This window comes from Paenarthrobacter sp. NPDC091711, assembly GCF_044756605.1.
GTDB lineage: Bacteria > Actinomycetota > Actinomycetes > Actinomycetales > Micrococcaceae > Arthrobacter.
Genome location: NZ_JBIVTF010000008.1, coordinates 1 through 182,397 on the forward strand (window position 1 = coordinate 1; position 182,397 = coordinate 182,397).

Annotated in this window: 171 protein-coding genes, 4 tRNA genes and 1 riboswitch; of the genes, 69 read left to right on the forward strand and 106 right to left on the reverse strand. The window is 62.6% G+C overall.

Annotated elements, in window-relative coordinates; genetic code table 11:
• Nucleotides 1-266 precede the first annotated feature (266 nt).
• The gene (locus ACIQH5_RS13320; protein WP_400404021.1) at nucleotides 267-1,352 is read left to right on the forward strand and encodes a hypothetical protein; all 1,086 of its coding nucleotides are present in this window, start codon (nucleotides 267-269) and stop codon (nucleotides 1,350-1,352) included.
• Nucleotides 1,353-1,365: 13 nt separating this feature from the next.
• Here ACIQH5_RS13320 and ACIQH5_RS13325 read toward each other — a convergent pair whose 3' ends face one another.
• The 5 genes from ACIQH5_RS13325 to ACIQH5_RS13345 all read right to left on the reverse strand — a co-directional run bounded on the left by ACIQH5_RS13325 (nucleotide 1,366) and on the right by ACIQH5_RS13345 (nucleotide 6,796).
• Nucleotides 1,366-2,064, reverse strand: coding sequence for a TrmH family RNA methyltransferase (locus ACIQH5_RS13325; protein ID WP_400404023.1), 699 nt, complete (start codon nucleotides 2,062-2,064; stop codon nucleotides 1,366-1,368).
• Between the two features lie 56 nt (nucleotides 2,065-2,120).
• Nucleotides 2,121-3,170, reverse strand: a complete 1,050-nt coding sequence (locus tag ACIQH5_RS13330) for a hypothetical protein (protein WP_400404025.1) — start codon at nucleotides 3,168-3,170, stop codon at nucleotides 2,121-2,123.
• A gap of 172 nt (nucleotides 3,171-3,342) precedes the next feature.
• A complete protein-coding gene (locus ACIQH5_RS13335) occupies nucleotides 3,343-5,562 on the reverse strand; it encodes an FtsX-like permease family protein (RefSeq protein ID WP_400404027.1) in 2,220 nt (739 codons plus the stop codon).
• The gene (locus ACIQH5_RS13340) at nucleotides 5,559-6,272 is read right to left on the reverse strand and encodes an ABC transporter ATP-binding protein (RefSeq protein WP_400404029.1); all 714 of its coding nucleotides are present in this window, start codon (nucleotides 6,270-6,272) and stop codon (nucleotides 5,559-5,561) included. The genes ACIQH5_RS13335 and ACIQH5_RS13340 overlap by 4 nt, the downstream gene beginning before the upstream one ends.
• Nucleotides 6,269-6,796, reverse strand: a complete 528-nt coding sequence (locus ACIQH5_RS13345) for a PadR family transcriptional regulator (RefSeq protein WP_400404031.1) — start codon at nucleotides 6,794-6,796, stop codon at nucleotides 6,269-6,271. The genes ACIQH5_RS13340 and ACIQH5_RS13345 overlap by 4 nt, the downstream gene beginning before the upstream one ends.
• A gap of 117 nt (nucleotides 6,797-6,913) precedes the next feature.
• Between ACIQH5_RS13345 and ACIQH5_RS13350 the strand changes: the two genes are divergently transcribed.
• Nucleotides 6,914-7,735 carry an HAD-IIA family hydrolase gene (locus tag ACIQH5_RS13350; protein WP_035761154.1) on the forward strand — a complete coding sequence of 274 codons (822 nt, stop codon included), beginning with the start codon at nucleotides 6,914-6,916 and terminating at the stop codon, nucleotides 7,733-7,735.
• A 12-nt stretch (nucleotides 7,736-7,747) separates the two neighbouring features.
• The gene (locus ACIQH5_RS13355) at nucleotides 7,748-8,467 is read left to right on the forward strand and encodes a tyrosine-protein phosphatase (RefSeq protein ID WP_400404033.1); all 720 of its coding nucleotides are present in this window, start codon (nucleotides 7,748-7,750) and stop codon (nucleotides 8,465-8,467) included.
• A gap of 9 nt (nucleotides 8,468-8,476) precedes the next feature.
• On the opposite strand, the gene ACIQH5_RS13360 is transcribed toward ACIQH5_RS13355, so the two are convergent.
• From ACIQH5_RS13360 to ACIQH5_RS13455, 20 genes are all read right to left on the reverse strand, one after another.
• Nucleotides 8,477-9,601 carry a thioesterase domain-containing protein gene (locus tag ACIQH5_RS13360; protein ID WP_400404035.1) on the reverse strand — a complete coding sequence of 375 codons (1,125 nt, stop codon included), beginning with the start codon at nucleotides 9,599-9,601 and terminating at the stop codon, nucleotides 8,477-8,479.
• A 15-nt stretch (nucleotides 9,602-9,616) separates the two neighbouring features.
• Nucleotides 9,617-10,189, reverse strand: coding sequence for an orotate phosphoribosyltransferase (gene pyrE / locus ACIQH5_RS13365; protein ID WP_400404037.1), 573 nt, complete (start codon nucleotides 10,187-10,189; stop codon nucleotides 9,617-9,619).
• A gap of 5 nt (nucleotides 10,190-10,194) precedes the next feature.
• A complete protein-coding gene (locus tag ACIQH5_RS13370; RefSeq protein WP_400404358.1) occupies nucleotides 10,195-11,178 on the reverse strand; it encodes a LacI family DNA-binding transcriptional regulator in 984 nt (327 codons plus the stop codon).
• A gap of 39 nt (nucleotides 11,179-11,217) precedes the next feature.
• Nucleotides 11,218-12,501, reverse strand: coding sequence for a multiple monosaccharide ABC transporter permease (gene mmsB, locus ACIQH5_RS13375; RefSeq protein WP_400404039.1), 1,284 nt, complete (start codon nucleotides 12,499-12,501; stop codon nucleotides 11,218-11,220).
• 5 nt (nucleotides 12,502-12,506) lie between these two features.
• Complete coding sequence (gene mmsA, locus ACIQH5_RS13380; protein WP_400404041.1) at nucleotides 12,507-14,036, reverse strand: multiple monosaccharide ABC transporter ATP-binding protein; 1,530 nt, start codon at nucleotides 14,034-14,036, stop codon at nucleotides 12,507-12,509.
• A gap of 104 nt (nucleotides 14,037-14,140) precedes the next feature.
• On the reverse strand, nucleotides 14,141-15,265 hold the full coding sequence (gene chvE / locus ACIQH5_RS13385; RefSeq protein ID WP_400404360.1) for a multiple monosaccharide ABC transporter substrate-binding protein: 1,125 nt from the start codon (nucleotides 15,263-15,265) through the stop codon (nucleotides 14,141-14,143).
• 328 nt (nucleotides 15,266-15,593) lie between these two features.
• A complete protein-coding gene (locus tag ACIQH5_RS13390) occupies nucleotides 15,594-17,867 on the reverse strand; it encodes a gluconokinase, GntK/IdnK-type (protein ID WP_400404043.1) in 2,274 nt (757 codons plus the stop codon).
• Nucleotides 17,857-19,086, reverse strand: a complete 1,230-nt coding sequence (manD, locus tag ACIQH5_RS13395) for a D-mannonate dehydratase ManD (protein WP_142936842.1) — start codon at nucleotides 19,084-19,086, stop codon at nucleotides 17,857-17,859. Before manD ends, ACIQH5_RS13390 begins: the two co-directional genes overlap by 11 nt.
• A 78-nt stretch (nucleotides 19,087-19,164) precedes the next feature.
• On the reverse strand, nucleotides 19,165-20,523 hold the full coding sequence (gene uidB / locus ACIQH5_RS13400) for a glucuronide transporter (protein WP_400404045.1): 1,359 nt from the start codon (nucleotides 20,521-20,523) through the stop codon (nucleotides 19,165-19,167).
• 347 nt (nucleotides 20,524-20,870) lie between these two features.
• On the reverse strand, nucleotides 20,871-22,235 hold the full coding sequence (locus ACIQH5_RS13405) for a mannitol dehydrogenase family protein (RefSeq protein ID WP_400404048.1): 1,365 nt from the start codon (nucleotides 22,233-22,235) through the stop codon (nucleotides 20,871-20,873).
• Nucleotides 22,232-23,638 carry a glucuronate isomerase gene (uxaC, locus tag ACIQH5_RS13410; RefSeq protein WP_400404050.1) on the reverse strand — a complete coding sequence of 469 codons (1,407 nt, stop codon included), beginning with the start codon at nucleotides 23,636-23,638 and terminating at the stop codon, nucleotides 22,232-22,234. The genes ACIQH5_RS13405 and uxaC overlap by 4 nt, the downstream gene beginning before the upstream one ends.
• 91 nt (nucleotides 23,639-23,729) lie before the next feature.
• A complete protein-coding gene (locus ACIQH5_RS13415) occupies nucleotides 23,730-24,776 on the reverse strand; it encodes a LacI family DNA-binding transcriptional regulator (protein WP_400404053.1) in 1,047 nt (348 codons plus the stop codon).
• Between the two features lie 75 nt (nucleotides 24,777-24,851).
• Complete coding sequence (locus tag ACIQH5_RS13420) at nucleotides 24,852-26,018, reverse strand: Gfo/Idh/MocA family protein (RefSeq protein WP_400404056.1); 1,167 nt, start codon at nucleotides 26,016-26,018, stop codon at nucleotides 24,852-24,854.
• A 41-nt stretch (nucleotides 26,019-26,059) separates the two neighbouring features.
• The gene (locus tag ACIQH5_RS13425; RefSeq protein ID WP_400404058.1) at nucleotides 26,060-26,896 is read right to left on the reverse strand and encodes a sugar phosphate isomerase/epimerase family protein; all 837 of its coding nucleotides are present in this window, start codon (nucleotides 26,894-26,896) and stop codon (nucleotides 26,060-26,062) included.
• A gap of 86 nt (nucleotides 26,897-26,982) precedes the next feature.
• Nucleotides 26,983-27,870, reverse strand: coding sequence for an ATP-binding cassette domain-containing protein (locus ACIQH5_RS13430; protein WP_400404061.1), 888 nt, complete (start codon nucleotides 27,868-27,870; stop codon nucleotides 26,983-26,985).
• Entirely contained in the window at nucleotides 27,867-29,762 is a 1,896-nt protein-coding gene (locus tag ACIQH5_RS13435; RefSeq protein WP_400404064.1) for a dipeptide/oligopeptide/nickel ABC transporter permease/ATP-binding protein, read from the reverse strand. Before ACIQH5_RS13435 ends, ACIQH5_RS13430 begins: the two co-directional genes overlap by 4 nt.
• Nucleotides 29,759-30,700: an ABC transporter permease gene (locus tag ACIQH5_RS13440; protein ID WP_337340822.1), complete on the reverse strand. Its 942-nt coding sequence runs from the start codon at nucleotides 30,698-30,700 to the stop codon at nucleotides 29,759-29,761. Before ACIQH5_RS13440 ends, ACIQH5_RS13435 begins: the two co-directional genes overlap by 4 nt.
• A gap of 6 nt (nucleotides 30,701-30,706) precedes the next feature.
• A complete protein-coding gene (locus ACIQH5_RS13445; RefSeq protein WP_400404067.1) occupies nucleotides 30,707-32,245 on the reverse strand; it encodes an ABC transporter substrate-binding protein in 1,539 nt (512 codons plus the stop codon).
• Nucleotides 32,246-32,400: 155 nt separating this feature from the next.
• Nucleotides 32,401-33,408 (reverse strand): Gfo/Idh/MocA family protein, encoded by a 1,008-nt coding sequence (locus tag ACIQH5_RS13450; protein WP_400404070.1) that lies wholly within the window; start codon nucleotides 33,406-33,408, stop codon nucleotides 32,401-32,403.
• Nucleotides 33,409-33,472: 64 nt separating this feature from the next.
• A complete protein-coding gene (locus ACIQH5_RS13455; RefSeq protein WP_400404073.1) occupies nucleotides 33,473-34,318 on the reverse strand; it encodes a sugar phosphate isomerase/epimerase family protein in 846 nt (281 codons plus the stop codon).
• A 225-nt stretch (nucleotides 34,319-34,543) separates the two neighbouring features.
• Between ACIQH5_RS13455 and ACIQH5_RS13460 the strand changes: the two genes are divergently transcribed.
• The 8 genes from ACIQH5_RS13460 (at nucleotide 34,544) to ACIQH5_RS13495 (ending at nucleotide 41,215) form a co-directional block, all read left to right on the forward strand.
• Nucleotides 34,544-35,563, forward strand: coding sequence for a LacI family DNA-binding transcriptional regulator (locus tag ACIQH5_RS13460; RefSeq protein ID WP_400404075.1), 1,020 nt, complete (start codon nucleotides 34,544-34,546; stop codon nucleotides 35,561-35,563).
• 79 nt (nucleotides 35,564-35,642) lie between these two features.
• Nucleotides 35,643-36,464, forward strand: a complete 822-nt coding sequence (gene nadE, locus ACIQH5_RS13465; protein ID WP_014920611.1) for an ammonia-dependent NAD(+) synthetase — start codon at nucleotides 35,643-35,645, stop codon at nucleotides 36,462-36,464.
• A 168-nt stretch (nucleotides 36,465-36,632) separates the two neighbouring features.
• Nucleotides 36,633-37,280: a PadR family transcriptional regulator gene (locus ACIQH5_RS13470; RefSeq protein ID WP_400404077.1), complete on the forward strand. Its 648-nt coding sequence runs from the start codon at nucleotides 36,633-36,635 to the stop codon at nucleotides 37,278-37,280.
• A gap of 77 nt (nucleotides 37,281-37,357) precedes the next feature.
• Complete coding sequence (locus ACIQH5_RS13475; protein WP_400404080.1) at nucleotides 37,358-38,116, forward strand: MerR family transcriptional regulator; 759 nt, start codon at nucleotides 37,358-37,360, stop codon at nucleotides 38,114-38,116.
• A 44-nt stretch (nucleotides 38,117-38,160) separates the two neighbouring features.
• Nucleotides 38,161-38,748 (forward strand): TetR/AcrR family transcriptional regulator, encoded by a 588-nt coding sequence (locus tag ACIQH5_RS13480; RefSeq protein WP_400404082.1) that lies wholly within the window; start codon nucleotides 38,161-38,163, stop codon nucleotides 38,746-38,748.
• Between the two features lie 88 nt (nucleotides 38,749-38,836).
• A complete protein-coding gene (locus ACIQH5_RS13485; RefSeq protein ID WP_400404085.1) occupies nucleotides 38,837-39,172 on the forward strand; it encodes a hypothetical protein in 336 nt (111 codons plus the stop codon).
• An 11-nt stretch (nucleotides 39,173-39,183) separates the two neighbouring features.
• Complete coding sequence (locus ACIQH5_RS13490) at nucleotides 39,184-40,104, forward strand: hypothetical protein (protein WP_400404088.1); 921 nt, start codon at nucleotides 39,184-39,186, stop codon at nucleotides 40,102-40,104.
• A 652-nt stretch (nucleotides 40,105-40,756) separates the two neighbouring features.
• The gene (locus ACIQH5_RS13495) at nucleotides 40,757-41,215 is read left to right on the forward strand and encodes a hypothetical protein (RefSeq protein WP_400404090.1); all 459 of its coding nucleotides are present in this window, start codon (nucleotides 40,757-40,759) and stop codon (nucleotides 41,213-41,215) included.
• A 113-nt stretch (nucleotides 41,216-41,328) separates the two neighbouring features.
• On the opposite strand, the gene ACIQH5_RS13500 is transcribed toward ACIQH5_RS13495, so the two are convergent.
• Entirely contained in the window at nucleotides 41,329-41,862 is a 534-nt protein-coding gene (locus ACIQH5_RS13500; RefSeq protein WP_400404092.1) for a hypothetical protein, read from the reverse strand.
• An 884-nt stretch (nucleotides 41,863-42,746) separates the two neighbouring features.
• Here ACIQH5_RS13500 and ACIQH5_RS13505 point away from each other — a divergent pair.
• Nucleotides 42,747-42,974 carry a hypothetical protein gene (locus tag ACIQH5_RS13505; protein ID WP_400404094.1) on the forward strand — a complete coding sequence of 76 codons (228 nt, stop codon included), beginning with the start codon at nucleotides 42,747-42,749 and terminating at the stop codon, nucleotides 42,972-42,974.
• A gap of 255 nt (nucleotides 42,975-43,229) precedes the next feature.
• Complete coding sequence (locus tag ACIQH5_RS13510; protein ID WP_400404096.1) at nucleotides 43,230-43,637, forward strand: hypothetical protein; 408 nt, start codon at nucleotides 43,230-43,232, stop codon at nucleotides 43,635-43,637.
• 208 nt (nucleotides 43,638-43,845) lie between these two features.
• On the opposite strand, the gene ACIQH5_RS13515 is transcribed toward ACIQH5_RS13510, so the two are convergent.
• The 4 genes from ACIQH5_RS13515 to ACIQH5_RS13530 form a co-directional block, all read right to left on the reverse strand.
• The gene (locus tag ACIQH5_RS13515; protein ID WP_400404098.1) at nucleotides 43,846-44,322 is read right to left on the reverse strand and encodes a hypothetical protein; all 477 of its coding nucleotides are present in this window, start codon (nucleotides 44,320-44,322) and stop codon (nucleotides 43,846-43,848) included.
• Nucleotides 44,323-44,472: 150 nt separating this feature from the next.
• Nucleotides 44,473-45,300 (reverse strand): hypothetical protein, encoded by an 828-nt coding sequence (locus ACIQH5_RS13520; protein ID WP_400404100.1) that lies wholly within the window; start codon nucleotides 45,298-45,300, stop codon nucleotides 44,473-44,475.
• 189 nt (nucleotides 45,301-45,489) lie between these two features.
• On the reverse strand, nucleotides 45,490-46,083 hold the full coding sequence (locus ACIQH5_RS13525) for a hypothetical protein (RefSeq protein ID WP_400404102.1): 594 nt from the start codon (nucleotides 46,081-46,083) through the stop codon (nucleotides 45,490-45,492).
• 350 nt (nucleotides 46,084-46,433) lie between these two features.
• Nucleotides 46,434-48,020: a molybdopterin-dependent oxidoreductase gene (locus ACIQH5_RS13530; RefSeq protein WP_400404104.1), complete on the reverse strand. Its 1,587-nt coding sequence runs from the start codon at nucleotides 48,018-48,020 to the stop codon at nucleotides 46,434-46,436.
• A gap of 104 nt (nucleotides 48,021-48,124) precedes the next feature.
• Between ACIQH5_RS13530 and ACIQH5_RS13535 the strand changes: the two genes are divergently transcribed.
• The 3 genes from ACIQH5_RS13535 to ACIQH5_RS13545 all read left to right on the forward strand — a co-directional run bounded on the left by ACIQH5_RS13535 (nucleotide 48,125) and on the right by ACIQH5_RS13545 (nucleotide 53,027).
• Nucleotides 48,125-49,636, forward strand: a complete 1,512-nt coding sequence (locus tag ACIQH5_RS13535; RefSeq protein WP_400404106.1) for an aldehyde dehydrogenase family protein — start codon at nucleotides 48,125-48,127, stop codon at nucleotides 49,634-49,636.
• Nucleotides 49,637-51,289, forward strand: a complete 1,653-nt coding sequence (locus tag ACIQH5_RS13540; RefSeq protein ID WP_400404108.1) for a GMC family oxidoreductase — start codon at nucleotides 49,637-49,639, stop codon at nucleotides 51,287-51,289.
• A gap of 145 nt (nucleotides 51,290-51,434) precedes the next feature.
• The gene (locus ACIQH5_RS13545; RefSeq protein WP_400404110.1) at nucleotides 51,435-53,027 is read left to right on the forward strand and encodes an APC family permease; all 1,593 of its coding nucleotides are present in this window, start codon (nucleotides 51,435-51,437) and stop codon (nucleotides 53,025-53,027) included.
• On the opposite strand, the gene ACIQH5_RS13550 is transcribed toward ACIQH5_RS13545, so the two are convergent.
• Nucleotides 53,024-54,241, reverse strand: a complete 1,218-nt coding sequence (locus ACIQH5_RS13550) for an acyl-CoA dehydrogenase family protein (RefSeq protein WP_400404112.1) — start codon at nucleotides 54,239-54,241, stop codon at nucleotides 53,024-53,026. The genes ACIQH5_RS13545 and ACIQH5_RS13550 overlap by 4 nt on opposite strands.
• 134 nt (nucleotides 54,242-54,375) lie before the next feature.
• Between ACIQH5_RS13550 and ACIQH5_RS13555 the strand changes: the two genes are divergently transcribed.
• The gene (locus tag ACIQH5_RS13555; protein WP_400404115.1) at nucleotides 54,376-56,094 is read left to right on the forward strand and encodes an AMP-binding protein; all 1,719 of its coding nucleotides are present in this window, start codon (nucleotides 54,376-54,378) and stop codon (nucleotides 56,092-56,094) included.
• 36 nt (nucleotides 56,095-56,130) lie between these two features.
• A complete protein-coding gene (locus ACIQH5_RS13560) occupies nucleotides 56,131-56,640 on the forward strand; it encodes a MarR family winged helix-turn-helix transcriptional regulator (RefSeq protein ID WP_400404117.1) in 510 nt (169 codons plus the stop codon).
• Nucleotides 56,641-56,645: 5 nt separating this feature from the next.
• On the opposite strand, the gene ACIQH5_RS13565 is transcribed toward ACIQH5_RS13560, so the two are convergent.
• Nucleotides 56,646-58,052, reverse strand: coding sequence for an HNH endonuclease (locus tag ACIQH5_RS13565; RefSeq protein ID WP_400404120.1), 1,407 nt, complete (start codon nucleotides 58,050-58,052; stop codon nucleotides 56,646-56,648).
• Nucleotides 58,053-58,142: 90 nt separating this feature from the next.
• Nucleotides 58,143-59,012 carry a universal stress protein gene (locus tag ACIQH5_RS13570; RefSeq protein WP_400404123.1) on the reverse strand — a complete coding sequence of 290 codons (870 nt, stop codon included), beginning with the start codon at nucleotides 59,010-59,012 and terminating at the stop codon, nucleotides 58,143-58,145.
• Nucleotides 59,013-59,119: 107 nt separating this feature from the next.
• Here ACIQH5_RS13570 and ACIQH5_RS13575 point away from each other — a divergent pair, with 107 nt between their 5' ends.
• Nucleotides 59,120-59,785, forward strand: a complete 666-nt coding sequence (locus ACIQH5_RS13575; RefSeq protein ID WP_400404125.1) for a TenA family protein — start codon at nucleotides 59,120-59,122, stop codon at nucleotides 59,783-59,785.
• A gap of 144 nt (nucleotides 59,786-59,929) precedes the next feature.
• Here the strand turns inward: ACIQH5_RS13575 and ACIQH5_RS13580 are convergent, their stop codons facing one another.
• The 8 genes from ACIQH5_RS13580 to ACIQH5_RS13615 form a co-directional block, all read right to left on the reverse strand.
• Nucleotides 59,930-60,514: a hypothetical protein gene (locus ACIQH5_RS13580; RefSeq protein ID WP_400404128.1), complete on the reverse strand. Its 585-nt coding sequence runs from the start codon at nucleotides 60,512-60,514 to the stop codon at nucleotides 59,930-59,932.
• Nucleotides 60,515-60,601: 87 nt separating this feature from the next.
• Entirely contained in the window at nucleotides 60,602-61,381 is a 780-nt protein-coding gene (locus tag ACIQH5_RS13585) for an enoyl-CoA hydratase (RefSeq protein ID WP_400404362.1), read from the reverse strand.
• A 45-nt stretch (nucleotides 61,382-61,426) separates the two neighbouring features.
• Complete coding sequence (gene mmsB, locus ACIQH5_RS13590) at nucleotides 61,427-62,347, reverse strand: 3-hydroxyisobutyrate dehydrogenase (RefSeq protein WP_400404130.1); 921 nt, start codon at nucleotides 62,345-62,347, stop codon at nucleotides 61,427-61,429.
• An 11-nt stretch (nucleotides 62,348-62,358) separates the two neighbouring features.
• Nucleotides 62,359-63,423, reverse strand: coding sequence for an enoyl-CoA hydratase/isomerase family protein (locus ACIQH5_RS13595; RefSeq protein ID WP_400404133.1), 1,065 nt, complete (start codon nucleotides 63,421-63,423; stop codon nucleotides 62,359-62,361).
• A complete protein-coding gene (locus ACIQH5_RS13600; RefSeq protein WP_400404365.1) occupies nucleotides 63,423-64,922 on the reverse strand; it encodes a CoA-acylating methylmalonate-semialdehyde dehydrogenase in 1,500 nt (499 codons plus the stop codon). The genes ACIQH5_RS13595 and ACIQH5_RS13600 overlap by 1 nt, the downstream gene beginning before the upstream one ends.
• A 123-nt stretch (nucleotides 64,923-65,045) precedes the next feature.
• A complete protein-coding gene (locus ACIQH5_RS13605) occupies nucleotides 65,046-65,630 on the reverse strand; it encodes a hypothetical protein (RefSeq protein ID WP_400404135.1) in 585 nt (194 codons plus the stop codon).
• A 43-nt stretch (nucleotides 65,631-65,673) separates the two neighbouring features.
• Nucleotides 65,674-67,062, reverse strand: coding sequence for a cryptochrome/photolyase family protein (locus tag ACIQH5_RS13610; protein WP_400404138.1), 1,389 nt, complete (start codon nucleotides 67,060-67,062; stop codon nucleotides 65,674-65,676).
• Between the two features lie 102 nt (nucleotides 67,063-67,164).
• Nucleotides 67,165-67,503, reverse strand: a complete 339-nt coding sequence (locus ACIQH5_RS13615; RefSeq protein WP_400404141.1) for a hypothetical protein — start codon at nucleotides 67,501-67,503, stop codon at nucleotides 67,165-67,167.
• 280 nt (nucleotides 67,504-67,783) lie between these two features.
• Between ACIQH5_RS13615 and ACIQH5_RS13620 the strand changes: the two genes are divergently transcribed.
• Nucleotides 67,784-69,961, forward strand: coding sequence for a glycogen debranching N-terminal domain-containing protein (locus ACIQH5_RS13620; protein WP_400404143.1), 2,178 nt, complete (start codon nucleotides 67,784-67,786; stop codon nucleotides 69,959-69,961).
• Here ACIQH5_RS13620 and ACIQH5_RS13625 read toward each other — a convergent pair.
• Both ACIQH5_RS13625 and ACIQH5_RS13630 read right to left on the reverse strand, forming a co-directional pair.
• Nucleotides 69,958-71,370 carry a ferredoxin reductase gene (locus ACIQH5_RS13625; RefSeq protein ID WP_400404145.1) on the reverse strand — a complete coding sequence of 471 codons (1,413 nt, stop codon included), beginning with the start codon at nucleotides 71,368-71,370 and terminating at the stop codon, nucleotides 69,958-69,960. The two genes, ACIQH5_RS13620 and ACIQH5_RS13625, sit on opposite strands and share 4 nt — an antisense overlap.
• A complete protein-coding gene (locus tag ACIQH5_RS13630; RefSeq protein WP_400404148.1) occupies nucleotides 71,367-72,668 on the reverse strand; it encodes an SRPBCC family protein in 1,302 nt (433 codons plus the stop codon). Before ACIQH5_RS13630 ends, ACIQH5_RS13625 begins: the two co-directional genes overlap by 4 nt.
• 172 nt (nucleotides 72,669-72,840) lie before the next feature.
• Between ACIQH5_RS13630 and ACIQH5_RS13635 the strand changes: the two genes are divergently transcribed.
• On the forward strand, nucleotides 72,841-73,773 hold the full coding sequence (locus ACIQH5_RS13635) for a LysR family transcriptional regulator (protein ID WP_400404151.1): 933 nt from the start codon (nucleotides 72,841-72,843) through the stop codon (nucleotides 73,771-73,773).
• A 22-nt stretch (nucleotides 73,774-73,795) separates the two neighbouring features.
• On the opposite strand, the gene ACIQH5_RS13640 is transcribed toward ACIQH5_RS13635, so the two are convergent.
• The 3 genes from ACIQH5_RS13640 to ACIQH5_RS13650 all read right to left on the reverse strand — a co-directional run bounded on the left by ACIQH5_RS13640 (nucleotide 73,796) and on the right by ACIQH5_RS13650 (nucleotide 75,719).
• Nucleotides 73,796-74,020, reverse strand: a complete 225-nt coding sequence (locus tag ACIQH5_RS13640; RefSeq protein ID WP_400404154.1) for a hypothetical protein — start codon at nucleotides 74,018-74,020, stop codon at nucleotides 73,796-73,798.
• Nucleotides 74,017-74,889 carry a pyridoxal 5'-phosphate synthase lyase subunit PdxS gene (gene pdxS / locus ACIQH5_RS13645; RefSeq protein WP_400404156.1) on the reverse strand — a complete coding sequence of 291 codons (873 nt, stop codon included), beginning with the start codon at nucleotides 74,887-74,889 and terminating at the stop codon, nucleotides 74,017-74,019. Before pdxS ends, ACIQH5_RS13640 begins: the two co-directional genes overlap by 4 nt.
• Before the next feature lie 149 nt (nucleotides 74,890-75,038).
• Complete coding sequence (locus tag ACIQH5_RS13650; RefSeq protein WP_400404158.1) at nucleotides 75,039-75,719, reverse strand: GntR family transcriptional regulator; 681 nt, start codon at nucleotides 75,717-75,719, stop codon at nucleotides 75,039-75,041.
• Nucleotides 75,720-75,840: 121 nt separating this feature from the next.
• On the opposite strand from ACIQH5_RS13650, the gene purU reads away from it, so the two are divergent.
• From purU to ACIQH5_RS13700, 10 genes are all read left to right on the forward strand, one after another.
• Nucleotides 75,841-76,755, forward strand: a complete 915-nt coding sequence (purU, locus tag ACIQH5_RS13655; RefSeq protein ID WP_400404160.1) for a formyltetrahydrofolate deformylase — start codon at nucleotides 75,841-75,843, stop codon at nucleotides 76,753-76,755.
• 57 nt (nucleotides 76,756-76,812) lie between these two features.
• Complete coding sequence (locus ACIQH5_RS13660) at nucleotides 76,813-79,305, forward strand: FAD-dependent oxidoreductase (protein ID WP_400404162.1); 2,493 nt, start codon at nucleotides 76,813-76,815, stop codon at nucleotides 79,303-79,305.
• Between the two features lie 3 nt (nucleotides 79,306-79,308).
• The gene (locus ACIQH5_RS13665) at nucleotides 79,309-79,935 is read left to right on the forward strand and encodes a cyclodeaminase/cyclohydrolase family protein (protein WP_400404164.1); all 627 of its coding nucleotides are present in this window, start codon (nucleotides 79,309-79,311) and stop codon (nucleotides 79,933-79,935) included.
• On the forward strand, nucleotides 79,932-80,816 hold the full coding sequence (locus ACIQH5_RS13670; RefSeq protein ID WP_400404166.1) for a bifunctional 5,10-methylenetetrahydrofolate dehydrogenase/5,10-methenyltetrahydrofolate cyclohydrolase: 885 nt from the start codon (nucleotides 79,932-79,934) through the stop codon (nucleotides 80,814-80,816). Before ACIQH5_RS13665 ends, ACIQH5_RS13670 begins: the two co-directional genes overlap by 4 nt.
• Before the next feature lie 10 nt (nucleotides 80,817-80,826).
• Nucleotides 80,827-83,145 (forward strand): FdhF/YdeP family oxidoreductase, encoded by a 2,319-nt coding sequence (locus ACIQH5_RS13675; RefSeq protein ID WP_400404168.1) that lies wholly within the window; start codon nucleotides 80,827-80,829, stop codon nucleotides 83,143-83,145.
• A 175-nt stretch (nucleotides 83,146-83,320) separates the two neighbouring features.
• Nucleotides 83,321-84,538: a formaldehyde dehydrogenase, glutathione-independent gene (gene fdhA, locus ACIQH5_RS13680; protein WP_400404170.1), complete on the forward strand. Its 1,218-nt coding sequence runs from the start codon at nucleotides 83,321-83,323 to the stop codon at nucleotides 84,536-84,538.
• A 104-nt stretch (nucleotides 84,539-84,642) separates the two neighbouring features.
• Complete coding sequence (locus ACIQH5_RS13685) at nucleotides 84,643-85,905, forward strand: molybdopterin molybdotransferase MoeA (protein WP_400404172.1); 1,263 nt, start codon at nucleotides 84,643-84,645, stop codon at nucleotides 85,903-85,905.
• Between the two features lie 78 nt (nucleotides 85,906-85,983).
• A complete protein-coding gene (locus tag ACIQH5_RS13690) occupies nucleotides 85,984-86,790 on the forward strand; it encodes an IclR family transcriptional regulator (protein ID WP_400404174.1) in 807 nt (268 codons plus the stop codon).
• Between the two features lie 434 nt (nucleotides 86,791-87,224).
• The gene (locus ACIQH5_RS13695) at nucleotides 87,225-89,255 is read left to right on the forward strand and encodes a BCCT family transporter (RefSeq protein ID WP_400404176.1); all 2,031 of its coding nucleotides are present in this window, start codon (nucleotides 87,225-87,227) and stop codon (nucleotides 89,253-89,255) included.
• A gap of 44 nt (nucleotides 89,256-89,299) precedes the next feature.
• Nucleotides 89,300-89,443, forward strand: coding sequence for a hypothetical protein (locus ACIQH5_RS13700; protein ID WP_197412891.1), 144 nt, complete (start codon nucleotides 89,300-89,302; stop codon nucleotides 89,441-89,443).
• 89 nt (nucleotides 89,444-89,532) lie between these two features.
• On the opposite strand, the gene ACIQH5_RS13705 is transcribed toward ACIQH5_RS13700, so the two are convergent.
• Nucleotides 89,533-90,213, reverse strand: coding sequence for a fasciclin domain-containing protein (locus tag ACIQH5_RS13705; protein ID WP_400404178.1), 681 nt, complete (start codon nucleotides 90,211-90,213; stop codon nucleotides 89,533-89,535).
• A 207-nt stretch (nucleotides 90,214-90,420) separates the two neighbouring features.
• Complete coding sequence (locus ACIQH5_RS13710; protein ID WP_400404180.1) at nucleotides 90,421-90,795, reverse strand: VOC family protein; 375 nt, start codon at nucleotides 90,793-90,795, stop codon at nucleotides 90,421-90,423.
• Nucleotides 90,796-91,008: 213 nt separating this feature from the next.
• Here ACIQH5_RS13710 and ACIQH5_RS13715 point away from each other — a divergent pair, with 213 nt between their 5' ends.
• Nucleotides 91,009-91,590 (forward strand): GNAT family N-acetyltransferase, encoded by a 582-nt coding sequence (locus ACIQH5_RS13715; RefSeq protein WP_400404182.1) that lies wholly within the window; start codon nucleotides 91,009-91,011, stop codon nucleotides 91,588-91,590.
• A 48-nt stretch (nucleotides 91,591-91,638) separates the two neighbouring features.
• Here ACIQH5_RS13715 and ACIQH5_RS13720 read toward each other — a convergent pair whose 3' ends face one another.
• The gene (locus ACIQH5_RS13720) at nucleotides 91,639-92,436 is read right to left on the reverse strand and encodes an IclR family transcriptional regulator (protein WP_400404184.1); all 798 of its coding nucleotides are present in this window, start codon (nucleotides 92,434-92,436) and stop codon (nucleotides 91,639-91,641) included.
• Between the two features lie 149 nt (nucleotides 92,437-92,585).
• Between ACIQH5_RS13720 and ACIQH5_RS13725 the strand changes: the two genes are divergently transcribed.
• Genes ACIQH5_RS13725 through ACIQH5_RS13735 form a run of 3 tightly spaced genes read left to right on the forward strand, consistent with a single transcriptional unit; the run spans nucleotide 92,586 to nucleotide 95,250 of the window.
• A complete protein-coding gene (locus tag ACIQH5_RS13725) occupies nucleotides 92,586-93,317 on the forward strand; it encodes a CoA transferase subunit A (protein ID WP_400404186.1) in 732 nt (243 codons plus the stop codon).
• Nucleotides 93,318-93,337: 20 nt separating this feature from the next.
• Nucleotides 93,338-94,039, forward strand: coding sequence for a CoA transferase subunit B (locus tag ACIQH5_RS13730; protein WP_400404188.1), 702 nt, complete (start codon nucleotides 93,338-93,340; stop codon nucleotides 94,037-94,039).
• The gene (locus ACIQH5_RS13735; protein ID WP_400404190.1) at nucleotides 94,036-95,250 is read left to right on the forward strand and encodes an acetyl-CoA acetyltransferase; all 1,215 of its coding nucleotides are present in this window, start codon (nucleotides 94,036-94,038) and stop codon (nucleotides 95,248-95,250) included. Before ACIQH5_RS13730 ends, ACIQH5_RS13735 begins: the two co-directional genes overlap by 4 nt.
• 23 nt (nucleotides 95,251-95,273) lie before the next feature.
• On the opposite strand, the gene ACIQH5_RS13740 is transcribed toward ACIQH5_RS13735, so the two are convergent.
• Nucleotides 95,274-96,023: an ankyrin repeat domain-containing protein gene (locus ACIQH5_RS13740; protein WP_400404192.1), complete on the reverse strand. Its 750-nt coding sequence runs from the start codon at nucleotides 96,021-96,023 to the stop codon at nucleotides 95,274-95,276.
• 9 nt (nucleotides 96,024-96,032) lie between these two features.
• Complete coding sequence (locus ACIQH5_RS13745; RefSeq protein WP_400404194.1) at nucleotides 96,033-96,608, reverse strand: heme-binding protein; 576 nt, start codon at nucleotides 96,606-96,608, stop codon at nucleotides 96,033-96,035.
• 195 nt (nucleotides 96,609-96,803) lie between these two features.
• On the opposite strand from ACIQH5_RS13745, the gene ACIQH5_RS13750 reads away from it, so the two are divergent.
• The 5 genes from ACIQH5_RS13750 to ACIQH5_RS13770 all read left to right on the forward strand — a co-directional run bounded on the left by ACIQH5_RS13750 (nucleotide 96,804) and on the right by ACIQH5_RS13770 (nucleotide 101,053).
• Nucleotides 96,804-98,036 (forward strand): sensor histidine kinase, encoded by a 1,233-nt coding sequence (locus ACIQH5_RS13750; RefSeq protein WP_400404196.1) that lies wholly within the window; start codon nucleotides 96,804-96,806, stop codon nucleotides 98,034-98,036.
• A complete protein-coding gene (locus ACIQH5_RS13755) occupies nucleotides 98,033-98,659 on the forward strand; it encodes a response regulator (RefSeq protein WP_400404198.1) in 627 nt (208 codons plus the stop codon). The genes ACIQH5_RS13750 and ACIQH5_RS13755 overlap by 4 nt, the downstream gene beginning before the upstream one ends.
• A 28-nt stretch (nucleotides 98,660-98,687) precedes the next feature.
• Nucleotides 98,688-99,254 carry an HdeD family acid-resistance protein gene (locus tag ACIQH5_RS13760; RefSeq protein WP_400404200.1) on the forward strand — a complete coding sequence of 189 codons (567 nt, stop codon included), beginning with the start codon at nucleotides 98,688-98,690 and terminating at the stop codon, nucleotides 99,252-99,254.
• Nucleotides 99,255-99,327: 73 nt separating this feature from the next.
• Nucleotides 99,328-100,134: an exodeoxyribonuclease III gene (locus ACIQH5_RS13765; protein ID WP_024819278.1), complete on the forward strand. Its 807-nt coding sequence runs from the start codon at nucleotides 99,328-99,330 to the stop codon at nucleotides 100,132-100,134.
• Nucleotides 100,135-100,165: 31 nt separating this feature from the next.
• The gene (locus ACIQH5_RS13770) at nucleotides 100,166-101,053 is read left to right on the forward strand and encodes a hypothetical protein (RefSeq protein WP_400404203.1); all 888 of its coding nucleotides are present in this window, start codon (nucleotides 100,166-100,168) and stop codon (nucleotides 101,051-101,053) included.
• Between the two features lie 20 nt (nucleotides 101,054-101,073).
• Here the strand turns inward: ACIQH5_RS13770 and aqpZ are convergent, their stop codons facing one another.
• The 5 genes from aqpZ to ACIQH5_RS13795 all read right to left on the reverse strand — a co-directional run bounded on the left by aqpZ (nucleotide 101,074) and on the right by ACIQH5_RS13795 (nucleotide 106,552).
• Nucleotides 101,074-101,814: an aquaporin Z gene (gene aqpZ / locus ACIQH5_RS13775; protein ID WP_400404205.1), complete on the reverse strand. Its 741-nt coding sequence runs from the start codon at nucleotides 101,812-101,814 to the stop codon at nucleotides 101,074-101,076.
• Between the two features lie 196 nt (nucleotides 101,815-102,010).
• Nucleotides 102,011-103,066 carry a LacI family DNA-binding transcriptional regulator gene (locus tag ACIQH5_RS13780; protein WP_400404207.1) on the reverse strand — a complete coding sequence of 352 codons (1,056 nt, stop codon included), beginning with the start codon at nucleotides 103,064-103,066 and terminating at the stop codon, nucleotides 102,011-102,013.
• A 115-nt stretch (nucleotides 103,067-103,181) separates the two neighbouring features.
• The gene (locus ACIQH5_RS13785; protein ID WP_400404209.1) at nucleotides 103,182-104,147 is read right to left on the reverse strand and encodes a carbohydrate ABC transporter permease; all 966 of its coding nucleotides are present in this window, start codon (nucleotides 104,145-104,147) and stop codon (nucleotides 103,182-103,184) included.
• Complete coding sequence (locus ACIQH5_RS13790; protein ID WP_400404211.1) at nucleotides 104,144-105,109, reverse strand: carbohydrate ABC transporter permease; 966 nt, start codon at nucleotides 105,107-105,109, stop codon at nucleotides 104,144-104,146. Before ACIQH5_RS13790 ends, ACIQH5_RS13785 begins: the two co-directional genes overlap by 4 nt.
• A 96-nt stretch (nucleotides 105,110-105,205) precedes the next feature.
• Nucleotides 105,206-106,552, reverse strand: coding sequence for an ABC transporter substrate-binding protein (locus tag ACIQH5_RS13795; RefSeq protein ID WP_400404213.1), 1,347 nt, complete (start codon nucleotides 106,550-106,552; stop codon nucleotides 105,206-105,208).
• Nucleotides 106,553-106,801: 249 nt separating this feature from the next.
• Here ACIQH5_RS13795 and ACIQH5_RS13800 point away from each other — a divergent pair, with 249 nt between their 5' ends.
• On the forward strand, nucleotides 106,802-107,203 hold the full coding sequence (locus tag ACIQH5_RS13800) for a multiprotein-bridging factor 1 family protein (protein WP_400404215.1): 402 nt from the start codon (nucleotides 106,802-106,804) through the stop codon (nucleotides 107,201-107,203).
• A 6-nt stretch (nucleotides 107,204-107,209) separates the two neighbouring features.
• On the opposite strand, the gene ACIQH5_RS13805 is transcribed toward ACIQH5_RS13800, so the two are convergent.
• The 8 genes from ACIQH5_RS13805 to ACIQH5_RS13840 form a co-directional block, all read right to left on the reverse strand.
• Entirely contained in the window at nucleotides 107,210-107,926 is a 717-nt protein-coding gene (locus tag ACIQH5_RS13805) for a DNA alkylation repair protein (protein WP_400404367.1), read from the reverse strand.
• A 141-nt stretch (nucleotides 107,927-108,067) separates the two neighbouring features.
• Nucleotides 108,068-108,403 (reverse strand): hypothetical protein, encoded by a 336-nt coding sequence (locus tag ACIQH5_RS13810; RefSeq protein ID WP_400404217.1) that lies wholly within the window; start codon nucleotides 108,401-108,403, stop codon nucleotides 108,068-108,070.
• Between the two features lie 127 nt (nucleotides 108,404-108,530).
• On the reverse strand, nucleotides 108,531-109,142 hold the full coding sequence (locus tag ACIQH5_RS13815) for a hypothetical protein (RefSeq protein WP_400404219.1): 612 nt from the start codon (nucleotides 109,140-109,142) through the stop codon (nucleotides 108,531-108,533).
• On the reverse strand, nucleotides 109,139-109,786 hold the full coding sequence (locus ACIQH5_RS13820; RefSeq protein WP_400404221.1) for a DUF6286 domain-containing protein: 648 nt from the start codon (nucleotides 109,784-109,786) through the stop codon (nucleotides 109,139-109,141). Before ACIQH5_RS13820 ends, ACIQH5_RS13815 begins: the two co-directional genes overlap by 4 nt.
• The gene (locus tag ACIQH5_RS13825) at nucleotides 109,783-110,163 is read right to left on the reverse strand and encodes a hypothetical protein (protein ID WP_400404223.1); all 381 of its coding nucleotides are present in this window, start codon (nucleotides 110,161-110,163) and stop codon (nucleotides 109,783-109,785) included. Before ACIQH5_RS13825 ends, ACIQH5_RS13820 begins: the two co-directional genes overlap by 4 nt.
• Entirely contained in the window at nucleotides 110,160-110,351 is a 192-nt protein-coding gene (locus ACIQH5_RS13830) for a DUF2273 domain-containing protein (RefSeq protein WP_018779541.1), read from the reverse strand. Before ACIQH5_RS13830 ends, ACIQH5_RS13825 begins: the two co-directional genes overlap by 4 nt.
• The gene (locus ACIQH5_RS13835) at nucleotides 110,348-110,794 is read right to left on the reverse strand and encodes an Asp23/Gls24 family envelope stress response protein (RefSeq protein ID WP_400404225.1); all 447 of its coding nucleotides are present in this window, start codon (nucleotides 110,792-110,794) and stop codon (nucleotides 110,348-110,350) included. Before ACIQH5_RS13835 ends, ACIQH5_RS13830 begins: the two co-directional genes overlap by 4 nt.
• A gap of 92 nt (nucleotides 110,795-110,886) precedes the next feature.
• Nucleotides 110,887-111,399, reverse strand: coding sequence for a hypothetical protein (locus ACIQH5_RS13840; protein ID WP_400404227.1), 513 nt, complete (start codon nucleotides 111,397-111,399; stop codon nucleotides 110,887-110,889).
• A 176-nt stretch (nucleotides 111,400-111,575) separates the two neighbouring features.
• Here ACIQH5_RS13840 and ACIQH5_RS13845 point away from each other — a divergent pair, with 176 nt between their 5' ends.
• Together ACIQH5_RS13845 and ACIQH5_RS13850 are read left to right on the forward strand one after the other, a co-directional pair.
• On the forward strand, nucleotides 111,576-112,247 hold the full coding sequence (locus ACIQH5_RS13845) for a DUF6318 family protein (protein ID WP_400404229.1): 672 nt from the start codon (nucleotides 111,576-111,578) through the stop codon (nucleotides 112,245-112,247).
• Complete coding sequence (locus ACIQH5_RS13850; protein ID WP_400404231.1) at nucleotides 112,234-113,199, forward strand: hypothetical protein; 966 nt, start codon at nucleotides 112,234-112,236, stop codon at nucleotides 113,197-113,199. The genes ACIQH5_RS13845 and ACIQH5_RS13850 overlap by 14 nt, the downstream gene beginning before the upstream one ends.
• Nucleotides 113,200-113,215: 16 nt before the next feature.
• On the opposite strand, the gene ACIQH5_RS13855 is transcribed toward ACIQH5_RS13850, so the two are convergent.
• The 6 genes from ACIQH5_RS13855 to ACIQH5_RS13880 form a co-directional block, all read right to left on the reverse strand.
• Nucleotides 113,216-114,052: a carbohydrate ABC transporter permease gene (locus ACIQH5_RS13855; RefSeq protein ID WP_400404233.1), complete on the reverse strand. Its 837-nt coding sequence runs from the start codon at nucleotides 114,050-114,052 to the stop codon at nucleotides 113,216-113,218.
• Nucleotides 114,046-115,017 (reverse strand): carbohydrate ABC transporter permease, encoded by a 972-nt coding sequence (locus tag ACIQH5_RS13860; RefSeq protein WP_400404234.1) that lies wholly within the window; start codon nucleotides 115,015-115,017, stop codon nucleotides 114,046-114,048. The genes ACIQH5_RS13855 and ACIQH5_RS13860 overlap by 7 nt, the downstream gene beginning before the upstream one ends.
• An 11-nt stretch (nucleotides 115,018-115,028) precedes the next feature.
• The gene (locus ACIQH5_RS13865; RefSeq protein WP_400404236.1) at nucleotides 115,029-116,354 is read right to left on the reverse strand and encodes an ABC transporter substrate-binding protein; all 1,326 of its coding nucleotides are present in this window, start codon (nucleotides 116,352-116,354) and stop codon (nucleotides 115,029-115,031) included.
• A 209-nt stretch (nucleotides 116,355-116,563) separates the two neighbouring features.
• Nucleotides 116,564-117,670, reverse strand: a complete 1,107-nt coding sequence (locus ACIQH5_RS13870; protein WP_400404238.1) for a LacI family DNA-binding transcriptional regulator — start codon at nucleotides 117,668-117,670, stop codon at nucleotides 116,564-116,566.
• A 74-nt stretch (nucleotides 117,671-117,744) separates the two neighbouring features.
• A complete protein-coding gene (locus ACIQH5_RS13875; RefSeq protein ID WP_400404239.1) occupies nucleotides 117,745-118,629 on the reverse strand; it encodes a PfkB family carbohydrate kinase in 885 nt (294 codons plus the stop codon).
• Between the two features lie 79 nt (nucleotides 118,630-118,708).
• The gene (locus ACIQH5_RS13880; protein WP_400404241.1) at nucleotides 118,709-119,710 is read right to left on the reverse strand and encodes an SIS domain-containing protein; all 1,002 of its coding nucleotides are present in this window, start codon (nucleotides 119,708-119,710) and stop codon (nucleotides 118,709-118,711) included.
• Nucleotides 119,711-119,957: 247 nt separating this feature from the next.
• Here ACIQH5_RS13880 and ACIQH5_RS13885 point away from each other — a divergent pair, with 247 nt between their 5' ends.
• Complete coding sequence (locus ACIQH5_RS13885; protein WP_400404243.1) at nucleotides 119,958-120,401, forward strand: peptidase inhibitor family I36 protein; 444 nt, start codon at nucleotides 119,958-119,960, stop codon at nucleotides 120,399-120,401.
• A 276-nt stretch (nucleotides 120,402-120,677) separates the two neighbouring features.
• On the opposite strand, the gene ACIQH5_RS13890 is transcribed toward ACIQH5_RS13885, so the two are convergent.
• The 5 genes from ACIQH5_RS13890 to ACIQH5_RS13910 all read right to left on the reverse strand — a co-directional run bounded on the left by ACIQH5_RS13890 (nucleotide 120,678) and on the right by ACIQH5_RS13910 (nucleotide 122,442).
• Nucleotides 120,678-121,346, reverse strand: a complete 669-nt coding sequence (locus ACIQH5_RS13890) for a maleylpyruvate isomerase family mycothiol-dependent enzyme (RefSeq protein WP_400404245.1) — start codon at nucleotides 121,344-121,346, stop codon at nucleotides 120,678-120,680.
• Nucleotides 121,347-121,455: 109 nt separating this feature from the next.
• The gene (locus ACIQH5_RS13895; protein ID WP_400404247.1) at nucleotides 121,456-121,779 is read right to left on the reverse strand and encodes a DUF3806 domain-containing protein; all 324 of its coding nucleotides are present in this window, start codon (nucleotides 121,777-121,779) and stop codon (nucleotides 121,456-121,458) included.
• Between the two features lie 310 nt (nucleotides 121,780-122,089).
• Nucleotides 122,090-122,165 (reverse strand) — tRNA-Phe (locus ACIQH5_RS13900).
• Nucleotides 122,166-122,211: 46 nt separating this feature from the next.
• A tRNA-Asp gene (locus tag ACIQH5_RS13905) sits at nucleotides 122,212-122,285 on the reverse strand.
• An 84-nt stretch (nucleotides 122,286-122,369) separates the two neighbouring features.
• Nucleotides 122,370-122,442: transfer RNA gene (locus ACIQH5_RS13910), tRNA-Glu, on the reverse strand.
• A gap of 315 nt (nucleotides 122,443-122,757) precedes the next feature.
• Between ACIQH5_RS13910 and ACIQH5_RS13915 the strand changes: the two genes are divergently transcribed.
• Nucleotides 122,758-123,729, forward strand: coding sequence for a DMT family transporter (locus tag ACIQH5_RS13915; protein ID WP_400404249.1), 972 nt, complete (start codon nucleotides 122,758-122,760; stop codon nucleotides 123,727-123,729).
• Here the strand turns inward: ACIQH5_RS13915 and ACIQH5_RS13920 are convergent.
• Complete coding sequence (locus ACIQH5_RS13920; RefSeq protein ID WP_400404251.1) at nucleotides 123,726-124,649, reverse strand: PfkB family carbohydrate kinase; 924 nt, start codon at nucleotides 124,647-124,649, stop codon at nucleotides 123,726-123,728. The genes ACIQH5_RS13915 and ACIQH5_RS13920 overlap by 4 nt on opposite strands.
• A gap of 289 nt (nucleotides 124,650-124,938) precedes the next feature.
• Here ACIQH5_RS13920 and ACIQH5_RS13925 point away from each other — a divergent pair, with 289 nt between their 5' ends.
• Nucleotides 124,939-125,298, forward strand: a complete 360-nt coding sequence (locus tag ACIQH5_RS13925) for a metallopeptidase family protein (protein ID WP_400404370.1) — start codon at nucleotides 124,939-124,941, stop codon at nucleotides 125,296-125,298.
• A 10-nt stretch (nucleotides 125,299-125,308) separates the two neighbouring features.
• The gene (locus tag ACIQH5_RS13930; RefSeq protein WP_400404253.1) at nucleotides 125,309-126,229 is read left to right on the forward strand and encodes a cation diffusion facilitator family transporter; all 921 of its coding nucleotides are present in this window, start codon (nucleotides 125,309-125,311) and stop codon (nucleotides 126,227-126,229) included.
• 6 nt (nucleotides 126,230-126,235) lie between these two features.
• On the opposite strand, the gene ACIQH5_RS13935 is transcribed toward ACIQH5_RS13930, so the two are convergent.
• On the reverse strand, nucleotides 126,236-129,028 hold the full coding sequence (locus ACIQH5_RS13935; RefSeq protein WP_400404255.1) for a PEP/pyruvate-binding domain-containing protein: 2,793 nt from the start codon (nucleotides 129,026-129,028) through the stop codon (nucleotides 126,236-126,238).
• A gap of 19 nt (nucleotides 129,029-129,047) precedes the next feature.
• Nucleotides 129,048-130,085: a universal stress protein gene (locus ACIQH5_RS13940; RefSeq protein WP_400404257.1), complete on the reverse strand. Its 1,038-nt coding sequence runs from the start codon at nucleotides 130,083-130,085 to the stop codon at nucleotides 129,048-129,050.
• Nucleotides 130,086-130,504: 419 nt separating this feature from the next.
• On the opposite strand from ACIQH5_RS13940, the gene ACIQH5_RS13945 reads away from it, so the two are divergent.
• Nucleotides 130,505-131,197, forward strand: a complete 693-nt coding sequence (locus ACIQH5_RS13945) for an FAD-binding protein (RefSeq protein WP_400404258.1) — start codon at nucleotides 130,505-130,507, stop codon at nucleotides 131,195-131,197.
• 159 nt (nucleotides 131,198-131,356) lie between these two features.
• On the opposite strand, the gene ACIQH5_RS13950 is transcribed toward ACIQH5_RS13945, so the two are convergent.
• Entirely contained in the window at nucleotides 131,357-132,154 is a 798-nt protein-coding gene (locus ACIQH5_RS13950) for an NlpC/P60 family protein (protein WP_400404260.1), read from the reverse strand.
• A gap of 3 nt (nucleotides 132,155-132,157) precedes the next feature.
• Nucleotides 132,158-132,349: riboswitch (cyclic di-AMP (ydaO/yuaA leader) on the reverse strand.
• A gap of 150 nt (nucleotides 132,350-132,499) precedes the next feature.
• Nucleotides 132,500-133,135: a copper resistance protein CopC gene (locus tag ACIQH5_RS13955; protein ID WP_400404262.1), complete on the reverse strand. Its 636-nt coding sequence runs from the start codon at nucleotides 133,133-133,135 to the stop codon at nucleotides 132,500-132,502.
• A 114-nt stretch (nucleotides 133,136-133,249) separates the two neighbouring features.
• Between ACIQH5_RS13955 and ACIQH5_RS13960 the strand changes: the two genes are divergently transcribed.
• The 4 genes from ACIQH5_RS13960 to ACIQH5_RS13975 all read left to right on the forward strand — a co-directional run bounded on the left by ACIQH5_RS13960 (nucleotide 133,250) and on the right by ACIQH5_RS13975 (nucleotide 136,474).
• Nucleotides 133,250-134,692 (forward strand): NCS2 family permease, encoded by a 1,443-nt coding sequence (locus tag ACIQH5_RS13960; RefSeq protein WP_400404264.1) that lies wholly within the window; start codon nucleotides 133,250-133,252, stop codon nucleotides 134,690-134,692.
• A gap of 89 nt (nucleotides 134,693-134,781) precedes the next feature.
• Nucleotides 134,782-135,729, forward strand: coding sequence for a formimidoylglutamase (gene hutG, locus ACIQH5_RS13965; RefSeq protein WP_400404266.1), 948 nt, complete (start codon nucleotides 134,782-134,784; stop codon nucleotides 135,727-135,729).
• 62 nt (nucleotides 135,730-135,791) lie between these two features.
• Complete coding sequence (locus ACIQH5_RS13970) at nucleotides 135,792-136,256, forward strand: hypothetical protein (protein ID WP_400404268.1); 465 nt, start codon at nucleotides 135,792-135,794, stop codon at nucleotides 136,254-136,256.
• A 144-nt stretch (nucleotides 136,257-136,400) separates the two neighbouring features.
• A tRNA-Cys gene (locus ACIQH5_RS13975) sits at nucleotides 136,401-136,474 on the forward strand.
• A 74-nt stretch (nucleotides 136,475-136,548) separates the two neighbouring features.
• Here the strand turns inward: ACIQH5_RS13975 and ACIQH5_RS13980 are convergent.
• The gene (locus ACIQH5_RS13980; RefSeq protein WP_400404270.1) at nucleotides 136,549-137,292 is read right to left on the reverse strand and encodes a FadR/GntR family transcriptional regulator; all 744 of its coding nucleotides are present in this window, start codon (nucleotides 137,290-137,292) and stop codon (nucleotides 136,549-136,551) included.
• Nucleotides 137,293-137,503: 211 nt separating this feature from the next.
• On the opposite strand from ACIQH5_RS13980, the gene ACIQH5_RS13985 reads away from it, so the two are divergent.
• The 8 genes from ACIQH5_RS13985 to ACIQH5_RS14020 all read left to right on the forward strand — a co-directional run bounded on the left by ACIQH5_RS13985 (nucleotide 137,504) and on the right by ACIQH5_RS14020 (nucleotide 149,007).
• Nucleotides 137,504-138,871 carry an MFS transporter gene (locus ACIQH5_RS13985; protein ID WP_400404271.1) on the forward strand — a complete coding sequence of 456 codons (1,368 nt, stop codon included), beginning with the start codon at nucleotides 137,504-137,506 and terminating at the stop codon, nucleotides 138,869-138,871.
• 83 nt (nucleotides 138,872-138,954) lie between these two features.
• A complete protein-coding gene (locus ACIQH5_RS13990; protein WP_400404273.1) occupies nucleotides 138,955-140,712 on the forward strand; it encodes a dihydroxyacetone kinase family protein in 1,758 nt (585 codons plus the stop codon).
• A complete protein-coding gene (locus tag ACIQH5_RS13995) occupies nucleotides 140,709-141,179 on the forward strand; it encodes a ribose-5-phosphate isomerase (protein WP_014921555.1) in 471 nt (156 codons plus the stop codon). Before ACIQH5_RS13990 ends, ACIQH5_RS13995 begins: the two co-directional genes overlap by 4 nt.
• A complete protein-coding gene (locus tag ACIQH5_RS14000) occupies nucleotides 141,163-141,987 on the forward strand; it encodes a triose-phosphate isomerase family protein (RefSeq protein WP_400404275.1) in 825 nt (274 codons plus the stop codon). The genes ACIQH5_RS13995 and ACIQH5_RS14000 overlap by 17 nt, the downstream gene beginning before the upstream one ends.
• Nucleotides 141,984-142,784, forward strand: a complete 801-nt coding sequence (locus tag ACIQH5_RS14005) for a sugar phosphate isomerase/epimerase family protein (RefSeq protein ID WP_400404277.1) — start codon at nucleotides 141,984-141,986, stop codon at nucleotides 142,782-142,784. Before ACIQH5_RS14000 ends, ACIQH5_RS14005 begins: the two co-directional genes overlap by 4 nt.
• A 1-nt stretch (nucleotide 142,785) precedes the next feature.
• Nucleotides 142,786-143,646: a phosphogluconate dehydrogenase C-terminal domain-containing protein gene (locus ACIQH5_RS14010; protein WP_400404279.1), complete on the forward strand. Its 861-nt coding sequence runs from the start codon at nucleotides 142,786-142,788 to the stop codon at nucleotides 143,644-143,646.
• Between the two features lie 90 nt (nucleotides 143,647-143,736).
• Entirely contained in the window at nucleotides 143,737-148,683 is a 4,947-nt protein-coding gene (locus tag ACIQH5_RS14015; protein WP_400404281.1) for an NAD-glutamate dehydrogenase, read from the forward strand.
• Between the two features lie 102 nt (nucleotides 148,684-148,785).
• Nucleotides 148,786-149,007: a hypothetical protein gene (locus ACIQH5_RS14020; RefSeq protein ID WP_017198995.1), complete on the forward strand. Its 222-nt coding sequence runs from the start codon at nucleotides 148,786-148,788 to the stop codon at nucleotides 149,005-149,007.
• Nucleotides 149,008-149,131: 124 nt separating this feature from the next.
• Here ACIQH5_RS14020 and ACIQH5_RS14025 read toward each other — a convergent pair whose 3' ends face one another.
• From ACIQH5_RS14025 to ACIQH5_RS14035, 3 genes are all read right to left on the reverse strand, one after another.
• Entirely contained in the window at nucleotides 149,132-149,380 is a 249-nt protein-coding gene (locus tag ACIQH5_RS14025; RefSeq protein WP_400404283.1) for a hypothetical protein, read from the reverse strand.
• Nucleotides 149,381-149,579: 199 nt separating this feature from the next.
• On the reverse strand, nucleotides 149,580-151,172 hold the full coding sequence (gene hutH, locus ACIQH5_RS14030) for a histidine ammonia-lyase (RefSeq protein ID WP_400404285.1): 1,593 nt from the start codon (nucleotides 151,170-151,172) through the stop codon (nucleotides 149,580-149,582).
• Between the two features lie 5 nt (nucleotides 151,173-151,177).
• On the reverse strand, nucleotides 151,178-152,917 hold the full coding sequence (locus ACIQH5_RS14035) for a urocanate hydratase (RefSeq protein ID WP_400404287.1): 1,740 nt from the start codon (nucleotides 152,915-152,917) through the stop codon (nucleotides 151,178-151,180).
• Nucleotides 152,918-153,079: 162 nt separating this feature from the next.
• Here ACIQH5_RS14035 and ACIQH5_RS14040 point away from each other — a divergent pair, with 162 nt between their 5' ends.
• Nucleotides 153,080-153,517 (forward strand): SRPBCC domain-containing protein, encoded by a 438-nt coding sequence (locus ACIQH5_RS14040; RefSeq protein ID WP_400404289.1) that lies wholly within the window; start codon nucleotides 153,080-153,082, stop codon nucleotides 153,515-153,517.
• An 8-nt stretch (nucleotides 153,518-153,525) separates the two neighbouring features.
• On the opposite strand, the gene ACIQH5_RS14045 is transcribed toward ACIQH5_RS14040, so the two are convergent.
• Nucleotides 153,526-154,332, reverse strand: coding sequence for an IclR family transcriptional regulator (locus ACIQH5_RS14045; RefSeq protein WP_105692650.1), 807 nt, complete (start codon nucleotides 154,330-154,332; stop codon nucleotides 153,526-153,528).
• A gap of 167 nt (nucleotides 154,333-154,499) precedes the next feature.
• On the reverse strand, nucleotides 154,500-156,608 hold the full coding sequence (locus ACIQH5_RS14050; protein ID WP_400404293.1) for an ALF repeat-containing protein: 2,109 nt from the start codon (nucleotides 156,606-156,608) through the stop codon (nucleotides 154,500-154,502).
• Nucleotides 156,609-156,864: 256 nt separating this feature from the next.
• On the opposite strand from ACIQH5_RS14050, the gene ACIQH5_RS14055 reads away from it, so the two are divergent.
• Entirely contained in the window at nucleotides 156,865-158,325 is a 1,461-nt protein-coding gene (locus ACIQH5_RS14055; protein WP_400404295.1) for an amino acid permease, read from the forward strand.
• Here the strand turns inward: ACIQH5_RS14055 and ACIQH5_RS14060 are convergent.
• Both ACIQH5_RS14060 and ACIQH5_RS14065 read right to left on the reverse strand, forming a co-directional pair.
• Nucleotides 158,322-159,635, reverse strand: coding sequence for an HNH endonuclease (locus ACIQH5_RS14060; protein WP_400404372.1), 1,314 nt, complete (start codon nucleotides 159,633-159,635; stop codon nucleotides 158,322-158,324). The two genes, ACIQH5_RS14055 and ACIQH5_RS14060, sit on opposite strands and share 4 nt — an antisense overlap.
• A gap of 258 nt (nucleotides 159,636-159,893) precedes the next feature.
• Nucleotides 159,894-160,757, reverse strand: coding sequence for an SDR family oxidoreductase (locus ACIQH5_RS14065; RefSeq protein WP_400404298.1), 864 nt, complete (start codon nucleotides 160,755-160,757; stop codon nucleotides 159,894-159,896).
• 104 nt (nucleotides 160,758-160,861) lie between these two features.
• Between ACIQH5_RS14065 and ACIQH5_RS14070 the strand changes: the two genes are divergently transcribed.
• Nucleotides 160,862-161,239 (forward strand): helix-turn-helix domain-containing protein, encoded by a 378-nt coding sequence (locus ACIQH5_RS14070; protein ID WP_024819232.1) that lies wholly within the window; start codon nucleotides 160,862-160,864, stop codon nucleotides 161,237-161,239.
• 30 nt (nucleotides 161,240-161,269) lie between these two features.
• On the opposite strand, the gene ACIQH5_RS14075 is transcribed toward ACIQH5_RS14070, so the two are convergent.
• A complete protein-coding gene (locus tag ACIQH5_RS14075; protein ID WP_400404302.1) occupies nucleotides 161,270-162,019 on the reverse strand; it encodes a 3-hydroxybutyrate dehydrogenase in 750 nt (249 codons plus the stop codon).
• A gap of 4 nt (nucleotides 162,020-162,023) precedes the next feature.
• Nucleotides 162,024-163,412, reverse strand: a complete 1,389-nt coding sequence (locus ACIQH5_RS14080) for an MFS transporter (RefSeq protein WP_400404305.1) — start codon at nucleotides 163,410-163,412, stop codon at nucleotides 162,024-162,026.
• Between the two features lie 137 nt (nucleotides 163,413-163,549).
• Here ACIQH5_RS14080 and ACIQH5_RS14085 point away from each other — a divergent pair, with 137 nt between their 5' ends.
• The gene (locus ACIQH5_RS14085; RefSeq protein ID WP_400404307.1) at nucleotides 163,550-164,446 is read left to right on the forward strand and encodes a LysR family transcriptional regulator; all 897 of its coding nucleotides are present in this window, start codon (nucleotides 163,550-163,552) and stop codon (nucleotides 164,444-164,446) included.
• Nucleotides 164,447-164,456: 10 nt separating this feature from the next.
• Here ACIQH5_RS14085 and ACIQH5_RS14090 read toward each other — a convergent pair whose 3' ends face one another.
• From ACIQH5_RS14090 to ACIQH5_RS14115, 6 genes are all read right to left on the reverse strand, one after another.
• Entirely contained in the window at nucleotides 164,457-165,326 is an 870-nt protein-coding gene (locus ACIQH5_RS14090; RefSeq protein WP_400404310.1) for an ABC transporter ATP-binding protein, read from the reverse strand.
• Nucleotides 165,323-166,444, reverse strand: a complete 1,122-nt coding sequence (locus ACIQH5_RS14095; protein WP_400404312.1) for a FecCD family ABC transporter permease — start codon at nucleotides 166,442-166,444, stop codon at nucleotides 165,323-165,325. The genes ACIQH5_RS14090 and ACIQH5_RS14095 overlap by 4 nt, the downstream gene beginning before the upstream one ends.
• Entirely contained in the window at nucleotides 166,444-167,550 is a 1,107-nt protein-coding gene (locus ACIQH5_RS14100) for an iron chelate uptake ABC transporter family permease subunit (protein ID WP_400404314.1), read from the reverse strand. Before ACIQH5_RS14100 ends, ACIQH5_RS14095 begins: the two co-directional genes overlap by 1 nt.
• Complete coding sequence (locus ACIQH5_RS14105) at nucleotides 167,551-168,432, reverse strand: siderophore-interacting protein (RefSeq protein ID WP_400404316.1); 882 nt, start codon at nucleotides 168,430-168,432, stop codon at nucleotides 167,551-167,553.
• Nucleotides 168,429-169,382, reverse strand: a complete 954-nt coding sequence (locus ACIQH5_RS14110) for an ABC transporter substrate-binding protein (protein WP_400404318.1) — start codon at nucleotides 169,380-169,382, stop codon at nucleotides 168,429-168,431. Before ACIQH5_RS14110 ends, ACIQH5_RS14105 begins: the two co-directional genes overlap by 4 nt.
• A gap of 135 nt (nucleotides 169,383-169,517) precedes the next feature.
• Nucleotides 169,518-170,360, reverse strand: a complete 843-nt coding sequence (locus ACIQH5_RS14115; RefSeq protein WP_400404320.1) for a helix-turn-helix domain-containing protein — start codon at nucleotides 170,358-170,360, stop codon at nucleotides 169,518-169,520.
• A gap of 40 nt (nucleotides 170,361-170,400) precedes the next feature.
• On the opposite strand from ACIQH5_RS14115, the gene ACIQH5_RS14120 reads away from it, so the two are divergent.
• Entirely contained in the window at nucleotides 170,401-172,206 is a 1,806-nt protein-coding gene (locus ACIQH5_RS14120; RefSeq protein ID WP_400404322.1) for an ABC transporter transmembrane domain-containing protein, read from the forward strand.
• A gap of 47 nt (nucleotides 172,207-172,253) precedes the next feature.
• Complete coding sequence (locus ACIQH5_RS14125; protein ID WP_400404375.1) at nucleotides 172,254-174,011, forward strand: ABC transporter ATP-binding protein; 1,758 nt, start codon at nucleotides 172,254-172,256, stop codon at nucleotides 174,009-174,011.
• On the opposite strand, the gene ACIQH5_RS14130 is transcribed toward ACIQH5_RS14125, so the two are convergent.
• On the reverse strand, nucleotides 173,994-174,860 hold the full coding sequence (locus tag ACIQH5_RS14130; protein ID WP_400404325.1) for a spermidine synthase: 867 nt from the start codon (nucleotides 174,858-174,860) through the stop codon (nucleotides 173,994-173,996). The genes ACIQH5_RS14125 and ACIQH5_RS14130 overlap by 18 nt on opposite strands.
• Before the next feature lie 181 nt (nucleotides 174,861-175,041).
• Between ACIQH5_RS14130 and ACIQH5_RS14135 the strand changes: the two genes are divergently transcribed.
• Entirely contained in the window at nucleotides 175,042-175,212 is a 171-nt protein-coding gene (locus ACIQH5_RS14135) for a hypothetical protein (RefSeq protein WP_400404328.1), read from the forward strand.
• A 33-nt stretch (nucleotides 175,213-175,245) separates the two neighbouring features.
• Here the strand turns inward: ACIQH5_RS14135 and ACIQH5_RS14140 are convergent, their stop codons facing one another.
• The 6 genes from ACIQH5_RS14140 to ACIQH5_RS14165 form a co-directional block, all read right to left on the reverse strand.
• The gene (locus tag ACIQH5_RS14140) at nucleotides 175,246-176,106 is read right to left on the reverse strand and encodes a sucrase ferredoxin (RefSeq protein WP_400404377.1); all 861 of its coding nucleotides are present in this window, start codon (nucleotides 176,104-176,106) and stop codon (nucleotides 175,246-175,248) included.
• Between the two features lie 134 nt (nucleotides 176,107-176,240).
• Nucleotides 176,241-177,449, reverse strand: a complete 1,209-nt coding sequence (locus ACIQH5_RS14145; protein WP_400404331.1) for a cupin domain-containing protein — start codon at nucleotides 177,447-177,449, stop codon at nucleotides 176,241-176,243.
• 2 nt (nucleotides 177,450-177,451) lie between these two features.
• The gene (locus ACIQH5_RS14150; RefSeq protein ID WP_400404333.1) at nucleotides 177,452-177,688 is read right to left on the reverse strand and encodes a BatC protein; all 237 of its coding nucleotides are present in this window, start codon (nucleotides 177,686-177,688) and stop codon (nucleotides 177,452-177,454) included.
• Between the two features lie 144 nt (nucleotides 177,689-177,832).
• The gene (locus ACIQH5_RS14155; protein WP_400404336.1) at nucleotides 177,833-178,336 is read right to left on the reverse strand and encodes a GNAT family N-acetyltransferase; all 504 of its coding nucleotides are present in this window, start codon (nucleotides 178,334-178,336) and stop codon (nucleotides 177,833-177,835) included.
• The gene (locus ACIQH5_RS14160) at nucleotides 178,337-179,008 is read right to left on the reverse strand and encodes an O-methyltransferase (RefSeq protein WP_400404339.1); all 672 of its coding nucleotides are present in this window, start codon (nucleotides 179,006-179,008) and stop codon (nucleotides 178,337-178,339) included. It abuts the gene before it with no gap.
• A 40-nt stretch (nucleotides 179,009-179,048) separates the two neighbouring features.
• The gene (locus ACIQH5_RS14165; RefSeq protein ID WP_400404341.1) at nucleotides 179,049-179,381 is read right to left on the reverse strand and encodes an MTH1187 family thiamine-binding protein; all 333 of its coding nucleotides are present in this window, start codon (nucleotides 179,379-179,381) and stop codon (nucleotides 179,049-179,051) included.
• Between the two features lie 92 nt (nucleotides 179,382-179,473).
• On the opposite strand from ACIQH5_RS14165, the gene ACIQH5_RS14170 reads away from it, so the two are divergent.
• Both ACIQH5_RS14170 and ACIQH5_RS14175 read left to right on the forward strand, forming a co-directional pair.
• Nucleotides 179,474-180,103 carry a TetR/AcrR family transcriptional regulator gene (locus ACIQH5_RS14170; RefSeq protein ID WP_400404344.1) on the forward strand — a complete coding sequence of 210 codons (630 nt, stop codon included), beginning with the start codon at nucleotides 179,474-179,476 and terminating at the stop codon, nucleotides 180,101-180,103.
• Nucleotides 180,104-180,184: 81 nt separating this feature from the next.
• Nucleotides 180,185-180,715, forward strand: coding sequence for a DUF5684 domain-containing protein (locus tag ACIQH5_RS14175; protein ID WP_400404346.1), 531 nt, complete (start codon nucleotides 180,185-180,187; stop codon nucleotides 180,713-180,715).
• A gap of 14 nt (nucleotides 180,716-180,729) precedes the next feature.
• On the opposite strand, the gene ACIQH5_RS14180 is transcribed toward ACIQH5_RS14175, so the two are convergent.
• From ACIQH5_RS14180 to ACIQH5_RS14190, 3 genes are read right to left on the reverse strand one after another with little or no spacing between them, the layout of a single operon-like run.
• On the reverse strand, nucleotides 180,730-181,041 hold the full coding sequence (locus ACIQH5_RS14180; RefSeq protein WP_400404349.1) for an AzlD domain-containing protein: 312 nt from the start codon (nucleotides 181,039-181,041) through the stop codon (nucleotides 180,730-180,732).
• Complete coding sequence (locus tag ACIQH5_RS14185) at nucleotides 181,038-181,796, reverse strand: AzlC family ABC transporter permease (protein WP_400404352.1); 759 nt, start codon at nucleotides 181,794-181,796, stop codon at nucleotides 181,038-181,040. The genes ACIQH5_RS14180 and ACIQH5_RS14185 overlap by 4 nt, the downstream gene beginning before the upstream one ends.
• Entirely contained in the window at nucleotides 181,793-182,227 is a 435-nt protein-coding gene (locus tag ACIQH5_RS14190; RefSeq protein WP_400404355.1) for a hypothetical protein, read from the reverse strand. The genes ACIQH5_RS14185 and ACIQH5_RS14190 overlap by 4 nt, the downstream gene beginning before the upstream one ends.
• Nucleotides 182,228-182,397 lie beyond the last annotated feature (170 nt).

Here is a 182,397-nt window from a genome sequence, read left to right on the forward strand (position 1 = left end):
TGACCGCGGGGAAAGCGAAACCGCCAGCCTTCGCACGGTCGATCATCTCGGAATAAATCTCTGGGGTTGCAATGGGCATGGTGACTCCTATGCTGAATTCGTCTGTGGGTTGGTAACCCTGGAGTAGACCGCTTACGGCTAGCACCCATCCTAGCGATATCCGCCGGGACGCCGTGTTTCCGGTCACTGGGGCCCTTAACACTTCTGCCGGGTTTCCACTCCACCGACTACCTCCAATTCATCAAAACGGTGGATATACTGCCGGAATGGAGATCCTCCCGAGTGCAAACAATCAGCCCAGCCTGACACCACCCCTGCCGCACCAGGGCGGTACTTTTCCCGAAGGGAAACCCGGGCGGAAGCGGAACATGATCATTGCCATCGCAGCGGGCGCAGCGGTAGTCCTCACCGCAGCAATCCTTGCTCTGGTTCTCCTGGTTTTACCGCTGTTCTCACCGGACCGGGACATGGGCACCACAGCTAAGACATACTTCCAGGCCTTGATCGACGGGGACGGCGAGAAAGCCCTGAGCGTATCTGACCCCGGCGTCCCCGAGAATGAAAAAGCACTCCTGCAGAACAACGTGTACAAAAGCGCAGGACAGCGAATTGACGGTTACCGGATCCTTGAGGCGAGGTCGGATTTTGTCACTGCCGAAGTCACCCAGAACGGCCGCAAGCAGGAAATCATTTTGAGGATGACCAAGTCACGTGAGGGCGAGTGGAAGGTTGGGCCTAAGAACTTCCAGAAGATCCGGCTCAGTTCCAGCCGTCCAGTGGAGTCGTTCACCGTGAACGGCGTCGACGTTGCCGCCCCTGACACCGGAACCGGAGCGAGGGATTCCCAACTGCTGATGCCGGCCTTCCCCGGCGAGTACACCCTGGGCATATCCGGCGACAAGTACGCAACGGCAGAAGAGCAGAAGGCCTTGATCAGCATTGACCGGGTGATTTCCAAGAGCACCGAAAGTTTGAAAGTGATACCCAGCCAGCTGCTCCTGGACGAGACCCGGGCGCTTCTTGCGAACAAACGAAGCGAATGTACTGCCTCCACCCCGGGCACAGCCTCCGAAGCGACCCGTCGTGGTTGTTCCGGGTTCGCGCTCTACGAATACCGCCCTACCCGCAATGTGAAATGGACCATCGAGAAGGAGCCCACCTTCACTCTCCTTCGTGGCGAGGACAGTTGGATCATTCAGTCGGATGAATCAGGCAAGGCGTCAGTGAGCTATGAAGTGAACAGCGGCCGTGACGACGCCCCGCAATGGGAGCCCAAGGTTGAGCTTGTAGTACCCAGGGCCTCAGGTGAGATCCACATCGTGGACGGAAAAGCCACGCTGAAAGATCGGTAGGAGCATCAGCTTGCTAGCCGACAGGCTGCTGGAAGACGTGCCGGCGAACCCAGGCGTGCATGGCAATAGCCGCGGCTGAGGCGGCGTTCATGGACCGGGTGGAACCGAACTGCTCAATGGAGAGCGTGGCGACGGCGGCTTCGTGAACCTCGGGCGTCAAACCGGGCCCTTCCTGCCCGAACACCAACACGCAGTTCTTCGGGAGGTCGTAGGTCTCCAGGGGCACGGAATCGGGGAAGATGTCGATGCCGATCACCGCCAGCCCCTCCCCCTCAGCCCACTGGACGAACTCCTCAACGGTGGGGTGATGGCGGACGTGCTGGTAGCGGTCGGTGACCATGGCCCCGCGACGATTCCACCGCCGTCGTCCAATGATGTGGACTTCCTTGGCGAGGAACGCGTTGGCTGTGCGCACCACGGTGCCGATGTTGAGATCGTGTTGCCAGTTCTCAATGGCGATGTGAAAGTCGTGGCGCTTGGAATCAAGGTCCGCCACAATCGCCTCGTGTTTCCAGTACCGGTACTGGTCCACCACGTTGCGGCGGTCACCGTCCCTCAACAGGTCCGGATCCCAGTGATCGCCTTCCGGCCACTCGCCTTCCCAAGGCCCGACGCCGACCTCGGGTTTCGCTTCAGCCTCGCCGTCCGCGGTGGTCTCTGCTGCGGTTTCGGCAGGCGTGGGCAGGGCTGTATTGGGGGGAAGGTCAGTCACCCCTCAACTTTAGCCCCGCCCGGTTACCTGCCTGAGCGCGCTGAGCGGGTGAGGCTCTAGACCATTTTCCACTTGTTGATGCGGTAGGAGTTGCCCAACTGCTCAAAGAGCCCCGGGTGGGCGTCCCAGTATTCTTTGTGTCCGCTGACGCCCAGCATCTGCGGGGTGCCCCAGGGAGTCACCGAGAACAGGTTCACGGCCTGAATCGCTTCGCCACGGGCGTTGGTGCAGGTGAACCCGATGACCACGGCCGCGCCGCGGCGGAACTCCCTGATTTCCGGCATGCTGGTTTTGAAGTCCGCCGCGCACTTGTGGCCCACCAGGTTTTGGGGAAGTTCGCTGGCGGTCATCCCCTTGAAACGGGCTTCGATGTCCTGGATGGCTTTCTTGACCTCCGCGGGATCCTTGCCGAACTTGCCTTCCTCAGACTCGGCGAAGAAGGCATAGGCGAGCGCGATCCCGTCGCCGTCCGTCTCCACCGTTCCCTGGGCCCTCTTCTGGATCTCTTCGCCCGTGCTGGGGTCTTTAGTGATGCCGAATGACTCGTCATGCGTCCACTCGGCCAGGTACTGGAAGGACGATTCGCCCGTGACCCACTTGCTGAACAGGGGGTCTCCGTCCGCCGGAACGTTGCTGGGTCCAGCCAGGTCGTTCCAAACCGCCGGCAGGGGGATGGCGTCAGCAGGCATTTCGGAGGACGCCGAGGCCTCACCGGAGGGTTCATTTGAGGGCTCAGCCGACGGCTCCGCGGCTGCCTCGGACGCCTCTTGCGAGGACGTCACGGACGGCGATTCGACGGCCACCGGCTTGGTCATGGACGGAATCAGCCACGTGAACGTCACCACCAGCGCAATGATCACGACGACGGCGATGCCACCGAGGATGAGGAACAGGGACTTCTTGTTGTGGTCGCCCGGGTTCTGGCCGGGTTGGCCTGGCAAACTCTGCTGCGCCTGAGGGTAGCGGTGCACGGTTTCGGCGTATTCGCCGTCGGGGTGTTGCTGCGGCTGGTACTGGCTGTACTGGTCTTTGCCGGTCTCGTAGCGCGGCTGCGGCACGCCGTTCGGGTCATAGGGAGGCTGCGGCGCTCCGTTGTTGTTGCTCATGACAGGCCCTTTCACATGCGGTAAGTGGGGACCTGCTGGAGCGCGGCGGCGTCAAGAATCCACCGCGTCGATCCCCCGACCCACGGTGGTGGCACGCCAGCGCCGCAACCAGCGTAGTCCAGCTCAACGCGCACGACGCAAGTCACGTCGTCGAGCAGCTGCGGTTCTTGCTTCATTCGAACCGGGTGGCGGTGATGGCCGTACTATCCCGAAGGAGACCAAAAGTTGTCACCACGGCGCAGCAGGCCATCAGGAGGCTAAGGCCCAAGGCGGCGAAGTATCCGGGATCCGGCCATGCCACGTGATAGTTGTCATTGATGGCTGTCACCAGGAGCCAGGCCGTGAGGAATCCGAGGCCGATGGAGAGCGCCAGCACACTAAGGAGCGGGACAGCGGCCTCCTTGGTTATGATCCGGCGAAGAACGGTGGGAGGCATTCCCATGAGCCGCATCAATCCCAGAACCCGTTGCCGGTCCAGCACGGCCGATGCCGTACCCACTGCCAGTGATAGTCCGGCAATGGCCACCGCCACGAACATGCCGAGGTACGCCAGCACGGACAGGCCGTGGATGAGGCGGCGGGATGATTGCAGCTGGAAGTCCGTGCTTGCCTGGGCCGGGGTGGCTGTGACATCCGAGCTGTCCAAGGCTGTCCGGGCGCGGTCCATGGCTTCGGCTGTGCCATCGGTACCCAGCACCAGGACCACGGGCACCAATCCGTTCCTGCTCCCAGTTGCTACGGGTGTCAGTTCCAATGGCTGTGCTGTCCAAAAGTAGAGGAACTCACTTTGTACGGAAACCATTTCCGATGCGGGTATGTCAATGAACCCCAGGGCGCGGGCGTCTGCAGAGCTGAAGAACAACTCAGATCCGGCACCTCTTTCGGACAGCACCGCCGGGCCATAGCCAACCACTGCGCTCCGGATACCCGCCTTGTCTTTGGCAGCAGTGGCGGTCTCGAGTACGGTGGCCGGACCCTGCCCTGGCGCAATGGTGGCGTGCACGCTGGTAGGTTGCATGAGTCCAGGCCTGGCCATTGGTGCGTCCGTTGATTCGATGACACTTGATGCTCCGGCGAAAACCGAGACGACGAATACTGCGATGACCAATCCGGAGACTGAACGGAACGTCGCAACAGCGGTCCGTTGGATACGGCTGGCTGCAATAACTGCTGCGGCGCTCCTGGCTTGGCGCGCTCCCACACGGCTCACCGTCTGGGTCAACCACGGGCCAATCACCACGATGCCTGCGAGAACCATGAGGAAGCCAACCATCACCAAAGGAGATTCAAGCCATGGCAGCCGGAATTCCAGGACACGGATGAGGACCACTGCCAGGACCATGCACGCGAGCCCAACCATCAGCGGAATCGTACGCCAGGCTGTTGGCGTCTTCTCGTGCACCGCCCTGTTCACGCCCAGCGGCCCGACGTCGGCCCGGGCTGTTCGGAATCCCGCCACCAGCGCGGAGGCCGCCACCACCAACACCACCACTGTGGCCGAAGAGGGCCAGCCGGGTTGAAGGTCTTCGGCGAACATCCGGGTGCCGTTAATCGGTATCTGCGCGGTGGCGGGGCTTGTCAAGGCGGCGCCCACCACACCGGCAACCGCACCGATCAAACTGGGGATGGCGGTTTCGACGGCGGCAATATACGAGACCGTGCGTGGTGAGGCGCCAATGAGCCGCAAGGTAGCAAAGCGTTCCCGCCGTCGCGCAGCGCCCAAGTCCGTGACAATGCTGATCAACAGCAGAACCGGGAAGAACACCGCTATTGCGCCGATGACCAGGATCGTCACGTAACTGGCCGCGCTTCCGCCGTACGGGTTGCTGGTGAAATCCGAGACTATGGAGGCATTCCCTCCGCTGCGGAGATCCTCTTCTGCGGCACCGGTGATCACTACCAGTGAGTCCTGTCCGGGAAGGGCAGAGTCATCAATCGTGCCGGCAAATTGGCCGAAACGGTCTCCCAGCTGATCGCCCGGCGTGGATTCAATCAAGCGCTGCAGTTCCGGCGATGCGTAGTATTTTCCAGGCTCCGGGGGTGTGCCGATGCCGGGGATCTTCAGGGTGGCCGAAGGAAGAGCGGCAAAGTCCCGCCGTTCTATGAGCTTGTCACGGAAGATTTCCGCGCCTCTGGTTTTCATGAGCGCTGTGCCCGGGGTCAACGCAACGGGCTTGGCGAGGCCTGAGCCATCCTGAGAGTCCGAGAAGGCGGGCATGCCGTTTTCCCGCAGCCAGGCGCCACGGTCGTCGCGCCCCTGCAGCCCGTTCGCCCCTCCCCACAGCAACAGCAACAGGCAAACCCCGACGCCGACGCCGCCAGCGATTCCGGCAAGCCTGCCGTAGGCGGAGCGGCTGCCCACAACTGCCAAGCGGAACAGTCCGGCATTCACGCCGACACCCGGTAGCCTGCGCCCATCGCGCCGTCACGGACCATTACTTCCCTATCCGCGTATGCGGCGGTTCGGGCATCATGGGTGATCATTACCACCGTTGTCCCGGAGTCACGGACGAGGTCCAGCATCACGGTCAGTACGTTCTCCGAAGCAAGGGAATCGAGGGCGCCCGTTGGTTCATCTGCGAACAGCACTGAAGGCGAAGTGACCAGCGACCTGGCAACTGCGACGCGTTGCGCCTGGCCACCGGAAAGCTCCCCGGGCAACTTGGAGCCAAGTCCGTCCAAGCCGAGCCGTTCCAGGAGTTCCGTGGACCTGCGCAGTGCCTCGGGGCGCTTGATTCCGTTCAGGAGGAGGGGAATGCTGACGTTGTCCTCGGCCGAGAGCTCGGGCAGTAACTGGCCGAATTGAAAAACGAACCCAAAGTCAGTCAGCCGCAGCCGGGTGCGCTTGGATTCCGGCAGGGCACTGACTTCCAAAGGAGTTCGTCCGGCCGGACTGTAGGCGACCGAACCGCCGTCGGGTTTCATGACCCCGGCCAGGCAATGCAGCAGCGTGGACTTTCCCGAGCCGGACGGGCCCATAATGGCCAGCACTTCGCCCGCATGGACATCAAGATCGATGCCACGCAGCGCCTGGGTGGAGCCGAAGGAGTGCTGCAGTCCCCGGGCACTGATGATGGTCGGTGCAGCATCATTGATGGTCATGTGCTCTGCAGCTCCTTCTTGAGTTGGGTGAGGCGTGCGCTGGTGAGGTCAATCCAGCGCAGGTCCGCTTCGATGTGGAACAGCCCGTGGTCGCACATCAGCACGTGCAGCAGGCCGGCGTCCTTCTTCATCCGGGTCAGTTCCCGCATGCGGGTCATATGTTCGCTGCGCTGCACGTCCAGCAGTCGCTCGGCGTCGTCGTCGAGGAGCAGTGCAATGACTGTCTTGGCGAAGAGGTTGCTTTGCAGGGATTCCGAGGGAATATCCGGGGTGAACAGCCACTCGCGGACCTTGGCCTCGCCGGCAACGGTGATCTCGTATTTCTTGCGGTCCGGACCGCCGCCCGTTTCCTCCCCCAGCGCGCGGATCAGCTCGTCACGGACCATTCGGGCCAACGTGGAATACACCTGCCCAAAGGCCAACACCTTGCCTGCGCCGAAGTAGCGGTCGTAGGAGTGCTTGAGGTCGTAGCCATAGCTGGCTTCGAGGTTCAGAAGACCCAAAAGGGTGAGTGAGTTATTCACCCTCACATCTATACACTGAGTTTATAGTGCAAAGCCAGCAGGCGAACAGCGTGTCCAGCCAACAGATTGATGGAAGACTAGGTTGCAGTGCACGAACAATCCCAGCCGGAGGCAAATATGGCAGAAGAAACCACGTCCACGTCGGTGTATCGCAATGGCCACGAAATCGAATGCTGGCTCACGGACATGGACGGCGTCCTGGTTCACGAAAACCAGGCAATCCCCGGTGCGGCAGAGCTCATTCAGCGCTGGGTGGACACGTCCAAGCGCTTCCTGGTCCTGACCAACAACTCCATCTTCACGCCCCGCGACCTCGCTGCCCGCCTGCGCGCCTCCGGCTTGGAAGTCCCGGAAGAGAACATCTGGACCTCCGCGCTGGCCACCGCACAGTTCCTGAAGGACCAAGTCCAGTCCTCGGACTCGGGCAACCGCGCCTACACCATCGGCGAAGCCGGTCTTACAACTGCCCTGCACGAGGCCGGGTTCATCCTCACTGACACCGATCCCGATTTCGTGGTGCTCGGCGAGACCCGCACTTACTCCTTCGAAGCGATCACTATGGCCGTCCGCCACATCCTGGCCGGCGCTCGTTTCATCGCCACCAACCCGGACGCCACCGGCCCCTCCAAGGACGGCCCCATGCCGGCCACCGGTGCCATCGCGGCCATGATCACCAAGGCCACGGGCCGCGAGCCCTACATTGTGGGCAAACCGAACCCCATGATGTTCCGCTCCGCCATGAACCAGATCGACGCCCACTCCGAGACCACCGCCATGATCGGCGACCGCATGGACACGGACATTGTGGCCGGCATGGAAGCGGGCCTGCACACGGTCCTGGTACTCAGCGGCATCACGCAGCGCGAAGAAATAGTGTCCTTCCCGTTCCGGCCCAACCAGATCCTGAACTCGGTGGCCGACCTGAAGAGCCAAATCTAAGAGGACAAAACCATGGCTGTGCTCAATCTGCGTCCCCTGGCCGGCGGCCGGATACTCAGGGGGAGCCAGCCGTTCGGTTTGGATGCCGCTGCAACATCAGGTTTCCTGGCGGAGCACGGCATCCAGGCCATTGTGGACCTGCGCAGCGAGCTTGAGCGCTCGTTGGTTCCGTGGCTGGTGCAAAACCACCACGACGCCGGAGGCGAGCCTGCCGCCGTCGCCCCGCCCGCCGTCGAACTCATCCATAACCCGCTGGACCCGAACGCCATAGCGGGCTCGCTCCAGTCCGTGGAAACGGCCGAAGACCTCGGCGACCTGTATCTGGGCTGGGTCCGGCTGCGGCCCGAATGGGTGGGCGATGCCCTGCGACCTGTGGCCCGTGGCAAACGCACGCTGGTTCACTGTTCGTTGGGAAAGGACAGGACCGGTGTGGTCTCAGCGATAGCTCTTCTGGCGTCCGGTGGAACCGAGGACCAGGTGGTAGCGGATTATGCGGCCACCACAGCCAACTTGCCGGACGTCCTGGAAGTCATGGCAGAGACGTGGCGGCTCAGCGTCCCCGCAACCCCGGCCGAGTACTTTAGCCCCGAGCTCATGATCCTGCAGAGCCCGGAAGCCGCCATGCAGCACTTCCTGGCCGGCTTTGCGCAGGAGTTCGGCGACGCGCGGAGCTTCCTGCGTGAGGCGGGACTTACCGCCGTCGAGGTTGAATCGCTGCGGAACGGCCGCTGAGAACGGGTTCTAAACCGGGCGGATGACCTTGCCATTCGGCTCTTGGTATGACGGCTCCCGGGGCTCGGGCGGGAGCGGCTGCAATTCGTCCTGGACCCGTTCCAGCAACGGCCGGTAGATGCTGCCGTTCCACTGCGGGCTGGCGTGGGCGGGCCGGGCGCCTTCTGTGCTGAGCGTGGGCATGACCATGTTGGCACCGAAGACCTTGCTCCACCCCGCGCGCGCCGACTCGTAGTCCACGGTGCCGTCCTTGGCGTTGCCGATGAACGCCATCTTGGCTCCCCCGATTTTTCCGGCCAGCCGGAGGCCGTCAAAGTGGTAGATGTACGCCGACTCCGTCTGGATCAGCACGCTGGAAGGGGCGATCGGTGAGAGTTGCTCCAGGCTTTGATCGAGGATCTGCCGCCAGGTGCGCTCGTCCTTGTGCGCCACACGCTCCCCCAGCTCGTAGCCGCCGCGCAGGACTGATGGGATGCGAAAGCCGTTCTCGTAAAGGAACACCACGCCGTCGAACCAGCTTTGGTCAAGCACGTCAGCGCGGTTGAAGGGGCTCGAATCCAGGACGATTAACTGCGTCTCGACGCCGTGCAGCTCCAGCAGGCGGGCAGCGACTTGGGTGGCGAGCATTCCGCCGAAGCTATGGCCGTAAAAGTACAGCTTCTCCAATCCCAACTCACGGACGTGGAGGATGATTTCGCGGACCACCTCGTCCACGTCCAGTCCCAGGTTGGAATACCCGACGGCGGCAAGGCGGCCCCGCTGATGCAGCGCCGGACGTAGCGAGTTGAGGATCCATTGGGCCTCTTCCCAACTGGTTTTGTAGCCGGGAAAAAGGATCCAACTGGCTTTGGGGAAGTACAGGTCCGAGTACGGATCAGGGACACGGAGGATCTTGGTGGACCGCCGCTCGGCCTGGACGCGCCGGGTGAAGAGCATGTCCGCGGCGAGCGCCCCGGAAGCTCCGGCGGTGATGAGGAAGTTACGGCGGGACGTCTTCTTCAGCCGGGCAGCGTAGGGCAGGATCCGGGCCCATGAGCCCGGATCCTCTGATTGCTCCGGTTCCGTACTCACCGGCGCGGGGAGGTTTTCGTTCACCTCCGGCGGCGCCGGGAGCTTGCCTACCTGAACGTCCACGCAGCAAGCATAGGCTTAGTCGAGGCCCAGTTCATCCTTGCCGAATGCGAAGAGGTACGGCACACCCGTTTCGGCTTCGATCTTCTCTTTGGCGCCGGTGTTGCGGTCCACAATGACGGCCACGGCCACTACGTTGCCGCCCGCCTTACGGACACCTTCGACGGCGGTCAGCGCGGAGCCGCCGGTGGTGGACGTGTCCTCGAGGACCACTACGTTGCGGCCTTCAACCGAGGGGCCCTCTACCTGACGGCCCATGCCGTAGGACTTCTGGGCCTTGCGGACAACGAAGGCGTCCACGGCACGGCCAGCGTCGGCAGCAGCGTGCATCACAGCGGTACCCACAGGGTCCGCACCCATGGTGAGCCCGCCGGCGCACTCAACTGACACACCGGCGTCGTCGATCATTGCCAACATGACCTGACCCACCAGCTTGGAGGCCTCGTGGTGCAAAGTGATGCGGCGGAGGTCAATGTAGTAGTCCGCTTCCTTGCCGCTGGAGAGGATCACCTTGCCGCGGACCACCGCCAGTTCTTTGATGAGTTCAAGAAGGCGGGCGCGGGCAGCAGCAGTATCAACGGTGGAAGTCATGGCTCCTAGTTTAGTGGGGCCGCGGTGGTGGCGCGGATCACCAGCCGGGGGGTGACAATCTGATCGCCTGTTCCGCCGTCCCCGTCCAGTTGCTGCAGGACCGCTTCCATGCAGCGGCGGCCGAGTTCCTCAAAGTCCTGTTTGATGGTGGTCAGCGGGGGCATGAAAAATTCAGCCTCGGGTTGGTCGTCGTAGCCCACCACGCTGATGTCACCGGGGATGCGCAGGCCGGCTTCCTGCACGGCTCGGAGGACACCCACCGCCATTTGGTCGTTCGCGACGAACACGGCCGTGACCGTGTGCTGCTGGATGAGTTGGAGTCCGGCACGGTAGCCGGAGGCCGCGTCCCAGCCACCTTGGAGCAGGACGTCGGCCCCTAAACCGGCCTTTGCCAGGGACTCCTGCCATCCCTTGATGCGCTCGGCCGCGTCAATCCAGTGCGGCGGCCCGGAAATATGGGCGATGCGGCGGTGGCCCAAGCCAATCAGATGATCGACGGCGAGGCGGGCCCCCAGTCGCTGGTCTAGAGACGCGCCAGTTAACTGGTTGCCCGCGCCGGCCCCGACGGCCACGATCGGCACGGAAAAGGAAACATCTCGCAGGGCCGCGAGGACGTCCGGGTGCGGGACCAGGATGACGATCCCGTCCACGGACTGGTTCCGGAAGTGCGCGATGGCGTCGTTGACGCTCTCGTCGGTCACTTCCCGGAGGTTCGCAATGCTGACGAAGTAGCCCGCTTCCCGCCCGGCTTGTTCCACACCCAGGAGCGTGTTCGCGGGTCCGAACTGGCCTGTCTCGCAGGCAAGCACCCCGATGGTCCGGGAGCGCCGGGTCACCAGGCTGCGGGCTGCGGTGTTCCGGCGGTACCCAAGCTGCGCGATGGCCGATTCCACGCGCTGCTTGGTCCGGACACTGACGTTGGGGTGGTTGTTCAGGACTCGGGAAACGGTTTGGTGCGAGACTCCCGCCATCTTGGCAACATCTCCCATGACGGGAGGTCGCACCGCTCCCCCTGTGGACATGTGCGGCTATTTCGCGTCGACCGCGACGGGCTCAGCCTTTGCGGGCGTGGAGGTTTCGGTTGCCGGGGGCGTGGTCTTCCACTTGAAGCGACGGCCCATGGAGGAACCTCCGCCGGAACCGGTGCGGTTCTTGTTGAAGATGTCGAAGCCGACGGCGAGCAGCAGCACCAAGCCCTTGATGAGCTGCTGGTAATCCGTGCCCAGGCCAAGGATGGACATGCCGTTATTGAGGACGCCCATGATCAGGCCGCCGATCATGGCGCCGGCCACGGTTCCGATACCACCCTGAACTGCGGCGCCGCCGATGAAGGCGGCAGCGATGGAGTCGAGCTCGAAGCCGGTACCGCCGGCGGGCTGTGCCGAGTTCAGGCGGGCCGTGAAGACCAGACCTGCCAGGGCAGCCAAAACACCCATGTTGACGAAGAGGCGGAAGGTGACCTTCTTGGTCTTGATGCCGGAGAGTTCAGCGGCGTGGAGGTTTCCACCGATCGCGTAGGTGTGACGGCCGAAGATGCTGTTGTTCATCAGTGCCGAGTACACGATCACCAGGACAGCAAGGACGATCAGGACAATCGGGGTGCCGCGGTAGCTGGCCAGGAGGAAGGTGATGATGAGCATCAGTACTGCGATGAACCCGTTCTTGACGGCAAACCATGCCATCGGTTCATTTTCCAGGTTGAACTTACGGCGAACCCGGCGTTCCTTCAGTGCCTGGAAAAGAATGGCTGCGGTGCCGCCGACGCCCAGAATCACTGTCAGCCATTCCAGGACGGAGGTGCCGCCGGAAATGTCAGGCAGGAAGCCGCCACCGAGGGCGCGCAACTCGTTGGGGAACGGGGTGATCTGCTGGTTCTTGAGGGTAATGAGGGTCAGGCCGCGGAAGATCAGCATGCCCGCAAGAGTGACGATGAAGGCGGGGATGCCCACATAGGCAATCCAGTAGCCTTGCCACGCACCCACCAGCGCGCCCACGAGGAGGCAGGCCGGGATGGCGAGCCACCACGCCCAGCCCCAATGGACGATCATCACGCCTGCGACGGCGCCGATGAAGCCTGCGATGGATCCGACGGAGAGGTCGATGTGACCGGCAATGATGACCATCACCATACCTATGGCCAGGATCAGGATGTAGCTGTTCTGGACCACCAGGTTGGTGACGTTCTGCGGCTGGAGCAGGATGCCGTCGGTGAGCACCTGGAAGAGGATGACGATCAGGATCAGGGCGACGAAGATGCCAACCTGGCGGAGGCGGCTTGTGAGGAAGCCAAGGGATTCTCGTAGGGCGGACATGTTCGCTATTCCTTCTCTTTGGTCATGAAGTGCATGAGGGTTTCCTGGGTGGCTTCGGCGATGGGGACTTCGCCGGTGATGTGGCCTGCGGACAGCGTGTAGATCCTGTCGCAGATGCCCAGGAGCTCCGGAAGCTCGGAGGAGATCACAATGACGGCCTTTCCAGCCGCTGCGAGCTCCGCGATGATGGTGTAAATCTCAAATTTGGCGCCGACGTCGATTCCACGGGTTGGCTCGTCCAGGATGAGGACGTCGGGGTCCGAGAACATCCATTTGCTCAGCACCACTTTTTGCTGGTTTCCGCCCGAGAGCTTGCCGGTGATGGCAGCAACGGAGGGAGCCTTGATGTTCATGCTCTTCCGGTAATGGTTAGCGACGGTGGTCTCTTTGTTGCCGTCCACCCAACCCCGTTTGGCCAGCTTGTTCAGTGCGGCCATGGAGATGTTCCGCTTGATGTCCTCAATGAGGTTCAGGCCGTAGTGCTTGCGGTCTTCGGTGGCGTAAGCGATCCCGTGGTCGATTGCGTCGGAGACGGTGGACGTGTTGATTTCCTGGCCGTACTTGTAGACCTTTCCGGACACGGCCCGACCGTAGGTCCGGCCGAAGACGCTCATGGCCAGCTCGGTCCGGCCGGCACCCATGAGCCCGGCCAGGCCTACCACTTCACCCTTGCGGACGTTGAGGCTGGCGTTGTTCACCACCGTGCGGGAATGGTCTTGGGGGTGCTGGACGGTCCAGTCCTCGATGCGAAGGACTTCCTCGCCGATGTTGGGTGTCCGGTCCGGGTAGAGGCTCTCGAGGTCGCGGCCCACCATGCCCCGGATGATACGTTCCTGGGTGATTTGGCCTTGGTCCAGGCGCAGGGTCTCAATGGACTTGCCGTCGCGGATGATGGTGACGGCGTCAGCCACTTTGCGGATCTCATTGAGCTTATGGCTGATGATGATGCTGGTGACGCCCTGGCCTTTGAGGTGCAGGATGAGGTCCAGCAAGTGGTCCGAGTCTTCATCGTTCAGCGCCGCAGTGGGCTCATCCAGGATGAGGAGCTTCACCTCTTTGGACAGCGCCTTGGCGATTTCCACCAGCTGCTGCTTACCAACGCTGATGTGCTGGATGGGGGTGACCGGGTTTTCGCTGAGGCCTACCCGTGCCAGCAGCTTTGCGGCTTCCAGGTTGGTTTTGCGCCAGTCCACCCAGCCATTCTTGGCAAGCTCGTTCCCGAGGTAGATGTTCTCGGCAATCGAGAGATACGGGCTCAGGGCCAGCTCCTGGTGGATGATCACGATGCCGCGCTTCTCGCTGTCCGTGATGCTGGAAAATTCGCAGGGCTCGTTCTCAAAGAGGATGTCGCCGTCGAAAGTGTTGTGGGCGTAGACGCCGGACAACACTTTCATGAGGGTGGACTTCCCTGCCCCGTTCTCGCCACAAATGGCATGAACCTCGCCGCGGTTGACGTCCAGGGTGACGTCCTGAAGGGCTTTAACGCCGGGGAAGGTCTTGGTGATTCCTCGCATTTGAAGAATGGGTACGTTCATCGTCAATTCCCGCTGACTGGTTGGAACTTGGCCGGGCCGAGGACTCGGGCAGGCTCTAAGGGAGGCTGTGGCCCCTCCTGCTGCAGGAGGGGCCACAGACGTGATTACTTGACGTCGGCTTCCGTGTAGTAGCCCGAGTCGATCAGTTCCTTCTGGAAGTTGTCCTTGGTGATGATGACGGACTTCAGGAGGAAGGCCGGAACGACCTTGACCTTGTTGTTGTAGGTCTTGGTGTCGTTGGTTTCCGGCTCAGTGCCCTTGAGGACGGCGTCAACCATCTTGACGGCCTGGGCGCCCAGCTGGCGGGTGTCCTTGAAGATGGTGGAGTACTGCTCGCCGGCGATGATGGACTTCACGGAGCCCTTCTCTGCATCCTGACCGGTGACTACCGGCAGGTTGCCAGTGGAGTAGCCGCCGGTGCTGGACAGCGCGGAAATGATGCCGATGGAGAGTCCGTCATACGGGGACAGCACGCCGTCCAGTTTGGTTCCGGAGCTGTAGGCCGAGGTGAGGATGTCTTCCATGCGCTTCTGGGCAACTGGTGCCTGCCAGCGCAGGATGGCTGCCTGCTCAAACTTGGTCTGGCCGCTGGGAACCTTCAATGTGCCTGCATCCAGGTACGGCTTCAGGGTGTCCATGGCGCCGGTCCAGAAGAAGTTGGCGTTGTTATCGTCCGGGCTGCCCGCAAACAGTTCAACGTTGAACGGGCCCTTGCCCTCAACTTTCTTGCCGCTCGCGTCCACGAGGCCCAGGCCGGTCAGCAAGGAGGTGGCCTGCTGGACGCCCACGGTGTAGTTGTCGAACGTGGTGTAGTAGTCCACGTTGGGGGTTCCGTTGATGAGGCGGTCGTAGGCGATGACCTTGACGTTCTGCTCCTTGGCCTTGGCCAGGACGTCGGTCAGGGTGGTGCCATCGATGGCTGCGATGATGAGCGCCTTGGCACCCTTGGTCAGCATGTTCTCAATCTGGGAAACCTGCGTGGGAATGTCATCGTTGGCGAACTGGAGGTCCGTCTTGTAGCCAAGGTCCTTCAAGGACTTCTCCACGTTGGCGCCGTCAGCGATCCAACGCTCGGACGTCTGGGTCGGCATCGAAATGCCAACCAGTGAATCGCTGGGATTCGCACTGCTGCTGGACTCGGCAGTGCCACCACGACTACCGCAGCCTGTGGCTCCGACGGTCAAGGTGAGGACAACCGCTACGGCGCCCAGGAGTTTCTTCAATCTCACGATGCTCTCCTTCCGCGGCAGCACTGCCGCGAACTCTGATGCAGCCGGAGCATCTGCGCGTCCGGCACGGTGAAGCGTTATGTGGTCTGCGGCCAGCTGGATGCCGCATGCCACGAAAGGTGGTGCGACTGCCATTGTGAACGCTAACAATACCGTCGGTCAAGTGCCGTGGATCACGAAATGATTGCAGCCTCCTACTGGGCGTCAGGGTCTTGACTTGAATCGTTGTTAGCGTTCACAATTGGCCGCCCCGCAGACAACTGAATCCATGCGCAAAAAGAAAAAGCCCGGCACCGCCTCGTGGGCGGGGCCGGGCTGACGCCTCAGCTCAGAGGCGGGTGTCGAACGAATCGCAGAAAACGTTCTGGTTGAACGTTCCCTGGAATTCGGACGTGCCTTGGATCTTTTGGATGGTTGCGCGAATGGCCTCGCGCGCTGCCGCGTGTGCGTGAATGACGGTCTTGACCATGGGTACGTCGATCAAGTGGTTTGGTTGGTTCAGTGAGACAAACACCGTGGGAACTTCCGTGGCGTACCAAGGAATCTCGGCCGCCATCGGCGAGGACCACTTGATCCGAATGGAAGCCTCCTGCGCGAAACCCTTCACATTTGCGAAGACGAAGGCGGCGTCGTAACGCTCCGCGTAATCGCCCGTGGCTTCTTCGGACAGGACCCGCATGAAGTTCATACCGGCTTCTCCTGCTGCTTCGCGCTGCTCGGCAGTCTTGAACACACTGACCTCAAAACCTGCAGCTTCCAGCTCTTCCCGGACGGTGTCCAGGTACGCGAGCGGGTCAGCCCGCGTGAAGTCGGCGCCACCGGAGATGCCGTAGAGACGGATCCGCGGATGCGTATGAGGTGAGATGGGCAAGTTACCAGCGGTGTCCTTCACCAGGGTGACGGTCTTGTCCGCCACCTCGGCGGCGATTGCACGGTGGGCTTCGCTGCCGATGACCGCCAAGGCCTCGGCCGCCGGAACCAACGACTCCCGGGAGGCGAGGTGCAGCCCGAGGCTCGCCTTCAAGCCAAGAATCCGCCGCAAGGCATCCTGCAATCGCCCTTCGGTGATCACGCCGGACTTATAGCCGTCCAGCATGTACCCGAAGTCCTCCTCGGGGTTCCGGAAGAACAGGAACATGTCACAGCCGGCTGCGATGGTGGCGGGCACCAGATCCCGACGCTTCATGGCCTGCGTCAGGCCCACCATCAAGGAAGCGTCCGTGAGGATCAGCCCGTTGAAACCAAGCTCGCCCCGCAGCAGGTCCTGCAGCAGCTCCGGAGCCAGCGTTGCCGGCAACACCTCGGAATCCGCCAGGCCGGGACGGAAATGCCGGGACACTTCCGGCGCACCGATGTGACCCACCATGATGGACTGCACGCCGTGCCCGATCATCTCGCGGTACACGTGCCCGTAGCTCTTGTTCCACTCGTCGTATCCAAGCGTGTTGTACGAGGTGACCACGTGCTGATCGCGCTCATCAATACCGTCGCCGGGGAAGTGCTTCATGGCGCAGACAGTAGGTGATTCGCTGATGCCGTCGAAGTACTCTTTGGCCCGTTCCACCACAATGTCCGGGGTGTTTCCGAAAGCCCGCGTGGAGATGACCGTGTTCCGCCAGTTGTAGTGGATGTCCACGATCGGCGCGAAGGCCCAGTTACAGCCCAGCGCAGCAGTTTCCACACCGGCCACTTGGCCCATCTGCCGGGCAATGTTCTTATCGGGATGCGAACCGGCCTGCAAGTGGGTGGACACGAACGTGCCGTCGTCGCAGCTGCCTGCGCCGCCCATTTCCGGGTTGGACGCAATCAGCAACGGGATCCGGGTCTTGGACTGGGCGTAACGGATGTGTTCCTGCACCGCCGACGACGGACCGGGGCGGTAGCGCATGCCGCCCACATGGAAGTTCTCCAGCACGCCATCGAGGTACGCCGGGGAGTAATCGTTGTTGTGGTTGATGAACAGCTGGCCGATCTTCTCTTCCAGCGTCATGGAGCCGATGGTCGCCTCCACCCACTCCACCGCGGCGTCGTCGAGGTTGAACGGGGCGGCTTTGAGGTCCACAAGGAACGGACCCTTGCCGCTCAGGGACGAGGTCACGTCATCCACGATGTCCTCCACGGATTGGGCGATGTTCACAACCACCCCGCCTTCGTCGGACTGCAACGGCTCCAGTGTTGCCAGTTGCGAGTCCAGGAGAGAGGCCGGCATGAAATGACCGGGCCGGGAGTTCATGCGTGCGTTCAGGAGTTCGCGGGTGCCGTGTAGGTGCACGAACACCACGGACGGATCAGCGCTGCGGATGATGTCCCGGTAGCTGCGTTTGAGCGCGCTGCACGCGATGACAAGTGAAGAGTCCGACGCCGGGAATCGCCTGCCGATTTCGGCCAACCACGGTGCGCGGTCGTCGTCGTTCAGCGGAGTACCGGAGGCCATCTTGTCGATATTGGCCTGAGGGTGCAGCGAATCGCCGTCGAGAAATTCAGCACCAAGCCGCTCGGCGAGCGCGGCACCTATGGTGCTTTTGCCGCAGCCGGCCACCCCCATGACCACGATGTGGTGGAAGGAATTCAGGTCACCAGTCATGACCTCTTTACCAGTCATGAACAGTGCCGTCCACGAGGCGGTTGTAGGGCAGGTAGGCCTGCTGGTACGGGAAAGCAGCGGCGGCTTCTTCGTTGAATTCGACGCCGATGCCGGGTTCGTCGCCGGGGTGCAGGTAGCCGTCCTTGAAGGTCATGGACTGCTGGAAGACCTCGTTGGTCTTGTCCGAGTGCTGCATGTATTCCTGGATGCCGTAGTTGTGGATGGCCAGGCCCACGTGGAGCTGGGCGGCGAAACCTACGGGCGAAATATCGGTGGGGCCGTGGAAGCCTGACTTGATCTGGTACTGGGCCGCGAAGTCCATGACCTTTTTTAGCGGTGAAATGCCGCCGAAGTGGGTGGATGCAGCACGAACGTAGTCGATCAGCTGTTCTTTGATGAGGGTCTGGAAGTCGAACACGGTGTTGAAGATTTCACCGATGGCCAGCGGGGTGGTGGTGTGCTGGCGGACCAGGCGCAGGCCTTCCTGGTTCTCGGCCGGGGTGCAGTCTTCCAGCCAGAAGAGGTCGTACGGCTCCAGGGCTTTGCCGAGTTTGGCGGCTTGGATGGGCGTCATGCGGTGGTGTCCATCGTGCAGCAGCGGGATTTCCGGGCCGAACTCGTTCCGGACGGCTTCAAACACGGTGGGCAGGTGGCGCAGGTAGGCGCGGGTGTCCCAGTCCTCTTCCTGCGGGAACGCGCCACGGCCGGCGGGCTCGTAGTCGTATCGTTCACCCGAGGCCTGTGCCTGCGCGGCCACACCGTACACGGCTTTGATGCCGGGGATGGCGGTCTGGATGCGGATGGACTTGTAGCCCAGTTCCAGGTGCTCACGAACGGAGTCGAACAGCGAGGGGATGTCCGCGCCGGACGCGTGGCCGTAGGCCCGCAAACCGTTGCGGGAAGCGCCACCCAGCAGCTGGTACACCGGCATCCCGGCGATCTTGCCCTTGATGTCCCACAGCGCCATGTCGACGGCGGCAATCGCCGCCATGGTCACGGGGCCGCGGCGCCAGTATGAGCTGCGGTAGAGGAACTGCCAAGTGTCCTCGATCCGGTGCGGATCCTTGCCGATGAGCAGCTGCGCCACGTGCTCCTTGAGGTACGCGGCGACGGCCAGTTCACGGCCATTGAGCGTGGCGTCACCAATGCCAGTGACACCGTCCTCCGTGGTGATACGCAAAGTAACAAAGTTACGGGACGGGCTGGTCACAAAGACTTCAGCGGCAATGATTTTCACAGCTTTTCCTTTCGGGAGGTGGCTGGTTGCGATTAAGTACGATTTTAGGTTGGATCGCATCCAGTGGCAACCGGTTGCCTAACTTTTTTGGCTAACTTTCAAGGCCTCCTCGGAACGGCGAGCGCGGATCTCCCCCACAATCTGCGCATGCACTGCGTCCGTGAGCTGGTACCTGGCCATCACCGCTATCGCCAGGATGGTCATGATGGCCGGCAGCGCCCCGGCGGCGAATTGGATTCCCTGCATGGCTTCCGCGCTCTGAGCCGCGCCCGACTTGTACCCGCCCACGGCCAGGCAATAGGCGGCCAGGGCGCCGCCCACGGCTTGGCCGGTCTTGCGGGTGAAGGAAAACAGCGCGTAGGTGATTCCCTCGGTGCGGACGCCGGTTTTCCACTCGCCATACTCCACAGTGTCGGCCTCCAAAGCCCACACCACGATGTTTACAGCCATGACGCCCATCAGGCTGACCACCAGCCCGGTGAATCCAACCCAGACCATGGAGGGAGGAGAGAAGAAGACGATAGCTCCGCCCACCATGGAGAGCGCTCCGGCAGCCATATACACATTCTTTTTGCCCAGCTTGCGGACCAACCGCGGCATCAAAGGTGCAAGGGCCAAGGTCATCACCAGCTGGACTATGGCCAACACTGGAAACAGATCCAAGCGACCCAGCACATCGCGGAGGTAGTAGAGCTGAACGGAGGACAACGCCATGTAGCCGGTCAGGAAGAGGAACGAGCTCAGGCACAGCATGAGCAGCGGGCGGTTGGTCCTCAAGGTGTCCATGCTCTGTTTGAACGAAACGTTGGGAACAGTGCGGTGAACGCGTTCCTTGGCCGTGAGGACAGTGAAGAGGTACAGCGCCGCACCGATCACCACGAAGGCCAGCGTGATGGTGGTGAAGGTTGCTTGGAGGTCAGCACCCGGCTTGATCAGTGGAGCAACGAAGATGCCCAGGGCGGAACCCACCAACAGTGCACCCACCGTGCGGGCGGAGCCCAGCTTGGCACGCTCCCCCGGGTCCTGCGTCATGGCCCCGGCCAGCGAGCCATACGGGATGTTGACCAGGGAATACGCCAACCCCAGGGCCGCGTAGCTCACATAGGCGTAGAGCAAGGTGCCCGTCTCACCCAATTGCGGCACGGAGAACGTGGCCACACTGAGGAGCAGGAGCGGAATGGAGCCGAACATAATGAACGGCCTGAATTTCCCAAAGCGTTTGCTGTAGGAGCGGTCAACCATACGTCCGGCAAAGACATCGGCGAACGCGTCAAAGATCCTCACCACCAGGAGCAACGTGCCGGCTGCGGCCGCCGAAATTCCTGCGACGTCCGTGTAGTACACCAGCAGGAACATCGTGGCGGTGGTGAAGGCAAGATTGTTGGCGGCATCGCCGGCACCATAGCCGGCGATGCTGAGTTTGCTGAGCTTTTTCAATGCGGGCTCCTTTACCCTTCGCGTCATTGCGGTCCGAGCCGACTCGACAGTGGACTTCGCGGGAGGATTGAATCCCCGAGGGCGATCACTGGAAGGGGACCGGCTTGTGCAGCTGATGTAACTCTAGTCACCTTGGCAAGCATTTGGCAATCGGTTGCCTAAATATTTCATTGAAAGTTACACCAAATCTCTCCCGTTGCGAGGCCCGCTCTGCGCCCTAAATTCACGCCAAGGCACGCATAGCGGGCCCCACAACGCATGGGTTTGCGGTGCTGGACGACGGCGTTAAACGACGACGGCCCGGGCACCTGAAAGCTCAGGGCCCGGACCACCTCGCATATCGATTCCTACGCCGCAGTACCAGCGTTAGCTGAAACTTCCGGTGCCAAGCTACTGCTGAGCTGATGGATGAGCTCAACTACCGCGGAGTCCCGGGCGAACTCAGCATCCAGCAACGCTACGAGGGCAGCGATGCGCTCAGAGCCCACCTCTTTGTTGGCCACGGCTACTGCCTCCGATTGCGGGTCCTGCAATCCGGGGTTTGAGTCCACGAACGCGGCCCACGCCGCAATCATCCGGGCTGCGCCCTCGCCACTCCGGCCCGCAGCACGCTCAGCCCGGAGCACGGGGATGGCCCGCATCCGGAGTTTGGTGCTGGCATCCATGGCGATTTGGGCCAAGTGGTGGGCGATCCGCGAGTTACCAAAGCGGTCCAGCAAGGCGGCCCTGTAGTCAGGAATGCGCAGATCGTCGCCGGCAAGGTGGCGGGATGCTTCATCCCAGAACTCCTCCACAGCTTGCAAGCACACGGAATCAGCCAGGGCTTCGGCAACAGTTGTGTGTCCGCGGAGCTGTCCGGCGTAAGCCAGGATGGAGTGTGCGCCGTTGAGGAGCCAGAGCTTCCGGTTCTCGTAGGGTTCTATGTGGTCCACGAAGAGCGCGCCGGCGTCCTCCCAACGGGGGCGCCCGGCAGGAAAGTCTCCGCTGAGCACCCAGTTGCGGAAGGGCTCGGCCACAACCGGTGCTTCATCCCGGTAGCCGCACTTGCGGGCCACCAGCTGAATGTCGTCGGCGGTGGTGCGCGGGGTGATCCTGTCCACTGAGGTGCTCACGAAACTGACGTTGGCCTCAATCCAGTCCGCCAGTCCGGCGTCCACCTCCCGGGCAAGGTTCGCTACCGCGTGGCGCGCTACGTTGCCGTTGTCCGAGAGGTTGTCGCAGGAGACCACGGCGAGGGGGCCGGCGTCGGCGTCCCTGCGGGCGGCGAGGCCGCGGACCAGACGCCCCAACGGCGTCGTGGGCTTTTCGTGGGCACGCAACAGCGTCACGTCGTCCGCGCCAAACCCGTAGGCGGCTTCGGTGATGGTCAGCGTGACCACAGCGGTTTGGGGTGCCGCCACCAGGTCAACCAAGCGCTGCACATCGGCGCCATCCACGGCTTCCACGATGCTGCCCACAACCTCGAACGAATCCCCGGCATCGGAGCGCTCCACAATGGTGAACAGTCCGTCCTGCGCGGCCAGAACCTCGGCGGCGTCCGGGCGGCGGCCAGTGAAGGAGGCAATGCCCCACTCCCCCGCGTCGCCGGCGTGCTGCGTGTACCAGGCCTGGTGCGAACGGTGGAAGGCTCCCAGGCCCAGGTGCACCATGCGCACGGGAGCTTTGGGGGCGGGCGCAACGTCACGCCCAAGGCGGGGCAGTTCGGCGGTCATAGCTTGAACACCCTGCGGGGCGAGGAATCGACGACGTCGAGGATCAGCTCGTGCGCCCGGTCTTCAGTAACGCGGTGCTCGGCTACAAGGCGGGCGAGGAAGGACGCTTCGATCCGCCGGGAGGCGTCGTGCCGCGCGGGGATGGAGCAGAATGCGCGGGTGTCATCGATGAAGCCGGAGGACCGCGAGAAGCCGGCGGTTTCCGTAACTGCGGAGCGGAAGCGCAACATGGCATCCGGTGCATCGAGGAACCACCACGGTGCGCCGATGTACACGGACGGGTAGAAGCCGGCCAACGGAGCGAGTTCACGGGAGAAGACGGTCTCATCGAGGGTGAAGAGCACCAGGTGGAAATCCTTGGCCGTGCCGAAGTCCTGCAGCAACGGACGGATGGCCTCGGTGTAGTTCACGGCGAACGGAATGTCGTGACCGGTGTCGGCGCCGAAGGACTCGAATGTTGGGCCATGGTGGTTCCGGTAGGAGCCGGGGTGGATGGTCATGACCAAGCCGTCGGCCACTGACATGCGCGCCATCTGGTACATCATGTGGGCCTCGAACGCATCGCGGTCAGCAGCCGTGGCTTTGCCGGCGCGCGCCCGCTCGAAGAGGACTTCCGCATCCGCGGCATCCAGTTTGAGGGTGGCCGGCGTGCGGACGCCATGGTCCGCCGATACGGCGCCATGCTCCACAAAATAACGACGGCGGTTCTCAAGCGCCGCAATATAGCCCGCGTAGCCTGTGGCACCGTCAGCAGCCGTCTCCACCAAGCGGTCAACATTGCTGCTCCACTGCGGATGCGCCACGTTCAGGTAGGCGTCCGGGCGGAACGTGGGGAGCACGCGGCCATTGAAGCTGGGGTCCTCGCTGAGGGCCTTGTGGCTGGCCAGGTTGTCCAGGGGATCGTCGGTGGTGGCCAGGACCTCGATGTTGAAGTCCTTGAAGAGCTGCCGGGGACGGAAGTCCGGCTCCACCAGCTTGGCGGCGATCGCGTCGTAGCTGGCATCTGAAGGCATCTCACTGAGGTCTGCACCGAGTTTGAAGACATCGTTGAACTGGGTGCGGAGCCAGTATCCCGAGGCTGTTCCCTCGAACAGTGGCCATGCCTGGACGAACTGCCTCCAGATTTCCCGTGATTCGGGAGCGGACGCCGCGCCGGTCAGCAACTGATCCATCGGAACACCATTGGCGTGGATCAGGCGGGTGACGTAGTGGTCCGGACTGACCAGGAGTGCCGCGGGGTCGGGGAACGGCGTGTTCTGCTCGATGACAGCGGCGTCAACGTGGCCGTGGGGAGAAATGATGGGCAGGTCCTGGACGCGCTCCAGCAAAGACCGCGCGATGCTGCGCGTCCCGGGATCTGCGGGCAGGAGCCTGTCAGGGTGTGCGGCAATGGACTGTGACATAGGTCAATCTTGCGTTCCGGCTCACGTTTTGTCAACCGGTTGCCAAATATTGCCACTCTGTTGCATCCTGAGGTGCAAGGGGATGCTGAGGTCAGGCGAGGAGGCGCCCGCTGGACCCTCGCACCACGAGTTCCGTTTCCACACGGACAGCCTCGCCCGGGGCCTCGTGGCCCTGCAACATATCCAGGAGGATGGTCACGGCACGGGTGCCGCACTCCCCCAAGGGTGAGCGCACTGTGGTCAACGCGGGAGTGGTGAAATCGGCACCGAAAATGTCATCGAACCCCACAATGCTGATCTGGTCCGGGACGCTCATCCCGCCAGCCTGCAGTTCCTGCATCAAGCCGATAGCCAGGAGGTCGTTATAGGTGATCACCGCCGTCGCGCCGCTTTCCAGGACGTCGCGCGCAACCTGCCGGCCGCCGTCGACCGTTGGTTTGGATGATTCGAGGCGCACCGCGCTGAGCTTGGACCATTCAGCGGCGGCTTTGACGCCTTCCCAACGGCGGCCCGTCATCCAGGACTGCGCCGGTCCGGCGACGTACGCAAGCTTTTCGTGGCCGTTGGCGGCCAAGCTGCGAACGGCTTCGCTGATGCCCTTGTTGACGTCAGGGACGACGCACGGAACGCCGGAAATTTCACGGTTAATGACGGCCACAGGCTTGTCCGCAGCCAAGGCCCGGATCTGGTCATCGTCCATGCGGGGGCTGGCCAGGATGAGGCCATCCACGGTGCTCAGCAGGCGCCGGGCCGCCGTTACTTCCGTCTCCGGTGACTCCGCGGACTCGGCCAGAACAAGGGTGTAATCACGGGCGGATCCTGTGGTTTCCGCGCCGCGGATGATGTCAAAGAAGGTGGGGTTGGTGATGTCCGCGACGATCAATCCGATGGTCTGGGTGCGGCCGGTGGGGAGGGCACGGGCGAATGGATTCACCTGGTAGTTCAGCTCCGCCGCAGCGTCCTCAATGATTTTCTGCGTCTTGGCGCTCACGCGGCCCGGCTTACTCAGCGCGCGGGACACCGTAGAGGGATTCACGCCCGCGAGCTTCGCGATGTCGTAAATCGTGGCAGAAGACTTCTCACCCCGGCCTCGTTTGGTGGGGGTGGTTGCTGCTCCAGTGCTCGTCAGGTCAGTCACCGCTCCATCGTAGACCGCATGGCAACAAAACAAGCCGGTTGCCATCCATTGATGATGGCAACCGGCCCACTTTGCTTAGGAACGCTCGGGGAACTTTCCTTCTTCCGCGATGCGCTTGTTGAGCTCCTGCAGGAATTCATCCTCATCGAAGTCCAAGGACACTTCCTTGCCGGTCCAGCTGGAAAGGTGGATGGCGTTGGCCAGACGAACACCGTTGATACCGTCCGAGCCCGGCGCAAGAAGCGGAGTTCCGTCCAGGATGTTGGCGGCAAAGTTCTCCAAGACGCCGGCGTGCTGGCCACCCCACACAGACTCGAACTCGATGACCTCGCTGCTGAACAGCTCTTCGCGGTTCAGCTGGCCCATGAAGAGCTTGCGGACGTCGTCCATGCCCATGGAATCGCTGATGTCCCGTTCAGGTTTGACCAGACGGGTAACGGTGGCCACCTTGCTGTCTTCCACCACGATCTTGCCTTGGTCGCCCAGGATTTCGAACCTGTCGGTTCCCACGATGTCGTGGGTGGCTGTCACGAAAACGCCGGTGGCGCCGTCGCCATAATCCACCACTGCGGTGACTTCATCCTCGACGGCGATGTCGCGGCGGAAGCCGTATGCCACCTTGGAGTACACGGACTGGGGGACGCCACAGATCCACTGCCATAGATCCAGCTGGTGCGGTGCCTGGTTGACCAGGACGCCGCCGCCCTCGCCGCCCCACGTAGCCCGCCATTCGCTGGAGTTGTAGTAGCCCTGCGGGCGCCACCAGTTGGTGATGATCCAGTTGGAGCGGCGGATCTTGCCGATCTCGCCGTTATCAACGATTTCCTTGAGCTTCTTGTAGAGCGGGTTGTTGCGCTGGTTGAACATGATGCCGAAGGAAAGTTCCGGCTTGGAGGCGGCGAACTCGTTCAGCTCCTTGACTTGCTTGGTGTAGACGCCGGCGGGCTTCTCCACGAGCGCGTGGATGTTGCGCCTGAGGGTTTCGATGCCCATCTCCGGGTGCAGGAAGTGCGGCACGCAGGTGACGATCGCGTCTACGGAGCCGCTTTCCAGCAGGGCAATGTAGTCGTCGTAGAACGGGACATCCGGGTACAGCGAGGCTGCGAGTTCCTTCTTGGCAGGATCAACATCGCAGATTGCGCCGATCTCCATATTGGGCACCAGGCCGTCCGTGATGAACTTGGCGTAGGCGCCGCCTTGCTGGCCCAGGCCGATGATGCCGAGGCGTACTTTCTTGCTCATGAATGCAATCTCCTGTGGTGAAAACCGGAAGTGGCTGAAATCTAGAAAAGGTCCGCGTGGCCCATGGCCACCAGGTTGTCGTACGAGGTTTGGAGCGCGTCCCACACGGTCCGCCCATACAGCTCGTCCTGCTCCACCAAGAGGTACCTGGCACCTGCGGCGACGGCGGCCGGAATGATGGAGGGGAAGTCCAGGTTGCCCTCGCCCACTTCGGCGAACTGCACCACGTTGCGGAACTCGGCCATGAACCCGGGGAAGTCGCCCTTCTCCAGGAGCCCGAAGGACGATTCCGGCATCTGACCGATCCTGTAATCCTTGAGGTGCACCATGGCAGTATTGCCGGCGTACTTTTCAAGGGTCCGCACGGGATCGAGGCCACCGCGCTGCACCCAGTGCACGTCGATCTCCATGCCCATGGCCGGGGAGTTGTGGGCGATGATGTCCAGCATGTATTTGCCGTCGAACTTCGCGAACTCTATGTGGTGGTTGTGGTAGTACAAGCTGATGCCGTGTTCCTGGAGCCGTTCGGCGTAACCGTTGGCTTGCTTGGCGAATTCAACCACCGAGTCCAGTGATTTCATGGCCCCGAACGGAAGCATCCCGATGCGGAGCAGCGAGCTGTCCAGCCGCTTTGCGTCGTCCACGATCTTGTCGAAGTTGTCCGCCAGTGATTCCACGGGCATGCCCTTGCGGCCTTCAATGTTGACCGAAAGCGCGGCGATGTCCATACCCAGCTCGGTGCGGGAGCGGTCCAGCTCGCCCACGTTCTCCGTGGTCATGGGGATCTGGGAAATCTCGACGGCGTTGTAGCCGATCGCACTGACCTTGCGGAGCGTCTCAAACGCCCCGACTTCCGCGAAGCTGTCCTTCAACATCATCGCCTGTACGCCTATTGTGGCCACTTTTTCCTCCGGGGTTTCCGGGCCCTTCCGGACCCTGGATGGGTGATGGGATGCCGGGCTGTTCAGGCCACGGCACCGGCTTGTTCTGTTTGGTTGCGCTGGTTAGCCAGCAGGCGGTGCCTGTCCGCGCGGCGCTTTTCCTGCCGGTCGGGATCCGGCACGGGCGAGGCGAGCAGCAGCCGCTGGGTGTAGGGGTGTTCGGGGTCGCGGGTGACCACTTCGGCGGGGCCTTGTTCCACGATTTCGCCGTGGTACATGACGGCCACGCGATGGCTGATGTGCCGCACGACGTCGAGGTCGTGCGAGACGAACAGGTACGAAACTCCGGTGTCCTTCTGGATCTGCAGGAACAGATCCAGCACGCGGGCCTGAGTGGAGAGGTCCAGTGCGCTGACGGGTTCGTCGCAGACAATCAGCTTCGGGGACAGGGCAAGTGCCCGGGCGATCGCCACGCGCTGGCGCTGGCCGCCGCTGAACTCGCGGGGCAGCCGGTGGATCGCGTCAGTTGGCAGACCGACTTGGTCCAGCAGTTCGCGGACCCGCTTCTTCGCAGCGGCAGCTTCCATGCCTTGCACGCCCAAAGGCTCTGCCAGGATGTCCCCGATTTCCAGCGCCGGGTTCAGCGAGGTGTACGGGTCTTGGAAGACCACTTGCAGGTCACGGCTGAGCGTCCGGCGTTCCTTGCGCGAAGCGTTGCTGATGTCGTTGCCTTCGAAGATCACCTTCCCAGCTGTGACCGGCGCCAGGCCCAGGACGGCCCGGCCGAGGGTGGTTTTTCCGGAGCCGGACTCCCCCACCAGGCCCAGGGTCTCGCCTTGGCCGATGGTGATGTTGATGTCCGTCAACGCCCTGAAAGGCTTGGCCCGAAACCGTTTGCTGGGGTATTCCACCACCAGGTTCTCCACGGACAGGAGCGGGGACTTCTGCGATGAGTCAAGAGAGACGCTCATGCCACCGGCTCCTTCTGTGCTGATCCGGACTGCGCTGATCCGGACTGTGCTGCTGATCCAGGGTTCGATACCAGCATGGTCATGGGGGTCTTTCCTTCGAGCATGGACCCCAGCAGGGTCTGCGTGTAGGGCTCTTTGGGGTTCCGGAGGATCTCGCGGACGGTGCCTTCTTCCACGAGCCTGCCGTTCTGCATCACGGCCACGCGGTCGCACAGGTCAGCGACAACACCGAAGTTGTGGGTCACCAGGATCACGCCGATGTTGAGCCGTTGCTGAAGCTCGCGCAGCAGGTCCAGCACGTCGGCCTGCACAGTGACGTCCAGGGCTGTGGTGGGTTCGTCAGCGATCACCAGGTCCGGTTCGCAGCTGATGGCACCGGCGATCAGCACGCGCTGGGCCATGCCACCGGAGACCTCGTGCGGGTACGCCTCGAAGGTGCGCTCCGGGTTGACGATTCCGACGTCGGTGAGCAGCTTGAGCGCCCGTTGACGGGCTTCTGCCTTGGAGATTCCCAGGACACGGACCATGGGTGTGACCAGCTGGTAGCCGATGGTGAATGCTGGGTCCAGGTTGCTCATGGGTTCCTGCGGAATGTAGGAGATCCGCTTGCCTCGCAGTTTGGACAGCCGTTCCTGGCTGACGCGGTCATCGCCCGGAGCCACCGTGTAGTTACCGTCGAACTGGATGGAGCCGCCCACAATCCGGGCGTTGTCCGGCAGCAGGCCCAGGATGGAGAACGCGGTCTGGGACTTGCCCGATCCCGATTCGCCCACGATGCCCAGGATCTCGCCGCGGTCCACGTGGAAGGAAACGTCGTCCACTACCTTTTTGATGGACCCGTCAGCCTGCGGATATCCGACGCCGAGGTTGGTCACCTTGACCAAGTGGTGCTCGGTTCCGGCGTCGACGGCGGCCACGGACTTCCGTGACTGGCGCGCCTTGGCGGGGTCCGTCGTCGTGCTGTCAGCAGAAGCAAGCGCCCGCTTTTTGCGGTGCTTGATCTTTTCGCCGTCTTCCAGGGCATCGCGGATGGCGTTGCCCAGCAGGACCAGTCCGCCGATGGTGAGCGCCATGGCCAGTGCCGGCCAGACCAGCAGAATCGGGGTGAGGTAGACGTTCTTGAAGCCTTCGGAGAGCATGACGCCCCACGTGGCTTTGGTGGGATCGCCCAGTCCCAGGAATTCGAGTCCGGACTGGATGGCGATGGCAACACCGGCGATCGCGGCGGTTTGGATGATGATGGGTGCGCGGACCACGGAGAAGATGTGGCGGGCAATGATGCTCAGATCGGACAGGCCGGAGACCCGGGCCGCGTCCACATAGAGCTCATTCCGGACCGACTGCACAGCGGTGCGGGTCAATCGGAAGTAGGACGGACTGATCAGGACACCGAAGGCGATCATGGAGATCCATACCGACGGGCCGAACGCTGCACGGATGGTGAGCAGGACGATCAGGCCGGGCAGGCTCATGAGGATGCTGACCACCCAGTTGGAGACGGCCTCGAATTTGCCTGCGTAGTAACCGGCGATCAGGCCTGCCGGGAGTCCGATGGCAATCGCCACACCGGCACACAGCAGCGCGGATAGCAACGTCAGCTGGGCGCCGAAGAGCAGGCGGCTCCAGGTATCGCGCCCTGCACTGTCCGTACCCATGATGTTCACTGAGTCCGGGGCGGCGAGGGTCTTGGAGATGTTGGCGAAGTTCTCTTCGAAAGGCGCGATCACCGGCGCCAGGATGGCCAGTACCGTGATGGTCAGGAGGATCACCAGCGAGGCGATGCCCATGGGATTCTTCAGGAGGCGGCGCATCACCGTGGAACGGACCACCGTGCCGCTCTGGCCGTTGGGTACAGGTGCTGCGAGTGCTGCTGAATCTATGGAGTCGCTCATGAGACACGTACTTTCGGGTTGAGCCAACCATTGAGGATGTCCACCAGGAGGTTCACGACGATGACCACCACCACGGTGTACATCACCACTCCCATGACCACGGGGAGATCGGTTTGGGTAGTTGCGGCTACAGCCAGCGGACCCATTCCTGGGAGGGCGAAAATCTGCTCGATGATCACCACGCCGCCCAGCATGCCGATCAGTTGCAGGCTCAAGACTGTGAGGCCAGCGGGTGCGGCGCTGCGGAGCACGTGCTTGAAGAGGATTTCACGCTCTCCGATGCCACGGCTGCGCAGCGTTCGGACGTAATCACGCTCCAGCTGCTTGATCACGGCGGAGCGGATCTGCTGGGCACCGCCGGTCACACCGTTGATCAGCAAAGCGATCACCGGAAGCGTCATGGAGTAGACCCAGGCCTCCGGACCCACCTCCGGGGAGATGGTGCTGGTGGCGGGGAAGAAACCCAGCTGGATGGCCAGGATGGTTACCAGGAACACGCCGATCACATACCCGGGGATGGAGTCCCCCACGATCGCGCCAATCTGGACCACCCTGTCCACCCAGCCGCGCTTCACGGCTGCGGCAACGCCAATCAGTGCTGCGCAAATGGCGATCAGGATCATTGCGGTGAAAACCATGGTCATGGTCACCGGGATGCGGGTGGCCATGGAGTTGGCCACCGGCTCCGAGGTGAACCAGGAGGCTCCAAGGTTGCCGGTCAGGGCATCGCCCAACCAAGCGAAGTAACGGACAAAGAGCGGCTGGTCCAGCCCCAACTCCTGTTCCTTCAAGGCAACCTGTTCAGGTGTTGCCTGGTCCCCCAGGATGTTCTGGGCAATACTTCCGCTGGAGGTGTACAGCAGGGTGAAGGTGAGGACCGAGACGACGAACAACACCACCAAACCGCTGCCCAGTCTTTTCGCAATGAACTTGATCATGGGGTCCTACTTGGCGGGCGAGTAGTTGTAGATGGACGGAACGGCCTGCTGCACCTGCGGCGTGACGTTCACTTTGTCGTTGTGGTAGTACATCTGGTTCACACGGAACAGCGGGGCGAACCAGGCTTGTTCCACCACGTATTTGTTGACTTCCTGGGCCAGCTTGCCGGCATCTGCACCACCGGTGCGCACGGCCGCGATCTTGGCCTCAAGCTCAGGGGTGGTGGTCTTGAAGGGGTTGTACAGGGCCTTGGTGGAAACGATCTGGTCGATCGCCACAGTCGGCTGCCCTTGGAAGAGGTTGTAGAAGAGTGCCGGGTATTTCTGCGCGGCAACGTCCGAGGTGAAGGTGTTGGTGATGGCTGCGCCCGGGTTCAGGGTGATGCCCACATCGGCAAGCTGCTGCTTCATGACCGAGATCAGGGTTTCAGCACCGGGAAGTGTAGGAACGTCGATGCTGACCTTGCCCTCAAAGCCGGAGTCTTTCAGGAGCTGCTTGGCTTTCTCGGGATCGTAGCTGTAGTAGTTCTCCAGCTCCTCGCTCCATGCGCCGCTGTCCTTGCCGAACGGCTGCGAGGTGGGGGTGCCCTGGCCCAACATGACCTGATCCAGGATGGTCTTGCGGTCGAAGGCGTGGTTGATGGCCTGACGGACCTTGACGTTGGCCAGGGCCGGGTTCTTGGTGCCGTCACGGTCCAGGAGGAGCAGTCCGGACCAGTCAACCTGGTTGGTTTCGAGCTTCATCTTGGCGCCTTCGGCCTGCTTGCCGTTCTTGGGGTCAAGGAGGGTGGCGTCAATCTGGCCGGAAACCAGCGCGTTGGTGCGGGCGGTGGGGTCCAGGAGGACCTTGAGGGTGAGCTTCTTGAACTTCTGGAGGTCCTTGTTCCAGTAACCGTCACGTGCGTTGAAGACCGTCTGGGAATCCTTGACGGAGGCTGCTTTGTCCATCACGTACGGGCCGGAACCCACGGGGACTGTCTTGATGGCATCGGTGCCGAGGGCTGCGGGGCTTCCCATGAGGCCCGCGGCCTGGCTGAGGAAGTATTCCAGGGCCGGCTCCGGTGCGCTGAGGTTGATGTCGATGGTGTCGGCGTCCACCACGGCGATGTCGGACACTGAACCCAGCTGGGCCATTTGGGGGCCGTTGGCCTTCTTGAAGTGGTCCATGTTTGCTTTGGCCGCAGCGGCGTCAAACTTGGCTCCGTCGCTGAAGGTGACGTCGGTCCGGAGGTCAACGGTGAGCTTGGTGTTGGTGTCGTTGTACTTCCAGGCCGTTGCCAGCATGGGGCTGAGCGTGCCGTCCGGTTCGCGGAGGATCAGGGAGTCGTAGGCTGCCTGATAAGGCTGGAGCGCGTGGCCTACGTGAGCCTGGGCCGGGTCCCAGGAGGTGAGGTCCCTGAGGGTTCCCAGCGTCAGGGCCGTGACGGTTTTAGTACCGGTAGAGGAACCAGTTCCGGCACCGGCATTCCCGCCGCCACAGGCGGTGAGCGCCAGAGAGGCGCTAAGTACGATGGCGGCTGCTGCCGCCTTGGGACCTAACTTCATTGTTGGCTCCTACTGAGTCTTAGCCTGATGCGAGTCAGAGCTTGAGCGTGTGGCCTGCGCCACACTTTTCTTGGGTGTGAGATTTACAGTACGTACTTTGCGGGGTTTTGGCAACCGATTGTCAAAAGTTTCTAAGATTGTTGCCAAGAGGATGCTTAACCCACCCGGCCAGCCATATCCGGGTAGCTTTGCGCGTAGATATCCTTGATGATCCTCAAGGATTTTCCGGCCTCGGCAGGGTTGATCCAGAAAGGCCCGGCGTCCTGCAGCTTGTTGTAGAAATCCGCAATCAGAAGCTCGTGGGACACGCCCCAGTAGGACCTCCCACCACTTTCAGCCACCCTTTCCGGAATGATGTCCACCGCGCCATCGGCGTAACTCACCGTGAGGTCTCCCCGCAGGCTGAGCGTCGCTTTCTCCGTGACGATGTCCAAGGTCACCGGCGCATTCACGGCGTTGGCCAGCGTTGCGTAGAAGACGCTGCGCGCACCATTGACGTGCTCCGCAACGAACTCAGCGGTGTCCTCCACCTCGATCACCCCGCCCAAGGAACGGGTGGACGCGTGGCCTTCCACCTTGGCAACATCGCCCACCAGCCACTGCAGCAGGTCCACTGTGTGAATGGCTTGGTTCATCATCAGACCACCCCCGCCTTCGGCCCAGGTGCCGCGCCACGGGCGGTTGCGGTAGTAGCTGCCGTCCCGGTGCCACATGACGGTGGCCGAGGCGCCGATCACCTGACCCAGCGTGCCGCCGTCGAGCAGTTCATGCATGGCTTGCGACGTCGCGTTGTAGCGGTTCTGGAAGCAGACGGCGATTTTCGCGTCGCTTCGCTCCGCCACCTCAATCAATCGCTGCCCCTCGGCCGCCGTGTGGGCCAGCGGCTTCTCCACGATCACATGGACGCCCCGCTCCAAACAGTCAGCGGCCACCGAAGCGTGGAGATGATGTGGCGTACAGATATGCACGACGTCGGGACGCACCTTCTGGAGCATGTCCAGGTAGTCCGCGTAGCCGGGGACGCCGTGGGCGGCTTCGGCCGCCTTCAACCTTTCCGGATCGGTATCGCAGACCGCCACCAATTCGGCATGGTCCATGGTGGCCAGGGCCGCAAAGTGGATGGTCGAGATGTCGCCGCAACCAATAATTGCTGCTGTAGGCATACCTGCTCCTTTGAAGGTTAATGCTGGGTGAAGGTTGGTGCCGGGTTGTCTTGGTGCCGCGCTTTTAGACCAGGTCCACGCCGTTCTTGGCGGCGAGGCCCGCAAAGGCGCGGGCTGCGATTCCGAAGGCAACCGGGCCGGAGTACCCGCCGAGCTCGTGGGCGCTGGCCAGGTGCGGTTCGAGTGAGGCGAATCCCGTGTAGCCGTCGGCAGCGAGGGCACTGATGGTGGCATCCAGTTCACCGTCGCCCTCGCCGGAGGGAACCACTTCACCGGTAGTGGCGATGGCATCTTTAACCTGCAGGTACTCAAGGTATGGGCGCAGGATGGCATATCCTTCGGTGTAGGGCTTGACGCCTACTTGGACGAAGTTGGCGTTGTCCCATGCCACCCTGAGCGCCGGCGAATTGACCGTCTCCATGATGTCCAGGACGCGGTCCGGGGTATCGCCGTAGATGCCCTTCTCGTTTTCATGCAGCAGAATCACGTCATTGGCAGCAGCTTCAGCAGCAAGGGCGGACATGCGCTCCATGACGGAGTTGCGGATGTCTTCCTGGCTCTGCTCCTCGCCGCGGTAGAAGGAAAAGATGCGGACGTACTTGGTATCCAGGGCCTTCGCGACGGAGATGATCTGGCGTAGGCGGGTCACCTCATGCTCCACGGGGAGGCTGACGTCCACTTTGCCAATAGGGCTGGCAACAGCCGAAACTTTGAGGCCCTTCTCGTCCAGGATGGTTTTGAGCCGCAGCACAGCGTCGTGCTCGAGTTCTGAAACGTTGGTCCCCCATGCGCTGCGGACTTCAATGTGGCTCGCACCAAGGGCCAGCAGCACGGCGGCCTGGACGGCGGGATCGGGGTCTACTTCGTCGCCGAAACCGGACAGGCTCCACACGGCACTGGTTTGAGTCACAAAATCTCCTTGGTAGACCTGCTGCGGCACACGAGGGGCGCGGTGACGCAGTTCACAGGCGGGGCTTGTTCCTCGAGTTTAGCCATCTTGGCACGCATTTGACAACCGATTGCCATTCGCTGCCATCCTGTGGCATTCTTAGTCGACGGTGTGGCAGCAGTCACAGCCGGATGATGAGTCGTTCCGGGAGGAACGCCCATGTTTGCTGTTCAGAGAGGAACGCCCATGGCGACGCAACCCATGGCGACAGGCCGGCCTGCCACCATCCATGACATCGCTGCGCTGTGCGGCGTGGCCGCGTCCACCGTTTCGAGGGCCCTCGCCAATCCGGAGCGCGTCAATATCCGCACCCGCGAGCGGATCCAGGCCGCCGCCGTCGAACTCAATTACACGCCCAACTCCCAGGCGAAAGCGCTGAGCTCCGGCAAGACAGGTGCCGTGGGCGTCCTGGTTCCGGATATCACCAACCCGTTCTATTTCGACCTCATCAGGGGAACGCAGCTTCAGCTGAAGGCGGCCGGTTACACGCAGTTGCTGGTTGACACCGAGGAATCGGACGAGGTTGAGGCCAGCACGCTGGAGCAGTTGCGCAAGAGTGCCGACGGTGTGATTGTGGCGGCGTCCCGCCTCAATGATGAAGCACTGGCCGCGGCAGCCGCCCGGATGCCCATGGTCACCGTGAACCGCGACGTCGACGGCGTTCCAGCAGTCATCATCGACACCCCCTCAGCCATGCCCCAGGCATTGGACCACCTGATTTCCCTGGGCCACACCTCCGTTGCCTACGTTTCCGGACCCACCGTTTCGCAGTCCAGCGCGCGGCGTTGGATCGCCCTGTCAGAAGCCGCCGAAGAGCGCGGAGTGGATGTCCGCAGAATCGGGCCGTTCGCCCCCAAAACGCAATCCGGCGCAGCTGCGGCAGATGCCGCCGTGCACAGCGGAGTCACTGCGTGCATCGTCTTCAATGACCTCATTGCCATCGGCATGCTGCAACGGCTCCGCGAACGTGGCCTGAGGGTACCGGAGGACATGAGCATTGTGGGCTGTGACGACATCTTTGGGGCTGACTTCTGCAATCCGCCACTGACCACCATGAGCTCACCCATTGAGCAGGCCGGACGTGTGGCCGTGTCCATGTTGCTGGCCCAGCTGAATCCACTCGCCGGCGGCGGGAACCGCAACCGCTCCGTCATGCCCACCCACCTCACCGTCCGCGGCTCCACAGGTCCAGTGCCTTCCACGTAGCTGACGCGCTAGCTGACACATGGGCTGGAAGTAGGCAATATGGTTGAGCGTCCGCAGCCATGCTGACTAGTGTTGAACCATGCGCGAACTCCAGGCCAAGATCATTGAAGAAATGGGCGTCCAGCCCCGGATCAACCCTGCAGAGGAGGTCCGCAAACGCGTCGGTTTCCTGAAGGATTACCTGAAGGCGACGCACACCAAGGGATTCGTTCTAGGTATCTCCGGCGGCATAGATTCCTCGCTCGCCGGCCGCCTCGCCCAGTTGGCCGTTGAGGAATTGGAAGCCGAGGGCGTGGACGCAAACTTTGTTGCCGTCCGCCTCCCCTACGGCATCCAGCACGATGAAGACGACGCCCAGGCAGCCCTCGACTTCATCAAGGCCAAGACCGAGTGGACCTACAACATCTCCCAAGCCGTGGACGGCTTCGAGGAGGAGTTCGAGAAGACCACCGGCGCCCCGATTTCCGATTTCCATAAGGGCAACACCAAAGCACGCGCACGCATGATCGCCCAGTACGCACTGGCCGGCGAACACAATTACCTGGTGATCGGAACGGACCACGGCGCCGAGTCCGTCACCGGCTTCTTCACGAAGTTCGGCGACGGCGGCGCGGACATCCTGCCGCTGTTCGGCCTGAACAAGCGCCAGAACCGCGCACTCCTGGCCGAGCTGGGCGCACCCTCACGGGTCTGGGAGAAGGTTCCCACCGCCGACCTCCTGGACAACAAGCCCGGCCGTACCGACGAAGACGAGCTCGGTATCACCTACGACACCATCGACGACTACCTTGAAGGCCGCGACGTCCCCGAGGACGCGGCAGAGCTGCTGGAACAGAAGTACCTGCGCACGCGTCACAAGCGCACCGTTCCGGTCACCATCTTCGATACCTGGTGGAAATAGCCACTTCGTTTTAGACCATTCACGACGGCGGGTGCCGGCTTCCCTACGGAAGCTGCCACCCGCCGTCGTGCTTTAAGAAACCTCTTGACGTCCCGATAGTTACCGATATATCGTTAACTATCGCCGATACTCCTTCGGCGTAACAACAACCGAAAGGACGATGCTGCTATGAAAGGCATCAACGAACACGACAATTCATTCCCCGAGCACGATCACGGACACCCGGAACACGGGCACGGCCGAGGTCGTTTCAATCGAGGCAAGGGCCGCCGCGGTCCCGGTGGCCACGGCGGAGGCGGATTCGGTCCGGGCTTTGGCCCAGGTTTCGGTCCCGGCTTCGGCCCTGGATTTGGGCCCAGGGGCTTCGGTCCCGGCGGTTCCCGCAGGGCCAACCGCGGCGACGTCCGCGCAGCGATTCTCTCGCTCCTGGCCGAAGCCCCGTCCAACGGCTACGGCCTGATCAAGACCATCGCCGAGAAGACGTCCGGCGCTTGGCGTCCCAGCCCCGGCTCGGTCTACCCCACGCTGCAGCAGCTGGTGGATGAGGAACTCATCGTGGCTGTTGGCGAAGGACGCCGCACCGAGTTCACGCTCACCGACGACGGCAAGGCCTACATCGCCGAGCATGAAGAAGAACTGGCCAACGCCTGGAACACCGAGGCTGATGGAACCGGTGCAGCATTCCACCAAAGCGTCGGCAAGCTCATGGGCGTCATCCACCAGTTCCGCGCAGCAGCCACTGAGGAACAGCGCCAGGCCGCCATCGAGAAACTGGACGAAACGCGCCGGGCGCTCTACCTGATCCTGGCCGACTAAGTGCTTGCCACCATCCCCTTGACCTTGACGTAACGTCAACCTCTACTGTCGAAGAACAAGCACAGGACGGAGGACGTATGGACTGGTCAATTCAAGAGATCGCCAAGATCGCAGGCACCACCAGCCGCACGCTGCGTCACTACGACGACATCGGGTTGCTGAAACCAAGCCGGACCGGTCATAACGGCTACCGCTACTATGACGGTCCGGCTCTGGTTCAGCTCCAGCGCATCCTCCTGCTCCGGGAACTGGGGCTCGGCCTTCCGGCCATCGCCGAAGTTCTTGACCGCGAGACGGATACCGTCAAAGCGCTGAGCAGCCATTTGGAATGGCTCGCCCAGGAGCAGGACAGGCTGACCCGGCAGATCGCCTCCGTTCGGCAGACCATCGACACAATGAAAGGGGATGGAAAGTACATGGCACAGAACATGTTTGACGGCTTCGACCACACTCAGTACAAGGACGAGGTGGAGGAGCGCTGGGGCAAGAATGCTTACGCCGCCAGTGACTCTTGGTGGCGCGGAATGAGCGCCGAAGAAAAGCAGCAGTGGAAGGACCGCGTCCAGAAACTGGGCACGGACTGGATCTCCGCCGCACAATCCGGGGTTTCACCGGACAGCGCTGAAGCGCAGGATCTCGCGCAGCGCCACGTCGAATGGCTTCGCGGCATCCCGGGAACCCCGACGGCGGTACCTGGCGGAGACATCAAGGGTTACGTCACAGGACTCGGCGAAATGTACGTTGCTGATCCGCGATTCGCGGCTAACTACGGCGGCGAATCAGGGGCGACGTTCGTCAGGGATACCCTGCGGGTTTACGCGGAGAAGAACCTCTAGACGGTCAGGATGCGCCGATCAGGGTTAGGCAATAGTCTGGCCGGATGGGTACAAGCACCGTAAAGTCCGGCGAACAGGTTGACAGGCAGAAACGCATTCTCGACGCAGCCTTGGAACTACTGTCCCGCCACGGAATTTCGGGCATCAATATGCGCGCCGTGGCGCGTGAGGCCGGCGTCGCGCTGGGGCTTGTGAACTATTACTACGAAGACAAATCGAGCCTGATTCGCGCGGTGCTCCACCAGATCGAAGAGCACGACCTCCTGTTGGTGGAGCCGCAGGCTACCTCAACACCGGACGAGCAACTCCGGGAGTCACTGCGACGTGTTGCGGATCCCGGTCTTCTGACCACACCGTACCTATCCCTCCGACTTCATTTGTGGGCTCTCGCCCAGGCGGATGAGGACTTTGCACGCATCAATGCCGCAGCCTTTGAAAGATATCTTCAGGGGCTTGCGGCCTTGATCGGCAACGCCGTTCCCGGGCTGTCACCTGAAGAATGCAGGGAACGGGCGGCCGACGTGGTTGTGGTGCAGAACGGCATGTGGCTTACCACGCTCCTGGGAATCGACAAGGCGGCCATCCAGCGCGGCATTGCCCGCACGGAAGAGATCGCTTTCGCCTCTCGTTGAGCACAACACGTGGGTAGTTCGCCCCATAGCGCGAGGACCGGGTGTGCCCGAGTATCAAGGGACTACCTAACCGACCCGGGGGAACACCATGAAGATTGCTAAAAAAATTCTTGCTGCCAGCGCTGCCCTTGCCTTCATGGGCGGGGCATTGCTCACGGCTCAACCTGCATTGGCTGACGATGGCTATGCCAACTGCAACGTCTGGATCCACTACGAATACAGTGTGGGAGGCAGTTGCAATTCCGATGCGCCGGGCACTGAGTATCAGGTTGCGGGCAAGTGCCGTCATGTCCCCACCGGCCATGAGGCTATCGTGACCGGGCCCTGGAGGTGGCAGATGCCTGCCTCGCAAGGCTTCAACACCTCCTACGCCAACTGCCCGGCAGGCACCAGGGCCGTTCAGGTTTGGCGCAACGTGCGATGAGGAGTCCGCATATGAAACTCACCACGAAACTGTTCGGCGGCCTCGCTGCATGTGCACTGGCACTCTCCGGCGCCGCTCCCGCCAGCGCCGCCACGGCCTACCCCACCCCCACGCCGACGCCCGCCGACTGCTTTGGCGGCTTGCTGAGCGTCGAACCGAACGGGAATCTCGGTGCCATCTTCCTCAGCGACGGCAAGCTCCGCTGGGAGAACAGCAACTGGTCATCGCCTGTACCGTTCGATGCGACGTACCTGACGCAGACCGGCGGATTAGGGGACGAGACCTTCGGCAAGTTCTCCTACTTCGGCACCTCCTCGGACGGAAAAGCGAAGTTCTACAACCAACGCCAGGACCTCCAGGCGGACGGCACCTGGAAGCACTCCATCGACGGACCGATCACCACTATTGGCAATGGTTGGTTCCAGAAGTCCATCACCACTGCTTACAGCGGCACAGCGGACGTCCGGGGCCAGCAGTTCATTTTCCGGCTCACCAGCGGTGGCGAACTTTACCGCTACACCTTGGACACGAACGCCCGGACCATCACCGGTACGGTCAAGGTATTCGGCGGCGGAGCCTCCATCACATCCATCGGTTCGGCGCCTTCAATCGCCGTCAACGGCAAGCCGGTTGTCGTGTTGATGGCTACGCTCACCACCGGCGAACTGCGCCAGTACATCATCCCGGATGCCGCACCCACCCAGTGGAGCTCCAAGACCATCCGCCCAGCTGCCGGGAACGGCTGGCAGAACTTCACGGCTATCACCGCCAGGAACTGCGATAGCAAGGGGCAGATAGTGCTGGGCTACATCAAGCAGCGCTTGGTCGCCGCCTACTACGACCCCACCGGATTGACCGCCAATGACAAGGACCTCGGCGGCGGAGCCTCCTCCATGCCCGCGATGCCTGAAGGCACCCGGGTGTTCGGCTAACGCCCACTTACCCACTGGAAAAGGAAGCCGACGACGGCGGCAGCACCCGCCGTCGTCGGCCTCCTGCCGTGGCGCGATTGTCAGCATCCCTGGAAAGATTGACTGATTGTTGGCTGACAGCCTTTCGATGCCGCGGAGCTGCCCTTAAGGGGATCCCTGACCGGACACTCGACTTATTCATAAATTTTGGCTGCAAGGAGCATGTGGCCAACGAGCTCCCATGATGGGGCGTCGGGAACGGGTTCGCCCCGGTTCATGAACCAACCGTCCATATCTCGAGTCCAAGCGGCCAACGCATCCAAGAACCTGTCCAAATCTGGGTTCTCCCAAGACTCCGGGTCTCGGTTCAGTGAATCTCTGAGTTGGTCAACGAGTTCAGCCAAATCGAGTCGATTCATTCCGGGGGTGGGGTGCGGATCCGATGCCATTGGTTACCTCCTCCGAACCACTATGGAGACTCCATCGTTTCTGATGCTGAATTTATAGCCTTCTCTGGTTACTTTCGAACTCCGAGCATGAAGGGACACGACCGATGCTCATTTGGCTTTTTTGCGTGAACATGGGCACGGACTTGCAGATGCCGCCTCATGACGCCTGTAAGCATCGATCTCTGACCGGGCGGCGCTTGCAGCGCGCAAAGTACTGTCAGTACATGGAACCAATCCGACGCTTTCCCAATGACGCTTATGCGGGTGCTCTCGAATCCTGGACGTTTCTGGAGCTGGCGGGCAAACAACCGCTGTTCACGTCGCCCTTTGGCGATGTGTTCTTTCAAAGCACTGATGGATTCTGGTTTCTTGACGTGGTTGGCGGCGAGATAAGCCACCGATGGTCCACGGAGAGAGAATTCTCTGCGTCACTAAACTCCCGCGCCGGTCAGGATGAGTACCTCATGCTTGGACTGGCCTCAGCTGCCGATGAAGCAGGCCTGAAGCCCGGTGCACTCGAGATTTACGATTTCAGAGTCCCTCCGGTTCTCGGCGGTGCAACCGAACTAAGCAACGTTGCTTTGAGCGACTTTGTCGCGGCGCTCAACCTGACCGGGCAAATTCATGGCCAAGTGCGCGACCTTCCGCCCGGCACTCCCATTAGCGGTGTCTCACTGACGTAGACGCCACGTATGTCCCCGGACCGCATTGTACGGGCGAAGGCAGCAGCTTGACCTAAGGCAAACCGTTGGGCGTAGTCGGAGCCCTCTGCGTAAACAGATCGATACCGGATCCTTTAGTGTTCAGCGGCGACTTCCCCACGCCTGTGCCAGTACTCAGCGTCCTTGCTGCTGGAGCATAGGATGGCGTCCGGCTGCGGCGAAGCTGGCCACACCTCCAGCAGATAATGATCGGCCACCTCTTCGGAGAATTCTCCGTCATGGCCTTCGTCGCGGCCTCTGGCGCTGGTCCGCAAACGGTAGCTACCGGGCTTCACGTCGACTAGGTCTCCGCTGTCCTCGTCACCCCAGGAAGTCCACCGTATGTCATGTCCCTCCGGAAGAGTGAAGGAAACCTCGACGATGTCCTCCCACTGGGAATCTGAGTTCAGCTCTGGCGGTTCATCCAACAGCACGATGCGGACTGCTGACCCTCCCGACCGTCTGCCGAAGTGGAGATAGATCCCATCCGGATTGGACGCCCCGACCAGGCCATTGACCTGGCCATCGAAGAAGCGTTCAAAGATTCCATCGAATCCATAGCCGGCCCAATACAGGTCGAACTGGCCGTAGTCGGTCATGATGACTTGATCGAGCAGCACTCTTTCCACGGGATCAGCATACGGGCGGGACCGGCCGGGTCACTCAGGTAGGTCCGTGAAGAACCTTTGCGACGTCGTAATTGCCCATCAGCTGCGCCAGCCCAGCGTTCGTAAGCCGATCGGCTTACGAACACACGACCGCAGTGCAGTAGTCGACTGCACTGGCGAACAGCTTTGAGGGAGCATCTGGGATTGGAGTGAACTTCGAAGACTCATCATCTAGGGTGCGAGTCGTTCGCAATGCTCTGGAGCTTGCGACGGACCCTGAGCTGTGGACTGTTGATCTACGTAGCGGGTCGCAAATCACGGTCCTCACATCATTCCCTAGTACAGATGGAACACGTTTTCCAGACTCCACATAATAAAAAATGCAATCGCAAAAGGGGGCACAAGATAGAGCACGAACATACTGCCGCCACCTCTGCCAGGAGGCCTGTACCGCTTTGTCATTTCATTCCTTCTCATCCGCGCAAGTTTTTGCGAACGCCCTATCCCGATGTGGGGAACTTTACCCAACCGCTTCGGGCCCCGGGACTGGCGGATGAAGCCATTTCCGAAGTTCACCAGGCCATAGCAGAGGGCGGCTAACGGTCCGGATATTCCGTCCTGAACCACTTGAGACACCTGGGGATGCGGTCAGTCGGGACGCGAGGTCATAACGTCTCAAGATAGAGTCAGGCTACCGGCGCGCGACTCGAACTCTCGGAGCTAGTCAAGATCCGACAGAGCCACCGAGCCGAGAAAGGTAGATCATCAAGACTATCCGGGCGATCAAACGGCTATTCACCGAGCTGCCTCAACCAGCCAGGACCTTCCAGAGGTGCTTCATTGGTTTTTTCCTGGGAACTTTCCTTCTCCTGGTGATAACCCGGGTAAACTGGTTTGCCCTCGGCATGAGTGTGTCTGGTGTCTTCGTTTTCCTCTTTGGGCTGCACGTCTTCCGGGACCTCAATGGAACCGCCAGCACATGGTCGAAGATCTATAAAGAGAGCCACGGTATCAGGCCAGAAGGCTTTACGTTCGCCGACGTACCCACGATAAAGGGCATGGGATTCATGTACATGCTCATGGGCGTCGGTCTCACGGCCATGAGCATAGCGCTGTCGGTATCCCAACTTTGAACACTTCACGCCAGCCGAGGATGAGCGGTCATGGCGCAATGTCCGGAAGAGGATCCTTCACCGGACACCCCCGCTTCGAACCGAATACAGTAGGGCGAACTGCAGGTAAGGGGCTCTCGGGGTGAGATCAAGGGCAAGTAGTAGCCCGACGTGCCGCATGACGGAAAGAACTTCATGAAATTTGATTCGAGTCTCCGGTTTCCCGTGAGCGTCCTAGTTGCCATGTCCTTATTCGTTCTTACGGGCTGTACCCGCATGCAGGAAACTCAACGTGATGAGTTGATCGGTATCTGGTCTTACTCTGCGGACGAGAGCACCGTAGGCAGTTCCGTCCTTGCCGCAACTGTCGAGCTAAGGGCAGAAGGTACGGTCCGCGTTGAGGACTTTCCAGCGTCACAGCTGACGCCGGGGGACTTCGCTAAGGATCCGATGTCCGACACAGGCACCTGGGAGTTTCTTCCGGAACTCCCAGAGGGGGAGGCTCGATATGAGAACCAATCGGGGGTACAGCTTCGCATTCCGGCACCCGGCTCCCCAGCAGGGACCAAGCAGCTCGTACGTTTCGTTATTGAGCGCTATGCCAACGAGGCGCCCGTGCTTCTTTTCTACGTGGGATTCCCAGACATTCTGGATGAGCACTATGTGCTGACGAAGCAGAACTAAGCGAGTTTCGATAAGTACGACTCTTCGCTTAGACCGCTCGCCAACCCTAGAACCGGCGCCCGTTAGCCGATCCGTCACCGGACACCCGAACTGCTGCTCACCGTCAGACGAACAACACCATGTCAGTAATTGGGTCGAATCCAATCCGTGATTGGCAGAAACTCGGGCTTGATCCCCGGATCAAGCTGCACTCCAGTCTCTACTTCGGTCAGAATGATGATGTTCCCATCACGGCCAGCTTCTCGATGATTCCTGTGGAGCGATTAATTACGGCCGTAGCTCGGAATGCCGGGTCCTCTATGTGCTCAAATGTGATCAGTAACGACCGCTGGCCGATCTCCTGAACGAGCATCGGGTAGAAGCTTTCGCTACGCCGGCCCCACATAAGAAGCGCTTCCGGATAAAGCATCTGGACGGCCTTCGGCATACCGCGGGGGAATACAACTTCCAGCGGAGCCTCCCGATCCTGTAAAAGCCAAGTGCCTACTGCCGATGACCTCCGTCCTTGGTCGTCGACCAGATGCCACTCTTCCGCTTTCGCATCAAGCTCGGCCACAAACTGATAGTGGTTCCGGCCGGACTGGCTGACGCCTCTTGCTCGCACGGAAGTGTACGTTCTCAAAGCCACGATCCCGTCCAGGACACTGGGGCTATCGGTCCGGCTGAGGACCACATCAAGCTTCATAGCCCATCCTGATCACAGAACACCAGCAAAAGAAACATTGGCCCACCACGCCGGGCATCCCGAGAGACGCCGCGTCCGCGATGCCAGTCCGGTGGAGGATCCTCAAACGGGCGTTCCATAGTCTAAAGCTCAGAGCGGCCATCCCAACGGTCAGCTCTCAAGGGCTAGCACCTCGAGGAGCGCCATGGTGCTAACACCGTTCGCTGCAGTCCACCAGCAGACCGGGTATCCGTCTTCTACATAGTGACGGTTAGGTAGATTCCTCTCTGCGGAAGGGACGAAGCGGGTTAGGAATCCAGAATGTTCTGGGGCTTTGAGAATTTCGACGATTCCGAGGGTGTCTATGAACGAGGTGCGCTCATCCTTGTTTCCAGGGAGCATCTTGAGAGCTTGGGCCAGCTGGGTTGGGGTCGTCGAGGGCGGGCAGCTCTGAATGAAAGCGAAGATCTCGCTGCCAAGTGTCTGGTCCGCCTCGGACGGCTTGAGCTTTGGCGCTCGTTCGAATTGTTCTAGGTCGAAGGCGATGTAGCCAATATCTAGTTTCCTTACTCCTCCCCATTTGAATCGTTCAAAGTTGAGGATGTTCAGGTCCGCGCTGGATTGAGCGGCGACGTCGCACACCGGGCAGCGAGACAGTGCAGCAGTCACCTCATAGGGATGGTCGGGCAACGATCTAGCGATGATGTAGGAACTCAACGCAGATCGAAGATCCAGTCGGCGGTTAGTTAGGCTAGCCAGAAAACCATCGCGAACCTCTCTGAGAGTAAGGCGTTGCGCTGCAGCTCGTGCCCGCGCTACCCAATCATCGTGACTTCTGAGACCGTCGTTCGCGAACATGATGCCGGCAGACTTCATCTTCTCGAACGTTGCTTCGTCAGGTAGAGCCGGGGTCTGGTGCCAGCCAGTCGGGGACCAATATGCCTTCATGAGCACGCGGACGTTGGATGGAGAACAGTCGTAAGTCCCGGGTTTGGTCACACAGACCATGATGCCAGCTAGAAAATTGGGCTCTTATGTCCATCCCACTAAAGGATCCGTTTCCGGACGCCTCCGCCACGATTGCCTAGGTGGTTGCTACAAGCTCCAGCTCGAATCCATCAGAATTTATGAGGTACGCAGCGTAATGCTCGGACCCGCCAGCGTGCTGGCCGTGTGTTGACTTCCCTTTTAGCTGCATGGGATGGCATGGGCCGCTGGCCATACCGGGTCAATGCCTCCGATGAGATTGAGGACGCCATCGTTCCCATCCCAGTCCAGGGTGTACGAGCCGCGGGCGACCGGTTCATACCCGTCGTCGGTGGTCCACGAGCTCGCGCGCAATCCGATCCAGCCGAACCTGACCGCGTACGCGTCACCCCTGCCAGCGAAGAGGAAAGAAAACTCGCGCGCGACGGCGCGGCAACCGTTGGCCGCAGGAGGATCCAGAACGCGGTAGCTGGCGCCCAGGTCGCTGAACGCACCGCCCAGGCAGATGAGGCACACCGCAGAGGCCACGATGCTGCGCAATAGCCGGACATGCGCTGCAAACGGTGGCACGTCAGTGCCGCGAGCTGCCCGACTGGAGACCATACGAAGCGTCACGGAAGCGACCAGCAGCATGCCGCTGACGGCCCAGAAGGTCAGTACAGTCCCGCCGATGACCAAAAGCATCGCGCCAAGTTGCGCCACGGCCGTCATGGCCGCAAGCGCCAGGCACGCCGTCTCCAGCCGGCGCAGTACCGGAATGTTCAACGAGCTCTGCGCTTTTCCCTCGGTCCCCATGGGCTGAGAGTCTAGCTGTATCGATCCTCTGCCGCTGACCAGAGGTTAGTCTCACTCCACGCCGAAATGACCGTGCCGTCGTCGCTGGCCACCGCGCGCCTTCTTAATCCATCCGCCAACCCTACCGATGCAAGGAACGGCGCCCGTTAGCCGGTCCTCCACCGCCGCCAAGCAGTCCCAAATGGCGCTAAGCAAAACTCGCGTCATTCTGCGGAACCAGCATTTCCCGTAAGACCCGCCCGCGAAACTGCCCGGTGAAGGTGCCCTAAACGCTACACAGTTTCCGGTCCAACTTACGGCAATGTGGAACACCCTCGGCGGGAGGACCCAGATCGAGTAAGGCTGAACAGTTACTCCACCGTCACTGCCACGGACTGCCAGCCCGAAGCGCCGTCGGGTACGGGGTCGGCGCGCTTGTCCGTCTGGACTTCCCCGGTACTGTCGGTGGCGCGGGCCTTGACGTAGTGCATGCCGGGCGTGGCATCCCATTCGTAGGACCACTGGCGCCACGTGATGGTGGATGCTTCGGTGGAGAGGGTTGCTTCCACCCAGTCGCCGTCGTCGATTTGTACTTCCACCTTGGTGATTCCGCGGGTCTGCGCCCATGCGGTGCCACCCACGGCCACCTTCCCTGCCTTCAACTTCGCGAAGGACCCGGGCACGTCCACGCGTGCCATGGTCTTGATGGGGCCGCGCTCTGACCAGCCGCGATCGGTCCAGTAAGCCTTGCTGTCTGCGAAGCGGGTGACTTCCAGGTCCACCACCCACTTGGTGGCGGAGACGAATCCGTAGAGTCCCGGAACCACCATCCGCACAGGGTATCCGTGCTCGATGGGAAGGGGTTCCCCGTTCATGCCGATGGCCAGCATGGCATCGCGGTCATCCTGCAGGACCTCCAGTGGCGTGGAGGCACTGAACCCGTCAATGGATGTGGAGAGCACCATGTCCGCGCCGTCCTTCGGTTTGGCCATGGCCAGGACTTCGCGGATGGGCATTCCCAGCCATTTGGCGTTTCCGGCGAGCTTTCCGCCTACTGGGTTGGAGACGCAGGTAAGGGTGACGTGCGATTCGATCAGATCGGCGTCGAGCAGGTCCTGGAAGGTGAGGGTTACTTCCTTCTCAACCATTCCGTGCACCCGCAGTACCCAGTCTTCGACGTTGATTTCCGGGACGCTCAGGGCAGTATCAATGCGGTAGAACTCGTTGTTCGGCGTCAGCCAGGAGGAGACTCCTGCCACCGGGGACTGGACGCCGGCTGGAACAGGGGGCGCAGCCTTCAAAGGCGACGGCAGGGTGAGGGCATCACGGGCCTGAGCTATGTTGTTGCGCGCAGCTCCGAGGAGCCGCCCACCGGTCGCCGCGATTCCGGCAGCTACCGCGGTGATACCGGCAGCAGCGAAGAAACGACGGCGGCTGGTGCCGGCGCCCCCAACCTGGGCATCGGCGTCGGCTGCTACGTCAGCGGGGGTTTCCGGCCACGCCCTCATCCGCCACAACGGCACCATGAGACGGCGCAGGACGATCAGACCTGCGATGGTTCCCAGCACTGAGGGGATGGCGTCGGCGGGCCCCACACCGGCCCGGGTCAGGACGGCTGCCACAATCACCGCGCCCATGAAGAGCACACCCAGGACGCCAAGTGCCCACTTCTTGTAGGCCACAACGCCCAGAACGCAGGCCAGTACGGCGATAGTGACGCCCATACCCACGAACAGCGCCGCTTTGTCGTTGGTGCCGAACGTGGCGATCGCAAAGTCCTTCATCCATGGCGGCGTGAAGTCGATGAACGTGGATCCCAGCGCGAACACCGGGGTTGCCCTGGCGGTAAAGAATGCGCCGATCAGCTCGGCAACGGCGAGCACGACGGCGGCCGACACCACGCCTGCCAGCGCTGCCATGGTTTCGGGGCCTTTGGTCCGGAGTCCGAGCTTTTTCATGTCAGTGATTCGTAGCGGGCGGGTGCGGGGATGGGTACGTCACTTTGAACATTTGTTCATAAATTTCCTTGAACAGATGTTCAAAGTGCACTAGCCTGCTTCGTATGACCCAAGCCACATTTTCCGATTCCGCCTCCACACTTTTCATCAACGGCGCGTGGGAACCGGCCGCTTCCGGCGCGGTGCGCGAGATCCGCAACCCGGCCGACGGCGAACTGGTCGCCACCGTCTCAGAAGCCGGCCGCGAGGACGCCGAGCGAGCCATTTCCGCAGCCCGCGCAGCCTTCGATTCCGGCGTTTGGGCAAGCGTCCCCGCTCCCGAGCGCGGCGCCTTCCTGCTCAAGGTCGCCGCGGAACTGCGCGAACGCCGGGAGAAGTTCGCCCGCGCCGAATCCTTGGACACCGGCAAGCGAATCATCGAAAGCCGCATCGACATTGATGACATCGCTGCCTGCTTCGAATACTTCGGAAGGCTCGCCGGGCAGTCGGCGGGCCGAGTGGTGGATGCCGGGGACCCCGCCGTCGTGAGCAAAATCGTCTACGAGCCCGTGGGCGTCTGCGGCCTGATCACACCGTGGAACTACCCCCTGCTGCAGGCCGCCTGGAAGATCGCGCCCGCGCTGGCCGCCGGCTGCACTTTCGTCCTGAAGCCAGCCGAGCTGACCCCGTCCACCGCGATCCTTGCCATGCAACTCCTGAAGGACCTGGGCCTGCCGGACGGCGTCGCCAACTTGGTAACGGGCCCTGGCGCTCAAGCGGGAGCACCGCTTTCGGAGCACCCGGACATTGATCTGGTCTCCTTCACCGGCGGCCTGGAAACCGGAAAGCGCATCGCCGCAGCCGCGGCCGGCACGGTGAAAAAGGTGGCGCTGGAACTGGGCGGCAAGAACCCCAACGTCGTGTTCGCTGACGCTGACTTCGACGCCGCCGTCGACAATGCGCTCAACGGTGCGTTTGTGCACTCAGGTCAGGTCTGCTCCGCCGGTGCGCGGCTGGTGGTGGAGGAATCCATCGCCGAGCGCTTCGTGGACGAACTGGTCCGCAAGGCACAGGGCATCCGTATCGGCGGCCCGTTCGATGAGTCCGCCGAAACCGGGCCCCTGATTTCCGCGGCCCACCGCGAGAAAGTGGACGCTTACGTTCAGCGTGGCGTGGCCGAAGGCGCACGTCTGAGGTGCGGCGGCGCGGCCCCTGACGGTGAAGCGTTCGACGCCGGTTTCTACTACCAGCCGACCGTCCTGGACCGCGTGACCCGGGGAATGTCGGTAGTGATCGACGAAGCGTTTGGCCCGGTAGTAACAGTGGAAACGTTCCGCACGGAAGACGAAGCCGTAGCCACCGCTAATGACACCATCTACGGACTGGCGGGCGCGGTCTGGACCCAGGATGCCGGCAAGGCCCAGCGGGTTGCGGGCCGTTTGCGCCACGGCACGGTGTGGATCAACGACTATCACCCTTACCTTCCACAGGCCGAGTGGGGCGGCTTCGGCCAATCCGGCGTCGGCCGCGAACTCGGCCCCACCGGCCTCGGTGAATACCAGGAAGCCAAGCACGTCTACCAGAACACCAGCCCGCAGGTCACCGGCTGGTTCGCAGACCACGGCAAGGAGAAATAGATGCACGTTGACACTATTGATAACCTCAGCGAGCGCGGGTTCGATTACGTCGTCATTGGCGGCGGGTCTGCCGGAGCTGCCGTCGCCGCCCGGCTGAGCGAGGACCCCGCCATCACCGTGGCGTTGGTGGAAGCCGGCCCGGATGACCGCAACCTGCCCGAGATCCTGCAATTGGACCGGTGGATGGAACTGCTGGAATCGGGGTACGACTGGGACTACCCGGTGGAGCCGCAGGAAAACGGCAACTCGTTCATGCGCCATGCCCGCGCCAAGGTCATGGGTGGCTGCTCCAGCCACAACTCCTGTATCGCGTTCTGGGCTCCCCGCGAAGACCTGGACGAGTGGGAGTCAAAGTACGGTGCCACCGGCTGGAATGCTGCTGCCGTCTGGCCTTTGTACCAGCGCCTGGAAAGCAACGAGGACGCGGGTCCGGACGCTCCCCACCACGGCCACGACGGCCCAGTGCACTTGATGAACGTGCCCCCGAATGATCCCGCCGGCGTCGCGCTCCTCAACGCCTGTGAGCAGGCCGGCATACCCCGGGCAAAGTTCAATGACGGCACCACCGTGATCAACGGCGCCAACTTCTTCCAGATCAACCGCCGCCCGGACGGGACACGTTCGTCCAGTTCGGTCTCCTACATCCACCCCATCGTTGATCGCGAAAACTTCACGCTGCTGACCGGCTTGCGGGCCCGCCAACTGGTGTTCGACGCGAACAAGCGCTGCACCGGCGTCGACGTTGTTGACTCGGCCTTCGGCCGGACGCACAGGCTCTCGGCGCATCGCGAGGTCATCCTGTCCACGGGCGCTATCGACTCCCCAAAACTCCTCATGCTCTCCGGCATAGGCCCGGCCGCGCACCTTGAGCAGCATGGCATCGAGGTCGTGGTGGATTCTCCCGGCGTCGGCGAGCACCTGCAGGACCACCCGGAGGGCGTGGTGCAGTTCGAAGCCAAGCAGCCCATGGTGCAGACGTCCACTCAGTGGTGGGAAATCGGCATCTTCACTCCCACCGAGGAGGGCCTGGACCGCCCGGACCTCATGATGCATTACGGTTCCGTGCCCTTCGACATGAACACCCTGCGCTACGGTTACCCCACCACGGAGAACGGCTTCAGCCTCACTCCGAACGTCACGCACGCGCGCTCCCGCGGGACCGTTCGCCTGCGTAGCCGGGACTTCCGCGACAAGCCCATGGTGGACCCCCGCTATTTCACCGATCCGGAGGGGCACGACATGCGCGTAATGATGGCCGGCATCCGCAAGGCCCGGGAAATCGCGGCTCAGCCGGCCATGGCCGAGTGGACCGGACGGGAACTCTCCCCCGGCATCGACGCACAAACCGACGAGGAACTTCAGGACTACATCCGCAAAACACACAACACCGTCTACCACCCCGTTGGCACCGTCCGCATGGGACCTGCGGACGACGATATGTCTCCCCTTGATCCCGAACTGCGCGTCAAGGGCGTCACCGGATTGCGCGTGGCAGACGCCTCCGTCATGCCGGAACACGTCACCGTGAACCCCAACATCACCGTGATGATGATCGGCGAGCGCTGTGCGGACCTCATCAAGGCCCACCTCAGTGCCAGCCGAGTGGAGGAAACCACGACGACGGAGGCGGACTTCAGCTTGTCCCACGCCTGAACAGGCACCCTGCTTTTAGACCCACGCAACAAAAAATGGGGGAAACGGCCGTAGGCACACCGTGGTGCCCGGCTTTTGATATCCACTGCGTCCAATGGCGGCCGCGGGCTATCACCATTCATGCATGTCTGAATTAGGAGTTCGAATGTTAGAACCCAGCAAAACAGGACCCTGCAAGAGCGATGCAAGCGGTATGGACGAGTTTGGCTACGCCCAAACCCTTGACCGCAGCATCGGAAAGTTTGCCAGCTTCGCCGCCGGCGTCAGTTACATATCCATCCTCACCGGCGTTTTTCAACTGTTTTACTTCGGATTTTCGACGGCGGGACCCGCCTACGCGTGGTCGTGGCCCATCGTTTTTGTCGGCCAGCTCATGGTTGCCCTGTGTTTTGCGGAACTGGCCGGCCGCTACCCCGTAGCGGGATCGGTCTATAACTGGGCCAAGAGGCTCTCCACCGGAACGTGGGCCTGGTTGGCGGGCTGGTTGTTGCTGCTCTCCTCCATCATGGCTTTGGGTTCTGTTGCCCTGGCCCTCCAAATAACCCTGCCGCAGATTTGGAGCGGCTTCCAACTGGTGGGCGACGGCACGGGTCCTTACGACTTTGCCGTCAACGGGGTCCTCCTGGCCAGCATCATGATCGGCATTTCCACTCTCATCAACGCGTTTGGCGTGAAACTCATGACCATGATCAACAGCGTGGGCGTGTTCGTGGAGCTGGTTGCTGCCGTCCTGCTCATTGCGGCGCTCATTTGGCATTCCGTGCGCGGACCCGAAGTCCTCCTGGATACCGCTGGCTTCGGCGAAGAGCATCCGCTGGGCTTCTTTGGAGTGTTCCTCATTGCCGCCATGGCTTCCGGTTATGTCATGTACGGATTCGATACCGCCAGTTCCCTGGGTGAAGAAACCAAGGACCCCAAGAAGACGGCTCCCAGGGCGATCCTGCGCGCGGTCACGGCATCCTTCCTCCTGGGAGGGCTGCTCCTCCTGGGCGGAATCCTGGCAGCACCGGATCTTTCCGATCCCAAGCTCGGGGCCGCTGATGGCGGGTTGCAGTACATCGTGCTTTCGGTGCTGGGCGGCCCCTTCGGCAAGGCTTTCCTCGCGTGCATCGTGGTAGCTGTTGTGGTCTGCACATTGGCCGTCCACGCAGCAGCCATCCGGATGATGTTTGCCATGGCCAGGGACAACAACCTTCCCTTCAGCCGTCAGCTCAGCAAAGTGCACCCCACCCGCAAAACCCCTACGGTGGCTGCAATCGTGATTGGCGTCGTGGCTGTTATTCCGCTGATCGTCAATATCTCCCAGCCGGCCATCTTCACCATCCTCTCCAGCATCAGCATCGTCCTGATCTACCTGTCCTACCTGCTGGTGACCGTGCCCATGTTGCGGCGCCGGTTCCTGAAGAAGTGGCCCCTGAAGGACGATGGATCCGAACCGGGATTCAGCCTCGGCAAATGGGGGCTCCCCATCAACATCCTGGCCGTGCTGTGGGGCGGTGCCATGACGCTGAACCTGGTGTGGCCGCGGCCGGAAATTTACAACTCAGTGCCACCGTTCGAGTGGTACCTGCAATGGGGCGGCGTTATCTTCGTTGCGGCAGTAGTCATTGGCGGAACGCTCCTCTACCGCCTTCGCATCAGGCACCACACTGGAGTCCTGGCTGAGCACGCGGCCCTTGCTACGCCTTCGGATCCGGAGCCTGCCCAAGAAGACCCCGCCCAAACAGTCAGGACCTAGACGAACGCCGACTTCCCCGTCACCGCGCGGGCCACGATCATGGAGTTGATCTCGTAGCTGCCCTCGTAGGTGTAGAGGATTTCGGCGTCGCCAAAGAGCTTGGCCATCTCGTAGTCCGTGGTGATTCCGTTCCCGCCCAGCAAGGAACGGCCCATCGCCACGGATGAGCGGGCCAGCCGGGTGGTGGTGGCCTTGCACATGGCGGCCTGCACCATTTCGAGTTTCCCGGCCTGCTGGATCCGGGCAAGCTCCACCATCATGGACAGTGAAGCGTTGGCATTGCCCAGAATGTCGGCGAGCTGCTGCTGGACGAGCTGGAAGCGTGCCAGTTCCTTGCCGAACTGTTTGCGCTCCAATGCGTAGGAACGGGCAATATCAAAGGCCGCCAATTGAATCCCCGCGGCCTGCCATCCCACCCAAGCCCGGGAATCCCTTAGAAGATCGTTGGCCCGGGAGAACTCCGTGGCACCGGGCAGGAGGTTCTCCTCCGGAATGCGGACCTCGTCCAAGACGATGTCCGCATTCTGCATGATGCGGAGGCCGATCTTGTTCGAAATCTTGGTGGCCGTGTACCCGGGGCGGTCGGTCTCCACAATGAAGCCCTTGATGTGCCCGTCGGATTCGTCCCGGGCCCAGACCAACGCGAAGTCGGCAATCGTCCCAGCCCCAATCCAGCGCTTGGCACCGCTGATGACCCATTCACCGCCGTCGCGCCGCGCCGTCGTCGAGAGTCCTCCGGCGATGTCGGAACCGTGGTCCGGTTCGGTGAGCGCAAAGGCTCCCAGCTGGGTAAAAGCCTCCAACCCGGGCAGCCACTTGCGCTTCTGCTCCGGGGAGCCGAGCTCATCAATCATGCCGACGATGAGCTCATTATGGATGCCCACCAACGCGGACAGCGACACGTCCGCGCGGGCAACCTCGGTGTACATGAGGCCCTTGAACAGCTTTGAGGAACCATCCGTTTGAAGCCCACCCAGCCCGAACTTGGCCATGTCAGCCAGCAGCCCGAACGGGAACTCCTCCCGGTTCCAGTACTCAATGCTCGCGGCCCGTATGCGTGTTTGCAGGAATTCCCTGATCTCGAGGTACCTCGTGCGCTCCTCTGATGGGAGCAGGTCAATGACGTGCATCAAGTCCGCCTCCGGGTAAGGAGGCAGGACGCGTTCTGATGCCGCACCGTTGGTAACGGTGACGGCAGCTTTTTCGTCGAGCATTAGACCCCTTCGTCATGTCCCGCATGGGCTCTTCCAAACCCTTGGATGTCCTAGTATATTGCAAGGTGATGTGGATCACTAGGCGGGATGCTTCGGCGAAGGTGCCAGGGAATCCCGAAGGCGAAAGGCGGACTATGACAGTCACAGACGACTTCCGTGCGGCCCGGGACAGGCTGCTGGAACTGCGCGAAGACTACAAACTGGCCCATGCCGAGTTCCAATGGCCACGCTTTGAGGAATTCAACTTCGCCCTCGACTGGTTCGACCACATCGCAGCAGACGAGACCAGGGGCAACAAGCCCGCCTTGGTGATCGTGGAACAGGACGGCAGTTCCACCCGCCGCACGTTCAAGGAACTCTCGGAACGTTCCTCCCAACTCGCCAATTGGCTCCGGGAACAAGGAGTGGCACGCGGCGACCACATGATCATCATGCTCGGTAACCAGGTTGAGCTGTGGGAACTCATGCTGGCGGGCATCAAACTGGGCATCGTCATGATCCCCACCACCACCCTCATGGGGGCCCGTGATCTTCAGGACCGCGTGGAGCGCGGCGAGGCCAGGTGGGTGGCTGTAGGAAGCGCCAACATCGGCAAGTTCGCCGACGTCGAGGGCGGGTACACGCTGATCGAAATTGGATCCGAGACAACCACCGCAGAGGCAAGACAGTACGCAGATTCGTACGACGCCGGCACGGACTTCACGCCAGACGCTCCAACTCACGCCGATGAGACACTGCTCCTCTACTTCACTTCCGGCACCACCTCCCGCGCCAAGCTGGTGGAGCACACCCACACCTCCTACCCCGTGGGCCACTTGTCCACCATGTATTGGATAGGTCTGGAACCAGGAGACGTCCACCTCAACGTCGCCTCCCCCGGCTGGGCGAAGCACGCTTGGTCCAACGTCTTCACACCATGGATCGCCGAGGCCACCGTCTTCATCTACAACTACGAACGCTTCGACGCCTCCGCCCTCATGAACCAAATGGGCCACGAAGGCGTCACGAGTTTTTGTGCCCCACCCACCGTCTGGCGCATGCTCATCCAAGCCGACCTCACGCAGCTCATCCACCCTCCACGCAAAGTGGTCTCTGCTGGCGAACCACTCAACGCCGAGGTCATCGGCCACGTGGAAAAGGCCTGGGGCGTCACCATCCGGGACGGCTTCGGCCAGACGGAATCCACGGTCCAGATCGCCAACACACCAACCCAGCCTGTGAAGATCGGCTCCATGGGGCGGCCGCTCCCCGGATACGACGTGGTCTTGGTGGACCCGGTCACCGGGAACGAAGCCGACGACGGCGAACTCTGCTTACGCTTGGACCCCCGGCCCGTGGGACTCATGAAGAGCTACTTCGGCGACGAAGCCAAGACGGCCGAGGCTTTCCGCGACGGCTACTATCACACCGGCGACATGGCGAGCCGGGACGCAGACGGCGTCATCACCTACGTCGGCCGGGATGACGATGTCTTCAAGTCCTCCGACTACCGCTTGTCACCCTTCGAACTCGAAAGCGTCCTGATCGAACACCCCGCGGTGGCGGAAGCCGCCGTCGTGCCTTCGCCTGACGCTGTAAAACTGTCGGTGCCCAAAGCGTTCGTCGTGTTGGCTGCAGGCTATAAAGCCGGACCGGCGGTGGCCGAGGACATCCTTCGCTACTGCCGGGAGCACCTCGCGCCGTTCAAACGGATCCGGCGGCTCGAATTCGGCGAGTTGCCCAAGACGATTTCCGGCAAAATCAGGCGCGTGGAGCTGCGCGGGACCGAAGTAGCCAGGCACGGCGACGGTCCGCTGCCCTCCGGGTTGGGTGTGGAGTACACCGAGGAAGAGTTCCCGAATCTGAAAGACTAGGCACCCGAACAGTAGGCCAAGCAACGAAGGAGGGCCATGGGCACCCCACTCCCCCGCGATCCCATCGCCGACGCCCAAAGCAACTGGGAACGGCATGGCTGGGGCGACGTCGCCGCGCCAATGGCTGCCATCACTGCGATCATGCGCACGCAACAGATTCTGCTCGCGCGCATCGAAACGGTGCTCAAACCCTTCGGGCTGACCTTCGCACGCTATGAACTGCTCGCACTGCTGAGTTTCGCTCGCAGCGGCGCGCTGCCCATGAACAAAGCCAGCGCGCTCCTGCAGGTCCACCCCACCTCGGTGACCAACGCCGTGGACCGCCTGGAAAAGGCTGCCCTGGTGGCGCGTTCCCCGCACCCAACAGACGGCCGCACCACCCTGATCGAGCTCACGCCAGAGGGACGCACCCTGGCCAAGAAAGCGACGGCAGCGCTCAACGCCGAGGTTTTCGGCAAGTCAGGTTTCGGGCCCGACGACGTCGATCACCTCATCCGCGTTTTGGGCACCTTCCGCAGGGATGCCGGGGACTTCACGGAGGAATAAGCTCCCTACGTTCTGGCGGGGCGGTGCCCTGGCAGGGGTGGGGCTTTGGATTGGTACGTGTGGCCTGTGGGGGTGGTGATTTCCAGGGTGTGCACGCCGTGGGTGCCCCCATGGAGCGTTGTGGCGGTCCAGCTGGGGTTTTCTTTGGTGTGGTTGCAGGCTTCACATAGTCCTGCGCCGTTGGTGAGGTTCGTTTGTCCCCCGGACTGCCAGGGAACCACGTGGTCAATGTGCCGGATGGGCGCGTCGCAGTACGGCGTCCGGCAGGTGTCGTCCCGGGTTTCGATCAATCGCCTGAGCCGGCCGGTAAAGAGCCGGGCCTTGGAATCCGTGCCGAGGAGTTCACCTGTGCCTGGCGCTGTGTAGAGCCGACGAAGCCAGACGGTTAGCTCCGCATCCGGGGCTTCCGGTGCTTCCAGGACTTGCCTGCTCGATTCCTGAGCTGTCTGTGCTGTCTGTGCCGGCGGTGCTGCCCGTACTGTCTGGTGAGGAGTCGGATTCGCTGGCCCCGAGCCCCTGGCTTGCCCCAACCCCAGGAGCTCCCTTCCCCATTCGGCCGGGACGATCCCGTAACCCCTCAGCCGCGCCGGTTCACTGTCTCCCTGAAACAGGGTCCGGTCGGTCATGACCAGGTCCAGGTTGATGCCCGAGAACCCGCCCGGGGTGCCGGTGATGCGTTCGACCAACGTGTCGGCCATGACCTGGCCGCGCGTCGGGACAGCCCCGCCAGACGTACCGTCACCGCTGGAACGGGCCGAGTCAGCGGCCCGGCTCAACGCAGCATAGACAGCCACACCCTGAGCCACGGGCAACAGCGCGGTCAAGTACGTCATGGTGTCCGGTGCCGGTCGCAGGCTCACGGTCCGCTCAGAAGCCGCGCGACTGGCACGACCCGCCACCGAGCGCGGATCACGACGATACGCAGCAGCCTTCACCGCAGCAACAATCGCCCTATCGCCCTTCCCATCAAACGTCCCGGCATCAGCAGCGAGTTCCTCATCCACCGCAGCTCGGTCCTCAACAGACAAGCAGGCGGTTTCCTTCACCAACAGCGTGGCGCGCCATTCATTCAGTTGCCCGGACTGCAGGGCAGCCAACGTACGGGGCATCTCCACAACAAGCGCCTTCGCCAAGCCAAGCAACCGTGACCCACGATTCGGGGACTCCCGCCGAGCCAACGCCACCTGAGCGCCCACCCCCTGGCCACGCTCGGACGCAGGAACACCGGCCTCAGCTTGTTCAGCACGCTGGGCAAGATCAAAAGCCACAGCAACCCGCGCCTGCAACGCCGTGATAGCCGACTTCATCTCCTCCAACACCCGCAACTGCTCGATCAAATCACCACTAACGGTGCTGAACGGAGCCGCGAGCAAAACGTTCGCAGGAGCGACAGGAACAAGGACACGAGACATCCCCGTACCCACTCGACTTTCCCGAACCTGCTCCATGAACTAACCATGTCAGCAGCCACCGACAATATAAGGTCAGTGGTCGAGGGAGCCCTACATGACCTTGGATGTGGCCGTGCGACGGGAAACCAACACAGGACTGTGGGCGTGGTGGAGCACAGCGTGTGCCGTGGATCCAATGGTGCCTTTGATCAGTCCATGTCCTTTGGTTCCCACCACCGTAATGCGTGCCGCTTGTGAAGCCTTGACCACGGCACGGGAGAACGAAGCGTCCACCAGCAGCTCACCGCTCACCGTGATCCCGGGGGCTTTGTGGCGGGCCCGGCTCAGCACAGCATCAAGCATCGCTTCAGCGTCCGGATATGATTCCACCGGCTCGCGCAGCCGCCGGTAGCCTTCGGGTTCGTGCAGGACATGCACGATCCTGAGCTCGGCACCCGTTGCGGCCGCGAAAAGGCAAGCATCGTCAAGGGCTGCCGGTGATCCCGAATCATCAACGGCCAGCAGCACCGGACCCTCAGGGTGGTCATCAGCTCGGATCACTGCCACGGGGCACTCTGCGGTTGCTGCCATCTCCAAACTCACGGACCCCACCAGCAAGCCCATGAATCCGCCAAGTCCCCGGCTTCCGAGCACCAGCATCTGGGCACCGGCCGAAACGTGGGCCAAATGATCCCGGGGCATTCCGTGGAGCAAGGTGCTGTGGACTTCAAGGTCGGGGACGGTCTCCTTGGCGAGCACCACCCCCTCCTCGAGGACTTTTTGGGCGGCCCGTTCCAAGCCGCTGTCCGCAACTCCAGGAACGGGGCCCCTGTTGTGGGACAACAGGACCCACAAGGAACAATGCACAACATGGAGGGAACAGTTCCGCAGGATCGCGTGATTTGCGGCCCATTGGACGGCGCGGTGTGCTTCTTCGGATCCGTCAAAGCCAACCACGATAGTGTTCGACGCGTTCGTCATGGCCAGAGCCTACGCTGGCGCCGGGACCGGCACCATAGCGTAACGAGCGCCTGTCCGTCGTAGTCCACTGCTAGGCTCCGAATGCTGACACCTCAGGAGGAAACACCGTGGGCTTTGCCAATGAACTCAGGAACCAGTACGCCGAGGACTGGGATGCCGCCGTCAACCATTCGTTCGTTGACCAACTGCTGGATGGTTCCCTCACCGATGAGAACCTGCGCCGCTACCTCGTGCAGGATTACCAGTTCTGCGATGCCTTCACAGCGCTGCTGGGACAAGCCGTCGCCTCGGCACCTTCGCTGCCTTCGCGTCTGGTGTTTGCCGGGGTTCTGGGGTCGTTCGCTTCGGACGAGAACACGTACTTCCAGGACTGCTTCAACGAACTCGACGTTCCCGAGGCGGATCGAACAGCCCCCGCGCTGGAATCCGCTACCCGGGATTTCGACAACCTGATGCGCAGCGCCCTCGCCACCCGGTCCTACCCGGAAGTCCTGGCCGTGCTGTTGGTTGCCGAATGGCTTTACGGAGACTGGGCTGCCCGCGCCGGCGACCCCACAGAATGGCCCGTCCACGCGAAGCACGCCGAATGGATCCGCCTCCACAACAATCCTGAGTACAACGCTTGGGTGACGTGGCTACGCGACGAATTCGACGCCGTCGAGCCTTCCGACGCCGCTGCGCGCGAGCGCGTTGCGGCTACCTTTGCGGAAGCGGTGCGTCTTGAGCGAGCGTTCTTTGACGCTGCTCTTGTGCCGGAGGACGCTTCGGTTTAGGGCCGCTTCCGGACCTGCCTACTATTACAGTCCCGCCACGCGTCAAGTTCATCCAGCGGACGACGTTTGCGTTGCCGAGTTTAGGGATAGACGGCGGGAGGTAACGCGCCGGGGATTCCTTCCACCTCCGACAAAGGTTTCCACTTATCCATTTCGATCGACGGCCGCGACGGCCTCTTGGTTCTTGGAAGGCTCCTTGCCGCGAGCGAACCCCTTCGCTACCGGACCACGTCGCTTCCGCGCCGACCTGAGGGCTTTCGCCTCCTGCTTATACTGGCTGACTTTGACGATCATGACGGCTGTCGTTCCGCCAACACCCAGGCACAGGAAGAAGAACAACAACAGCCAGAACAGGCTTCCCTGGTGCACTGGACCCAGAAGCCCGAAAAAGACCGCACCCACCCAGGCGAAGGAAAGGACCCCGAAGACGGTCGGCTGCCAGTAGCTTGTTACATACGGCTGAGTGACCGAAGCATAGACTTGTGTGAAGTGGGAAGCCCTGTCTATAAGTTCCCTCCGGAATGACTGCCGGGCACGTTCATCACTATGCTCATCCTCGCGCAATTCAACTTCTTGCCATGCCTTCAAAAGGGCAAGCGACTCTGAAGCCCGGCGCTGCGCGACAGCTTCACGATCCGTTGCTTTCCTAACTGCCAAACCCACTGTGACGAAAACTGCCGCAACACCGGCCACGCCACCAAGAAATCTACCCCATTGATCTATATCCACGACTTCCCCAAAAATCCCGAACAGCCTCGCAAACACTCTTGAGCGAGCCGACAACCAGTTGCGATCATGGCGCCCCGAGCAAAACCGCTACCTGTGCTTGAACTCCGGCTGGCGCTTCTCGCTGAACGCGGCCATGCCTTCCTTTTGGTCCTCGGTGGCAAAGAGCGAGTGGAACACCCTGCGCTCAAACAGCACGCCCTGTGACAGGCCCATCTCGAAGGCTGCGTTCACGGCCTCCTTGGCTACCATCGCGGCGGGTTTGGATTTGGAGGCGATGACTTCGGCGGCTTTGAGTGCTTCCTCGATCACCTCGGCCGCGGGAACAACGCGGGACACCAGGCCGGAGCGTTCGGCCTCTTCGGCATCCATGAACCGGCCTGTCAGGACCATGTCCATGGCTTTCGCTTTGCCTACGGCCCGGGTGAGCCGCTGGGAGCCGCCCATACCGGGGATCACTCCCAGGTTGATCTCGGGCTGGCCAAACTTGGCGTTGTCCCCCGCGATGATGAAGTCCGCCATCATGGCCAGCTCGCAGCCACCGCCCAGAGCGAACCCGGACACAGCAGCAACAACAGGGATGCGCAGGCGGGTGAGGTCTTCCCAGCGCCGGAACCAGTCCGCCGCGTACATGTCCATGTAGCTGTTGGAGGACATTTCCTTGATGTCAGCACCGGCAGCAAACGCCTTGGCCGATCCCGTGATCACCACGGCTCCAACGTCCGGGTCCGTGTCCATCGCGGTCACAGCGTCCACGAGCTCGTTCATGAGTGCAGTGTTAAGCGCGTTCAGCGCCTCCGGCCGGTTCAGTGTCACCAAACCAACCCGTCCCCGACGCTCCACCACAATGTTCTGGTACTGCTCCGTCATGCTCTCCCTCTCCGCAACGCTGGTCATGAGTTCACTTCAAACCTCTCACACAGACTTATCGCGGATCTCCGTGATGATCCCCGAGAAGTCCCTTCCGGCCCCGTCCCCGGCGGCAAAAGCGTCGTAGATACGCGAAGCCAGGGGACCCATTTCCGCAGCAACCCCCGTGCTTTCCAGTGCGTTCAGGGCCAGACGCAGATCCTTGGCCATCAACGCACCCGCAAAGCCCGGCTGATAGTCGCGGTTAGCGGGGCTGGTGGGCACCGGTCCCGGTACGGGACAGTTGGTGGTCAGCGCCCAGCACTGGCCGGATGCGTTGGAGGCGACGTCGAACAGAGCCTGGTGGGTGAGGCCAAGTTTCTCGCCGAGCACGAAAGCTTCAGCAACGGCAATCATGGACACACCAAGGATCATGTTGTTGCAGACCTTCGCGGCCTGCCCTGCACCATGGTCGCCACAGTGGACGATCCTCTTGCCCATGAGCTCCAAAACGGGCTTCACCGTCTCGAAGTCCTCCGGCAAAGCACCCACCATGAAGGTCAAGGTGCCGGCTTCGGCCCCCACCACGCCACCGGACACAGGAGCGTCCACGGATCGGTGACCCGCCGCCACGGCCAGAGCTGCCGCCTCCCGGGCCTCGTCCACATTGATGGTGGAACAGTCCAGGAACAGCGTGTTCGGCTTCGCGATGGAAAGCAGCCCCGGCCCATCCACGCCTTGGTAAGCGTCCAGAACATGCTTGCCGCTGGGCAGCATGGTCAGCACCACGGCCGCTTCCGCTGCAGCTTCGTGTGCCGTGGAAGCCATGGGAATTCCGTGAGCCACTGCGGCCTCAACTGCTGCGGGCACGGGGTCGTAGCCGATCACATCATGCCCGGCTTTGATCAGGTTGGCCGCCATGGGCCCACCCATATGGCCCAGGCCAAGGAAAGCGATGAGGCCGGTTGCTGCTGCGTTCTCTGTCATGATCGTCTCCTTTAGTTCGACTGGACTGGAGTGGCTGAAAGTCCCAGCTCCCGCTCGCCGAGCGGCGCAAAGTAGCCCTCGACGTCGGCCTCCCGGACTTCGGCGAGGCTCGGCGGCTTCCATTGCGGGTTGCGGTCCTTGTCCACCACCTGCGCGCGGATGCCCTCCCGGAAATCGGGCCCGACCAGGCATCGCAGGCCCACGCGGTATTCCTGGTCCAGCGCTTCCTCCAAAGAGAGCCCGCGGACGCGTCGCAACGATTCCAACGTGACCTTGACCGACGTCGGTGATTTCGCCTCGATGGTGTCGGCCGCAGCAGCTGCCTCGTCGCCCAAGGTGCGAAGGCTCCGGACGATCTCCTCCGCATCCTCCCGCGCATACGCGGCATCGATCCACTCGAGTTGCGCCGCCAAGGCCGAGTCCGGCGCGGTGTGGACGAAGCGTTCGACGGCGGCCTCCGCCGTCGAGCTTTTCAACGCTTCCGCCAACGCGGGGAGGCTTTTGGACGGAACGAAGTGGTCCGCGAGCCCCAAGAACAGGGCGTCCGCCCCGGATAGGTGAGCCCCGGTCAGGGCTGCGTGCGTTCCTGCCTCCCCCGGTGAGCGTGAAAGAAGGAGCGTGCCACCGACGTCGGGCACGAAGCCGATGGTGGTTTCCGGCATGCCGGTCCGCGTCCGCTCGGTCACTATGCGGACGGAACCGTGCGCCGAAACGCCCACGCCGCCACCCAAGACGAGCCCGTCCATGAACGCGACGTAGGGCTTGGGATAGTGCGAGATCAGCGCGTTGAGCCGGTATTCGTCAGCCCAGAATTCGGCTGTCTCAGTGCCGCCGTGAAGCATGTCCTTGTAGATGGCCACGATGTCGCCACCGGCACACAGCCCGCGGTCGCCGGCTCCACGCACCAAAACGGTGGCAACGGCGTCGTCGTCGGCCCAAGCGGCCAGCTGCCGGAGCATGGCTTGAACCATTCCGTGATTCAGCGCATTGACTGCTTTCGGACGGTTGAGCGTCACGATTCCCAGCTGGCCGCGACGCTCAAAGAGAACTTCGTCTTCTGTCTCCGGAGCCCCCATCAGCTGCCTGCCGGCATGATGAAGCTGGCGCCCTGGCGAATACCGGAGGGCCACCGCGACGTCACGGTCTTGGTCTTGGTGTAGAAGCGGAAGGCGTCGGCGCCGTGTTGGTTGAGGTCGCCAAAACCGGACGCCTTCCAGCCGCCGAAGGTGTAGTACGCGATCGGCACGGGAATGGGCACGTTGATGCCCACCATGCCCACTTCGACGCGGCTGGCGAAGTCGCGGGCGGAGTCGCCGTCGCGGGTGAAAATGGCGACGCCGTTGCCGAACTCGTGCTCGCTGCAGAGCCTGAGCGCTTCATCATAGTCAGCCGCGCGCAGCACGCTGAGGACCGGGCCGAAGATCTCTTCCTTATAGATCTTCATGTCCTTGGTGACATGGTCGAAGAGCGTGGGGCCAACCCAGAAGCCGCCGTCGTAACCGTCCACGGTGAGGCCACGACCATCGGTGACCAGCGTTGCGCCCTCGTCCACACCGGACTGGATGTACCCCTCGATCCTCTCCTTGGCAGAAGCAGCCACCACGGGGCCGAAGTCCGAATCCTTGTCCAGGCTGTGGCCAACTTTCAGGTCCTTGACGCGTTCGGTCAGTTTGGCCACCAGCGCGTCAGCGGTTTCCTGGCCCACCGGGACAGCAACGGAAATCGCCATGCAGCGTTCGCCGGCGGAGCCGTACCCGGCACCTATCAGGGCGTCGGCTGCCATGTCCAGATCGGCGTCGGGCATGATCACCATGTGGTTCTTCGCGCCGCCGAAGCACTGCGCGCGTTTGCCGTGCGCCGCTGCCGTTGCGTAGATGTACTGGGCGATGGGCGTGGAGCCCACAAAGCCGATGGCCTTCACCCGCGGATCTTCGAGCAGCGCATCCACGGCTTCCTTGTCCCCGTTGATCACATTGAACACGCCGTTGGGCACGCCCGCTTCGCTGTACAGCTCCGCCAGGCGCAGCGGAACGGAAGGATCCCGCTCGGAGGGCTTGAGGATGAACGCGTTGCCGGCTGCGAGAGCCGGACCGGACTTCCAGAGCGGAATCATGGCCGGGAAGTTGAAGGGAGTGATGCCTGCGACGACGCCCAGCGGCTGGCGGAGCGAATGGACATCGATCCCCTGGCCGGCGTTGTCCGAGAATTCGCCCTTGAGCAGGTGCGGCGCCCCGGCCGAGAATTCCACTACCTCGATTCCGCGCTGGATATCGCCCTTGGCGTCCGCGAAGGTCTTGCCGTGTTCGGAGGACAGGAGCGTGGCGAGTTCATCCATGTTCTCGTTGACCAGATCCACGAACTTCAGCAGGATGCGTCCCCGGCGCTGCGGGTTCATGGCCGCCCATTCGAGCTGGCCCTTCTCTGCATTTGCGACGGCGTTGCGGACCTCGTCCGCGCTGGCCAGCGGAAGCCGGGCCTGGACTTCACCCGTGCAGGGATCGTAGACATCACTGAACCGGCCGGATGTGCCGTCGATCCTCTGGCCGTCTACGTAGTGGGAAAGCTCGCGCACCATGGTGGAATGCTCCTTTGCATCGTGAATGACTGCCGTGCCGCCGGGTGCTGGGACCACTGCGGGGAACACGTGACCAACTGTGATCCAGGTCATCTCTGAATCCGAATATACTCGGACTTCCTACTAATTTCCAGAGGGGTACTGCTCAACCCCCGGACCTCCGGTGGAACCTCCGGCCGGCACGTCCGTCCGGGCAGGCCAGTGGCCGGTGACCCGATGGAAATCGATGGCCCGCAGGAGCGGCGTCATGTCATAGGCCCTGATATTCAGGCTGAGCTTGGCGCCGTCCACCGACTTCACCGTCAAATACGGCTGCCCCTTCATGGTCTGGAAGCTGTAGTGGGTGATGTCGCTGTAGGGCACAAGGTGCTCTTTCCCGAACACACTGCGGAAGGCCACCTCGTGGGCGCGCGGTGCCACGTAAAAGTTCCGATACATGAGCACGAAAACCAGGCCGCCCAGGAAGATGGCGACCGCAGCGATTCGGGCGCCCACAGGGGAACGCTCATAGGTGAACGAGACCAGGCTCATGAGAAGACCCACGCTCAGGAAAAGCCAGCCCACCATCGGAACAACCTTGGGCATGCGGACCTGCTCCGGGTACTCCTTTGACCTGTTGGGGTGCTTCCGCGCCCACCAGGTAACCACTCCAAGGAACACTGCGATGAACGCGGCGATGACGATCTTCAGGATGAGCTCCGTTGACATGCACCCAGCCTATAGTCGGCCCCGGCATACTCTTGGGAAGCCCTTAGTGGACCTCTCTCATCTCCTTGTACGCCTCCAGCGCCTCCGCCCGGGTGGTCTTGAGATCCACGATTTCCGCCGCGTACTCCGGTGTCCCGAACTCGGGAATCCAGTGCGCGATGTACTTCCCCTGAGGATCGAACTTAACGCGCTGAGCCTCCGGATTGAAGATCCTGAAGAAGGGCGAAGCATCAGCACCGGAGCCGGCCACCCACTGCCAGTTGGCGGGGTTCGATGCAGGGTCCGCATCCACCAAGGTGTCCCAGAACCACTGCTCCCCCAGCTGCCAATGGATGCCGAGGTTCTTCACCAGGAAACTCGCGGCAACCATGCGGACACGGTTGTGCATCCACCCCGTGTGCCACAGTTGCCGCTGCCCGGCATCCACCATGGGGAACCCGGTGCGGCCCTGCTGCCAGGCCCGGAACTCCTCCGGCGCCGACTCGTGGCCGTGATGTTTGCCGTTGCCGCTGCTACCCGGCCATGCCCAGGGGAAGCGATCAAACTCAGGGCGGAGATTGGCCGTAGCCAACTCCGGGTTGTGGAAGTACTGGTGCCAACAGAATTCACGCCACCCCAGCTCAGAAGCGTAAATCGAAGCGCTCTCAGATCGTTTGGAACCCAAAGCGTGCCACACCTCGAACGGGCTGAGCTCACCCCAGCGAAGGTACGGCGAAAGGCAACTGCTTCCATCCGTATCCGGACGATTGCGGCCCTCGCTGTAATTGGACAGGCCGTCCGCCACAAACTCGGCCAGCCGCTTGTGCCCGGCGGCAGTGCCCGGCGTCCACATCTCGTCCAGTCCCCCGGACCAGTCCGGTTTAGTGGGCAGCAGGTGCCACGATTCCAGCTGGTCATACTCGGGCAGTTTCCCCGTGAATCCGTGGCCGGCTTCCGGTACGGCCAGCGGCTCGCGGAAGTCCTGCGCAGAAACTGTCCGCCAGAAGGGGGTAAAAACTTTGTATTGGCCGCCCGTTTTGGTGGTGACTTCCCACGGCTCATGGAGAAGGGAGGCCTGAAAACTCGAGACATGAAGTCCGGCCTCGCCCGCCCAAGCCTTGATGCCGGCGTCGACCGTCCGCTCAGCGGAACCGTACCGCCGGTTCCAGTACAACCCGCCGGCGCCAATCGCCGTCGTGGTCTTCTGGACGACGTCAGATGCCGACCCCCGGCGGAGGAGCAACGGAACGCCGAGTTTGTCCAGGTCCTCACGGAGGCGGGTCAGCGAATGGTGGAGCCACCACCGCGCGGCGCTGCCGTGAGGGCGGATGCCCGGCGATTCCTCGTCAAGGACGTAGAGGGCAACGGCCGCGCCGTCGTCGACGGCGGCACGCAGGGCCGGGTTATCGGCCACCCGCAGATCATCACGAAACCAAACGATGGACGGCTTCATCAATTCCTTTCAGCCAATACTTCCGAAAAACCCCCGGAAACAGGAACAGCCCATGCCCCCTAAGAATCCTAGGGGCATGGGCTGAAAGCTCGCTGGTATGAATCAGGCGATGGATGCGACGGCTTGCTGACGGATCTCAGCCACCGGAAGATCAGCGGCTGTTTCGCTCCACATGGGAACGCTGTTAACCACGTAGTCCCTCGCGGCGGGTCCCACCATGCTCATGCCGGAGTAGATTCGCCGGCCATTTTCCTTGATGGGTTTGAGGCCCTCGAGTTCGAGAGCGGTTTTGAAGGCGGAGTCGGGAATGGGGATTTTGCGTCCAAGAACGCACCAGCTGATGTACAGGCCGTAGAAAGTGTCAAAATCCAAGCCGTCCTCAGTGTCGTCCTCAAACACCACACAGTCGCGAATAAAGCTGCCAATTTGGGTGTCGGTCATTACGGGGCCTCCGGCGTCGGAAGAAAAATCGGGCCGCCGGTCTGCATCAGCGAATGTCCTGTTCCCTCACTATAGACCTGTTCCGGGTGCGCGGACGAGGAATCCAGATTAACTCTGGGTTGCGCACCAACACTGCCCTACCCGGAAGTAGCAAGAAATGACCGGCTCTGGTGCCGAAAGGTTCCTCGGCGTACCGTCAGTTACATCCATGCAGAAAGGCCGCCACCCAGCGGCCCCGCAAGCTCAACCGATCCGCAGGCTCAGTGCTAAGGAGCATGAAGTGGCTGGATGGAATGCTGACACGGCAGCAGGGCCACTGGGCGCTGGAACGGTCACGTTGGTGGAGGGCTCATCCTTCTGTATTTCTGCTGCTAACGGGGACATCCGCCCCGATCTTCCCCACGGCGTCTTCCACCTGGACACCCGGATCATCTCCCGATGGGAGCTGACCGTCAACGGCCAGCCGATCGAAGCGTTGGCAGCTGAAACCCGGGAACCCTACCGTGCCTTGTTTGCGGGGCGGGTACCGCGACCGGACGGGTACGCGGACAGCCCCTTGCTGGTGGAACGGCTGCGGGAAGTCGGAGCAGGAATCCTGGAGGAAATCACGGTCCGGAATTACTCCAAACGGCCCGCAGAGTGCCGAATCCTGCTGACTGCAGAAGCGGATTTCGCAGACCTTTTTGAAGTGAAGGAAGCCCGCATCACCCGGGAGTGGACGGAAACCCGTGTCCCGGAGGGCGACTCATTGGAGATCCGCGGAAAGTGGGAGGGCATCCGGAAGAGCGTGGTCATTCGGGCAGAGGGCGCCGGCGCCGGGGCCAGGGCGTTGGGCTTCACGGTCAAAATTCCGCCTTCGGGGAGTTGGAGCACCCGGGTAAGCGTTGTGCCCATGGACGGCGCAGTCCCCGGTGTTGGCGGCGCAAGGAAGCCTTTCACCCATCCGACCCGCGGCGAATTGTCTCCCAGTGATCGTCGCCGGGAGGAATGGGTGGCCAAGATTCCCCGCCTGCAGGTAGGGAATCGCTCCATCGAACGCACGCTAAGGCGCAGTTATGAGGATCTGGGCGCATTGCGGATCCAGGACCCGGACCATCCCAGCAGGGTGGTGGTGGCCGCCGGAGCGCCCTGGTTCATGACCCTGTTTGGGCGCGACTCTCTATGGGCGTCGGAGATGGCGTTGCCCGTTGACCCGTCCTTGGCCCTTGGAACCCTCCGCACACTGGCTGACCGCCAGGGAACGGTGGTGGACACCACCAGCGAGGAGGAACCGGGCAAGATCCTGCACGAAGTCCGGCTGGACGTCTCCAGCGGCTTGGCCCTGGGCGGCAAGTCCGCTTACTACGGCAGCGTGGACGCAACTCCCCTTTTCGTCACCGTCCTGGGATCAGTGAGCCGCTGGGGCTTCGCCAAGGACGTGATTTCGGAGCTGCTCCCCAACGCGGACCGCGCACTCGACTGGATCCGGGACTACGGCGACCGCGATGGCGATGGCTTTGTGGAGTACGGGCGCCCCAACCAGCACGGCCTCATCAACCAGGGCTGGAAGGACTCCTGGGACGGTATCAACTTTGCCGATGGCACTATCGCCGAGCCGCCGTTGGCGCTGTGCGAAGTCCAGGCGTACGTGCACGGCGCCTATATGGCGCGCGCCTGGATGGCGTACGACGACGGCGACCTCACCTTGGCAGCTGAGCTACGGGAACGCGCTGATCGCCTGAAACAGAAATTCAACGAGGACTTTTGGCTCCCGGACAAGGGTTACTACGCGGTGGCATTGGACAAGGACAAGCGCCCCGTGGACGCCTGCGCCTCAAACATGGGGCACTGCTTGTGGTACGGGCTGGTGGATGAGGACAAGGCTCCCTTGGTGGTGGAGCGCCTGATGTCCCCGGAAATGTTCAGCGGTTGGGGCGTCCGGACACTTGCCAGCGATATGGGCGCCTACAACCCGGCCAGCTATCACAACGGATCGGTCTGGCCACATGACAACGCCCTGATTGCGGCAGGGCTGCTCCGTTACGGATTCGTGGAGGAAGCGCAGCGAATTGCCACGGCCCTCTTTGAAGCTGCCGAGTTTTCAGGCGGCAGGCTCCCTGAACTCTTCTGCGGCTTTGCCCGCGAACAATTCAGGGAGCCCGTGCCGTATCCCACTGCCTGCTCCCCACAAGCCTGGGCCGCAACCACTCCCATCCAGCTGATCACCGGACTCATGCGCTACGACGCCCACATTTCCTTGGGCGGGGTCTGGCTGGATCCCGTATTGCCGGAGTCCTACGGTGACCTGCACATCAGTAATGCGCCCATGGGTAGCGGGCGGATCACTATTGACGTGGTGGGTTCCTCCGCCCAGGTCCAGGGACTCCCGGAGGGCCTGGCACTCCACCGTGCCCAACGTCCGTGGATTACCGAACTGGTGGAAAGGGCGGAGCTGAGGCGCCCCGAGCCTGGCCTCTAGGCGTCAATCACCATATCGGTCTTTGCGGTGGAGCAGCAGGGAAGGAACTTTCCTGCGTCAATCTCACGTGCACGGATGCCACCTTGATGGTTCATCTCGATGTCGCCGGACAGTTTGACCACCTTGCAGGAGCCACACATACCCTCTTTGCAGTTGGCGCCGATCCTGACGCCGGCACGCTGGGCCGGGCCCAGAATGTGCTCGGACGGGTCCACGCGCACATTAATACCCGTGCGCAGGAAGGACAGGGTGAGGCTGCCTGTTCCCACAGTTTCGAAGCTCGATGCGTCAGGCGTGGCAGCTTCCTGCTCCACGTCCGCACCCGCGTCGGAAGCTTCGGCGGCCGCGTCCGGCTCGGCGGATTCCAGTTCCAGTCCGGTCGCTTTCAGGGTTCCCTCAGCGTCATAACCTGGCTCGTAGAGCCCAAACGCTGCGGGCTGGCTTTCGTAGTAGTCCTCGGCGGATTCCGCTATTTCCTCGGCAATCTCCTCCGCGATGTCCGCTGCGTGCGCAAGCTCCGCCTGGTACTCAAGGATGGTCTGGCGATCGCCGGTGAAGAACTCCATGTGGATGGAGGTATCGTCGACGCCCACCTTCCCCAGGAGCTCAGTGGCGGTGTTCAGGTAGCCTTCGGGACCACACGCATAGACTTGGCGGCCGTTGGCGTCCGGGGCCACCTGCTCCAGCATTGCTGCCGTGAGCCTTCCACTTAGCCCTTCCCAGTCCGCGGGCTTGGCGCGGTCGCCCAAGGAGTAGAAGACCTTGATGCGCGAGTCCACCGAGGCGATGTAAGCGAGCTCCTTGTTAAAGGCAAAGCCCTCGTCCGCCGCCCCGTGATAGAGCACCACCACATCGGCCTGTCCAGGGAGGGAGTGGATGGTCCGCACCATGGACATGATGGGCGTGATGCCCGCCCCGGCAGCCAGCAGGAGGTACCGTGCCCGCCGGTCGGCGTCGGGCAGGTGGAAGGCACCTACGGGCCCCAGCATCTCCAGGACGGTGCCGGGCTTGATGTTCTCGTGCACCCACGGTGAAACCAGGCCCGTCGCATCGCGCTTGACGGTGATGTCGAAAGTCCACGGCTTGGTGGGGGCGCTGGACAGCGAGTAGCTTCGGTCCGCCGGATCCTGGTCTTCCCCGTTCACAGGGAAGGCCACGTTCACGTACTGGCCGGCTCGGAACGCCAGGGGTGCACCATCGGAGCGACGGAACACGAAGGTCATCATGCCGCCCACTTCGGGAACAATTTCCACGCATTCGGCCATGAACTCCTGCGGGTGCCAGGGACCCAACGCACGGGCTGCGCTGGCGGGTCCCTCGCTGCTTCCCATCACCCTGTTCCACGGCATTTCAAGGCCGCGAATGCGATGTGGCTCCTGGACCAGCGTCTCAGTGAGGAGTTCGGTCATGCCAAGTGCTCCTGGACACGCTGTACGTACCAGTTGATGAAGGCCTCCACCTGGTACTCGCTCTTCATGTACGGGCCGGGCTCGTAGGCAGGGCTGCCGGCACCGGTCTGGCACAGCTCCACGAATGCCTTGTCCTGCAGGTTGGTCTGCTTCCAGGTGTAGGTGAGCTTCTCCAGGTCGTAGTCCACGCCTTCCACGGCGTCGTCAGCTACCAGCCACGTGGTGCGCACCAGGGACTGGTGTTCGTTGATGGGGAAGACGCCGAAAGTGATGACGTGGTCGCTCTGGAAGTGGAACCAGCTGTTGGGCTGCAGGTGCATGGAGCAGCGGCCCAATCGGAAGTCCCTCAAGTCACCGAGCAGCTTCTTGGAAAGCCGGCGTCCATCGGCCGAGAAGGATTCGCCTTCGCCGTCGAGCGATTCGCGGGAGATGCGGATTCCGGCGATCCGGGTGTCAAGCTCCTCCACCACTTCATAGGGCAGGCCGTAGCGGCGGCAGCGCTCCTCAAGAGAGGCCTGTGCTTCCTTGTTGCGGTCCCACACTTCTTCAAGGTGGGCCGGGATCAGCCCTTCCGTCAGGCCCCAGGTGGGAAAGAGCGAACAGGCAAGTTCCGGGTGGCCGTCGCAGTGGTAGCACTCACGGTTGTTCTCCATGACGAGCTTCCAGTTGCCCTCTTCGATGATGTTCTGCTGGTAGGCAATCTTCGTCTTGGAGAGGTCGTGGGGTGCCAGGTACGGCTCGAAGATCTTGGACGTTTCGTCAAAATCTGCCAGCGGCTCGTCTGCGACGCACACGAAGATGAGCCCGGCCACCACGCGGCTGTTGGCGCGTTTGAGGCCGAAGCAGCTCTTGTCGAACTTCGTCTCGCCCGGCGCGGAGGCGTGGATCAGGTTTCCTTCCGGAGAGTACGTCCACGAGTGGTAGCCGCACACGAGGTTTCCTGTGGACCCGGCCGCTTCGGTCAGAACGCGTGCACCGCGGTGGCGGCAGACGTTGTGGAGGACGTTCACGCCGCCGTCGTCATTGCGCAGCACGATCAGGGAGTAGGGGCCGTAGTCGACAGTGATGTAGTCGCCCGGCTCCGGCAATTCGGCAATGCTTCCGGCAAAGATCCAGTGCTGGCCGAAAATGGCTTCCATGTCGATCTTGAAGATCGTGGCGTCGGTGTAGAAGGGGGCATCGAGGGAAAATCCCTTGCGCCGGAACTCGAACAACCTGCTGATTTCCTCCAGCTGCTCTGCAGGCAAGGATGAAGCGAGTTTTCCGCGTGAGTTGAGGGGCAAGACTGGAGCAGACATGTATTTCCTCCCAGGAGGCGTGGGTGTAAGTGTGTGTTTCATTGGGGAGCGCGGTGCATCATCGCAACCGGCGTTATCGAAGTCTTCGTAGTACGAGATTAGGGATGAATGACCTGCAACAAAAGCGCAATATTTTGGAGATAACCGTGCACATTCAGTGCATGATGGGTGCATGATCGATGCGAGGCTCATCACACTCCGGGTATTTGCCCGCTGCGGCACCATTGGCGCCACGGCGGAACTCACCGGATACTCCCCTTCCGCCGTCTCTGCACAGCTGCGGGAACTCCAGAGAATGCTGGGAATGCAGCTGCTGACGAAGGACGGGCGCGGCGTGCGGCTGACCGCCACAGGCCGCTTTCTGGTGGCCGGCTCGGATGCCCTCATTGCCGAATGGGAGAGCCTGCGCGCAGCAGCCATGGAGGCCGGCGATCAGGTGCAGTCACGTTTTGGGCTGGGTGGATTCTCGACGGCGGCCGCCCAGTTACTGGCGCCGCTCGCCGCCAGCCTGCGGTCCACCCGCCCCCTGCTGGAAGTGCAGGTGCTTGAGGCCAACCCGGCCCGATGCTTTGACCTGTTGGTTGCCGAGCGAATAGACCTTGCGGTGATAGTTGCCATGCAGTCCGACACCCACGTTGAGGACGATCCCCGCTTCGAACAGACCGTTCTGCTGGACGACCCCCTGGATGTGATCATCCCCGGCACCCATAGACTGGCCTCGCAGGAAACGGTGACGCTGGAAGAGCTCGCGGGAGAACCGTGGATCACCGAGGCCGCCGGGTCCACCTACCATTCCCTGTTCACAGCGGCATTCACGGCAGTAGGGGTGACACCGCGCATTGCCCACGAGGCCGTTGAATGGGAAACCCAAATCGCCTTCGTGGGCGCAGGGCTGGGCGTCGGACTGTTGCCGCGGTTGGCACCACTGCATAATGCCGAGAATGTGGTTCGCCTACGCATTACCGGCAAGGGGAAGCCGGCACGTCGTATTGTGGCGGCCGTGCGCAGGGGCAGCATCGCGTCGCCTTTGATCCAGGAGTCGCTCGCTATCCTGCAGGAGAGCGCACACCGGATCCTCACGGCCCGGCCGGAAGACGACCGCTGACACCTCGACCGGCGTCGGCTGTTCAGGCCCAGATTTGGTAGCCCGTTGGCTTGTCGAACAGCTTCCTGGTGGAGAGTCCTTCCGCCGCTATCCAGAGCACGGAATCGTCGTCGGAAGCCTGCTCCACCACGCCGGTGAGGACGTGGCGGTCCAGCAACCACACCTCCACCGTATGGCCGACGAGTTGAGCCCAATCGTTCCGGAGGCCACGGCCATTAACGGTTTTTACGAGAGCGAGATCCGTCATTGGCTGATTCCCACCATGGCTTCGCCGAGGCCGCGGGAGACCTTGGCGATCACATCGGGATCGTCATAGTAGGCAGTGGCGTTCACGACGGCGGCGGCGCGCTCTGCGGGGTTGCCGGACATGAAGATACCGGAACCGACGAACACGCCGTCCGCGCCGAGCTGCATCATCATCGCAGCATCAGCCGGGGTAGCAATACCACCGGCGGTGAACAGGACCACGGGGAGCTTGCCGGTGGCGGCAACTTCCTTGACCAGCTCGTACGGGGCCTGCAGTTCCTTGGCCGCAACATACAGCTCGTCCTCGGGAAGGGCCGCGAGCTTGGCGATCTCCGAAAGGATCTTACGCATGTGGCCGGTGGCGTTGGAAACATCGCCGGTACCGGCTTCACCCTTGGAACGGATCATCGCCGCGCCCTCATTGATGCGACGCAGCGCCTCACCAAGGTTGGTGGCCCCACACACGAAGGGAACGGTGAAGTTCCACTTGTCGATGTGGTTGATGTAGTCCGCCGGGGTCAGGACCTCGGACTCGTCGATGTAGTCCACACCGAGGGACTGCAGGACCTGAGCCTCGACGAAATGGCCGATCCTAGCCTTGGCCATCACCGGGATGGAGACGGCAGCGATGATCGCATCGATCATGTCCGGATCCGACATACGGGACACGCCACCCTGGGCGCGGATATCGGCCGGGACACGCTCGAGCGCCATGACGGCAACAGCACCGGCATCCTCAGCGATGCGGGCCTGCTCGACGTTAACGACGTCCATGATGACGCCGCCCTTGAGCATCTCCGCCATGCCCCGCTTAACACGGCTGGAGCCGGTCAACGGTATGTGTTCAAAAAGGAGGGGTCTTGTAGGCACGTGATACTCCAGTGGCTGAAGGCTGTGATTGCATCACTAAGGACCGGGGCAGACTCACAAAGGAGTCTGATATCCGAGTGATATATTAGTTGAAGTCTTCAGTATGCAATCACGGAAGCATGGAGTCAACAGCGGGACGGCCGCACATCCTAGGCCGCGAAAAGCGCCTGACGCACAGCATGCTCGAAGCCACTGACGTGCACGCGGGCCAGCTCGGCGGCCTTATCCTCTTCGCCGTCGATGACAGCCCTCAGCAGGTCCAGGTGTTCACGCACATGGTGCTCGAGGTCCGGCAATCGATCCAAGACCATGCACCAGATCCGGGTGGCCAGATTGTCGTAGCGAATCAGAATGTCCTCGAGGTGCGGGTTCGCAGCCGCCGCATAGATTCCGCGGTGAACGCTGGCGTCGAGCCGCAGAGTCTCAACCACCGACGCCGCATCGACGTCAAAGTCTTCCACTGCGCGCATTACTTCGCGCAGATGCTCCTTGGTGGCAGTGGAAGCAACCCGCGCCGCCCTGGCCGCGGCGAGGGGTTCCAGCTGCGCCCGAATTTCGGAGATGAAGGCCAGATCGGTGACTTCAACGCGGGTGGCGAACGTCCCCCGCCTCGGATACGTAATGACCAGCCGATCCAGTTCCAGGCGTTTCAGGGCTTCACGCACCGGCGTCCGGCCGATCTCCAGGTCCTTGGCGAGTTGATCGTCATTGAGGAGGTCGCCGGGTTTGATCTCCAGCATCAGGAGCCGGTCCCGGAGGCGCTCGTAAGCGAGATCGGCCAACGACTTCTTCGTGTCTTCACCGGCGATTGCCAGAGTTCCAAAAGCCACAGCGCTCATCCCCTTCTTCACAACCAAAAAATCTATTGACCTGCCTGAGTGACCAGTATACGCTGAATCCCAATCCTAATATATCAGTTCAGGACCCAGGAATATATCTAAAGGAGGAGGCATGACCCTCGTGGCAACAGACTCAACGGTAAGCACACTGCCGAAGCCCGAATTGCTCAAAGAAGAGCAAGCACAGAAGTTCGTACTCACATTGTCGTGCGTCGAACGCGCCGGGATTGTTCAGGCAGTCACCACCTTCCTTTACGAGCGCGGTTTCAATATTGAAGAGCACCAGCAGTTCGACGACGGCCTCCGCCAGACGCTGCACCTTCGGACAGCTTTCTCCGGCCCGCTGTCCTACTCACCGGAGCGGCTCGAAGAGGAGTTCGGCGCGATTGCCGAACGCTTCGAGATGAAGTTCAGCTTCCATGACAAGACCAAGAAGCGGGTCCTGGTGATGGTGTCCAAGTTCGGGCACTGCCTCAACGACCTCATCTTCCGCTGGCGGGGCGGCAGCCTCGGCGGCGACCTCGTGGTGGTTGCCTCCAACCATGAGACGCACCGCGCCATGGCAGAAGCCGCCGGCCTGCCTTTCGTCTACATTCCCGTCACCCCGGACACCAAGGCAGATGCCGAGCAGCAGCTCTTGGACCTGGTGGAGGAATACAACGTGGACCTCGTAGTGCTCGCACGCTACATGCAGGTACTCTCGGACGACTTGTGCCGGGCACTCGAAGGACGCGCCATCAACATCCACCACTCCTTCCTGCCGGGATTCAAGGGCGCCCGCCCCTACCACCAGGCCTACGACCGCGGCGTGAAACTGGTGGGTGCCACTGCCCACTACGTCACCGCGGACCTGGACGAGGGACCGATCATCGAGCAGGAAGTCATCCGCGTGGATCACAGCTACGGCCCCACTACCCTCTCAACCGTGGGCCAGGATGCCGAAGCCCTGGCGTTGTCCCGCGCCGTCAGGTGGCACTGCGAGCACCGCGTGCTGCTGGACCAGACCAGCACAGTGGTTTTCCGCTAAACCCAGCACCAGAACACCAGCAGACTCACCCCTTTAACTTCAGCAGGAGAATTCCCCATGGCATCCACGCCTCGCATTGTCATCATCGGAGCTGGGATTGTTGGCACCAACCTCGCCGACGAACTGGTCACCCGCGGTTGGAACAACATCACCGTCCTGGACCAAGGCCCCCTGAACATGCCCGGTGGCTCAACGTCCCACGCACCGGGCTTGGTCTTCCAGACCAACCCTTCCAAGTCCATGGCACTGTTTGCCAAGTACACGGTGGAAAAGCTCCTGTCCCTCACTGAGGATGGCCAGAGCTGCTTCAACCAGGTGGGTGGCCTGGAGGTTGCCACCACGGAGACCCGCCTGGCTGACCTGAAGCGCAAGCTCGGCTATGCGCAAGCGTGGGGCATTGACGGCAAGATCCTCTCCCGGGAGGAATGCAAGGAGCTCTACCCGCTGATCAATGAGGAAGACATCCTGGGTGGCCTGCACGTCCCCACCGATGGCCTGGCGCTTGCAGCCCGCGCTGTGCAGTTGCTGATCAAGCGCACCGAAGCCGCCGGCGTGAAGTACATCGGCAACACTGAGGTGACCGGAATTGAGCAGTCAAACCGCCACGTGACCGGCGTCGAAACCGCCGACGGCGTGATCCCTGCAGACATCGTGGTTTCCTGTGCCGGATTCTGGGGCGCCAAGGTGGGCGAGCTGATCGGGATGTCCGTTCCGCTGCTCCCACTGGCACACCAGTATGTAAAGACCACTCCGGTTCCCGCCCAGAAGGGCAAGAACGCGCTGCCCAATGGCGCCCAGCTGCCCATCCTGCGCCACCAGGACCAGGACCTCTACTACCGCGAGCACGGTGACCGTTACGGCATTGGCTCCTACGCTCACCGCCCCATGCCGGTGGACCTTGATGAACTGGGCAGCTACGAGCCCAGCAGCATCACCGAACACAACATGCCCTCACGCCTGGACTTCACGTTGGAAGACTTCCTCCCCGCGTGGGAAGCGACCAAGCAGATCCTGCCAGCCCTCCGCGAAAGCGAAATCGAGGATGGCTTCAACGGCATCTTCTCCTTCACCCCGGACGGCGGCTCACTGGTGGGCGAATCCAAGGAAGTGGACGGCTTCTTCGTGGCCGAGGCCGTGTGGGTTACCCACTCCGCCGGTATTGCCCGCGCCGTGGCCGAACTGCTGACCACCGGCAAGTCGCAGATTGATCTGGGCGACTGCGACATCCACCGCTTCGAAGAGGTCCAGCTGACCCCCGAATACGTCAGCGAAACCTCCCAGCAGAACTTCGTGGAAATCTACGATGTGATGCACCCGCTCCAGCCCAAGCTCTCTCCCCGCAACCTCCGCGTCAGCCCCTTCCATGCCCGCCACAAGCAGCTGGGCGGCTACTTCCTGGAAGGCGCCGGCTGGGAACGCCCCTACTGGTTCGAAGCCAACGCTGAACTCCTCAAGGAAATGCCGGATGACTGGCAGCCGCCGGCCCGTGACGCCTGGTCCGGAATGTTCAGCTCCCCCATCGCCGCAGCTGAGGCCTGGAAGACCCGTACGGCTGTTGCAATGTACGACATGACGCCGCTGAAGCGCCTCGAGGTCTCCGGCCCGGGGGCACTGAAGTTGCTGCAGGAACTGACCACCGGTGACATGTCCAAGAAGCCCGGCGCTGTAACGTACACGCTCCTCCTGGACGAGGCCGGTGGCATCCGAAGCGACATCACCGTGGCCCGCCTCAGCGAAGACACCTTCCAGCTCGGTGCCAACGGCAACATTGATACTGCCTACTTTGAGCGTGCCGCCCGGCAGCAAACCGCCAACGGCGACGCCGGCGACTGGGTCCAGGTCCGTGACACCACCGGCGGCACCTGCTGCATCGGCCTGTGGGGTCCCCTGGCCCGTGACCTCATCAGCACGGTCAGCAGCGATGACTTCAGCAATGACGGCCTGAAGTACTTCCGTTCCAAGAAGGTCACCATCGGAGGCGTCACCGTCACCGCGATGCGCCTGTCCTACGTGGGCGAACTCGGCTGGGAACTCTACACGAGCGCTGACAACGGGCAGCGACTCTGGGACGCCCTGTGGAAGGCCGGCCAGCCTTTCGGCGTCATCGCCGCAGGCCGTGCTGCGTTCAGCTCGCTGCGTTTGGAGAAGGGCTACCGCTCCTGGGGCACGGACATGACCACCGAGCACGATCCTTACGAGGCCGGCGTCGGGTTTGCCGTGAAAATGACCAAGGAGAACTTCGTCGGTAAGGCCGCTTTGGAAGGCCGCACCGAAGAAGGCTCCGCGCGTCGCCTGCGCTGCTTGACGGTGGACGACGGCAGGAGCCTCGTGCTGGGCAAGGAACCGGTGTTCTACAAGGACCAGGCGGTGGGTTATGTCACCAGCGCCGCCTACGGCTACTCGGTCCGCAAACCGATCGCCTACGCTTACCTGCCCTCCGCCGTGTCACTGGGAGACTCCGTGGAAATCGAGTACTTCGGACGCCGCATCCAGGCGACCGTCACCGAAGATCCGCTGTACGACCCCACCATGAGCCGACTCCGGGGCTAACCCATGATCAGTTCAGAAACCATCAGTGATTACCTGTCCAGGCTTGCTTCACGTCAGCCCACTCCAGGTGGAGGCGCGGCCGCGGCCCTTCACGCCGCCCAGGGTGCTGCCTTGGTGGGCATGGTGGCCAGGTACACCACCGGCGCAAAATATGAGGAACATGCCGCATTGGTTACCCGGATCACCAGCGCCGCGGACCATCTGATCGTTGAGTCCTTGCGTCTCGCGGATGCCGATGAGCACGCGTTCCAGTCCGTCATTGACTCCTACAAGCTCCCGTCAGACACCGACGAACTCAAGGCAACAAAAACAGCAGCCATCCAGGACGCCCTGGTCCAGGCAGCCCATACTCCCGCTCAGCTCATCAAGGTTGCCGGCGAAGTAGTGGACCTCGCCACCGAGCTTTTTGATGTGGCAAACCCCAACGTCATCAGCGACGTCGCCGCTGCCGCCGATGCAGCCCGCGCAGCCGCCACCACGGCCCGGGTCAACATCGACATCAACGTGGTCGCCCTCAAGCAGGGCGAAGCCCGTTCCCGCCTGGCGGAACAGACGGACGGGATTGAGGACAAAACGGTTCTCGCCGCCGATGCCCTGGTGAAGCGCGTCCGCGAAAGGATCCTGTCATGACCACCGAAGTCCTTTCCGGCAAACCGCTCGCTGCCATCATCCATCAGCGCGCCCACGAGGAAACGGCTCTCTTGGATGATGAGGGCGTCCGGCCGGTCCTGGCAGTTGTTGTGGCAACGGACGATGAATCCACTCACTGGTATGTCCGGTCCATTGAGCGTGCCGCCGGGCGTGCAGGCATCGGCTGCAGGATCATCGATCTTGGCCACGACGCCACCGAGCAGGTCCTGGCCAGTGTCCTGGCGGATCTCAGCGCGGAACCAACGGTTCACGGCATCATCCTCCAGACTCCCCTGCCGGCTGCCGTCCGCGCTGACCGGCTGGTTGGCCTCATCGCTCCGGAAAAGGACATCGACGGCGCCAATCCCCTCAGCCTCGGCCGCTTGGCTGTGGGGCAGCCCGCCTTCGCCCCCGCCACTGCGCAGGCCGTGGTGGAACTGTTGGACCACTTCCAGATCCCGGTCGCAGGACGCAACGTGGCCGTCGTCGGGCGTTCCGCAGTGGTGGGCAAGCCGCTGTCCCTGCTCCTCCTCGCGAGGGACGCAACCGTCACTGTCTGCCATTCCAAATCCGGACCGCTGGAACGCTACACCCGGCCGGCCGACGTCGTGGTTGTTGCCGCCGGGCGGACCGGGCTGCTGAAAGGCAGCCACGTCTCGCCGGAGGCGGTAGTGATCGACGTCGGCACGAACGTCCTGCCCGACGGCTCCCTGGTGGGCGACGTTGACGAGGCCAGCGTCGCCGGTGTTGCAGCCGGGTTGAGTCCTGTCCCGGGAGGCGTAGGATCAGTCACCACTGCGCTCCTGCTGCTGCACACCGTGGAAGCCGCCCGGCAGCAATCCCGAACCACGCTGCTCACTGCTTCCACTTCCCGGATCTGAAGGGGTTCCCATGCATGCCAAAGCTCCACGCGAGAACATTGACGAGTCAAAGCTGACCGTCACCAAACCCAAGACCAAGGCCGTAGGCATCCCCGCTGTTGCCAACGCCCTGAAAATTTCGCTGGAACAGATGGGACCGCTGCGAAGCGTCCAAACCCTCCTGGCTGTGAATCAGCTGGACGGGTTCGACTGCATGGGATGCGCCTGGCCCGAGCACGAAAAGCGCAATGCGGCAGAGTTCTGCGAGAACGGGGCCAAGGCAGTGGCCGAGGAAGCCACGCGTCGCCGGGTCACGCCGGAGTTCTTTGCCCACCACTCCATTGCCGAACTCAAGACCCGCGATGACTTCTGGCTGGGCCAGCAGGGCCGGATCACCCACCCGATGTTCCTCGATGAAGGCGCTTCCCACTACAAGGCAATTGACTGGGACGAGGCCTATGACCTTATGGCCGAGGAACTGCGGGGCCTGGAAAACCCCGATCAAGCGGTGTTCTACACTTCCGGCCGCACCTCCAATGAAGCAGCGTTCGTGTACCAGCTGTTGGTTCGCGGCTTGGGTACCAACAACCTCCCGGACTGTTCCAACATGTGCCACGAGTCCTCCGGCTCAGCGCTGGTGGAAACCATCGGCATCGGCAAAGGGTCCGTTAGCCTGACCGACCTGGAAACGGCATCGCTGATTTTCGTGGCCGGCCAGAACCCCGGCACCAACCACCCGCGCATGCTCAGCGCCTTGGAAAAGGCGAAGAAGAACGGCGCGATCATCGTGTCCGTCAACCCTCTCCCTGAGGCAGGGCTCCTGCACTTCGAGAACCCGCAGCATGTGGCCGGCATGATCCAGGGGACCCAACTGACGGACGATTTCCTGCAGATCCGTGCCGGCGGGGATCAGGCACTCTTCCAGGGCCTGGGCAAATACCTGCTGGAAGCCGAAGCTGCCGGGCGGAACACTCCGGGCCTGCAAACTGTGCTGGACCATGACTTCATCACCAACCACACCGTGGGTATTGATGACTACCTGCGCTACCTGGAGAAGGTGGAATGGGATGACATTGTGGAGGCAACGGGTCTGACCTTGGAGCAGATCCACTCAACGGGTGAGCGTCTGCTCGCGTCCAGTGCCACCATCGTGTGCTGGGCCATGGGACTGACCCAGCACAAGCATTCCGTACCCACCCTCCGCGACGTGGTCAATGTTCTGCTGCTGCAAGGCAACATCGGCAAGCCCGGCGCCGGCGTCTGCCCTGTGCGTGGACACTCCAATGTCCAGGGCGACCGCACCATGGGCATCTTCGAAAAGATGCCGGAGACCTTCCATGACCGGTTGGACCAGGAATTCGAGTTCCGCTCTCCCCGCGAGCACGGCTTTGACACCGTGGCGGCCATCCGCGCCATGCGCGACGGGAAAGTCCGCTTCTTCATGGGCATGGGCGGCAACTTCGTCCGGGCTGCCCCTGACTCGGACGTGACCGAACTGGCCCTGGCCAACACCCGGTTGAGCGTCCAGATCTCCACCAAGCTGAACCACTCGCACCTGTCCACGGGTCGCCGGGCGCTGATCCTGCCCACCCTCGGACGCACCGAGAAGGACACCCAGCGCACAGGCGACCAGCGGGTCACCGTGGAAGACTCCATGAGCGCCGTCCACGCATCACGGGGACGCCTCAAACCCGCCAGCGAACACCTCCACTCCGAAGTGGCGATCGTCTGCAACCTCGCACACCGCCTGTTCACCGATGGCCACGGCCGCCTGCCCAACACGCCACAGGCGTCCTGGCTCGCCATGAGGGACGACTACACCCTGATCCGGAAGCATATTGAGGCCGTCTTCGATGGTTTTGAGGACTTTGAAGCACGAATCCAGCATCCGGGCGGCTTCGTGTTGCCCCACCCGCCGCGCGACGCCAGAAAGTTCGACACCGCCTCCGGGAAAGCACACTTCACGGGCAACGAGCTGGAATTCATCAAGATCCCGCCCGGCCGCTTGGTCCTGCAAACCCTGCGCTCACATGACCAGTACAACACCACCATCTACGGCAAAGACGACCGCTACCGCGGCATCCATGGTGGCCGGCGCGTGGTGCTCATCAACGCTGACGACATCACCGAGCTGGGATTTTCCGACGGCGACATGGTCCACCTGATTTCCGAGTTCCAAGGCGTTGATCGCAAGGCCGAGGACTTCCGCATCGTCTCGTACTCGACTCCCAAGGGGTGCGCCGCCGCGTACTACCCGGAAACCAACGTCCTGGTGCCGTTGGACTCCGTGGCCGATACCAGTGGAACACCCACCTCGAAGTCGGTGATCATCCGGCTGGAGAAAGCCTAGGCCAACAACAGGATTCCATTTGTCCGGATTTTCCACCCGTCAGTTTTTTACCCGTCCAGTGGTTCGTAATTGGTGCTTCGGTGCCTGAAACCTGGGGAGGTATTTCCTCATCGAAGCACCGCTTTCGGATCATTGGGCAGCATTTTCAGTAACAGCCAAAGAATAGGGAGTGACCATGTCAGGAAACAGAGCAGTCGCCTACAAGGAACCCGGTGTCGTTGAGATCATCGACACTGACTACCCAACGTTTGAGCTCAAAGACGGACCGGGCGTCAACCCTGCCAACGTCGGGCGGAAGGTGCCGCATGGCGCGATCCTCCGGACGGTGACCACCAACATCTGCGGTTCGGACCAGCACATGGTCCGCGGCCGCACCACAGCTCCGAAGGACCTGGTCCTCGGCCACGAAATCACCGGCGAAGTGGTGGAGGTGGGACCCGACGTCGAGTTCATCAAGGTAGGTGACATCGTCTCGGTCCCGTTCAACATCTCCTGTGGCCGCTGCCGTAACTGTAAGGAACAGAAGACCGGCATTTGCCTCAACGTCAACCCGGACCGCCCTGGCAGCGCCTACGGTTACGTTGACATGGGAGGCTGGGTGGGCGGACAAGCCGAGTTCGTGCTGGTGCCCTACGCCGACTGGAACCTGCTGCGCTTCCCGGACCGCGATCAGGCACTGGAAAAGATCATGGACTTGACCATGCTCTCGGACATTTTCCCCACCGGTTTCCACGGCGCCGTCACTGCCGGCGTGGGCGTGGGCTCCACGGTTTACGTCGCAGGTGCCGGGCCCGTGGGTCTCGCCGCCGCCGTGGGCGCACAGCTGCTTGGCGCCGCCGTCGTGATTGTGGGCGACATGAACGAGGACCGGCTGGCACAGGCGCGCTCCTTCGGCTGCGAAACCGTCAACGTGTCCAACGGTGATCCCAAGGAACAGATCGCACAGATCCTGGGAGTTCCGGAAGTGGATTGCGGCGTGGATGCTGTTGGCTTCGAAGCCCGCGGTCACGGCAAGGATGCCTCCCACGAAGCACCTGCCACCGTGCTGAACTCCCTCATGGACATCACTGCCGCCGGCGGCTCCCTGGGTATCCCGGGTCTCTACGTTACCGGCGATCCGGGTGGAATCGACGAGGCAGCCAAGCACGGCTCCCTCTCGCTGTCCCTTGGCACCGGTTGGGCCAAGTCCCTGTCCTTCACCACCGGCCAGTGCCCTGTGATGAAGTACAACCGTCAGCTGATGATGGCCATCCTCCATGACAAGGTCCAGATCGCCAAGGCCGTCAACGCCCAGGCCATCCCGCTGGAAGACGCTCCGCGCGGCTACGCCGAATTCGACGCCGGAGCGGCAACAAAGTTCGTACTGAACCCCAACGGCTACGTCAAGGCCTAGTTCATTACACACAACTGATACCGGGGACTGCGCGGCAAGAATTACGGGAAGGCCGTGCAGTTCCCGGTATCTGCATCACACCCCACTTCAGGAAGCGGGCATCAATGCTTGCACAAGCAACGTGTACCGAGGCTCTCACCTGGGCCGATGCGCGGCAATTGGCTTACCACTGCGCCGCGCCGCTCCCGTCCTTGTCGGTCAGCCTCCGCGACGCAATCGGCGGCACCTTGACCAGCCCCGTCGTCGCACAGCAGGATCTCCCCCACTACGCGTCATCAGCCATGGACGGCTGGGCTGTTAACAGTCCTGGCGACGGACCGTGGATCCTGACGGCATCCGGCATGCCGCTCGCTGCGGGTCAAGCGAGCGTGATCGCCACCGGCGGGCTCGTTCCCAGCGGTGCCACGGCAGTCCTGCGCAAGGAAAGCGGCTTCGTCTCCGACGACGGGTATCTTTCGCTCAGGCACGATTCAAGGCCGGGCGAGACACTCCCTGGCCGCCATATTCGCCCGGCCGGAGAAGAAGCCACAGCCGGCGATGTCCTCATACCCGCCGGCACCCTTCTTAACCCGGCCCACATAGCCCTGGCCGCTGTAGCAGGCCACGACCACGTGCGGATACAGCGCAAGCCGAGGGTCGCCGTCGTACTTACCGGTTCGGAAGTAGTCACCTCAGGTGAGCCTGCGCCCGGACAGGTCCGCGACGCCTTCGGTCCCCAACTGGATGCCGTCATTTCCCAGCTTGGCGGGGAGCCCGGAGGACAACTCAGGATCGGCGACTCGTATGACGAGTGGATGGCGGCGTTAGGCGGCGCTCCTGGAGGCTCACGTCCCGACGCCGACCGGCCGGACGTCATAGTTACCACCGGCGGAACCGGGAAATCCGGCACGGACCACTTCCGCGATGCCGTTGCCGCTCTCGGCGGCAGGCTCCTCCTGGACGGGGTCGCCATGCGCCCGGGCCATCCGGCAGTGCTGGCAGAACTTCCTGATGGCCGTTTCATCGTGGGGCTGCCGGGGAATCCGCTGGCCGCCATGATGGCGCTCATGACCCTTGGAGAGCCCCTGCTGGCCGCCCTGGGAAACAAGCCCCTCCAGGAAGCCCGCCTCCTGACGTCCGGGGCCGACATTGATCCGGACCCCGGGCGTACACGGCTCATGCCCTGCACCTTGATCCACGACCTCGTGTTTCCGGCATCCCACACGGGTCCGGGAATGATGCGCGGGCTTGCTTGGGCAAATGCTTACATGGCTGTGCCTCCTGAAGGTGTGGCAGCCGGCGCGCCCGTCCTCCGTCCTGCCGCTGCCATGGGGGTAACCCATGCCAGTCCGCCTGAGGTGAAAGGGGCTGTGCGAAACTCCGTCTAGGATGAGGGACAGACGAGCGTGCAGGCCGGACTCGCTACCCAGTCAGGGCGGCCTGCCTGGACAACGACACGAGGCATCATGGCCGCACGGAAAAACCCGGACATCGACAAGGACGCGGACGCCCAAGGCGGCGGCGTCCAATCAGTGGACCGTGCGCTCCAGATCCTTGAGATCCTCGCCCGCGAAGGCGACGCCGGAGTGAGTGAAATCGCCGAAGAAATGGGCATCCACAAATCCACCGTGTCCAGGCTGGTGGGCTCCTTGGTCAACCGCGACATCGTCCGGCAAAACAGTGAGCGCGGCAAATACCAGCTGGGCTTTGGGATCCTCCGCCTCGCATCGTCCATTCCTGGCAGGCTCAGCGTGGTGCATGAGGCTCGTGAAGTTCTTGAAACATTGGCAGCCGAGTACAAGGAAACCGTCAACCTGGCCGTCCTGCGGTCCAACTACGCCGTCAACGTGGACCAGGCGATGGGGCCCTCAACGCTGGCCACCTACGACTGGGTGGGGAGTTTGACGCCGCTGCACGCCACCTCGAGCGGCAAAGTCCTTCTTGCCGCTTTGACTGCCGATGAAAGAACCCAGGTCTTCAAGGCAGTGGGTTTGCCCGCACGCACGCCACGGACAGTGACCAACCGCGGGGAGCTGGAAAAGCAGCTGCTTGACGTGGCCCGTAACGGCTACGCCACCGTCCACGAAGAGTTTGAGATCGGCCTGACAGCCGTTGCTGTGCCCATCTTCAATCACGCGGGCAGCGTCGTCGCGGCCGTCAGCATTTCCGGCCCGGCGTTCCGCTTCTCACCCGAGGAACAGCCAGGGCTCATCGACGGCCTCCGGGAGGCCGGACTGAGCATCAGTGCCCGCATGGGCTACAGGCAGCGGTAGCGCGACCGCTACCTCACCATCCGGGCTGACGCTCGCCGTCTTCTGCCGTGTCTTTTGACGCGCTATTCGCAACCTCGCCCATGATACGCAACGATTTTACTTCCAGCCAATTGATATATCAATCTGCTGTCAAAGAGCGTGAATCCCTTGACTTTGGGTGTGACGGAGCGCACTCTGTTGCATAGCGCGGATGTTGTTGATTCCTGCGGAACACGCCTTCAGAGCACAGACCGACGATTCGACCGCCCCCGTCCCACGAACCAGAAGAGGTGAATCATCCCTACCGCCTGCCCGCTCCGTGACCGCGCACCCGGGGAGGCGCCACGGCCCGCCATGACCATCGGATCGGAGGAAGACCCCACCTTCCCACCCGTCCATTCACCAAGGCCTCGTAGAAATGCAGGCTCATGACACGCCGAGCAAAGGACCCGCTCATGGCTACACACAGTGACACAAAACCGCTGACACCCGAGGAATTACCTGCCAACGATCCCGCGGCAGGCACCCCGGCTGCAGCCAGCCCAACCAACCCCGCCCGCGCGGAGAACCCTGAAGCAGTGATCAGGGTCTCCCCCGACGACACCAACCTGGCAGCCCTCAACGCCGAGGGTGGAGGCGCAGAGCCCCTTTCCGATTCTGTAGAACACGAACAGATCATGGAAGAGCTGCGCCACGCCAAGACCGAGCAGGCCGTTTCGGCCCGCCGGAACCGCAAACTTACCCTCGACAAAGTCACCTTCGGGATCACGGGCGCCATCGCCGTCGCCTTCGTGGTCTGGGGCTTTGTGGGACGCGACAGCCTCTCCGATACTTCCAAGGGGGCCCTGAACTGGGTCATGGAGTACACAGGCTGGCTCTTCATGGTCCTCGCCTCATTGTTCGTCGTTTTCGTCCTGTGGCTTGCCCTCGGCAAGTTCGGCAACATCCCGTTGGGCAAGGACGGCGAGAAGCCCGAGTTCCGGACTGTCTCCTGGGTGGCCATGATGTTCGCCGCCGGCATGGGCATTGGCCTCATGTTCTATGGTGTGGCCGAACCTCTGTACCACTACATCTCGCCGCCGCCCGGAACAGTGGATGGCCGCACCCCGGCAGCCATCCAGACTGCCATGGCCACCTCCATCTTCCACTGGACCCTGCACCCCTGGGCCATGTACGCAGTGGTCGGCATCGCCATGGCCTACGGCACCTACCGCCTGGGCCGGAAGCAACTGGTTTCCGCAGCTTTCACCTCGCTCTTTGGCATCCGCATGGTGGAAGGGCCGCTGGGTAAGTTCATCAACATCCTGGCCATCTTCGCCACGCTCTTCGGAACTGCCGCCTCGCTGGGCCTCGGCGCCCTCCAGATCGGCAGCGGCATGACGTCCAACGGCTGGCTGGGTGAGATCGGCACTCCCGTGCTGGTGGTCATCGTAGCCATCCTGACCTTCTGCTTCGTGGCATCAGCTGTTTCCGGCATCAGCCGCGGCATCCAGTGGCTGTCCAACATCAACATGGTGTTGGCTGTTGTCCTGGCCCTCATTGTGTTCGTAGCCGGGCCCACCCTGTTCATCCTCAACCTGATCCCCTCGGCCGTGGGTGACTACGCCCGTGACTTGGCTGAAATGTCCTCACGCACCGAAGCCGTGGGAGATGACTCACTGCGCAGCTGGATGACCAGCTGGACCATCTTCTACTGGGCCTGGTGGATCTCCTGGACGCCCTTCGTAGGAATGTTCATCGCCCGCATCAGCCGTGGCCGCACCATCCGCCAGTTCGTCACCGGCGTTCTGCTGGTGCCCAGCGTGGTCAGCGTGATCTGGTTCGGCATCTTCGGCGGCGCTGCATTCCACGTTCAGCAAGAGGCGGACAAGGCCGGAACTCCAGGACTTGTGACCATGGTGGACGGCGCACCCTCCATCAACTTCGATGGCGCCCTCTTCGACTTGATCAAGAACCTGGGCATGCCTGGCTGGGCTACCGCGGCCGTCATTGTCCTTGCCATGGTCCTGGTGGCGATCTTCTTCGTCACCGGTGCAGACGCAGCCTCCATCGTGATGGGATCCCTCAGCTCCAACGGCGCCGAGCACCCGCGTCGAGGAGTCGTCATTTTCTGGGGAAGCCTCACCGGCGCAGTAGCAGCTGTCATGCTGCTTGCCGGCGGCGATAAACCTTCGGAAGCATTGTCCGGCCTGCAACGAGTGACAATCGTGGCTGCCCTGCCCTTTGTGATCGTCATGCTGTTGCTCTGTTTCGCCTTGGTCAAGGACCTTCGCCGCGATCCCCTGCAATTGCACAAACGCTTGGCCACCTCAGTGGTGGAACGGGCCATTCGGACAGGCGTTGAGCAACACGGCGGCGTTCAGTTCGACCTCGTCACCAGGCACGACTGCGCTGAAAAGTGCACGGATTCCGACTGCGCCGGGGCAACACCCACGGGAACCATCCCCCTGGTGGGCAAACCCCAGCTGGAATCCGACGACAAATAGCCCCGCTCCCGCCAACACCCATTTACTCATCAGGAAGGTCCACCATGCCCACTTCGTCTGCCCAAGATGTGACCCTCACCTTGGACTCATCCAAGCCCGTGACAGTCCGGATCGAGGTTGACCACTGCCCCTGCGGATCGGACCACAACCGGGCCGGCTCCTACGTGGACAGTGACTTCGGCCGCTAAGCAGGACACATAACAAAGCAGGCGCCGGATTCCGGCGCCTGCTTTGTTATTTCTACTGCTTTGTTGTTGCTACTGCCAAAGCCCAGGGCTTATTTGGGCATCAGCACCGAGTCGATCAGGTAAACCGTGGCGTTGGCGGTCTTTACGCCACCGCAGATCACGTTGGAAGCTCCGTCAACCGTGAGGGCATCCTTGGTACCGCCAACCGTCACTTCGCCACCCTGGACAGTCTTGTGGGTGCCGACGATCTGGTCCGGGCTCAGCTGACCGGGGACTACGTGGTAGGTGAGAATCTTGCTCAGCAGGGCATCGTCCGTCTTGAGCGTCTCGATTGTTGCGGGGTCGATCTTCGCGAAAGCGTCGTCAACCGGTGCGAAGACCGTGAATTCGCTGCCGTTCAGGGTGGAAACAAGGTCAACCTTGGGGTTGAGCTTGCCCGAAACAGCGGCGGTCAGGGTCTTGAGCAGCGGGTTGTTCGATGCTGCTACGGCTACCGGATCCAGGGCCATGCCGGCTACCGAACCGGCACCGTCCGGAACCTGTGCGGCGTAACCGGCGCAGCCGGGGCCCACGAGGTTAGCGGCCGGATCCATGGCTGCGCTGCTCATGGGGGAGGAAGACGGCGACGGTGCCGCCATGGAAGTTTCCGGAGCAGCTGAGGAAGCTGCCGGGGTGCTGGTGGTGCTGGAACCACCACAGGCCGTAAGTCCGAGAAGGGCGGCTGCAGTGAGGCCAACGAAGGCGAGGGCGGGGCGCTTTGTGGACAACATGTCATTCTCCTTGTTTTTGGAACCAGGGCGTTGGGTCCATTGGGTGGCGGGACACGGGCTGCGGGTGCTGCTTTTGCTTCACCTGCGGTTTGTGTCTCACCAGCTATTCGGAGGGTGGGGCGGGGCGGATGGGTCCGGATTGAAAAAGTTTTTTAAACCTCCGATGCCCATCCCACCGCGGCCCCTCCTCCACCCCCGCTTCCCCCTTTAGAAGTACGGCTTGGTGATCAACTCCAGTGCGTGGCCGGCAGGGTCTTTGAAATACACGCCGCGGCCGCCGTGTTCCGTGTTTGTCTCGCCCGGGCGGGTCATTTGCGGATCCGCCCAATGTTCGACGCCGTCACTCACCAGACGCTCATAGGCGCGGTCAAAGTGCTGGTCGTCTACAAGGAATGCGTAGTGCTGCATCTGGATGTCCACCGGCGGCTCAGCGAATTGAAGCATCACCCCGCCAGCCAGCGTGAGGTTGGTAAAGGGCCCCCAGCTGGGGGCTTCCTCAGCTTCAAGGATGGAACGGTAGAAATCAGCTGAAACTGCGCGATCGAGGGACGCGATGATGGTGTGGTTGAAAAGTGCGGGCATGCGGAACTCCTTGTTATGTGGGTTATGTCGATGGTCTTGTTCGTTTCATCGATCCACAAGGAGGAGCCCGAGGGGCGCCGACGCCACAGCTGCAAGAGCTAACGCGCGTCAGAGGTCGGCCGGGTAGCCGATCCGTGCAGGGCAGAAGCCCGATCCGGTCATCACGCTGGCCAGTCTAGCGGAGGGGCTCACCCCAATGACAGGATGGGCCGCATGGCTATCGAGGTGCGACCCGCAACCGAGTTCGATGACGTGAAGACCATGGTGGGGCCCAAGAGCCCCGATTCGAACGTGTGCTGGTGCCTGAGTTACAGGATTCCGTCCAAACTGAACCAGGAGCTCCAGAAACAGGAGCGCGGGAAGTTTGTGAAGAAGCTGGTAGCCGAGGACCCTCCGCCGGGCGTTTTGGCGTACGACGGCGACGAAGTGGTGGGGTGGGCAGCGGTTCACCCCCGCGCGGACACGACTTTCGCGAAGAACCGCAAGATCCCCCATGTGGACGAAGCGAAGGTGTGGTCGGTGTGGTGCATCCGGGTGCGGCCCGGGCATCGCGGCAAGGGCATCTCCCATGAACTCCTGCGCGGGGCAATCGACTTCGCGAAGAGCCACGGAGCGCCCGCCATTGAGGGTTATCCCGTGGACAATAAGGGCGCCAAAGTGGACCTGACCATGGCGTACGTGGGCACCCGCAGATTATTCGAGAAGGCGGGATTCAAGAAGGTGACCGAGACGACGTCGGTCCTTAATGGTTTCCCGAGGGTGCTGATGCGCCTGGACCTCCGCGCCCCCAACTAGGTAGCAGATCAGGTCGTTCTCAGCGCTGGGAACGACCTGATCTGCTACTCAGTTGGGTTGGGCGCCTTGTAACCGCGCGCTCATTCGGTGCGCTTCCTCGAGCAGCAGCTTGCCCAGGAATTCCTGGCGGTCCGGGCGGAATCTGGGTTCAATACCCGTCAGGGAGAGAGCCCATGCGGGCCGTCCCTGTTGGTCGAAGACGGCGGCGCCCATCCCCCAGCTTCCCTCAAGGATCAGCCCGGGATTGACGGAGTAACCAGTGAGCCGGGTCTGTTCCAGATTTCCCCGCACCACCTCTGCAGGATGTCCCACGGCGAACTCCCCGGCATGCGTTGGCCAGTCCCCCAACAGGACTTCCTGTTCTTCGGGAGGCAGGAAAGCCATGATGGCTGTTCCGGCAGATGCCACTCCCAACGGGAAGCGCACGCCTTCATGCAGCACGAAGGACCGCACCGGAAACGAGCCCTCCTCGCGCAGAACGCACACTGTTTCGTTGCCACGGCGGATGGAGAAGAACGCGCTCTCCCCCGTTTCGGCAGCCAACCTTCGCAGGGAAGGCCTGGCGATGTCCTCCATGGGGAACCGTGCAGCAGCCACCGAGCCCAGCAGGAAGATTTCCGGCCCCAAGACCCATTTTCCGGAGGCGGAGTCATGTTCCAGCAAACCCTCCGCAGCCAGAGACGTCAGCAGCCGGTGAACTGTGGGCCGGGTCAGCCCGGACTCCCGCACCAAACCCGCCAGAGAGGTTCCTTCGGGCTTGCGTCCCACCAGCCGAAGCAGCAGGGCCACCCGGCCCACCACTTGCGCTCCCTGAACAACCACAGCATCCTCCAGCAAAGATTTCATCCACAATATGGACAGCTCTCATCTTACCGTCCACACCCTGAGTAGCTAGCCCTCCCGGCCGTTGACTGCCTCACCAGACGAAACCTAGGCTCGACCTCAAGAGACAATGCAGTCCACAAAGTGGATACAGACTCAAAGAGGAGCACAGCATGGCCAAGATCCAACACAGCGCAGCCCAAGCGCTCCATGACCTGATGGCAGACGGCCTCACCATCGCCGTCGGCGGTTTTGGCCTGAGCGGCATCCCCGCAGATCTGATCGACGCCGTCCGGGAATCGGGCGCCAAGGACCTCACCATCGTGTCCAACAACATGGGCGTGGACGGCAAGGGTCTTGGCGTCCTGATTGAGGCGGGTCAGGTTCGGAAGGTCATCGCTTCCTACGTGGGCGAGAACAAGCTTTTCGCCGAGCAGTACCTCGCCGGCCAACTGGAGGTCGAGTTCACTCCGCAGGGCACGCTCGCCGAACGTCTTCGGGCCGGCGGCGCCGGCATCCCCGCGTTCTACACCCGCACCGGGGTGGGAACGTTGGTTGCCGAAGGCAAGCCGCTGGAAGAGTTCGACGGCGTGACGTACGTCCGCGAGCGCGCCATCACCGCCGACGTCGCCCTGGTCCATGCCCACACCGCCGATACCGACGGCAACCTGATCTACCGCTACACCGCCCGGAACTTCAACCCGGTGGTGGCTACTGCAGGCACAGTGACCATCGCCGAGGCAGAGGTCATTGTGCAGCCGGGCGAGCTGGACCCCAACCACATCGTCACCCCTGGCGTATACGTGCAGCGGCTGGTTCAGGCGACGGATCGGGTCAAGGACATCGAACAGCGCACAGTCCGGCAGCGCGCTGAAGCACTGCGCCCCGAAGCACTCACGGTCTAAGGAACAAGGAGCACATCACCATGGCATGGACACGGGACACCATGGCCGCCATCGCGGCCGAAGAACTCAACGACGGCGACTACGTCAACCTCGGCATCGGCATCCCCACGCTGGTGGCCAACAACCTGCCCGACGGTGTGCGGGTGGTCCTCCAGAGCGAGAACGGCCTGCTCGGAATGGGGCCCTTCCCCTATGAGGGCGAGGAAGACGCGGACCTTATCAACGCCGGCAAGCAGACCGTCACCATCACTCCCGGCGGCAGCATTTTCGACTCCGCTACCTCGTTCGGCATGATCCGCGGCGGGCACGTGAAAGTGGCCATCCTGGGCGCCATGCAGGTGTCCGGCTCCGGGGACCTGGCCAACTGGACCATCCCCGGCAAGATGGTCAAAGGCATGGGCGGTGCCATGGATTTGGTGGCCGGGACACCGCGGGTGGTGGTCCTCACCGAGCACAACGCCAAGGATGGTTCGGCCAAGATCGTCACCGAATGCACGCTCCCGCTCACGGGGCTCAAGTGCGTTGACCGGATCATCACGGACCTGGCCGTTTTCGACATCGAAGAAACGCACGACGGCGGCGCGCGGCTGCTGCTGACCCGCCTCGCCCCGGGCGTCACGGTGGAAGAGATCCGTAGCAAGACCGAGGCTGAGTTTGCGGTGGCGCTTGCCTCTGAAGAACCGACCTCTGAGGAACACACGCTTGAAGGAGCACACGCATGAGCCTGAAAGATCAGTTCGGCAAAGACATCCTGCTCACGGGGTGGGGCCACAGCAAGTTCGGGAAGCTCACTGATGACACCCTGGAGTCGTTAATCGTCCAGGTGGCCGGCGAAGCCATCAAGAACTCTGGGCTGGACCCCAAGGACATTGACGAGATCTACCTCGGGCAGTTCAACTCCGGCATGCAGCCGCTCGGCTTCACGTCGTCCTTGGCGCTCCAGCTCACCGCGGACCTTGCCAACGTTCCCGCAACGCGCACTGAGAATGCCTGCGCTTCGGGGTCTGCGGCTTTCCAGCAGGGCGTCAAAGCCGTCCTCGCCGGAACCGCCCGGAATGTCCTGGTGATCGGTGCGGAGAAAATGACCGACGCCGGCGCGGACGTTGTGGGAGCGGCCCTCCTCGGTGCTTCGTACGAGATGGCCGGCAAAGCGTCCTCCACTGGGTTCACAGGCCTGTTCGCGGAGGTAGCCAAGCACTACGGCAAGCGTTACGGCGAGAGAATCAGCGGCCCGGGTTTTGAGAACGGCCTCGGCGATGTCCTGGGATCCATTGCCGCCAAGAACCACCACAACGGCATGGACAACCCGTACGCCCAGATGCACCGGGACTTCGGCGTGGAGTTCTGCCGCACCATCTCTGAGAAGAATCCCATGGTGGCCGATCCCCTGCGCCGCACTGACTGTTCGCCGGTCTCCGACGGTGCTGCCGCCGTCGTGCTTTCCACGTCCGCTACCGGAGGGGCAACCGCGCCCGTGCGTCTGGCTGGTTTCGGACACGCCAACGATTTCTTCCCGGCGGAGAAACGCGACCCCACAGAGTTTGCAGCCACCCGGGCATCGTGGGAGCGCGCCCTGGGCATGGCGGGCGTCGGCATTGAGGGCCTGGACTTCGCCGAGGTGCACGACTGCTTCACCATCGCCGAGCTCATCATGTACGAAGCCATGGGCCTCACTCCCCGCGGCGAAGGTGCGCGAGCCATCCAGGAAGGGTGGGTCTATAAGGACGGCAAGCTGCCCGTCAACGTCTCCGGCGGACTTAAGGCGAAGGGCCACCCCGTGGGTGCCACTGGTGTGTCGCAGCACGTCATCGCCGCGATGCAGCTCAGCGGGACCGCGGGCGACATGCAGTTGCCCGCGGCCCGCCGTGGCGCGGTTCAGAACATGGGCGGTGTGGGCATCGCCAACTACGTGAGCGTGCTGGAAGCGCTGTAGCTGGGCGGTTCCGAAGCTTTAGGCTAGCGTGCCCGGATCAGGGCCGCGATCTCCGTGAATCCGAGCCGCTCTGCGTTCTGCAGGGCGGTTCGGCCTTGGGGGTCGCGGATGTCCGGGTTGGCTCCCGCCGCAAGAAGTTGCCGGACCACGTCCTGCTGCTTGGGTCCGCCGTTGTTGAGCAGGATGGCTTCCTGCATGGCGGTCCAGCCCAGGTTGTTGACGTGGTCCACGGGCACACCAGCTGCGATCAGAATCCCGACAGTTTCCGTATGCCCATGCTCGCTCGCCGGGATCAGGGCCGTGCCGCCGTACCGGTTGATGCTGCGCACGTCCGCCCCGGCGGACAACGTCAGTTGCAGGACCTCGTTGAAGCCCTCGGCACCGGCGTAGAGGAATGCGGAGTCCTGAATGTCGTCCTTGGCGTTCACGTTGCCTCCCGCCGCGATCAGCTCGCGTACCCTGGCCGGGTCGTTGGCTTTCGCGGCGAGGATCAGGAGTCGGTCGGTTTCGATTTGGGCCTCCGGGGTCAATGTAGGCGGCGCTGAGAGTTTGGGCGGCACAGCCGACGACGACGGGACGGGACTTACGCTCGACGGCGCGGCTTGGGTGGGGGCTGCTTGAGTCGGCGCCGGGCTGGCAGTCGCAGCCGGGCTGGAAGGCGGGGACGCCGCCGTCGTGCCGTCTTGCCCCGGTTCCGCGGCCGGCGCGCAGCCGGCCACGAACCCGGCGACCAGAATCGCCGACCCCAGGGCCAAACCGCGCGCGTTCCGCATGTTCACAGGCTACTTCGCTGCCACGGCCAAGGCATCGGCACCGGCGGTTGCGCAGGCTTCATCGAGTGCGCCGTCGGGCGCGCCACCAACGCCGATCCCGGCAATGGAGACGCCGTTGACCTTCAACGGAACGCCGCCGGCCAGGAACAAGGTGCCCGGGAGGTCTGCGATGGAGGGGCCGTTGCCGTTGATGCGCTTGGCGAGCTCGCTGGTGGGGGCACCGAATGCAGCGGCCGTGTAGGCCTTCTGCTTGGCGGCTTCGATGGTGTGCTCGGCGGCGTTGTCGCCGCGGAGGAGTGCCTGGACGGTGCCGAAACGGTCAACCAGTGCCACGGTCACGAACGGCAGCTTGTCCGCCTGGCACTTGGCGAGCGCGGCGTTGACGGCTGCGCTGGAGGCGCCCACGGAGATGCGGTTCTGGGCCACAACGTTCTCCGGTGCCGGCTGAACCTCCGCGGGAGCCTTGGCAGCTGCGGCAACTGGAGCTGCAGCCGGCGACACCGCGTTTGCCACGGCAGTCACACCGCCGGTGAGCAACAATGCTCCTGCAGCGGCGGCGGCGATCATCTTGTTGGACTTCTTCACAGGGTTCTCCTCGTAGTAAGCATCGGGTACGTCTCCATGCTTTCGCGAACCGTCCCACGCCACATCGGCCGGGCGCCGTTCCCCGCCTCAGCCTTTCCGCCACCGGTATCAGCCAAAAGGTGGAGAGACCAATGACCGTGCGGGATCTAGCATGGAAAGAACGCCTTCCACCGATACCCGGAACGGGACCCACCCATGGCAACTGCTCGACTACGGACAAAACCCAGCAACCAGCCCAGCACCCGGCTCGATGGCCGTATTGATGCCGTGGTGCATGCAGGCTTTGCCGTCCTCATGGTGTCCTCTGCAGTCCGGTACGTCATGCGCCACTCCCCCGCAGACAACGTGTGGACCGTTGCTTTGGCCGGGGCAGTGTGCGCGCTGTATGCGGTGACAGCTGTGCTGGCCCACCGCCAACCACCGGGCCAGCGCGCACACCAGCTCTGGATTCCGTGGATGGTGGCTTTGGTGGCAGCGTGGGCCGCGTTGGTGGTGGTCGCCCCGAGCTTCGCTTGGTGTTCCTTCGCCATTTTCTTCCTCACGCGCACGGCCTTCCGCGGGTGGGCCGGTTACGTGGCAGGAGGTGCGACGGCGGCCGCTACCGCCGTCGGGCTCTTCCGGATGAGCGACTGGACGGACGTCGCCATGCTGCTCGGGCCCCTCGCTGCCGGCGCCCTGCTCACCCTGATTTACGACAAGATTGAGCGCGACGCGGCACTGCAGCGCAAACTTTTCGACGACGTCACTCAAGCCCAGGAGCAACTCGCGGCGAAGCAACGAGAGGCCGGAATTGCCACCGAACGCGAGCGCGTCTCACGCGAAATCCACGACACCGTCACCCAGGGCCTTGCCAGCAGCCTGCTCCTCCTCGAGGCGGCCCAGCGCTCCTGGCCGGCTGAAACCGCCCACGACGACGTACGCAAGGCAACAGATTTGCTCCGGCGAAACCTCGCAGACACCCGCAGCCTGGTTCACGAACTCTCCGCGCCAGGCCTTGAGACGGGGCCGCTCCCGGAGGCACTGGAACACGCGGCACGGCAGTACTTTGAAACCATCAGCATCCACGTCACGGGCGAGCCGCAGGCCGTTCCTTCCGAGGTGCGGCACGCCCTGCTCCGCGTCACCCAAAGCGCCGTGGCCAACATCAAACTCCATGCCGGAGCCGACCATGCCAGCGTGACACTGGGGTACCTTCCGGACGCGGTCACCTTGGACGTGTTCGACGACGGCCGCGGCTTTGACCCCGCAGCGGTACCTCCGGCGTCGGCACACGGAGGATATGGCCTCCGCGCCATGCGGCAGCGGGTTGAACAGCTGGGCGGAGAATTGTCCGTGGAGAGCTCGCCCGGTGAAGGAACCATCATCGCGGCGCAGTTCCCGCTGGCCCGGGTTACCGATCCGGAAAACGCCCTGAAGGAGGCCCTGTGAACACCATCTCCGTGCTCCTCGTGGATGACCATACGGTGGTCCGGAGCGGACTCAAGGCGCTGTTGGGCACCCAGGGTGACATCGCCGTCGTCGGGGAAGCGTCCTCCGGTGAGGAAGCCCTGGAAGCTGTGCAGGAGCATTCGCCCGCTGTGGTCCTCATGGATTTGGCGATGGGCGCCGGAATGGATGGCATCGAAGCCATCAAGCAACTCCGTCAGCGGAACCCGAAGCAGGCCGTCATCGTCTTCACCACCTACGATTCCGACGCAGACATTGTGCGCGCCGTGGACGCCGGAGCCATGGGTTATCTACTCAAGGACGCCGCCCCGGAAGAGATCTTCGCAGCAGTTCGGGGCGCGGTGCAGGGGAAAAGCGTGATGAGCGCGCCAGTGGCGTCGCGACTGTTCCAACAACTGCGGAATCCGGACGAAATCCTCACCCCCCGCGAAGCCGAACTGCTCAGCCTCCTGACCGAGGGCCTCAGCAACCGGGACCTTGGAAAACGGCTCTTCATTTCCGAAGCCACCGTCAAAACGCACCTCGCCCACATCTACGCGAAACTCGGCGTCGAAACCCGTGCCGCAGCAATTGCCACAGCTATCCGGCGCGAGGGGATGCGGTAAAGGCACGTGGTTGGTTACGCTGAGCCGTATGCACGACGCAGCGGATCGCAAAATGTTCAAAAGCCCGGGAACTGCTTTGCTGGTCCGGGGAGCCCTATCCATAGTTTTTGGCCTCTTGATCTTTGTTCTGCCGAGCGCCACCGCTTTGGTGGTGGTTGTCATGTTCGGCGTTTTCGCGATCATTGACGGCATCACCAGCGTGGCCCACTATTTCTACGACCCCGCGGGCCGTTCGCGCTGGACCATAGTGGGTGGGCTCATCTCCATCGCAGCCGGCATTGTTGCAATTGCCTTGCCGGGAATTACGGCGGCAGCAATCGGAGTGCTGATCGGATTGTGGGCATTGGTCCTTGGCCTTTCCCAAATCATCCTCTCTCTTGCCGCGAGGAACTTCGTCCGGAGCTGGGGCATCTGGCTCCTGACAGGCCTGATCACCACCGTGTTCGGGATTGTGGTGCTGGTGAATCCAGGCCTGGGCGTCCTGGGCCTGGTATGGATGCTCGCAGGGTTCGCGATAGTGACGGGCTTGCTCCTCATCGCCTCGGGCATCGGGCTTCGCAAGCTGGCGTCGTCCTCAGCGCTGTACGGTCACTGATCTTTAGGCTCCGCCCGGCAGTAATCCTCCGTCAGGGGATGCGCTCAGCGCCAAGTTCGGTAAGTTAGAGGCTGTGAAGATAGCTACCTGGAATGTGAACTCCCTCCGCGCCCGTGCCGACCGCGTTGAAGCCTGGCTTGAGCGCAGCGACTGTGATGTCCTGGCCATCCAGGAGACCAAATGCAAGGACGAGAACTTCCCGTGGGAGCTCTTTGAGCGCATGGGTTACGAGGTTGCGCACTTCGGTGTGAACCAGTGGAACGGTGTAGCCATCGCTTCGCGCGTGGGCTTGGAGGATGTGCAGCGCACCTTCCTGGACCAGCCGGCATTCGGCAAGGCCGGCAAGGACCCCGCCCAGGAAGCCCGCGCCATTGCCGCCACCTGCGGCGGCATCCGCATCTGGAGCCTCTACGTTCCCAACGGCCGCTCGTTGGACGACGAGCACATGCCGTACAAGATCAAATGGCTGGACGTCCTGCAGGGCCACGCAGCCGAGTGGGTCAAAGCCGATCCGAAGGCCCAGATCGCCCTCATGGGTGACTGGAACATCGCCCCGTTCGACGACGACGTCTGGGACATCGAACTGTTCCGCACCAACAACTACACCCACGTCAGCGAACCTGAGCGCGCCGCCTTCCATGCGTTTGAGGCCGCCGGGTTCACCGACGTCGTCCGTCCTTACACTCCGGGCCCCGGCGTTTACACGTACTGGGACTACACGCAGCTGCGCTTCCCCAAAAAAGAAGGAATGCGCATCGACTTCTGCCTGGCCTCCCCGGAACTGGCCTCACGGGTCACGGGTGCCTCCATTGACCGCGAGGAACGCAAAGGCAAGGGCGCTTCGGACCACGCTCCCGTCATCGTGGAGCTCGCAGACTAAGTAAAGGCTCACTGACGAAAGGGCGGTTGATATGACTGGAAACCTGTACCGGGGCCAGGCAGGTCTGCCGTTCTCTTCGTCGCTGCGCATTTACGAGCCCCTGGAGGCCTTCCCGCCCGAGCAGCAGCGCCAGCTCGTGGCGGAGGGCACCAGGAACGGTTCCCGGGCCGCCGTCGAAAATGCGGAGCTCCAAGCCTCCCTGGGACGCATAACGCGTTCCGGCGGCGATCCCTTTCCCACCGGCCACACCGACCTGGTCCGTATGACGCGCGTGCCCACCGGACGGCACGCTGCGGCGTTGGAAACAGAAGATCACGACGCCGGACGGCTGCTTTACTGCCCCAGCCAACTGGTGATCAGGGCCGGCTTGGCGGCCAATGCGCTCATGGACGGCGTGCACAGCCCGCTGGCAGATCTCCTCATTCCGGTCTCGCAGCGGGACAAGCACCAGGCCAGGATTGATCGCATCAACGCCGGGGAGGCCGCCAAACGGGTACACACCCGCGCCTCGACGTGGGGCATCCCGTTCAGCTGGTTCTCGCTTTTCAGTGAGTCGGACCGAAAGGACGTGGTGGAGGCCGAGGGGCGCATTCTGACCGTCCGCGTATGGACACCGCTCACGGAAGCCCTGGACCGGGCACGGTTTGCCGTGGCCCATTTGGCGTTGGCTGCGCCGGATTTGGACATGCTGGATGACCTGACACAGCTCACGGAATGGCTGGAACTTTTCCACGTCCAGTCCATGGTGGAGCTGGACTATGGGGCTGTGGCTGACAAGGTGTACCCGGACGAGTCCCCCATGGATGTCCGGCTCGGCATTGAATGCCTGGCCGAAGGTGACATGACCGGCGCGGCCGCTGCTTACCGCAGGCTTGCTTCGCGCTGGATCCCCATCCGGCAGCTGGCCCGCGCTTCCTAGCCTGGTGTGCGGTTTCCCCCTTAGCGTTCGAGGACCACGTCTTCGGTGTTGGGGAAGAACATTTTGTAGGTGATGCCTGCAATGGCTGCCCCGATAATCGGCGCCACAATGAACAGCCATAACTGTCCGAGTGCTTCAGGTCCCGCGAACCACGCCACTCCCAGGGAACGTGCCGGATTCACGGACGTGTTGGTCACCGGGATGGACACCAAATGGATCAAGGTCAGTCCAAGCCCGATCGCGACGGGCGCAAAACCCTTGGGCGCCCGGGAATCGGTGCTGCCCAGGATGATGTAAAGGAAAATCGCGGTCAGGACGATCTCAGTTACCAAGGCAGCTACCAGTGAATACCCGTCCGGGGATCTCTCACCATAGCCGTTGGAGGCGAAGCCGGACGCCGCAGCATCGAATCCGTCCTTACCGGACGCAATGGCAAAGAGTGCCAGGCCAGCCACCGAGGCAGCGGCGACTTGCGTGACGATGTACGGACCCACGGCCTTCCACTCAACACGGCCCGCCAGAGCGGCACCAATGGTCACCGCGGGGTTGAAGTGTCCGCCCGAAATATGTCCCACTGCGTAAGCCATGGCAAGAACGGCCAACCCAAAGGCCAAAGCGACGCCCAGGAACCCGATTCCCATATTGATCCGGTCCTCAGAGAGAACTTTCGCAGCCAACACAGCGCTGCCACATCCACCGAAGACGAGGACAAAAGTCCCCAAAGCTTCGGCCCCAAGCCGGGACGGAAGTGATTTATGCATGATCTCTCTTTCACTTGACTGGTGTCTCCGGGCCAATGCCTGCGTATGCTCCGTTTACGGAGTCGGCGGGCATGGTCGCGGCACAGTAACTATCGCGTCACAGTAGTTATGTGCTCCGCGGGCGGGATTCGTGACGGAGATACTCTTCGCGCTGTTTTCTTCGGGCTGGTCAGTCTTCCAAGCCCGGCGCGGCTTCCTAGTTTCGGGTTGGCGGGGCCGTTGTCTCGCGCACAATCAGCTTGTGGGGGGCCACCTCTGAATGGACCGCTCCCGGGTTGCCATCCAGCTCATCCAACAGCATCTTGGTGGCCAGCTCTGCCTGGTTGTCAGGCCGCTGCCCCACGGTGGTGAGCCCGAGCGAGGACGAGAAGTCGTGATCGTCGATCCCGATGACTGAAAGGTCCTGCGGCACCCTGACACCATGCCGGCCGGCCTCGAAAATGACGCCCATCGCCATCTCGTCCGAAGAGCAGAAGATGGCGGTTGGTTTGCGGCCGGGCTGGCTCCAAAGCCGGTTGAACGCCTGCTGCCCGCTGGCCACGGTGAAATCGCCCCACTGGTCCCATTCGGGCCGGACTTCCAGGCCGGCGTCGGTCATGACTTCTTGGAACGCGCGGATACGCACACGCGGGACGTCGAAGTTCAGGTCCGTTTCGTCGTCGCCATGGAGCAGGGCAATGTCCTTGTGGCCCAGATCCAGCAGATGCCGCACGGCGGTGGACGCGGCGTCGTAATCATTGATTCCGATATACGCGCAATCCTCAACGTGACCGCCCACCACCACCAGCGGGATGTCAATCTTGTGGAGGTGTTCCAACTCTTCCTCGGTCAAGGACATGCACAGCACCAGGAGTGCGTCGATTTGCTTGTAGACCATGGTGGAGCTGAAGAGCCGCTCACGGTTGCTGCCGTGGCCGCCCAAGTTGAACAGGGAGAGGTTGTACTTACGTGAGTGGAGCTCCCGGTCCGCGCCCTCAATGGCCTTCGAGAAGAACCAGCGGCTGACGAACGGAGCCAGCACACCGATGGTGCGCGTACGGCCAGTCGCCAAGCCCGACGCCGACGACGACGCAACGTAGCCCAAGGAACTGGCCACCTCGAGGATCTTTTCCCGGGTGGCGGGAGACACCCGGGGTAATCCCCGGACGGCTCGTGAGACGGTGGCTGTGGAGACCCCGGCGGCTGCGGCGACGTCCTCAATACTGACGCCGGTATGGCCACCGCGTTGGGATCTACCCGTTGTTTTTGACACAGGCTCCCCTCTCCGGCCGCCGTTGCTCCGCCTTCAAACCTTAGGTGTGTACTGGTGGATTGCGGACCTCGGTTACGCAGCCACGTAATGCGCTGCGTAACCGAGGCCGCAATTCCTACCCCTTAAGGCCGCCGGAAAGCAGGCCACGGACGAAGTAGCGCTGCAATCCGAAGAACACCAGAAGCGGGATGATGATGGAGACGAATGCTGCCGCCGGGTTCAGGTAGTCCCTGGCACCACGGGTACCGGAAATCTCCGCCAAACGCTGCGTAATCGGGGCTACGTCCGCCGTTCCACCGGAGAACACCAAGGCCACCAACAGGTCATTCCAAACCCACAGGAACTGGAAGATCGCCAGCGAGGCAAGGGCCGGAACCGAGAGCGGCAGGATGATCCGCCAGAAAATGGTGCTGTGTCCGGCGCCGTCCACCCTTGCCGCCTCAATGACTTCACCGGGTATCTCAGAGATGAAGTTGTGCAGCAGGAAGATGCCCAGCGGAAGGCCGAACATGGTGTGGGCAATCCACAGCTGAGCGTACGAACCCGCAGGGAGCTGAAGCGTCTGCGTGAAGAACTGCAGCAGCGGGATGAGTGCCATCTGGAGCGGAATGATCTGCAGGGCAAAGACGAAGATGAAGAGTCCGTCGCGGCCCTTGAACTTCCCCCACGCAAAAACGTAGGCAGCCATGGACGCCAGAACCAGCACGAAGATAGTGACCGGGATGACGATCGCAATGGAGTTAACGAAGTACTGGGAGAGGTTGGCGGACTGCGAGCCCGCCGGTACCAGGACGTCGGCATAGTTCTTTAGCGTGAACTGCCAGTCAGTGAACGCATTCCACCAACCGTCGGAGCGTGGGCCCACTTGCTTCGCCGCGGGCCGGAATGAGGTAACAAAGAGACCGAACGTCGGGACGGACCATACGACGGCGATAATGATCGCTGCCGCTGTTGCCCACTTGGACGTGAGCTTGGTCTTCACCCGCCGCATCATCGGCTGGGCGTCCTCGGTGGGATCGGATCCAGGACGCGGCCGGGCGGCGCCCTTCGAGGCCTCTTTCGGGGCTGGCGTGGCTGTCAATGGATCTCCCTTTGCTTACGAAGGACTCGTGCGTTGTACACAACGATCGGCAGCACCATCAGGAACAGGATCAAGGCCAAAGCCGCACCGCGTCCCGGCTCACCGGCCCGGAAGGCCTGCGTGTACATTTCGTTGGCAACTACCGAGGTGTCGTAGTTTCCAGCGGTCATGGTTCTCACGATGTCGAACACCTTCAGCGTGGCGATGGTGATGGTGGTCAGGACAACCACCAGAGCTCCACGGATACCCGGGATGGTGACGTTGCGGAACTGCTGCCACGCGTTGGCGCCATCCAGGCGGGCTGCCTCGGTGAGTTCCACCGGCACTCCCTTGATGGCTGCCGAGAGAATCACCATTGCGAAGCCTGTCTGAATCCAGACCATCACAATGATGAGGAACATGGTGTTACCCGGTGCATCCAGGAGGAACTGCTTAGGTTCCATCCCCAAGGAGACCAGGAAGAAGTTGATCACACCGGTTTGTTCGATGTTCGGACCGCGGTAGTCGTAGACGAGCTTCCAGATGATGCCGGCTCCCACAAAGGAGATGGCCATGGGCATAAAGACGAGCGACTTGAGTACTTTCTCACCACGGGCCTTGTCGATGAACACCGCGTAGGCCAGTCCAAAGCTCGTGGAGAGCAGAGGAACCAGGACGGTCCAAATCACGGTGTTCCGCAGCGTGGTCAGTGCCTCGGGCTGCGTGAACATCCATACGAAGTTGTCCAGACCGTTGCCATTGCCGCTGGAATCCGTAAAGGCCAACATTGATGTGCGGATGGCCGGATAGACCAGGCCCACGAGCATCAGGATCGCGGCAGGAGCAAGGAAGCCTGCCACAGTGACTTTGTCCTTGACTGATTTCGGCGCCCTGTCCACCAGCAACATGATGAGGCCGATGACCGCGGCAAAAATCGCCAGGGCTATCACTACTTGTAGGAGTTTTTCTCCAATAAATTCCATACCCAACCTCCGGGGCGTGAGTGAATCACTAAGTTCCGGGAAAAGCACTGCCTCCCCGGCTGGGGGTTCCAGTCAGGGGAGGCAGTGCTTTGGGAGTTAGCTCTTAGGCCAGCTGGATTCGATGCTGTTGGCAACATCCTGTGAGGACGTGCCGTTGATCCACTGCACGATGCCCTTCCAGAAGGAGTTGGATCCAACTGCACTTGGCATCAGGTCCGAGCCGTCAAAGCGGAAGACAGTCTCAGGGTCCTGGAGGATCTGGACGGTCAGCTTGTCCAGGTCCGACTGTGCGTTGTTGGGATCCAGGCCCTTGTTTGCACTGACCACACCGCCAAGCTTGACGCGGTTGTTGGCAAAGTCGGCGCTGGCCAGGTAAGCCAGGAACGACTGGACCTCTGCGGTGTCCTTGTAGGCACCAACCATCTCGCCGCCACCGGTGACTGCCTTGCCCTTGCTTTCGTCAATCGGCGGGGTGATGAAGGCCCATACGTCGCCATCCTCAGCAACGTTGGTTCCTGCCGGCCAGTTAGCTGCCTGGAAGTTGGCCTGGTGGTGCATGGCGCAAGTACCATCCAGAACCGGCTGGCCTGCCTGGGCGAAGCCGGTGCTCAGGATCGTGCGGACGTCACCGAAGCCACCGTTCACCATGTCCGGGTTGAGCAGGATGTCGCCGGCCTTGTTGAAGGAATCCACGATCTTGGGGTCATTGAACGGGATCTGGTGAGCCACCCACTGGTCATAGACCTCGGGTCCGTGGGCGCGCAGAACAACGTCTTCAATCCAGTCCGTGCCGGGCCAGCCGGTGGCTTCGCCTGACTCGAATCCGGCACACCACGGCTTCATGTTCTTGTCATCTGCCGCGATCTTCTTGGACAGATCGATCATCTCGTCCCACGTCTTGGGGACTTCCCAGCCCTTGTCCTTGAAGGTCTTGGGTGAATACCAAACAAAGCCCTTGACGTTCGCGAGCATCGGTGCGGCGTAGTACGTGCCGTCCACGGTGCCGTACTTCTTCCAGTCCGGGGACCAGTTCTTGTCCACCAGATCGGAGACAGTCTTCGGAGCGGGCTTCAGATAGCCTGCCCGTGCCTGCGTGGCGAGAAGACCGGGCTGCGGGAAGATCGCTACGTCAGGGGCAGTCCCGGACTGTGCACGGACGCCGATCTGCGTTTCGAATTCCTTGCTGCCCTCGTATTTGACGGTGATGCCTGTGCAGTCTTCGAACTGCTTCCAGGATTCCTCCAGATTGGTCGCCTCGATATCAACGATCGTTGAGTAGACCGAGACGGTTTTGCCGTCATGCTTGCCATAGCTTTCATAGGCGGAGCAATCGCTCGAGCCGGCGGTGGATCCCCCGCCGCCGCCATCCCCGCTACAGGCGGAAAGGGTAAGTGCCAGAACACCGGCGGCTGCGACCGGTAGCAGGTACTTGGTTTTCTTCATGCTAAAGACTCCTCGCTGAGTACAAAGATTCGGCGGCGCAATTGATGTGGTGACGCTCACACTAACCACTCAGCTTGCTTAAGTGCAAGCGCTTACACCGAACGTAACCGCATCGATACCAAGCAGCCTGAGCTTCGCCATGGTTGGCGGGCTTCAGGCCCTGCGTGATCGCTTGAGGTCCGGCTCAGTAAGGCGCCATTTGTCGCGCTGATTTGATTGCCTACTATTGCCTATGGAAAAGTAGGAATCGTGGATGAACTTGAAGCACTGCAAACTATCGGCCGCCTGATCAAAGAAGAACGCTTGGCTCAAGGATTGAGCCAGGTTCAGTTGGCCAAGCAGGCTGGCACCGCCATCAAAACGGTCCGCACACTGGAATCCGGGACCCGCCGAACGCAGGAGATCAATCAGCGCAAGCTGGAGCACGCTTTGGGCTGGAGGGCAGGTTCGGTGTCGGAGGTCCTGAAAGGTAAGTCGAACTTCGCTCCGGAGATGATCACCCCTGACGACATGCGCTCCCGGGACGAATCACGGCAAGGACCTCCCCGCGTTACGGTTCCCAGCGCCCCCATCGCACGGGCCTCGCATCTGTCCGACGAAGAACTCCTGGCCGAGCTCACTTACCGGATGATGCACCGCAACCGAGGCTGATCGGCCTCACTTCGCTGACTGTCGCCGCACCATTTCATTGATCCAGTCCGGCGCGAACGGCGAGGTGCAGTTGGGCGGCGTGGGATAGTCCTTCAGCACTTCCAAGCGCTCCCCAATCTCCAAGGCCCTGGCCCGGTGCTCCGGGAATTCGATCCCGATCTGCGCCAGACAATGGTTCATGGCCCACTGAAGCCGGTCCGGGGCTTCTTTCATGTGCGCCTCGATCAGGTCAAGCAATTGCGTCAGATCCAAGCCCTCCGGCTTCTTGACAACACGTTCCGAGGTCAGAGCCCAGCCGGCACTCGCCACAACGGGATCAGGATCAGAGAACCAAGCCAGCCGCAGGTCTTCGGAGTGCGGGCTCTTCTTGACGACGTAGTTCACCAGCCAGTCCTGCACTTTGGGGGTACGTGCCTCTCGCAACATGCCGTCCAGCTCATCCCGTTCAAAGGCCTTGGGCCGGCAGATGAGGAGAGCCAGCAACCTGGCTGCGGTGTCACCCGTGTCCCACAGCTCACGGGAGAGGTCCTGCTGGGTCTTCAACCTCTTCGCGATGGCACGCAGCTTGCTGAGGTTTACCCCGTGGTTATCGCCGTGTCTCTCGTTCACTTCGCGGGCGCGGGGTTCTTCCAATGCAGCCAGTTCTGCCATGAGCCCGGATACCGTCGCCTCAAGCGCAAGGTTTTCAGCCGCCGTCGTTCCAGTCACTGTAGTTCCAGCCAGTGTAGTTCCAGCCACCGCGGCCTCCTGTCCTTCGGGTATGGGATTCAGGCTACCCGCAACAGAGAGCGGAATGGCAGCCCCGGTGGCGCGGTAGTCCGCGCTGCCGTGAGCTGCCATCCCGTTGCTTGCGGTAAAGGGTGACTACTTCTCGCCCTTGAAAATACCTGCGATCTTCGAGCCCAGGCCTTTGACATTTTCCGCTACGTCTCCGGCGATTTCCTTCGATTTCTCCGCAACGTCGCCCGCCAATTCCTTCGCATTTTCTCCGACGTCTCCCGAGAAGAATTCTTTGACGTTCTCGGCAGCCTCGCCAGCAAATTCCTTAACGTTCTCGGCGGCATCCCCAGCGAATTCCTTGACGTTTTCAACAGCCTCGCCTGCGAATTCCTTGGCATTCTCAAGGGCTTCGCCTGCACCGTCCTTTGCCTTCCCCGCTGCGTCGTTTACCGCTTCGGCTCCTGTGGTCTCTTCACTCATAGTGTTCTCCTCTGTGACGGTGGATCTGGATATCGGGTGGATGTGTTTTTACGGGCGGATCTGGAAATTGCCTGCCAAGGTGCCTACCCCTTGGCAGTTGAACTCAGGGCATCCGGCGTCCACACTGTCAGCGGACCCTTTCAGCCTTGGTAAACCTTGCCCGGGCGCCGGAAACCATGTGCACCAACACTGGAGTTTTCTGCCCGATGACAAGATCCAACGCTTCAACCAGCTGAGAAACTTCTGCGGCAAGGATGTGGGGCGCCGCCCCTTGCCTCGGCTGGATGCGAATGCGCAATCCCGGCTGGCCTTTCACTTCAAGGGTGGCAACAGAAGCGCCGGCGAGGTCTGTCCTCTCGGACAGGGCGGCCCGGAGCGCCTGCTCGGCAACCCCACCGCCGATCCGGACTTCGCCGTCCACGGCGCTGTCGTCGTCGCTCGCCACCAGAAGGTTGGCCCGGCCTTTGCCCTGCTGGGACAACCAGGCGATCATCGCAATGATGACGGCCACCAGGACGACGCCAGCCACAATCCACAGCCAGCTCTCTTCGCGCCCGGGGAGGTGCGTCTGCCGGAAGGCATTTTCTGCGCCCGCCCACACGGAAGCCGACCAACCATGCCACCAGGTGGCCACTGCTGGCACGGTAGCCAACAGCACCAGAAGCAGTCCGACGGCCAGCAGTTTCGCGCCGATGATGAAGAGCAGTATTCGGTTGAGGGTCCGCGGTGTCCCGTTCACGCTCCGATCACCCCCGACGACGCCAGGTTGACCTTGACAGCAGGCATCGGCACCGGCGACATGTCCTCAAGTTCGGCCTGCACAGCCGTCAGCACGGCTTCTTCACTGACTCGGCTGCCTGAGGTGGGCCGCACATTCACCACCACCAATTGCCGCGAGACAACAACCATCACCTGTTCCTGGGTGACGTTCGCGGCAGTTCGCGCACGACGTGCCAGCGCCGAGGCCAGGACCTCGTCATCAACCACGACGGCGGTGCGAGGGTCCCGGAGCAAATGGCGGGCACGCCTGCCCGGCAGGACAGCGTGCAGCAGGAAGAAAAGTCCCACCATGGCGATGACGGCGCCACTCGCGCCAAGCAATAGTGGTGAGATGCCCTCCGGGAGGGCGATGATGCGCTCCGCGGCCGTGGTGGGATCGATAATCCACGGCGGCTGCCCGATGGCACGGACTCCTGCTTCGAGCAAGGCGTAGGCGCAAAGAACTATCACCAGGACGGCCGCGATCACGGACGCTCCTGCGCGGGACGAATGCGTCTCACGACGCAGGATACGGCTCATACTCGGGTCTTCCCCGGCCACGGGGCTGGTTCCGGCGTTCGAGGTCACTGCGTTCACTTGCTGTGTTTCCTGATCTTGGGTCACTGGACGCGGCCTCCCTCAGTGACGTGTGCTCCGCTGATCCTGATGTCCACCCTGCTGAGTTGGGAACCACTGAGCTGGGTCACGGTTTCAAGAACCAACGCCTTGGCCGCCACAGCACGGTCCCAGATGGAACCACCGAAGCCTTGGACCCGCTGCGGATCACGCAGCACCTCTGTCAAAGACGGGACGCTGATAGGTGCCACGATGGACAAAGCCAACAGGCCGTCGTCGTCCGCCCAATCAGCGCGGATGTCGCTGGCGTCAACACCGAGCGCCTGCGATGCGGCGGCCCGGGCCAACGATGTCAATGCCTGGGTACTGATCCGGTTATGGCCGGCCAGGCTGGTGGTGTACTCCACAGCCTCAGCCACGCTCATGACGAAGAGCGCCGGCCCGTAATGGCGTCCAGCACACTGCGAAGATCCAGCTTGCCCTCAGCCGCGCGGCCAAGCAGTGCGCCTATGCCCATGAAAAGCAGGGATATCAGGAAGCCCCAGAGGCCGAACGAGAAGGACATGAAAGCCACGAAAGCGCCGATAGCGATTCCCACCACGGTCATGCTCATTGAAGTGCCTCTCTTTCCACTACTACTGCCTTGCTTCCGGCGGGTTTGGCCGGCGGTGCAATGAAGACATCAGTGATTTCGATATTGACCTCAATCACTTGAAGACCAACCAGTTCCTCCACGGCGCGGTAAACAGCAGCCCGGACCTGGTTGGCGACCCCGTGCAGGGGATGCCCGTAGAGCGCAACCAAGGTGATGTCCACTGCCACTTGGGTCTCCCCGACCTCGGCACGGACGCCTGCTGCATGGTCCGAGCTGCCGACGGCGTCGCGGATAGCACCGAGCGCACGGGACGGAGCAGAGCCCAAGGAGTAGACGCCGGGCACTGCGCGGGCAGCGATGCCCGCAACTTTGGCGACGGCCGCCTCGGAGATGATGGTGCGTCCGGTACCAGGGATTTCGCCCCCGGGCACGGGATCAAGCTGCACATTCTGGTCTTCCATGGAGCACTCCCCTTCTCTTGAGTACCACCCTAGCGTCTAGCTCCGACGCTTTGGGAGAAGCGTCGGAGGGAAGGGAACGCGCCCGGCGTCGGCTACTTGCAGTTCTTCTCGGTCCAGTCCTGGATGGGCTTCATAAGTTCCTCGAATTGCCCGTCACCGTATTTACTGAAGTCCGAGCCGGCGGACTCCGTGAAGGTGCGAAGTTTCTCGAACGCAGGCTTCAGTTCTGCGGGCACTTTGCCCTCCATCTGGGACAACTCCTGCTTTGCCTTGTCGATGTCTTCAGCTTTTCCGCCCGCCATTGCCGCCAGCGGCAATATAGTGACGCTCAGCATGGTGGCACTTACCGAAAGACACGCCTCGGACATGGAGGTGAATTCGCCGTAGACACCGCCGGTTCCCGTGGATGCAGTGGGGTCCGCGCTTGAGTCGGCGCTTGCGGAAACTTGCGAGGCGGGCGCCTCCGAGGACTGCGCCGAAGTGGGCGTCGATTCCGCGACAGGCGCCGGGGAAGAGCAGGCACTGAGCGCCAGCATGCCCGTGAGCAATGCCGCCACAAGCAGACGCCCGGATGTGGACAAGCGTTGGCGTTCGAACGTAAACATATTTCCCCCATAAAGATGCGTGCGATGACAAGCCGGCGAGGCAAGAATACGTCGGAGACGTTGCGGAGGCCATAGGCAAGTTATCCACAAGCGCGAATTTCCGGCTGGGTGGCGCCTGTTAACCCCACCTAGACTGGCGGACACATCACCCAAAACAGCTGCTGGGGAGCCTCGTTATGCCACGCCAAACGTTCATTTCCTTATCTTTAGTGCGCGCCCGGCTGGCGGTGGCGGCTCTTGCAATAGCGATGCTTCTGAGCGGGTGCCAAGGCGGCACCGCACCTAGCAGCCCCGCCTCCCAGACAGGCTCGACGACGGCGTCACCCACCTTGAGCGCTGCCTCTCCGGCGGCTTCGGCTACTGCCATTCCCACCGCAGCCGCTGTTTACAAACCCGCTGACGCGATGGGGAAGGCGCAGAACGTGCCCGTTCCCGTGATGCCGGAGCTGGCAAAGGAGAACTCGAAAGCCGGGCTGGAGGCGTTTATTGGGTACTACTACGCGATCAAGAACTATGCCAACGAAACGGGGGATACCAAGGAGCTCTCCGAGCTGAACTCCCCGGAATGTACCGCGTGCAGCAAGCTTCTCGATGGAACGACCGACAGTTACGTCAATGGACGTTGGATGGCTGGGGGAAGAATTCAAATCCCTACGGTAGAGCTCGACTGGAAGGCCGATGACCCATCGCATCTGGCAAAAATTCAAGTGATTCAAGATGCCATTGCCTACTACAACGCAGACGGCACTGAAGGGAGACCGGCGAGCGCTGCGACTAACAGTGCCTTTGTGTTTGTCGCGCGTTTCCAAGCCTCTTGGAAGGTGGTGGAAATCGGTGTCATCCGGTAGCCGTGCCCTCAGCGTGTTCGTCTGTCTCGTCCTCTTGTTTTCTGCCCTCCCCGCGGCAGCTGTCGATGGTCCGGGAGGCTCAACGTCGTGGGGAACCGGCAATGAAGAAGAAGGAACCATCGATGCAGGGGTCATTTGGAAGTTCGACCCGATAAAGGGTGAAGCGGTTCGAGTTGGCGCAGGTGGAACTCCTGGTCCCGCCACCGAGGACCCGAATCAGTACATGGCCGACGTCCATTGCCGGTCCGGCGGAACGGACACGCCAGATAGGGGCTGCCTCACCATGGAATGCCCGGCCAAAACACCTGACGGAGAAGAAGGCACCCCCGTGATCTGGCGGCAAGCCCCGAAATCCATCACAAACCCCACTTGGACCGACTACCCAGCAGTCAGCGGACCCACCTGCCTCTACGACCCCCAACCCGAGAACGTCCTGGCCAACATCGCCGCCCGGATCCTCAACGACTTCCGCCAACTACCCGTCAACCCCGGAACCCTCGAAGCCCAACCCTTCCCCCACACCCTCAAAGGCGGACCCACCAACTTCTACACCACCACCACAGGCGAACAGGCCTTCGACGTCACCATCCTCGGCCAAGCAGTCCACCTCACCGCCACCCCCGCCAACTACAGCTACACCTTCGGAGACGGCACCACCCTCGGACCAACACCAGCCCCCGGCTACCCCATCCCCGAAACCGAATGGCTCAGCAACGAAACCCGCACCAGCCACAGCTACACCGACACTGGCAACTACCCAGCAACCATCACCACCAGCTTCACCGGCACCTACTCCGTCAACAACGGCCCACCACTACCCATCAACGGCACCCTGGACATCACCACACCCACCAAAACCATCCACGTCTGGAAAACAGAAAAAGCACTCGTCGCCGACACCTGCCAAGAAAACCCCAACTCCTGGGGCTGCCCCGGAGCAGAGTCCGGCTAGCCCAGTCCTCACACGTCTACTTGCCAACTCCATCAGCGAGACCACGGATGAAGTACCTCTGCCCCGCAAAGAACAGCACAATCACAGGAATTGCGGCGATGGCCATACCGGCGAACACCACAGGGTAGTCCGTACCGTGCTTGGACATCAGATTGGTTAGCCCCACCGGAAGGGTTTGCAGCGCTCCCCCGCTGGTGAAGACCATGGCGAACAAGTACTCGTTCCAGGTGAACAGGATGTTCAAGAGAACAGTCGAGACCAGGATCGGCTTGCACATGGGCAAAATGACCTGCCAAAACGCCCGGGCTTTGGAGGCTCCGTCCACGGATGCTGCTTCGTCCACCTCAGCGGGAAGGTCCATCATGTAAGCCCGGATAAGGAACGTTGTGAACGGAACACGGAACGCCGTGTACAGGATCAGCAACGCCCAGAGGTTGTTGTACAGCCCCAAGCTCTGGAACATCTTGACCAGCGGAATCAATGCCACCGTGGGAGCGAGCATCAAGCCACCAAGGATAAGTATCAGCACCACCCTGTTGAACGGGATATTCACCCTGGTCAGTCCGTAAGCGGCCCACGCACTGATGAACACGGTGGCAATGGTGGAAGCAACGGTGACCAGGACGCTGGTAGTGAGATAGTCGCCCACCCCTCGGTTCCAGGCGGTGACGTAGTTGTCCCATTTCCATGAAACAGGCAGGGCGAATGGATTGGAGAACAGTTCGGAGTTGGACTTCACGCCATTCAGGAGCATCCAGACCAACGGATAAATGACGACGACGGCGAGGGCAATCAGGAACGCTTTGACCAGAACCCGTCCGAGTACCAGCAGTACACCTGAGCGCGTCACCATTGGACCCTCCTTTTCTTGGAGATACGAAGCTGAATGACGGCCAGGACCAGCGTGATGATGAAGACGGCAGTGGCGACGGCCGCCGCGTAGCCAAAGTCATTGCGGACGAATCCGCTTCTGTAGAGCCACGTGCCAAGGACCTGGCTGGAATTGTTCGGCCCTCCGCTGGTCATCACCATGACTTCGTTGAACACCTGAAAGGCTCCGGACACGGTGACAATCATCATCAGTCCGGTCATTTCCCGGACGAGTGGCAAGGAAATCGAAAAGAACCTCTGGAAAGGCCCGACGCCGTCGATGGACGCCGCCTCATACAGTTCGGACGGGATCCGCTGCAGCGCCACCGAGAAGAGAAGCGTGCAGTACCCGAAGCCCTGCCACTGGCTCATGGCGATGACAGCGAAGATTGCTGTGTTTTCTTGGCCAAGCCAGGCTTGCGTGAAGTTCCCCAGGCCCAGGACGTCCAGCGCCGCGTTCAAGATGCCCATCTCAGGTTCGTAGATGAAGTAGAACAGGAGGCCCGCCACTGTCAGGGAGATCGCGGAAGGTACAAAGTAGACGGCTCGAAGGATTCCCCTCCACCTCTGGCTTCGTAGTCCTTCGATCATCGCGGCGAGGATCATCGCCCCGAATACCTGAAATGCGATGGAGATGATCGCGTACAGCGCGTTGTTAAGGAGTGACTTCCAGAAGATGGGGTCGTTGAACATGCGGACGTAGTTGTCCGCCCCCACAAAGGTTTGGCGGCCGCTGTAGATATCCCATTTGAGGAAACTGAACCCAAGGTTCTGTACCAGTGGCAGGTAAGCGAAGACTCCGAGCAGCAGGACTGCCGGCAGCACCCACACAAAGTTGCGCCAGCGTCGTATCCGGGCAGACTTGCCTGTCTGGTTTCCCGGCGATCTAGTGGAAATGGGCGCCCGTGGCGGAGCAGCAGACTTCCAAGCAGTATCGGAAACAGTCATGGAGTCGCCTGCTATTTTGCTGCGCTTGAAGCAGCCCGGACGGAGGCAAGAACCTGATCCGGGGTCTGCGTTCCGGCCACCAGGGCTTCCCCACCGGCCAACCAGGCATCAGCAACCGCAGGAACAGTGACGGAATCCAACCAGGTGATCGCCGCAGATGCTTCGTTTACCTGCTTGATGCCCTCGATAACAGGTCCGGAAGAGTTCTCGGTGGAAACCGCACCCTTGACTGCGCTGGGCTGTCCATATGGCGGGGCAGAGAGTTTTGCAGCGTTCTGGCTATTGGTAACGAACTTCATGAATTCAGCTGCAAGTGCGGCGTTCTTGGAACGCGCATTAATGATGTAGCCCTCAGGGGAGCCTTCGATCGCTTGTGGATCGCCCTTGGCGTCTGTTGCGGCGGGAAGCTTAAAGATGCCCAGCCCATCTTGCTTGAGCTTTGAATCAGCAGATGCGGTGGAATCGAATTCAAGAATCTCTTGGTAGTACATTCCAGACTTGCCCTCGGCCAAGGCCTGCTGGGCCGTGGTGTAGAGGACACCGTTGGAGTCTTTACCGCTGCCGGTGCACTCATTGACCAGACTGGTGAACTGGTCCATGGCCTTGAGATAACCCTGGTCCTCGAGCTTTGCTGATCCCGGGCTGAAGTCAGCTTGCAGCGTCTCGGCCGGCACTTCGTAGGCGAAGAGTTGCTGCAGGTAGTGGAGCCCTGGCCACCCGTCCTTGTTTCCGAAGGAGATCGGTTCGTAGCCAGCTCCCTTCAGCACCGAGCAGGAAGAGATCAGTTCATCAAAACTCGACGGCGGTGTCAGGCCCAGCTCTTTGAAGATCCGCTGGTTGTAGCCCATGAACTTGCCGTTGTTGTACAGCGGTACCGCGAAGTACTTGCCGTCCTTGGCAAACGCCTTCAAGGCGGACTCGCCGAAGTTGTTGCCCCACTCGGTTCCGGGGGCAATAACCGGGGTCAGGTCTGCTGCGAGTCCCCCATCAATGAAGTTGTTGGCCCAACTTCCAGCCCACGTGAAATAGATGTCAGGCATTGCCTGGGAGGCCGTCAGCGTCTTGGTCTTGTCCTTGATGCTCTGGTCCGTCTCCTGGATGAGATCGAAGGACACTTCCGGGTGGAGTTTTTTGTACTCCGCAGCCAGGTCCTCAAAGTACGGTTCAAGCGGGTCTCCGCCAAACTTCGTGAGGATACTGAGGGTTCCTGTGTACTGTGGCTCAGCGTTAGGGTCCAGGGCAGCAGCCGGCTGGCTGCCGCCGTCGGCACAACCAGTAAGCGCCATAGCGGCGCCGGCCAGCAATGCCATCAGTGATTGGGTGCTTTTACGCATCATTCTTCTTTCGGTAGAAGGGCCGATCAGCAGGGTCACCTGTGGGAGTGGAAGTCATGCCCGCCGTTGGGACGTACTTCACCTGGACGGGCTGAAGGGTGAAACTCGAGATTGAACTTTGGGAGGTTTGGAACTTGTGATACCGGTACCACAGTGAATCATGATTTGCGTCGGCGCGGAAGGGACCTAACGAAAATTACAGGAGGGAATTCCTAGTCGCCGCGGGCAGCGCGCACGGGGCCGTCTGATGAGCGGGCCACGAGCTGTGAAGGCAGGACGTGCTTCTTTGGAGCAGAAGTGTCGCCGTCGATCCTTGCGATGAGCTGTTGGGATGCGACGGCGCCCATCTGGCGCATGGGTTGCTGGATCATGGTCAACGGAGGCTCCATAACGGCCGCCCACGGGCTGTCATCGAAGCCAATGAGGGAGACGTCCTTCAGCACGCGAAGGTTCCTGGCACGCAAGGAATGAAGAGCGCCAACCGTCGCCTCAGTTTCGGTGGTGAAAATGGCAGTGGGAGGGTCCGCAAGCGCCAGCATTCCACTGACAGCCCGTGTCGCCTGGCCCTCATTCTTGAGGACGTGCGTAATGAGAGCGGTGTCGAAAGGAATTCCCGCCTCTTCCAAGGCATCGAGGTATCCCCTCAGCCGCTCACCATCACTCCACAGCGCTTCATCCAGGATGCCGTGCATTTGCTTCAAATCCGTCGCCGGGCTCAGCGTGACCGGACCCCATGCGAACGCTATCCGCCGGTGGCCATTCTGAATGAGCGAGGCAACGGCCGACCTTGCAGCTTCCCGGTTATCGATCACCACCGAATCCGTCTCCAGCTTGTCCACCAGGCGGTCGATAAGAACTACGGGAGTCCCTCGATCCATGGCATTGGAAAGATGTGAAACGTCGTCGCTTCGACCCGCAGCGGAGGCAACAACGAGGCCGTCCACTTGTTTTGCCAGAAGGACCGCGATTGCGTCGCGCTCCAACTCAAGCTTCTCGTCAGTGCTCAAGATGATGGCGTCATAGCCGGCCGTTTTTGCGGTTTCCGAGATGCCCTTGAGCACGCCTGAGAAGAACGGGTTGGCCACATCTGCCAGCACAATTCCAAGAGTTTTGGTAACTCCCGTGGTCATGCTTCGCGCCAGAGTGTTCGGCTGATAGCCCAATTTCTCGGCCGCCCGCATCACCTTGGCGCGCGTGGCTTCACTGACCGATCCATAGTTCCCGAGGGTTCGGGCAACCGTCGCCCTCCCCACTCCTGCAGCTGCTGCTACTTCGGTAATGGTGGGGGCAGCCGGGTGGTTCTGATGATCCGTCGCCATCCGGCCCCCTTCAGTTGTGGAATCCGCGTCTGCAGTTCCGTCGGTTGATTTGTCTCTGCATCAGATCCTAGTTGCTACCTCGACGGCCCGGCTGCTACCTCAACGGCCCGGCCGTAACCGAAGGCGCCCTCCACATAACACTGCGCCGCGGCATGCTCGGCTCCCTGCGCCAACGCTCTCTGCAAAGCGTCGGCTCGCGGGCGGTGAGTTCGGCTCCACCCGGAGCCAAGCAAACTGACCACGAGCCCCGCCAGGAATGCGTCGCCGCAACCCATCGTGTCCGCAAACCGGCCCGGATCGGTAGGTGCCGCTGCCTGAGTGAGGAAGCGTTCGCCGTCGTACATCATGGCGCCTGACTGTCCCCGCGTCCCCACCGCAAGCGAAACGCCCGCCGCGTGCACGCGTTTGAGGTCATGCTCGACGGCGGCAACGGTCATGTTTCCGCACGACAAAAGTGCCAGGTCCACGTAGGGCGCCGTCCGCATCAAATAGGCGTCTGTTCGACGTTCCGGCTCCGACGAGTAGTCATAGCTGACCAAGACCTCAGCGCTTCGGACGGCAGGTAACTGATCCTCCGATGCAGAATAGACGCTCGAATGCACCAGATCGGCCGATGCCAGGTATTGGAGGTGTTCCTCCTCCAGAGTGAAGGGATCACTTGTGGTGACGCCCCCTTCGTTCCAGCCCAGAAAGATCCGGTCACCGTCAACTACCTTGATTTCAGTGACGCCGTTGAGGCCATCGCGGATGGTGCACTTGCTGGTGTCAACATCCTCCGCATCAATGGCATCGCGGACAAAGACGCCCAAGGGATCCGAGCCGAATACGCCGAGGTAGGCGGACTCGATACCGAGCCGACGGGCGAATACTGCGACATTAACGCAGTTTCCCCCGGGGTACATCACTTTGCGGTCGAGAAAACGGTCCACGATGTTGTCCCCGAACCCGATTATTTTCATGCTCTTCCTGTCTCGAATCTGCGGGCCCGGGCAGCCGGGCCCGCAGCGCGGCCTGAGGCCTTCGCGGGCTTCGTATCGGTCAGTAATCGACCACCCGGTAGTAGCGGCGGAGATCCAGGGAGTGGTTGCGTACACGCTCAAGGTGTTTGCTGAACCGGTCAAGGACGGTATCCAGAATCAGCGGCGACAGCAGCGCGCGGAATCGAGGGCTGACGCCCGGAAGTTCGTAGTCCTTGCTGTCCAACAAGGTGGTGTTCTTGTTGTAATTTTCGGCGAACTTGGCCACGCGATCCATCAGCGGACGCGTCTCGTCCTCACCCACCAGAAGCATGAGGCTGGTGTCTTCCTCGATCAGTTCGAGGGATCCGTGGAAGAACTCTGCACCGTGCACGCGGGTGGTCCGGAGCCACTGCATTTCTTCCAAGATGCACATGGAATAGAGGTAGGTGAGGCCCCAAAGGTTCCCTGTGCCCACCAGGAAATGGTAGTCAGCGTCCTTGTTCTTCTCAGCAAATGTTTCCGCCACTGATTCTGCTTGCTTTGCGACGCCCACCAGACTCTCGGGGACGGTCTGCAGTTCTGCAGCCAGTTCTGCGTACCCTTCAAATTCGCCCCGGATGGCGAGTAGGCGGGTGCTCAAAAGAATCATAGGGATATCGAACGGCCAGGTTTTGGGCTCCGTCACCAAAGCAACATCGAGGGCCTTGGCGAACGGGCTGTCCCCGAATCCGGTGAATCCCACCGTGTAGGCACCCTTCGCCTTGGCGAACTCGATGGCCTCTATAACGTCCTCGGTGGTTCCTGAGACAGAGGCAAAAACAGCTACGGAACCGGGGCCGAACGTGGGATCCTCCGTCAGCATCAGCTCTTTGCCGATGGACGCACGGACGGGCAGGGTGGAGCGGGACCGGATGAAGTGCTCGTAGGGCAGCATCGCGGCGTAGGTCCCGCCGGCGCCGATAAGGAACAGGTTAGCCAGTTCCCGCTCTTGGATGGAGTCGACCACCGATTCGATCTGCCCCTGCAGTGCCAGTGCGCTGCGGGTCTGCGTGAGGAATTCCTCTTCTTTGAAGCCAAGCACGGATGGTCCTTTCGATGACAACGTGGGTTGTTGAGACATATTGATACCGGTATCAATATGTGGTCATCATGGTGTCACGGAGAATCTGACGCGTCAATAGTCTTCCTTTGGAAAGTCTGTGGGAAGCACCAGAACCCACTTGGGTAGTTCACCCCATCGCGAATACCTCCACCGTGGGCGAGGATACGCAAACACGCTTCGGCGGAACCGAACGGCCACACACTTCCCCGATTAAGGAGCAAGAACCATGAAACTCGCCACAAAGATCGCAAGCGCAGGAGCTCTGCTAGGGTTCGCCGCAACGGCACTGCTAGCGGGGGCACCTGCAGCCAATGCCTCAGGTTCAGGAAAAGCATGCCCGGCTAACCGTGTGTGCCTGTACTTCAACAGCAACTTTGAAGGGGCACGGGCTGACTTCGCATACAGTGATGCCAGCCTGAGCAACGAGCTCTTCACCGATGGCCCAGCGGGCGCGAACGGCTGGGGAGTCCAAGTCAACAACAACGCAGCGTCACTCATCAACAACACCCCAGGCGGCGCCAACATCTACGACGGAGCCAACTGCACTGGCGAGGCCTGGGCCACCTACGGTGGAGAACGCGTCAACTTGGCTTCAATGGGTATGAAGAACCGGGTGACCTCAATTCAGATAGATGGCGCATGCATCAACCGGGACCAGTCCTGGGCATAGAAAGCACCCCAATTTGATGGCTGGGGCGTGGCGGGCTGTCGGAACCGACTCCGCCATACCCCCGCTTCCAGTAATGGAACGCTGCCCGAGTCATCGGGAGGCAAGCTGCGCCTCCAAGTGGAGCGACCCGCGATGGAGGCAGGGGTCGATGACAGCTTAGCGAACGAGGCTGTTGCGTCGTTCGGGCTTCTAGCTGCACGACACCCCGTACTGCCTGACTGGGCGGAGTTCCATCGGGTACTGGTTCCCGGTGGGTCGCTCACTCCACCCGGTATCTCATCGACGTCCAGCAGAGCTCGCGGCTAAGACGTCGAGGCGTGAGCGAAGGGTAGGCACACCAGGACCCTGAAGGTCCTCAAGGTAGGAGGTGCGTCCGGCCATGGTCATCACGAGGGCAAGGGTCGAACCCGTGACCACCGGTCCTGTACCCGCTGCGAAGGGCCCGTCATTGGCTTGTAACTCCAGGCCGGCAGCGTGCGTGCGGCTGGCGACCGCGAAATCGCGGCGCACGTAGAACTCCGCTACGGGCGTCAACGCGGCAATGCTCGGAGTGCGGGGAACCCCCAGCGGCCGGCGAATGTCCTCGGCGTGCACTATGACCTCTCCCAGGTAGGCGGGAATATCGGAGGAAGGTGCAGTGGCGCTGTGAATGACGGTGCGAAACCGTTCCAGGGTCTCAGCCGGTGTGCTGCCGCGGTGCTCCTCCAGTCTGCGCTGGTTATGCACATCGGGACGAAAATACGCACCGAACATGCTGCGCAGCCACTGCCACCGGTTGAGGCTCGCCGCTGCCGTGAGGTGCGCGAGGACTTCCTCTACATCCCAACGCCCACACAAGGTCTCGTGACGCCATTGCTCCTCGCTAAGACCCGTCATGTCCTCCACCAGCGCGGCACGCTCAGCATGAACAAGAGTCCACAGGTGGCCATTTGAAAGTTTCCCCATAACTTCTGCTTCCTTTAGTAAAGTTTCGTGGCTTCAATACCGCCCTCGCTTCCTATCGACGGATTCAGGCACAGCGAATCGTCACTGGCGGCGCCGCTACCCGCAGCGGCTAGTAGACCTTGAAGTGGTCAATCACTTTGCCGGTCAGGGCCTTGATGAACTCGCCGTCATCACCTCTGCCCCACCGCTTCTCCACGGCATCCAGGGGATACACAAGGAAATTGGTTCGGTCAGAATGAACAGCCAGCTCGCGTCCCTGTGAATCCTCGGCGACGACCCATCGAAGCGGAGACGTCCGGACGAGGAGTTCACCGAAAGCAACACCAGCGGCGTTTCGGTACAGCTCAGCGTCTGTCTGCCCACCCGATGCCTGCCATGATTCCAATGCAGTCTGGTAAAAACCGGCGACACTGTCAGCATCCGCGAGATCCACGCCAGATCCTTCGGCGATCTGCACGTATGTGGAGAGGAACTGTATATGCTCCGGTGGCAGCTCCGAAAAAACCGGCTGCTCATATTCGTCGGCGCTAACCGCTGTCTTTTTCCAGTTAAACAAACCCATGCCAATAAGGAAACCATCATCAGGGTCGCCGCCGGTAACACCGCCCAGCGCAGGATGTCCGCCCGCCGGTGTCCGTCCGCACTTGTGGTGTCCAGTTTGCAGGGTCTTCCGGAGCGTGATTCGTCGTGCCAACCGCGTTAAAGAAGAAAAGCACCAGTTCCGAAGAACTGATGCTTCCCAGTGGTGGCTCCGACCGGCGTCGATCCGGTGACCTTTCGATTTTCAGTCGAACGCTCTACCAACTGAGCTACAGAGCCTAGGTGACATGTCACCTTGAGAACCGAATTTCTTCGGCGCTCAGAGCGACCCTGACGGGACTTGAACCCGCGACCTCCGCCGTGACAGGGCGGCGCGCTAACCAACTGCGCTACAGGGCCTTGCGTTTGCAGTATCTCTACCGCGTTTTTTTCAAGGCTTCTAGCTTACCAGACTTTTTTCATCCGGTTCACCACTTCCTTGCGTACCCCCAACGGGATTCGAACCCGTGCCGCCGCCGTGAAAGGGCGGTGTCCTAGGCCGCTAGACGATGGGGGCCTGAACTCAATTCGGATTTCGCAAAGAAAAGGGACGCTCTACGCGTTCTTTCCGTGTCTCGCTCGTCCGAACTGGACTCTAAAACTTTAGAGCATAGATGGCGATATTCCCAAATCGAGGTTTGCGCAGTGTCCCGGACCACAAACCAGGTGACCGCCGAGGGGCGGGATCTCAAGGGATAGAAGCACCCAAAGGGTCGAGAGCTCACCCCTCGGCGGACGCCCCGAGGGCTGCAGCCCAACATTGGCAGGATCTTGTCCTGACGCGTCCGAAAACCGCCAGCCGCCTCCGCTGTATGCCGGATACATTTGCCCTATGACAACCACCACCCCGGCCGAACCCGGCCAGCCCTCCCCGGACTCGACCCCGCGCACCACCCCCGCGCCGGGCGCAGCCATCAGCAAACTCGGCATCGCGGCCGTCATCATCACGGTCGTCCTGTGGGCTTCGGCCTTCGTGGGCATCCGGGCAGTCGGCCCCAGCTTCTCCCCCGGGTCCTTGACGCTGGGACGGTTGGCGGTTGCCGCCGTCGTACTTGGAATCGTGGTGCTGCCGACTTTGAAGATCTGGCCGAGCGGCCGGGAATGGTTGCCAATCGTTGCTTACGGGGTGATGTGGTTCGGCGGCTATAACGTGGCGCTGAACGCCGCGGAGCACATGCTCGACGCCGGCACCAGCGCCATGCTGATCAACGTCTCACCCATCCTCATCGCCATTCTTGCCGGCATCTTCCTCAAGGAGGGCTTCCCGTGCTGGCTGTTGATCGGTAGCGGCGTGGCCTTCTGCGGCGTCGCCATGATTGCGCTGGGTTCAGGACAGCGCTCGACGGCGGACGTCGCCGGTGTGCTGTTGTGCTTGCTCGCCGCTGTGCTCGCCTCGGTGAGCGCGATCCTGCAGAAGCCCGTGCTCCGGAAATTCACGGCAGGACAGGCGACGTGGTTCGGGATCATGGTGGGTGCCATCTGCTGCCTGCCGTGGACAGGTCAGCTGATTGCCGAGGTCCAAGCGGCACCCCTCCCCGCGACGCTGGGCCTGGTGTACTTGGGCATCTTCCCCACAGCCATAGCGTTCACCACATGGGCGTACGCGCTATCCCTGATCTCGGCCGGAAAGCTGGCCGCCACCACGTACCTCGTCCCGGGCACCACCATTTTGATCTCGTGGGCTGTCCTCCAGGAGATCCCTACCATTTGGGGATTGATCGGCGGCGTAGTCTGCCTCATCGGCGTCGGATTGACGCGGCGGCAAACCAGACAGACCAGGCAGCCCCGCCAGCCTCGTAGCTAGCGGGCCATGCCCATCAGAAGTTCGCGGTGAGTGGGCGGGTTGGCACCTGGGCGTCCAACAGCAATGGAGGCAGCCATGGAGGCAATGGTTCCGATCCGTTCCAGCACGGTTGGCGCCATCCCGTCGCTGCCGCGTAGCAGCAGCCCCATGATGAGCGCCGCCGTGTAGGAGTCGCCGGCGCCGATGGTGTCCGCCACAGTTGCCGGGACGGCCGGGACGTTGAGCTGTATATGCCGGGTGGCCATGAGCGAGCCATTGACCCCTTGGGTCACCACGGCAAGCCCGGTACCCAGGGCCAGGAGGTGGTTCGCTGTGTCCTCAAGCGCCTTGCCGGGGTACAGCCACCGGGCATCGGTGCCGCTGAGCTTGACGACGTCCGTCAGGGGCACGATTTCCTCGAACAATGCGAGCGCCTCGTGGTGACTTCCCAGGAGGTCGGGGCGGATGTTGGGGTCGTACGTGACCATGCATCCGCCCTGGGCCTGCTCCAGCAAGCTCCGGACAACACTTGCCCCGGGCTCCAGAAAAGTGGCAATGGAACCCGTGTGCAGGATTCTTGGCGCGTAGGGCAAAGCGAGTGGAGCCAGCGCCCAGTCGATATCGAAGGTGTAATCCGCAGAACCGTCGGCGGTTATCCGGGCTGTCGCCGTCGCGGTCTTGCCCGCGGACATGGATCCGGGCAACAACACCACACCCGCTTTTTGCAGGTGCGCAGCGATGGCATCACCCCGCGCATCGCGTCCAATCGCCGTTAGCAGGCCCGTTTTCACGTCCAAGAGTCCAAGGCCATAGGAGACATTTGCCGGCGAACCGCCGGGGTACTCCTTCTGCCCGTCCGTCGACTGGACGATGTCGATCAAGGCCTCACCCACAACGACGACGTCGAGGGGCTCAGGTGTGAGGGAAGCGGTGCCGGTCATGCGGTTCCTGTGTCTGTCGAAAGGAGGATTGAGTTCAGTATCTCCCATCACGCACGGAGCCATTGCTGCGTTGGCGGACTAAAGTCGAATCATGCCCGCGAATCTTCCTCCCGGCCTGCCCATAGTTCCCGACGGCGAGCGCCCTTCCTCGCCGCTCCGGGACTCGCCACTGCTGGAACGGAACGCAGTACACAGCCCCGTCGAAAAAGTGCCCAGTCCTGTCGAAAAAGTACACAGTCCCGTCGAAAACAGGCCTGGTGATGAAGCCCATTTTTCGGGTCCTTATGAGATGTCGCCCGAGGACTTTGAGGCAGCCGTCAGTGACGCCCTGCAGCTGATCCCGCCCAAAGCGGCCAGTGCCATGGACAACGTGGCGATCTTCATCGAGGACGACTACACGCCACAGCCCGGCGAAGATCCGGACACTGTGTTGTTGGGACTCTACGAGGGAGTTCCGTTGACCGAACGCGACTCCTGGTGGGAGGCAGGCTCCCTCCCGGATCGGATCACCATCTTCCGTCAACCCATCCTGAACATCTGCAGCACCCGCCAAGAGGTTATTGATGAGGTGGCCATCACTGTGGTGCATGAGATAGCTCACCATTTCGGGATAGACGACGACCGCCTGCATGAGCTCGGCTGGGGCTAGCCTTATAGGCATGGGGCACGACCACAACCACTCCCACGGAGTCACAGCAACCGGCAAGCATCGGAAGCGGCTTATCGCCGTCCTGGCCATCACCTTAGGGGTGGTGGGCATCCAGGTGGTTGGCGCCGTCGTGTCCGGTTCCTTGGCCTTGCTGGCCGATGCGGGCCACATGCTCTCCGACGCCGCCGGTGTCTTCATTGCCCTCATGGCGGCGTGGATCGCTACCCGTCCGGCGAGCGACCAGCGGACCTATGGATACCAGCGGGCCGAAGTGTTGGCTGCTCTGGCCAACGCTCTGATCCTCATAGTCATCGCCGTGGTGATCATGATCGAAGCCATCCGGCGCTTCGGCGAGACCACGGAAATCCATACGGACGTCATGCTGTGGGCCGCCATTTTGGGTGCGGTGGCAAACCTCGTCTCACTCCTGATCCTGCAGGGGGCACAGAAGGAAAGCCTCAACGTCCGCGGCGCCTACCTGGAGGTCCTCGGCGACCTCCTTGGCTCCATCGCGGTCATCGTGGCGGCCGTGGTGATCATGACCACCGGATTCAGTGCTGCTGACCCGCTGGCATCCGTGCTGATTGCCCTGATGATCATTCCGCGGGCCTGGCATCTCTTACGTGACGTGGTGGACGTACTCCTGGAAGCCACCCCCAAGGGCGTGGACGTGAACATGATCCGCGAGCACATCCTGGCTGTCGACGGCGTAGTGGACGCACACGACATCCACATCTGGACCATCACCTCCGGGGTGCCCGTGTTCTCCGCCCACGTGGTGGTGGAAGATGAGGTCCTCAACGCTACGGGGGCGGACAGCATCCTCGATCAACTGGGATCTTGCCTGGGCCGGCACTTCGATACCGAGCACTGTACTTTCCAGTTGGAGCCCGTGAGCCACTCCGAGCACGAATCACATCAGCACGCCTGATCTCCGTCAGGGTTCAGGGGTTTCCGTATTGACGGTCCCCGCGGCTCCGTCCACGGTGATGAGTTGGCCTGTGCTGATGCGCGCCGTTGCGTCGGGTACGCCAACCACCGCTGGTATGCCGTATTCGCGGGCCACCACTGCCCCGTGGGAATTGGGGCCGCCCATCTCCATGACCAGCCCTCCAGCAGTGAGGAACAGGGGCGTCCAGCCCGGGTCCGTTGACGGTGCCACGAGGATTTCCCCGGGTTCGAGGTGGGCGCCCACCGGATCCAGGATGACCCGCGCCGGCGCAGACACCAGGCCCGCCGACGCCGGACTGCCGGACAAAGTGCCAGGGCGCTGCTTGCCGCCGCTCCCGCCGGCCGTAGCCTCGGGTTCTGTCCCATCAGACAGGAGCACTCTGGGAATGTGCCTGCGGCGGAGTTCCTGTTCATAGGCCGCACGGCGGTCCGCAACCACGCCGCGCAGGTCATCCCCCGCCAAGGCGACCTCGACGTCGTCGAGGTCCAGAAAGAAGACGTCCTCCGCACTTTCAATTCGGTGTGCTGCCGCAAGCTCGTTACCGATCAGGAGCAGCTGCTCCCTCGCTGCCGACAATCCCAGGACGAGGTTGTACTTGGGCAACTCCCGCAAGCCAGCGAATCTCCGTGTCCGGTCCAGAGCCGTGCGAACAATCAGGGCATGGAGCGGACTCTTCGCCCTGGCGCGGGCCACAAAAAGGGCCACCTGCTCATCGGCGTCACGGGCCGCCCTGATGAACTGGCGATCCGGGGTCTCAGAACCCTCCCCAAGCCTCAAATAGTTCGCCACCACTCCGAGGATGTGGGTGGGATCATCTGACCAGCGCGGCATTCCGAGGTCGATCTCGGCAACGGCTCTGTGTCCATACGTTCGAAGGAACGCTTCCACGCCGGACTGCGCAACCGGAGGGAGGTCCGCCGCCCGATACTGTTCAACCAACTCCACTGCCGTCCTGCCCACCATGGAGGCAACGGCGTCGGGATCCTTCCGGATGTCCGAGGCGAGCTGCCATAAAGCCAGGTCCATCTCCGTGGTGACGTTGTTGGGTAGGCCGCGGATCACTGTTTGGAGTTGCTCGTACGGCGCCTGCCCACCCAGAAGCCGGCTCACCAGCGCCAGCATGGCGAATCCGAGCGCAGGAAGAGGCAGAATCTGCGGTACTACGGCGAAGACTTCCTCTCCCAGGATTCTCTGCACGTGGCCGAGCCGCTGATGGGAGGTCGCTGTGCTCGGCACAGCCAAGGTGGTGCGTAATTCCGCGTTGATGCGCTCCACCCCTGCCATCGCCGCAGCCGGCCGGAAGAGTCCGCGGAGCACGGACGCGGGGACACGGTACTTGGCCGCAACCGGCCCAATGTGGCGAAGCAGCTTCAGGGGCGTCTTGGTGATCACCGTGAAGCGTGGATCATCAAACAGACCCCGCATGAGTGTGGCTGAGCGGGCTTCCATCACATCGAAAACCCGCGGAACGATTTCCCGCCCGACCCGGCTTCGCAGCACCGCTGTGAGATCGAAAAATATGCGCTGACCGGCCTCATAATACGGTGGAGGACCGGACCTGGGATCAGGTACATCGAACGCAGCAGTCTTGGCGACGCATGATGCGATGAGGCGGATACCGGCCAAGCCCATGGGCGTCAATGGCCTTGTGAGCCCCTGCGCGAGGCTGAAGTTCAGGAAGGCGTGCTCCCCCGGCGCAGGAGGCGTTCGGGTGGTTTGCGGGTACAGGGTTGTGATGGGCCGGGCCTGGGTGAGCCACAGCTTTCCTCCGGCGTCGATGGCCCATTCGGTATCCTGCGGGGCGCCGTAGTGTTTCTGGACCTCCCGGCCCAACGTTGCGAGCGCAATGACCTGGCCGTTACTGAGGCAGGGCTGAAGAGCCGGGTCATCAAGCAGGGCCCGGTGACGCCGCTCAAGTCGTTCCGTGCCGCCGCCTGGAACGGCGCGGATCTCCACGCTTTTGTCCCCCACGGTCGCACTCACAATCTCGCCGAGCAGGGAGTCCACCACATAATGATCCGGATTCACGGCACCGGAAACCACCGCTTCCCCCAGGCCAGGGCTGGCATCGATGACGATCTCATGGCGATTTCCCGTCACGGGGTTGGCCGTAAACATGACGCCGGCCGCCGTGGAGTCCACCATCTCCTGCACCACCACGGCCAAAGCCACCGTGGCGTGGTCAATCCCGTTGGTGGTCCGGTAGGTCACGGCGCGGTCTGTCCAGAGCGAGGCCCAGCAGCGGCTCACGACGTCCAGGACCGAGTCCACACCCACGACGTTCAAGAAGGTGTCCTGTTGCCCGGCGAAGCTCGCGAACGGCAGGTCCTCGGCGGTGGCCGAAGACCTGACAGCCACTGGAACGTCGTCTCCCAATTCCTCGTAGGCCGAACTCACCGCTTCTGCGATCCCGGCCGGCACCCCGGCGTCGAGAACCAAAGAGCGGGCACGGGTGGCGATCTCACTGAGCCGGTCCAAGCCTGAGGTGTCCAAGCGAGGGACGTCCGGGCCGGAGGTGCTGACCTCATTCAAAGCCGCGAAGACATCCTCCAAGCCGGCGGCCGCGAGTGCCTGCCGGTACGCAGCTGTTGTGAGGCAAAACCCCGGCGGCACAGGCAGCCCCGCGCTGGCTAACTCGCCCAGGTTAGCTGCCTTGCCCCCGACCTCTGGAAGCATGGCTCCTCGGATGTGGGCGATGTCCATGACAAGCAGCGGATCGGAACCGCTCATGCGGGCGCCCCGATCCTGCGCCGGCTTCCCGGGCTGATTCTTGTCCATGGACGAAACGGGCGCCGACTCAGGCAGCGCCGAGCATGGGCCCGAATTTGTGGCGGTCAGCCAACCGGGGATCTTCCCGGTCCGGAACCACCAGCACAGGGCCCTTGGCGTGGTGCAGGACTCCGTCCGATGTTGAACCCAGCAGCATTCCCGCGAATCCACCGCGGCCCCGTGTACCCAGAACTACCAACTCGACGCTGCGGCTGGTTTCCACCAGAACATCAACCGGCGAGCCGTCACGGAGATCCGTTTCAATGGCCAATGAGGGGAAGTGGCTTCTGAGCCACGCAACACCCGCATCAAGCTGGACCCTGATATCCGCAAACAGCGCATCACGGTCCAACGGAGCCGGAACCCAGGCCAGGGAACCGCTGTATTGAGGAACAGCGCAGATAACCCGGAGCTTGGCGCCCATGCGCTGGGCTTGCTCGGCAGCCTCGAGCACGGCAACGCGAGCTTGTTCGGAGCCGTCAACGCCTACCACAACCACATTTTCCACGGTCCGCGGACCGGACTTGGCGTGCTCGGCCTTGATGTGTTTGTCCTCGGTGTTCTCGCCCAGCCTGTCGGCGCAGTAGAGCGGGACCGTCACCGTGGGGCATTTGGCGTGTGCGGGCAGGGCACTGCTCACCGAGCCCAGCAGACGTCCGACGAACCCGCCGCGTCCCCTGCTACCGAAGACCAGCAGCGCAGCATCCTCGGAAAGATCCAACAGGACACCAGCGGCATCGCCGTTTTCCACGGATGCATCAACGTCGATGGCGTATCCGGAGACTTTGTCCAGGGCTTGGCGAACGATTGCGTCCGCGCCCTCGCGTATGACGGAATCGTCAACTGTTGCGTAGCCACCGTCCAAGCCGGAGGCCGCGAAAATGGGCACGGAGTAAGCCGTGACAATATGCAGCGGAAGCTGACGGCGTTCCGCCTCCCGTGCAGCCCAGACCAAGGCGCACTGACCGTGCTCTGAACCGTCCACTCCGACCACGATGCCACCTGGTTCCACAACCTGGTCCTGGCCGTCCTGTGGCTCTTCACTGTGTCTACCGTGCTGGTCCATGGGGGCCTGCCTCTCCACCTGCTGCTTGATGTTCCGGCTATTCTGCCAGAGGTTCCCGGCGTAGAACTCTCTGACTGTTCCATTGTCAATGGCCGGGGCAGGAGAAACTCTAAAAATTCCTGCTCCCAATGCTCACTATTCTCGGTCAGCAGTGGCGAATCAAGACGACATTGGGCTATGTGCATAACGGTCAGGGCTCGGTTCCCGGCCGTCGATATTGCGCTCCCGACGAACAGACAAAACGCGCCGCCTAAGAGGCTATCCATGGCCGAAAAAGTTCGGTAGTGTTCGAGTCACCGAATGGCCGGCGAGGGTGTCTCACAACACACGCCCCGGCCATTTATTTGCGGCCGCTTGGGGAACTCGGACGCGATCCCACGCGCTGCCGTAAGGCACACACGTCAAGGAGGAACCAAGCAGTGTCACTCACGCCTGATTCCGCCACGGAACGCACCACCACCGTGGTCATCGGAGCCGGCCTGTCCGGCTTGGCAGTTGCCAGCGAACTCAGCCGTTACGGCGTGGGTTCAATCGTTGTGGACGGGTTCGGAGCGTTGTCCGCTCCAGGACCGTCCGTCCACACAGGCATGCTTCAACGCACTGACTCCGCCGATCCCGCAGCAATGCAGGAACGCAACGAAATCCTCCGCCACCTGCGCAACTACGCCACCAACCATCACTTGGACGTTCGCAACACCACACGTGCCGTGCGCCTTGATTTCCTGGGGTCAGATCCCTCCCGGCAGATCGGATATGGCCTGGTGGCCAGCATGACCACAGCGGGCCTGAGGACCGGGCTCCACGCATCCGGCCCCCTCGAATCAAGTCCCCGCCAATGGGCGGTCCACACGGCCCACGGTGTTCTCCTGGCAGACCACGTAGTAGTAACGCGCTGCGCCCAAAGCCAGTTGCGGCGCATGCTTGCCGAACTTGGCATAGCGGTAGGCCAGAATCTTGCCGCGGCCATGCGGGCCGTCGGCATGCACCTTGTGGGTGTCGGAGACCTCATTACACCGTCTCCCAAGGAAGTGCTGCGGCAAGCCAAGGCAGTGGGCCAGGCGATCTCTTCAAAGGTTGCCCTGCCGCCGGGTCCCGGCATCGCCATCGCCTAGCAGCACCCACCAGCCAAGCCAGCCAAGCCCAGCCAGCCCCCGCCGCTCAGGCGCGCCATCCGGCGTCGGACATAACGCGCTGAACTTTTCCGAACAGAACTTAACGCCAAAGGCCGGTACCTCCGAAGAGGTACCGGCCTTTGAACTAAGCGTGAGGCTTTATGCGCCAGCGCGTACGTAGGTCAGGGGACCCGTTGCGGTCAACCAGCTGATCGGGTGGATGCCCGTCTGGTTGCCGTTGATGCCGCCGCTGATGGCCTGTCCGTTGCCGATGTAGATGGCAACGTGGCCGGACTGGACGATCATGTCACCGGGCTGGGGATCGCTAACGACCTTGCCGTAGTTCATGAACTGCATGGGACCGAGGTCGCCTACCGGGATGCCTGCGGAGCCAAGGGCCTTTTCAACCATGGCGGTGCAGTCCTGGAAGATGCCGATCTGTGCGTAAGCCGAAGCAACCATGGCTGCGTTGACTCCGCCAGCGGCGGGGGCAGCAGCTACAGGAGCAGCGGCAACCGGTGCGGCAGCCACGGGAGCAGCAGCAACCGCAGCCTGAGCGGCGACGGGAGCTGTTGCAGCAGCGGTGGTCACAGCTGCCTTCTTGGCTACGGGAGCCTCAACAACAGGAGCCGGCTTTTCGATGACCGGAGCTGCTACGGAAGCAACGGCGGGACGCTCGAAGTTGACGGTAGCCGTCGACAGGGCGGTAACAACCTTGGTGGGTGCCTCGGATACGGTCTCGGCGACCGTTGCGGGGCTGGAATCGCGCTGAACCGGGGTCTCAGCTGCGTGAGCAGCAATGGAACCGGTCAAAACGAGGCCCGAGGCAGCTGCGATAACAGCTGCCTGACGGCCAGCGCCGGAAGCGTTGCTGGCCACTGCCTTCGAGATGGAGATGAACGGATTAGGACGTACGCTGTCCGCCTTACGACGGCCGCGAAGAATGCGTGAAGACATGAAAGAGCCTCTCCCGATGCCTGCGAGGTTAGCTGTCGGATTCGGATGGGAGTCACCCGGCCACTATCCCCCGCTGTTCAGCGGAAGCTTCGTGACTTCACCCCAAGGCACGCTCGAAAGCGGCCTAAATTGGGTTCCCCGTCTCTGCCGTAGGTTTGTCTGCGAACGGATTCCGGACTGCGGCAGAGCTAGGCAATCAGGCCGGAAGTGCCCGCTACGTGGAACAGGCACAGGTACTACCGTACGCGATGATTCCCCCGAAGTCACATTTAAGTAACGGGAAGTGGGCGTCCGGCGTGTCGCGGTAACCGATTCGAGATATTCGCAGCTACGTAGAAAACCGCGCTATTCCGCGGGAGTATCCGCATCCGCGTCGTTAGAAGCCGCCAATTTCTTCCTTGCGGTAACGGCGAGATAAATAACGAGACCCACAGCTACAACAGCCAGCCCAACGATGCTCCACGGGAAGGGCTGCGAGGCGTCCTCGGCCGGCTCATTATTGCTGGCCGTGCCGGGCGCGGCGGTACCCGCGGTGGGAACCGCGGCTGACGAAGCTGACGCCGTCGGCGAGGCACCTGCCGTACCACTCGCCGTCGTCGAGCCTCCCGCGGCGGCTGTGAAGGTGAAGGTGCCCTCAATGGGGTGTGAATCGGAGCTGACAACGCGCCATACCACCGTGAACTCACCTGCGGGGGCGCCCTCGCGAAGCTTCTGAACGGCCTGGTTGTCGATAATTTCCACGGGACCGTCTGCCCAGTTCTCGCCTCCGGCCGTCACGGTTACACCGGAACCGATGGCGAGGGGGCGGTTGTTGAACGTAATGGAGACCGACGCCGGAACTTCCGCCACGCTGGCACCGTTGGCTGGCGTGGTTGATTCGGCGACGTCGTGCGCGGACGCCGGCGCCGCGGAAAACAGCAGGGCGGAAGCAAAAGCAAGAGCAGCGACGACGGCGGCCAGAAGCGGGCGGATGGTACGCATGGGGCGGTTTCTCCTAGTGTTGGCTTCCTTACAGACTAGGCGAATCGTTGGGATGGCCCGCACCGGACAACATAGGATTTGAGAGCAAACTCCCCTCGATCCCCGGAGACCTTCATGCTGAAACAAGGTTCTGCAGTAGACCGCTACTTCAAGATCTCCGAACGCGGATCCACCTATTCGCGGGAAATCCGTGGCGGCTTCGCGACCTTCTTCGCCATGAGCTACATCGTGGTGTTGAACCCGCTGATCCTCTCCGGGCCCGACTCAAGCGGCGCGTCACTGGGCTTCACCGCCGTGGCAGCCACCACGGCGTTCGTGGCCGGCATCCTGACTATCCTCATGGGCGCCTGGGCCAAGCACCCCTTCGCGGTGGCAACAGGCCTGGGCGTCAACGCGTTCGTCGCGGTCACCGTTGCCTCGCACCCCGGTCTGACATGGCCGGACATGATGGGCCTGGTGGTGCTGTCCGGTGTCACCATGCTCATCCTGGTGCTCACGGGATTCCGCACTGCCGTGTTTAAGGCGGTGCCGGAAGCCCTCAAAACGGCGATCGTTGTGGGCATTGGCCTCTTCATTGCACTGATCGGCCTGGTCAACGCCGGATTCGTGCGCCGCATCCCCGACGCCGCCGGCACCACTGTTCCCCTCGGTTTGGGCGTGGACGGCAAGCTCTTGGGCTGGCCTACCCTTGTGTTTGCTGTGGGCCTAATCCTGACCATCGCCCTGGTGGTCCGCAAGGTCCGCGGCGCCATCCTGATCGGCATCGTAGTTTCCACGGCCCTGGCCGCGATCCTCGAGTTCACGCTCCACATTGGCCCGAGCTTTGATGGCACCAACGTCAACCCCCGCGGCTGGTCTTTGGTGGCGCCCAAGCTCAGCGAATGGGGCGCACCGGACCTGTCCCTGATCGGCAAAGCCAATCCGTTTGGCGCCTTCGAGCACCTAGGTTTCATCGCTGCAGCTTTGTTGGCTTTCGTGATCCTCCTCAGCATCTTCTTCGACGCCATGGGCACCATGGTGGGCCTGGCCAACGAGGCCGGAACCGTGGATGAGGACGGGAACATCCCCAACGTGGACCGCGTTCTCCAGGTGGACGCGCTGGGAGCGATCGTGGGCGGTGGAGCCTCTGTTTCCTCCAACCAGATCTTTGTGGAGTCCGGCGCAGGAATCGGCGAAGGCGCACGGACCGGGCTCGCCTCGATTGTCACCGGCGCGCTCTTCCTGGTGGCCATGTTCTTCACGCCGCTGATCAACCTGGTTCCCTTTGAAGCCGTTGCCCCCGCCCTGGTGGTGGTGGGCTTCATGATGGTCTCCCAGGTGGGCAAGATCGACTGGCAGGACTGGGGCGTTGGAATTCCCGCGTTCCTGACCATCGCCCTGATGCCGTTCACCTACTCGATTGCCAACGGCCTCGGCGCAGGCTTCATCTCCTTCGTCCTCATCCGCACCTTCCAGGGCCGCGCCCGAGAAGTCCACCCGCTCATGTGGGCTGTGGCTGCCGCCTTCCTGCTGTTCTTCGGCATCGGTACCGTGGAAGAGCTGCTGGGCGTCAAGTAACACTCCTCCGCGAGGGGATGTCCGGGGTTTCAGACACTCCCTCCATGGAATCGCTGGTTTTCGCCGGCGTGTTGGGGTGTGCTTGAAGCATGGAAACCAGTGCCCCCACCGTCGACGTCACGCCCACCCCGTGGACCGGCCGTTTTGATGGGGACGGCGCTGAGCACCGCCGCTGGTGGCAGGCCATCACCCCGCACACGTCCGCAGCCGCCTCAGAAGGTGCGCGTCCCGCCGTCGTGCTTGGTTTCTGCAGCGACGCCGGCGTCCTCCGTAACAAGGGCCGTGTAGGCGCGGCCAAGGCTCCGGCCGCCATCCGGTCGGCGCTGGGTCCGCTGGCGTTCCACCTTGACCGTGACGTGTTCGACGCCGGTGATGTGGTGGTGGAGGACGACTCACTGGAAGCGGGCCAAGAGCGCGCCGGACGCGCCATATCGGGACTGCTCGACGCCGGAAACCTCACTGTGGTGCTTGGCGGAGGCCACGAGACCGCGTTCGCCAGCTACCTCGGCGTGGCCGGCTCTGAAGCGGTGCGCGGCAAGCGGCTGGGTGTGCTGAACCTGGACGCCCACTTTGACCTGCGCGATGAGCCGAGGCCGAGCTCGGGTACGCCGTTCCTGCAGATGGCCAACGCGGAAGCTGCGGCTGGGCGCGAACTGCAGTACGCCGTCGTCGGAATTTCTGAGCCGAACAACACCCGAACGCTCTTCGACACCGCCAACCGGCTGGGCGTGAAGTACCTGCTCGATGAACTGTGCTCGCCCGAGGCATCAGAGGTTTTCGTCGCTGACTTCCTGGCGGGCGTGGATGTGCTGTACCTGACCATCGACCTTGACGTGATGCCGGCCTCGGTGGCTCCCGGGGTGAGCGCGCCTGCCGCGTATGGCGTGCCTTTGCCGGTGATCAGCGCGATCTGCCGCCAGGTGGCTGCGAGCGGGAAACTCCTCCATGTGGACGTCGCCGAGCTGAACCCGGAGTTCGACATTGATTCCAGGACCGCGAAGGTTGCGGCCCGCTTGGTCAACACCTTGCTTGCCTAGATTTCCCGACCCCTTTTCCAGCCGCCCTCTTCCACTTAGCCTGTGGGGAGGGAAGGACGGCAATGAGCGCAACTCCTGTGCAGGACAAGTGGGCTTGGGTAGCCGGGCCGGTGGCTGTGATTCTGGGTCTGGCAGCGCATATGGTGGCTGGCGGCAGCGTTCCGGCCGTCCCTGTCCTCGTGGCCTTCGCCGCCATGGGTGCTTTGGCTGCACAAGTCATGTCCCGTTGGATCCGCGGGCCCCTGCTCTTGCTACTGGTGTCCGGGGTGGCCCAGCAGTTGCTGCACTGGGGATTCGACGCTTTTGGAGGCTACTTCCCGGGAACAGGGTTCTTGGACCACCTGCACGGCGGCCAGGCGCTGACGGACATACCCGCTGGGGCTGCCGCCAGTGGAGGCAACGTTCATCTGCTGCTCTACACGCACATGGCTGCTGCCATCCTGACGCTGCTTCTTGCTGCGGGAGTTTCAAAGCTGGCGGCACAGGGACGTGAAGCGTCTCGTCGAGGAGCAGACCAGAGCCACTGAGCGGACCACCCTGCTTCGCATTGAGTCGCATTAGGGCCTCGTTCAGGTCATGGACAGCAACCTGCGGCAACGCTTCGTAGCCCTGCGAAAGAGGGGGCAATGAACGTTGAAGCTGTCCATGCCGGGCCCCTACTGTCGTTAAAGCGTGGTGTACCCGAGAGGCCAGGGAGCTGCCTGCAAAGCAGCGCACGCGGGTTCGAATCCCGCCACCACGTCCAAGCGGCCCGCGAGGTGGCATTTGATGCCAATGTTTGGCTCAGACATTGGTATTAAGTGCCATCTCGCGGGAGATTTACTGGGCTGCGTCGAACCCCGCCAGCAGGCGCCGTGAAGCCGTAGCCATGTGCGAGCGCATGCTCTGGGAAACTTCGGAAGCGTCACGGGCCACGAGTGCCTCGAAGATTGCAGTGTGTTCGCGCAGGGCTGCCTCGGCATGGCCCTCATCGGTCAGTGCCCGGTCCACCCAAATCCTCAGCAGCGAGCGAATGCTCTGGAGGAGTTCCTCCAGAACCATGTTGCCGGAAGCAGCCGCGATCTCACGGTGGAAGGCTGCATCGGCTTCCACGAAGGCTGCGAGGTCGTCGAGGTTCTTCTCCATGACGTCCAAGTCGGCCCTCATTCGCTCCAGGGCCTCGTCGGTGACCCTGAGCGCGGCCAACTCCACAGCCTGAACTTCCAGCCCGCTGCGCAGTTCAACCAGTTCGCGGGTCCGCGGCTCCCCCAGCATGAGTCCCCAGCTGAGCGTTCGAGGCAAGAGTTCGGAGACGCCGTCGCGCAGGTATGTTCCCGAACCCGGCCGAACAATAACGATGCCCAGGATTTCCAAGGCGGCCAGTGCCTCGCGGATGGCTGAGCGCCCGACTCCGAGCGAAGCCGCCAGCTGCCGCTCTGCGGGAAGCCGGGTGCCGGGGGCGATGTCGCCGCTGGTGAAGTAGGCAAGGAGACGCTCGGCTACTTCGGACACAACGGAGCCTTGCTCCATGGGGACAAGCGCTGCCGTCATGTGGGCCGCTGCTGCGGCTGAGTTCGCTGACACCCTCACAGCGTAGCAACCGGATGACCAATCTCAGCTGCCTCTAACTGCGGAGACAAAACTTAAACTCGTCAACCGGTTGACCAATTTAGAATCCAGTCCTATGGTTTAAATCACAAGCTTCGCCATCGCCGGATCCCCGCCGGCAATGCCACGAACCAGCCCGGCGCATCCAGTGCAGGATCCGCAGGGACACCAACATCTAGGAGTCAATGTGGACACCACACAATCGGTGGTCGAGAAATCCGCAATTAAGAAGGTGGCAATCCGGCTGGTGCCGTTCGTCGCCCTGATGTTCTTCATCAACTATCTGGACCGCACCGCCATCTCGTTCGCCGGCCCCAACGGCATGAACAACGACCTCGCCCTCTCTGCGGCGCAGTTCGGCTTCGCCTCCGGCGTCTTCTTCATCGGCTATATCCTGCTGGAGATCCCCAGCAACCTTGCCCTCCACAAGTTCGGCGCCCGCCGCTGGCTGGCCCGCATCATGGTCAGCTGGGGCATCGTGTCCTTGCTCTTCACCTGGGTTGGCAACGTTGAGCAGCTCTACATCCTGCGCTTCATCCTGGGTGTGGCAGAAGCTGGCTTCTTCCCCGGCGCCATCCTCTTCCTGAGCCTCTGGGTGCCGTCGAAGCACCGCAGCAAGATCCTGGCCCTCTTCTACTTGGCACAGCCCCTCACCACGGTGATCGGCGCTCCCCTCGCAGGCGCTTTGATCCAGCAGCACGGCGTATTCTTCGGGCTTGAGGGCTGGCGGTTCATGTTCTTCGGCGTCGCCATCCCCGCGATCATCGTCGGGATCGTCGCCTGGTTCTACCTGGCAGACAACCCCTCCAAGGCCAAGTGGCTCACCACCGAGGAAAAGACCTGGCTGACCGGCGCCCTTGAAAAGGAAAAGAAGGAAACCGCCGCCACCAACAAGCACGTCAGCGTTCGCACGGTATTCGGCAACGGCCGCGTCTGGATGCTCTCCCTGATCTACTTCGGCTTCATCTACGGCCTCTACGCGCTGGGCTTCTTCCTGCCCACCATCATCGCGGGCTTCGAAGGCCTCTACGGCACCAAGTTCGATGTATTCCAGAAGGGCCTCATCACGGCTATTCCGTACCTGCCGGCAGCCTTTGCCCTGTACTTCTGGTCCAAGGACGCCACCAAGCGCGGCGTCAAGACCTGGCACATCGCCCTCCCGGCCCTCATCGGCGGCATCAGCATCCCGCTGGCACTGTTCGCCGGCTCCCCCGCAGCAACCATCGCTGTCATCACCATCACGGCCATGTCCATCTTCGCGGCCCTGCCGAACTTCTGGACCGTCCCCACGCAGTTCCTCACCGGCGCAGCCGCAGCAGCAGGCATCGCACTGATCAACACAGTGGGCAACCTGGCAGGCTTCAGCGCCGGTTACATCACCGGTTGGCTCAAGGACCTGACGGGCGGCTACACGGTGCCCATGTTCGTCGTCGGCGGCTTCATGTTGCTCTCCTCCATCCTCATGGTGACGCTCAGCAAGCAGGGCAAGGCGTCAGCCGGTACGCCTGCCGAGGCGCTGGACCCCCAAGGGGCCGGGCAGCACGCGGAGCCGTAAACACCACAAGCAGGTTGTGCCCTTCCATCAGGGAGGGCACAACCACCACCTCACACTTTTCAGTACAGCCCAGGAGATAGCCCATGACCCGCCTCTACAACGAGCCCTCAGCCTTCGCTGATGAAATGATCGAAGGCTTCGTCGCATCGCACGGCCGGTGGGTCCGGCGCGTCTCCGGCGGTGTTGCCCGTAGCACGCTTTCGACGCCGGACTCGGTCGCCTTGGTGATCGGTGGCGGCTCCGGCCACTACCCGGCCTTCGCCGGCTTGGTGGGCCAGGGTCTGGCGCACGGCGCGGCGATGGGCAACCTGTTCGCTTCCCCCTCGGCACAGCAGGTCTACAACGTGGCCAAGGCCGCGGACAACGGTGGCGGCCTACTCCTGGGCTACGGTAACTACGCTGGCGATGTCCTGCACTTCACGCAGGCCCAGGACAAGCTCCGCGCCGAGGGCATCGATTGCCGCAGCATCGCGGTCACCGATGACATTTCCTCCGCTCCCCTGGCCGAGAAGCACAAGCGTCGCGGGATCGCTGGGGACCTGACAGTTTTCAAGGTCGCTGCCGCTGCTGCCGAGGCCGGCTACTCCATGGACGCTGTGGTGGAGATCGCCGAACGCGCCAATGACCGTACGCGCTCCTTCGGTGTCGCTTTCACAGGCTGCACCCTCCCGGGCGCGGACCACCCGCTCTTCTCCGTTCCCGAGGGGCGTATGGCCGTGGGCATGGGCATCCATGGCGAACCCGGCATTGCCGAGACGAACATCCCGACGGCGGATGAACTGGCCGAACTGCTGGTCAAGGACCTCCTCGCCGAGATCCCGGATGGCCTCTCCGCCCACGGCGCACGGGTGGTCCCGATCCTTAACGGTCTGGGCAGCGTCAAGTACGAGGAGCTGTTCGTGGTCTACCGCCGCGTGGCCCAACTCCTTTCCGAGGCTGGTATCGAAGCCGTGGACCCGCAAGTCGGCGAGCTAGTGACCAGCTTCGACATGGCAGGCACCTCGCTGACGCTGTTCTGGCTGGACTCCGAGCTCGAAGAACTGTGGATGGCCCCCGCGGACGCCCCGGCCTTCCGGCGCGGTGCGGTCAGCGCTCAAGCGCTCGACGCCGGGCAACTCACCATGGGCGCCGAGCAGCAAGCCGTGATCCCGGACGCCAGCGAAGAATCCAAAACCGCGGCACCCATGATCCTGGCAGCCCTCGATGCCGCCAAAGCCGTGGTGGACGCCAACGTGGAAGAACTGGGCCGCATCGACGCGATTGCCGGCGACGGTGACCACGGGATCGGCATGGAGCGCGGAATCCACGCCGCCGTCGCTGCTGCGGCAGACGCCGTCGAACGCGGTGCCGGAGCCGGGACCGCCCTGAACCTTGCTGCCGATGCCTGGGCGGACAAAGCAGGTGGCACTTCGGGTGCGCTGTGGGGCATGGCCCTGCGCGCCGTCGGCCAATCCATGGGTGACAGTGAACGCCCGAACGCGGCAGCCGTTGCCGCAGGAGTGGCCGAGGCGAAGCGTTCCATCATGGACTTCGGCAAGGCCAAGGTCGGCGACAAAACCCTGGTGGACGTCCTGGCCCCGTTCAGCGAAGCCCTCACGGCCGCTGTTCAGGGCGGGGCAAGCCTCAGGGAGGCATGGGGTGCCGCCACCACCATCGCCGAACAGTCCGCCGAGGCAACCGCCAACCTGCTGCCCCTCATGGGCCGAGCCCGCCCGCACGCCGGAAAGAGCCTCGGAACGCCCGACGCCGGAGCCGTCTCCATGGCCTTGATAGTCCGGGCCATCCACAACACCCTCGCCGGGAACACCGCCGGGAAGATCTCAGTAAAGGAAACAGCATGAGCACCAAACTGCGCCTGGTCGTTGGATCGGACGATGCCGGATTCGAGTATAAGGAGGCCTTGAAAGCCGATCTGGAAGCGAGCGGCTTGGTCGAATCAGTGACCGACGTCGGGGTGGACGCCTCGAGCCACACTCCGTACCCCTCTGTTGCCATCGCCGCCGCTGAACTGATCGCCGCCGGCAAGGCGGACCGTGCACTCCTGGTCTGCGGCACCGGATTGGGCGTTGCGATCGCCGCGAACAAGGTTCCCGGCATCCGCGCCGTCACCGCCCACGATTCCTTCTCCGTGGAGCGCTCGGTCCTGAGCAACAACGCCCAGGTCCTCACGTTCGGCCAGCGCGTGGTGGGACTGGAGCTCGCCCGCCGCCTGGCCAAGGAATGGCTCACGTACACCTTCGATGAAACCTCCGCCTCGGCCGAGAAGGTCACACTGATTAAGGACTACGAGGGTGTCACTTCCTGCTAAGACCGCCAGCGCGGCATCCCGGCAACCACGTGCGGTGATCGGTGTGAGCCTGAAGATGTACTTCGGCTACCAGCGTTCCGTGGACTACTGCCGTGACATCGCCACCATCGCCTTCAAGCACCCGGGAGTGGTGAGCGGCGACATCGAACTGTTCGTGCTGCCCACCCTCCCGGTACTGGCCGAAGCGGCCCGGATCCTGGGCGCTGCCGGGGTTGGAACCGGAGCGCAGGACATCTTCTGGGAAGACGAAGGCGCGTACACCGGCGAAGTGGGAGGCAAGACCGTTGCCGAACTCGGCGGCCGGTATGTGGAGGTTGGGCACGCGGAGCGCCGCCGGATCTTCGGCGAGGACCATCGGGTGATCGGCTTGAAGACGGCCGCGGCCTACCGCAACGGACTCACCCCGGTGCTGTGCGTTGGCGAACTGAATGCCGGCTCCCCCGAGGAAGCAATCGCCCAGTGCACGGCCGACATCGACGCCGCCCTCAACCGCGCCGGAACGCTCGGTCCCACAGCCCGGACCATCGTGGCCTACGAGCCGCAATGGGCCATCGGCGCCCCGGAACCAGCAACACCGGAATACATTAGCGCCGTGGTCCGCGGCCTGGACCAGCACCTGCGTTCGTTGCCGGGTCAGGAAGAGAGCCGCGTCATTTACGGCGGCAGCGCCGGACCGGGCCTCATCACGGAACTGGATACCGCCGTCGCAGGCTTGTTCCTGGGCCGCTTCGCGCACGATCCCGCAGCGCTGAAGACCATCCTGGACGAGACCGCCGCACGCCTCGCCGCGAAGGCGGTGGCAGCATGAGCAGCAGGATCGGACTCAGCAGCTACGCGTTCTTCTGGCAGCTCTCGGACCAGGTCAGCCAGCCGATGAGCATCCACGACGCATTGCGGAAAGCGGCGGATCTGGGCGTGGACCTGTTCCAGATCTGCGACTACGCGCCGCTGGAAACCATGAACGACGACGAGCTCGCCGCCGTCCGTACGACGGCCGACGGGCTGGGCATCACCCTGGAAGTGGGGACGAAAGGCATCCACCCGGAACACCTGCGCACGTTCCTGCACATCGCCCAGGTGCTGGGCTCGGACCTGCTGCGCACCATGTTCAACGTCCCCGGACACACCCCGGACAACGAGGAAGCCGTCCAGATCTTCACCGACGTCCTGCCGGAGTTTGAGGCAGCCGGGGTGAGGATCGCCGTCGAGACCTATGAACAGGTCCCCACGGAACGGATCCTGGACGTGGTCCGCCGCGTCAACAGCCCGTACCTCGGAATCTGCAGCGACCCCGCCAACACCGTGGCCGCACTGGAGATGCCGCAGCAGGTGATTGACGCCGTCGAGCCTTATGTCCTGAACATGCACATCAAAGACTTTGCGTTCAGCCGCAAACAGGGATGGGTCGGGTTCACGTACTCGGGCGCACCCCTCGGCGAAGGCCTTCTCGACTACGACTACATGGTCGAAAAGATCCAGCCCAAAGAAAGACACATCAACCAAATCGTCGAACACTGGCTGCCGTGGCAGGACTCCGAAGCGGAGACCATCCGCCTCGAAAACCAGTGGACCCAACAAAGCCTCGATTTCCTAAGGAGCAAGTGAAATGTCAGCAGAAACTTTGACCGTCGCCGTTGTCGGAGCCGGAGGAAAAATGGGGATGCGCGTTTCCCGCAACCTCCAGAAGTCCACCCACAACGTCTTCTACAGTGAGAACTCCCCCGCAGGCCAGGAACGCGTCCGCGCTGAAGGCCGAGACATCACCGCAACCGACGACGCCGTTCCCACGGCCGACGTCGTCATCCTGGCAGTGCCGGACACCGTACTTGGCATCGTCTCCGAAGCCGTCGTTCCGCAGATGAAGTCCGGCGCCATCCTCCTCACCCTCGATCCCGCCGCCGCGTACGCAGGCCTCCTGGCCAAGCGCGACGACGTCGTCCAGGCCGTAGCCCACCCCTGCCACCCGTCCGTGTTCCTGGAGCGCACCACCAAGGAAGAATGGGCAGATACTTTCGGCGGACAGGGTGCGCCGCAGAACGTGGTCTCCGCGATCGACGACGACGCCCCCGCAGCAACCCGCGACGTAGCCGAAGCGGTCATCCGCACCATCTACGCCCCCGTGATCGATGTTCACTGGGTCACCGTCAAACAGCTCGCCATCCTGGAACCCACCCTGGTGGAAACCGTAGCCTGCATGATCGGCACCCTCCTCAACGAGGCACTCCACGAGACCGTCCACACCGCCGGTGTCCCCGAGGAAGCAGCCAAGGCCATGCTGTTCGGCCACGTGCAGATCGCGCTCACCAACGCCCTGCGCGGGTCCAACCCGTTCTCCGAAGCCTGCGAAATCGCCATCCAGTACGGCAAGGACACCATCATCAAGGACGACTGGAAGAAGATCTTCGACGACTCCGAGCTGGACGGTGTGATCGCCAAGATGCTCAAGCTGGACGCCGTCAAGCGCTAAGCCCACCACCGAGGTGGCATTTGATGCCAATGTTTGGCTCAGACATTGGTATTAAGTGCCATCTCGCGGCATTTAAGCCATCATGAGAATATGTCCTCCGCTAGCGAGCCGGCGGACGCATTCCTGACCGATTACTACGAGCACGTGGCCGAGGACGACGTCCGCAACTACACACCCGAGACCCTCTTGGACCGTGCCCGCTACCACCGTTCGTTGGCGGAGCGTCGTGAACCCGGGCAGGCCATAGTGGGCGTTCTCAACGAGTCCGATTCAAGTGTGGTGGCGATCGTCACCGATGACATCCCATACCTCCTCCCCTCCGTCACCGCCGAGATTGCCCGGGACACCGCCTCCATCCGGCTTCTGGTCCACCCGATCTTCAGCGTCACCCGCGACCCCGCCACCCACCGCCTGACCACCATCCACAAGGCGCCCCACCGCACGGGACTGCCTACCGGCGTCGAACCGTACGCTGGTGGCTCCCCCGCCGAGCCAATCACCCAACAGAACCACGACGACGGGCCGCTCACCGAGGCGTGGATGGCGGTGGAAATCCCCCGGCTCCCGGATGAGGAGGCGGCGGAACTCCTTGTTGCCCGGCTCCAGGAAGTGCTTGGCGATGTGCGGTCCGCTGCAGAGGACAACCACGCTATCCACCAGGAGCTGGCCCACGTTGTGGGGGCATTGGGCGATCTCGGACGCTCAGACCCAGACGCCCTGGAAGCTCAGGAGCTGGTGCACTGGTTGGGCGATGGAAACTTTGTGTTCCTCGGGTATCGCGGGCATCAGGGGCTTGGCTTGCTGCGCGAACCCTTAACCCGCGAAGCCTTGGGCACGGCCGCTGCACACACCAGCCCGCCGGAAACCCCAATCCTCACGCTCACCAAGTCAACCCAGCGCTCCACGGTCCTTCGCCGCGCCTATCTGGACGAGATCAGCGTCGCCACGGACAGCGGAACCGGCCAAGGCAGTCAGCACATCTTTGTGGGGCTCTTCTCGCCCAGCTCCGCATCGCACTCCGCTTTGGACATTCCCGTCATTCGCGACACCGTGAAGGACGTCCTGAGAGCATTTGGCTACCCGCCAGGCTCGCATCACGGCAAGGAGCTCCTCACTGTCATGGAGGCATATCCCCGGGATGAGCTCTTTCATATCAGTGCAGAGCAATTGGCCGCCCATGCCCGCGAAATCCTTCGGCTGCAGGAGCGCCACAGCACACGGCTGTTCCTCCGTCCGGACTCCTACGGGCGGTTCATGACAGCCTTGGTGTTCCTTCCCCGCCGTCGATACAGCACCGCGGTGCGTCTCAACATCGAGCGTGAACTTCGCGAGGCCTTCGGCTCGGATTCCATCGAGTTCGAGCTCCGTTTGGGCGAATCCGCCATGGCCCGCGTCTTTTTCCGAATCCTTTTGCCGCATACCGGATCACCCCCCGCCGGGTCACCGCATACCGGATCACCCCCCGCCGGGTCACCGCATACCGGGCCATCACCTGCCGGGACTCCCGGCGTCGTGGATGCCTCGGTTCTGGAACCGCGGATCATTGCCGCTACCAGGACCTGGGCGCAAGGGCTGTCTGAGGCGCTGCAGGCGCGGTACCCCTCGGAAGAAGCTGCGCGGCTCTCCCGCCAGTGGGCCGCGGCGTTCCCGGCGAGCTACAAGGCCGATTTCGAGGTTGAGGACGCCGTGGAGGACATCTCAAGGTTTGAGAGTTTCCCGCCGGGCGACGGTGTGGAGGACCCTCTGCTGACCGTCTACCAGCGTCCGGGCACACCGGTCCTCACGGAGGATGCCCGCATCCGGCTGTACCTGACCCGCCCCCGGAGCCTCACCCAGATCCTCCCGTTGTTCCACAATCTTGGTTTGACGGTCCTGGACCAACGGCCGTTCGACGTGCAGCGAGCGGACGGCCGACAGTTCTTCCTGTACGACCTCGGGCTCAAGTACCCGCGCGGAGTGGACCCCGTGGCCACTGGCGATCTGCTGGCCGGCTCGTTTTGTGCCGCGATGCGGGGCGATGCAGAGTCGGACGCTTTCGATGCCCTGGTCATCAAGGAAGGTCTCGGCTGGCGGCACGTGACCATCCTTCGCGCGTATGCCAAGTACTTGCGGCAACTGGGAAGCACCAACTCGTACGGCTTCATCGCGGACACGCTCTGCGAAAATACCCAGGCAACACATGCGCTGTTGGAGCTGTTCGAGGCGAAGTTCAACCCGGACACTTACGCGCCGGACCTGTTTGATCCGGAATTCAACCGGGCTGCGGCGCTGTCCGGTAGTGACGTCTTCGAGGAAGGCAGCAGTGAGCTCAGCCATCGGACGCAGGCCGTTCACGCAGCCCGGGCCAAACTGGAGGAAGCGATCGACGCCATCCCCGTCCTGGACGCCGACCGTCTCCTTCGGTCACTTTCAAGCCTGGTGGAAGCCACTCTGCGTACAAATTTCTACCTGGACAAGCCGTACGTCAGCTTCAAGCTCAATCCGTCCAGCATCCCGGCAGCACCGCCGCCACGGCCACGGTTCGAAATCTGGGTCTATTCACCCCGGGTTGAAGGAGTCCACATGCGCTTCGGGCCGATAGCCCGCGGTGGACTGCGGTGGTCGGACAGACGCGAGGACTTCCGCACGGAAATCCTGGGGCTGGTGAAGGCGCAGTCGGTCAAGAACGCCGTGATCGTTCCTTCGGGCGCAAAGGGTGGCTTCTTTCCCAAGCGCCTGCCGGATCCTGCGGAGGACCGCGCTGCCTGGCTCTCCGAGGGCCAGGAAAGCTACCGGACTTTCATCCGCGGCCTTCTGGACGTGACGGACAACCTCGTGCCGGATCCCGACGGCGGAAGCACCAGCCGCGTGGTCACGCCACCCCGCGTGATACGGCACGACGGCGACGATTACTACCTCGTGGTGGCGGCGGACAAGGGAACCGCCACTTTCTCGGACATGGCCAACGCTGTGGCCGCGGACTACGGTTTCTGGCTTGGGGACGCCTTCGCCTCGGGCGGCTCGGTGGGCTATGACCACAAGCAGATGGGCATCACTGCGCGCGGTGCGTGGGAATCCGTGCGGCACCACTTCAGTGAGCTGATGATCGATTCCCGGGCCGAGGATTTCACCGTGGTGGGCATCGGTGACATGAGCGGTGACGTCTTCGGCAATGGCATGCTTCTCTCCCAGCACATCTCCTTGGTGGCCGCGTTCGATCACCGGCACATCTTCCTGGACCCCACGCCCGACCCCATCGGGTCCTTCGCCGAACGGGAACGGCTGTTCAAACTTCCCCGGTCTTCCTGGGCTGATTACAACCTCCACAAACTGAGCCCCGGGGGCGGAATCTTTGCCCGCACGGACAAATCCATCCGGATCACCGAAGAGGTCAGGCTGGCCCTGGGTTTGGAAGAGGGTGCCGATCCCGGGGGCCAGTTGGTGATGAGCCCGCCCGAGCTTCTCCGGGCGATCCTCATGGCCCCGGTGGATCTGTTGTACAACGGAGGAATCGGCACGTATGTCAAGGCATCCACGGAGTCCCATGCCGAGGTCGGAGACAAGGCGAACGACGCCATCCGCGTCAACGCCAACCAGCTCCGCGCGCACACCCTTGCGGAGGGTGGAAACCTCGGCGTCACGCAACGTGGGCGGATCGAGGCTGCGCTGACCGGCATTCTGGTGAACACGGATGCGATCGACAATTCGGCCGGCGTGGACTGCTCTGACCATGAGGTGAACATCAAGATCTTCCTGGATCGCATGATTGCTGCGGGAAGGATGTCCGTGAAGGAACGGACGCCTTTCCTTCACTCGCTCCAGGAAGAAGTGGGCCGGCTGGTACTGAAAACCAATGATCACCAGAACGTCCTGTTGCTCAACGACAAGCAATTGGCTGTGCAGTGGAGCCCCAGCTTCGAGAGGACCATGGACTGGTTGGAGTCCGTCACGGGTCTGGACCGAAGCCTGGAATTTCTTCCGAGCAACGAGGAACTCCAAGCCCGTGTCCTTACCGGCAAGGGACTGACCACTCCGGAGCTCGCTGTGCTTGCCGCCTATGCCAAGATTCAGCTCGCCAGGGAACTGACTGAGGGCGGGCTCGCCGATGACCCCTGGTTCTCGCACACCCTTCACGACTACTTTCCGCACCAGCTTTCCGAGCGGTTCGGCGAGCATCTGTCCACCCATCCCCTGCGCCGCGAGATCGTAGCCACTGTGGTTGCCAACGACATGATCAACATGGGCGGCATTGCTTTCGCTTTCCGGGCCATGGAGGAAACCACCGTGTCCGCGGCTGCCGTGGCACGCGGGTTCGTGGTGATGCGGAAAATCTGGGATCTGGACTCGGTAACCCGGGCCATCGCGCAGTTGCCGGCCAGCACCCCCAGCGAACACGGAGCCGCCGTGGCCTTGGATATGCGGCGCTTGCTGGACCGCTCGGTGCGCTGGTACGTGACCCACGATTTCCGGGACAAACCGGTTGCCGATGCGTTGGCCCGGCTGGAACTACCGGTGTCCTTGTTGCGGGCCGATTTCACGGGTTTCCTGCACGGCATCAACCTGGCGCACTCCCGGAAGCGCCTGGCCCACACGGATTCGGTGGGCTTGCCCCATGCGCTGGGCATCCGCGCTTCCGAGCTCCTGGTCAGCTACGGCCTGCTGGACATTTCGGCCATCGCAGAGGAACTGCAGGAGCCGGTGGAGGCTGTAGCGGAGGTGTACTTCGCCGTCTTCGAACGGATTTCCGCCATCCCGCTGCTGGAGCACATCACCATGCTTCCGCGGGACACGCATTGGGAGTCGTTGGCGAGGGCAGCGCTGAGGGATGACATGTATCTGGTGTTGGCCGATATGACCAAGGCAGTGGTTCGGCACACCCCGCGCTCTTCCAGTTCCGCGGCCGATCCTGTGGAGCGCATCGTGGATTGGGAGCGCGGAAACATCGAGCAGCTGGCGCGTATCCAGGAGACCATCCAAGAGGCCATCAAGCCAGGGCCGATGGATATTGCGGCGCTTTCGGTGGCGGTGAAACTGCTCCGCGCCATGGTTCGTCGATGAGACGTGGATCACTCACTTGCCAGTCATCTTACAAATTTTCAGGGACCACCGACTATGATTGATGGGTCGCCCTCGCATGCGACACGTAATAGGAGGCCCCCAATGACCCCTGCAATGATTGCAGAACGCGAGATTCGCCTGTCCTTCTCCAAGGCAGACGAAATCCACGACGGACTCGACCGCGCCGTGGATGCACTGATCGAAAACGCAGCAGCAGACGCTAACTGCGGCATTCTGGTGACCCGGCATGAGCCCGGCACCTACACCGTGGCTCTGGACGAATCCGTTCCCTTCGGTCAGACCCGCGAAGTCCTCGCCGCCTGATACACCCAACGTATTCTTAGGCAGCGACGCCAAAAACCGGGGCCCGTTCCTTTCCGCTTCTACTACCCGCGGAAGGGAACGAGCCCCGGTTTCTGTTTAACAAGTACCTCGGTGGAACTGCCGCCTACGCCCGGCGGAGAGTCACGCCGTCGGACTTCATGAACAGTTCTTTGCCCTCTTCGGTGACGCCCGGCCCCGAATGCTCCAGCCACACCACGTTTCCACTGCTGGAAACTTCTTCGATCAGACCGGCGGCGATCACGTGGGCGTACTTGACCACTTCCACCCGTTCGCCAACTTTCAGCGTCCTCCAGTCGGTTACCGTAGCCGTGTGAGCGCTTCGCCTGGACAGGACTGCTCCGCGTGCCTTCATTGAACTTCTACCCCTTTGTGGATGTTCTCTGTTGTGTATTGAGTTATCTGAACGGTTGACCGTCAAGCCCACGACATCGTTGGCGTGGACGTGACGTACACCATAAGTTCTACTACATTTGCCACGCCCCGGTGATTGCGTTGCGAACAAAGACCGGGACGTGACAAATATGCCCATCAAATGAGCGTTTTATTCGACGTCAGGCCAAAATCCCGACGGCGGATTCGGCGGCCGCACGGACCGCACCGGAGCCAACCAAACGGTCAGCCGCTTCCAGTTCCGGCGACAGGAACCGGTCCGTGCCCGGGCCCTGAACCACGTCACGAAGCACCTCAAGCACGGCCGTACCGGCGGGACCCGGGGTGAGTTCGCCGTCGGACATTTGCGTCCGCATGTCAATGGCGCGGGCGCTGGTGACAAGCTCGACGGCGAGCACGCGGCGGAGGTTCTCCACAGACTTGCGCAGCTTCCGGGCAGCGTGCCAGCCCATGGATACGTGGTCTTCCTGCATGGCGGAGCTCGGGATGGAGTCCACCGATGCCGGAACAGCCAGGCGCTTGTTGTCCGACACCAAACCGGCCTGCGTGTACTGGGCGATCATGAGGCCGGAATCAACACCGGGATCCGCGGCAAGGAACGCCGGGAGACCGTGTGAGCGGGCCGGGTCCAGCATGCGGTCCGTGCGGCGCTCGGCGATGGAGCTGAGGTCCGCGACGGCGATGGCCAGGAAGTCCAGGACGTAGGCCACGGGGGCGCCGTGGAAGTTGCCGTTGGAGGTGACGCGGCCGTCCGGGAGGACCACCGGGTTGTCGATCGCTGCTGCGAGTTCGCGGGAAGCGACCAGCGCTGCATGGTCCACGGTGTCGCGGACAGCACCGGCGACCTGCGGTGCGCAACGCAGTGAGTAAGCGTCCTGCACCTTGGTGTCGTTGATCCGGTGGGACGCCACGATGGGCGAGTTGGACAGCACGCGGAGCATGTTGTCCGCGCTGGCGGCCTGGCCCGGGTGCGGCCGCAGGGCTGCGTGAAGCTCCGGCAGGAACACCTGGTCTGTACCCAACAGGGCCTCGACGCTTAGCGCCGCCGTGACGTCCGCCGTCGCAAGCAGCATGCGGATGTCAGCGATGGCCATCAGCAGCATGCCGAGCATGCCCTCGGTGCCGTTGACGAGGGCCAGGCCCTCCTTCTCGGCGAGGGTGACCGGCTCGATCCCATGCTGGGCAAGAAGCTCAGCAACCGGCGGCTTGCCAGCGGTTCCGTACAGTTCGCCGTCGGGACCCGCTGCTTCGCCTTCGCCCATGAGGACCAAAGCGCAGTGGGACAGCGGTGCCAGATCGCCGGAGCAGCCCAGCGAACCGAACTCGCGGACCAGCGGGGTGATGCCGGCATTGAGGACGTCCACCATGGTCTGCAGGACCACGGGGCGGACGCCGGTGCGGCCCGATGCCAAGGTCTTGGCGCGGAGGAACATGATGCCGCGGACCACTTCGCGTTCAACAGCCGGGCCCATGCCTGCGGCGTGGCTGCGGATCAGCGACTTCTGCAGCTGCGTGCGGAGGTCGTTGGGGATGTGGCGGTTGGCCAGCGCGCCGAAGCCCGTGGAAATGCCGTACGCCGGGACATCGCTGGTGGCCAGATCGTCAATGTGGGCACGGACCTTGGCAACGTTGTCCAAGGCGTCCTGGGAGATGGTCACCTTGGCGTTGTGGCGTGCGACGGCGACGACGTCTTCCGGGGTGACGCCACTGGAGCCGAGGGTGACGGTGAGCTGTTCGTTGGAGGTGATTGTCACTTTTTTTACTTGCTCTCTGGGGATTCGTTCATGGGGATGCGGACGCCGCGTTCGTTGGCGACGTCGACGGCGCGGTCGTAGCCGGCGTCGACGTGGCGGATGACGCCCATTCCGGGGTCGTTGGTCAGGAGTCGTTCGAGCTTCTCCGCGGCCAGATCGGTGCCGTCGGCGACGGAGACCTGTCCGGCGTGCAGTGACCGGCCGATACCGACACCGCCGCCGTGGTGGATGGAGACCCAGGTGGCACCGGAGGAGGTGTTGAGCAGGGCGTTGAGCAATGGCCAGTCAGCAATCGCATCCGAACCATCCGCCATGGACTCGGTCTCCCGGTACGGGGAGGCCACCGAACCCGAATCCAGGTGGTCACGGCCGATCACGATCGGGGCCTTGACCTTGCCCTCCTTCACCAGCTGGTTGAACAACAACCCGGCCTTGGCGCGTTCGCCGTAGCCGAGCCAGCAAATACGTGCCGGCAGGCCCTCGAACTCCACCCGGTCCGCCGCGGCGTCGAGCCACTTGTGCAGGTGCTTGTTCTCCGGGAACAGTTCCTTGATGGCCTTGTCAGTCACGGCGATGTCTTCCGGATCACCGGACAGGGCCACCCAGCGGAACGGGCCCAGGCCCTCGCAGAACAGCGGACGGATGTAGGCCGGAACGAAGCCGGGGAACTCGAACGCGCGCTCGTAGCCGCCCTTGCGGGCCTCGTCACGGATCGAGTTGCCGTAGTCGAAGACCTCAGCGCCGGCGTCCTGGAACTCCACCATGGCCTGTACGTGGCGGGCCATGGAAGCCTGGGCCTTCTTGGTGAACCCTTCCGGGTCAGCCTCAGCCTCGGTATGCCATTCGGCCACCGTGATGCCTTCGGGCAGGTAGGACAAGGGATCGTGCGCAGAGGTCTGGTCGGTGACCACATCGAAGGTGACTTCCCCGGCCTTGTGGCGGCGGAGCAGCTCCGGGAACACCTCTGCAGCGTTGCCGACGTAGCCAACAGACCAGCCCCGGCGTTCCTCCTTGGCTTTCTGGACCTTCGCGATCGCGGTATCCAGGTCCGTTTCGACCTCGTCAAGGTAGCGCTTCCCGGCCCGGCGGCGCAGACGGGTCTCGTCCACGTCCACAATCAAACACGCACCATCGTTCAACGTGACGGCCAGCGGCTGCGCGCCGCCCATGCCACCGCAACCACCGGTCAGGGTCAGCGTTCCCGCCAACGGACCTTCATTTGAGCCCTCCGCTGCCGGTGCCGGGTGACGGCCCTCGGCAGCGAGCTTGTTCCCGACCGCGGCAAAAGTCTCGTACGTGCCCTGCAAGATGCCCTGGGTACCAATGTAGATCCAGGACCCGGCCGTCATCTGGCCGTACATCATCAAACCCTCAGCCTCGAGGCGGCGGAACTCAGGCCACGTTGCCCAGTCCCCCACCAGATTCGAGTTGGCCAGAAGCACCCGGGGCGCCCACTCGTGAGTGCGGAAGACACCCACCGGCTTGCCCGACTGAACCAAAAGGGTTTCGTCCTTCTCCATGGTTTCCAGAGTCCGGGTAATCGCATCAAAAGCAGCCCAGGAACGCACAGCACGGCCCGTGCCACCGTAAACCACCAGATCATCCGGACGCTCAGCAACCTCCGGATCCAGGTTATTCATCAACATGCGCAACGGCGCTTCGGTCTGCCACGACTTGGCAGTGAGCTCAGTACCCCGTGCGGCCTTAACCGGACGGGCACCAGAAGTGAAATCGGCGGGTGCCATGGTGACTCCTTCGTCTATGGGAAGTGTGTGGTGGAAAGATCTTCTGCTTCTACTAAAGCCCCTTTGTCGAGCGGCCGGAACGGCTTTTGAAAGGGTACTGTCCGGGATTACAGACATGCTCCGCCCCTCGCAATTACACGACAATGAGCGCATGCTGGACCCATGGCAACGTACCGGGTCACAACACTCGTCGCGGCGCCGCCCCAGCGCGTCTTCGCGGTGTGGACGGACCTGGACCGGTTCTCCGAATGGATCGGAGGAGTCACCCGCGTCACCGATCGCGTCGGTCCGCCCAACCAAGCCGGCAGCCGCTACACCGTGTGGTTCGGGCGCATGGCAAGCCCCACCGAAATCCTCGCCGCAGATCCGCCACGGCACATCCGCACCCGTTTCGGCAATGCGATCCTGAAGGGCGAGTCAGATGTGAGATTTACGGCCGAGGGCCACGGCACACGCATCGACCAAGAGTTCGTCACCCGCGGATTCATCGCCGGGATTTTCGGCAGGCTTTTCTCCCTGGGTTCCTACAAAGGCAGCTTCCGAGGCGAGCTGGAGACCTTCAGGAAACTCGTCGAGAAGGAAACCAGCGGGCAAGACTAAGCGCCACGTCAGGCCCCAGGCCGCCCGTGGATTCGCACCGACAGTTCGTCGGCCGCTTTGCGGATGCGGGCCGCCAGGACCGGCCATTGCTCTGCAGGCACTTTGTCCTCGAGGAACGTGACGGCGACTGCCGCCGTCGGCCATCCAACATGGTCCGTCACAGCGGCCGCGATAGAACAGAATCCCGGGGTGATTTCGCCGTTTTCCGTGGCGTAGCCACGGAGCCGTACTTGGTCCAAGTGCGACGACAACGCCGAATACTTCATGATGGGGAACTCCACCTCGTGCCGCGACGTGAAGGCGGCGGCATTCGGATAGAGCGCGCGGACCTGCGACTTTGGCAGGGCGGCCAGGATCGCCCGGCCCGTCGCCGTGAGGTGGCTGGGCAGACGGACCCCGACGTCGGTCACCAGGCTGGGGCGGTTCTTGGCGCGTTCCTCCACGATGTAGAGAACATCCCGGCCATGGAGCACCGCCAAGTGCGCGCTCTCACCGATCACGTCCACCAGGGAGGCGAGCATGGGACGTCCCAGCCGGGACAGGGGTTCCTGGCGCGAGTATGCCGAGCTGAGCTCGAACGCGCTGATGCCCAAGCCGTAGCGCTGCTCCTCGTGCAGATGCAGGACGAACCCGTTCGCCTCCATGACGCCAAGCAGGTGATACACACTGGATCGCGGCAGGCCGAGCGCAGTCGCAATGTTCGACGCCGCCATGGGGCCGCGGCGCGAAGCCAACAGTTTCAAGATACGCAGCGTGTTTTCCGCGGCCGGAACCTTGGACGTGGCTTTGCCTGGTGCGGTTGGCGTCGTTGTCATGGTTCCTCGCTGCTCGGCTGCTTACGGGATACCGGAGCTGTCCGGTATCCCGTACTCAAGCGTGCACCCTCGGAAGGGCAATCACCAGCGGGGAATCGTTGATCGGTGTCTGGGATGCCGGACCCACTCGTCGAGTTGGAACCGTCAGCCCTTGGGCGGAGCTTCTCTTACGCTGAAGCAGCGCCCTTACGCCGAAGCAGGAACGTGATGGCTCCCGCCGCAGCCAGGACCAGCGCCACGATCAGCCCGATAGTCCAGCCGCTCATGCCTGCAGACGAAGCCGCCAGCGGAGTTGCGGCCTCTTGCGACTGCGAATCAACGGAGGCGGAATCCTTGTCAGCTGACGCGGCCGGCGGCACCGAAATGCTGGGCGCGGCCGACGGAGTGGCGGCAGGTGTTGCGGCCGTCTCGGCCGGCGTACCTGTTTCAGCGAGCTCGACGGCGGGAGCGTAGTCACGCGGCCAAGGAACCACCACCGGGGCAACTCCCGTTCCGGAGTGCTGTGAAACATCGACCTGGCCGGCTCCAGCCTGGCCGGGCTGTCCACCAGCAGCGGCCGCGGCAGCTTCGGCCTGGCGTGCAGCTTCCTGTCGTGCCGCTTCCTGACGTGCGGCTTCGGCTTGGCGTGCGGCTTCGGCTTGGCGTGCGGCTTCGGCGGCTTCCGCGGCCTTGGCAGCGTCGGCCGCCTTACCGGCGTCGACCCCTGCCGTGTCTGCAAGCCCAACGAGCTCGGCGATCATGGCGTCGATGGAGGCAACGTGGGCAGCGGTTGCCTTGTCCCGATCGGCGGCCGCGGCCTGGCCTGCGGTCATGAAGGCCTCGAGGTCTGCACGGCTGCCGTCAAGAGCAACGCTCGCGGCCGCACGAACCTCCGGCGTCGAATCCAACGCGTAACTGGTCTGGATGCGGTTATCCAGGTTCCGGGCTTGATCAAAGCCGTATTCCAGGAAGTACCGCACGTCTGCGTGACTGACTGATTCAAGCGCTTTCTTGGCGGCCTTCTCCACATATTCGCCTCCGACTGCCAGAAGCTGATAAGAGCGTTGTCGATCCGCGGTGAATGCCGACGGCCTAATGGCGTCCAGCTCTATAGCTGCTGCGTGGCCTTCAATGATGAAAGCTTTTACGGAAGAATCTCCACCCGACAGCGCCGTTTCCGCGGCTTCCCGAACCTTGGGTGTCCCCACCAACGCGAGATGCAGCGTGGCCTGGCGGGCTTCGTTGATCAGCGCGTCAAGGTCGGCTCCGGGGGCATCCAGCTGGGTAAGGAGCTCCGGAATTTCACGGGCTGCCTTTGCAAAGGCGGCCTTCGCCGGCTCCCGCGATGCCATCTGAGTTTCGTCCTCGATCCGTCTCGGTGTGGCCTGCGATGAGAGGAGGTCCCTGTCTTTCGCGAGCCGCGATGAGTCTGCCGCCCTTGCCGCAGAGGCAGCGCTTCGGGCCTGTTCGACGGCGGTCTTCGCACGTTCCGCCACGGCTGCGGTTCCATTGGGGTTGGTTGCGATGTCCGTTTTGACCTGCTGAAGGAGTGCGGCAACACGCGCAGACTCAGCGTCCCGGGCGGCAGCAACGAACTGGCCGTAGCGAAGGAAATCAGCAACGATTTCCCTGTCGTCCGTCATTACCGCTGCCTTGGCCGCAGCGCGGACACCCACAAAAGGAGAATCAAAGAGCTGGAAGGCAGCCTGGCGGTCGTCTATCTCCGCGGCGTCCAGCCAGCCTTCAAGAACATACCGCTCCACAGCTTCACTGCCTTTGTCCAGGCTGTCGGATGCGCCCATCCGAATGGGGCCTGTGTAATTGAGGAACCTCGTGGCAGTGATCCGCAGATCCAGTTCCCAGGATTTGGCCCAGCCGTACGAAAGGAATTTATCAATCAGGACGGGGTCATTCGTGCCTAGTACCCTGACCGCGCTCTCCCTGACGTTTTGGCTTCCCCGGGTCGTCAGCTCGGTGACCAACTGCTTGCGGTCCGCGGCGAGCGTGACGTCCTGTCCGGCGTCGAGGAATGCCTGAAGCGCATCTGCGCCACCCACCAGCGCGGTCGCAGCGGCAGCGCGGGTTGCGGGGCCACCTGTCTTCCACAGCTCAACAACGCCGGCAGTATCAGTGGCCCGCTCCACGAACGGGACGGGAGCCTGAGCGGCGTGCGGCACCTCAAAGGTGGGAATGTCGTAAGCCTGGGCTGGAGCAGCAAAGAGCAGAGAAGCCCCAGCTACAACGGCAATCAGGGCAGCGGTAACACGGCGCCGGGTAGCGCGGAATGAAGAAAACAAGGGTCCCCCAAGTAACGGATGCGACGGCAGCACTGAGTTCAATGGGGGCGACGCGGATGCGAGGGATGCCTGACCGGTGACGAGCTGTCCGCGGTTATCATATCCGACTCCCGACTATGACTTTGACCACTGCGGAAATCGTCGCAACCGGACTGTCTGCGATCAAAGACACCAAACCGCCGTGAGTCCCATCACAAGGGCTTCAAAAGTGATCTGCTGGATAGCGATCCCCTCCCAAAGACGAGAAGGTTTTACTATGCAACAAACCAAGCTGGCTACGGAGAGCTCTGTCCTCCAAGCCGCGGGTACGGCGCTCAGCCGAGGCCTCAACGTCCGTCACATTCGCTTCATGGCGCTCGGATCCGCGATCGGCACCGGCCTTTTCTACGGCTCCGCCTCCGCCATCCAGAAAGCCGGCCCTGCCGTCCTGCTGGCCTACATCATCGGCGGCGCTGCCGTGTTCATGGTGATGCGTGCGCTCGGTGAAATGGCCGTCCGACACCCTGTGTCCGGGTCCTTCGGCCAGTACGCATCCAAGTACCTGGGACCGTTCGCGGGCTTCGTGACCGGATGGACTTATGTGTTCGAGATGGCGATCGTGGCCATCGCGGACGTCACGGCCTTCAGCATCTATATGGGCTTCTGGTTCCCACAGGTGGACCGGTGGATTTGGGTGCTTTCAATCATCCTGTTCCTGGGCGCCATGAACCTGCTCAGCGTGAAGGTGTTCGGGGAGCTTGAGTTCTGGTTCTCGCTCATCAAGGTGGTGGCGATCATCGCCATGATCGTGGGCGGTGCGGCGATCGTGGTGTTCGGTTTCCAAACGGGCGACGGCGGTGGCGTGGCACCGGGATTGGGGAACCTGGTGAATCATGGCGGCTTGTTCCCGAACGGCTTCGAGGGACTCCTGGCCGCGTTCGCCGTGGTCATGTTTGCCTTTGGCGGCATCGAGACGATCGGCATCACGGCAGGCGAGGCCACGAACCCCAAGAAGGTGATCCCGCAGGCTGTTAATACTGTGCCGGTCCGCGTGCTGCTCTTCTATGTATTGACGTTGGGCGTGCTGATGAGCATCTTCCCTTGGAACGAGATCGGCAGCAGCGGAAGTCCGTTTGTGCAGATCTTCGATGGCTTGGGGATCCCTGCCGCACCGCACATCCTCAACGCCGTGGTCATCACGGCCGCGCTTTCTGCGATCAACAGCGACATCTTCGGGGCGGGACGCATCCTCTTCGGGCTGGCCCAGCAGGGACACGCACCCAAGAGCTTCAGCAAGATCTCCCGCCACGGCGTTCCGTGGATGACCGTAGTGATGATGGGCGGCATCCTGCTGGTGGGCGTGGTGTTGAACGCGGTCATTCCGGAGGACGTGTTCGTGCTCATCGCATCCATCGCCACCTTTGCCACCGTGTGGGTTTGGGTGATGATCCTTGCTTCGCACGTTGCGATGAAGCGGGAGATCAAGCGCAAGGGTCTGCCGGCGTCGGAATTTGGTTCGCCGCTCTGGCCTTTTGCGTCCATTCTCACCATGGCGTTCATGGCCATGGTGATCGTAATTCTGGGTGTCTTCGAGGACACCCGCATTGCTTTGTACGTTGGTGGCACCTGGCTGGTGCTGCTGTTCGTGGCCTACAAGCTGTGGGTCCGCGGCGGCGGCCTGCGCCGCGCAGAACTGGTGGACGAGACGGCTGCCCTACCGGTGGTGAAGGCACGTTAGTTTGTGAGACGTGTGGGCTTGTGCCCCGGCAACGGTGGTGCTTTGGATTGGTAGCTATGCCCGGTGGGAGTGCGGACCTGAAGTGTGTGCACGTCACCGGGCATGCTAGCGACGGCCCAACCCGGATTTTCCTTGGTATGGTTGCAGGCTTCGCACAGCCCGGCCCCATTGTGGAGATGTGTGCTGCCTCCTGAATGCCAGGGAATGACATGGTCGATGTGCCGGATGGGCGCGTCGCAGTAGGGAGTACGGCATGTGTTGTCCCGGAGCTGGATGAAGCTCCGCAACCGTTGCGGGAAGAATCGTGCTTTTGAGTCCATAGTCAGGAGCTCGCCACTGCCGGGAGCGGTGTACAGGCGGCGGAGCAGCACTGCAAATTCGCTTCGTTCCGTGCGCTCGCGGCGTTCCGTGCCCTCGCGGCCCCGGTGGACCTGATCCTCCAACCCGGAGGGCTCGTCGACAAAAAGCGCCCTTGCCCATTCCGCGGGGACGATTCCGTAGCCCTCGAGCCGCGCGGGTTCGGGGTCCCCTTGAAACAGTGTGCGATCGGTCATGACGAGGTTGAGGTTGACACCTGCAACACCACCCGGCGTGCCGGTAACGCGTTCGGTCAGGGTGTCTGCCATGATTTGGCCGCGGGTCCGCTCATCCCCACTGGAGCGGACGGAATCAGCCGTCCGGGCGAGCGCGGCATAAACGGCCACCCCTTGGGCGACCGGGAGCAGTGCGGTGAGGTACGTCATGGTGTCCGGAGCAGGACGCAGACTGACCGTCCGTTCCGTGGCGGCATGGCTCGCTCGTTGCGCCACTGACCTCGGGTCACGGCGATACGCGGCGGCTCTGGCAGCGGAGATGATGGCCTTGTCTCCGGCCCCGTCGAATGTTCCGGTGTCAGGGGCCAGTTCCTCGTCCACCGCGGCCCGGTCTTCAACGGACAGGCAGGCTGTTTCCTTCACGAGCAACGTAGCCCGCCACTCGTTCAACTGGCCCGACTCCAGCGCTGCCAGGGTCCGCGGCATCTCCATGACCAGCGCCTTGGCGAGCCCCAAGAGTCTTGATCCCTTATGGGGCGACTCGCGTCGCGCCATCGCCACCTGCGCAGCAACGCCCATCCCTCGCTCAGCCGCAGGAACCCCGGCCTGGGCCTGCTCCGCCCGCTGCGCCAAGTCAAGTGCCACTGCAGCACGGGCATGCCGGGCGGAAATTGCTGACTTCAACTCCTCAAGATCGCGTATTTCATCGATAAGCCCCGAGCTATCGGAAGCGATCGCAAGCGACTTGAGTGCAAGGACGAGGCCCCGAATGCCCATGCCGACGGCAGGCACTTCAGGAGTAACCGCGGGAGTAGCCACGACACAGGCAGGAAGCGGTGACGAAGCCTCTGTTGCCCGCTGCGATCGCCGAATTCCGTCCATAAGGACACTCTTCCAGCGGCCGTCTCCGGACATCAGACCCAAAGTTGTCTATGTGGAAAACCCATAAAAGCCTGTGCGATAAGCCCGCCCAGTGACAGTTGGTTCCAATGCTCCGGCCGACCATTGGAACCTACTGCCAACCGGCGGGTGATTCTAGAGGGAGGCGGCGGCGGAACGCACGGCCTCGGACAGCGGAGTCGACGGGCGGCCGATCAGCTTCTGGAGGTCACCGCTAGTGACAAGCAGATCCCCGCGCGCAATTCCAAGATCAGAGTCGGCAAGGATTTCGGCGAAGGCGTCCGGCACGCCTGCGCCCACCAGGATCTGCTGGTATTCGTTGGCGGGAAGATCGTTGTAGGCAATCTCGCGGCCGGCGGCGGAGGAAATCTCAGAGGCCAGCTGGTCCAAGGTGAAGGCGTGGTCTCCGCCCAGTTCGTACACCTTGCCAGCCTGCTGATCCGCCACCAGGACAGCGGCCGCAGCCTGCGCGTAATCAGCACGCGTGGCGCCGCTGACCTTGCCGTCTCCCGCACTTCCTGCGATGGCACCCTGTGCCAGGGTTCCCTGCAGCTGCTCGGTGTAGTTCTCCAAGTACCAGCTGTTACGCAGCAGGACGAACGGAACACCGGACTCCTTGAGGAGCTCCTCCGTTGCCTGGTGCTCGGCGGCCAGCTTCATGCCCGTGGTGTCCGCGTTGGCAATGCTGGTGTAGGCCAGCAGTTCCACGCCCTCCGCCTTGGCGGCCTCAATGACCGTGCGGTGCTGCTCAACCCGCTGGCCCACTGCGCTGCTGGAGATCAGCAGAACCTTGGTGGCACCCTTCAGAGCCTCGGCAACGGATGCCGGGTTTTCGTAGTCCATCTCCTGAACCGTGACGCCGCGTTCGGCGAAGTCAGACAGCTTCTCCACCGAACGGCCGGTGGCCACAATGTCTGCCGCGGGGACGTTGCGCTCCAGAAGGGCCTCTACTACGTGGCGGCCAAGCTGTCCGGTTGCTCCAGCGATAACGATGCTCATGGGTGGTTCCTTTCAACGGAAGTTTGCTCTGTCATGGTGGATAACGAGCCGCACTTCCCGAAACTTCCCAAAAGTTAGTACGCACTTTGAGGTAAGGTACTGACATGAAAGTAAGTGACCTCCCGGCGCCGCTCCCCGCAACCATTGCCGACGGCGTGTTCCCGGCTGGTTGCCCCAGCCGGACGGTGCTGGACCACATCACCAGCAAATGGGGCGTGCTGATCCTGCTGTCACTCTCCGAAGGCGATCAGCGCTGGAGCGAATTGCGCCGCCGGGCCGAGGGCATCAGCGAGAAAATGCTCGCCCAAACCCTCAAGACACTGGAGCGGGACGGGCTGGTCCGCCGTGATGCACAGCCCGTCATCCCGCCCCGCGTGGATTACAGCCTCACCGAACGCGGCCGCGAGCTCAGCACGCTGCTCATTCCCTTGGTGACATGGGCCTTCGACAATGCCGACGCCATCATTGGCGGCCAGAACTAACCCGGCGGCCAGAACTAACCCAGCGGCGCCTTACCTGGCCGACCAACCGCCGTCCATGGTGTAGCTTGCGCCGGTGACCATACCGGCGTCGTCGGAGGCTATCCAGGCGGCCAACGACGCCACTTCCTCCACCTCCACAAGCCGTTTCACGGCGGACTCTGTGAGCATCACTTTGGCCAGGACTTCGGCTTCGGGGATGCCGTGAAGACGGGCCTGATCGGCGATCTGCTTCTCCACCAACGGCGTGCGGACGTAGCCAGGGTTAATGCAGTTGGACGTGACCCCGCGTTCGCCGCCCTCCAAGGCAGTGACCTTACTGAGCCCCTCGAGCCCGTGCTTGGCGGACACGTAAGCGCTCTTGTAGGCGGAGGCCCTGAGCCCATGGACCGAGGAGATGTTGATGATCCGGCCGAACCCGTTGGCATACATGTGCGGGAGTGCAGCCCTGATGAGGAGGAACGGGGCCTCCAGCATCAGGGCCAGTATCCGCCGGAACTCCGCGGGCTCGAACTCCTCAATGGGGGCAACTTTCTGGATGCCGGCGTTGTTGACCAGGATGTCGCAGTCCAGGCTGAGTGCGGCCAGCGCGTCGACGTCCAGCAGATCCACCGCCCAGGCCGTGCCGCCCAACTCATCGGCGAGGGCCGCAGCTCCGGAGGCATCGACGTCGGCCACTACTACTTTCGCCCCGCGGGCGGCGAGCGCCCGGGCGCAGGCGGCCCCGATTCCGCTCGCGCCGCCGGTCACCAGCGCTTTGCGCCCGTTCAAGGAGTTGTCCATGGAGCTAGCCTTTCGAAGTAGAAGGAGTGGCAAGTCCGTGCCTGATGGCGTCGGCTTCGTCCACCTCTTGGAGAGCGATGCCCTTGGTTTCCTTCAGCGAAACGACGGCGACGACGGTAATGGCGCAAGCGACCACAAGGTAGATCGCAGTGGGAACCCAGGATCCGGTGTCCTTGAGCCACTGGGTGGCCAGCAGCGGTGCGAGTGAGCCGGCGAAGATGGATGTGACCTGCGAGCCGAGGGAGACACCGGAGTAGCGCATGCGGGTGGGGAAGAGCTCGGACATGATGGCCGGCTGCCCTGCGTACATGAAGGCGTGGAGGCAGAGGCCGATGGTCACGGCGAGCACGATCACCACGGCGTTCTTGGTGTCGAACATGGGGAAGGCGAAGAACGGCCAGGTTGCGCCGGTGATGGCACCCACCAAGTACACGGGTTTGCGTCCCCACGAGTCCACCAGGCGTCCCACCTGTGGGATGACCAGGAAGTGGATGACGTGGGCGATCAGGAGTGCCAGCAGGAGCGAGGACGTGTCGTACTTATGGACGCTCTTGAGGTAGACGATCGCGAAGCTCACCACGAGGTAGTACATGATGTTCTCTGCGAAGCGCAGACCCATCGCTTGGAGGATGCCCTTGGGGTACTTGCGGATGACCTCGCCAACTCCGTAGCTGATGGCTTTGGACTCCTCCACCTGGGCCTTGGCTTCGAGGAAGATGGGGGCTTCGGTGACGTGGGTGCGGATGTAGTAGCCGACGAACACGATCACTGCGGAGAGCCAGAACGCAACTCGCCAGCCCCAGCCGAGGAACGCTTCGCTGCTGAGGGTGGTGGACATGACGAACAGAACCAGCGTGGCCAGGAGGTTACCCACCGGCACAGCTGCCTGCGGCCAGGATGACCAGAACCCACGGGACTTGTTGGGGCTGTGTTCAGCCACGAGGAGGACAGCGCCGCCCCATTCACCGCCGAGCGCGAAGCCCTGGATGAAGCGGAGGGCCACCAGCATGGCGGGTGCCCAGTAGCCGATGTCCATGAAGCCGGGGAGGCAGCCCATCAGGAAGGTGGAGACGCCCACGATCACGATGGTCAGCTGCAGCGTGGGTTTGCGGCCCAGCTTGTCGCCGATTTGGCCGAAGACGATTCCGCCCAGCGGCCGGGCAACGAAGCCAACGGCGTAGGTGATGAAGGCCTGGATGATGCCGTCCAATTCGTTGCCGGTGCTCGGGAAGAAGTACTTGCCGAAAACCAGGGTGGCGGCGGTGGCATAGAGGAAGAACTCGTACCACTCCACCACCGTGCCCACCATTGAGGCCGCTACGATCTTCTTCAGGCCGGAGCCTTTGCCGGCGTCTTTCCCGGCTCTTGATGCGGAGCGCTGCTCTACGCTCATATCCATCTCCTCAGTGTCCTCTTTGACCCATGTGAACGTGATGTGATGCACAACACGAAATGCTCCACTGAGTATTGCCGCAGATTCGCCGCGTCTCAATGACCAAAGCGGCACTGAGTATGTGCAAAATTGCAGATATGAAACCGAACCCGGACGACCTCCTCATCTTGCTCGCCGTGTCACGTTCAGGAAAATTTACGACGGCGGCACAAGCCTTGGGACTGAACCACACCACCGTTTCGCGCAGGATAGCGGCGCTGGAGAAGTCCTTGGGTGGCCGGGTCCTCGCGCGGGCGGCCGGTGGTTGGGAAGTGACGGAGTTGGGCGCCGAAGCCGTGCAGGTTGCAGAGCGGATCGAAGCTGCAGTGGGCGCATTGGGACCGAGCGACCGCGCACCAGACCCGATTACCGGCGTCGTACGCATGACCGCCACCGATGGTTTCAGCGCGTACATCGCGGCACCGGCCGTGGCGCGGCTGCGGCGCGAACACCCCGGCCTCAGCGTGGAGATCGTGACGGTGACTAGGCGGGCCTTGCAACAGCGCTCCGGTTTGGACATCGAAGTGGTGGTGGGGACGCCGCAAGTGCACCGGGCCGAAGCGATCCGCCTGGGCGAATATCGGCTGGGAATGTACGCCTCGCGGGCCTACCTGGCAGACCACGGCACCCCTTCAAGCATTGAAGAGCTCACGCAACACCAACTGGTCTACTTCGTGGATTCGATGCTGCAGGTGGACGACCTGGATGCTCCCCGCAGACTGGTCCCCACCATGCGCGATGGCCTCAGTTCAACCAACGTTTTCGTCCATGTCGAAGCCACCCGGGCCGGCGCTGGAGTGGGGTTCCTGCCGTGCTTTATGGCCGACCGGCACCCCGATTTGGTGCGACTCCTGCCAGCCGCCTTCGCGGAACTCCTCCCCTACTGGATGGTCCTCCGCCCGGACTCCATGCGCCGCCCCGCGGTAGCCGCCGTCGTGCAGGGCCTGCGGGAGGAAACGGAGCGGAGGCGGGAGGAGTTGCTGGGGGCCGCCTAACCCGGACGAGTCATGACCCCAGCGGGATCACCAGCGGCGTGTGGCTCACGGGGTCGTCGATCACGATGCACGGCAGGCCAAACACGCGCTCCACCAACTCGGCTGTGACCACATCGGCAGGCCGGCCCTCCGCAACCACCGCCCCGTCTTTCATGGCAATCAGGTGCGTGGCGTAGCGGCAGGCATGGTTGAGATCGTGGAGCACGGCCACCAGGGTGTTGCCTTCGCGATTGAGCCTCCGGAACAGTTCCAGGAGCTCGATCTGGTGCGCGATATCCAGGAACGTGGTGGGCTCATCCAGGAGCAATAAAGGGGTTTGTTGGGCCAGCACCATGGCCACCCACACGCGTTGCCGCTGCCCACCGGAGAGTTCGTCCACCAAACGGCCGGACAACCCGTCAACATTCGTGGCTTCCAACGCCTTAACTACGGCGGCCTCGTCGGCCTCGGACCATTGACGCAACAGCTTCTGGTGCGGATAGCGCCCCCGGGCCACGAGGTCCGCCACGGTAATTCCGTCCGGGGCGATGGACGTTTGCGGCAGCAGGCCAAGTGTCCGGGCAACTTCCTTGGCCCCGTAGGACGAGATGCTCTTGCCGTCCAAAAGCACAGACCCCGAGGTGGGCTCCAGCAGCCGGGACAGCGCCCGCAACAGTGTCGACTTACCGCAGGCATTCGGGCCCACGATCACCGTGAACTCACCATCCGGAATGCGCACATCGAGGGCCTGGGACACAGTGCGTCCGGCGTAGCCAAGGCTCACATTCTCGGCGCGGAGCCGCGCGGATCCCAGCACCGAGCCGGAACCCAGCACCGAGCCAACAGAAGCAGGAACATCCACCACATCAGTCAAAGCAATCTCCTTCAATTCTTCACTCATTGCCGCTTCACCTCACGGGCGAGGAGCCACACGAGATAACAGCCGCCGATGCTCACTGTCACTACGCCCACGGGCAGTTGGATGGGGGCGAAAAGGTTCTGCGCCACGATGTCGCTGGCCACCAGCAGGAACGCCCCCATGGCAGCGGACGGAACCATTCCCACCGACGCGGAGCGGGTCAGGCGGCGCGCCAATTGAGGGGCGGCCAAGGAAACGAACGCAATGGGACCCGCCGCGGCGGTGACCATCGCGGTCAAAGCCACGCCCACCACTGCGAGGACCAGCCGCGAGCCTTCCAGCCGAACGCCCAAGGCCCGGGCGGCGTCGTCGCCCATTTCCAAAAGGCCCAACCGTCGGCCGTAAAAGGCCAGCACCACCAGCAGCACCACAAAGATGATCACCACCGGCAGCACCTGCTCCCAGCCGATCTTGTTCAAGGATCCAGCACCCCAGACGGCTGCAGACATGGCCTGCTCCAAGGACGCCTTAAGGATCATGAAGGTGTTCACCGACGCCAGCATGGCGCTCACGGCGATGCCGGCGATGATGAGCCGGAAACCCTGGATGCCCTTCTTGTAGGCAAACAGGTAAACCAGCGCGGCAGTCACCAGCCCACCCACCAGCGCACCGGCAGACACAGCAAAGTAGCCTCCACCCATGAGCAGGATGACCACCAGCGCACCCGTGTAAGCACCAGTGTTGAAGCCGATCACGTCCGGGCTTCCCAGCGCGTTGCGGGTCAGCGATTGGAAGATTGCCCCGCTGACCCCCATGGCCGCCCCCAATAACAGGGCCAGGAGGACGCGGGGCAATCTCCACTCCACCACCACCATGTGCACGGCGCCGCTGGAGTTTCCCAGCAGCGCAGACACAACGTCCGGTACCGCAACGCTGAACTCGCCCAGGCCAAGGGCGACGACGGCGAGCGCCAGGGCGGCGGTGACGAGGACGGCGGTGACAACCAGGGTGCGGACGTCGAGGCGAAGGGAGACGCGTCCGCCAAAGCGGCGGACGGCGAGGGTTCGCCGGCCGAAGTCGATGGGCGGGGCATAGTTGATGGGCGGGGCCTGCCTGATAGGCGGGGCGGGTTTTTGGGATATCGCGGGATCGGTGCGCATCACAGGGTGCTCACTTTCCGGCGTCGAATGAGCCAGATGAGGACGGGCGCGCCAACGAATGCGGTGATGATTCCTACCTGCATTTCGCCGGGGCGGAGAACAATGCGCCCCACGATGTCGGACACCAGAAGCAGTACTGGCGAGAGCACCAGGGTGTAGGCCAGAATCCAGCGCTGGTCCGGGCCAACAATCCATCGGGCTACGTGCGGGACCATGAGGCCCACGAATCCGATGGGCCCAGCGGCTGCGGTCGCGGCACCGCAGAGCAGGGTCACTGACACGATGGTCCAGATGCGGGTGCGAACGATGTTGGCGCCGAGGGACTTGGCGGTGTCGTCGCCCATGGCCACGGCGTTCAGGGGCCTAGCCATGGCCAAAGCGATGACCGTTCCAATAAGGATGAACGGTGCCACGGTGGTGAAAATCTCCCACGTGCGGTTGCTGAGTGTTCCGGCGCTCCAACTGCGCATGCTGTCGAAAACAGCTGGGCGCAGGAGCGTGATTCCGGACGAAATACCTCCGAGGACTGCTCCGAGGGCAACCCCTGCCAGGGTGAGGCGGAGCGGGGTGGCCCCGCCCCTCCCCCGTGACCCGATGAAGTACACGGCGACGGTGGCCACCACGGCACCGGCGAAGGAGAACCAGATGTACTCCTGGATGCTGGTGACTCCGAAGATCGCAACGCCGAGGACCACGAAGAACCCGGCACCTGCGTTGACGCCCAGGATGCCAGGGTCCGCCAACGGGTTGCGTGTCAACGCTTGGATCAGCGCCCCGGACAGACCCAGGGCAACGCCTACCACCACGCCGGTGACGGTTCGGGGCAGGCGGAGATCGTGGATGATCACGTGTTCCGGCGAGGCATCGTACGCCGTGATGGCGGGCCAGAGAGCAGCCAGGTCAATGTCCTTTGAGCCCACTACCAGGCTCAACCAGAGAACCATGGCCAAAGCGCCAATTGCTGCGAGCAATCCCAGTAGGCGGTACCGGTTCACTGAGGCGAGGCCCGCAGGGCGCGCGCCAGCAGGTGAAGCCGGCGCCGCGTCCTGCGCTTCAGCCGCTGAGGCTTCGGCTATGGAACGCGGCGCCATGGTTCCCGATGCCATTTAGAGGCCCAGCAATTCGAACTTGGCGTCCTGCAGGTCCACGATTTCCTCGCGATCGCGCTTCTCGTTGGACCAGAGATCGTCGAACCAGCGGCGGGTTTCGGCGTCGAGATTTTCCCAGCGCTCTTCCCAAGCCTCGCTCTTGTCCGTCCAGTAGCCGATCAGCTTGTAGGACTCGGGCGTGAGCTTCTTCTCATGCCGGAGGTACTTGCGGATTCCGCGCAGCACCTTGGTTTCGCCGGCCACCCAGATGTAGCCCACCCCGCCGGGGAACTCCATGGAGCGCAGGACCTCATCCAGTCGGGACTGGCTGTGGCCGTTCCCGCCGTAAATCCAGGCGACTTCGGTTCCGGCGCCGAGGGTCAGTTCCTGTTGGTGCGATGGATCCTCAACCTCGATCAGGACACGGGTGCGAACACCGGGTGGCGTTTGCTCCACGAGGCGCGCCACTGCGGGGAGGCCGGTGGCGTCGGCCAGCAGGATCTGCCACTGCAGCCCGGCCGGCGGTTCATACAGTCCAGTGGGCGAGTTGAGCCCGACGACGTCACCCACCTGGGCGCGCTGCGCCCAGGAAGCTGCCAGTCCGCCGTCGTGAACTACGAAGTCAATGTCCACGGTCCCGGCCGCGGCGTCCACACCGCGGACCGTGTACGTCCGCATGGCGGACGGCTCGACGCCTTCGGACCAGTCCCAGGAGTCGCCGGTGGAGATGGGGAGGCGTGCTTCATGCGTGCCCGGATCGGGCAGGAAGACGCGGAGGTATTCGTCGCCAACACCCGTGGTGTCGAAGCCGGTCAAGCCGGGTCCGCCGAAGGTAATCCGGACCATTCCGGGGGTGAGCAGGCGGGTGGAAATGACCTCGGCCCGGTAGATGCTCATCATGACAGGAGCGCCTTTTCGAACTTCTCCAGGAGGGCGTACTGGCCGCTGGGCGAGCCGTAGATCATTTCGAGGTCATAGGTGTGGATCTGCTTGTTGGCCACGAAGGGCAGCGAGGTCCACAGCTTGTTGTTGGCCAGCGGAGCGAAGGCGTCCGGGTTGGCGCCGTCCTTCTCGGGGACCTCGGTGGTGATGATGGCGTCGATGCCGTTGAGCTGTTCGAGCTGCTCGGCGCTGAGTTTAACGCCTTCACCGTCGGCCAGCGGGGAAACCTTCAAGCCGAGGTCCTTGATGACCAGGCACGGCGTTCCGTAGCAGCTAACCGATACTTGGTCCTCGTAGTAGTCCACGGGGCCGATCACCAGGTTGCTCTTGCCTGCCTCGGCCAGACGCTTCTTCACGTCATCAACCTTGGCCTGGTACTTGTCCATCCAGGCCTGGTACTGCTCGGTCTTGCCAAAAGCCTCGGCTACCGTCTTGAACTTGGTACGCCAATCGCTGCCGTCGAAGCCGTTGAACGTGTAGGTGGGGGCGATGTCGGAGAGCTTGCCATCAAGCTCCTTCTCGTAGCCCAGGCCGTTCAGGATGACGTCCGGCTGTGCTTTGAGGATGGCCTCGAAGTTGAATTCCGGGTAGTTGGTGAACGGCGTGATGCCCTTGAGGGCGTCTTGGTCGAAGAAGTACGGGAAGCCCGAGTAGCCGCTGTCACGGATGGGCTGCTGGCTGGCGAGCGGAATGCCGAGCGTGATCAGCATGTCCAGGTCCGTGGTGTACATGCCCAGGGCTTTCTTCGGTTCCGCGGGGATGTTCACCTCTTTGACCTCGCTGGTTACCGTGCGGGTCTCCGATTTGGCGCTTGCACTGGCATCGGTGGTGGCGCAGCCGCTCAAAAGCAGAGCTGCGGATGCCAAGGCCGCAACGGCGGCAGACATGGTTTTAGTGCGTGAAATCACTGCGGTCCTCTTGATTCTCAGGGGAGACGGAGAGCTCCCGTTGGTAGTCGCGGCCCGATGTTGGGCTCATTCAGCGGCTACCGAAGTTAGGTATACCTACCCTAACAACGCTGAGGGATTGAAAACCGATGGATTCTATTCGGAACCGGCCAAAGAGTGATGGTTTCCGGCCTTAAGCGAGGATACGTACCACCCCGGAGTGTGCCCCATGACCTTTCGGAACACTTGGACGAAGGCACTGGGATTGTTGTAGCCCACCCTCCTGCTGACCGAGGAAACCGGGTATCCGGCGGCCAGCAACCCCAAGGCAACGCGTACCCTGGCATGGATGCGCCACTGGGCAAACGTCATGCCCGTTTCCTTGTGGAACAGGCGGGATAAGTTGCGGACACTAATGGACACTTCAACGCTCCATTCCTCCAACGAACGGTCCAAGGCCGGATCGTCCAGGAGGGCGCGGGCGATGAGTTCCAGCCGCGGATCCGTGGGCATTGGCAACAGCATCGGCCGGGCATCCACAACATCGAGCAGCCCCAACACCACCTGCTCAGAACCCTTCCTCAGGGAATCATCCATGTCGAAAGTGCTCATATGGCGCAACAGTTCCTGCGCAGCAGTGGGCACAGTAACTGCCACGGTGCGGCTCGCCAACTGCGGCGCCACCTGCGCATCAATGTGGGAGCAATAGAACCCCGTACCCTGCGTTGACTTCACGGCGTGAACCACGCCCGCAGGAATCCAGAGCCCCAACGTTGCCGGGACGGCAAAGAAACCACCATCGGCCTCCACCGTCAGCACACCCCGCGCACCCCACAGCAGCTCATGGGTTTCGTGGACGTGTTCAGTCCAGGCAGCTGGCGTGGCGCACTCGAAATATCCGGTGTACACGCCGTAGACCTGCGGCGACGTCTCCTCCTCGGGGAGGGCATCCGGAGGGAGGGCTGCCTGTCCGGATTGCGATACAGCTTGGCGGGTCATCTGGCCTTCTCGAAGTTAGGTGAGCCTTACTATGGTAAGCATGCCCTCCAGTTCTTCCCTTCCGTCCTGCCCACCGGGGCGTAACACGTCAACTCCCTGGACGGCTTCCCGTCTCTTCACCTTCACCCTTTTGGCCAACGGCCGCTGGAAGTTGTTACTGGTGGGCTGCGCGGGCTTCATTTTGCATCAGGTCAGCGAGGCGCTGGTCCCGGCCACCATCGGCGCTGCCGTTGACAAAGCGATTTCACCGCACGACGCCGGCGCCCTCCTCTGGTGGCTTGGCGCCCTGGCTGTGGTCTTCGTGGTGCTCGCCCTTTCCTGGCGCATCGGCACCCTCGCCACCAACCGTTCCTTCCTGTACGGTTCGCACGATCTCCGGCAGTTGGCAGTGGAGCGCACTCTTCACCCGCATGGCATGGCGGCCCGGCGTGCACCCGGCGAAATCGTTGCGATCGCCTCCTCCGACGCTGACAGGGTGGCCGGCTTGTCCTGGCTCATCGGTGGTGGCCTTGCAGCCGCAGCCGGCGTCGTCACCTCAGCCGTGACTCTGCTGTTGATTTCGGTCCCTCTGGGCATTGCAGTCCTGGTGGCCACGCCCGTCATGCTGGTGGTGATGCAGCGCCTCACCAAACCGTTGGAGGACCGCAGCGATGTTGAACAGTCCTCGGCGGCCCGCGCCGGCGCGCTGGCCACGGACTTCGTCACAGGATCACGTCCCCTCAAGGGCCTCGGTGCCGAGGAGGCAGCCGTGACCCGCTATACGGCCGCGAGCCGGACGTCCCTTCTGGCCGGCCTGCGGGCGGTCCGCTCCAGATCCGCCTACAACGGCGCGAGCACCGCCCTTTCCGCGGCGTTCCTGGCAGGTATTGCCTTCTTCGCAGCCTGGTTCGCCGTTCAAGGCAGCATTACGGTAGGGCAACTGGTGGCAGTTGTTGGCGTGGCCCAATTCGTCCAAGGGCCCATGGCCGCCCTTGGCTTCCTCAGCGTGGAACTCGCACGCAAACGCGCCTCGGCCGTACGCATAGCGGTGTTGCTTGCGGAACCGGACGCGGTCCCGGCACCGGAGCCGGAAGAACGCACGACGACGACGGCCGGCTCGGCTTCCAGCGTCGCCGCATCTCGTGAACCCGCCCCACTGCCTGAGCCAGCCCCACTGCGTGAACCAGCCCCACTGCTCGAGCTCCGCCCGGGATCCGGCGACGCTGCATTCCCGCCCTTCACGGCCGCTGCCGGGGAAATCGTGGGCGTGGTTCTTCCCGACGGAACACAAGCGAGGCTCTTGGTGGACACGCTCGGCTTCCGCACACCCGCACCCCGCGGTCTGGTGTCCATCGACGGCCAGGATGCTGCAGACCTGGATCCTGTCCATGTCCGTTCGAGGGTGTTCGCCGACAGTCACGACGGCGTGCTGTTCCGCGGCAGTGTCCGCGACAACGTGGCAGTAGCCGATGCCCCGCTGGACGAGCGTGCCATGGCTGCGGCCGCCGTCGGGGACTTTGTCTCGCAACTGCCGGAAGGCACCGAAACTGTACTCACTGGAGGCGGCCAAAGCCTGTCAGGCGGCCAACGGCAGCGGCTGGTGCTGGGCCGTTCACTGCACCAAAAACAACCGGTACTGGTCCTGCACGACCCCACTACCGCCGTCGACACCGCAACCGAAGCCGTGATCGCTGATGGCTTGCGGAACTTCCCTGACAAAGCCCTGGTACTGGTGACTACCAGTCCCACACTGCTGGCTGTCTGCCATCGAGTGGTGATGGGTGGGGGCGGCGCAGCATCTGAAAGCGGCACCCACCGTGAACTCCTGGCCACATCTACCGGCTACCGCGAGGTGGTGGGCTCTTGAGCACCGAAATCCTCCCTATTGCCACGCCCCGCGAGACCCGGAGGGCCATGTGGCGCCTCCTGGCTCAGCGCCCTGGCAGGCTCGCCTTTACGGTGTTCGTCCTTCTGGCGGCGGCCTGCTGCGGGCTGGCCGCGCCGGCCATCCTGGGCATCATGGTCAACATCGCAGCCAGCGGCGGCGACGTCATGTCCCTGCTGTGGCTGGCCATCGCCTTGCTGGTTGCCGGTGGACTCGGTGCCCTGCTGGGCATCCTCGGACAGAACCTGCTGGCCAGGATCTGCGAGGAAGCCTTGGCCGGGCTGCGCGAGGAAGTCTTCGCCGCGGCCGTCCGGAAGCCGCTGAATCAACTGGAAAAGGCGGGCATCGGCGATGTGGTGGCCCGCGTGTCCGGTGATGTGGAAGCGGTCAGCGAGGCCATTTCCGGCGTGCTGCCTGCGTTCACCAGCGCGGCCTTCACCATTGCCGTGACGTTGCTGGGCCTGGGTGTCATCGACTGGCGCTTCGCCGTGGCTGTCCTGATCGCCGCACCCTTGCAGGTGTTCACCCTTCGCTGGTTCCTCAAACGAACCGCACCCATCTACCGGACGGTACGGATCACCGAAGCCAACCGGACCGAACAGATCATTGAGACCGTTCACGGCTCACCTTCCGTGCTGGCCCTGGGCCTCGGCTCCCGTCACGCTGACTTGGTGGCGGCCGCCTCCCGGGAGAACATCGGACATGCGCTCAAGGGTGTCAATTACCTGACCCGCTTCTACAACCGCCTGAACCTGGCCGAACTCATCGGCCTGTCCGCGGTGCTGGTGGTGGGGTTCTGGCTTCACGCCGAGGGAACCGTGACCATCGGCGCGGCTACCGCTGCCGCGTTGTACTTCTACCGGCTGTTCGATCCCATCGGCTTGGTCTTGGGACAGTTCGATGAACTGCAGAAGGCCGCAGCAGGATTGGGCCGCATGTTCGGGCTGACCATGTCCGCGAAGCCGGAGACTGTCGCGGCGTCCGCCCCGGCAGGCACTACCGGGGCCGGAATTTTTCGGGGAACCGACGCTGGAATCGACGCTGGAATCGACGCTGGAATCGTCCTGGAGCATGTCACCTTCGCCTACCCCGGCCAGCGCCCCGCACTGAACGCCGTCTCCCTGACCGTCAAGCCGGGTGAGCGCGTAGCAATCGTGGGTACCTCCGGCGCCGGTAAGACCACCCTGGCCAAGGTCATCATGGGCTTGGAACACCCCCACAGCGGCACGGCCTGGGTGGGTGGACTGGACTCTGCCGCTGCCGCCCCGGCTGAGCTGCATGAACGGATTTCGATGGTCAGCCAGGAGGTACATGTCTTCTCCGGAACGCTCGCCGAGGACCTCCAGCTCGCCAAGCCCGGTGCTTCCGCGGAGGAACTTTCGTGCGTCCTGAAGGCGGTTGGGGCTACGTGGGTTGTAGCGCTCGACGACGGACTGGAGACTTCCGTAGGGGCCGGCGGCCACCAACTCACACCGGAGCAGGCCCAACAACTTGCCTTGGCACGGCTCATGCTCAAGAACCCGCCCATTGCAGTCCTCGACGAAGCCACCGCAGAGGCGGGAACCGGTTCTGCCACCATGCTGGATCAAGCGGCGGAAGCTGCGTTGACGGGAAGGACCTCAGTAGTGATCGCGCACCGGCTGTCCCAGGCGGCTTCAGCGGACACGGTGGTGGTCATGGAGCAGGGGCGGATTGTGGAATCGGGTTCGCATCAGGAACTGCTGGCAGCAGAGGGCCGCTACGCCCACTTGTGGGAAGCCTGGAACAGCTCACTCAGCCGAAGCTGACGGGCCCTCCCCCAGCGTCTCCGTCGGAGGGTCGTGCCGCACCGGGATTCCTTGGGCGAAGGCGCGTACTTTGGCGTCATCCCAGATGTGCGCAGGGACGCCTCCGCCCAGGAGCCTGCGGGCGAGGGTGGGGTCGTCACCGAACGGTGCGTGGCTGCCGGCCATGATCATGTTGCCGTACCGCCGGCCCTTGAGCATCGCGGGATCGGCAATGATCATGGTGTGCTCGAACGTGTCCGCGATGGTGGCGGCGTCGGCCCGAGCATTCTTGAGATCCGGCGCGTCCCCGGAGTTGACCACGTACAGCCCATCGGGGGCGAGGACCGAGTCCGCATGGGCCGTGAACTCGCGCGTGGTCAAAGCACGGGGCGTGTAGGCTCCGGCGAAAACATCCCGAATGATGAGGTCCCGGCTGTCCGGAGTGAGGGACTCCGTCACCTGCCGGGCTTCGCCCACGCGGATCCGTAACAGGGGCGCTTTGGGGAGATCGAACCAGCCACGGACGTAGTCGGCCAGCTTGCCATCAAGCTCCACCACCACCTGACGCGCCTCGGGGTAAGCGGCGTGGAAGTACCGTGCCATGGAGCAGGCTCCCCCGCCCAGGTGCAGGGCACGCAGTTTAGGCTTCTGTTCCCGGGGCCACCGGGATTCCACCAGTGCCGCGATCCAGCGCATGTATTCAAAGTCGAGGAACAGCGGATCGGCGAGGTCTATGTGTGAGCTCATGACGCCGTTGATCTTGAGCAGCCAGCCGTTGGAGTTGTCCTGGTCCTGGAGCAACTCGCAGTCGCCTGTATCGATGTAGTAGACGCCGGCCACCGGTCCGTCAATGCGGGTGCCGGCAGGCACCTCGACCACTCCCGGCGTCGATCTCTGGGACCTTGCCTTGCTGGATTTACGGGGTTTCGCCACTACTTCCGCCCTGCCTGAGTCATGCTTCAACCCTAGTGGAGCACGGCCTGACCTCGACTCACACTGCAAAGATAAGGCTACTTACCGTTTAGTCGTCAAGAGCCATATGATTTCTTACATGGAACTGGGAGCATCCGTATGGATGGAGGTGTTGACGGTGGCAGTCGCCTGGCTGACGGTGGTCTGCCTTCTCCTGGTACGCGTGCCCAAACCGCCGAGCCTGCTGGACTCGTCGCTGGACGGTTCGCCCCTGGATCTGGATCGACCCGAGGACTCGGAATTGCGCTGACGCTTTGTAACCCGTGTCCGCCGCCCGTTGGTTTCAGGCACTTCGGATGGACGTCGGTTGGTAGACCATCACCGAGCCCGCGGACGGCGCCAGGCACGTGAGCTGATACGCAGGTGAGCGGCGGGCCTGCAATTCCACCTCGATATGCGCCGGATGGGGCGGCCTGCCGGTGACGTGGATGCGCCACCGCTCGCCCTCGCCCAGGTTTTCCCCGATCTGATGCTGGGTTTCAGTGACCTGATAGTCGTGGCGGCCAGCAGGGCCAAAACGTCCGAGCACAGCGGCGATGGCGGCTTGTTGAGGTGGGGAGAGATCCGTGTATCCCCGCAAATACCCCGCGTCAATGCGCCCGGCAAGATGGCTCTTAATCGTGGCGACGGATGACTCGACGTCGAGACCTCCGTAATACACCCCGTCCGGAGCCACCACTGCGTTGGCTGCGAACCTGTCCCCGCCAACATGGGAACACTCCCACACCAGCTCCGGCCAAAGCTCACTGAGCGCACGGCCCACGGGCCGGCCACGCACTGCGCAACAGGGGTCGTGCCGGCCATGCGCGCAGATCAGGATGACCGGCGGAAGACCAGGGTTTCCAGGGGACGCCAGTGCTGGAACAATCCCCGCAAGGTCCGCGTCCTGCTCCCACGATCCCCACAGCTGCTGATAGTCCCCGGAGCTGTGATATCGCAGTACGGCCCATCGCTTAGGGCCATGCCGTGGGCGTGGACCCGGTTTCCGCACCAAGAGAACCCGTGCACCCGCCATCCGCGCTGCAGAAGATACGAGGGCTTTGGTACCGGCTTCAAGATCAAGGCCCTCAAAACCGTTGGGAGGCCACCCGCCCCGGTGCTCTATGAGTACCCAAACGAGGCCGGGCGATGCCGTGCCTGCCATCGAGTCGCCGCGCACGCGCGCGCTGTTGGCACAGAAGAAGCCTTGTGTTGCGGCCACCGGGGAGGTCACTGTTTTGTCAATCACTCCTCGGCTCCGTCAATCACTGCTGGGTCTGCCAATCACTGCTCGCTCTGTCAATCACTGCTGGCGGGGACGAGAACTCCTGCGCGCAACAGCCTTTCCACCAGTTCAACGCCCAGATCGATTGCGAGGTGATCCCCTCCACCCAACAGGCGTTCCACGGCCGGCAAATCTGCCTCAGAGAAGTCGAGCCAACCCACGCGGGTAGTCAAGCGTGATCCCTCGAGCCGCGTTTCCAATGCGTCCCGGAGCCGCACCAGTGTCTCAGGGCCGAGGCTCTGAACGGCCGCGAGCTGGGCCACCGGACCAAGCGGAGCCGGGCGTCCTTGTCCTCTCCGTGCGCGTTGGAAGAGGGAAGAGATATCAGCCTCAAGGACGGCGGACGCAAGGCGTTCACGGACTGCGGCGATGTCGCCCTCGGGTCCATCCACGCCCAGCGGCAGGGACCCCCGCATCGCCGGATCGTCGCACAGCGCTGCAAGTGCCGCCTGTGTGAGGTGCTCAGCCAACGTGTGCCGAGTCCAGCTGTGGACTCCCAGGGTGAGATGGATCGAAACTTCGCCTTGCGCCTGGGCAGCATGCAGCCAACCACGGGGAAGGTAGAGGACATCGCCGGGTTCGAGGACGGTGTCGATGTAGGCGGGGCTTTGAGCAGCCTCGGCCACGGCCGAGCGGTGATCGGTCCACGGCTGGCTGCGCAACGGGTCCACGTGGACTGGCTCGTGGATGATCCAGCGCTTGGTTCCTTCGATCTGCAGAACGAAGACGTCGTGGACATCGTAGTGATCGTCAAAACCACGGTTCTGAGGAGGGGTGATGTACGCATTGGCCTGCACGGGATGCCCAAGCTCGGTGCTCAACTGACTGCTGAAGCTCAACACGGGGTCCCAGGTGCGATGCAGCGCCTGCAGGACGAGGGTGGCTCCGTCAGCGAATTTGCGCCACAGCGCGGTGTCGTCGAGCTGATCCGAGATGGTGGCGCCTACGCCTGCCGGGGAAGTGAACGAAGATTCCGGAAGGGTGGAACCGCCCTTCGCGACGCGAAGGAACGGTGTCCTCAGTCCGCGGCGCGATATCAGTTCGTCCACTGCATCGGCAGAAAACACATCGGAGAAGTCGCTGACGCCACGGCTAAGCAGCGCGGTGCGCCCCCACACCTCGCTGGCGAACCTCTCAAGGCCCATGTCAATCAGGCGCGTTTCCAGGACCCCGGCGCCCTTCACAGCGCCCGGGTCCTGGAAATCAGTGCTGGTAGAGCTCAAACCTAGCCGCCCTGTTGTCCGGCGCCGCCATCAGCGCCACCATCGGCACCGCCGTCAGCGCCGCCGTCGTGAGTGCCGGGAACACCGGACGCACCGCCGTCCGCGGGGCCCTCGGCCCCACCATCAGCGCCACCATCGGCACCACCGTCAGCACCGCCGTCGTGAGTGCCGGGAACACCGGACGCACCGCCGTCCGCGGGGCCCTCCTGCTGGTTTGGATCCTGCTCTGGATCAGACATGCTTCCTCCCGAGAATCGAATGGCGTACTCGGGCTCCGATTTCGGCGCCCGATTTCAACCCGGGCGATCTTCAGCCGCACCGCCCGTGATCACCATATCCATATGGGTCAGCGGTGGGAACAGCTTCCGCGCATTTTGAGCCTGCTAAGGCCCGACGCCGGGACGCACCATGCGATGTTCCGGCAGCGAGTACCAGGATGGGTCGCAGAGCTGGCGTTTCCCGTCCGGCACAAAACCGTTGCGCCGGTAAAAAGCCTGGGCGCGCGGGTTGTCATCCAGCACCCATAAGTACGCCGGACCGTCGCCGATCAGCGTGTCCACCAACTTCTGCCCCACACCCCGGCCATGAACGCGTTCCAAGGTGTAAAGCATGAAAAGTTCCCGTTCGCAGGGGCCGTCTTCATCTTGTCCGGGACCTGCCGCGCCAAGGCCCACCAAGTGCCCGTCGGGGTCATGGGCCAGCATCCGGGTGTGGCCCGCAGCGATGAACGCGCGGTACCGTTCGATGCGGTTGGCTAGCGCCGCTTCCTGTTTCTCGAAGAACTCAGGGGGCAGCAGGCGTCCGTAGCTCTCTTTCCAGGACTGGACGTGCATGAGTGCCATGGCCTCGGCGTCGTCAACCGTCGCCGGGCGAATCGTGAAATCCACTTAGCGCACCAGTGCTATCGCGAAGCCGTCCCAGCCCTTGCTTCCTACGGTCTGGATGGCGGTGGCATCGAGGCGCGGATCCTGGCCCATCTTTTCCAGAGCGGCCACAATACCGGGCGCGTTCACTTGGTCCCGTCCAGGTTCCAGGATGGCACCGTCCCAAATGACGTTGTCCACCACGATCACGGTTCCCGGATGCCCCAGCTTGATGGCCCAGTCGAGGTAGTTGGAGTCATTTTCCTTATCGGCGTCGATGAACACGAAGTCGAACGATTCCTGCCCCGCCAGTGTGGGGAGGGTGTCCAGCGCAGCACCTACCCTGATATCCACTTTGTGGCCGACGCCGGCGGCATCCACGTTGGACCGCGCAACGTCCGCGTGCTTCTGGAGGAATTCGCACGTAACTATCTTGCCGTCGTCGGGCAGTCCCTGCGCCATCCAGATGCTGCTGAACCCGGCCAGGGTTCCTATCTCAAGGACCCGCCTGGCCCCGGACATTTGCACCAGCATCCGCAGCAGCTTGCCCGCGTTGGGCGCCACTTCGATCGCCGGCATGCCGGCCTCGACGGCGGACGTCAGGGCGCGCTTATGGGCGGGGTCGGGAAGGACGACGACGTCAGTGAGGTAACGCTCTACGTCCACCCAACCAGGCTCGGTAACGTGTTCAATCATGGCCCCCAGTCTGGCACTCACCGCACCTTGGGGGAAGGATCTAGTCCGTTGCGGAAATGGCGTCTTCGAGCCGTTTGACCTTGCCGGTCAACTCGCCGCTGTACCCGGGGCGGATGTCCGCCTTGATCACCAGGGAGACGCGGCTTCCATAGCGGCCGACTGCCTCGGTGGCGCGCTTGACGACGTCGAACACCTCGTCCCATTCGCCCTCGATGGTGGTGAACATGGAGTCCGTTTGGTTGGGCAGTCCGGACTCGCGGACGATCTTGACCGCGGCAGCCACGGCGTCGTGCACGGAGGCGTCAGGGGTGGGTCCGCCGTTGGCAGCGGAAGCGGGCTGGCCCGAAGGCGCGACTGAGAATGCAAGCAACATGAAATCCAGTGTTTCACGTGCCGGTTTGTCATATAACAACGTACTCCCGCGTAACAACGGACGGGCGGCGCTCCGTTGCTACCCTGACAAGCATGGAACAGCCCTCTGAACGCAAGCCCCTCAGGGCCGACGCCGCACGCAATGTGGACAAAATCATCACCGCCGCCCGGCAGTGCTTCCGCGAGCACGGCCCCGAAGTACCCCTTCAGACCATCGCCGCCACCGCTGGAGTTGGCCCCGCAACACTGTTCCGCAACTTCTCGGACAAAGAGCAATTGGTCCTCGCAGCACTCTCACGTCAACTCCGTTTGCACGTGGACCCGGTAGCCCAGGCTGCCCTCGAGGGCATGGACGCTTCGGAAGGCCTGATTAACGTCATCGACGCCGTTATGAAGGTTGCCAGCGATGACGCCAACCTTCTGGACGCCGTCGCCGGCCGACGCGGACTCCTCGTAGGCATCACCGGCGGCCTGATCGGCTCCATGGCCATCCTTCTTGAGCGTGGCCAGGGGCAGGGTTCCCTGCGACGCGATATCACCATCGAGGATATGGTCCGCTTGGTGGCCATGCTGATCGGTGCGGTGGACACCATGGAACCGGGCTCTGAAGCTTGGAAACGTCCAGTGGCGCTGATCGAGGATGCCATCCGCACGGAGCGCCCGTCACGGCCGCTTCCGGAACAGTCGGGCATCCCGGGGATGACCTTTTCTGAGGCAGTCTAAGCACCAACGCCCTGCCCGATAACTGCCCATGGTGAGTGCTCCCCATGGCGGGCCCGCCACGGGGACCGTAGGGTCGGTTGCATGAATATTCCCCTGAGCTCATACTCTTCCAGCGGAGCCGATTCCGCTCTCGCGGTCGGCCTTGGCCTGCTGTTCATGGTGATCTACTTTGCGGTGATTTTCGCAATCGTCGGCGTGCTCTACATGGGAATCTTCACCAAGTCCGGCAGGCCTGCGTGGGGCGCCTTCGTGCCGGTCTACAACGGAATAAAGCTCTTGGAAATCGCAGGCCGCCCCTGGTACTGGTACCTGCTCTTCTTCATCCCGTTCGCAGGCATCTACTTCAGCATCGTGTCCATGAACGACCTCGCCAAATCATTTGGAAAAGACGCCGGATACACAGTTGGCCTGGTCCTGTTGCCGGTGGTTTTCGTGCCCATGCTTTCGTACGGCTCCGCGCGCTACCTCGGGCCTGCTGCCGGACAGCAGTTCGTGGCTTACCCGCAGGGTTATGCGCAGCCGTACCCGCAAGGCTACGCCCAGGCGCCGATGCAGCAGCCGCCGGTCCAACAGCCACCGGCCCAACAGCCCAGTGGTCAGCAGTACCGCTAGCCCCAACCCAGTAATTAGCTCCAACCCAGCAGCCGCAGCAATGCTGCGGCTGCTGCGCCTGAAATCACGACGACGAGGAACGGCGCACGGAGCCAAAGGGCGACGCCGGCGGCCACCAAGGCACCTATGCGGGCATCAAGGACCAGGCCTTGTCCTGACGCCACGGCGTTCACCACGGTGAGGGATGCCAGCAGGCCAATGGTCATGGTGCCGGCAACGTGCATGATCCGCGGGCTCTCCAGCAGCTTGGCCGGGACGAAGTAGCCCACCAGCTTGGTCAGGTACGCCAGAGCACAGGCAATAAGGATCCACAGCCAGAGGTTCATTTCTTGCCCCCGTGTTCGCGCTGGTGCTTCTCCGCGTAGGGATCCACGTCCGGTTCCAGTCCTTCATCCATGCGTGCGTGGCTGAACCAGCCGATCACGCCGGCCACTACTGCCGCCACAAGAATGGGAACACCCGACGGAACGAACGGCACGGCCAGGATGGTGGCAAGTGCACAGGCAGCGGCAATCGCCCAAGGTTCGCGCCCCTTCAACCGTGGCCACAGCAGAGCCAGGAACGCCGCAACCGCAGCACCATCCAAGCCCCATTGTTTGGGATCGCCCATGGCGTCACCGGCCAGCGCACCAATTGCCGTAAAGATATTCCACAGGATGAATATGCCAATGCCGGCTGTCCAGAACCCGCGTCGTTGCTCGTCGGGATCCGACTGGCCTGACGCCGTCGCCGTCGATTCATCAATGGTCACGTGCGCGGAAACGTAACGCTTCCACCCGCCAGGGCGGAGCATGGCGTTGATCTGCATTCCGTAAATGCCGTTGCGAAGCCCCAGCAACGCACTGGCTGTCATGGCCGCCACCCCGGATCCACCGCCGGCAACCACGCCGATGAACGCGAACTGCGAACCTCCACTGAACAGCAGGAGGCTCAGCACCATCGTCTGCCAGAAGTCGAACCCCGACGCCACGGCCAAGGCTCCAAATGACACGCCGTATAGACCGGTTGCGATGCTGAGGGACAGTGCCACCTTGAACGCCGGAGACTCCCGCAGTTTCATGGGAGCCGGACCGCTGCTCATTTTCGCAGGCTCCACGACCACAGGATGAGCGGAATCTGCAGAGGCAAACGAACCGTGTGGATGCGCCGCTCGGCAGCCGTTCCTTTCGGACCATAGGCGCGCCGAAGTGCATCTATATGCCCGGCAAGGAATGCGGTGAACATCGCAGTAGTGGCGTCTGCGGCCACCCGGCGCGTGGCAGGGATCAAAAGTCCGACGGCGGCAGTCACCTCAAGCAGGCCTGAGGATGCGATCCATTCCTCGCGGGACATAACTGCCAAGGGACCGTTGGGACGGCTCCCCTGCTCATCCTTGCGGCAAAGATAATCCGGCACCACCGGGTAGTAGAACTTGGGTGTGCGGAAGTGCTTCGCGGCGCTGGCCAGGAGCAGTGCGCTTAAAGCTACTGCTGAGGTGGTTCGGGTTGCTTGGGCTGACCAGCGAAAAGACATGAGACCACTCAATCACAAGCGGGGTGGCGCCCAAAGCCGGACCCAAGTAAGTAGCAGATCAGGCCGTTTTGAGGCCGCTGAATCATGCGGTGATCGCAACACCTGAATATTGAAGGGTGTCGATTGCCATGGTGAAGTTCACGAATCGTTTGGTCGCTGAGGTTGTTCAG

Bases quoted from the DNA above. Each gene is read 5' to 3' on its own strand.
- ACIQH5_RS13320 (WP_400404021.1), top strand. From the start codon at position 267: ATGGAGATCCTCCCGAGTGCAAACAATCAGCCCAGCCTGACACCACCC.
- ACIQH5_RS13330 (WP_400404025.1), bottom strand. From the start codon at position 3,170: ATGAGCAACAACAACGGAGCGCCGCAGCCTCCCTATGACCCGAACGGC.
- ACIQH5_RS13340 (WP_400404029.1), bottom strand. From the start codon at position 6,272: ATGACCATCAATGATGCTGCACCGACCATCATCAGTGCCCGGGGACTG.
- ACIQH5_RS13350 (WP_035761154.1), top strand. From the start codon at position 6,914: ATGGCAGAAGAAACCACGTCCACGTCGGTGTATCGCAATGGCCACGAA.
- ACIQH5_RS13355 (WP_400404033.1), top strand. From the start codon at position 7,748: ATGGCTGTGCTCAATCTGCGTCCCCTGGCCGGCGGCCGGATACTCAGG.
- pyrE (WP_400404037.1), bottom strand. From the start codon at position 10,189: ATGACTTCCACCGTTGATACTGCTGCTGCCCGCGCCCGCCTTCTTGAA.
- ACIQH5_RS13370 (WP_400404358.1), bottom strand. From the start codon at position 11,178: ATGGGAGATGTTGCCAAGATGGCGGGAGTCTCGCACCAAACCGTTTCC.
- mmsB (WP_400404039.1), bottom strand. From the start codon at position 12,501: ATGTCCGCCCTACGAGAATCCCTTGGCTTCCTCACAAGCCGCCTCCGC.
- mmsA (WP_400404041.1), bottom strand. From the start codon at position 14,036: ATGAACGTACCCATTCTTCAAATGCGAGGAATCACCAAGACCTTCCCC.
- ACIQH5_RS13390 (WP_400404043.1), bottom strand. From the start codon at position 17,867: ATGACTGGTAAAGAGGTCATGACTGGTGACCTGAATTCCTTCCACCAC.
- ACIQH5_RS13405 (WP_400404048.1), bottom strand. From the start codon at position 22,235: ATGACCGCCGAACTGCCCCGCCTTGGGCGTGACGTTGCGCCCGCCCCC.
- uxaC (WP_400404050.1), bottom strand. From the start codon at position 23,638: ATGTCACAGTCCATTGCCGCACACCCTGACAGGCTCCTGCCCGCAGAT.
- ACIQH5_RS13420 (WP_400404056.1), bottom strand. From the start codon at position 26,018: ATGAGCAAGAAAGTACGCCTCGGCATCATCGGCCTGGGCCAGCAAGGC.
- ACIQH5_RS13425 (WP_400404058.1), bottom strand. From the start codon at position 26,896: ATGATGTTGAAGGACAGCTTCGCGGAAGTCGGGGCGTTTGAGACGCTC.
- ACIQH5_RS13430 (WP_400404061.1), bottom strand. From the start codon at position 27,870: ATGAGCGTCTCTCTTGACTCATCGCAGAAGTCCCCGCTCCTGTCCGTG.
- ACIQH5_RS13435 (WP_400404064.1), bottom strand. From the start codon at position 29,762: ATGAGCGACTCCATAGATTCAGCAGCACTCGCAGCACCTGTACCCAAC.
- ACIQH5_RS13440 (WP_337340822.1), bottom strand. From the start codon at position 30,700: ATGATCAAGTTCATTGCGAAAAGACTGGGCAGCGGTTTGGTGGTGTTG.
- ACIQH5_RS13445 (WP_400404067.1), bottom strand. From the start codon at position 32,245: ATGAAGTTAGGTCCCAAGGCGGCAGCAGCCGCCATCGTACTTAGCGCC.
- ACIQH5_RS13450 (WP_400404070.1), bottom strand. From the start codon at position 33,408: ATGCCTACAGCAGCAATTATTGGTTGCGGCGACATCTCGACCATCCAC.
- ACIQH5_RS13460 (WP_400404075.1), top strand. From the start codon at position 34,544: ATGGCGACGCAACCCATGGCGACAGGCCGGCCTGCCACCATCCATGAC.
- nadE (WP_014920611.1), top strand. From the start codon at position 35,643: ATGCGCGAACTCCAGGCCAAGATCATTGAAGAAATGGGCGTCCAGCCC.
- ACIQH5_RS13470 (WP_400404077.1), top strand. From the start codon at position 36,633: ATGAAAGGCATCAACGAACACGACAATTCATTCCCCGAGCACGATCAC.
- ACIQH5_RS13475 (WP_400404080.1), top strand. From the start codon at position 37,358: ATGGACTGGTCAATTCAAGAGATCGCCAAGATCGCAGGCACCACCAGC.
- ACIQH5_RS13480 (WP_400404082.1), top strand. From the start codon at position 38,161: ATGGGTACAAGCACCGTAAAGTCCGGCGAACAGGTTGACAGGCAGAAA.
- ACIQH5_RS13485 (WP_400404085.1), top strand. From the start codon at position 38,837: ATGAAGATTGCTAAAAAAATTCTTGCTGCCAGCGCTGCCCTTGCCTTC.
- ACIQH5_RS13490 (WP_400404088.1), top strand. From the start codon at position 39,184: ATGAAACTCACCACGAAACTGTTCGGCGGCCTCGCTGCATGTGCACTG.
- ACIQH5_RS13495 (WP_400404090.1), top strand. From the start codon at position 40,757: ATGGAACCAATCCGACGCTTTCCCAATGACGCTTATGCGGGTGCTCTC.
- ACIQH5_RS13505 (WP_400404094.1), top strand. From the start codon at position 42,747: ATGAGTGTGTCTGGTGTCTTCGTTTTCCTCTTTGGGCTGCACGTCTTC.
- ACIQH5_RS13510 (WP_400404096.1), top strand. From the start codon at position 43,230: ATGCAGGAAACTCAACGTGATGAGTTGATCGGTATCTGGTCTTACTCT.
- ACIQH5_RS13515 (WP_400404098.1), bottom strand. From the start codon at position 44,322: ATGAAGCTTGATGTGGTCCTCAGCCGGACCGATAGCCCCAGTGTCCTG.
- ACIQH5_RS13525 (WP_400404102.1), bottom strand. From the start codon at position 46,083: ATGGGGACCGAGGGAAAAGCGCAGAGCTCGTTGAACATTCCGGTACTG.
- ACIQH5_RS13530 (WP_400404104.1), bottom strand. From the start codon at position 48,020: ATGAAAAAGCTCGGACTCCGGACCAAAGGCCCCGAAACCATGGCAGCG.
- ACIQH5_RS13535 (WP_400404106.1), top strand. From the start codon at position 48,125: ATGACCCAAGCCACATTTTCCGATTCCGCCTCCACACTTTTCATCAAC.
- ACIQH5_RS13540 (WP_400404108.1), top strand. From the start codon at position 49,637: ATGCACGTTGACACTATTGATAACCTCAGCGAGCGCGGGTTCGATTAC.
- ACIQH5_RS13545 (WP_400404110.1), top strand. From the start codon at position 51,435: ATGTTAGAACCCAGCAAAACAGGACCCTGCAAGAGCGATGCAAGCGGT.
- ACIQH5_RS13550 (WP_400404112.1), bottom strand. From the start codon at position 54,241: ATGCTCGACGAAAAAGCTGCCGTCACCGTTACCAACGGTGCGGCATCA.
- ACIQH5_RS13555 (WP_400404115.1), top strand. From the start codon at position 54,376: ATGACAGTCACAGACGACTTCCGTGCGGCCCGGGACAGGCTGCTGGAA.
- ACIQH5_RS13560 (WP_400404117.1), top strand. From the start codon at position 56,131: ATGGGCACCCCACTCCCCCGCGATCCCATCGCCGACGCCCAAAGCAAC.
- ACIQH5_RS13565 (WP_400404120.1), bottom strand. From the start codon at position 58,052: ATGTCTCGTGTCCTTGTTCCTGTCGCTCCTGCGAACGTTTTGCTCGCG.
- ACIQH5_RS13570 (WP_400404123.1), bottom strand. From the start codon at position 59,012: ATGACGAACGCGTCGAACACTATCGTGGTTGGCTTTGACGGATCCGAA.
- ACIQH5_RS13585 (WP_400404362.1), bottom strand. From the start codon at position 61,381: ATGACGGAGCAGTACCAGAACATTGTGGTGGAGCGTCGGGGACGGGTT.
- mmsB (WP_400404130.1), bottom strand. From the start codon at position 62,347: ATGACAGAGAACGCAGCAGCAACCGGCCTCATCGCTTTCCTTGGCCTG.
- ACIQH5_RS13595 (WP_400404133.1), bottom strand. From the start codon at position 63,423: ATGGGGGCTCCGGAGACAGAAGACGAAGTTCTCTTTGAGCGTCGCGGC.
- ACIQH5_RS13600 (WP_400404365.1), bottom strand. From the start codon at position 64,922: ATGGTGCGCGAGCTTTCCCACTACGTAGACGGCCAGAGGATCGACGGC.
- ACIQH5_RS13605 (WP_400404135.1), bottom strand. From the start codon at position 65,630: ATGTCAACGGAGCTCATCCTGAAGATCGTCATCGCCGCGTTCATCGCA.
- ACIQH5_RS13610 (WP_400404138.1), bottom strand. From the start codon at position 67,062: ATGAAGCCGTCCATCGTTTGGTTTCGTGATGATCTGCGGGTGGCCGAT.
- ACIQH5_RS13615 (WP_400404141.1), bottom strand. From the start codon at position 67,503: ATGACCGACACCCAAATTGGCAGCTTTATTCGCGACTGTGTGGTGTTT.
- ACIQH5_RS13625 (WP_400404145.1), bottom strand. From the start codon at position 71,370: ATGACCGAACTCCTCACTGAGACGCTGGTCCAGGAGCCACATCGCATT.
- ACIQH5_RS13630 (WP_400404148.1), bottom strand. From the start codon at position 72,668: ATGTCTGCTCCAGTCTTGCCCCTCAACTCACGCGGAAAACTCGCTTCA.
- ACIQH5_RS13635 (WP_400404151.1), top strand. From the start codon at position 72,841: ATGATCGATGCGAGGCTCATCACACTCCGGGTATTTGCCCGCTGCGGC.
- ACIQH5_RS13640 (WP_400404154.1), bottom strand. From the start codon at position 74,020: ATGACGGATCTCGCTCTCGTAAAAACCGTTAATGGCCGTGGCCTCCGG.
- purU (WP_400404160.1), top strand. From the start codon at position 75,841: ATGACCCTCGTGGCAACAGACTCAACGGTAAGCACACTGCCGAAGCCC.
- ACIQH5_RS13660 (WP_400404162.1), top strand. From the start codon at position 76,813: ATGGCATCCACGCCTCGCATTGTCATCATCGGAGCTGGGATTGTTGGC.
- ACIQH5_RS13665 (WP_400404164.1), top strand. From the start codon at position 79,309: ATGATCAGTTCAGAAACCATCAGTGATTACCTGTCCAGGCTTGCTTCA.
- ACIQH5_RS13670 (WP_400404166.1), top strand. From the start codon at position 79,932: ATGACCACCGAAGTCCTTTCCGGCAAACCGCTCGCTGCCATCATCCAT.
- ACIQH5_RS13675 (WP_400404168.1), top strand. From the start codon at position 80,827: ATGCATGCCAAAGCTCCACGCGAGAACATTGACGAGTCAAAGCTGACC.
- fdhA (WP_400404170.1), top strand. From the start codon at position 83,321: ATGTCAGGAAACAGAGCAGTCGCCTACAAGGAACCCGGTGTCGTTGAG.
- ACIQH5_RS13685 (WP_400404172.1), top strand. From the start codon at position 84,643: ATGCTTGCACAAGCAACGTGTACCGAGGCTCTCACCTGGGCCGATGCG.
- ACIQH5_RS13690 (WP_400404174.1), top strand. From the start codon at position 85,984: ATGGCCGCACGGAAAAACCCGGACATCGACAAGGACGCGGACGCCCAA.
- ACIQH5_RS13695 (WP_400404176.1), top strand. From the start codon at position 87,225: ATGGCTACACACAGTGACACAAAACCGCTGACACCCGAGGAATTACCT.
- ACIQH5_RS13700 (WP_197412891.1), top strand. From the start codon at position 89,300: ATGCCCACTTCGTCTGCCCAAGATGTGACCCTCACCTTGGACTCATCC.
- ACIQH5_RS13705 (WP_400404178.1), bottom strand. From the start codon at position 90,213: ATGTTGTCCACAAAGCGCCCCGCCCTCGCCTTCGTTGGCCTCACTGCA.
- ACIQH5_RS13710 (WP_400404180.1), bottom strand. From the start codon at position 90,795: ATGCCCGCACTTTTCAACCACACCATCATCGCGTCCCTCGATCGCGCA.
- ACIQH5_RS13715 (WP_400404182.1), top strand. From the start codon at position 91,009: ATGGCTATCGAGGTGCGACCCGCAACCGAGTTCGATGACGTGAAGACC.
- ACIQH5_RS13720 (WP_400404184.1), bottom strand. From the start codon at position 92,436: ATGAAATCTTTGCTGGAGGATGCTGTGGTTGTTCAGGGAGCGCAAGTG.
- ACIQH5_RS13725 (WP_400404186.1), top strand. From the start codon at position 92,586: ATGGCCAAGATCCAACACAGCGCAGCCCAAGCGCTCCATGACCTGATG.
- ACIQH5_RS13730 (WP_400404188.1), top strand. From the start codon at position 93,338: ATGGCATGGACACGGGACACCATGGCCGCCATCGCGGCCGAAGAACTC.
- ACIQH5_RS13735 (WP_400404190.1), top strand. From the start codon at position 94,036: ATGAGCCTGAAAGATCAGTTCGGCAAAGACATCCTGCTCACGGGGTGG.
- ACIQH5_RS13740 (WP_400404192.1), bottom strand. From the start codon at position 96,023: ATGCGGAACGCGCGCGGTTTGGCCCTGGGGTCGGCGATTCTGGTCGCC.
- ACIQH5_RS13750 (WP_400404196.1), top strand. From the start codon at position 96,804: ATGGCAACTGCTCGACTACGGACAAAACCCAGCAACCAGCCCAGCACC.
- ACIQH5_RS13760 (WP_400404200.1), top strand. From the start codon at position 98,688: ATGCACGACGCAGCGGATCGCAAAATGTTCAAAAGCCCGGGAACTGCT.
- ACIQH5_RS13770 (WP_400404203.1), top strand. From the start codon at position 100,166: ATGACTGGAAACCTGTACCGGGGCCAGGCAGGTCTGCCGTTCTCTTCG.
- aqpZ (WP_400404205.1), bottom strand. From the start codon at position 101,814: ATGCATAAATCACTTCCGTCCCGGCTTGGGGCCGAAGCTTTGGGGACT.
- ACIQH5_RS13790 (WP_400404211.1), bottom strand. From the start codon at position 105,109: ATGGAATTTATTGGAGAAAAACTCCTACAAGTAGTGATAGCCCTGGCG.
- ACIQH5_RS13795 (WP_400404213.1), bottom strand. From the start codon at position 106,552: ATGAAGAAAACCAAGTACCTGCTACCGGTCGCAGCCGCCGGTGTTCTG.
- ACIQH5_RS13810 (WP_400404217.1), bottom strand. From the start codon at position 108,403: ATGAGTGAAGAGACCACAGGAGCCGAAGCGGTAAACGACGCAGCGGGG.
- ACIQH5_RS13825 (WP_400404223.1), bottom strand. From the start codon at position 110,163: ATGAGCGTGGCTGAGGCTGTGGAGTACACCACCAGCCTGGCCGGCCAT.
- ACIQH5_RS13830 (WP_018779541.1), bottom strand. From the start codon at position 110,351: ATGAGCATGACCGTGGTGGGAATCGCTATCGGCGCTTTCGTGGCTTTC.
- ACIQH5_RS13835 (WP_400404225.1), bottom strand. From the start codon at position 110,794: ATGGAAGACCAGAATGTGCAGCTTGATCCCGTGCCCGGGGGCGAAATC.
- ACIQH5_RS13840 (WP_400404227.1), bottom strand. From the start codon at position 111,399: ATGTTTACGTTCGAACGCCAACGCTTGTCCACATCCGGGCGTCTGCTT.
- ACIQH5_RS13845 (WP_400404229.1), top strand. From the start codon at position 111,576: ATGCCACGCCAAACGTTCATTTCCTTATCTTTAGTGCGCGCCCGGCTG.
- ACIQH5_RS13855 (WP_400404233.1), bottom strand. From the start codon at position 114,052: ATGGTGACGCGCTCAGGTGTACTGCTGGTACTCGGACGGGTTCTGGTC.
- ACIQH5_RS13860 (WP_400404234.1), bottom strand. From the start codon at position 115,017: ATGACTGTTTCCGATACTGCTTGGAAGTCTGCTGCTCCGCCACGGGCG.
- ACIQH5_RS13865 (WP_400404236.1), bottom strand. From the start codon at position 116,354: ATGATGCGTAAAAGCACCCAATCACTGATGGCATTGCTGGCCGGCGCC.
- ACIQH5_RS13870 (WP_400404238.1), bottom strand. From the start codon at position 117,670: ATGGCGACGGATCATCAGAACCACCCGGCTGCCCCCACCATTACCGAA.
- ACIQH5_RS13875 (WP_400404239.1), bottom strand. From the start codon at position 118,629: ATGAAAATAATCGGGTTCGGGGACAACATCGTGGACCGTTTTCTCGAC.
- ACIQH5_RS13885 (WP_400404243.1), top strand. From the start codon at position 119,958: ATGAAACTCGCCACAAAGATCGCAAGCGCAGGAGCTCTGCTAGGGTTC.
- ACIQH5_RS13890 (WP_400404245.1), bottom strand. From the start codon at position 121,346: ATGGGGAAACTTTCAAATGGCCACCTGTGGACTCTTGTTCATGCTGAG.
- ACIQH5_RS13915 (WP_400404249.1), top strand. From the start codon at position 122,758: ATGACAACCACCACCCCGGCCGAACCCGGCCAGCCCTCCCCGGACTCG.
- ACIQH5_RS13920 (WP_400404251.1), bottom strand. From the start codon at position 124,649: ATGACCGGCACCGCTTCCCTCACACCTGAGCCCCTCGACGTCGTCGTT.
- ACIQH5_RS13925 (WP_400404370.1), top strand. From the start codon at position 124,939: ATGTCGCCCGAGGACTTTGAGGCAGCCGTCAGTGACGCCCTGCAGCTG.
- ACIQH5_RS13930 (WP_400404253.1), top strand. From the start codon at position 125,309: ATGGGGCACGACCACAACCACTCCCACGGAGTCACAGCAACCGGCAAG.
- ACIQH5_RS13935 (WP_400404255.1), bottom strand. From the start codon at position 129,028: ATGGACAAGAATCAGCCCGGGAAGCCGGCGCAGGATCGGGGCGCCCGC.
- ACIQH5_RS13940 (WP_400404257.1), bottom strand. From the start codon at position 130,085: ATGGACCAGCACGGTAGACACAGTGAAGAGCCACAGGACGGCCAGGAC.
- ACIQH5_RS13950 (WP_400404260.1), bottom strand. From the start codon at position 132,154: ATGTCTTCACGCATTCTTCGCGGCCGTCGTAAGGCGGACAGCGTACGT.
- ACIQH5_RS13955 (WP_400404262.1), bottom strand. From the start codon at position 133,135: ATGCGTACCATCCGCCCGCTTCTGGCCGCCGTCGTCGCTGCTCTTGCT.
- ACIQH5_RS13960 (WP_400404264.1), top strand. From the start codon at position 133,250: ATGCTGAAACAAGGTTCTGCAGTAGACCGCTACTTCAAGATCTCCGAA.
- hutG (WP_400404266.1), top strand. From the start codon at position 134,782: ATGGAAACCAGTGCCCCCACCGTCGACGTCACGCCCACCCCGTGGACC.
- ACIQH5_RS13970 (WP_400404268.1), top strand. From the start codon at position 135,792: ATGAGCGCAACTCCTGTGCAGGACAAGTGGGCTTGGGTAGCCGGGCCG.
- ACIQH5_RS13990 (WP_400404273.1), top strand. From the start codon at position 138,955: ATGACCCGCCTCTACAACGAGCCCTCAGCCTTCGCTGATGAAATGATC.
- ACIQH5_RS13995 (WP_014921555.1), top strand. From the start codon at position 140,709: ATGAGCACCAAACTGCGCCTGGTCGTTGGATCGGACGATGCCGGATTC.
- ACIQH5_RS14005 (WP_400404277.1), top strand. From the start codon at position 141,984: ATGAGCAGCAGGATCGGACTCAGCAGCTACGCGTTCTTCTGGCAGCTC.
- ACIQH5_RS14010 (WP_400404279.1), top strand. From the start codon at position 142,786: ATGTCAGCAGAAACTTTGACCGTCGCCGTTGTCGGAGCCGGAGGAAAA.
- ACIQH5_RS14015 (WP_400404281.1), top strand. From the start codon at position 143,737: ATGTCCTCCGCTAGCGAGCCGGCGGACGCATTCCTGACCGATTACTAC.
- ACIQH5_RS14020 (WP_017198995.1), top strand. From the start codon at position 148,786: ATGACCCCTGCAATGATTGCAGAACGCGAGATTCGCCTGTCCTTCTCC.
- ACIQH5_RS14025 (WP_400404283.1), bottom strand. From the start codon at position 149,380: ATGAAGGCACGCGGAGCAGTCCTGTCCAGGCGAAGCGCTCACACGGCT.
- ACIQH5_RS14035 (WP_400404287.1), bottom strand. From the start codon at position 152,917: ATGGCACCCGCCGATTTCACTTCTGGTGCCCGTCCGGTTAAGGCCGCA.
- ACIQH5_RS14040 (WP_400404289.1), top strand. From the start codon at position 153,080: ATGGCAACGTACCGGGTCACAACACTCGTCGCGGCGCCGCCCCAGCGC.
- ACIQH5_RS14045 (WP_105692650.1), bottom strand. From the start codon at position 154,332: ATGACAACGACGCCAACCGCACCAGGCAAAGCCACGTCCAAGGTTCCG.
- ACIQH5_RS14055 (WP_400404295.1), top strand. From the start codon at position 156,865: ATGCAACAAACCAAGCTGGCTACGGAGAGCTCTGTCCTCCAAGCCGCG.
- ACIQH5_RS14060 (WP_400404372.1), bottom strand. From the start codon at position 159,635: ATGGGCATTCGGGGCCTCGTCCTTGCACTCAAGTCGCTTGCGATCGCT.
- ACIQH5_RS14065 (WP_400404298.1), bottom strand. From the start codon at position 160,757: ATGAGCATCGTTATCGCTGGAGCAACCGGACAGCTTGGCCGCCACGTA.
- ACIQH5_RS14070 (WP_024819232.1), top strand. From the start codon at position 160,862: ATGAAAGTAAGTGACCTCCCGGCGCCGCTCCCCGCAACCATTGCCGAC.
- ACIQH5_RS14075 (WP_400404302.1), bottom strand. From the start codon at position 162,019: ATGGACAACTCCTTGAACGGGCGCAAAGCGCTGGTGACCGGCGGCGCG.
- ACIQH5_RS14080 (WP_400404305.1), bottom strand. From the start codon at position 163,412: ATGAGCGTAGAGCAGCGCTCCGCATCAAGAGCCGGGAAAGACGCCGGC.
- ACIQH5_RS14085 (WP_400404307.1), top strand. From the start codon at position 163,550: ATGAAACCGAACCCGGACGACCTCCTCATCTTGCTCGCCGTGTCACGT.
- ACIQH5_RS14090 (WP_400404310.1), bottom strand. From the start codon at position 165,326: ATGAGTGAAGAATTGAAGGAGATTGCTTTGACTGATGTGGTGGATGTT.
- ACIQH5_RS14095 (WP_400404312.1), bottom strand. From the start codon at position 166,444: ATGCGCACCGATCCCGCGATATCCCAAAAACCCGCCCCGCCTATCAGG.
- ACIQH5_RS14100 (WP_400404314.1), bottom strand. From the start codon at position 167,550: ATGGCATCGGGAACCATGGCGCCGCGTTCCATAGCCGAAGCCTCAGCG.
- ACIQH5_RS14105 (WP_400404316.1), bottom strand. From the start codon at position 168,432: ATGATGAGCATCTACCGGGCCGAGGTCATTTCCACCCGCCTGCTCACC.
- ACIQH5_RS14115 (WP_400404320.1), bottom strand. From the start codon at position 170,360: ATGACCCGCCAAGCTGTATCGCAATCCGGACAGGCAGCCCTCCCTCCG.
- ACIQH5_RS14120 (WP_400404322.1), top strand. From the start codon at position 170,401: ATGCCCTCCAGTTCTTCCCTTCCGTCCTGCCCACCGGGGCGTAACACG.
- ACIQH5_RS14125 (WP_400404375.1), top strand. From the start codon at position 172,254: ATGTGGCGCCTCCTGGCTCAGCGCCCTGGCAGGCTCGCCTTTACGGTG.
- ACIQH5_RS14135 (WP_400404328.1), top strand. From the start codon at position 175,042: ATGGAACTGGGAGCATCCGTATGGATGGAGGTGTTGACGGTGGCAGTC.
- ACIQH5_RS14140 (WP_400404377.1), bottom strand. From the start codon at position 176,106: ATGGCAGGCACGGCATCGCCCGGCCTCGTTTGGGTACTCATAGAGCAC.
- ACIQH5_RS14150 (WP_400404333.1), bottom strand. From the start codon at position 177,688: ATGTCTGATCCAGAGCAGGATCCAAACCAGCAGGAGGGCCCCGCGGAC.
- ACIQH5_RS14160 (WP_400404339.1), bottom strand. From the start codon at position 179,008: ATGATTGAACACGTTACCGAGCCTGGTTGGGTGGACGTAGAGCGTTAC.
- ACIQH5_RS14165 (WP_400404341.1), bottom strand. From the start codon at position 179,381: ATGTTGCTTGCATTCTCAGTCGCGCCTTCGGGCCAGCCCGCTTCCGCT.
- ACIQH5_RS14170 (WP_400404344.1), top strand. From the start codon at position 179,474: ATGGAACAGCCCTCTGAACGCAAGCCCCTCAGGGCCGACGCCGCACGC.
- ACIQH5_RS14175 (WP_400404346.1), top strand. From the start codon at position 180,185: ATGAATATTCCCCTGAGCTCATACTCTTCCAGCGGAGCCGATTCCGCT.
- ACIQH5_RS14180 (WP_400404349.1), bottom strand. From the start codon at position 181,041: ATGAACCTCTGGCTGTGGATCCTTATTGCCTGTGCTCTGGCGTACCTG.
- ACIQH5_RS14185 (WP_400404352.1), bottom strand. From the start codon at position 181,796: ATGAGCAGCGGTCCGGCTCCCATGAAACTGCGGGAGTCTCCGGCGTTC.
- ACIQH5_RS14190 (WP_400404355.1), bottom strand. From the start codon at position 182,227: ATGTCTTTTCGCTGGTCAGCCCAAGCAACCCGAACCACCTCAGCAGTA.